Below are 230,686 nucleotides of genomic sequence, written 5' to 3'. Positions count from 1 at the left end.
ATTATTCGCATCCACAAACTCCTTATTGCCGATAAAAAACGCTCCTTTCCCCGTCAGCCTTATGATACATCCTTCATCCTCAAGGATTTCAAGTGCCTTTCTGACTGTAGGCCGACTGACAGAATAAATATCGCACAGTTCGCGCTCCCCCGGCAAAGGAGAATAGTATGGCTTGTCCTTATAGTCTGCCAAAATGGAATCTCTCAGCTGCATATACAGCAGCTGCTTTTTTTTCACTTCACTCATACGCCCTCCTTTGTATGTATAAGAGACCTCAGTTCTTGACGAATATTACCCCAGATACCTATAGTATACACCATAAATCCTGTTGGATAAAAGTGGTTTTTTAAATATACATTTGTTCAGCAAAACAGAGAGCAAGCCATTATTTAACCGGCTCCCTCTCTGCTTTATCCGCATCCTGACAGCGGCAACCAACAAGGTCACCCGTCTTTAGAATTTTAATACTACTCTGAATTTATCGCCCTTAATGGCAGATTCAAATGCTTTCTGATAATCACTCAAATCATAGACTTCACTGACAAATGGTTTTACATCCACAACTCCCTCTGAGAGCAGTCTCGTCGCTTTTGTAAAATCTACGGTGTTGGAGTTTGCTGTACCCATCAGCTTTGCACCGCTCTTGTGAAGCCAATCCGGACTGATAGAGATCGGAGTATCCGGATAGAATGAACTGTAAAGTACCAGACGTCCGTTGTTAGCGACAGCCTTCACTGCGTCCTCGGCAACTTTTGAGATCGGTGTCGTATCAAAGACAACCTGTGCCATGTTTCCGCCTGTGATTTCCTTCACGCATTCTTCCAGGTTTTCCTTCGCCGGATTTACCGCATAATTTGCGCCCAGCTCTAAGCCCAGCTTTGTTCTTTCTTCATTCGTGTCGGAGACAATGACAGAGGCTCCCCGTTTTGTTGCGAGGATCGTGTGCAGCAGTCCCATGATTCCGCATCCGATCACAACAACGGTATCACCAAATTCAATATCAGCAGTTTCTACACTGTGCAGCACACAGGATAATGGTTCTGTGATCGTTGCTTCTTCCGGTGTTATATCATGTAGGTGAAACAGGTTTGACGGATGTACTAAGAGATGGGAACTCAATCCGCCCATACCTTTCTCCGGAAGTCCCTCTAATTGTTTGCTGTGATCAAAATGTTCACAGTTCTGCTCATTTCCGCTCTTACACTGATAGCAGTTTTTGCATGGCAGCGTTACCCCGACTGCCACAAAATCACCGACACTCCACTGTCTCTGGTCCACATTTTTACCCATTTTGACAATTTTTCCGACCATTTCATGTCCGCCGATAAACGGAAAATCTACTTTTTTTACTCCGGTATAAACCCTCTGCTCCCATGTGCAGATCGCACACGCATCTGTTTTTACCAGAACCATATCATCACTGACTTCAGGAATCGGATATTCCTGTATTTCAATTTGCTTTTCCCCTGTAAACACAAGGGTTCTTGCCATTTCTCCCATTGTTCTTCCCTCCACGCTATTCTATTTTGCACCAAGGAATCCTATAGCTCCTCCAACTAGTCCAATGACAATGAGAATTGCCATAACTGTTGTCGCTTTCATCTTTTTGTTCTTTAATAAGTATAAAGTAAGTAACGTAAATCCCAAAGGCAAAATTCCTTTGAACAACGCATCAAAAACTGTTTCCTGGACATTCATCTTTAAAGCACCAAGTTTTATAATTGCTGAACATTGCACCGTTACAAACTGAGCCGACAAAGCTCCTAAAACAATTGCTCCCATTGCAGAAGCACCTGTAATTAACATTTGTAACTGGTTTCCACCAAGGATTTTTTCAATACCTTCTTTACCTAAACTATACCCTTTCATCCAACAAATATATGCTACTGGAAACATAATTCCAAACATTAATAATGTATAAACTAATGGCCCCATTAAATTTCCTTTAGAACCAATGCTGACACCAAATGCCAGTAATATCGGTGTTAATGTCCCCTGCCAGAGGGTATCACCAATACCCGCAAATGGACCCATTAAACCTGTTTTCACACCATTAATTGCCTCATCAGTAATCGGTGCTCCATTAGCGCGTTCTTCTTCCATAGCCAAAACAATACCCGGAATAACACCGCCTATATGCGGTTCTGTATTAAAAAACTGCATATGTCTTTGAATACATGCTTTGTAGGCTTCCGGATCATCTCCATACAGCTTTTTAATTACGTGTTTAAAAGAAAATACAAGACCTGTAGCTTCTAACCGTTCATAATTATAGTTTGCATGAGAGAAAAAGGTCCATCTCCAGAAGGCTTTTACGACATCTTTTTTACTTAGTTGTTTCTTTTTTTCTTCTGCCATATTAAAAATCCTCCTCATCGTCATCATCTATTGAAGCTGCTGCCCCTGAATCAGCTGCTGCTACCTGGGGTGTTTGGTTACTCAACATTGTATAGAAATATCCTATAACACCAGCTAAAACAGCTACAGCAATAACCGGAAGTCCAAGATATACAACAAGAATAAATCCTACAATATAGAATAATAAAGTACCTGGCCTACTAATTGCTCTAAGATTCATCGCAATTCCAAGTGCCGGAAGCAATGCCCCAATTACAGCTAATACATCCAATGGTTTACCTGTCAATTGTGCAATTAACCCTTTAACTGCTGATGATCCCAGATATGTGGCAGCCGTTGCCGGAATTACACATAAACAAAACATCAAGATCTGGGGTGGAACAACATGATAGAAACAAATCTTTTCGATATTCCCTTCCTCTGCTGCTTTATCAGCCATATGTACAAAAGTAACATCCAAAGTCATATGTGCGACCCAAATCATAGTTCCGAGCAGCCCCAAGGGCACTGCCAAAGTCACTGCTACCGCAGGACTTACCCCTGCTGCCATTGCCCAGGCTGTTCCGACTGTTCCTGCAAGTCCCGGGTCAGCCGGCGCAGTTCCTCCTGCTGAAATAAAAGCTACATACGGTAAGTTAATCGCTGCACCAATCATACAGCCCTGTACCGGATCCCCTAAAATAAAACCTACTATAGTTCCTGCTACCAATGGTTTGTAAACGACAGAAATACTTCCCAGCAGTGACAACCATGGTGTACCGATATTACCCAAATAATAAACGATACCAATCAAAAGCGCTTGAATCAGTGTAATTTTCATACTTTACCTCCTTTATTCTCCGCTTTCTGTTAATAGTTTCTCATATTTTATGTTCATATTATCAGTCCCTTATTAGCCATTATCAAAGCATCTTTGAAATGTCGGTCTCGCTGTCTTCTGCAATGATCCTGACTCCAATTTTAGATCCTGCATCTACTAGTTCTTTTAACATCTGCTTTTCCTCATCAGATGCAGAAATATTGCGGAAAAATTTCTTGCGATCTCCACTAACTCCCATTCCTCCGATGTTGACATGATCAAAAACGACTCCTTCACTCTTCAGGCGATATAAAGTTTTTGGATATTTGACGAGAATAATACATTTGTCTCCTGCAAAACCTTTTTTCAATCTTACCGCTGCCTTTTCCACTGTAAATGTCGCCAGTTTCACGTTTGCCGGTACGCATGTTTTTAATACACTCTTCATAAATGGATCATTTGCAACTTCATCATCAATAATCATAATTTTGTTTGCTCCGGTGTAATTTAACCAGGAAGTCATAACCTGACCATGAATCAGTCTGTCATCAATCCTCACTAATACGATACCTTCGATTTTCATAATGCCTGCTCCCTTCGTTAGAAAAAAATATGAACTCTTACTCATTTTCTGGCTACCCTCCAATATAGCCACTGGTTATGTTCTATATTACCACCACTCACTAAAATGTCAACTTTTTTTATAATATTTCATTCTTTTTGTGAAAAGTGACTTAAATTTATAAAAAAATTATAAACATTATACAAATTTTATGACCATCGGTTATATTCATTGCATTCCTATATTTTCTCTCTTATACTAAACAGTAAGAAACAACTTATTTTCATTTCATATTTCATATAGAAGAAAGGAAGGTTTCATCCATGAGACAGCTTATATTAAACCCACCCTGTGTTTCTGCCTCTGTATCCTGTATGGATTTACTTCATTTAAAGGAACAGATTGTGGAAACCGAACAGTCTGGCATATCATTTTTCCACTATGATATGGTAGACGGAAAGTTTAACAAATGCTTTATTTTGGGGGATACATTATTAGAAATGATGCGTTCTGAAGTAACCTTACCCATCGAGGCACATCTGGCCGCATACGATCCCGACGCTTATATTGAGCGTTTTGCAAAACTGGGCGCAGATTATATTGCCGTGCACTACGAGGCTATGAAGCATCCGCTGAAAACCTTCGATCTGATAAGGAAATTTGGTGCCCAGCCTGTATTAGCCTTTAAATGTGACACTGCTCCTCCGGACGATTTCCTCGCTTTGGCAAAAGAGGTTCCCTGGATCTTAAAGCTTACTGTCAATCCGGGCTTCTCCGGTCAAACCATGCAACAAAACAGTCTCGAACATATTAAAGAGATGAGACACAGACTGTCAGAAGCCGGGATGTCTGTCTCTATCCAGGCCGACGGAAATGTTAATCCCTCGACGGTAAACACCCTTTACCAGTCCGGGGCAGACATATTTACCGGTGGTACTTCCGGTCTGTTTAAACCCGGACATACAATCAAAGAAAATAAAGAGATCCTGCTGTCCGGTCTTCATTCTCAAACCAACGAGTATTACCATTGGTAATTTTATATTTGACTTTATTATTACCATCGGTTATAATTTTTTTATAGCCAAGTAATTAATGATTCACGGAGGTATAAGATATGCTAGTAACAATGAAAAAAATTTTAGAAGATGCAAAAGAGAAAAAGTATGCTGTCGGCGCATTCAATGTTCCTAACCTGGAATCTATACAGGCAGTGATCTCTGCCGCTGAAGAACTCAATGTTCCTGTCATCATCCAGCATGCAGAGGTACATGAGAACTTAATCACTATGCAGGAGATCGGGCCGATCATGCTGGACTACGCAAAACGTGCTTCTGTTCCTGTTTGTGTTCACTTAGACCACGGCGCATCTTTTGACTTATGTGTACAGGCGATCCGTTTAGGATTCACTTCTGTCATGTATGATGCTTCTGCCAAAAGTTATGAAGAAAACTTTGAAGAAACAAAAGAAATGGTAAAAATCGCACATGCTGCAGGTGTTTCTGTCGAGGCTGAATTAGGCCACATCTTCACTTCTGCTGTAGGCGGCGGAGAAGGACGCGGAGCTGTAGGAGCCGAAGACTTTGAATCTTTGGAAGACTGCTATACAGATCCGGATACAGCTAAAGCATTCGTAGAAGGAACCGGTGTTGACGCACTTGCTATTTCTTTCGGTACCACTCACGGTGTTTACTTAACCGAACCAAAGCTTGACTTGAACCGTATCACAGAAATTAAAAATAAGATTGATATTCCATTTGTAATGCACGGCGGTTCCGGTGTTTCTGATGAAGACTTCAAGACATCAATTCAAAATGGAATCACTAAGATCAACTACTATACATACAGTGCTATGGCCGGAGGAAACAAAGTCCGTGAATTCATTAATGATGCCGGAGGTGAAAAAGTATTTTTCCATGATATCATTGCTGCCGGCAAAGCTGCCATGAAAGAAAACGTAAAAGCTGCTATGAAAGTTTTTGCAAGCAGTATCTTAGATTAAATTTGGTAACTCTAACTCATTTTTGTTGGTTGGGCATCCGCTTTTTAGCGGGTGTCCTTTTTATATAATCAAAATTTGGGAACAAAGTGGGCAAGCCCACTTCAACGCCCCAACCCCTCACTCTTTGAGGGGCTTGACAACTTTGCGTGCCAGATGCAATTTGCCGCAGGCAAATAATTTCCTTACGCATCTGTGCACAACCCGCGGAGCGTTTTTATTTCATAGGGAAGGTCGTAGAACTTTCCTATGAAATGAAAAACAGCCGGGAAACCCGGCTGCATCCTCAAACATATTTTTAAATTTCGTCTTCTTCTATATCTTCACTCTGCTGTTTTACCATATCTGCATACATGTCATGCAGTAGAATCGGCGGCTGGTTTCCAACTTCAACACATTCTGCACATAGTGAATCCAAATCTGTTCCGTCTCTCATCATGACTGCCTGCACAACCATTGCCATATTCATTCCTGCAATCGCTTTGATATGGTCTTTTTTTGAAAAGCAGCGCATAACGGTGTTTGAAGGTGTTCCCCCCAGAATGTCTACGAACACCAGCACACCGTCTCCGTCATCCAGCTTGTCCATTGCAGCTGTGATCTTACCTTCAAATTCATCGACTCCGTCTCCGTGATACAAGCCGACAGTCTCAACTTTTTCCTGCTTTCCGGCAATCAGCTCAACTGCGCTTAACAGACCCTCAGCAAAACCTCCATGAGTAGCAATTAAAATACCGACCATTTTTATCCTCCTTGATTTTACTTTTTTGATACTACTATTATACTATACTCCTTTGTATATTACAACTGGTAATATTAATATATTACCAGTTGTAATAATATTTTTATTTAGAACTGATTTTTGCTTTTGCCATAGTATATATAAAACAACAAAATAAAAGGATTTCATATGCATCTAATATCTGTCATTTTATTTTCGATCTCAGCGAATATCGATGCTTTTTTTCTTGGCGCTGCTTACGGCACCAAAGGATACCGATATCATATTGTAGATAATATTACAATTTCTTTTCTTACTTCCATAGGCACCTACTTATCCATGTTTCTCGGTGAATGGCTTGTGAGTATTCTTCCGATCTCCACTGCAAATACCTTCGGATGCCTTATCATCATCTTTCTTGGCATCTGGATGATGATGGATTACTTTTTTAAGAAAAATGTACCGGACGAACTGACACAGAAAGAAGAAAAAACATTGTCTTGTACCAGTACCAAACGGCATTCTATGCCCATAGCATCTTTGGTTGCTCTTTCCCTGGCGCTGACTTTAAATAATCTGGGGCTCGGTTTTGGTGCAGGAATCACCGGATTAAATCCATATCTTACCTCTGCTTTTACGTTTTTCTTTAGTTTATTCTTTCTCACAACAGGCATGGCTGCAGGAAAAAAATTTCTGTCTGATATCTTCGGAAACTATGCGGTATTAATTTCCGGACTTTTAATCTTAATTTTAGGTATTTATGAGTTATTTATTTAATGAGAATCCAGAAGTTTGCCCATACTATTCTATGAGGTGATAAAGATGTCTTATGTTTCTCCTGAGCTTCGTCCAAAATTTGAAACGCTCAGTATCGAATTAAAGGATATGATCCTGGAACGCAACGTGGAGTTAAATACGATCCACGACCTCATCCGTGTTCTGGAGGAAATCGTTGCAGAGTCCGAGGGCTAATCCCCGGCTCTGCAACGAAAATCATATACAAAATATTTAATGTATATTATTCCTTCGCTTCCCTATCATATCTGTAACTGTCATTTTTAAAACAGTTGTCACTTTCATCATATCCATATTAAATTTAAAATCTTCCGCATGATAATGTCTCATCAAGATTTTCAGTGCCTCATATTTATTTTCATCCGGTACAAATTCTATATTCCCATGTCCAGTAACACTTGCATACCCCATGGTGCAGCTCATTCTCTCTTCATAAAGAATAAAATTGTGGTCACAGTCCATTTCAAAAGCTGCACGATTATCTTTTGCTATTAAATCTAATTTTTTTCCTTTCATAGCAGCATGAAAATACAGGAAAACTTGATCTCCTTGTATATCTAATCCAAAATTCAAGGGAACAATATAGGGAAAATCTTTATCATTCAATGCAATTCTGCAAACATCACACTTTTTAATGATCTCAATGATTTCGTTAAATTCTGTAATTTGTCTATCTTTTCTTCTCATATTTTATTTCCTTTCCAATTTTCTATTTACTGAACACTCTTTCATCTTTAAATCTTATATTCAGCCTTTTTTGTCCTTTTGTCAATAGCACGAATTTTTTACCTCTTTGGAGGCTTGCTGTTAATTTAAAAATCTTTAATCTTTTATTCTATTTTGGGGATAATATAAATGCAGAAAAAGGAGGACGACATGAAAAAAGCAAGAGGCGACGAAGAAATCAATACAATTCCAAAAGGGTCCTATGAGGCTGGGATCACCAATCATGCACTTAAAAAAAGCAACGATATTGCATCAGGTGATCCCGGAACAGATGCACAGGGAAATGGATATCCTACAGATAAAAAAACTGCCTGTGATAATAAGTAAAAGAAAAAGTCTAGGAAATTAACTTTTCCTAGACTTTTTAACAGGGGCAGAAGGACTTGAACCCTCGACCTGCGGTTTTGGAGACCGTTATTCTACCAACTGAACTATGCCCCTATACAGCAAAAAGATAAAAAATACTTTTATTTTTTATCCCTCTTTTTCATTTTATGTACCTTCAAAACTACATACAGAACCTTTCATCAAACATCTTCCTTACCTTCTTTGGTTAAAGCCTCGACCGATTAGTAACAGTCAGCTCCATACGTTGCCGTACTTCCACCTCTGCCCTATCTACCTCGTCGTCTTCAAGGGGTCTTACTAGATTACTCTATGGGAAATCTTATCTTTAGGGGCTTCACGCTTAGATGCCTTCAGCGTTTATCCCTTCCAGACTTGGCTACTCTGCTATGCATTTGGTAATACAACAGATCCACCAGTGGTCCGTCCATCCCGGTCCTCTCGTACTAAGGACAGCTCCTATCAAATTTCCTCCGCCTGCGCCGGATAGGGACCGAACTGTCTCACGACGTTCTGAACCCAGCTCGCGTACCGCTTTAATGGGCGAACAGCCCAACCCTTGGAACCTGCTACAGCTCCAGGATGCGATGAGCCGACATCGAGGTGTAAACCACCTCCGTCGATGTGAACTCTTGGGAGTGATAAGCCTGTTATCCCCAGGGTAGCTTTTATCCGTTGAGCGATGGCAATCCCCACGTTATACCACCGGATCACTAAGTCCCTTTCGTACCTGCTCCACCCGTCGGTGTCACAGTCAAGCCTTCTTCTGCCTTTGCACTCTGCGAATGGTTTCCGTCCATTCTGAGAAGACCTTTGAGCGCCTCCGATACCCTTTCGGAGGCGACCGCCCCAGTCAAACTCCCCACCTGACATTGTCCCCCAACCAGATCATGGCTGTTGGTTAGAAATCCAATACTGCAAGGGTGGTATCCCAACAGTGACTCCAAAAGGACTGGCGTCCTTCTTTCTCAGTCTCCCACCTATCCTGTACATGCAGTACCGAATCCCAGTATCAAGCTGGAGTAAAGCTCCATGGGGTCTTTCCGTCCTGGCGCAGGTAACCAGCATCTTCACTGGTATTTCAATTTCACCGGGTGTGTTGTTGAGACAGTGCCCAAATCATTACGCCTTTCGTGCGGGTCGGAACTTACCCGACAAGGAATTTCGCTACCTTAGGACCGTTATAGTTACGGCCGCCGTTTACTGGGGCTTAAGTTCAGACCTTCGCGATCACTCGCTAAGCCCTCCCCTTAACCTTCCAGCACCGGGCAGGCGTCAGCCCATATACTTCACCTTGCGGTTTTGCATAGACCTGTGTTTTTGCTAAACAGTTGCTTGGGCCAATTCTCTGCGGCCAGTCTTACCTGGCACTCCTTCTCCCGAAGTTACGGAGTCATTTTGCCGAGTTCCTTAACAACACTTCTCCCGTCGGCCTTAGGATTCTCTCCTCATCCACCTGTGTCGGTTTACGGTACGGGCACATAAAAACAATAGCGGCTTTTCTTGACAGCTGGGGCCTGGGCTTCCCTACTTTTGTTCGGTCCGCGTAACGCCTTTGCCTTGCATGGGGATTTGCCTCCCATACGGCTACTTTGCTTGCACCAGTCTTTCCATTCCTGGCTCCCATTTCCCTTCTGTGTCCCCACAGTTCTGTTTTTATGTGGTACTGGAATCTCAACCAGTTATCCATCGACTACGGCTCTCGCCCCTCGCCTTAGGGTCCCGACTTACCCAGAGCAGATCAGTTTTACTCTGAAACCTTAGATATTCGGCCGGAAGGATTCTCACCTTCCTCTCGCTACTCATTCCGGCATTTCTCTTCTACAGTCCACCACTCCTTTCGGTATGGCTTCATCCCGCTTACAATGCTCCTCTACCAATGTATTTCTACATTCCACAGCTTCGGTGTCGTGTTTTAGCCCCGGACATTTTCGGCGCAGGATCTCGACTAGTGAGCTATTACGCACTCTTTCAATGTATGGCTGCTTCTAAGCCAACGTCCTAGTTGTCTTTGAAATCCCACATCCTTTCCACTTAACACGTACTTTGGGACCTTAGCTGGTGGTCTGGGCTCTTTCCCTTTCGACTGTCCAACTTATCTCGTACAGTCTGACTCCCATCAATCATCTGACTGGCATTCGGAGTTTGATATGTTTTGGTAAGCTTTGACGCCCCCTAGACAATTCAGTGCTCTACCTCCAGCAGACTTTTGATGAGGCTAGCCCTAAAGCTATTTCGAGGAGAACCAGCTATCTCCGGGTTCGATTGAATTTCTCCGCTATCCACACCTCATCCCCCCCTTTCAACGGATGTGGGTTCGGTCCTCCACTTCCTCTTACGGAAGCTTCAACCTGGACATGGATAGGTCACCCGGTTTCGGGTCTGCCCTCACTGACTGTTATGACCACACAAAGTGTGATCATCTACCGCGCTCTTAACGCTTGCTTTCACTTCGGCTCCAGACCTTAAGTCCTTAACCTTGCCAGTACGGGCAACTCGCCGGACCGTTCTACAAAAAGTACGCAGTTCCCCATCTAAAGGGGTTCCACAGCTTGTAAACATAGGGTTTCAGGTTCTCTTTCACTCCCCTCCCGGGGTCCTTTTCACCTTTCCTTCACAGTACTATGCGCTATCGGTCACTAAGGAGTATTTAGCCTTACGGGGTGGTCCCCGCTCATTCCCACAAGGTTTCTCGTGTCTCGTGGTACTCTGGATCCTGCCAGGGTACTTTGACTTCGGATACGGGGCTTTCACCCTCTCTGGCCGGCCTTCCCAGGCCGTTCTCCTGTCATACATAATCCCATGTTGCAGTCGAACCCCAGAATGCACGCATTCTGGTTTGGGCTCTTTCCATTTCGCTCGCCGCTACTTTGGAAATCGAGGTTTCTTTTCTCTTCCTCCGGGTACTTAGATGTTTCAGTTCCCCGGTTTCCCCACGTATGGCTATGGATTCACCATACGCTGACGGAGGGATACTCCGCCGGGTTTCCCCATTCAGAGATCTGCGGATCAAAGGATATTTGCTCCTCCCCGCAGCTTATCGCAGCTTATCACGTCTTTCATCGGCTCTTAGTGCCAAGGCATCCACCCTACGCTCTTTTCTACTTTTAACCATAGAACGGACGATAGTTGTTCTATCATCCTCATTGTCATCTAGCGTGATGACAACGGGTAATTCGTTTTGTTTGATGTCTTGTCATTTCTTATAAAAATAACTTTTTGTGTTCTGTATGAAGTTTTCAAGGTACATCCGCGTAGCAAGTATTGCGTGCACAAAAGGGAAGGATATCGCGTGGAGAATTCATTCTCCTAAGCGCATATGCTTTTTTTTTGTATAAGCGGCTCTGCCGCGATCGAAGAAGCGAAGCTTCTTAAGATTCACGCGTTACCACCAACAATCTCTGTTACACTTTCTATTTTGGCTTCTTCAGCCATTCCATACAAGAACTTTGTTCTTATATCGAATCACCAAAGAATGTTTAAATAAGATCCGGCAGCCACCTGCTTTCCCAGGTCGTCTCCAACCAAGTATCATCGGCCGTTTTGGTCTTAACCATCGTGTTCGGGATGGGTACGGGTGTGCCCCCAAAACGCATCGCCACCGGAAGCATTGAGTACTTAGCGAGGTACTTTCGAGCTTAGTACGAAAGTTGTTCTTGCAACTTAATGAGCCAGCCAGTTATGGCGCAGCGAATTTAGTGCAATAGAACTTCCTTGCTTGATACTTTTTGTTATCATTGATAACTAAACAATAAGACAACCCCTACTTCTTCTTCCTTAGAAAGGAGGTGATCCAGCCGCACCTTCCGATACGGCTACCTTGTTACGACTTCACCCCAGTTATCGGTCCCACCTTCGGCAGCTCCCTCCCTATAAGTGGGTCACTGACTTCGGGCGTTACTGACTCCCATGGTGTGACGGGCGGTGTGTACAAGACCGGGAACGTATTCACCGTGACATTCTGATTCACGATTACTAGCGATTCCAGCTTCATGTAGTCGAGTTGCAGACTACAATCCGAACTGAGACGTTATTTCTGGGATTTGCTTCGCCTCACGACTTGCTTTCCCTTTGTTTACGCCATTGTAGCACGTGTGTAGCCCTGGCCATAAGGGGCATGATGATTTGACGTCGTCCCCACCTTCCTCCAGGTTATCCCTGGCAGTCTCTCTCTAGAGTGCCCACCTTATATGCTGGCTACTAAAGATAGGGGTTGCGCTCGTTGGGACTTAACCCAACATCTCACGACACGAGCTGACGACAACCATGCACCACCTGTCTTAACTGTCCCGAAGGAAAGGCCCCATTACGAACCGGTCAGTTAGATGTCAAGACCAGGTAAGGTTCTTCGCGTTGCTTCGAATTAAACCACATGCTCCACCGCTTGTGCGGGTCCCCGTCAATTCCTTTGAGTTTCATTCTTGCGAACGTACTCCCCAGGTGGAATACTTACTGCGTTTGCTGCGCACACCTGAAGCCTCTACGGCCCCGACACCTAGTATTCATCGTTTACGGCGTGGACTACCAGGGTATCTAATCCTGTTTGCTCCCCACGCTTTCGTGCATCAGTGTCAGTGACAGTCCAGTAAGCCGCCTTCGCCACTGGTGTTCCTCCTAATATCTACGCATTTCACCGCTACACTAGGAATTCCGCTTACCTCTCCTGCACTCCAGCATGACAGTTTCAAAAAAAGCAGTCGGGGTTAAGCCCCGGGCTTTTCTGACTTACCATGCCACCTACGCACCCTTTACACCCAGTAATTCCGGATAACGCTTGCCCCTACGTATTACCGCGGCTGCTGGCACGTAGTTAGCCGGGGCTTCTTAGTCGGCGGCATCGTTTTTTTTTCTTCCCTGCTGATAGAGCTTTACATACCGAAATACTTCTTCACTCACGCGGCGTCGCTGCATCAGGGTTTCCCCATTGTGCAATATTCCCCACTGCTGCCTCCGTAGGAGTTTGGGCCGTGTCTCAGTCCCAATGTGGCCGTCCACTCTCTCAAGCCGGCTACTGATCGTCGCCTTGGTGGGCCGTTACCCCGCCAACCAGCTAATCAGACGCGGGACCATCCTATACTGCCGGAGCTTTTCACACCGAATCATGCGATTCTGTGCGCTTATGCGGTATTAGCAGCCGTTTCCAGCTGTTATCCCCCTGTATGGGGCAGGTTCCCCACGCGTTACTCACCCGTCCGCCACTCAGTCATTAAGGAATTCCATCCGAAAACTTTCTTCCAAAATGCTTCGTTCGACTTGCATGTGTTAAGCACGCCGCCAGCGTTCATCCTGAGCCAGGATCAAACTCTCATGTTCAATCTTGGATCTAAAAGCGCTAGCTTTTTATCCTTGTTTTACTGTGTCCTTTTATAAAGAACGTTCGTGTATCTTTTTCAAAAGATACTGAAAATCTCTTAGAATTTTCAAGGTTGTCTTATTGTTCAATTATCAAAGATCTGCTGTCGTTTTTGTCTTGCTCTTACGAGCGACAGCTTTATTATATTATCATTCTTCATTCTGTCTGTCAAGCACTTTTTCATTTTTTTTGAAGTTTCATGAATGACTGACATTTCTAGTGCTGTCCGATCACCGTCAGCAACTTTTATATCATATCATGGCATGCTTTCCAAGTCAAGGACTTTTTCAAAAATTTGAAGAGCCAAGAAGTCAGATAAAGTTTTGAAGAGCTGCTGTTTTGTCAGCAACGTTGATAATCTTATCATCGCTCCAGACAAATGTCAACAGGTTTTTTTACTTTTTTTTTAACTTAAATTGCAACCCTTTTTTGAACTATTTTTTTGTATCTATTTTAATACAATCCAATCCTCTCCTTTTGTCAACTTCTTTTAACTCTCTATTATTCTTCCTTATATAATTCATTTGCCGTCCGGTATCCAAAAAGCCGCCTTGGCATATTATTCATCCAGTCTTCCACATACTTGACTTTCTCTTCCGGCTGATTCTTTATATACTTTCCTTTTTTATAATGCCTGCGTATAAGCCTGTTATTAATCTCGTTGCTCCCTCTTTCATATGAAGCATATGGATGAGCATAATACACCAAAAATTTATCATTCTCTTCAAATTCATATAATCTTGAAAACCCTAATCCGTTATCACTTGTAATAGTCCGGAATACTCCTCTGGGCATTTCCTCAAGAATATCTTCCACTTCTTTTACAAACTGCGCTGTTCTTCCCTTCTCCTTTTTCAGCTTACTGCTTACTTTTCGGCGGATATCTCATTTGTGCCGCCTTTCATCTGCGACACCGTTCCTCTCCTTAGTTCAATTCTTATTGTATTGCTTGCCCTTCCAAGTTTTTTCCCTATTGCATATGCTGAACAGCCCATTCCATGTAATTTTGCAATCCTCCTACAAGGAACGAAAAATCAAAAGAATTTTAAAATTTCATCTGTAATTTCCACTAGATTATATTCAAGATTTGGATGATGACTTAATAAAATTAACTGCTCTTTTTCTTTCTGTGTCAGTTTCTTATCTTTTAAGTCCATCCGCAGGCTTCTCCATGGGGAATTGATATTGAGATATTGACACGGTCAGCTCCGGATCAATCACAGCATATTGCGGATAAAAACTATCCGAAGCAATGGGGGCTTTTTTCCCTTCCTTTGGCAGAAGTTGTGCAAGCTGATCTACCTCCTCGACATCCGGGTTCGGTGAAAACTTCGTAAAACTTCCTACCAATTATATCCACTTTCTTCTATTTTTTAAATATTGTGTTGCGTTTCCCATTTCCAAAAGAAATGTTTACCGGTTGTAAATATTCCCAACTCATTTTTTCTCCTTTGCCACCAATCTATGATACGATCTGACTCTTTCCATCATCTTTATTTTTCATGCTGTTTGTGAATTAATTTTAGAAGCCGTTCTCTATATTTATAGAATTCTTCTGTAAACTGAATATCTTCTATTCCTTCTCCCACAATCCGTCTTGAAAACCGAACAGAAACATCATCCATAATTCTCCCTGGATGTCTGCTTAATACTAACACTCTGCTTCCAAGCAGTAATGCTTCTTCCACATCATGTGTGATAAAAAAGATTGTTTTTCCAGTATCCCACCATATTTTTCGGATTAATGACTGCATCGTTTCTCTTGTAAATGCATCTAATGCACCAAATGGTTCATCCATCAATAGGATTTCTGGATTGTTAATCAATGCTCTAGCAATCGAAACTCTTTGACGCATTCCTCCGGAAAGCTCATATACTTTTTTATCTGCAAATTCCTGCAGTCCAACTCTTTCTAAGTATTGATCCGTTAAATATTTATATTCATTTTGGGGAACTTTTCTCATCTTCGGTCCAAAACTAATATTATCTCTGACCGAATACCATTCATATAATGGTGGATTTTGGAATACAACCCCTCTATGCCAATCGATTCCATTAATCAGTTTACCTTCCAAACGGACTTCTCCATTGGATGGTGGAATAAAACCTGCCAAAATTTTCAATAATGTCGACTTTCCACATCCACTCGGTCCGAGAACACAAATGAACTCTCCTCTATAAATATTGAAATTAATATTTTCCAACGCTCTTACGGGACCATTTGCAGCTGAATAATCAAGATTTACATTTTGAACGTTGATCAATGGATCTTCTCCTTCGCCTGCAACCTCCGGTTCCTCTCCGCAATAATGAATTCCAGAAACACTGAGAAGTTCATTGGCCGGTTCATATAATTTATCTTTCCAATCTTCCTTCTTTTCTCCCATAAAATCTCCCTCTTTCTATTTTCCGAGAGCATCCTCAAGATATGATGTATTGACATGTTCCTGGAATGTTTTTAAATCTGGAGCTTTTTTGATACTTCCCTGTTCTGCCAGGAAATCAGCAGTATTTTTTAATACCTCTGAAATATGTCCACCCAGATATTCTTTTTTCAACTGATCTTCCCCTAAAATCCATTCAAAACCATTTCTTTGGAATTTCGCATCATCCTTACTGATTTTTAAGACATCTGAAATGTCATTGATCACTTTATCTTTGTCTGTTTGATCCAGTTCATTTGCTTTATTTAATACTTTAATATATTTTGTGACAAGTTCTGGGTTTGCTTTCGCAAAGTCTTGTCTTGCAACAACTAAATCTGCTGTAATGATTCCTTTTTCTCCTAACTTATCACTTCCAGTAATAATCTTTCCATCTTTTAAGAGATTGTTTAACACCGGATACCAAACATATGCTGCATCAATATCACCACGTTTCCAAGCAGCATTGATATCATCTGGTTCCATGTCTAACAATTTGACATCGCTTTCTTTTACACCTTCTTGTTTCAATGCATTTAACAAACTATAATGTGCGGTTGATGCAAATGGTGTTGCAACTTTTTTACCTTTCAAATCTTTCAAAGATTTAATATTTATGCCATTTCTTACTGCCAGTGATTCTGCAGATCCAATAATATCACCGATATAAACCACATCATATTTCAAATCATTTGAGATACCAAGTGCTGTTGGATTGCTTCCTAATTCTGATACATCAATACTTCCTGCCGCCAGTGCTGTATTTACATCTTTTCCAGAATCAAAATTCACAATCTGAACCTTCACTCCCAGTTCTTCTTCATAATATTTTTCTGCACGTGCCACTAAGTCCCCATTGACCAGATCCATCGTTCCAATTTTTATTTCTTCTGCTTTTGCCGTCCCTTTTTTCTCTGCTTTTTTAGATGAACCACATCCTGTCAATCCTAATGCTGTAATCATTAACGCTGCAAGTACTCCTACACCCCATCTTTTCTTTCTATTTCTCATATTTTCTTCCTCCTTAATTTTTTCCTTTCCAATGAATAATTTTTCTTTCCAAAAGCCGGATAATTTGATCCAAGATGATTCCTGTAATTCCCATTAAGATGATACCGAAAAACATAATATCACTTCGCAGATAATTACTTGCATCTAAAACCAGCCATCCAATTCCACTGACAGCAGCTACCATCTCTGCTGCGACCAAAGTCGTATATTCTACACCAAGAGAGGTACGAAGACCAGTAAAAATGTCTGGCAGTACTGCTGGGAAAATAACAAAAAAGAATACCTGTTTATTTCCAGCGCCCAACGTTTTAGCTCCTAATATGTAATCTTCTTTTACTCGATTTACTCCAGAAACACATGCAATATAAATTGGAGCAAATCCTGCAAGAAACAGAAGCATAATTTTAGATCCATCACCAATTCCCATCCACAGTACCAGAAGCGTATAATACGCCAATGGCGGCAGTGGACGATAAAATTCTACAATCGGCTCAATAAAAGCCCTTACTTTGGGATAATACCCACTTAATAATCCTAAAGGTACTGCAGTGACAATTGCCAGCAAATAGGCTCTTAACAAACGGCTCATACTTGCTGCCAAATGCTGCAGTAATGTAGAACCTTTATACCCTTCGCTTAAGATTGTAACAAAACTATCCCATACACTCGCTGGAGTTGGTATTAAGGTTTCTGAAACAATTCCTGCAGAAGTAACTGCAAACCATACAATGAATACGACTGCAAATACACCAAAACTGATAATCTTTTCTGTGTTACCAGTTTTATTTCGTTCATTCATAACTTCACTCCCATCTTTCCTTAAAAAACCGGCTGCCAAATCCAGTTTTTATAAAAATTCTTTATCTACAATATCTAGAACCTCATCAAAAATTTTTATTGCTTCACGGAGTTCCTCTTCTGTGATAATCAACGGTGGAGCAATATTGATATTATTTTCTCTGCCGAAAGTTGCAAATCCGCGTTCTCTTAAAAGACCTATAATTTTTCCCATCGTTCCTGATTGATCCGCATATGGAACCAGCGGTTCCTTTGTTTTTTTATTTTTTACAAATTCTACTGCTGAAAATAGACCAATGTAACGAACATCACCAACACATGCATGTTTTTCTTTTATCTCTTCCAGAAGTTCTCCCAGCACTTTCCCGACTTTTTTTGTATTTTCCAGAAGATTGGCTTTTTGATAATAGTTCACACAGGCCACACCTGCTGCACAAGCAAGAGAATGTCCACTATAGGTAAGTCCATACTGAAAGACTCTATCATTGTAATATTGCGCAATTTCTTTTGAGACAATGACTCCTCCAAGCTGAACATAAGAGCTAGTCACACCTTTTGCAAAAGTAATCATATCTGGTTTAATTCCCCAGTTTTCAAATGCAAACATCTTCCCGGTTCTTCCAAAACCAGCCATGACTTCATCACATATCATCAGAATTCCATATCGATCACAAATTTTACGAAGTCCCTGCAAATAACCATCTGGAGGAATGATTACTCCATTGGCACCTGTAATAGATTCCACAAAAATTGCAGCAACATTTTCTGCACCTTCATAGGCAAGCTGTTCTTCAATTTTTTCAAGATAATATGTGGATGCCTCCTGATCATCTTTAAATGGAATGGAACTTCTGTAAATATAAGGATCTTTAAATTTTACAAAACCAGCTGCAGAAGGATTTTCCAATGCAAATCTCCTTGGATCTCCAGATAAGTTCCCTGAACCAAGTGTCGATCCATGATAGCTTCGATATCTGGAAAAAATCTTGCTTCTTCCAGTCACTGTTCTCGCTATGTTAATGGCTGCTTCATTTGCATCAGATCCACCGCATGTAAAAAATACTTTCGCCATATTATCTGGAGTTAAATCTATCAGCATTTTCGCCAATTCAGATCTCGTTGCAGACGCATATGCCGGCCCAATATAAGGCAAAATCTCTACCTGTTTCTGAATTGCCTCTATCACATCTTTATTTCCATGACCAATATTTACACAAGACAGCTGACTGGACATATCGTAATATTTTCTCCCATTAAAATCATAAAAATATATCCCCTCTGCCCGTTCAATTGGAATTGCATCGACATTTCCCGGCAGCCATGGATGCTGGTTGTATTTTTTATCATATGAAACAGTTAACTCTCTATTTAAACTTGACATTTTTATTTCCTCCTGCTTTCGTTCTGACTCTTTATAAAATTTATTATTTCATCTGAAAGTGTCTGATTGCCCATTTTGTATTCACGCCCAAGTGCCTTATATTTTCCTTCTCCGAATCGATGGTAAGGAAGCATCTCATAAGAAACACCTTGTTTATCTTTAATAAAATCTTTGATTTGAAAAAGTTCTTTTTTTGTATCATTAAATCCTGGTATGACAGGAGTACGAACCTGCTTTTTTAAATCAGGAAATTCTTGACAAAGTCTTTCAAAATTATCAAGAATTTTCTGATTTGATTTTCCCGTATATTTCTCATGTTTTTCTGAATTCATTGATTTTAAGTCAAATAAAATCACATCTAAAAATTGGGCTGCTTCTCTCAATATTTCATAATCTGCATATCCACAAGTCTCAATTGCTGTATGAATTCTTCTTTCTTTTGCTTCCATCAAAAGCTGAATCAGCCACTCCCCATGAGATAAAGGCTCTCCTCCACTTACAGTTAAGCCGCCCTCTCCATAACGGTAAAAATCTGCCTGCTGTTCAACCTGATCAAGAATTGCTCCAATCTCTTTGTTTTCGCCTTCCTTTTTTATCGCTTTTGAAGGACAAACATCCGCACAAGCAAGACATTGGCTGCATTGGTTCCAACAAACCTCAGCTTTTCCCGATTTTCCAAAAACAATGGCATCTTTGGGGCAGACTTCTTGGCAAAATGCACACTCCGTCTGCCCGATACATTTTTGTTTTACATATGAAATTTCTACTTTATATTTCTGAGACTCCGGATTACAGCACCATCTGCATTGCAATGGACACCCTTTCAAAAATACAATGGTCCGGATTCCTGGTCCATCATGAAGCGAATAATTCTGAATATTAAATACCAATGTTGATAAACTCATTATGAAACTGCCTCATGTTCCGTTCTGGCAATAATGTCATCCTGAAGATCCTTCGACAATTCCGTGAAATATGCACTATATCCTGCAATACGAACTAAAAGATTTCCATACTGTTCTGGATATTTTTGTGCCTCCCGCAAGGTATCTGTATTCAAAACATTAAACTGAATATGCCACAACTTCAAATCATGCCAGGTACGGATAAAGTTTACTAATTTCTCCGTTCCTTCTTCGCCTTCTACACAGGATGGACTTAACTTTACATTTAGAAGTCTTGCTGCATGGTCTCTACGGTCGAAATTCTTTGTTTTATAATTTGAAAGAAGCACTGCTGTCGGTCCATTTAAATCTGCTCCCTGAGATGCACTGGAACCATCTGACAATGGTGTGTAAGCAAATCTTCCATTTGGAGTTGCGCTGACAACCTTTCCAAATGGTACATGAGAAGTAAAAGGTACCAATCGCAGATCCAGATGTACACCAAGTTCTTCCCCATAACGCGCCGTAAATTTCTGTGCTTCATAATCCAGTAATTTCCCAATCTCATCTGTATAGCTGTCATCATTTCCATAAGCTGGTGCATGAATCAACATCTGACGGATTGCCTCATATCCTTCAAAATTATGCTCCATTGCTTCTTTCAACTGAGCTGCTGTAATTTTCTTTTCTTCAAACACTAATTTTTTGATTGCTGCAAGAGAATCAACAACTGTTGCATATCCGATAAATTCGAAATAACCTAAATCAATTCCCCCTTCAATCTTCGGCTGATGTAAATCTGTATAAGTTTTCTGGCACAATTTATGCATCAGTGAGCCAAGTGGTGATGCAAAATGCTGTCCACGCAGACGAATGATTTCATGCTGCTGAATAAATGCATGTTTAATGAAATATCTCTGCTGTTTCAAATATGCCTCTAAAACTTCATCAAAAGTTTCAAATTCTTCAAACTCTCCTGTTTGAAGTCCTATTACTTCATCTCCATACTTTTGCATTTTTCCATTATAAATTACCATTTCCAGCGCTGCTGCAAAGTTAATATAAGCATTTGGACTGGTATAAGTATCCCGGTTCGGCATACGGCATTCTGCGCAGCCAGACACGCTGTAATCGTATGCTTCCTCAAAAGCAGCACCTTTCGAAAGCAGGATTGGCACTACTTCTTCGTCATTGATTAATTTCGGGAATCCAGCCCCGTCTTTAATGGTTTTGGCTACTTCATACAGATACCGTTTTGGGCTTCCTGTATGAATTCTTGCTGCCAAATCTGGATAATTTAATGGAAATTCTCGTTTCGATTTCAATAAAATATATGTCAATTCATTGACTGCATCATAACCCTGTTTTGTAACTCCCCCAATGGTTACTGCTTCCCAATGGGCATATCCTTCATTGAAGGATCCTCCAGCTTCAGAAAGATATAAATCAACAAACTGAGCCATAGAAACCCACATACATTCAAATAACTCCTGCACTTCATCGTCAGTAATAATGCCGGCCTTTTTATCTTTCAAATAAAATGAATATAAATATTGATCCATTCTTCCATTCGAGATAATCGTTCCAGTTTTTTGCTCCACTCTTGAGAACATCTGTGTAAACCACTGCGCCTGCATTGCTTCATAAAAAGTTCTTGGCGGATTTTTGGGAACATAGTGGCAGGTCTCTGCAATTTTTAATAATTCCACCTTTCTTTTTGGATCTTTTTCTTCTTGGGCTAATTTTTCTGCAAGATCACCATGGCGGTCTGCCCATAAAATTATGGCATCACAGGTAATTATCACAGACTGTAAAAATGGAAGTTTTTCTGTATAGTCCACCGGACTATATTCGTCTAACTCTGAGAGTCTCTCCTCCGCTTCTTTTTTCAGTCCTAAAAATCCTTTTTCTAACACAACCTCGTAATCATGTACCCACTGAAGAGAAGATCGAAAAGATGCTGTTTCATTCACAATATATCTTGATGTAAGTTCTTTATCCTGATTATATGTTAATTTTGTTGTTTCCTTTGTAAATGACTTGGCAAGATCCTCATGGAATGTTTTTCCTACCCAGTATGGGGCAATTTCTTCAGACACGATTTTGGCGTCTTCTTCTGAAATGCTGAATGGAGAAATTGTCCGCGTCGGCAATGTCTCAATTGCTTCCCCTAATGTGTTTCCATCTAATTCCGGATAAAGGATTCCGTAGCGTCCCTGTTTTCCACTCCTTCCAACGAGCAGTTGATCATCGTCAATATAGACCGTTGCATGTTTGACATAATGCATCAATGCTTTTGCCCATCTTAAGATTAAAGGTTCTCCTTCTGTTTCCTGAAAAGATTGTGTAAAATACAAACCTCTTTCAATATCAATTTGTGGTTTTTCTCCTCGAATACGACTCAAAATTTTTGTCGCACGATTTTCATGGATGAATGCTGGTTTTTTTTCCTCGATTTCATATTGAATCCGCTGTTCCTGCGGTGATACTACTTTTTTCATTGTCTTTCCTCCTAAAATTACAAAATATAAAACCAGAGGTTGCAAGAATCAAGCAATTTTGCTTGATTCTTGCAACCTCTGGTTTTCCAGTCAGTTTTTTCTCTATATAATATATTATGATATTGCATTTTTAAGCTGTTTCAATGCCTGCCAAAGGACTTTCCTCGCGCACGCAATATTAATACGCTTAAATCCTTCTCCTTCCGGGCCAAGCATTGAAGCTTGATCCAGCCATAATCCAGCTTGATTTACGATCAAATCTTCTCTTTCTTTTTTATGAAGTCCTAATTCTCGAAAATCCAACCAGACTAAATAGGTCCCTTCAGGTTCGATCACTCGGATATTAGGAAGATTTACTTCTACATAATCTTTTAAAAATATTTCTTTCGTTTCGGAATTTTCTGCGGAGTTTCTGATTGGATATAAGATGCATATATCCAAAATTTATAAAATCACTGTGAATTTCATCTAATTCCCATTCTCTCCAAACACGTCCCGTTGGATTCTGTGGACTACAGAATAGAAAAAATTTTACTCGATTTGACACAATCTTTCTTTCAAAATCCTCAAAATCAATCTCATAATGATCTCCTTCGTTTGTAAAAGCTCTAACTGCAGCAGCCAAAGCAAAAACAACACCTGGTGTTTTTACAATCCAATTCCTTTCAATCTTCCATTGAAAATGTTCCTGATACCATTTTACCACTGCATCTGCATATTCCTTATCAGATTCCGAATATCCCAATATGCCATGCTGTATTCTTTCCTCTAATGCTTCAAGAATCTCTGGAGCCGTCTGAAAATCCATATCAGCAACCCTAATGGTAAGATACCTTCCGGCTTGCCAAGTCTTTTGGCAAAATCATATTTTATAGACATTGCATTCTGACGGTTTATTACCATGTCAAAATCGTACTTCATTGTCTTCCTCCAATCAATGATTAAGTCTTACCTTTTCCTTCTTTTCTATCTGAATAATTCTTCCATCTTGTACAATCACAGTAACAGAGCCAAATCGAATATCTTCAATGAATTCTTTAATTTTTAGTAAATCTTCTTTTGTTACCTTTGCTTCTCCCATAATAACTCCTTAACGACACAAAATTGTTCATTAAATATAATACATATTCTGCCCATCTTGATTATATTCGAAATAATTTCTTTCTAAATCTTCTAATGTTAAATTTTTTAAAGTTCCCTTCGATTTTGCATTAATTTTATCATTAATCTCTTTTTGTATCACCAGTGAAATTATATTTTCTTCATTATCATTTGAGATATCCTCCCCGAGGTCCTTTCATTCCCTTTATGATACCCACGCTCCTGAGATTTCCAAAAATTTATTCCAAATACTGAGAAGGATTCTCATTTCTTTTTACCAGACTTCCCAAGGATACTTGACTATCTTTAAAATTAATTGCTAAAGCTTTCAAAGCATACCTACTTTTTTGAATATTTTATAAATTTTTTCAGCCATGTCTTCAACATCAATCTTTTGTTTTCCAGCCATTTGTATACTAAATATCCAATCATTGCTGTATAGAAAAACAACCAAAGATGCAGAATTTTTCTTACAAACCTCTGGTTGTCCAGTCAGCACTATACTATATGAATGGGGCTCGAAACTTATACCTTATCGCGCGGAGCGCGTCCACCCGAAGGGTATAAAATACGGTGTGCCCTGCGGGTATATAATTTCAGCCATTTTTTAGTTTCCGCCAAATAACGGCGTGGATAAATAACGGTCACCAGAATCAGGAAGCAAAACTACAATTGTCTTCCCTTTATTTTCCGGTCTGGCTGCCAGTTCTTTTGCAGCTTTTAATGCTGCCCCGGAAGAAATTCCAACTAAAATACCTTCAGTGACTGCAAATGCTTTCCCTTCTGTAAATGCATCTTCATTTTCCACAGTAATAATTTCGTCATATACTTTTGTATTTAATATATCTGGCACAAATCCAGCACCAATTCCCTGAATTTTATGAGGTCCCGGAGTACCTTTGGATAATACCGGACTGCTTTCAGGCTCAACTGCTACAATTTTCACATCTGGATTCTGTGATTTTAAATACTCTCCAACACCAGTCACTGTTCCTCCTGTTCCTACACCGGCGACAAAAATATCAACTTTTCCATCTGTCTGATCCCAAATTTCCGGACCCGTCGTTTCTTTATGAACTTTTGGATTTGCAGGATTCACAAACTGTCCAAGAATCACAGAACCTTCAATCGATTTGTTCAACTCATCCGCCTTTTCAATGGCTCCCTTCATTCCTTTTGCACCCTCTGTTAATACAAGCTCTGCACCATAAGCCTTTAAAAGGTTTCTTCTTTCTACACTCATTGTATCTGGAAGAGTTAAGATTGCCTTATATCCTTTCGCTGCTGCAACTGCTGCAAGACCAATCCCTGTATTTCCAGATGTTGGCTCGATAATTGTAGCCCCCGGCTTTAAGATTCCCTTTTCTTCTGCATCTTCAATCATTGCTAAAGCAATACGATCTTTTACAGAACCTGCCGGATTTAAATACTCCAGCTTGCCAAGAATCACGGCTTCCTCAACTCCTGCATTTTTTGTATAACGATTCAATTTTAATAATGGTGTTCTTCCAATTAATTCTGATGCACTTTCTTTTATCTTACTCATATCACTATTTCCTCTCTTTATTTTCCTACTTAATCACTAGGTTTACTATGGATTATATTATAGGGTCTGTTTTATGTTTTGTCAAGAGCTTTTTCAGAAATTTTATTTTCTTAAATTGCCTGAGGTCTTCTGTTTATATGTAATTTTCGTGCTTTTTCTTTTATCTCTGTTATAATATTGATATGCTGTTTACACTAATATTCAGACAAACATTATATATGGAGGTTTTTTCAATGCAGAAAATTGCAAGTTTTACGGTCAACCATTTAGACCTTCTGCCCGGAGTATATGTATCTCGCAGGGATTCACTCGGGACAGAAACATTGACAACCTATGACCTGAGGATGACCGCACCGAATAAAGAGCCAGTTATGAACACCGCTGAGATTCACACCATCGAGCATCTGGGCGCAACCTTTTTAAGAAACCATGCTGAATATAAAGACCAGGTCATCTACTTTGGACCCATGGGCTGCCGCACCGGTTTCTATTTGATCCTAGCCGGAGATCAGACTTCCAGCGAGATACTTGAGCTGGTAAAAGAAACGTTTGAGTATATACGAGACTTCGAAGGAGAAGTTCCCGGGGCATCTGCCAGAGACTGTGGAAATTATCTCGATATGAACCTTCCTATGGCAAAACTCCTTGCTTACAAATATTTGACTTTTTCCTTATATACTGCAAATGAGAAAAATCTGAATTATCCGGAATAGATCCGTCAATACTGATAAAGTAACTTCAAATATAAAAAGGAGGCTTTATCAGATGTCAGAGCAGAATAAAATATATGAAGAAGTAGCGATCAACTGCAGTCAGTACTGCCCTTGCGGCCGTGACCACTCTGTCAAAAATGTCAGTAACGGAGACGATGTAAAATGTGAGAGCTGTCTGAACTGTTCTCATTTCTCGGAAGAAGAATGTCATTGCTGTCTGGACTTGTACGACAAAATTGTAGACAAAATGTAATCAATGACTAAAGCAGCTGTCTTATCGGGGCAGCTGTTTTGCTGTCAGTGTACTGCCTCTATGAGAGGCAGCCTTCATCTTCTTTTTTGAATATTGAAATTGTTCTTCCGCCTTTTCTTATAATTTTAGCAGACTTCCTTGTTCTGAATAAAAAACATCTATATAAATTGTGAAAATTCTGTCTGTTGGTGATACAATAGGAATAAACTTTAATGATTAGGGGGAAATATCATGTCACTACAACAGATTATTGCAATTGCCATTTTTTTAATCACCATGGCCGCAATCATTTCAGACAAACTTCACAACACCGTTGCCGCAATTTCAGGTGCGATCCTTTTAATTTTAACCCATATTCTTACCATTGACGAGTGCGTTGAGGCCGTAGACATAGAGACCATCGGTATTCTCGTAGGTATGATGCTTTTGGTGGCCATAGTCAAAAATTCCGGTATTTTTGAATATATTGCAATTAAAGCCGCAAAGCTTGCAAAAGGACGCCCCTGGCCAATCATGGTCACGTTTATCATCATCACAGCCGTTTTATCCGGACTTTTAGACAATGTTACCACCGTGCTGCTGGTCGGGCCGATGACTCTGGCTATTACCAATATTTTAGGTGTCAATCCGGTTCCCTACATCATCACACAGATCATGGCTTCCAATATCGGAGGTACCGCAACACTGATCGGGGACCCGCCCAATATCATGATCGGCAGTGCGGCAAAGCTCAGTTTTGTAGATTTCATATTAAATACTGGTTTTGCCATCGTTTTTGTAATGATTGCCGCCCTGATCTGTTTCCGTTTTATCTACGGAAACAGTCTGACCGTCGAAGATAAAAATATAAAGGAAGTCATGAAGCTGGATGAATCAAAAGCAATTAAAAGTAAAAAACTGCTGATCCAGAGCGTGATCATTCTGTTGATTGTTGCATTATGTTTTATTTTCCATGACCAGCTTCAAATGCAGTCTGCAACCATCGCTCTGGCCGCTGCCTGTCTGATGCTGATCATCGGTGGACAGGACCCTGAGGATATTATTCTGAGCGTCGAATGGCCGACCATCCTTTTCTTTGTTGGATTATTCATTGTTGTAGGCGGTCTGGAGAAGGTCGGAGTCATCACAGTTCTTGCCAATGGGCTGCTCTCAGTTACCGGGGGAAATATAACAATGACTATGCTTCTGATCCTTTGGATTTCCGCGATCGTTTCATCTTTCCTGGATAATATCCCATTTGTGGCAACTCTGATTCCGATGATCATGACAATCCAGTCTCACGGTGTAGATGTGACTCCTCTGTGGTGGGCACTTTCCCTGGGAGCCTGCCTTGGCGGCAACGGTACACTGGTCGGAGCCTCAGCCAATGTAGTTCTTTCAGGCATCAGTAAAAATGCAGGATATCCGATTACTTTCGGAAAATACTTTAAAATTGGTTTTCCTATGATGATACTCTCAGTATTTATATGCTCTGTTTTTCTGCTGATCCGGTTTTCATAATTATTTAACTACTGTTTTTATAGGAGGGGTTTTATATCTGCAGATCAAATAGCTGCAATCATTATTTTTGTTGTTACAATGGCTGCCATTATCACGAACAGGGTAAACAATACGCTGGCCGCTGTTTCCGGAGCTATTCTGCTTGTACTGACCCATATTCTTTCTATTGAAGACTGTGTCGGATTTATTGACGCAGAGACGATCGGAATCTTGGTAGGGATGATGCTTATGGTATCTGTCATCAAGACGTCCGGTATTATTGAATACATAGCGATCAAATCTGACAAGCTCGCCAAAGTCCGTGGCCCATCATGGTTGTTTTTATCATCATCACAGTAGTACTGTCCGGCCTGCTTGACAATGTCACTACAATTCTCCTTGTAGGACCTATGACTCTGGCTATTACAAATATATTGTAAGTTGATCCGGTGCCTTACATGCTCACACAAATCATGGCATCCAATGCCGGAGGTACAGCTACTTTGATCGGTTACCCGCCCAATATTATGATCGGTACGGCCACAAATCTAAGCTTTATGGATTTTATCCGGAATACCGGGGCAGCGGTTGTTCTTAGCATGATCGTTTCAATTATCTGTTACCGGTTTATTTATAAAAAAAGCCTCACTGTGGATGAAAAGAATGTACAGAAAGTGATGCAGCCGGATGAACACAAATCCATCAAAGATAAACGCCTGATGAATTTAAACGGCGGAAATATGATCTTTACCATGCAGGCCAGTGGGGTCCATGCTGAACCTCTCTGGTGGATGGGCGCCTGTCTCGGAGGAAACAGCACTCTGATCGGTGCCTCTGCAAATGTGGTGCTGGCAGGCATCAGCAAAAATGCAGGCTATCCCATCTCCTTCGGGAAATATTTTATAGTGGGATTTCCAATTATGCTGATCTCCATTGCAGTTTGTTCCGTCTTTTTACTGATCAAATTCACATATTTTTTTAAATTAATTCCGCCGCGCTAAGAAATGCGCTTCACAGTATGTACTTTTTAAGGAGGATTTTTTATGAATGAAAACACAGTAACCAGCGATTTTATTAACATTAATCTGCGTCAGCTGGGCGCCACGTCAATCAAAGAATATAACAGCATAATGCACATAGCAGAATTTGACTTGGGAGACGGTCTGATCGTGTCCTATGTCTTTAATATCACCCGCCACAACAAATACTTTCTGCAGCGTGTTCAGCCCTATGCGATGATCCACGGAAAATTTGCCAGCGATCGTGAGATCCTCGAATTTATCCAGAGTGACTTAAAGCGTTTTGTGAACGCAAAGAACAGCAAGAACTTTGATACCTTCCTGATCATTTCGCATTTGGGACATCATGTCACAGAAAACATAGAAAAACTGTTTTTAAATTACAATGTAGACCCCGATAAACTTGAGGGAATACAGGAAAAAATGGAAGAGTCTTTGACAGATATTATTAACCTGTATCAGGCTTCGAAAAAAATCGACCTGAAAGAAGACGATTAAAATGGAGGCTCCCTGTATTGTTAAGATACAGGAGAGCCCCTTCTTTTTTATTTGAGTCTTACTTTCAGCCTGACCGGCTGATGGTCCGTATAATGAAAATCATGATCCAAGACTTTCACCTGCTCCACCTGCACATTCGGCGAGACGATAAAGCCATCAATCACATAGACCTGTGAATCTTTCTCATAGGCTTTGTTCAGGAGACGGCATGTAGGGTATGAATCATCTACTGCAAATTTAAAGCCCTCCGGAAGAATCTCATTTCCGATAGCTCCGGGAGACCAGTCTTCTTTATTGCGGATCGGATACTTGGTGATCCCCTCAAAAGTCTGGTTAAAATCTCCTCCTGCGATCACATAGTTCCCTTTCTTATATTCTTCTTCCAATACGTTCAGAAGCATTTTGCTCTGGGCTTCTTTTCCTTCTCCGGAATCATAGGCTTCCAGATGCAGATTGATCAGCACAAGCTCCGCCCCTGATCCTTTGACCGGCAGCCTGGTCTTTAAAAGGCACCGTTTCAGATTGCATGTTTTAAGAGGCCATGAAAAAGATTCCGGCAAAGCAATCCTTTCGGCTTTGCTGACCCTGGTGTCCGTCAGCGTCAGAAGACCACTCTCCACATGTCCGATGGTTGGCCATGGATACGGAGCGTAAGCCACTTTAAAGTTATAGGCAAACATTCCGCCCAGTCCCAGCATAGCCTCATAATACTTTTTCTGGTCAGTGGAATAAGAGCGTTTGGAATCCAGATCCACTTCCTGCAGAAAATAAGCGTCCGCTTTGTGTTCCTTCAGCATGCCCACGATCCCTGCAAGATTTTCCTCCACCTGAATCTTGCTGTCCGGTCTCACTTTTGTACCTCCGTCCATAAAGAAGTCTTCGTCCTTTCCGAGGCCGGCGTATCCGGTATTCAGGCTGACCACGGTAAATGGATCTTCTCTGGAAATCTCTCTGGTTCCCTCTGATTTCTTTATACTTTCTGTCTTTTGGGGCCGGTATTCCATGACCGTGACAAAGATCAGCAATCCTGTAAACACAAAAACGACTGCAGTGATCACCACTGCCATGATTTTAGCTGCTTTTTTCAGCATCTTCATAAGCCTCAGTCCTTTCTATTATTCCAGGTACAGTCCAACCGGGCAGTGGTCAGAACCATAAATATCTGTATGAATGACTGCTTCTGCCAGGCGTTCTTCAAGGTCCCCGGAAACACAGAAGTAATCAATGCGCCATCCCGCATTCTTCTCCCTTGCTCTGAACCGATATGACCACCAGCTGTATGCCTCGGTCACATCCGGGTAAAAATAGCGGAATGTATCAATAAATCCGGCTTCTAAGAGTTTGGTGAATTTTTCCCTCTCTTCATCTGTAAATCCCGCATTTCTCCTGTTTGTCTTTGGATTTTTAAGATCGATCTCCGTGTGCGCCACATTCAGGTCGCCGCAGAGGATAACCGGCTTGTCCTCTTCAAGTTTGAGCAGATACTCTCTGAAATTTTCTTCCCAGTCCATCCGGTATGATAATCTGGCAAGCTCACTCTGGGAATTCGGGGTATAGCAGGTCACCAGGAAATAATCATCGAACTCCAAAGTGATCACTCGCCCCTCGTGGTCAAACCCGTCGACACCGATTCCATTTTTTACAGACAAAGGCCTGATCTTTGTAAATACTGCCGTCCCCGAATATCCTTTTTTTTCTGCGTAATTCCAATATTGGTAATAATCCGGAAGTTCCAGATCGATCTGGCCCTCCTGGAGCTTCGTCTCCTGGATGCAGAAGATATCTGCATCCAACTGCCCCATTACATCTAAAAAGCCTTTCTTCACGCAGGCTCTCAGCCCGTTTACATTCCAAGATACCAACTGGATCATAGTCTTTCTCCTTCTGTTACAATATACTGGGATTTATGACACAAAAAAAATCCTGTAACCTCAGTATAACACCTTGATTACAGGATTTTAACCTTTATTGTATATCTACAACAATCTTTTTGTCGCCTTTATCAACGGAAGCCTTGACCACAGTCCGGATCGCCTTTGCAATCCTTCCCTGCTTGCCAATGACTTTTCCCATATCACCTGGGGCAACATGTAATTCCAAGATTAAAGCATCTTCAGTCTCACGCTCGATTACTGTTACTTCGTCCGGTTGATCTACGAGGGCTTTTGCAATCACTTCTAACAAATGTTTCATGCGTTTTGCCTCCTAACTATTTTTCAATTCCAGCAACTTTAAGTAATCTTGCAACAGTATCTGTCGGCTGTGCACCCTGAGATAACCATTTCTTTGCAGCGTCTTCGTCGAATTTGATCACACTTGGATCCTGATTCGGATCGTAAGTACCGATTTCTTCGATGAATTTTCCGTCTCTCGGAGATCTGGAATCTGCTACAACCACTCTATAAAAAGGAGACTTTTTCTGTCCCATTCTTTTTAATCTCATCTTTACTGCCATCTGTTTCACCTCCATAAATTTTAATTGTTAAAAATATCTATAACAAAGCGTTAAAAAGGAAATTTAAATCTGCCTTTTTTTCCGCTCTTGCCACCAAACATACCAGACATCTGCTTCATCATCTTCTTCTGGTTCTGGAACTGTTTGCAAAGCTTGTTGACTTCTGAGATCGGCACCCCGGCACCGTCGGCAATCCTTTTCCTTCTGGAAGGATTGATGATCTCCGGCGTGGCCCGCTCTTCCTTCGTCATCGAATAAATGATCGATGCGGTCCGGTCCATCATACTGTCATCCAGGTCTGCACCCTTTAACTGATTCCCAAGTCCCGGGATCATGGACAGCATGTCGGCAAGTCCTCCCATCTTCTTTACCTGCTCCATCTGTTCTAAAAAGTCGTCAAAGGTAAAGGAAGCTTTTCTGAGCTTTTGCTGCATCTCCAGCGCCTTTTCCTCATCCACGGTAGCTTCAGCCTTCTCGATCAGAGTCAGCACATCTCCCATGCCAAGAATCCGGCTCGTCATGCGATCGGGATAGAACTGCTGAAGATCATCCAGCTTCTCTCCCATACCAATATATAAAATCGGTTTCCCTGTGACAGAACGGATCGATAATGCCGCTCCTCCTCTGGTATCGCCGTCCATCTTTGTAAGGATGACACCGTCGACTCCGACTTTTTCATTGAAATCTTTTGCCACATTGACCGCATCCTGTCCGGTCATGGCATCTACTACGAGAATGGTCTGATGCACATCGACGGCCTGTTTGATGGCAATCAGTTCTGTCATCATGTCCTCATCGATATGTAAGCGGCCCGCTGTATCCAGAATGACAATGTTGTTGCCATTCTTCGCCGCGTGCTCAATGGATGCCTTTGCGATATCCACAGGGTTCATCTTATCTCCCATGGAAAATACCGGGACACCTTGTTTTTCTCCATTGACTTGAAGCTGTTTGATCGCTGCCGGACGGTAGACATCACAGGCCACCAGTAACGGACGTTTTCCCTTCTGCTTATACTTTCCGGCGATCTTAGCCGTGGTAGTCGTTTTACCCGCACCCTGGAGACCTGCCATCAGAATAACTGTGATTTCATTGCCGGGTTTCAACTGAATCTCTGTGGTCGTGGACCCCATCAGGGCCTCCATCTCTTCTTTTACTATCTTAATGACCATCTGTCCCGGATTCAGTCCGTTTAGTACGTCCTGCCCAACAGCACGGTCCTGAACAGCTTTAATAAATGTTTTAACAACTTTAAAGTTGACATCAGCCTCTAAAAGCGCCCGCTTGACTTCTTTCATCGCTGCCTTTACATCGTTCTCTGTCAGTCGTCCCTTGCTTCTCAAATTTTTAAATACGTTTTGAAGTTTCTCAGATAAACTTTCAAATGCCATAACATCCTCCTGAATCCGCCGCAGACACCGGCGATCTGTTACAAATCTTCCAGAATCCCGTTGGATACCTGCTCTATCTTTCTGATCTCTGTTTTCATCTGCTGCTGATCCACTGCATCTAAAATGCTCTTGGCCAGAAGATGAATCTCACTTACTTTTTCTTTCGTCCTCAAAAACTTTTCCACAAGGTGCAGCTTTCTCTCATATCCGGCGAGAATCTTATTGCAGCGCCTGATCATATCATAGGCAGCCTGTCTCGTAATTCCGTGTTCTCCTGCAATCTCGCTGGGAGACAAATCGTTCAGTACATGGTCTTCGTATATTTCCTTTTGATGTTCTGTCAGAAGCTCTCCATAAAAATCGTATAAGAGTGTCTGTTCTACAATCCGTTCCATGCTGCCTCTCCTGTAAAGTGTTTTTCCTTTACCGAGATATAGTGTATCGGATATCTTTCTGTTTGTCAAGTATTTTTCCTTGCACATTTTACTGTTCTGTGGAAATATCACTTGAAAAAGTTTCACTTTCCTGTAAAATAGAAAAAAGACGATCCCAAACGAATTTTAAATAAGAAAGGTTTATTTCCATGATACAAGCAATCAATGTGACACTGCGCCTTGGAAAACGCGCATTATTTGAAGATGTAAACATTAAATTTACAGAGGGCAACTGTTATGGCCTGATCGGAGCCAACGGAGCGGGCAAATCAACTTTTTTAAAAATCCTGTCCGGTGAACTGGAGCCGTCTCAGGGTGAAGTAGCCATCACAGACGGCCAGAGGCTGTCCGTATTAAAACAGGATCACTACCAGTATGATGAATACACGGTGCTGGATGCTGTGATGCTGGGGAATACCCGGCTTTATGAGATTATGAAAGAAAAAGATGCGATCTATGCCAAAGAGGATTTTACAGAGGAAGACGGCATCAAGGCCAGCGAACTGGAAGCTGAATTTGCCGATATGAACGGCTGGGAAGCCGAATCCGATGCTGCAACGCTCCTGAACGGACTCGGTATTGACAATGATCTCCACTATGCAAAGATGTCTGAGTTAAACGGTTCTCAGAAGGTTAAAGTACTCTTGGCCCAGGCTTTGTTCGGCAATCCGGACATCCTGCTGCTGGATGAGCCCACCAACCATTTGGATCTGGAAGCCATCCGCTGGCTGGAAGATTTCCTCATCGACTTTGACAACACCGTTATCGTTGTATCCCATGACCGCTACTTTTTAAATAAGGTATGTACCCATATCGCTGATATCGACTATGCAAAGATCCAGCTCTACACTGGAAACTATGATTTTTGGTATGAGTCCAGCCAGCTGATCTCCAAACAGATGAAAGATGCCAACAAGAAAAAAGAAGAAAAGATCAAAGAACTGCAGGATTTCATTGCAAGATTCAGTGCTAACGCTTCCAAATCCAAGCAGGCCACATCCAGAAAGAAAGCACTGGATAAGATCCAGCTGGACGAGATCAAGCCATCCAGCAGAAAATACCCTTATATCAATTTCAAACCAATCCGCGATATCGGAAACGATGCCCTCTCTGTAGAAGGACTTTCCAAGACAATCGATGGTGTGAAAGTCCTTGATAATGTCTCTTTCACTATGAATCCAGAGGATAAGATCGCTTTTGTAGGCCCGAATACACTGGCTACCACAACCTTCTTCCGTATTATTGCCGGGGAACTGGAGCCAGATAAGGGGACATATAAATGGGGTGTCACGACTTCCCAGTCCTATTTTCCTAAGGACAACACAAAGGATTTCAGTGAAGATATGTCCATCGCAGAGTGGCTCAGCCAGTACTCTGAGGACAAGGATGTCACCTTTGTCCGCGGTTTCCTCGGGCGTATGCTTTTCTCGGGTGAAGAAGCCTTAAAGAAAGTTTCTGTTTTATCCGGAGGAGAAAAGGTCCGCTGTATGCTGTCTAAACTCATGATCAGCGGAGCCAACATCCTCATTTTAGATGAGCCGACCAACCACCTGGATATGGAATCCATTACTGCCCTGAATGAAGGGCTCCACAAGTTTACCGGAGGGCTGTTGTTCAGTTCACAGGATCATCAGTTTGTACAGACCACGGCCAACCGTATCATTGAGTTCACGGACAGCGGCATGATCGACTTCCTCGGAACCTATGATGAATATCTGGAAAATGATGAGTCTGCAAGAAAACGCCAGGTCGCAAACTACGACGAAGAAAACTAAATAAATTCAGAAAGAGCAGGCATCCTTTATTGGTGCCTGCTCTTTTTCAGCGTTTCTGCTTCATCTCGGCCATGTCTCCGAAGATAGGTGTCGCTTTTCCGAATCCGCCGGATATATCCATGATCTGCCCGGTAGTGTAGGCAGACTCATCACCGGCAAAATACACAACTGCCGCAGCGATCTCCTCCGGTTTTCCCATTCTCCGGATCGGCGTGTGTTTTAAGAAGAATTCTCTGAACTCATCGCTCAGATGATCCTGCACTGCATCAGTCGCCGTCATGCCGGGCAGAACAGCATTGCAACGAATATTGTGCCTTGCCTCCTGGACCGCAATCAATTTGGTGAGATAATTGATCGCCGCTTTGCTGGTTCCATAGGCAACCTGAGAGATATCCGGTACCAATCCGCCTACGGAAGAAATATTGATGATACTGCCTCTCCCCTGTGCTTCCATGTGTTTTATGGCTGCCTGGGAAGCCGCAAACACACTGGTCAGATTCGTATTGACGATCTGAAGGAAGTCTATGCAGTCCGTATGGCCGATATCCATGTCTTTCTTCGGATCTGAAGTGCCGAAATTGTTTACAAGCACATCGATACGCCCTTCCTTATTGACCACTTCCTCAATCATACTGTCGTAAGTCTCCGGTTCATAGGCATCATTATACACATACCTTACTCGAAAGCCCTTCTGATTCAGCTCATCCGCTCTCTGCCCCGCTCGTTCCAGGTTTCTGGCCCCCATATATACAATGGCACCTTCTTCGGCACACGCTTTCGTTATCGCCAGACCAATCCCCCTCGTTGAAGCTGTAATCAAGATTACTTTATCTTTTAATCTCATACCTCTGATCTCCTTTCTTATTTATTAATTATTTCCTTCTTCCACAAAAAAATGCCGCAGGATAACTTTTCATAAAAGCTAGCCTGCGGTATAAATTCTTCTGCTTATGCGTACTGTACTTTCAGAGCAACATTCTCGTAGCTGATCTTAATAATATTTAATATGCTCATCACTACTGTGGTGCACACATCCACAATGTACTTGATATCATCTGCCACGCTGTGTTCACCGCGCATATATTCTGCATGGATGTTCTGAATGAATTCAGACAAACCTTTTGTAGAACTCAACGGAACAATCTTGTCTTTGCGCTCCATAGCTTCTTCTGTGGAGAGATACTCTTTGAGTCCGTGTTTTAAATCCCTCTCATAAATACAATGGTCCTTTACATTGCCCTCGTAGGTGCTGTTGTGGGGATACGTAAAGTAATCAGCAATATAATGAATAATCACTCCCAACTTTGCGCAGCGGCGCATGTTCATCCCCTTCAGTGTATCATAGTCTGATACAAAGTCATCAAGTTGATTCTCTATTTTATCATATGTTATGTCAAAAGTATGCGGTGTTGTCAAAAAGGATGGTCTGCAGTCCGGCCAGATACTCCCGACATAAAACGGTAACTTATAGTCAAAAACTTCTTCCAGTCTCAGTGAATCCATAATTTGTCCAGCCAATGAAATATGTGATTTTTTTCTCATTCGATCTCCTTAAAGAACTTGACATGTAACTCTGATTCTAATCTTATTATATCCAGTTTTCTAGAAAAATCAACTGAATTACTCTTTATATTCCTTAAGAATTTCTAAAATGTCATGAATTGAAAATCCTCTTCTGGCAAAGAAAGCCAGATTCTTCTGGAAATTTTCCTCTGTTACCGGTCCTTTCTGCCGAATCCTTTTTTTAATCTGTGTTCTCAGAACATCTGACTCTGAGGCAGCAGACTCTTCCCAGATCTGTTCAAACAATTCCGGCCTTATGCCCTTCTTGGACAATTCCTGTCTGAGCTTCAGACGGCTCTTTGAAGATCCCCGGTACTCGATATAATTTCTCACATAGGCTTCGTCGTCTATATAACGGTATCCTTCCACATAGGAGATCGCTCCTTCTATACAGGAATCAGGCAGTTCCAGACGCCTAAGTCGCATCCTGATCTCCTCCTTTGTCCGGTCAGAGACCTTTAAAAGATTTATCGCCTTTAATTTGGCCCGGCTTAGGAGCATGCTGTCCAGTTCATTCTTCTGTACATCGGACAGTTCCATGTCTTCTTTCAGACCAAGTCGCCTGACTTCCCCTGCATACAAAAGACAATATCGTTCATCCTCCAGATAGAGTCTGATCTGCTTTTTCCCTACCGGCTCCAGCATCGTCACTCTCATATCTGATGCTTACTGATGATTTGTCTCCGGCTTTTCTTCTGCCGGTGCGTCGTCCTCTGTTCCCGCTTCCAGTCCGTATTCCCTGCGGACTGCCGCCTCCACTTCCTGGGCTACTTCCGGATGTTCTTTTAAGTATGTCTTGGCATTCTCTCTTCCCTGTCCGATCTTTTCTCCCTGATATGCATACCATGCACCGCTCTTTTTGATCACATCTACGCCGGCCGCCAGATCCAGGATATCTCCTTCTTTAGAGATTCCTTCACCGAACATGATATCGAACTCCGCCTGCTTAAACGGCGGTGCAACTTTATTCTTTACGACTTTGATACGGGTGCGGTTTCCGACCATGTCCCCGGCCTGCTTCAGTGTCTCGATACGCCGCACGTCCATACGGATAGAAGAATAAAACTTCAGAGCACGCCCTCCGGTAGTTGTCTCAGGATTCCCGAACATGACTCCTACTTTTTCTCTCAGCTGGTTGATGAAAATAACGGTACAGTTGGACTTGCTGATGATAGCCGTCAGTTTTCTCAAAGCCTGTGACATGAGCCTTGCCTGGAGACCCACATGGGAATCTCCCATATCTCCGTCGATCTCTGCCTTTGGCACCAGTGCTGCGACAGAATCGACGATAATGATATCCACGGCACCGGAACGCACCATGGTCTCGGCGATCTCAAGTCCCTGCTCCCCGGTATCCGGCTGAGAAATATAGAGGTTGTCCACATCCACTCCAATGTTCTGAGCATAGACCGGGTCCAGAGCATGCTCTGCATCTATAAACCCGGCAATGCCTCCTCTCTTCTGTACTTCTGCAACCATATGTAATGCGACCGTTGTCTTACCGCTTGACTCCGGACCATAAATCTCGATCACCCTTCCCTTCGGAATTCCTCCGACTCCGAGAGCGATATCCAGGCTCAGAGATCCTGTCGGTGTAGTCTCGATGCTCATATCCGCCTGGTATTCTCCAAGTTTCATCACGGCTCCTTTGCCGTAATCTTTCTCTATCTTCGTGAGAGCTGCATCCAATGCTTTTAACTTCTCTGTCTGTTGCATCTGTATTCTCCTTTTATCTTATTATGAACTGTTTTTGATTATATCATAGCACAAAGAGAAAAACAAGTGTTCGTCGAATATTTGTTCGTACTTGTTTTTCTCCTTTATTTTAACATATTTTTATATATTTTACAATCACTCTGACAGTGCTTTCCGGATCATTGTCAGTGCCCGGCACACAGAAACTTCTCTGATCTTGGCGCGGTTTCCTCTCAGATCATACTTCTTCACAACTGTGTTGCCGCGTCTGCTGACTCCGATATAGACCAGCCCCGGTTTTTTCGTTCCTGTCTCTCCCCCGGGACCTGCAAGTCCGGTGATCCCCACACCAATATCTGCGCCTGAAGTCTTTAAAACACCTTCTGCCATCTCTCTTGCCGTTTCCTCTGAGACAGCGCCGCAGGCCTTCAAAGTTTCTTCTTTTACACCAAGGTACTTCATTTTAGCCTCATTAGAGTAGGTGATAAAGCTCTCATCCAATACATTTGACGCCCCCGGAACATTGATCAGCCTTCCGGCAAGCAGGCCGCCGGTACAGGACTCGGCACAGGCGATCTTATCACCCTTGCGCTCAAGCATCTTTACGACCACTTCCTCCAGTGTTTCGTCTTCCTCAATGGTATAAATCTTGTTTCCAAATCTTGATTTCAGTTCTTCCACCATAGGCATGACAAGCTCTTTTGCCTCATCCTCAGAGTCAGCCTTGGCCGTCACCCTTAAATGCACTTCCCCTAACTTTGCATACGGTGCCACCGTTGGATTGCTCTGTTCATCGATCAGGTCCATGATCTGGGTTTCCACATAACTTTCTCCCAGACAGTCGATCTTGACAACCTTGGAATATAAAATACCAGGCTGAAGTTCAGAAAGAATCGGTTCTACCTGCTCATGAAACATCGGGATCAGCTCGCTTGGAGGTCCCGGAAGCAGGATGATCTTCTTATCTTCTGGTCCGTTGATCACCATACCGGGCGCAGTACCGTTTTTGTTGTATAAAACAGTACAGTCTTCCGGCACCATGGCCTGTTTTAAATTGTTTTCCGTCATCGGACGTTTGATGCTCGTAAAGTAGGAAGTGAGGCGTTCCTTCGCCTCTGCGTCTTCCACAAGCTCCTGACCGCAGGCTTTTGCCGCGATCTCTTTTGTCAGGTCATCCTTCGTAGGCCCGAGTCCGCCTGACAAGATCAGGATATCCGACCGTTTCATTCCTGTCTGAATCACTTCTTCCACCCGCTTTGGATTGTCACCCACAGTGGTCTCAAAAAAAACGCTTGTCCCAAGGGCGGCTAAGCGTTCTGACAGATAGGCAGCATTGGTGTTGACAATGTTGCCTAATAATATTTCTGTTCCCACACAAATAATTTCTGCTGTCATAATTGTCTCCTTCTATTTCAAGACATTCTTGTTTTTTAATAAATAATCCAATAATGATATAATGGTCAACACAAGCGAAATGTATACTAAAATATTTTCAATAAGCACCGCTGTGCCTGTTCCCAGGTCGATGATCAGCATAATGATCATAAACATCTGAAAATTGGTCTTGAACTTACCCCAATAACTGGCTGCGATCACCACACCGTTGTCTGATGCGATCAGCCGGAAACCGCTGATAATAAATTCTCTGGCGATAATAATGATCGCGATCCATGATGCCAGGCGGTTCATGCCCACGAGAGCGATCATGGCAGAGCAGACTAGAAGCTTATCTGCCAAAGGGTCCATAAATTTTCCAAAATTAGTCACAAGATTGTACTTCCTCGCGATATGTCCGTCCAGAAAGTCAGTGAGGCTTGCAATGATAAAAATGGCCACAGCAATCCACTTGCTGATCTCACCAAACGGTTCCGCCAGCAGTACAAAAATAAAAATCGGTATCATCAATACTCTCAATATCGTTAGTTTATTGGGTAAATTCATAGTCCATCTCTCCTATCAAATCGTACTCATTTCCTTTGGTAATTTTCACATAAACATAGTCTCCGGTCAGCAGTTCTTCCGGTGAAGTCACAAAGACACATCCGTCCACTTTTGGTGCATCCATATAGCTGCGGCCCACATACACATCGTCCTCAAACAGATATCCTTCGATCAGTACCCTGATAGTTTTTCCAACCATCCCTTGAGTATGTTCGCAGGAAATCTGCTGCTGAAGGGCCATCAGTTCATCCCTTCTGGCTTCCTTCACCTCTTCTTCTATCTGCCCTTCAAATTCTGCTGCCTTTGTATCCTCCTCCGGAGAATAAGTAAAGACTCCCAGGCGCTCAAAGCGCTGCTGCCTCACAAACCCCTTCAGTTCTTCGTGCTGTTCTTCTGTCTCGCCCGGAAAACCGGTGATAAGCGTTGTACGAATCGCAATGTCCGGTATTTCATTCCTAAGCTTCTCGATGATCGTTTCGATGTCCTTCTTAGATGTCCTGCGGCCCATCCGCTTTAAAATCCCGTCACTGCAGTGCTGAATCGGCATATCGATATAGTTTGCAATCTTTTCTTCTTCCTTTATCGTCCGGATCAGCTCATCGGTGATCTCCTCGGGATAACAGTACAGCAGGCGTATCCATTTTATTCCCTCGATCTTACAAAGTTCTCTCAGCAGAACGGGAAGCTCCTTTTTACCGGTAAGATCGTTTCCGTACAGCGTCGTCTCCTGAGCTACCAGGACCAGCTCTGTCACACCGGATGCTGCCAGCTCCCGAGCGCTCTTTAACAGTTCCTTCATCGGAACACTCCGAAACCTCCCCCGGATCTTCGGAATGATACAGTAGCTGCACCTCTTGTCACATCCCTCGGCAATCTTTAAATAAGCCATATGACTTCCGGTCGTGACCAGACGCCGGTGTCCGGAATTATCCGGAAGATAATTGATGCTCTCATAATGTACATAGCCATTGCCCGCAAGAGCCTCATCCACTGCCTCGACAATAGAATCGTAACTGGTAGTCCCGAGCACCGCATCGATTTCCGGAATCTCCTCCAGGATTTCGTCTTTATAGCGCTCAGACAGACATCCTGTGACCACGAGTGCTTTCAGATTCCGTTCTTTATAAGCTGCCATCTCAAGGATCGTATTAATGCTCTCTTCTTTGGCGTCATGAATGAAACAGCATGTGTTGATGACGATCACATCCGCCTCTTCCTCGTCGTTCGTTAAAGTGTGTCCTCTCTCTGTGAGCAGTCCCAGCATCACCTCACTTTCTACAAGATTTTTATCACATCCAAGAGAAATAAAAAGTATTTTCATTTGTTATTCTCCAAACAATTTTTTTGACTGTACGCAGTTTTTCATCAGCATAGCGATCGTCATCGGTCCCACGCCTCCCGGCACCGGAGTGATCGCAGATGTCTTTTCCTTCACTGCGTCAAAATCCACGTCCCCGCACAGCTTGTTATTTTCATTTCTGTGGATACCCACATCGATGATGACAGCCCCTTCTTTGACATAGGATGCATCAATGAATTTAGGCCTTCCGACAGCTACTACCAGGATATCCGCGCGGCTGCATACTTCCCGCAGATTCCTCGTCCTGGAATGGCAGACGGTCACTGTGCCGTTTTCTCTGAGCAGAAGCATAGACATAGGTTTTCCCACAATATTGCTCCTGCCCACGACGACACATTCTTTTCCGCCGATCTCCACACCAGAGCGTTTTAAAAGTTCAATGATCCCGGCCGGAGTGCACGGAAGGAATCCGTCATTGCCGATCACCATGTTTCCCACGCTGACCGGATGGAATCCGTCTACATCCTTCTTCGGATCAATGGCATGGATCACCGCATCTTCATCCATATGCGGCGGCAGAGGGAACTGGACTAAAATTCCGTTGATCTTTGGATCTTTGTTGCACTTTTCCACCAGATCAAGCAATTCCTGCTGGGTGGAATCTTCCGGTATCTCGTAGGATACAGAAGTAATCCCAATATATTCGCATGCTTTTTTCTTATTCCTCACATAGACAGAGGATGCAGGATCTTCTCCTACCTGGATCACCGCCAGGGCAATCTCTTTTCCCTCTGCTTTCATGGCAGCCACTTCCTGCTTTAATTCGTCTTTGATCTCCGCTGAGATCTTTTTTCCATCTATTATCTGTGTCATGTATGTTCCCCCTCTCGTCATTTCTAGAATAAACCGGTGATGGCACCGTCTTCGTTTACGTCAATGCCTTCCGCCGCCGGCTTTTTCGGAAGCCCCGGCATGGTCATGATATCTCCGGTCAGCGCTACAACAAATCCGGCTCCTGCGTTTACATAGATTTCGCGGATCGTAATATCAAAATTCTCCGGACGGCCAAGCTTCTTCGGATCATCAGATAAAGAATACTGGTTTTTCGCCATGCAGACCGGAAGATTTCCGTAGCCAAGTTCCGTAAGCTGCTTTTTCTGTCTGACTGCCGCCGGTGCATAGACGACATGATCCGCTCCGTAAATCTTTGTAGCGATGGTCTCGATCTTTTCTTCGATGGTCGTATCCTCGTATGAATACAGCGGGTGGTACTCGCTTTTTTTCGTCTCTAACGTCCTGAGGACTGCCTTTCCAAGCTCGATGCCGCCGTCTCCGCCTTTTTCCCACACCTCTGACAGGGCAAAATCACAGTCTCTCTCCTGGCAAAAATGTTTGATAAAGTCCAGCTCAGCCTCAGTGTCCGTGACAAACCGGTTCAGTGTGACAACCACAGGGACCCCGTACTGCTTCAGGTTGGAGATATGCTTTTCCAGATTTACGATTCCTCTGCTCAGGGCGTCGATGTCTTCCCTGCCCAGATCTTCTTTGGAAATGCCGCCGTTATATTTAAGAGCCCTGACCGTAGCCACCAGAACAACCGCATCCGGAGCAAGTCCTGCCATCGGACATTTGATATCCAAAAACTTCTCAGCTCCAAGGTCCGCTCCGAAGCCTGCTTCCGTGACAGTGATGTCGGAAAGCTTTAAAGCCATCTTCGTAGCCTGGACGCTGTTGCAGCCGTGAGCGATATTGGCAAAAGGACCGCCGTGTACAAAGGCCGGCGTATGTTCCAGCGTCTGGATCAGATTCGGCTTTAAGGCATCCTTTAAGAGGGCCGCCATGGCTCCCACAGCGTTTAAATCCGCTGCTGTCACAGGTTCTTTATTCATATTATAGGCAACAATGATCTTGCCTAAACGTTTCTTCAGATCTTCCATGTCGTTTGCAAGACAGAGAATTGCCATGATCTCAGAGGCCACCGTGATCACAAAATGGTCCTCACGGACAACGCCGTCCACTTTTCTTCCCAGTCCCACGACAATATTTCTCAGTGCCCTGTCATTCATGTCCAGGCATCGTTTCCAGACGATGTCTCTCGTATCGATCCTCAGTGCATTTCCCTGCTGGATATGGTTGTCAATCATAGCCGCCAAAAGATTATTTGCGGAAGTGATAGCATGAAAATCACCAGTAAAGTGAAGGTTTAAATCTTCCATAGGCACTACCTGAGCATATCCGCCCCCGGCAGCTCCTCCTTTGATCCCAAAGCACGGTCCAAGAGAAGGTTCTCTTAACGCAGCCACCGTTTTCTTTCCGAGCTTTGTGAGGCCCTGCGCGAGACCGATGCTGGTCGTGGTTTTTCCTTCTCCTGCCGGAGTCGGATTGATAGCCGTCACAAGCACAAGCTTCCCGTCCCCGCGATCCCTGATTTCGTTCATGAATCCGGAAGACAGCTTCGCTTTATATTTGCCGTACAGCTCAAGATCGTCTTCACTGATCCCAAGAGACGCCGCTACTTCCTTGATTGGCTGTAACTCTGCTTCCTGTGCAATCTGAATATCTGTTTTCATTGGTTGAATTCCTTTCTTCTATAAATATTCTTCTTTATATTGTTCAAATTCTTCCTGGCTCATGAGAACCTTGCGGGGCTTTGTACCTTCCTCTTCTCCGACGATCCCGGCTTCACAGAGCTGGTCCATCAGCCTCGCCGCCCTGTTGAAACCGATCTTAAAAATCCTCTGAAGGCCTGCAATGGATGCTTTGTCCTTATCTATGATAAATTTGGCCGCATCTTCAAAATATTCATCTCTGTCTGCCGAAACAGATGCCTTTACACTGGCCGTTTCGATCTTTTCTTTGATCTCACTGCCGTAGTCATCTTCAATGTTCTGGCTCTTTAAGAAGTCTACGACACGTCCCACTTCCTCATCGCTTATAAACGCTCCCTGAACCCGGACCGGCTTCTGGTATCCTGCCGGATAAAAGAGCATATCTCCTTTGCCTAAGAGCTTCTCCGCTCCGTTCATGTCGATGATCGTACGGGAATCCACCCCGGAGGACACAGAAAATGCGATCCTCGAAGGGACATTGGCCTTGATCAGTCCTGTGATGACATTGACAGACGGTCTCTGGGTGGCGATGATCAGATGAATACCTGCGGCTCTGGCAAGCTGGGAAAGCCTTACGATCGCATCCTCTACCTCACCCGGCGCAACCATCATAAGATCCGCAAGCTCGTCCACAATAATGACGATCTGAGGCAGCGGCTGGAAGTCCTCGCCCTCCATTCCCTTTTCCTTCATCTCTTTTACTTTTTCATTATATCCGGTCAGGTTCCTTACATTGACATCCGCAAACTTCTTATAGCGGTCTCCCATCTCCATAACCGCCCAGTTAAGTGCGCTGGATGCCTGCTTCGGATCTGTGACCACTGGGATGAGAAGATGTGGGATTCCCTGATATGTACTTAGCTCCACGACTTTCGGATCGATCATGATCAGCTTCACATCGTTGGGGCTTGCTTTATATAAAATACTCATGATCAGCGTATTGATACACACTGATTTTCCGGAACCTGTGGCACCTGCAATCAAAAGGTGAGGCATCTTTGCAATGTCTGAGATAATCACCTTTCCGGCCAGATTCTTTCCTACCGCAAACGCGATGTTGGAAGAGAACCGTTTAAAGTCATTATTTTCAATCAGATCCCGGAACATGACCACCTGATTGGTCTTATTAGGCACCTCGATGCCCACTGCCGCCTTGCCCGGGATCGGAGCTTCGATCCGTATGTCCGGGGCTGCCAGATTCAGTTTAATATCGTCGGAAAGCCCGACGATCTTGCTGACCTTCACTCCCTGCTCCGGCTGAAGTTCAAACCGGGTAACAGAAGGCCCGCAGCTGATATCTGTAATCGTCACGTTGACGCCGAAGTTTCTCAACGTCTGCTCCAGTTTCAGGGCTGTCTTTTTAAGTTCTGCCTGGCTGTTTCCTCCTGCCTTCTTTCCCTTTTTCAGCAGAGTCACCGGCGGAAACACATAATCCCCCTCCTCAAGCGCAGAAGGATGTATGGAGATCTCCGGCATAGGTTCGGGCTCTGACTTCTCTCTGTTCACAAAAGATCTTTTGCTTGGCTTCAGTTCCGGCTCCTCCGGCAGAACCTCCTCATCGGCCTGTCCGATCATCTCATCTAAATTAAACGACTTCTCCGGTTCTTTTGCCGGTTCTTCCGGCATCAGGGTCAGGTCATCCAGTACTTGTGACTGTTTCTCCCTCCTTTTCAGCTTTAAGTCGGGGAGTTTTGGAGTCTTGATCCTGGATGTCTGCCTGTCCTCTTTTTCCTTTGTCTTTCTCTTTTCAGCTGTTTTCGTCTTCTTTCCTGAAGTCCGTTCGGGTACGAAAAATGCTGCCACACGCTTTACAAAGGAGAGTAGTGATCTCTCGGTGATCAGTATCATAGAAATTGCTGTCAAAAAAAACACGACAACATAACTGCCTGCCAGTCCCAGCTCCTTATACAGAAAACTAGCGATGACACCTCCGACCACGCCGCCTCCCGCATGATGTTCCGATCCGTACCGATATAGCACTCCTGCATCAGACATACGGATGTCTGTCGCCATCTGCCATATCGCCGCAGTCATGCACAGGAGCAGAACAATAAAAAAAGACTTCTTTACCGAGATGCTGCTGTACTGATTGGAGATCAGCAGAAGGATCATGATCAATATAACAATAGGGGCAGCATAGTGAACACCGCCCAGTACTCCGAACAGCGCGGAACTTACCGTGTTTCCCACTTTCCCGCAGAGTCCGAAATTACTCAAAAATAAAAAAAGACAAACTGCAAAACTTAACAGAACCGCAATTTCCTGATAGAAGCCTGCAAAGTCTTTTTGCTTTTTCTTCTTTCGTGCTGTGTTTCTTCTCTTTCTTTTTTTTGCTGCCATTCTTCTGGAATCTCTTTTCTTCTTATATTTAATGCTCAACAACCCTTTATCAAAAGAGTTATATGCCTATTTTACAATTAACCTAAATAAATGTAAAGAGCCTGGGCAGAACTCTTTGGTTCCGTTCAGACTCTTTTGTATCTCTGAAATATAATGAATATCAGTATTTTGCTGTCTCAGGCGGAATGAACTGCTCTGCTTCATTCACGAACTTTTTAACCTGTACACCCGCTTTGACTACCGGGATATTGGTTCCGGCTCCGGCAACGCACCCTCCCGGGCATCCCATTCCTTCGATCAGGTAGCCGTTCTTCTTGCCGGCTTTTGCCTGAAGGAGCATCTTCTTGCACTCTGCGAGTCCTTCCACGTGGTCAATCTTCACATCTACTCCCGGATGGTATTCTTTCACACATGCTTCGATAGCCGCGGCAACACCGCTTGCAACTGCATATCCGCGTCCTGCACCGAACGCATCGTTCATCTCGACTTCTTTGTCGTAAGTACTGAAATCAATATCCTTGGCGGTAAACATGCCGTCCAATTCTTCAAATGTAATGACGAAGTCCACTTCACTTCTGACAGATTTCCTGGAAGCTTCCAGTTTTTTAGCCACACAAGGGCCGACGAACACGATCTTTGCATTCTTGTTGGTCTGTCTTGCAGCTCTGGCTGTTGCCACCATCGGGGTGAGTGAATTTGATATCTGGTCGATCAGTTCAGGGAAGTACTTTTTCCCGAGCATAGACCAGGACGGACAGCAGGAGGTCAAAAGGAACGGCACCTCTCCTGTGACAACTCCATGTGCATAGTGATCCGCTTCTTCCAGAGCACCTGCATCCGCTCCCACTGCCACTTCCCATACATCGGCAAATCCGATGTCCAGCAGTGCGGCCTTCACCTTGGCAGGTGTTGCCTTCGGTCCAAACTGACCAACAAAAGCAGGGGCCAGGATGGCGATGACTTCGTTGCCCTCATTCATGGCTTTGATCAGCTGATAGATCTGTGACTTGTCTGCGATGGCTCCAAACGGACAGTTGACCATGCACATACCGCAGGATACACACTTGTCCGGATTGATGGTAGCGCGTCCGGCATAGTCGGTTTCGATCGCTCCCACGCCACAGGCAACTTCACACGGTCTTTTTCTCTCATGGATCGCACTGTATGGGCAAACCTTCTGGCACTGTCCGCACTTAATGCACTTTTCCTGATCGATGTAGGAATATCCGTCCACAAAGCTGATGGCATTTTTCGGACATACTTCCATACATGGATGTGCCATACATCCCTGACACTCTCCTCCTACGATGAATGCTCTGTCCTTGCAGGCGTTGCACGCTGCCGGGATCACCTGCAAAAGCGGCGGCTCGTAGTATTTTTCCGCAATGTTGCTCTGTTTGATTCCTTTTGTTATTCTTGCAGGCTTATCAGCAGGTCTTAAAGACATCCCCATGGCAAGACGGATTCTCTCTCCTACCACTGCCCTTTCACGATAAATACTGTCGCGGTATGTCGGCAGCTCACCTTTCACTAATTCGTACGGCAGATCCTCGATTTCTTCAAGGTCTCTTTGTTCATAGGCAAATTTAGCAATCTCTGTAAATACCTTTTTTCTGATCTCTCGGACCGGGGTCTCAATTCCTCTCATAGCTCCTCCTTTAATGTTCGTTAAAATAAAAACAATCTATTATCATTCTACACTACTTTTATCCGAAATTAAAGGATTTTTTTGCTTTTTTTGTACTTTATTCTGTACACCGAAACCCCCGGTTTTCTCTCAGTTTTCCGAGGTATTTTGTACGAGTTCCTGAAGCTTTGCAAAGGCTTCGCTCATGCCTCCGATTTCATTGATGAGACCCAGCTCCACCGCCTGTTCTCCCTCCAATATGGTCCCTGCGTCCTTCACCTGCTCTCCGATGTGGAGCATCAGCTCTTCTACCTTGTCTTTTGTGATATCAGAGTGGTCGCTGATAAACCTTGTAATGCGGTCCTGGATCTTCTCAATATTGCGGTAGCTCTGAAGCACACCGATAAAAGTACCGCCGGACCGCACTGGGTGGATCATCATTGTTGCACTTTTAACAATAAAAGAATAGTCGGAAGAGACTGCAAGGGGCACACCGATGGAATGGCTTCCTCCCAATACAAGAGTTACTGTGGGTTTGCTCAGGGAAGCGATCATCTCTGCGAGCGCCAGACCGCATTCCACATCGCCTCCGACCGTATTGATCAGGATCAGGATTCCTTTGATATCATCAGAATACTCTGCTCTTGCCAGCGCCGGGATCATATGCTCATATTTGGTTGTCTTGGAATTCTGGGCTGACAGCTGGTGCCCCTCGATCTCTCCAATGACCGTCATCACGTGGATACCGCCCAAATCCAATTCTCCGATATCTTTTATTTCATTTCTTTGATCTTCATTCATATCGACATCCTCACTTTGATTTAATAAAAAAAGGAAGAAGCGCAGTGCTTCTCCCTTTTATTGTCTGTCATTATGAGTAAGATTATTCTTCTTCGATTTCAAAAGATACAAGCAGATCTTCCTGATTGACCTGTTCGCCTTCTTTGACGTAGATCTTATCTACCTTGCCGTTGACCTTGGATACGACAGTTGTTTCCATCTTCATCGCTTCCACGGTAAGCAGCGGCATGTTCACAGTTACCGGATCTCCCTCTTTTACGAGGACTTTTCCGACGGTTCCCGGGATTGTTGAGCCTAAATGTGCCGAATTGCTCTTATCCGCCTTGATCCTGTGGTCTGCCTTGACTTCCAGGTTGCGGTCTAAGATCTTCACCTCACGCATGGAACCGTTGACCTCGAATTCCAGCAGACGGTATCCGTTCTCATCCGGTTCTGACATATCCACAAATTTGATGATCAGGTCTTTTCCTTCTCCGATGGTCAGTGTGGTCTCCTCACCCTTTCTCAGCCCGTAGAAATACACATGGCTTTCCAGCCTTGTGACATCATTGTATGCCTCAAAATGTCTGCAGTAATCCTCATATACTTTCGGATACATAGCATAACTGATGGCTTTGCGGTGGAGCGTCTTTTCGTCTTCCATTGTATCAACATAGAAGAACTCCTTGAGCCCTTTCTTGATCTGGTCGAAGTCTTCCGGAGGAATCAGGCTTCCCGGACGGACGGTGATCGGTTCTTTGCCTTTCAGCACAATATCCTGAAGTTCCTTCGGGAATCCGCCTTCCGGCTGTCCGATCATGCCTTCAAAATATTCGACCACTGAATCAGGATAAGATAAGCCTTTGCCCTCTGTCAGGATATTTTCTTTGGTCAGGCCGTTTTTAAACATAAAGATGGCAAAGTCTCCCACGACTTTAGAAGAAGGCGTAACCTTCACGATATTTCCAAGCAGATCATTGGCGTCTTTGTACAGACTCTTGATCTCTTCAAAATCCTCCGCGGCTCCCATCTCTTTTACCTGAGCCAGCAGGTTGGAGTACTGTCCTCCCGGAATCTCATACTTGTAGATCTCTGTATTCGGAGCGTCCATGCCGCTTTCAAACTGTTTATAAACCGGTCTCAGTCTCTCATAGTACTGGCTTAATTCTGTGAGTTCATCCGGAACTAATCCTGTATCCCTCTCGCTTCCCCTGAGAGCCTCTGCGAGAGAGTTCATAGACGGGTTGCTTGTCATGGAGCTCATAGAACCGATGGCACAGTCAACAATATCCACTCCCGCTTCCGCAGCTTTCAGCAGAGTACTGACTCCGTTTCCGGTAGAATCATGGGTGTGCAGGTTGACCGGTATGTTCAGTTCTTCTTTCAGCGTTCTGATCAGCTTTTCGGCCGCATACGGCTTCACAAGTCCGGCCATATCCTTGATGGTAAAGATGTGGCATCCCAGGCTTTCCAGTTCTTTCGCCTTTTTCACATAGTAGTCCAGCGTATATTTTGTCTCATCCGGATTCAGAATATCCCCGGTATAACAGATAGCTCCTTCCACGATCTTTCCGGTCTTTAATGCCGTCTCGATCGGAAGCTTCATATTCTCGACCCAGTTTAAGCTGTCAAAAATACGGAATACATCGACTCCGCGAGATGCTGCCTCTTCGATAAAAGTCGTCACTACATTGTCCGGATAATTCTTGTATCCGACCGCATTGGATGCCCGAAGAAGCATCTGGATCAGGGTATTCGGCATTCTTTCTCTTAAGAGTGCCAGCCTTACCCACGGAGATTCCTTTAAGAAGCGGTAAGAAGTATCGTATGTGGCTCCTCCCCACGCTTCCATGGAAAATGCGTTTGCCATGTACTGGTTGGACGCCTTGGCAGCACCTGCAAGATCCTTTGTTCTCATACGGGTTGCCATCAGAGACTGCTGGGCATCTCTCATCGTTGTATCAGTCACATAAAGTTTTTTATCGTTTAAGATCTTCTGAGTATAACCTTCGGCTCCGAGTTTTAAGAATTCATCGCGGGCGCCGTAAATCTCTTTCTTCTTGTCATATTTGGGAAGCACGCGGTCTTCGAAGAACGGTTTTTCTTCTGCCTTCTGTTCATTGACCATTTTATTTCCGAGGAACTCCAGGATCTTTGTGGCACGGTCCTGGGATGCGGCGAAAAGAAACAGCTCAGGAGTATCTTCTATAAATGTCGTATAGCACTCTCCTGATTTAAAGGTCTCATGGTTAAGGACATTAATCAGGAACGGGATATTTGTCTTGATGCCCCGGATTCTCGTCTCTTTCAGCACACGGGTAGACTTCATCACAGCCCCTAAGAACGTACGGTCATGAGAACATGCCTTTACGAGGAGGCTGTCATAATATGGAGTGATCTCTGCCCCTGCATAAGCATTTCCTCCGTCCAGACGGATTCCATTTCCTGCTCCGGAACGGTATACCGTGATCTTTCCTGTATCCGGCAGGAAGTTGTTTGACGGATCTTCGGTGGTAATACGTGTCTGAATAGCATAGCCCGTAGTTTCCACACTTTCCTGAGAAGGAATCTGGATCTCATCAGAGTCAAGGGTATACCCCTGAGCAACGAGGATCTGTGTCTGTACAATATCGATCCCTGTCACCATTTCTGTCACCGTGTGTTCTACCTGGATCCTCGGATTCATCTCGATGAAGTAAGGATTGTTGTCGGCGTCCACAAGGAACTCTAACGTTCCGGCGTTGCGGTACCCGACCGTCTTTGCCAGCCTTAAAGAACTGTCAAATATAACCTGCCTTGTCTCTTCCGGAATACTGAAGGCTGGTGCATACTCTACCACCTTCTGGTGACGCCGCTGCACAGAACAGTCACGGTCATACAGGTGGACTACATTGCCGTAGTTATCTCCGATGATCTGTACTTCAATATGCTTCGGACTTTTAAGATACTTTTCAATAAAAATCTGGTCGTCTCCGAATGCCTTTTTGGATTCATCCCTTGCTTCCGCATATTCCTTCGGCATATCTTCTGCCGTGTGAACGATGCGCATGCCGCGTCCGCCGCCTCCGTTGGATGCTTTCAGCATCACAGGGTATCCGACCTTCTCTGCGATCTCAATGACTTCTTTTTCACTATGTACCGCATGGTCCACACCCGGAATGATCGGCACATCCGCTTGGATTGCCATCTGCTTGGAAGAGATTTTATCTCCCATCGCCCTCATAATGTCAGATGTCGGTCCAATAAAGGTAATACCGTGTCTCTCACAGGCATCTACAAATTCCGGATTTTCAGATAGGAATCCGTATCCCGGATGGATCGCATCAACATTTTTCTCTTTGGCAATCCGGATGATGGTCTTGATATCCAGATACGCATCGATCGGTCCTTTATCCGGATTCAGCTGATATGACTCATCCGCCTTGGAGCGGAACAATGCATAGCGGTCTTCTTTTGAAAATACGCCAACAGTGGTAATACCTAACTCATTGAGAGCACGGAATATACGGATCGCAATCTCACCGCGGTTGGCTACTAATACTTTTTTAAATTTCTTTATTTGCATTGGTAAACTACTCCTTATATAAAATTTGTCTTTCCTGGCAGGACAATAATCCGCCACGGCAAGACGTATTAGAAAACATTATAGCTTAAAATCAGCCATATTACAATAGCGGATTGACGGGAACCCCTGGCAGGTCAAAAAAAGACGGTTTCCTGCATCGGAAACCGCCCCGTCAATCTCTTATTCTGCATCATCTGCATTGTCAGTGATCAATGCTTTCATGCTCAAGCTGATCTTCTTTTCATCCTTTTTGAAGTCAACGACTTTGGCTGTGATTTCCTGTCCAACGGATAAAACATCAGATGGCTTGTCAATATGTTCCTTGGCAATCTGAGATACGTGAAGCAGAGCATCAATGCCTGATTCTAACTCAACAAATGCTCCGAAATCAGTCATACGCGCAACTTTTCCGTCCACAACGTTGCCAACTTTATATTTCTCTTCTGCCTTTAACCATGGATTCTCTTCAGGGAATTTCAGGCTTAACGCGATCTTCTCACCCTGGATATCCTTGATCAGTACCGTAACCTTATCTCCGATAGAAAATACCTTTTTAGGATTCTCTACACGTCCCCAGGACATCTCAGAGATATGAAGCAGTCCGTCTGCACCGCCTAAATCGATGAACGCACCGAAGTCTGTCACGTTCTTGACAACTCCGTCGATCTTCATTCCAGGCTCGATCTTTTCAAATAATTCTTTCTGTTTTTCTTTCTTTGCAGCCACTAACAACTGCTTGCGGTCTCCGATGACTCTTCTCTTTCTCGGGTTAAACTCACTGATGACAAACTCGATTTCCTGTCCGTCATATTTCTTTAAGTCTCTCTCGTAAGAATCAGATACAAGGCTTGCAGGGATGAAGACTCTCGCCTCATCGATAATCACACTTAAACCACCATCTAAAACCTGAGCCACAGGCGCTTTGAGCACTTCCTTGTTTTCGTAAGCTTCTTCCAGACGCTTGTTGCCTTTTTCTGCTGCCAGTCTCTTATATGTCAACAACACTTGTCCTTCTCCGTCGTTCACTTTAAGGACTTTTGTCTCCATCGTATCCCCTACTTTGGCGATCGTTGTTAAATCTAAGTTAGCCGCATCATTAGAGTACTCACTGCGTGTCAGAATACCGTCAGCTTTGTAACCGATGTTTAAGATGATCTCATCTGGTTTTACGTCAATGACTGTTCCTTCCACTACCTCTCCGTTACGAATCGTAACTAAACTTTCCTCTAATAATTGTTCAAAACTCTTTTCCGTCATGCTAGCATGAACCTCCTTGATAATTTTCTCTGGGGTGGATGCCCCCGCTGTAATACCTACCTTACCAGTCGATTCAAAAAGTTTCAAATCCAGGTCTTTAAGTGTCTGCACAAAAAAGGTGTTCCCACACTCTTTCTTGCTGATCTCATATAATTTCTGGCTGTTAGAACTTTGTCTGTCGCCAATGACAATCATTGCATCTACATCGTGTGCTATAGATTTTGCTTCCAGTTGACGCTCTTCTGTGGCATTACAAATTGTATTACATACTTCTATATGATAACTCTTTTCCTTGATAATTTCAACTATATCTTGAAATTTATTGTAATTAAATGTCGTCTGTGAAACAACGCAGGTCGGTTTGCAGCCGAGATCGATCTCCGAAAGCCCTTCTGCATCGGAGATCACATGGACATCTTTGCTGCACCAGCCCCTGATTCCTTCTACCTCGGGATGTTCCGCACTGCCGATGATCAGGATCTGTTTTCCCTCGGCACTGGCCTTCTCCACGATCCTGTGGATCTTTAAGACAAAGGGACAGGTGGCGTCTACCAGATGCAGCCCCTTCTGCCGGATCAGCTCATAAATGTCCTTTGCCACGCCGTGGGACCGGATGATCACAGTGCCCTCTGAAATCTTCTCCAGTTCTTCTCTGGAATGGAGAACTTTTATGCCTCTTTGTTCCAGATCGGAGACTACCTCCGAGTTGTGGATGATCGGTCCGTATGTATAGACCTGTTCTTTCCCTGCTTCCTCATAGACTTTATCCACCGCGCGTCTGACACCGAAACAAAATCCTGCAGTTTTCGCCAAGTTTACTTCCATCTCTTATTTCACCTTTTCAAATTCCCGGATCACCGTATCGACCACTTCTTCGATCGTCATCCCGGAAGAATCCACAAGAACCGCATCCTCCGCCTGTTTAAGCGGTGCGATATCTCTGGTCATATCCTGGTGATCCCTTTTCTTAATGTCTTCTTCAATGACAGCAAGATCTGCCTCCTGCCCTTTTTCGATCAGTTCATCATAGCGGCGCTTTGCCCTGACCTCCACGGAAGCCGTCAAATATATTTTTAAATCCGCATCCGGAAGCACATTGGTCCCGATATCCCTTCCGTCCATGAGGATATCCGCAGTCTTTGCAAGGTCTCTCTGGAGATCTAAAAGCGCAGCCCTCACAGACGGATATGCGGATGTCTTTGACGCCATATTCCCTACTTCTTCCGCCCGGATCTGGCCGGTAACATTCTCTCCGTTTAAAATAACCTGCTGCATCCCGTTCTCATAGGCAATGCTGACTTTGATATTTTTGCATGCAGCGTCGATGACCGCTTCATCCGTATCATCGATCTTGCTGCGGATGAAAAACAAAGCCATAGCCCGGTACATGGCCCCCGTATCCACATAGATAAACTCTAATTTTTTTGCGATGGTTTTTGCGATCGTGCTTTTTCCGGCTCCCGCCGGCCCGTCAATAGCAATGCTGTACATATGATATTTCCTCCTAATTCATTCCTGCCAGGTATCCTGTGGACCATGCGATCTGGAGATTGTATCCTCCGGTCAGCGCGTCCAAATCCAAAACTTCTCCTGCAAAATATAATCCCCGCACCTTCCTGGATTCCATGGTGCTCGGGTTAATCTCTTTTACGTCCACTCCGCCGTGGGTGATGATGGCTTCTTTAAAGCCTCTCGTGCCTGTGACAATAAGCGGCACGGCGTTCAGCAGCGCAGTAAGCTTCCTCCGCTCATTCTTTGTGATCTCATGGACCTTTTTTTCCTCCGGAATTCCCGATAGTTCTAGGATAACCGGGATCATTTTTTTTGGCAACAGCTTTCCGAGAGAATTTTTGAATTCTTTATTGATATTTTCCTGAAAATCTTTCAGAATTCTCTGATCCAGCTGTTCTTCCGACAATGCCGGCTTCAGATCGATACAAAATTTTAACTGTTTTCCTCTGTATCTCACTGCATAGCTGCTGGCGCTTATGATGATCGGTCCGCTGATGCCAAAATGAGTAAACAGCATCTCCCCGAACTCCTTATAAATACGTTTTCCGTCTGCATAAAGCGATGCTTCCACATTTTTAAGGGAAAGCCCCTGAAGCCTTGAACAGACTGTCCCGTCTATATTAAACGGAACCAGCGCCGGATCTAAATGCATCACCTTGTGTCCGGCTTTCTTTGCAAATCCATATCCGTCTCCTGTGGAACCCGTGGAAGGGTAGGACATGCCTCCGGTGGCAATGACCACCTTATCCGCTTTCAGGGTTCCTGAGCCTTTCAGTTCAACGCCGCTGGTTCTTCCGCCCTCTGTCAGGATACGGCGTACCTCCGCATTCAGTTCTACAGTGACCTTCTGTCTGCGAAGCTCTCTCTCCATAGCGCGGATCACATCTGAGGACTTGTCGGACACGGGGAATACGCGGTTTCCCCGCTCCACCTTTACCGGACATCCCCAATGCTCCATCCATTCCATCATCTGCTCATTGGTGAAGGAATAAAACGCACTGTATAAAAATTCCCGGTTTGTGACCACATGGCCCATCAGATCTTCGATATCACCGGCATTGGTCAGGTTACATCTTCCTTTTCCTGTGATAAAAAGCTTTTTCCCCAGCTTTTCATTTTTTTCTAATAAGACAACCTGATTGCCTTCTTTCGCGGAACAGATGGCAGCCATCATTCCTGCCGCCCCTCCTCCAACTACGATTACTTGACTCATAAAACTCCTTTATATCTTTAAGATTGTTTACATTCCAACAAAAGCCGTTTCTTCCGGCAGCCAAAATACAAAAGCCCGAACACATCCGCCAAAGCCCATCCGATGGGAACTGCCCACCAAATCCCAATCAAACCTATGGCAGGAACGGCTGACAAAGCATAAGCTAACAGAACTCTGCTCCCCAGGGAGATGACTGTAAGCCAGATGGAAACTGCAGAGCGTCCCAGGCCCCGGTAAAGTCCGTAGAGCAGAAATAGAATCCCAATACCCGCATAAAAACAGCCCACAATATGAAGATACTTTACCCCGATGGCAATGATCTCCGTCTCCTGCGGTTTGATGAAGATCAGCATAAGCTGCCTGGCAAACGCTGCCACGATCATAGATGCAGCGGCACAAAAACAGACAGAGATCCCCACTGCCAAGCGGAGACCATTTTTGATACGGTCAGGTTTTCCCGCTCCATAATTCTGCGCAATGTACGTGGTAAACGCATTGCCGAAATCCTGTGCCGGCATATAGGCAAAGGCATCAATCTTTACTACTGCTGCAAAGGCTGCAGAGGTTAAGAATCCAAAGCTGTTGACCAATCCCTGCACCATCAAAATTCCAAGATTCATGATAGACTGTTGTATGGCTGTCAAAGTGGAGTTATTGATGATCATTCCCAAAAGCTCCCGGCTGTAGTACATATGACAGCGCTTGGGGCACAATTCCCCTTCTTTTACAAAAAAATAGACCGTAATCAGGGCTGCGGATACCCCCTGGGCAATGACGGTAGCCCATGCCGCCCCTGCAATCCCCATTCCGAATTTTAAGATAAATACCATGTCCAATATGATATTCAGGACTGCGGAAACAGCAAGAAACATCAGAGGCGCCACTGTATTTCCGATACTGCGCAGTACACTGCTAAAAAAGTTATAGATGCAGACAAAAAATATCCCGAAAAAGATAATAAACAAATATTCCCGGGTATAAGGAGCTGCTTCCGGAGGAATATGAAGCCAAAGAATAATCTCATCCAGAAGCAGAAACGCAAGCCCCGTGATCACGGCGGCCACTGCAAAAATAAAGACAAAGGCATTAACCACCGCTGTCTTCATCCGGTCTTCCTCCCTGCGCCCATAAAGCTGGGCAAACACCACCCCGCTACCCATGCAGAGTCCCAAAAGGATCGACGTCAGCAGCACCATCAACGCATAGGCCGATCCCACCGCTGATAGAGCCGCAGCCCCGATCGTCCTTCCGACAATGAGCGTATCGGCAACATTATACAGCTGCTGAAGCAGATTGCCCAAGATCATAGGAAGGCTGAATAAAATGATGGAGCGGCCGATCCTGCCATTCGTCAAGTCTACTCGCATTGATACCTCCATTATACACTGAATGCTGCCACATTTTCCTGAGATTTGTTTATAGATAATCTCTAAACAAGGCACAATTATAAATCTTATTTATACGTCCTGGCAGCCTTGTTTTATTATATAGTATCGGAATATTTTAAGCAATTGCATATCTTTAAATTCCTAACCTGAATTCCGTTCTCTTGAGGCATTGCCGGACTTTATCATTAATGCTATACTGTTTGAAAGAATTATAAGAAAGCAGGAGCATTTATGAAAACATCAGATTTTACGTTTGAACTGCCGGAGGAACTTATCGCACAGGATCCCCTGGCTGACCGTTCAAGCTCAAGATTATTAGTATTGGACAAAGAGACCGGGGAGATCATACATGAGGTCTTTAAAAACGTGGTCAGTTACCTGAAAAAAGGGGACTGTCTCGTATTAAATGACACCAAGGTCCTACCGGCCCGTCTGATCGGAGAAAAAGAGGGAACCGGAGCTAAAATCGAGGTCTTGCTGCTAAAACGAAGACAGGACAATGTCTGGGAAACTCTTGTAAAGCCGGGGCGAAAAGCGAAACCCGGAACCAGGATCTCGTTCGGCGGCGGAAGGCTTGTAGGCGAAGTCACTGACATTGTAGATGAAGGAAACCGGCTGGTTCGTTTTGAGTTTGAGGGAATCTTTGAAGAGGTGCTGGACGAGCTCGGACAGATGCCTCTCCCTCCATACATCACACATCAGCTTGAGGATAAAAACCGGTACCAGACGGTCTACGCCAAGCACGAGGGATCCGCGGCAGCACCTACAGCCGGCCTGCATTTTACTAAAGAACTTCTGAAAGAGATCGAAGAAAAAGGGGTAAGGCTTGCCTACGTCACCCTGCATGTGGGACTGGGCACATTCCGTCCGGTAAAGGTAGAAGACGTGACGGATCATCACATGCACTCAGAATTCTATTCTGTAGATGAAACAGCTGCCCAGGCGATCAACCAAACCCGGAAGGAAGGCGGACGGATCATCTCCGTTGGAACTACCAGCACCAGGACGCTAGAGTCCGTGGCGGATGTGGACGGGCATATCGAGCCCAAGAGTGGATGGACCGATATCTTTATCTATCCGGGGTATGAGTTTAAAGTGATTGATGCCCTGATCACCAACTTCCATCTTCCGGAATCTACACTTCTGATGCTTGTTTCTGCATTGGCAGGCAAAGAACATATTCTTGCCGCCTACGAAGAAGCCGTTAGAGAACGGTACCGCTTTTTCAGCTTTGGAGATGCCATGTTTATTCAATAGGAATTATATAAAATAGTAAAACAGGATATATCTTAGTTTTTGATACATCCTGTTTTTTATTCCTAGTCAATTCCATTCCTCAGCGGTTAGGAAATCCCGGATATTTTTATGGTTGATCCCATTCCGGCTCATGTTGAACTCGTCCATGGAAACCACATATTTAGGAAAATTGTCCCGGATACTGTCGTAAGCACCAAATTCTCTCTGGATCGTATCCTCAGAAGCCAAAAGATAGCATACCTGAACATAGAGTTTCTGTCCGCGCTTTTCACAGACAAAATCAATCTCTTTGTCTCCCGCCTTGCCAACTGTGGCTTTGTAACCGCGGCGCAGCAGCTCCATATAGACAATGTTCTCCAAAATCAGATTAATATCCCGCATATTTCCGCCAAAAACAGCCTCTCTGATACCATGGTCCGCGATATAGTATTTTTCGTTGGTGGACAGAATCTGTTTCCCCTGCAGGTCCTGCCGCTTCACTTGGTAAAAAAGATATGCGTCCACACAATATCTAATGTAATTCAGAATAGTTTCTGCAGCGACAGTACGTTGCTCGTTTTTAAAAAACTTTACCAGCGAGGAGGCAGAGAAGGTGTTTCCCACATTTGCCATTATATAGGCGATGATGCGTTCCAGCAAGTCCACATCCCTCACCTTGTTCCGTTTCACTATGTCCTTGAGCTGGACAGAGTTAAATAAGTCCATCAGGTATTGGCGGGACGGCTCATCCTCGTAGCGAAGATTACTGAGATATGGCATCCCGCCGGATAGTAAATAATTCTGAAATCCCTGGGCAACAGAGTTCTCAGGCTTGACGGTACGATACAGTTCCATAAATTCAGAGAAAGAAAATGGATAAATGACAAATTCCACATACCGTCCTCCAAGATAAGTGGCAAGCTCGCCAGATAAAAGCTTTGCGTTAGAACCGGTGATATAAATGTCGCAGTCCAGCGCAACGCGGAATGAGTTAATGCACTTTTCCCAGTCCTTGACTTCTTGAATCTCATCAAAGAATAAATAGACTTTTCCGTCGATATCCTCCGTTCTTCTGATAATTTCATCGTGCAGGGTTTTTGCAGTCAGTAGATGAGTATACCGCAAATCTTCAAAGTTAATGGAGATGAATTGTTCCGGCTTTACGCCTGAAACCAGCAGCTCATGCTGAATTAATTCCAGCATAACCGACTTTCCACTGCGCCGCATACCAGTCATTACCTTAATGAGTTCACCACCAATAAAAGGCCTGATGCGACTCATATATAGTTCTCGTTTAATCATTATGGTTTTGCCCCCCTTCTTACTTTATTATGAATAGTATATTCTATTTATAACTAAAAAACAATTGGCTTTAATTATTTATATTAGTTATAACTGAATCTTTATACTGCCATATGAAGTCGACAATTTAAAAGCCATTGCAAATACCACGAGACAAGAGTAAAATAAAGACAAAACCAGACGGAAGAGTCCAGCGGTGATATGTCAAGTATAAATTGAAACTTTTTTGCAGACTTTTTCATATCATATGCTGAAAAAAGGGTAACTTTAACAAGCCCTGCGATATCTGCTTTTGGAAGCAGGGCATTCATCAGCAGGAATAGAATTCTATTCCGCTGCTCGATATAGACGATTGTCTTTCAGCAGTCGAAAGACCAACCGCACAAATTTACGGGCAGTTAATGCGAGTGCACGTTTGTGTTGATGCCTGTTCACTTCCTTGTACTTGGAGTGATAGAAGCTGCTGTACTCCGTGTCGCATCTCACGAGAGACAAAGCACCTTCACACAGGTAATACTTTAAAAAGCGGTTGCCGGAGCGGATGAGTTTTGTATTCTCCGCCTCGAAGTCACCGGATTGATTCTGAGTCCAGGCAAGTCCTGCATATTTGCCAAGCTGCGCTTGACCTGGGAAACGGTTGATATCTCCGATTTCAGCCATGATGCCGGCTGAGATGACCGGCCCAATGCCGGGGATGGATATCAATACATTTGGCAGGAGTTCCATTTGTGCTTCGATAGCTTTATTGAACTCTTTGATCTGAGCATCCAGCGCCTTTATCGAGGTTATGGATATAGAAAGCACCTGATTTATGGAGTCATTCACCGTCTTGGGTAAACGGTAGGAACTCCTGGCAGCTTTCTGGATGGCTTTGGCTACGGCATCGGGATTGGGAAAGCGGTTCTTTCCTTTTTCCATAATGAAGTCCGTAAGTTCTTGTAAGTCCATCGCCGCCAATGCTTCTGCGGATTCAAACTCTTCGTAGACAGCTAAGGCAGTAGTGCTGAAGGTATCGGAAAATACCTTCTCCTGCGTCATAGTAGAATACTTCTTGAACAGGACATTGATGAATCGCTGTTTTTCTTTTACGAGGTTCTGTACGGCGAAGAAACGAGCCCTTGTAAGGTTCTGAAGGGCTTTATAGCGGTAATCTCCCAGATAGACCTCTTTGTTGATTCTACCAAAGCGCAGGCAGTCAGCAATGACAAAGGAGTCCATATAATCATTCTTTGGCAGGTCGTTATAGGCTTCCTTGAAGTTCTTTACCTGCTTGGGATTGAGGACATGGATCTTCCTGTTAAACGGAGCCAGAGAGGCATCTTCCCTCAGGAAATATACGAGATTGTCTCCATAGACAGATGTAGCTTCAAGACCTATGACGACTGTATCGAGGGAACGGGAAGTGACTGCGGAAAGAATCCGTTTTACCATCTGGGATGAGCCATCCTGAGAGTTTGCAACAGAGAAACAGCTATGTTTCGCACCATCAGGGAGCATTAGATAAATGACATTGGATTTGCTGCTGACATCAATACCGACGTAAAGTGGGTTCATGATATCACCTTCTTTCTATGTTGTATTTGAGTGTTCAATCGGCTTGGTAAAACCCATGATCACGGAGCATCAACACCCTCGCATATAAGAATCCGGTCTGAGATGGGCTGATGCGAACCACACTGCTAAATGGCAGTCCATGTACTCAGACAAACAGCCAGCTGGTTTGAAGCTAACTTCCATGTCAGGGGAACAGACTATCTTTGAAGCAACCATTTTTGGTTCAACAGGAGGTAACAGAACTATTACCTGATTGACACTAGGGAACAATTATACCATGGGCTTTACTAAGCCTATTGAACAATTTTTATTCAGTTATCAAGGTACATTTAATGTATCTAAAAGATATTATACGAGGAGGTTCCCATTATGAAAAAAGATGTATTAGATTTTGTTGTTGCAAAAACCCACGAACTGATCGATTCCCCTACCTGCAGCCAAGAGACCAAGGAGGCTGCCAATGCCTGGCTGAATGCTGTGGATACCGAAAATGAAGCCGAAGAGACAAAAAAATACATTGCCGAGTTGGAAGAAGACATTATGCCCATTGACACATTGATCGGTTTTGCAGAGTCCGAAGCAGGAGCTCAGGTTTTTGGGACAGACAAAGCGAAAGATGTTGCGGCACACGCCAAAGAGATCAAGTCAAACGGAGCTAAATACTGCGACTGCCCTGCCTGCGCAGCTGTAGCCGCCATCCTGGAAAAGAAAGACCAGTTCTAGGAAAACAAACCAAAATACATAACTCCAACAAAACCCGGATATGCAGCATAACCTCTGCATATCCGGGTTTTGTTCTGTTCTGAAAGTTCTTAATCCTGGCTGTACCAATAATTCTTAAAGTCATATTTTAATACACGGTAGGCATATTTATCCGCGTCATAGGTAAATTTCCCGATCAGATTCCCTTTGCTGTCGTATTCACCGTAGGATTTATCCATGCCGCTGCTGTAGGTAATGTTTCCGTGATAATGTTGGACACTGCTCACAATGCTGGAATAAGGCAGTGTAAAGGAGCTGACAAGCTTGTAGGTTCCTTTGCTCTCATCGACCAGGTACTTATAGTACATAGACTTTGTGCCGGATTCAAAGTCTCCAGTCCCTGGATACAGACTCCAGTCAAAACTTGTGTAAGCGGAGGAGCTTGCGTAATTGTTGTTAAACATATAGAGGTAATACTGTCCATCTGCCAGGGAATCATCCTTTTCATAAGTAATCGTGTGCTGTCCGGCCTGGGCCACAAATGTGCCGCTCTTTTTCAACTGGTATTTTTTTAGCCCTGTACCTTCATAGAGGCTGCCCCCGTGGATTAGATAATCGATGGATGGACTTTTATAAATATTCTTCATCTTGATCACCGTGCTCTGTTCCCTGCTGCTTAATACAAGGCTTCCGTCCTCCAGCAGGTCAAAAGAATTCAGATGAAGCCAGTCAAGCTCCGTCCCCCCATATGTGTTTTTTCCACCTTCCCTTTGCTTCGCCGTCTTTCTGATCTCCTTAAAATAGTCTTCAAAATCGATAAGTTTCTCCACCTTCCCAGTTTTTACATCCAGCGCGATCAACACATCTTCTATGGTATCCTTATTCTTGTCATTAACCAGGCAGAGGATCTTTTGACTTTCCTCGTCATAGGCAAAATCGTGGTGTAACTCGTATCCGTCGATAGAGTAAGTCTTCGTCACCTTGCCCAGTCCGTTGACAAGCGCGATTTTGTCCTCCTCATAGGAATAGGCCATCTGTCCGTCGATGAACAAAAGGCGGTCTGACCGGTAGGAATTCAGAGGAATCTTTCCTCTGCTGGTGCCGCTGTTGTCGTAAAGATAAATATTGGCGTTGTCGGTCTTATCATGTCCCAGCATAGCAAACAGTCCTCTGGACAGCTTCGTGGTACCGCTTCCGCTCTTTAAGCTGGAAATCGCCGGGACCTCTGAATCCGCGGCTGTTGTCACCTGGAAAGCTTCCTTGTAATAAATATTTTGATCCTTGTCATAAAAAGTAAGCACCACTTGATTCGTCTTGCCCGGCACAAGCCCTGTGATCAAGAACTCCTGCTCATCTTTCTTGCCGCTGTTATTCTTCAGGGTATACGAATAGTCATCTTTCCCCTCGGCCCAGACCGTACACTTTACCGTGACTTCTTTGGATGAAGTCCCGTAAAAATATAGGGCTCCCGTATTGGTGCCGTACGGATTCATAACGAGGAGCGGATCCTTAACGGTATACTTCTGTTTTGTTTTCCACTTGGCCAGCTGCTGGTCTGTCTCCTTCTGATAAGCCTTTGTATAAATATTAGTTTCTTTATGTTTGACAGTTTTCACCTTGCTGCTTATCTGTTCAGGCGCAGGTTCTGCCCAAACAAGAGGCAGCAGGTTCCGGCTGAACGCGAAACCTGCTGCTATAATGAGTCCTAATAGAATAATATAATGCTTTTTCTTCATGATACTCCTTCCTTTCCTTTGATCTGACAGGAATAGAATACCAGAAATATTTTGTTAAACTTTGATGGTTTTGTGATAATTTTGTGTATGTCTTAGTTTAGTCCCGGAATAAATATCCTTCAAAATTATACTTCATCACTCTGTAGGAATACTTATCCGCATCGTAGCCAAAGGAATAGATCAGCTTTCCGTCCTTGTCATATTCCCCAAAGGTTTTGCTTGTTCCGCTTCCGAAAGAAATGTTGTTCTTCATGTGTTCCACGCTGCTGACGATTGGGGAGTAAGGGATCGCAAAGGACTGCACCAGCTTATACGTTCTTTTGTTTTCGTCCACAAGATACTTGTAGTACATAGACTTTTCCCCTTCCTTCATTGTTCCGGTCCCCGGAAACATACTCCAGTCAAAGCTTTTGATCGTTGCGGAATAACCATAGTTGTTATTGAACATATACAGGTAATACTGTCCTTTTGGAAGAGATTTATCATGCTCCACTGAAATGGTATGCTGCCCTGCCTGTCCCACAAAGCTACCTTCTTTTTTCAGCATGTATTTCTGGTAGTCCGTTCCATTGTAGACCGTACCTCCATGGATCAGATAATCTACTTCCGGTTTCTCAAACACATTTTTCATCTTAATGAGTGTGCTCTGCTCTCTGCTGCTGAATATCATGCTGTCGTCGTCGATCATATTCATGGAGTTTAAGTGGATCCAGTCCAGGCCTGTTCCGCCGTAAGTATTTTTCTTCGGACGGTAGGCCAGATTCCTCATGGTCTTAAAGTAATCCTCAAAGTCGATCAGCTCTTTTACCTCTCCTGTCCTTACATCTACGGACACTACAACATCCTCGATCGTATCCTGTTCCTTGTCGTTTACCAGACAGATGAATTTATTCTGCTTTTTCGCGTACAGAAAGTCATGATGAAATTCATATCTTTCACCCAGATCATAGGTTTTTGTGACCTTGCCCAGCCGATTCACCATGGCGATCTTGTTAAAATCATAGGAATATGCCATGTCATCTCCGACAAAGAGCAGACGGTCTGTACGATATTTATTCAAAGGCATCCGGCCCCGGTTCACTCCATTGTTGTCATAGAGATAAATATTGGCGTCTTGCGCCTTGTCATGCCCGAGCAGCGCAAACAGGCCGTCCTCCATCTTTTGTGCAGAACTTCCCCTGGTCTTTTTCAGAATTCTGGGTATCACATCATCTTCCGGGATATCCACATAAAAATATTGCTTTTCAATGGCTCTTTTGTCCTCATTAAAAAATTCCATGGTCACCTTATTTCTTGTGCCCGCTGAAAGTCCCACGATCTGGTACTCATGGGTTGTGCTGTATTTCTTTTTAGCTTTCAAAGTATGCTTGTACACGGCAGCCCCTGCATCGGGAGCCTCCACGGTGCACACGGCATAAGATGCGCGGTCCGTCTTTCCATAATAATATAGAGCTGTAGTGTTGGTCCCATAAGCATTCTGGACCACCAAAGGTTTTTGGATGGTATAATTTTTCTTCTTTTGTTGATCAATCTGTTCCTGTGATTCTTGTTGATAAGCTTCTGTAAACACATCTTTTTCCTTGTGTTCCAATACCTTTGGCGTAACCTTGATCTCTCTTAATTTTACACCCTTTAAAAATTGTTCCTCCTTATAATCTGCGTAGATACGGTATCCGAAGAAACCCGCTGCCATAAGAATCAGAATCGCCAGAATGGATATGATGATGTTTTTCTTTTTCTTTTTTTTAGTCTCTGATTCCTGCATTTCTTCAATCATTCCTTTCAAATAGCTCATTTCTTTCTTATCCTCCTGTGACATTTTCAACGGTATTATATCATATTTTCACAATAAATGTAACTATTTTGTAATATTCTTAATGTAAATGCAAAGAAGAGCAGAAAAACTGCAGTAATCGCACTTCCTCTGCTCCTCTTATTTTTTCCCCTAATTACTTACTTATGCCCTAAGCTCAATTCCCAATGTTTTTAATTCATCCAGAATCTTATCGACAATCTTGTTGACCTCCGCTTCCTCCAGTGTTCTGTCCTGGGCACGGAAGGTCAGCGAATATGCCACAGATTTATATCCCTTGTCAATCTGGTCGCCCTCATAGACGTCAAACAGTTCAAAGCCTTCCAGAAGCTTTCCGCCTTTCTCCCTGAAAATCTTCTCAATCTGTCCTACAAAGATTTCTTTTCTCACAACCATGCTGAGATCCCTCTTCATAGCCGGGAACTTGGCCACGCCTGTATATTTGCGGTCAAAGGTCGCCTTCTCACAAATCACCGGCATATCGATGACTGCCACATAGACTTCCCCCTTCATATCATAATTTTCAACAGCCTGAGGATGCATCTGTCCGATATATGCTGCTCTTTCCCCGCCGATCAGCACATCGGCCTGGCGTCCCGGATGCATAAATGGATGGTCTTTGACCGGAACATATTCAGCCTGTCCGCCAAGTCCCAGATCTCCAAACAAATCCTCCAGTGCCCCTTTCAGTGTAAAGAAGTCACAGTCTCCGTACATTCCTAGTGTAAGCTGCATCCGTTCCTCCGGAAGCTCAGTGAGCGGCAGTTCCTTCGGAAGATAGATATTCCCAAACTCATACAGGCGCACATTTTGATTTCTGTGGCTGTAATTGTTAGCCAAAGATGTCATCATACCGTTTAATGAAACTGTACGCATGATGCTGAAATCCTCTCCCAGCGGATTGGAAATCTTAATGGCTTTCCTCTCCCCAGCGTCTTCCGGCAGCAGAAGCAGATCAAAAACTTTTGGACTTTCAAAAGAATAGCACATACCGCCGCTGAATCCGTTTTTCTCTACAGAGTCGCGTGCAATATCCTCCACACGGATTTTAAACGGCTTTTTACCCGCGGTGGCCTCTCCTCTCGGAAGAGTGACCGGAATGTTATCATATCCGTAGAATCTTGCCACTTCCTCTGCCAGATCCGCCATGCAGTTTAAATCCTGGCGGAAAGACGGAATCAGCAGTTTGTTGGTATCCACATCATATTTCACGTCAATCCGTCTGAAGTACTCGATCATATCTTCCATGGAGATCTTTGTGCCAAGAAGGGCATTGATTTTGTCCGTCTCCAATGGAAGAGACACCGGCTGTTTTGGGTTTGGATATACGTCCACGGCTCCACCGATCACTTCTCCTGCTCCCAGTTCTTCGATCAGCTGGCATGCACGGTCCATAGCAGCCATGGCATTTTCCGGATCAAGCCCTTTTTCAAACTTGCTGGAAGCGTCCGTCCTAAGCCCGATTCTCTTGGAGGAAAGACGGATATTGGTGCCATTAAAGCAAGCAGCTTCAAATAATAATGTCTTGATATCATCCGTTACCATGGAATTCTCGCCTCCCATGATTCCGGCAAGTCCGACTTCCTTTTCCCCGTCGCAGATCATGAGTACATCGCTGTCCAGATTTCTCTCCTCACCGTCCAGGGTAGTAAACTTGTCACCGTCCTTGGCCCTGCGCACAATGATCTCATTTCCCGCTATGGTATCTAAGTCGTAGGCATGCATAGGCTGTCCATACTCTTCCATCACATAGTTCGTGATGTCCACCAGATTGTTGATCGGACGGATACCCATGGCCGCAAGCCTTCTCTGCATCCATTCCGGAGACGGTGCAAGCTTGATATTCTTTACGACTCTGGCTGTATATCTTGGACAAAGATCTGTATCGTTTACGGTCACTTTGATATAGTCATTGACGTCCTCATCGTTGCCTGTCTCTTTTACTACCGGCGGATGGAACTCTTTGTGAAATGTAGCTGCCACCTCTCTTGCCATGCCGATCATACTGAAGCAGTCCACACGGTTTGAGGTGATCTCAAATTCCACTACCTGGTCACGAAGACCCATGGCCTCCACAGCATCATCTCCCGGTTTTACATCCTTCTTAAATATATAAATGCCGTCTTCCGGTGCCTCCGGATACATATCTTTGGTTGTTCCCAGTTCTTCCACTGAACACATCATACCGAAAGATGCCACACCTCTTAATTTTCCTTTTTTGATCTTGATGCCATTTTCAGGGTTCGGGCTTCCATCGTGGCCTCCGGCCACTCTTCCTCCCACTAAAACCACTGGGACCAGATCACCCTCTGATACATTGCTGGCACCTGTGACGATCTGGATGGTCTCTGTTCCCACATCCACCTGGCAGACGATCAGCTTGTCTGCATCCGGATGCTTTTCAATGGAAAGAATTTTTCCTACCACGATCTTTTCCAGGTTTTTATCTAATTCCTCATAACATTCCACATTTGATCCGGAAAGTGTCATCTTGTCCACATACTCCTGAATCGTACAGTCAAGATCCGGCACATATGCCTTGATCCATGAAATTGGTGTATTCATTCTCTATTCTCCTTCAATCATTATAAGTTATTTACCACTATTTCCGTCACGCTTTTGAAATGCGCTCCTCCAATAGTGGTAAATAACTATCGAAAAGCAGCACATTTTTTTGACAGAGGCCCTTCTCCAGAAGACATTACGTCCATTTTCTACATGATTGGAGTGAAGCATTCTAAGAGCCGAACGGAAATTGCCGCTTTAGAACTGGCTTAAAAACCTCTTGTCGTTTTCATAAAGCAGGCGCATATCATCAATCTCATATTTCAGGAGCGCCACACGTTCCAGACCGATTCCAAAGGCAAAACCTGAGTAAATCTCTGGGTCGATCCCGCATGCCCTGAGCACATTTGGATGCACCATACCACAGCCTAAGATCTCGATCCAGCCGCTTCCTTTGCACATACGGCAGCCCTTTCCTCCACACTTAAAGCAGGTGATATCCACCTCCGCGCTTGGCTCTGTGAATGGGAAATGATGAGGGCGGAATTTGACTTTTGTCTCCGGTCCGAAAAATTCAGTGGCAAACTGTTCAAGTGTCCCTTTCAGATCCGCAAAAGTGATTCCTTTGTCCACGACCAGTCCTTCTACCTGATGGAAGGACGGAGAGTGGGTAGCATCCACTTCGTCTGAGCGGAATACCCTTCCAGGCGCAATCATACGGATTGGCATTTTACCAGTCTCCATCACACGGGCCTGTACCGGTGATGTCTGTGTTCTCAATAAGATATCTTTTGAGATAAAGAAGGTATCCTGTTCATCCTTCGCCGGATGATTCTCCGGGATATTAAGCATCTCAAAGTTATACTTATCGTATTCCACCTCGGGGCCTTCCACAACCTCATAGCCCATTCCGATAAATACCCTCTCCAGGTCTTCCAGGGCAATCTGGTTCGGATGGCGGTGGCCCTTTTCATGCACCTTTCCCGGAAGCGTTACGTCAATGACTTCCTTTTTGAGCTTTTCTTCCATGATCTTTTTCTTAAGAACAGACATTTCCTGCTCCAGTGCCTGTTCGATGACGGCACGTGTATCGTTGACCATTTGTCCTACGATAGGACGTTCTTCTTTGGCAACATCCTTCATGCCCTTTAATACCTGGGTCAATTCTCCCTTTTTGCCTAGAACCGCTACCCTGATATCATTCAGAGCGTCCATGGCATCTGCTGTGTTGATCTTCTCCAAGGCTTCTTTTTTAATCGCCTCAAGTTTCTCCTTCATAATCACTTCTCCTTGTTTTATGGAAATAAAAAAATCCCATCCCTTATATATAAGGGACGGGAATCATCTCGCGGTACCACCCTAATTCCAGGTACAAAAACAACCTGGCTCTTAGTATCCTGCGTAACGTGCAGATAACGTTATCCCCTACTGTTCTTTCAGGGATACGACTCCGGTGTGAAATTCGGGAAAGACTTCCTTACTGTGCACCTTCTCTGTCTTTATCATTCCTTATTTTATCACACAAAAGCGGAATGTCAAGACGGAAAACCGATTCTTTATCTCTCCCATCAGCCCTGCAGCGCACTGTGGAAAACAGCCTCATACAAAATCTGATAATCCTTCATGGTAAATGCAGATACGTGAAAATCAGGCGAGGACAGCTCCTGTATCTTCTGCTGGATGACCTCTAAGACAGCATAATCAATATCCATGTGATCCATGACATTTTTAGAAAAATCAAAATCATGTTTCTTCTGAAATAAGATACAATTTGCATGAAAAAGGAATTCTAAGATCAGGCTGTTATTTAACTTAATATCAAGCTTCTTTGCAATTGCTCTCAGAGCACGGAAAAACAGTTCATTCGTTGTAAACGTATTGATTCCGGGGGTAAGCTTGGACGCAAACAAGAGATGTTTATCCGCGGATCTTAAAGTATAACTCTTTAGCTGGTTGTCTTTTAATATCTTCATCTCATCATTCTGGCTTATTAACAGGTTTGGGATGATGGAAATAATGCTGGCATTTTTCTTCACAGACAGCTTTAAAATCTCTTTCACCAGAATAAAGGAATGAAACTGGACATTATAAGACAATACCTTCGTCTTAGGAAAAAAGTAATTGGTAATGGTTTGTTTCATATCTGCGTCTGATAAGATCAGGACCCCCTGCCCCCGATTAATACTGACCGCAAATTCATATAAGTTCTCAAGGTTCGTTCGTGTCTCATTTCTTTTTCCGGATAAAACAGCAGGAAAGGTATGTATGATTCTCCGGTCAAAAAATAAATTGAAGATATTTGCGTAATTGCTTGCCAGCAAATGATATTTGGAGGTAATAATCACAGGTATATGGATATCACTCATGATGAAGTGGGCATATGTCAGTATAGATTGAATCATCTTTTCTTGGGTTTTTGACAGTTTGCAGTGGTTTGTCTGTGCTAATTGAAGCAGATTGTTGAACAGTGATTTCATCTGCGGTGTTTGAATATCCATAGAAGAGGTTTCCTTCACAATATCCAGACTTTTATCTTTCCGGAATACAGATAGGATCATATGTTCCACTTTTTCTTTTAAAAATGGGTCCTGGCAGAATACACTTTTATTGAATGCCTTTGTGATGCCCGAAATAAGCCTATCGCCGGAATAACTGTTCTCAGATACAACGCCAGTCACCCTGGAACAGATCAGCAGCTGCTTTGTAAAATAATCTGAAACTATATTTTTTGTTTCAGCCAAAGGCTCACGGGAGTTAAGAAACAATTTATTAAAATCAATTTCTCCGTTTGGTCTGATCTGTATCTTGTCAGGGATCTCTGCCTTTAGTTCAGGAATGGATTTTATAAAATCATCCCTTTCATTATCAAGCAGGACCGATGCATCTAACATAAGTTCATTGTTTTTGCCTGCAGTACTTGATGTATAGAGAATCCTTGAAATTGTATATAAAATCTCATTTTCTAATTGATGCAGGTTGCTGCACTTATGTAAAACCAGCTGAATGAACTGGGAAGATACCAACATTGTTTTATCTAAACGGTTGCTCTCTTTTTGGATCATACTCAATAGAATCGAAATCAACTCTGTTTGCGGCCGGTCTTTTGCGGAAGGAAAGTTCAGGATGACAGGACTGATGGAATGAAGCAAGTCCGACTGTAATTCTGATGCCCCAATAAAGGCGATCATCGGCGCGTCTTTTTTATTTTTATATTGAATCTCAAGAGAATGTACAAAACCGCTTAAGATTTCAAAGTCTACGTTTTTTTGAACAAACTCGATTGCCAGGATAAAAATATTATGATCCTTTTCCATCATCTCTATGCTCTGCCTTAGATTGACGTAGATATCGCTGAATTCAATATAATAAACCGATGATTCCCGGGCAGCCAATCCCAACGTTTTTGCACGGTTTAACATTTCTTCTAAGAAAAACTTCTTCCCCGTCCCAACTTCCCCCTGCATAAAAAAGATCTTAAAGAAATATTTAGGGAGATAAAACACAGGCAGGATTCTGGTTACAGCTTCATATAAGGACCCATTTTGCTGACTTCCGACCATAGAAAACGACTGGACGATGGTCTGTTCTTTTGCAGGTACGTCATATCGGATGAAGTCTGAAATGGTTTCATTTTTATTCAATGTATCAGGGATGGATACAAAAGGAAAAGAGTTCCGGATGATCTCTCTTGAAATAAAAGTGGTGGGGCGTCCTGCCTTCTTGATTAATTTTCCTTCTTTGTGCAGATCATTTAGGATACGTGACACATTTGTCCTGTCAATATATAACTCCATCGACAGGATAAGCGCATTGCATTTTTCAAAGGTAAAATTATGATGATTGATGCATTGCAAGGTTTCTTCTTTTAAATAGGATAAAATCTTCTCTTTATTCGTAGACATGGCCATATCTCCTGCGTATATTTGGTGCTGATTACGGTGTTTCTATAACACACACAAATTAAATCAGACGTAATTAATATACACTTATCATACACGAAACTTAAAATTTATGCAAAATCCACAGTAAAAAACTCAAATAGAGTGTAAATCAAGTGTGTATATAAAAAATTTGCGTATATAAAGATTGTGGGTTAGGATATGCCCAAGTGATGTAAGCGCATACAGAACGAATTACCATTTAACGGATAAAGGAGGATGTAGATGACAGACATTATAGTGGCGACACACGGGGGACTTGCAGAAGGTATGATCGATGCATTGGAACTTATGATAGGGAAGCAGGAAAATATATGGTTTCTTGGATTGCGGCATGAGGATAGTATTGATACTTTTATCAAAAGGGTCGATTCTTTCGCCGCGGACACAGATCACGATATCTTATTCATGACAGACTTATTAGGGGCCAGCCCATACAATGCCGCAGCCCAGGCGATTCATCATAACAGGGACAAACATGTTATCTGTGTGTCGGGAATTAATTTATCTATGCTGGTGGAAGCAGCTTTGAAAAGAAACGATATGAAACTGGATGAGCTGGCAGATTATCTTGTTGAGACCGGAAAACAGGGAATTGCCAAATTATCATTAAATATGGAGAGAGGAGGGACATTATGAGCAAAATAGTATTATCACGGATTGATGACCGTTTGATTCACGGCCAAGTCATGACAGCATGGGTCCAGCATGTGGGAGGGAATGAAATTGTGATCGTCGACGACAAAGTCGCAAAGGATCCATTTTTAAGCGCAGTCATTACAGGTGCAGTACCAAAGCACCTAAACGCTCAGGCAATGACCATTGACGACGCCGCAGAGTATTTAGAAAAGATAAAAGATGAGGATAAAAACATTATTATTTTAGCAAAGGGACCCAAGGTTTTTCTGGATTTGCTTGAAAAAGGTGTCCAAGTAAAAGAAATCAATTTAGGCGGAATGGGTTCTACTCAAGAACGAAAAAAATTATATAAAAATATTTCAGCAAGTGATAAAGAAAGAGATATGTTGAAGCAATTGTCAGCACAGCATGTACATGTCTATATTCAGGTCGTGCCAAATATGGAAACTGTAGAGATAAATAAAATACTTTAATCGGAGGGAGAAACATGCATATTTCAATTTTACAGGCAGTTTTGATTGGCCTGGTCTACTATTTGGGAGCAAATGGGACACCATGGCTTACTGTTAACATGAGCTGGGCGTTGAGAAGGCCTTTAATATCCGGGATCCTGGTTGGTCTTATCTTAGGCGATCCTGTCAAAGGCTGTATGGTCGGTGCGGCGATCAATGTAACCTATCTTGCACAGATTACGGCAGGCGGCGCCCAGACCATGGATGAGGGCCTGGCGGGAACTGTTGGAACAGCACTGGCAATCATTTCAAATGCGTCCACAGGAGTCGCAGTAACACTTGCAGTACCGATTTCCTTACTGGGCAACTTATTATGGATGATTTATATGACAGGGGATATTTTCATTGTCCATAGAACCGATAAAATCGCGGAGACAGGAGATGTAAAGAAAATCATTTTCTATAACATCGTTCCTTCCCAGATTTTTAAGTGCATCATTTATACCATTCCGGTGGCAATTGCCGTATACAGTGGGTCAGGTGTTATTACAAGCATGCTGCAGGCATTAAAGGGAACACCCGTGATTGATGTATTGACTACGATCGGGACAATTCTTCCTGCCCTTGGTATTGCAATGAATTTTAAAGCCATCTTATCTAACGCTGGGGCAAAAGCATACTTATATCTGCTGTTAGGTTTTATTTTATCTATTTATATCAACCTGCCATTGGTGGTCATCGGTATTTTAGCAGTGATTATAGCACTTTTACAGAACAGCGAAAGTTCAGCTTTAAGTTAGGGAGGAATCAACATGGAAACCATAGAAAAAAAGAGATTAAGTAAAAAAGATATCATCAAGTCCTATCTGATCTGGACATTCTTCAGCCATTCAACCTACAACTATGAACGAATGCAGGCCTCCGGGGTGCTGCATACCCTGGCGCCGAGCCTGGAAAAATTATACGGAAAAGAGACACAGGAATTAAAAGACGCATGCAAACGGCACATGGAGTTCTTTAATACAGAACCTAATGTAGGAGGCTGTATCTTAGGGATTACTCTTGCCTTAGAAGAGCAAAAAGCAAACGGTGAAGATGTAGACGAAGAAATGATTTCAAGCATCAAAACAGGTTTGATGGGACCTCTGGCAGGCATCGGCGACACAATCTGGCAGGGAACGTTATCCCCCATAGCATTGGGTATTATCCTTGGAATGGCAAAGGCCGGAAACTTCTTAGGACCGATCATCTACCTAATAATCATTGGCGTTGTGTTATTCGGCCTTGGTTACTTATCCTATACCAAAGGTTACTATATGGGACGCGAAGGAATCGGAAAGATCATCGGAAGCGGTTTATTAAACAAAGTAACCGAAAAAGCAACCATCGTTGGGGCAACGGTACTGGGAGGACTGGTGGCATCTTATGTAACTGTGTCCTGCGGATTAAAGTTAAATTTAAGCACAGGTACACTGGACGTGCAGACTGCAGTATTTGACAGTATCTTAAAAGGTATCCTGCCGTTGGGAATCACCCTATTAACTGTATTTATGTTGAGAAAAAAAGTCAATGTCAACATCATATTGCTGGTGCTGATCCTAATTGGCACAGTGGGAACACTGATCGGATTCTTTTAGAGGATAAACCATGAAGATTATACTAAATGCTGACGATTTTGGATTGACTCATGAAGCAAATCTGGGAATCGCAAAAGCCTTCGATGAAGGTTTCTGCTCCCAGGCTTCTGTGGTGACCAACACGAATTATTTTGATGAGGCAGTGTCCCTGGCAGAAAAAAATAACTTTAAGCACAAGGTCGGCTTACATATCAATCTGTTCGATGGGACCCCGTTAACCTCCGGGATCAAGAAACTGAAACAATATGCCAGATCAGATCTGTTTGATTATCATCCATACTTTCTTCACAGAGTGACTCCAATCTATGCAGATGTCATCGCAGAGGAATTAGAAGCACAGATCCAAAAGTATCTAAGCGGAGGTTTTTCTCTGATGAATATCGACTCCCACCACTGTGCATTTTATGATATTCCGGTTCTTTACGGATTGATGCCCTTGTTAAAAAAATATAAATTTGAATCTGTCCGTTACATTGGAAACAGTTTTTTTAACGGGCGTAAATGGCGGCATTTCTACGGCGCCCAGTGGAAGAAAAAAATGGATCAGCTGCATCTTCGTCATGCAGATTATTCCAGCAGTGTGGCCACCTTTGATAAAAACCGCAAAAGCCGGAATCCTCAGCTTATGAAGGCAAAGAAGGCAGAGGTATACGTTCATCCTGTCTTAGTTGAGGGATATTTTATTGATAACTACACAGGCGGTACGCATCTTGAAGATAGTTTCAAAAAGGCCAAATTAGACAAAATGAAATTTATTACATCCAGAGACTTATAAAAGAAAGAAGAGATAAGAATGAAAAAGGAAGAAATTATTTTAGGAATCAAAAAAACCGGCTTAATGGCAATCGTCCGGGTGGAAACCGTGGAACGTGGTTATGAGATCGCCCAGGGATGCCTGGATGGCGGAGTCAACGTTCTTGAAATCAGCTATACCAACAACAACGCCGGAGAAGTGATCTCTGCTTTAAAAAAGAAATATAAGGAGAATCTGCTGGTCGGCGCGGGCACCGTCCTGGACGGAACAACGGCCCGCCTTGCAATTATGAGCGGGGCACAATTTATCATTGCCCCTTGTTATGACGAAGGTGTCGCGCAAATTTGCAACTTATACCAGATTCCATATGCGCCGGGATGTACTTCTTATACTGAAATGTTGACGGCACTAAAGGCAGGCGCATCCTTTATAAAGGCATTTCCAATCTCCAATTACTACGGCCCCAGCTTAGCTAAAGTGGTAAAAGTGCCATGCCCCCAGGTGCCGGTCATGGCGTCGGGCGGAGCTGACTTCGACAACCTTGCAGAGTGGTTTGAAAACGGAGCTGACTGCGTTGGCCTGGGCGGATTACTTACCAAAGGTTCCACAGAGGAAATTGCGGCAAACGCAAAAAAGCTGCGTGATATTGTAACAGACGTAAGAAAAGGATGAGCCTATGAAAACGATTCTAGTAACACCGAGAGGGTATGCAAAATACGGCAGTAAAGCAGGAAAACGTTTAGAAGCACTTGGCTATGAAATGGACGTCAATCATACAGGCAGACCACTTCCAAAAGACGTGTTTGCAGAAAAAGCAAAGCGGGCGTCCGGGATCATCGCGGGTGTTGACGAACTGAATGAAGAACTCCTCCGGGAATGCAGGCACCTGAAAGCCATTGTGAAATTCGGGGTTGGGACCGATAATATTGATCTTTCTGTCTGTGAAGAACTAGGGATTAAAGTCGGCCGCTGTATTGGAACGAATTCCAATGCAGTCGCAGAACTCACCATCGGAATGATGTTTGCGGCTGCAAGGCATATTGTGAGTAATGCTATAAATGTCAAAAGTCACGGTTGGAACAAACCAACAGGACTGGAACTCTTTCATAAGAAAATTGGTATTATCGGGTTTGGTAATATCGGAAAACATGTTGCAAGAATAGCAAATGGGATCGGAATGGAAGTTCTGATCTATGATATGTTTGACGCTGCCCAAGATGTACTGGCTGAATACAACGCAAAACAAACATCTGTGGAACAAATCCTGAAGGAATGTGATTTTATCTCTATTCACGTGCCGCTTACAAAAGATACAAAGGACATGATCTCAACCAAAGAATTTAAAATGATGAAGGACACGGCTGTTTTAGTAAATGCAGCCCGGGGCGGAATTGTAAACGAATATGCACTTTACGAAGCATTAAAAAGCAAGGAGATCTACGCCTGTGCATCCGACGTCTTCACCTCAGAACCTCCCCAGAGGGAACCTTGGATTGATGAGCTGCTCAAGATGGATCACTTTATCCAGACAGCCCACATCGCATCCCGTTCAGTAGAGTCTGAAATCAATACTGTGAATGCAGCAACTGATACGATGATCCAGCTTTTACAGGATCAAAGTAAATAATTCTCCAGAAAAAAGATCTTCCTGCAGACATTTGCAGAAAGATCTTTTTTACATATAAGTTCTATTTCTATTTTTTTAATGTCAGCACTTTTGTTCCGGCTTCCAGGTGCCCGGTATTTTCTATGGTGATGCTTGTATACTCTTCACTGTTGCTCACCACCACCGGTGTTGTGACAAAGTAACCCTCCTGTTTGATCTCTTCAAGATCAAACTCAGCGATCCGGTCCCCTTTTCTCACTCTCATGCCTGGCTCTACCTTCACATGATGATATTTCCCGGCAAGTTTCACCGTATCAATTCCCATATGGACCAGGACCTCAGCACCGCCGCCGGACGTGATGCAGATGGCGTGCTTTGTATTAAACACCGCAGTGACCGTGCCGTCTACAGGCGAAATCAGGTTTCCGTCAGAAGGTCTTACGGCAAATCCCTGCCCGAGCATCGCTTCTGCAAAGACCTCATCTTCCACTTCATCCAGTTCTACTACTTCTCCATTGATCGGCATACAGACAGTTTCCACTGCCACCTCCGGCACCTCTTCTGCCACAGGGACTCTCGGTGCTTCCGCCGCTCTGTCAGACAAGCTGCTTGCCAGATAATCTTCCAGATTGGACTTTATCACAGTGACCATCGGTCCATAAATGATCTGAACCCCGTCGCCTTTCTTTACGATGCCCCGGGAGCCGCTTTCTCTCAAGATTCTGTCGTTTACCCTGCCAGGATCCGAGATCGTACACCTAAGACGCGTCACACAGCAGTCCACATCTTTCACATTTGATTTACCGCCCAGGCCGGCAACGATCAGAGCCGATATATCAGACCCGTCAATTTCAGGGCTGCCCTCCAAAGGTTTCTCAGCCACATCAGCTCTGGTATATAATTTTATATTCTGGTCTTCCTTTTCCCGCCCCGGAGTCTTCAGATCCAGCTTCCTGATCAGAAAACTGAATAAAAAATAATATACTGTAAAATATACAATCCCCACCGGAATGAACATGAGCCAGTTTGTCTTCGACTGACCCTGTAGGGTACCGAACAGGAACATATCAATGATGCCTCCGGAAAATGTCAGGCCCACACAGATCTTCAGCATATGCATGAGCATATATGCAGCTCCCGCGAAAACGCAGTGGATCGCATACAATCCAGGCGCCACAAATAAAAAGGTAAACTCAAGGGGTTCCGTGATGCCTGTGAGCATCGACGTCAGCGCCGCAGAGGCCAGCAGGCCGGCCACCGCTTTTCTTTTATCCGGCCTTGCACACCTGTACATCGCAAATGCGGCACCCGGCAGTCCAAAGATCATCAGCGGAAATTTGCCCGTCATAAATCGCGTGGCGGACACTGCAAAATGGATAGTTCCAGGATCGGCCAGCTGGGCAAAAAAGATATTCTGGGCGCCTTCGACCATCTTTCCGCCGATCTCCATTGTACCTCCTAACGAAGTCTGCCAGAATGGCAGATAAAATACATGGTGCAGGCCGAACGGGATCAGTGCCCGCTCCATGACCCCGTAGATAAACGTACCGAAATACCCGGAAGCGCTGACCATGCCCCCTGCCGCGTACATTGCATCCTGAATGGGAGGCCAGATAAAATACATCAGGATTCCCACAAATACAAATACGACCGTACAGATCACAGGCACAAATCTTGTCCCACCGAAAAAGGACAATACTTCCGGAAGCTTGATTTTATAAAATCTATTATGCAGCGCAGAAACTCCAAGTCCAACGATAATACCGCCGAACACTCCCATCTGCAGGGAGGTAATCCCCAGAACAGAAGCCGTTGCACCCTCACGCATGGCTTCTGCTCCTCCGTTTAAAGAAATCATAGCCGATATGGCTGTGTGCATGATAAAGAACGCGATAGCTCCTGCCAGTGCAGCTACTTCTTTTTCAGCTCTTGCCATACCCACGGCTACCCCAATGGCAAAGATCAGCGGCAGGTTCCCAAACACAGCATTTCCACAGTCCCCGCAGACTTTCAAGATTGCGTACGGAATCGTATCTGGTCCCATAACCCCCATCAGGCCATAGGCATTGAGCATCGTTTCATTTGTCAGTGATTGTCCGATTCCCAGCAGCAGCCCGGCCACAGGCAGGATTGCGATCGGAAGCATGAAGGACCGTCCCACACGCTGTAATACCCCGAATATTTTGTCTTTCACATTTTCCCTCCTAAAATACCTCATATCAAAGACATACCTGATTTTTCGGCTTTATAATTCAGGTCACAGCGTTGCGATCATAACATCCATTGTCCCGCCGAAAACAGTTTCCTTCTGATCCGAACAGATAAGGAAATGATCTCCCTTTTTAACACTCTGTCCATCGATCATCCCTTCTCCTTCTATCACGCTGACCATCTGGAACGGCGCATCGTTTTCTACTGTATTTTTACCGTTTAACCGATAGCAGTCCACTTTAAAAAATTCGCTCTCAACATATCTTACTTTCGTTCCGTTTTCCAGCTGAGTTTCACGGAAGGATTTGCTGCTGCCAATCTGTGCAGGCACATTGGTAACGTCTATGGACTGCTGTACATGCAGCTGTCTTTCGTTGCCGTCCTGATCCTTGCGGTGATAATCATAAACGCGGTAAGTGATATCGGAGGACTGCTGGGCTTCATAGATCAGAGATCCGCTGCAGATGGCATGCAGTGTCCCGGAAGGGATGTAAAAGAAATCCCCCTTCTCGATGGCAAAGGAATTCAGGAGATTGTCATAGTCGTCTTCCTCGATTGCTTTGATAAACTCATCCTTTGTTTTCGCGTGATGGCCCATGACCATCTTAGTGCCCTCATCTGCCTGAAGCACATACCAGCATTCTGTCTTTCCCAGAGAGTCTTCGTGAACCCTTGCATACTCATCGTTGGGATGAACCTGCACGGATAAGTCATCTCTGGCGTCAATGATCTTTACCAGCAGAGGGAATTCCTCTCCCTCTATATTGCCGAACAGTTCCCGGTGGTGTTCAAAAAGCCATGACAGTGTCTTGCCGGCAAACTCACTGTTTTCAATCGTACAGTCACCGTTTTTATGGGCAGAAACTGCCCAGCACTCCCCCGTATGGTCGCTGGGGATCTCGTATCCATACACATCCTTAAGCTTATGTCCGCCCCAGATCATCTCTTTAAACACTGGTTTCATTTTTAAAATATGTCCCATAATCTTATCCCTCCTAAGACTTATTTGTTAAACTTGGCTTTTAACTTCTTTTTGATCACTCCAAAAAAGCTTAAAGAGCGGACCATATGGTCTGGCGCAACATACTTGCTGACCGCACGCAGCACTTTCTTCGGCTCTTTTGAGGCAAAAGAATAGGTTCCGTTTTCTTTTGTCTGGATCGCATAGCGCGGAATGTGTTTTCCCTTAAACATGACTGAGGCAATCACGTAATCAACTTCCTTCCATGGAATCTGAATATAATCATTTACATTCCGGTCATTATAAAATTCAAATCCTTTATCGCCGATCATGATCTTTCCATAACTGTTCAGACCGTGATAAGAAGTTCCGCTGATCACCAAATCTACTTTTGTATTTATTGACTGAGCCATAGCAACTCTCCATTTCTAATTTATTCTTATACAGTATCCTAAACATTATATCACGATATTGTTCAGTAAACAAAGTGGGAAAGTCCACTTCAAAGAATAAAAAAAGTTCGGATTGCTCCGAACTTTTTTCATTAGCTTATAACAATCCGATAAGGTGTCCGCCAATACCAACTAAGAATAATGCGATGATAATGATGATCGGTGAAACATTTTTCTTCAGCAGCCACATACAGAATAATGTTAATAATAATGGAACTAATCCAGGAATCAAAGAATCCAGGTTGTTCTGTAAAGTTGTGATCTTGGTAGGGGTCAGTGACAGGCCTGATGCATACTGCTCAAATGCCTGCTGGATCCCCTTTGCTCCCTCAGGAAGCTTGCCCCAGTCAATGTACGCTCCCTCACTTAATGTAACTTTAGATACTACCGGCTGGAAACTGATGGATACCCATCGCTGAACCAGTGATCCAAGGATAAACATACCGAGGATAGATGCACCTTTTGTGACTTTCTGCAGTAATCCGCCGGAAAGGTCTTCTGTGATCTTTGCGCCGGCTTTGTATCCGAATTCCTGTGTGTACCACATGAACCCCCAACGGATCACGTTCCACAGTACGAAGAATAAGATCGGTCCTAAGATGTTTCCTGTCATTGCGAGGGATGCACCGAGAGCTCCGAGGATCGGACGTACGGTAAACCAGAATACCGGATCTCCGACACCGGCCAAAGGTCCCATCATACCGACTTTCACACCCTGGATCGCTGCGTCATCGACCTCTGCCCCATTTGCACGCTCTTCCTCTAATGCCAGTGTAACACCGATAACCGGAGAAGCAACATACGGATGCGTGTTGAAGAATTCCAAGTGACGTTTTAATGCCGCTGAGCGTTCTTCTTCTGTTTTATATAACTTTTTGATCGCCGGGATAATTGAAAATGCCCAGCCACCGTTCTGCATACGTTCATAGTTCCAAGAACCCTGAAGGAAGGTAGAGCGCAATGCAACGGACAATCGTTCCTTCTTACTTAATGTAACTTTTTCTGCCATTTTTCATACCTCCTTCAATTAATAATTATTCAGAATATCGCCGAGCGGATCACCTGTATTGCTTCCTCCGCCGCCTGAAGAACCGCCGCTCTCAGACAGTGTAAGGTAAATCAATGCCAGAGATACACCGATAGCTCCCAATGCGATCAATGTCAGATCTGAAAGTGCAGCAACACAGAAACCGATTGCAAAGAACGGCCAAACTTCTTTTGTTGCCATCATGTTGATAACCATCGCATAACCAACGGCTACGACCATTCCACCGCCGATTGCCATACCGTCTGTAAGCCATGCCGGCATAGATGTCAGGAATTTCTGAACGGTTGTTGCCGGGATAAACAGAAGCGCTCCCGCCGGAATCGCAATACGGAGTCCCTGCATAGCGATGGCAATGATATGCCACAGTTCAACACCTTTGAAATTTGCTTTTTCAGCAGCTGCATCCATACGGTGAACACATGCCACGGAAAGTGTACGTACAACCATTGTTAAGAATAAACCTGCAACTGCCAAAGGAATCGCAACTGCGATGGCAGTGCTGACACCTGAGGTGCCCTGTCCTCCAAGGACTAAGATGATAGCGGAAGCTACAGAAGCTAACGCGGCATCCGGTGCAACAGCGGCGCCGATGTTTGCCCATCCCAAAGCGATCATCTGTAATGTACCGCCCAAAATAATACCTGCTTCTAACTGACCGGTCACAAGTCCAATTAATGTACACGCAACCAACGGCTGATGGAACTGGAATTCATCCAGAACTCCTTCCATACCAGCTAGAAAGGCAACTATAATAACTAATACGATTGAAATTGCTGACATTATAATTCCTCCTCTATTTTCTGAATGTGTGAAGCCTAAGATAACTCGGCTTCTGCTTTTTTAATGATCTCATCCATGTTTTCTTTAGAATCGCTCGGCACCTTGCGGACATCAAAGCCGATTCCATGTTCCTTTAATTTTGCAAAAGTCTTGATGTCTTCTTTTCCGAGAGATACAACTTTGCTCACGGCTACTTTTCCGACAGAATGAGCCATGGAGCCGATGTTGAGTTCCTTGATGTCCACTCCGCCTTCGATGGCACGGAGAGCATCCTGAGGCGTCTCAAAAAGCAGCAGTGCTTTTGTGTTTCCAAAGCGGGGGTCTTTTGAGACCTCGATCATTTTGTTCACAGGAACAACATTGGCGCGTACCCCTGGAGGTGCAGCCTCCTGAATCAGTTTTTTACGCAGATCGTCATGCGCTACCGAATCGGATACGACGATGATCCTGTTCGGCTGTGTTGTCTTTGTCCATGCAGTTGCCACCTGTCCGTGAAGCAGACGGGAATCAATGCGGGCAAGCACAAATTTGATATGTCCGTCTCCTAATACGGTTCCTTCCGGGATTGCTCCCTGAGGCTGTGCTTCTGCCTGCTGTCCGGCTGCCGGTTCCCCCTTCGGTTCCAGAGACTCCGGATAGATGCGCACCCCTTCTTTTCCGCTTCCGGCGATCTGAACCGCAACTTCGTGAGCTGTCTCCATCGTCATACGTGAGCCATAGGCATCGATCAGCATCGGCAAGTTTAAGCCGGCTACAATCGCCCATTTGTCCTCATGTTCTGATACAAGTCCGTTTGCCTGATTGAATGGAGTTCCTCCCCAAAGATCGACTAAGAATAATACTTCGTCCTGACTTTCAAAAGAAGCGATTGCATCTTCCATCTTCTTTCTGATGTCATTTGGCCCTTCGCTCGGCTGCAGTGTTACAGCTGCCACATCGGGCTGGTCACCGAAGATCATGGATCCGGACTGCATAATACCATCCGCAAATCCGCCATGCGTAGCAAGAATAATTCCTACCATTTAAACATTCCTCCTTTTCTAATTATCTTTCGGAATCTTTATTCTTTTATATTAACCAAGAATTCAGGTTCCTATTTATAAAATCCCCCGCTGGGGGTGATTTTACGTGAAACATTAATGAAATAAAAAAACCTGACTCAAACACCGGATCTTTTCAATCCACACAGCTCAACAAATTTTGCAAAACATATGAATTCAAAAATCCTTCGGTTTGAATCAGGTTTAGCCTGCATTACCAGTAACAATCCTTATTCTAAATCAATATGAACTTTTATCTTGTAATCACTCTCTTGATATGGACGGTGAGATACATCATTTCCTCATCCGTTATATCATGGTTACATGTATTCTTTATATAAATTCTGATCTTTTCCACACAGTCAAGACATTCCTGATACTTGTTTCGGATAATCTCCTGGAACTCTGTGTCGTCACTCTCCACTTCATTGCCCGTAAAGATCCTCTGTGCAAAAAACTTCAAGTGGGTGATAAACCTTTCGTAAAAAACGGATTCTTTATCCATCTGGTCAGGAAAACACTCCTCAACAATCTTTAAGATATTCTGCGTAAGCTTGGTCATGGAAACCATCTCCGTCATATCCAGATCCAGTTCTGCATTGACAATATGCAGTGCGATAAACGCCGCTTCATCCTGCGGCAGAGTGACCTTTAGCTTCCGCTCGATCATGCGGATGGCAGCCTGCCCGATCAGATATTCCTGGTAGTAGAACTTCTTAATCTCCCATAAAAAGGGATTCTGGAAGGGAACACCCATCTCTACCCGTTCAATGGCAAAATTAATATGGTCTGTGAGAGAAATATAAATATTGTCATTGATATTCTTTTGCAAAGTGTCTTTTGCATATTGAATAATTTCATTACATATTTCCAATCGTTCTATGGGGATGTCTGCTACCATCTGCTGAAAGCGATGTGTCATCCCATGGTCTTTCATTATGTAAGTCTTCTCGACTTTATCTGAGTCGATCACATCTCCGGGATGTCTCCGAAAGCCCAGTCCTCTTCCCATTAGCACCACTTCACGATGGCTGTTATCTTCTGAAATTACAATATTATTATTTATAATTCTTGTAATTTGCACAGTTCCACTCCGTATTGTAAAATATTCAGTTAAGAAAAAAAATAAACCACACCTATCGAAATCTATCTGTATAAATCTCATAAGTTGGTTTAGCCTGCATTACCAGTAACAATCCTTCTTTCGTATTCCTTAACTTATTTCCAATTTTATCAAACCCTGCCCCCTATGTCAACCACTTTCTTTATAATTTGTTTATAAATTTTTAAGATTTATTCTATATAAAACAAAGCTTCCTCTCCTGCTGTCCCGGTATTCCTATGGCGTTCAGCTTTTTCTTGAGTATTTCAAACGCTTATGATAGAATATATAAACTATTTGTATAAAATAAAATTTTGCTATATTAATATGATCTGAGAGGTATTTATATGTTAAAGTTAATCGCCCTTCTGAATTCCGTGATCGCGAAAGCTCAGAAGGATCATATCACTGCCTTTTCCGCTCAGGCAGCATTCTTTACGGTGCTTTCTTTTTTCCCGTTCCTGATCGTTGTGCTGAGCCTGATGCGCTTTGTTCCCGTGACGCCGAAAGACCTGATCGACCTTGTAAACTACTATCTGCCGGAACAGTACAGTGTCAGCCTGGTTGCCGTCATCAATTCTTTATATGGAAAAATCACGACAACCTACATGTCATTCACGATCATCACACTGCTGTGGTCCGCATCAAAAGGTATCCTTTCCATGATGACCGGTCTGAACACGATCCACGAGATCCCGGAAAAACGGAATTACTTTGTGCTCCGGTTTATCTCCACTATGTATATTGCGTTCATCGCGGTAGCTGTCCTGATCGGGATTATTGTGCTCTTATTCGGAAACACACTGCTGAACCAGCTGTATCAGTTTTATCCGTTTCTGTCCAACCAGCATATTATATTTTTGCTGATCCGTTTCGGCATTGCATTTTTTATATTTTTCCTGGTATTTTTCATCATGTACCGCTTTCTTCCAAGTGAACACTTCAAAGCCAAGCAAGTCATGCCGGGAGTGATATTCAGCTCAGCGGGATGGATCATTTTATCCTCCCTGTTTTCAATCTATTTTGATAACTTTAAATTTTTCAGCATTATGTACGGAGGGCTTACCGGTATTCTGCTCACCCTGTTCTGGCTGTATTTTTGTATGATGATTCTGTTCATCGGAGCCGAACTAAACCAATATATTATGAAAAACCGCAAATAAAAAAGAGGAACTTTTCTTCCAGGACACTGACAGAAAAGTTCCTCTTTTTTCGCTACTAGAACAAAGTGGGCAAGCCCACTTCAACGCCCCAACCCCTCACTCTTTGAGGGGCTTAACAACTTTGCGTGCCAGATGCAATTTGCCGCAGGCAAATAATTTCCTTACGCATCTGTGCACAACCCGCGGAGCGTTTTTATTTCATAGGGAAGGTCGTAGAACTTTCCTATGAAATAAGAAATTCCTACGGAATCCCCTAGAGAATGAAATGTTCCGGGACTCCGTCTTTATACGGAATCCGCACTTCCCCCTGAATCAGAGGTCTTAAATAATCCACCAGCTCCTCCGTGATGTCGTGTCCGTCCTCTGTAATCCATTCAAGAGGCACTGTCTTTTCAACATTTGCAATCTTGGACAGATCGGCCAGTACGATCTCCACCTGGTAGTTATCTCCCGGCATCCGTTTTAAAGCGGACATCTTGCCGGTCTCGCCCCGGATGGCGCTGACGGCGGCAAAGGCCCCCAGATTTCTGGATTCGATGATGTCTGTTTCACTCAGCATGTATCCGGCGCAGCGCTGAAGGATATTGAGTTCCACAGAGCGGACCTTGCAGCCGATCTTATCCGTTATCACCTGCTCCAGGTATTTTCCGATGCCCGACAGGTATTTATGTCCAAAAGCATCTTCTTTCCCGGACTTCATTTCTTCTCCGACGTAATTTCCCCGGGCATCCTTTAATCCTTCGCTGACTGCAATGATGATGTTATTTTCCCGATCCAGCGCTTCCTTTACATCTTCCACAAAACGTTCCGTATCAAACGCCCTCTCACACAGGTAGATCAGCTGGGGCACATTTCTTTCTTCATTTCTTGCGAGGGCCGCACTGGCCGTCAGCCATCCTGCATTGCGCCCCATGACTTCCACAACCGTCACAGACGGAATATCATAGACATAGCAGTCGCATGCAATCTCTGTAAAAGCGGTGGCAATGAATTTGGCCGCAGAGCCAAAACCCGGACAATGGTCTGTCTCTCCAAGATCGTTGTCGATGGTCTTCGGAGCTCCCATGATCTTGATATCATCCACTCCGTGTTCCCGACAGTACACGGAAAGCTTATAGACGGTATCCATAGAATCGTTTCCGCCGGTGTAAATAAAATATCCGATATTATTTTTCCTTAAGATCCGGATGATCTCCTCAAACTCTCTCTTATCTTCTTCCGGATTTTTCAGCTTCCAGCGGCAGGACCCCAGCGCAGCTGCCGGAGTCATGGCCAGCAGATCTCTTGTTTCAGTTTTTTTGCATATGTCATCCAGTATCACAAAATTCTCGTTTAATACTCCTTTGATCCCATTCAGTGCACCGTATACATGTTCTACCCGGCTACTCGCAAGCCCTGCGTCGATCACGCCGGTAATGGTGGCATTGATCGCCGCCGACGGTCCTCCTGACTGTGCCACTAGCATGTTTTTCATCCTTAATCTCCTCCTCATTCAGCTGCAAAATTTCTGCACATATTCTAAAATTCTATTTTTTATTATATCGTGTTATAATAAAAACCACAACAATAAAAGGAGGTACTGAATTATGACTACACCGCTGGCTAGACTTCAGAAATCTATGATTGAAAAGAATCTTACGTATTATTTGATTCCCAGTGAAGATCCCCACCAGTCCGAATATGCGGACGATCACTATAAGTGCCGCCAATTCATCTCCGGATTTACCGGATCATCCGGAGCAGTCCTGGCAGAGCAGGCCGAAAGCCGGCTCTGGACGGATGGGAGATATTTTACCCAGGCGGAAGCACAGATCGATCCTGAACAAATGAAGCTGATGAAGATGGGTGTTTCCGGCGTTCCGACTATACTTGAATATCTCACAGAGCATCTCAGTGAGGGCGATGTCCTCAGCTTAAACGGCCGTATGATCAATACCGCTTACGGAAGAAAACTGTCCAGGCTGGCCGCTTCAAAAAAAGCAGTCCTGGAAACAGATCATACTCTCGCAGAGGATCTCTGGACCGACCGCCCGGATGCCGCAGCATCCCCGATTTTTATCCATGAAGATATTTATGCCGGGGAATCTGTGCCGTCGAAGCTCAAAAGAATCCGCAGCTGTATGGAGACAGTTTCCGCAAGGGCTCATTTTATCGCCTCTCTGCCGGATATCGCATGGATCTTCAATCTGCGCGGCAATGACATGCCCTGCACGCCTCTGTTTTACAGCTATGTATGGATCACACAGGAAAGCTGCTGCCTATTTGTGAGGGAAACCTGTCTTTCAGAAGAAGTAAGACGCCGTCTGGAACAGGATAAGATAACGATTCTGCCTTATGAACAGATCGATTCTTTCTTAAAAAAACAGGAGGGAAGCATACTGATAGATCCGGATACCGTAAACTACAAGCTTTACCTGGAACTCGAAAAAAACCAGATCATTTTTGGCGAAAACCCTTCTTCCGGCATGAAAGCGGTGAAAAATGAGACACAGATCAAGGGGCTTAAAGAATGTCACTTGTCTGACGGCATTGCCATGACCAGGTTCATGTTTTGGCTGAAGCAAAACATCGGTTCTGTTCCTATGACTGAACGTTCCGTCCAGGACCGTCTGGAAGAGGAGCGCAGAAAGCTGCCTCTGTATCAGGGACCGAGCTTTGATACCATCTGCGCCTACAAAGACCACGCGGCTATGATGCACTACTCTTCCACTGAAGAATCCGATGTCTGCCTGGAACCGGAAGGAATGCTTCTGATCGACTCGGGCGGCCAGTATCTGACCGGAACGACGGATGTCACCCGCACTTTTATCTTAGGTGATATCTCCGAAGAAGAGAGACGGAACTTTACGCTCGTATTAAAAAGTATGCTGTCCCTTTCCGATGCCAAATTTCTTCTTGGATGCCGGGGAAGCAGCCTGGACATCTTGGCCAGAGGCCCCCTCTGGGAAGAAGGAATCGACTACCGGTGCGGAACCGGACACGGTGTCGGACATTTTCTCGGAGTCCACGAAGGCCCCAACGCCTTCCGCTGGCAGATCAGAGATAATCAGCTGGATGCAGTCCTGGTGCCCGGCATGGTTACAACCGATGAGCCGGGAGTGTATATCCCGGGAAAATACGGAATCCGTACAGAAAACATGCTCCTGTGCAGAAAGCAGCGGCAGAATGAATACGGCAGCTTTTTAGAATTCGAGCACCTGACGTTGGTTCCTATTGATATGGACGGGGTTGATGAGGCGCTGCTCAATGATAAAGAAATCCGTCTCCTCTATGCCTATCACCGGCTTGTCTTCGACAGTCTCTCTCCTCATCTCACTGATGAAGAGGCCAGCTGGCTGTATCATTTTCTGAAAATCCAAAACAGCTGATTTTTATGCCGAATTCAAAAATCCCATGGTTCTTTTGACAGAATGAACCATGGGATTTTCTATTTTAAGGGGTTAGGGAGATGAGGTGTGGGCTTGCCCACTTTGTCCTTTATGAAAAGAATTTTTCTCCGAGGGAGATCATGAACGGCAGCGTGGCAACCGCTGCGATGGTGGAAACTGCAAATAATTCTGCCGCGTAACCCACATCCTTCTTAAACTTCACCGCAAACATGGTCGTGATCGCCGCAGTCGATGCGGATGAGGCAAGCAGCGACAATATTTTAAGATCCTTGGATACCGGTACGAAAAGAAGGATCAAAAACATGACCATAGGCACGAGAAGGAGCCTCAATGCCGTCATAACATAAATCCTGGGTCTTGTCAGTGTCTTCAAAAGATTTGTCTGCGCGATGGCAGTTCCGGATATGATCATCGCCAGGGGTGTATTCATATCAGCGATAGCCTTCAGTGGATTGTAGACCAGAACAGGGAATTGAATCTGAAGAAGGTAACAGAAAAGTCCTGCAAATGTTGCGATCATAACAGGTGCTTTGAATAATTCTTTGACCGATCCCAGGTTAAATGTCCCCTGCATACTGGCAGCTCCGTGGGACCAGATAAACAGATTCTGTGCGGCAATAAACGCTGTTATGTAAATAACCCCCTTCGGACCCAGCACCGCCTGGGCCAGAGGTATCCCCATAAAACCACAGTTCGGGTACACAATGCTGAACCGTTCCAGAACTGTCCGATCATTATCCTTTCCTCGGATCAGCAGATAGGACAAAACGATCGCTGCCGCATGTGCCGCAATTCCTAAAACAAAGGTAACCAGAATTCCATGAAATATGTCTGCATCAAACTCAATCTGAAAAGAAGTGAGCACCACAAATGGAATGACTAAGTAAAGGGTGATATTGGAAAGATCCGTGCTTCCCCGTTCAGTTATGAGGCCCGCCTTATAGGCGGCTGCCCCCACAGCCATCATACAAAACATCATGACGATCTGTCCGAATACAATTGAAACAATATTCATGAATTTCCCTCTTAATCTTCGTCTTCCGATCCAATCCACTCGTTCTTAATGTTTTGGTAGGTGCCCTCTGTGTTCAATACCTGAAGCGTCACATTAAACTTGCCGATAGAAGGATCTTTCTTCCGGAACATAATCCCATAGTTGCTCTCTGCTGAGTTAAGCTTCTCATCGAGGTCGGAGATTTTGTCTCCTTTATAATTTGCCATAAAATAATCCACGCCTGTTGCATCATAGACCGTAGCATCGATCTTTCCTTTTTCAAGATCTTTGAATACCTTGTCCATGGATGGATAAACCTTAATCTTATTCTCCTCAGAAAGGTTAGTCTGTGCATATTCTTCGTTAGAGGTTCCCTCCTCCACCCCTATGGCTTTTCCGACCAGTTCTTTTCTGTCTGTTATATTTTTATCTGTATTGACCATAACTTTTAATGTATTTTCAAAATAGACATCGGAGAACTGAAACTCCTTTTGGCGGCTGTCCGTAATACAAATGCCGGAGATAGCAAGATCGATCTTCTTCTCCCTGAGCAGATCCGTAAGCTTCCTCATCGGAGCGACGCGAAGCTTGTACTCAAAGCCCAGATACTGGCTGATCCCCTTTATCAGATCGATGTCAAAACCTTTCATCTCCCTGGTTTTTTCATCTCTTACTGAAAACGGCGCCATACCGTCGGACACACCGATAATCAGCTGTCTTCCCTTCATGGAATCTTTTACTTCTGATGCTGTTATATTTTCTTTTTTGACATTTTTATCTTCTGTCTTTTCCTTGTCCCAGGGAAAATTGCAGCCCCCCAAACAAAAAACAAGACATATCATCATACAAATTAGCAGTAATTTTTTCATGATATGATTCCTCATTTCTATATTTTCTTCTTATCATAATATCATTGGTAAATATGGGTGTCAAACGGTCTGGCAATTTTTTCATCGTATAAATCCATTTTGATTGGTGAATGATTTTAATATATCGTTCGCAAGAACAATTTACAAATGGAGGAATTATCATGGCACTTAATAAAGTTGAAATCTGCGGAGTCAATACTGCTTCTCTTCCTTTACTCACCAATGAAGAAAAAGAAGAACTGTTCATAAGGATCGAACAGGGTGACCAGGAAGCAAGGGAACAATACATCAAGGGCAATTTAAGGTTAGTTTTAAGTGTCATTCAACGTTTTTCCGGCAGCAATGAGAATGCCGACGATCTGTTTCAAGTTGGATGTATCGGGCTTATGAAAGCCATCGACAATTTTGACCGCTCCCTGAACGTTAAATTTTCCACCTATGCGGTTCCGATGATCATCGGAGAAGTGCGGCGTTACCTGCGTGATAATAATTCCATGAGAGTCAGTCGTTCACTCAGGGATATTGCCTACAAAGCCATCACGGCAAAGGAGGCCCTCACGAAAAAATTCAACAAAGAGCCTACCATCGAAGCCATTGCTGAGGAAATCGAAATGAAAAAAGAGGATGTACTCTTCGCCCTGGATGCCATCGCCACACCTCTTTCTCTTTATGAGCCGGTGTATCAGGACGGCGGAGATACTCTGTTTTTAATGGATCAGGTAAAAGACAAGAAAAACAAAGAAGAATTATGGGTAGAATCCATCGCTTTAAAAGATGCCATGGAACATCTCCCTGAACGGGAATACAACATCATCAAGCTCCGCTTCTTTGACGGCAAGACGCAGACCGAAGTAGCCGATGAGATCAGTATCTCACAGGCTCAGGTCAGCCGGCTGGAAAAGAATGCGCTGAAACATATGAAGCACTATCTGGATTAAAACAGCACAGGGACATTTCTCAATCAAACGAAATGTCCCCCTTTCTTTCCCATATTTTGCAAAATCATAACGGCTGTGCTCATTTTTTCCCCTGAAAATAAATACAGCATATCGGCCCGGCGGCAGTTCAAAGAATGGCTTGTTAAAAACCAATGTCGTGATGTCTGTATGGAATCTGCTGGAAAATATTAGATTCCTGTATTTAACCTTTTATATTCCCTGTAAACCGATACGTATCCTGCGTAAATTTACAAGATACATCTGCTGCTTTTTGATACAGATCAGCATTGACGATTACAGTTTCCTATCACAAATAGCCAGAATTCATATTCATCAAGCTTTACATAATATTCAAGGAATAGGTCATACCATCACAAAGTTGCAGAATTCCTGAAGCTGTTCCTTGGAATAGAGGTCAAACGGAAGTTCAAATAGTTTCTTTTCTACTGTTTCTCTGATGTAGGGCAAATCTTAAATATATGCACATTCCGTTTCAATTTTCATGTCCTCAAAAATATCTCTTTCCATAAAATTTCTCACAGTCTTTATCTGCTTTTGCGTAATTTCCTTACTGTGAATATGCCAGCCAACAGACCAAGAGATACGAACATGAGTGCAAGCCATGTTGTCATATTTGTGCTGTCGCCAGTTTTAGGGCTGTTAGACGTTGTCTGTTTATCTGTACTAATTGGTTTCTTATCTGTATCCGTTGCAGACGGTTTCTCGTTATCGTCTGTCGTTGGCTTCTGCGTGTCTTTTGCCTTGACAGTAACGGTAATCGTCTTTGTTGCGGAAGCGCCCATACTATCCATTACTTTGTAAGTAACTTGGTATGTTCCTGCTTTTGATGTATCTACATTACTGCGCAATACCTCAATTTTCGCTGTAAGATCGCCATCTTCGGTATCTGAAGCAGTAACATCTTTCAGAGGGTCAAAGGTATCGCCTACAGTCAAAGTCTTATCCTCTGCCATGATTGCAGGAACTGCATTCAAAGGCTCCATCTTCTTCAACCATTTTGCATACAGTGTTATGTGTCTTGTAACAGGAGCGGAAAAATCATACTCGCTTTCATCGCTGTAATTACTGTCTGTGTACCAGCCGCCAAATACATATCCTTCCTTTTCAGGAGCACTCGGTTCATTGGCCTTTTCACGCAAAGGTACATTTTCTATATATTTTCCATCCTGCTCAGAATAAATGTCCCTTGTTTCTGTCCACTCTCCCTCCTGCAGTTCATAGGTAACGACAAGCATGCCGGGAACTCTGTAGGATGCAACCAGCGCTAGCCCACTAGTTGTATTGTCAGTATCTGCCGTTTCTCCATCTTCGCTTGGAGTGTAACGCGAATCTGCTGCATCCCAATACCAACCATCAATTCTAAAGTTTTGATTGTCTGCCAAATATTCTTTGTCCATATCCTTGGCGTTCGGCAATGTTATTATAGAGTCTTTCTTTAAATAAACATCTGCTGCATAACCGCCTGCGGTATTGTTGCAGATAATATTGCCTTTGCTGTCGGTGGATACCGTACTTGCACTGCTGACATACAGTCCGCCGCCACTACCGGTGTATGCTTTATTGCCGCTGACTTCGCTGTTTTCAAAAGTGATCGTACTTTTCGAAGCTAATATGCCTCCGCCATTGTGAGCCTCATTGCTATTGATCGTGCTGTCAGACAACCTTACATCTTTACTGTATGAGGCATAAACTCCGCCGCCACGCGACGCAATATTATTTTGAATGTTGGACTTTGATATAGTTATTTTTCCAGGATACTTCGTACTATAATTGATAGCATAGGCATATATTCCACCGCCATAAAGCGCGTAGTTCCCTTCAATCACTGCGTTTTTAATCGTCGTTGTGCCGTAATAACTATAAATACCTCCGCCGGAACCATATGTTGTTCCTATCACTGAATCACAGGTATTGTTTCGGATTGCTCCGCCTTCAATGTTTACGGCACCCAAACAACTATAGATACCACCGCCACAATGGACCGCTTTGTTCCCCTCAATCAAACCGTCATACATATTAAAAGTCGCGGTTGTTTTTAATACTGCGACGCCACCGCCGCCATACATATTTGATCCTGTATAAGGTGTTATTGCCTCATTGCCAGTAATGGACCCACCATACATATTGAAGGTAGCTTTAAGTCCATTAGCATCATCAACTCCAACTACACTGACTCCGCCACCCGTGCCGCGTTGATTCTTGCATTCTGTGATCACACCACCATACATATTGAAAGTACTATCACCATATTCAGCAAAGCTAGCGCTTTCAACATTAACTCCTCCTCCCATGGTGCTCTTCTGTGCGTTGTCGTTTCCTTTTATAGTAACGTGGTCGTACATATTGACAGTTCCGCCGAAAATCTCGATCACAGCTTCTCTGCGATTTGTTCCAGTCGCGTCAAGTGTTAATTTATTGGCACTTTCATTGCCAAGATTTAATGTGCCGCCGTTTGTCTGCAATGACCCATATTTATTTTTAAAATAAATGGTATGTCCATTACCAAGTAATGTTACCTCACGACCTTTTTTGAGGCTGACCGAATATGACTCGCCTTCTACAGTAATGTCCTCCTTCAATGAAATGGTATAAGTGCCTTCAGTATTCTCAATCTTTTTGAATGCCTCTTTCAATTCAACCGAATCGCCAACTTCAAAGGATGTACCGGAATCATTCCCCTGCGCAAAAACCACCGTGGGAAGCATTGTCGTCAGCAGTATTGTGAACGCCAGCAAAAATGTCAGCAGTTTTATTCGTTTCATTTCTGTTTTCACCTTTTTTCAAAATAATTATTTATTCGATAAAAGGCACATCCCTCCCGTAAAACTCTGGGCAGAATATGTCTTTACATTCTAAATAATTTAATTTTGGGTATGCCAAAAATAGAGGTTACCTTTGTCTGTCTGAGCGTAGCAATTCATGAGCATGGCTGTTCCCCTTTTTTTTGGTATTTTCAAGATAGCTCTTCTATATTCCTTATTATATTGGAATATCAAGTGAAACACAAGATATTTCAGCCGTCCACATCAGAAAAAGTGTGAATTCTCTACTACTGAATGATTTTCCAATTCCTATCCTTATATAGCACCAATTCAAACTGTGTGATACCTGCGTTGCCTTTGTCTGATTGTCTATGAATTTCACGGCAACCTTGACTTTCATATTGTCCTCATGACTGATATGGTATAAAACCGGGAAGCCAGTATACCAGCCAGATATACCGGGATGCGGTTTGCAAATATGAAATAGAGCAGAGTATGAATAGAGCAGGAGGGAGATGTCACGACAATGCCCGCTGTGAGAGCATGTGGGCCAGAATGAAAACCGAGCTGCTGTATGGCCGTTATGGTACAGAAAAAATGAGTACCGGGGAACTCAAGCCAGTCATCTGGAGATATTTCATCAGCTACTGGAATAATCGGAGGATTTGTTCCGCTAATGGAGGACTCCCTCCTATGATCAAACGACAGCAATACTATAATGCCCGGAAAGAAGCTGCATAAGATATAAAATCCTTGTGAAAAATGTGTCAACTAAACTTAACAAAGTCATGTCTAGTCCAAAGAATTTATCAGGGTATTTCACTCCCAATAATCTACATTGATTATATCCTCCATGTTTCTTTCCTCTACAAGAAAAGTTTACTCTCAACCTTTGTCTTATATATCCATCTAATTCATTGACCTTGTATATGACACGCCCATGAAATTCATATCCTTTTTGCTTTAAGACTACTTCTATTCCTTAACAGGCTTTATTTATATAAAAACATTTATCGCCTATATTACTAAGTCTTACAGCAGGTAATCTTTTTATATTTATTTATTATATCTTTTCTTATAGTTTCTAATATGCATATAAATTGTATTCTTAGAAATACCCATAATACTTTCGACTTTCAAGATAGAATCTTTTAAATTAAATATGCCTTTATCATATAATCTTTCCACAATTGCTTTATTGCGGTTAGAAGGTAAAATTGAAGCATTAGCTATAACACTTCTAGTTTCTTCATCAATAGCGTTTTTAATTAAATCATCTGTATCATTAAAATAGCTTTCATTAACACTTAATCCATTCATAAAACTAGCAGCTGATGGCATAAACGAAGATAAAACATCGAAAAAGGAAGTATTTAAATACATATTTATGCATATTAAACCAATAATTCTATTTTCTTCTCCTCTTATTGCAATGGTAGCTGATTTTAATGGCTCTCCATTTTTATTTTTACTATTATATACAATGTAGTCAGCTTCACCTTTTTTGATGTTGTCATACATTTGTAGAGCTAGATCAGTAATTGGAGCTCCAACTTTTCTTCCTGTGTGTTCGCCATTAATAATATGAATAACTGATGATTCTAGATTACCAAGAGAATGAAGAACTATTTCATAAGAGTTACTTAAATAAGCCGATAGTCCATTGACAAAGTATTTATAAGACTCTAGGATTTGTTTGTCAATTTTAGTCAAATTAATATTTTCCATTACATTTCTTCTTTCATTAAAATTATTTACACTAAAATATTAACATACTTCATCACATAATTAAATAGTTTGATACTCAATTAGCGCCTTTTTGATACGTTCAAGCGCATCAACTACTCTTTGATTATCTTTATAAACACCCAATACAATTCTAAGATGTCCTTCGCCTCCCGCACCATAGTTCACACCATCATTACAAGATACTGCAGCCTCTTTGACAAGATAAGAAACAATATCACTAGATTTACCAATTCTAGAAACATCTACCCATAACAAGAAACCGGATTCAGGTAATAAACAACTTACATTAGGAATAGAGTTAATTATTTCAAAAGCCTTATGTCTTCTATAGTCAAAGGCTTCTTTAAATACATTCATAAATTCTGGATGTTTGATTGCTTCTATTAAGGCCTTTTGTGCTGATGTAGAAGTTGCACCAATAACTCCAACAGCATTAGCGAACATTGTATCCATGATGACATCACTACATACAACATAACCAACTCTAAGACCGCTTAATCCCATTCCTTTAGAAAAAGAGAATACTGTTACCGTTCTTTCAAACATTCCATCCATTGAAGATGGAGTAATCATTTCATTCTCATATGTAAAATCTTCAAATGCTTGGTCACACACAAGAATTAAATCATTTTTAATACATACTTCTCTAATCGCTTCTAAAGATTGTTTATTATAAACAACGGTTGTAGGGTTGTTTGGATGAGTTAAAATGATCATTTTAGTTTTAGAAGTAACTAGTTTTTCTAAATCTTCTTTAACTATTTGATAAGCATTTTCTACTTTAACTTCCATTGGTACAACCTTACCGCCCATAATATCAACAGTAAGATAATTGTTCGGATAAGATGGTGAAGGAATAATTACTTCATCACCATCGTTTATAAAAGGAAGTATACTGAAAAATAGACCGCTATCAGATCCTGGTGTAATTAAAATATTACGATTTGGATCTACTTTAAGGTTGTTTTGTATTAGTATTTTTTCTGCAATCAAATTCTTTAATTCTTGATTACCAATCGGAGCAGTATAGTGAGGCGCTGATTCATCTTTAACAGCTTGAATCCAAGCTTCTTCAATAAATTTTGGCATTGAGCAATCTGGCATAAACGGATCTGCCCATCCCATAAGAGCAATTCCTTGTTTTTCCATTTCTTGATAAGAACTACCTACATCAGCTTTTTCAACGTTTGAGAATAATCCACCACTAGCCGCTTTAAATGCGTGTATCATTTTTTCTTTCATTTTTTTTACCATTCCTTTCGCTTCGCTCAAGGCACAAACAGGTTAATGAAAAAAGTTGTGCCCCTCCATTTTCCGTTATATAATCTTCCTATGGAATAGCAATACACTACAGAGCCCGGACTCTTATCATTGGTAATAAACCATGTTTATTTAGTCGCAGGATGACAGTCAATGCTGCTATTCCTTTTTTAGTTAAGGTGGTGATACTTATGATGAAGCTAAAATACTCCATCTGCTATGGGCTTGATGTCCACAAAAATGTTATCGTTGCAACCATCGTAACCACCGGCAAGAACGGAATTTCCGAGTATAATCAAAAATCTTTTTCCACCATTAACTCGGATATCCAAAGGTTTCACAACTGGCTTATCGAGAATAATTGCTAATATGGACGTATCAAAAAGTGTTGTGGTCACAAGAAAGCCATTATCGCCATTGCACGTATGATGATGGTCTGTATTTTCCACATGGTTTCCGAAAAGAAGCCTTTTACCCCGACTGACTATGAGGAATTGATGAATCCTCAAAATCTACTTTATTTTTCACTCTTATCTCCATATACTAATTAGAGAGTAATATATTACTCTCTAACATTAATTCTATTTTATATTTTTTGAGTTTTATTTAGCAGGTTTCCAGCACACAATAGTTAAAGCTGCTGCCACAACGAATGCTACACAGAAACATACCATTACAAGACCCATGTTCATAAAGGCATTTGAACCACCCATAAACATACCAAAACTAAGGAATGATGGACCACCCATTGCATAAGCTTTTAGTCCTAGAAGTCCAGCAACTCCACCACCAACAGCTCCACCGATGCAACCAAAGAAGAATGGTTTACCACTTGGAACAGTTACACCATATAACACTGGTTCTGTAATACCCGTACAAGCAGCGATACATGCAGAAAATGCATTAGCTTTTTGTTTCTTATCTTTAGATTTAAACCAAATACCAAATGCCGCACCAGCTTGACCAATATTTGCGCTACCAGATGTTGGAGATACTAAGTTGAAACCTTGATTTGAAATCATTTGCGTTAATACTGGAACCATACCATGATGAATACCAAGTATAACCATCATAGAATAAATGCCTCCATAAACAAGTCCGGCAATAGGACCTCCATTAGCAAATAACCAGTTAACACCAGCTGCGATTTGTTCACCAATCCAATATGATGCAGGTCCAATTGTCCATAAAGTTACAACAGTTGACACCAAAATTGTAATAGCAGGAACTAAAATAATCTTTAAAGGACCTTTAATAAATTTATCACTGTATTTTTCTACATATGAAGCCAAGATAATTGCGAAGACAATAGGTAATACGCTCCCGCCATAATTAATAACTTTAAAAGGAATACCTAAAATGCTTGAAGTAGATTGACCATTCGTAATCATAGTTGACCAAGCCGGTGCCATCATAGCTGCACAAATTGTAAGTGCAACATATTGATTCATCTTAAATACTTTAGCAGTAGATGAAGCAAGCAAAAATGGTAAGAATGTAAATACTGCCATAGCAATAGTTACGAAATTTGCAAATGTAGGATCTTTCATTGATGCTCCACAAGCCATGAAAATCATTACAAGAGCACTTAAGAAACCACAACCAGCTAAAGATGGTACGATTGGGTTAAATATTTGTGCTACTGTATCAAAAAATTTTGTCATAATAGAACCTTTTGAGTTCTTTAAATCATCTTTTAGCACTTTTTCTTCGTCTAAGTTTTCATCAGCAGGCGCTTCTTCACTTACTCCTGTTAATTCAATAAATTCACGATAAACACTTGATACTTCAGGTCCAATTACGATTTGGGTTTGAGTAGCACCTTCAACCAAACCTAAAACTCCGTCTAATGCTTTAATTTCTTCTTTATCTACTTTTGTCTTGTCTTTTAGGGTGACTCTAAGACGTGTAGCACAATGGGTAGCGTTTACAATGTTGGGTTTACCACCAAGACCATCAACGATCTTGGCAACAGAAATCTTTGCCATACTTTCTATCCTCCTTATATTATTGTATTGCGATAACTTCTATCTCTATAAGAGCGTTCTTAGGAAGGCTCTTTACAGCCACACATGATCTTGCAGGTTTTGAGACAAAGTATTTTGCATACACTTCATTAAACGCTGCAAAATATTCCATATCACTGATGAAACAAGTGGTCTTTACAACGTTGTTAGCATCCATTCCTGCTTCTTTTAATATTGCATCAATATTTTTAATTACTTGATTTGCTTGTGTAGTGATATCACTTTCTACTAAAGAATTAGTTTCAGGGTTTATTGGCATTACTCCAGATAAATATAAAGTATCTTTTACTTTCACTGCTTGAGAATAAGGTCCAATAGCCTTAGGTGCATTTTCACTAAAAATGTATTCCACGTTAATCACCTCCAAATTAATAAAATCTTTTTTACTAATTCATCATAATGCTAAAATATATTTTTGTCAATACATTTTAGTAAATTATTTTTTATCTAATAAAATTTTCAATAAAATATACTTTACTTTTAATTTTTTTTTGATATAATGAAAGCATAACTTCTCGGAATCTCGCCGAATGAGATTCCAACCGAAAATTTACAACTAAATATCATGCAGGGAAAGAAATTTACGAAAAATAGACATAAACATTAGACATAGTAGGTACTATGCTTTGCTGTCCCTTGGCGGTATGTTAAACAACCTTGGATTGTCATCCGTAAAGATGTGTACAGTCCGGCCGTATTTCGCTGGTGAACAGGGACGTTCGCAGAAGCAGACGCGTTTCCGGTTTGCTTTCGGACACCGGTACTTTGCCCGGTGTTTGGCAGCCTCATACCCTTCTTTGTGCATACGTAAGCCCAGCTTACAGACAGGAACACCGTCATCGTCAATGGTGAAATGCCCGGTATGCCCGGGGTTCAAATCAATGAAAGGCTTGATGTTTTCCCGTCTGCAGTATTCATAAACAGCGTAAGCGTCATGTGCAGAATCCAGGAGGAGCTTCTCAATACGGAATTCCGGAAGGTATGCTTTCATGGTGAAAAAGGAATGGAGAAAGGAAAGCAAGTCATGGCGGGAAGCCCGTTCCAAAAGTGGGAATACTGGAAGATCACTATGGGAATCGGAAGTTACATACATGTAGAGGTGGGAACCGAAGAAATAGTACTCCCGGTGGGAATCCCATCCCCAGTTGCAGTCCGGCTGGGAATAATGACGCTTGCAGCCGCAGGAGGGACAGCCGTTTTCCCTGCATTTACAGGTCCGCTTTTTCCGCTGCTGAGCGGCAGTACGGACTGGAGTACCGTCACCGGGAGTAGGAATCGGTCTGGGAAAGATCCAGATACCAGAACTGCACGATATAATTCCAGGTGCTTTTAGGAATAGCAAAGGGATCGTGGTAAAATTTGAGGAACTCGGATACGAAAGTATCCTGAAAAGTGGGTGATTTTTTTGAAATAGGATCTGAAAGCCTTATAAAATCAGGGCTGAAGATTCCGAGAAGTTATCAAATATAAAAGGAGGAAACAGCGAATGAATACAAAATTTCCAAAAAATTTTTTATGGGGTGGCGCCACTGCTGCTAATCAAGTTGAAGGAGCTTGGGATTTAAATGGCAAAGGTCCAAACCTTGCTGATGCAATGGTTGCTGGTAGTCACAAAGTTGAAAGAAAAATTACACTTGATATTAATGAGGACAAATACTATTATCCAAGCCATGTTGCTATTGATCATTATCATTACTATAAAGAAGATATTAAATTAATGGCAGAGATGGGTTACAAAGTTTATCGTATGTCAATTGGTTGGGCAAGAATATTCCCAAATGGCGATGAAGAAAAACCAAATCAAGAAGGTTTAAAGTTTTATAAAGAAATATTTAAAGAATTAAAGAAATATAATATTGAACCTTTAGTTACAATTTATCATAATGAAATGCCTTTAAATTTAGTTAAAATTGGTGGTTGGTCTAATCGAAAAGTGATAGATTATTATGTTAATTTTGCAAAATTTGTTTTAAATGAATACAAGGATGATGTTACATATTGGATTCCATTTAATGAAATTAATGACTTAACAACTGGTGTTGGAAACTGGAATCATGGTGGTATATTAAACGAGGGTACGGAAACTTTCCAAAATCAAAAAGATGATCCTAACAAACGTTTTGCAGCATTGCACAATCAATTTGTGGCAAGTGCTAAAGCAGTAATTATTGGTAGAGAAATAAACAAGAATTTTAAGTTCGGTACTATGATTTGTCATATTACTGTTTATCCACTTACACCACATCCTGATGATGTATTGCTAACACAACAAGAAGATCAATTAAGAAATTGTTTCAGTGGAGATGTTCAAATCAAAGGCTACTATCCTTATTTTATGAAAAATTATTTTGAAAAGAATAATATTAAATTTGAATGCACTGATGAAGATATTAAATTAATTAAAGAGGGTGTTTGTGATTTCTATACATTTAGTTACTATATGACAAATTGCATCACTATAAACAAAGAGGTTACCCAAGTATCTGGTAATATAATGGGTGGTGCTAAGAATCCTTACTTAAAAGCAACAGAATGGAATTGGCAAATTGATCCAGTAGGACTTAGATATACTTTAAATCATGTTTATGATCGTTATGGTGTTCCTATTATGATTACAGAAAATGGAATTGGTGCTAAAGATGTTTTTGAAAACGGAGAAATTCACGACGATTACCGCATTGACTATTATCGTGAACATATTAAACAAATGGCTTTAGCAATTGAAGATGGCGTTGATCTTGTTGGTTATACACCTTGGACTGCAATTGATGTTGTTAGTTGTTCAACTGGTGAAATGGCTAAACGTTATGGCTTTATTTATGTAGATGTAGATGATAAAGGCAAAGGAACACTCAAGCGCTATAAGAAAGATTCTTTCTATTGGTATAAAGATGTAATTTCATCTAATGGAGAAAAACTATAATGGGACTTTTTGATAAATTTAAGAAAAAAGAATTTGGTATAAATGATGTTATAACTCCATGTTCTGGCGAAATGATTCCAGCAAAGAGTATTAATGACCCAATTTTCAGTCAAGAGATGCTTGGAAAAACAATAGGTATCATCCCAACAGACGGAAATATTTATGCTCCAGTAAGTGGCAAACTTGAAGTTATGTATCCAACTGGTCATGCTTTTGGCATTAGTAGAGAAGATGGAACTAGCCTTTTAGTTCATATTGGAATTGACACAGTCAATTTAAAAGGGCAGGGCTTCAAAGTATTTCATAAACAAGGCGATGATGTAAAAATCGGTGATAAAATTGTTAGTGTTGACTTAAATCTTGTTAAAGAAAAAGGCTATGATACTACTACAATGCTTATTATTACGGAGATTGGCACAAACCAAATAAGTTATATAGATTATCAACAAGTAAATAAATTAAGCGTAATTAACAATTAGTATAAGCGAACACCTCGATTCTTTAAATCTGTAAGTACTGATAACCAAAATTTAGCTGTCTCATTTTCTCCAACCCATATACCTAGAACTTCTTTATAGCCCTCTTCAGTTACTCCTAAAACAATATAGGCTGCTTTTTTTACAACCATGTTTTCTGTTTTTACATATTAAGCTGTTTTTTAGTCACATTGCCTGTCATTTGAAAACAAAGTGCAAATGCCGGTATTAATCCAAGTAAGAATATTATCCTTTCTTTTCTATCGACTCTTCCGTTCATACCTCTTATCACCTGGCCTTTTCTTAAAAGTTTAAAAGGGAATTATCCACTCAAGATAATTCCCTCCGAATTTTTAGAATTAATAAGCCCAAAAATACTATTTACAATAGAGACCGTGTCCAAATTATTATAGCAGATTCTTCTTTTTCAAAATCAGCACCGCGATCACACAAACAGCAACAGAAAACGCACTTATGATAAAAAACCCCATCGTACTTCCCGAAAACGGCATTCCTACGGGATTCACGTTCATTCCATAGAGTCCTGAGATCATCGTCGGAAGCTCCAGCACGATGGTGATGGCTGCAAGAAACTTCATGACCTGGTTTAGATTGTTATCGATAATGGAACCAAACAGCGACATGGTGCTTCTTAATATATTGTGATAAATATAGGTCATCTCCATCGCCTGCTTATTCTCAATGATAACGTCTTCCAGCAGCTCCTGGTCTTCTTCGTAGTGTTTAAGTCCTATATGTTTTCTGAGTTTCTCCAGCACCACCTCATTTGACTTCAGGGAAGTGGTAAAATACACAAGACATTTCTCTAAATCGTAGAGTTGGATTAAGTCCTTATTCCTGGATGTCTCATGCAGAATCTCTTCCACCTGGTTGGCTCTTTTGTCGATCATTCGCAGATAAACCAGAAACAGAGCCGCATTGTTATAAAGGATCTGATATACAAATCTCGTCTTCATATATGTATAAAAATTCGGCACCAGCCCGTCCGTAAACTGCTTTAAAATATTGGTCTCTTCCAGACAGACCGTGAACACGACCTTTTCCGTAATGAAGATGCCGAGAGGAATCGTCTCATAAAGCCGCTTGCCCTCTTCTGCACGTACCACCGGAATGTTGGCCAGTATCATCGTATAATTCTCTTCGTGTTCCAGACGCGAACGTTCTTCCTCATCCAGAGGCGCCCTCAGATCGTCCAGATCGATCTGGTATTTTTCTGCCACCATCTGAAGTTCTGTCCCGTTCGGATCCGTCATCATGACCCAGGATTCGCGTTCGATCTCTGTAATCTCTCTTAATTCTTTTGATCCCTCATAAGTTTTAAATATCCTGATCATGATTCCCCTCCTTTTGACAATACTATTATTATAGCAATTGAAAAAGGAAACGGCAACCATTATTCAAACGGATACTTCATTCCCCACTGTGTTCTCACACTGCTCAGGATCTTCATGACGTCTCTTGAAATCTCCAGATTGTTATCGGAAAACGTACCGCTGACGGTTCCTTCCATGGCTTCCACCTCATATACCAGAGCATCTTCTGTGCTGCCCGCCTCAATGGTTTCTGTAACGCCTGTCTCTGTATTTGTGATGGTTGCCTTTGAAGCCCGCGGATATTCATATACCTCGATATATCCCTTGTCTCCGGTGACAACGCCCCTCTTCGGCTGTTTTGCGCGGATGGTAAGGCAGATCACCGCCATCTGATCAGACTCATTTTTCAAAATGATACCGGACTGTTCATCCACACCGGTCTCTAAGTACTGTACTGTGGTAAGTATCGTATTCGGAGCCTCATCCATAAAAGTTCTTGCAAATGTCGTGGCATACCCTCCGATATCGAGAAGTGCTCCTCCTGCTGCTTCCAGTGCAAAAAATCTGTTTGTGGAATCATATCCTTTGTTGCTTCCGAAGTTTACCTGCACCATCTTTACGGTTCCGATGGCTCCTTTGTCAATTCTGTTCTTCAGCTCTTTAAACAGCGGCATATGGCTGATGGTCATGGCTTCCCTTACTGTCAGATTCTTTTCTTCCGCCAGGGAAACGATCTCTTCCAGCTGATGGTCATTGACCGTGATAGCTTTCTCACATAAAATGTGTTTCCCCGCCGCAATCGCTTTTTTCATATTCCCATAGTGCTGGCTGTGGGGAGTTGCGATATAGATCACATCAATGTTTTTATCCTCAAGCATTTCTTCATATAATCCGTAGACATTTTCAACGCCGTATCTTTCCGCAAACGCTTCTGTCTTTGTCTGTGTCCGGCTGCTGACCCCATAAACCTTTCTTCCCATTTTTTCAAATGCCTGCGCCATTTCGTTGGCAATAACTCCGCACCCTAAAATACCCCATTTTAAATCGCTCATCTGATTCTCCTTTCCGAAATAAAATCATATTTCTTATCTAGATTTTATCATGAAACTTTATTTTGTCAAGCATTGCGTTGCTTTTTCCAATTTTTCATATTACAATGAGGATACCAGAAATGAGAAAGGAGCACGACACTATGGGTAAAATATTGAAAAAATTTGTGAAAGTTGTGACTGCCATCATCTCCATCGGCGGAATTTTATATATCGCCAGAGACCAGATCAAAGCAATCATAGACAAGCTGAAAGAATTAAAGGATCAGGAAAAGGATGAAGATCTCGATGACTGGGATCCAGATGCATTTGACGATGACGATGTTTTCCCGGATTCAGCGGAAGACTGCCGTGATTACTTCTCCATCCACATCACGGACGAAGAAGAAACATCTGAGGAAGAGACTCATTCCCAAGATAACATTTCTAAAGAGGATAAGACTTCTGACACACCAGAAGAAGATGATAAATAAAAAAACTCCTATGCTGATTTTTGGCATAGGAGTTTTTTTATTTACAAGTCCAGCTGCATGATGTAGTCATCCATGATAAATCCATTTCCGATATCGGTTTTTACGGAATCAATCGCTGCAAAGCCTTTTGCTTTGTAAATATCCAGGCTGTTTCGATTATATTTATTGCATGTCAGATAAATAGCTTTTTTGTCCAGTTTCTCTGCAAACTCTATGGCCTTTCTCAATAAAATGCTGGAAAGCCCTTTTCCACGGCTCTTCTCGTGCAGATACAACTTACTCAGAAACAGACGGTTCCCATCCGGCTTCACGCCGCAGAACCCGACTAATTGTCCTTCGTCATATCCGAGAAAATAGGTATAGTGTTCTTCTGCGATCGCTTTTTTTAATGCCTCATAGCTCTGAAACTTTTCTACCATATAGTCGATCTGCTCTTTTGAGATGATCGATACAAAATATTCGTGCCAGATCTCAGAGGCCAATTCCGCCAATGACCGCACCTGTTCTTCCGTCTCACATACTTTAATTTCCATATTGTCACCCGTCCTGTTCTTATTTTATCTTTACTTTCTTTGACTTGGAATAGCCTCCAAAATACTTTTTGCCGTTGATGATCTTATAAGCCCTTACCTTTGCATAGTAAGTCTTCTTTCTCTTGAGTTTCTTGCTCGTATAGGAAACTTTTTTGCCGCTTGTATACTGCTTCACTCTCTTGTACTTGCCTTTTTTTCCGGTTCTTATGTAAATTCTGTAGCCGCTGGCCCCGGAGATCTTTTTATATTTGATCTTCAGCCGCCGTCCGCTTCTTTTTACCGTGACTTTCGGTTTCGCCGGCCTTGTCCCTGATTTTAACGGCGCAGAGTATGCCCCGTAATATCTGTCACCGAACACATTACTGTATGCCCTCACTTTATAATAGTAGGTCTTTCCGGATTTCAGCTTCTTATTTGTATATGAAGTTGATTCTGATGAAAGCTGTTTCAGATATTTGTAACCGGAGTTTTTCTTTGTGGAGCGGTAAATTCTGTAGCCGGACACACCGTTTAATTTATTCCATGAAACTTTGATGGAAGTTGTCTTCCTGGAAGATGTCTTTGTCTTGATCGTCCCGAGAGGTTTCAGGGACACATAATAAGAAAGGGGTATCGTTGAGATCTGTCCCCCTTCGATGCAGCCGCCATGAGAATCAAGAGCCACACCCGGCACCCGGTTTCCATTGGCATCATATGCATCATTATATACGACCAGGAGCTCTGACAGCATTAATGCTATGCGCTTATTTTTAATATCATAACTGCCTGTTACGGCAATATCAGCAAAGTCACTTTTTAATTTACTTTTGGCAACTAAATTCAAGGTATTGGTTCCTCCAACCTTATTGGCTGAACTTGAACCGTAATATTCATATTTGCCGTTAGAAAACGTGAAATAGCCGCTTGGATCAAGAGTAAATTTGAGTACAGGTGCTGTTCCTGCATTTTTGTATGTCACTTTTAATGTTTTTTTGCTCTGGCAATAATCAATGGTCCCTATATTCTTCACTGTCCCGATTCCAAAAAAATAATCATAGCTTCCGCTCCACTGAGACACTGAAATATTGTGTTCATCTCTATACCCGGCTGTATCATATGAAAATGGAATTCTTTTGACAACATCATTTCCTTCTTTTAATAAAACCGCAGTCCTGTTAAGACACGGTGCTATATTTTTATTCGCAAAATTTATGGTAATGCTGACTGTTTTGTTCCTGCTCAGCTCTTTTGAAGAAAGTATGAGCTTTACATCACCGTTATAATTTGTGCTGCTGTCTTCCTCTAATACAGCGCTGAGATTTGTGTAATCTTTCTCTCCTGAATTGTGCAGGACCATCACTTTATCTGACGGCATCACAATGGTCTGATCCAGATTTCTTTCTGCCGATGAAAGTGCATAGCAATCTTCTGCATTAGACCCTTCCCCTGCTTCATATTTTCCGCCGCTGTAACTTTTCACGATAATATTCTCATCCAGATTTGGATATGCCTCTGCAGCCTTTGCCATGCTGATCTGCGAAATGATCAGACACAACGACAATAACATTACAACTGCTTTTTTTATCTTCATCTTTCGCCCTCCTTTCCTTTTATATAACTTCTCGGAATCTTCAGCCCTGATTTTATAAGGCTTTCAGACCCTATCTCAAAAAAATCACCCACTTTTTTTAAAAACACTTGACAAATCGCTCAAAATTTGCGGCGAAGCCGATTGATTATATTTTATTTCAATCGATTGGAGGCGATTTCTTTGTTACCTACTAATCCCGGCGGACATGCCGCCTATCAGGATACTTTCGTATCCGAGTTTCTGAATTTTTATCCTGATCCCTTTGTGCTTTCCAAAAACACCTGGGATTATATCGTGCAGTTCTGGTATCTCGATCTTTCACCTACTGATTCTATCATGCGGGACTGCTACTCTGTCTTTGGACCGGAACCCCGGCTTCCTTCCTGCATGCTGCGTTCTTACCTGCTTGCCCTGAAACTGAAAGTGACTTCCATTACCGTCTGGTGCCGTATGCTCCGGGAAACTCCCCTTTATGCCATCCTCAGTGGCTTCCCTTTCGGAGATACTCCCGGTGTTGGTACCTTTTACGATTTCTTCTCCCGTATTTGGCAGGATGACTCCAACAACTCTTCTCCGAAAGACCGGTTTCCTAAAATGAAACCCCTTAAGGGAAAAAAGAAAGGCGATAAGACTCCCTGCGATTCTTCCAGTACAGCTTCAAAACTTCTTCCTTTGTTGGAACGCTGGCACTTTAAAGCAGATAATCCTTTTTATCTGATATTCCGTCTTTATCATCAGCAGTTCCTAAGCCTTTCTGTCCGTAAAGGCCTGATTGATCCGGAGCACCTTGCTCTGGCCGGTGACGGAACTCCTGTCCGTACTGCTGCTCAGCAACGGAAAAAAAGGATCTGCGGCTGTAAGGAAAAGGGCCGTTCTTCCTGTAACTGCAAGCATCATTATTCCCAACCGGACTGTAACTGGGGATGGGACTCCCACCGGGAATGCTATTTCTTCGGTTACCACCTCTACATGTATGTGGCTTCTGATTCCTACAGCGATCTCCCTGTATTTCCGCTTTTAGAAAGAGCGTCCCGACATGATATGCTTTCTTTTCTTCACTCCTTTTTTACAATGAAAGCATACCTCCCGGAATTCCGTATTGAGAAACTCCTCCTGGATTCCGCCCATGATGCTTATGCTGTCTATGAATACTGCCGGAAGGAAAAGATCTCTCCTTTTATTGACCTCAATCCTGGCCACACCGGACATTTTACCTATAAGGACGATTTCACTATTGACGGCGATGGTGTCCCTGTCTGTAAGCTGGGCTTACGCATGCACAAAGATGGATATGAGGTTGCCAAACACCGGGCAAAATACCGGTGCCCGAAATCAAACCGCAAATGCGGCTGCTTCTGTGAGCATCCCTGCTCACCGGCGAAATACGGCAGAACCGTACACATCTTCACCGATGATAATCCAAGGTTATTTAACATACCGCCAAGGGACAGTAAAGCATGGGAAAAGGAATATGACAGAAGGACTTCCGTGGAACGCTCCAACAAGCGTGAGAAAGAAGACTATAAACTAGAAGACGGCAGACACCGCTCTACGAAGATGTGGTACTGCCGCCTCTACGGCATCATGATGCTGCAACATCTTGATGCCTGGGAAATGCCGCCAACGGAGGCATTTCAAGAATCATTATTAAGTTTAGCCGCTTAATGATGATATCTTACCCCATACCATAGAATTTTTCAAGGCATAGCTTCCTCTATGTCCAACGTTTATGCCCTTTTTTGCCAAATCTCTATTCCTGCACGATATTCAGTTTTCAAATTTCAGTTAGAATCTAATTCATTGAGATTCCGAGAAGTTATTTATCATACCTTATTGTGCGAAGCACGTCTACCCGCAGGGTATGAAACATGGGATGCCTTGTGGGTATACCATGTTTAAGCAAAAAAGCCACGGTCTCCCATGGCTTTTCATTATCTTCCTGCTTCGATTTTTTCCACCATCTGTTTCAGTTCATCTACACTGAATGTATAGTGTGTATTACAGAAATGACAGTTTACTTCTATATCTTTTCCATCTTTGATCATATCATTAATCTCGTCTTTTCCCACACTGATGACCGCTTTCTCCACCCGCTCTTTGGAACAGTTGCATGAAAACTTCGTCGGCACAGTCTCATAGAACTTGACCCCGAACTCACCCAGCAATTCATTCATCATATCTTCCGGAGTTTTCCCCTCATCCAGATGAGAAGTAACAGACTGAAAATCTGCAATCTTTTTCTCCAGTGAAGAAATCACTTCCTCAGAAGCATACGGCATCATCTGAATAATAAAACCCCCGGCATGGCGGACGGTATTATCCTTATTCATCAAAACACCAAGCGCCACAGAAGTCGGTATCTGTTCACTTGCGGCAAAGTAGTAGGTCAGATCCTCTGCAATCTCCCCGGATACAAGATGGGTCTGTCCCGAATACGGTTCTTTCATGCCGATATCCTTAATGACCGTCAGCACCCCTAAGTCCAGGGCCTTTCCGACATCCAGCTTGCCTTCTTTGCTCGGCGGCAGCATTACGTCCGGATGTACCACATATCCTTTTACATCCGCTTTTGAATCGGCAGTCACCGTAAGACCTCCGATCGGACCGCTGCACTTTATCTGGAGCGTGATCATATCCTGTTCATTCTTGCACATGCTCCCCATCATGGCACCTGCGGTCAGAAGCCGGCCCAGGGCAGCCGTGGCCACCGGGCTTGTATTATGCCTCTGTCTGGCCTCCTCCACAACATCTTTCGTATAGGCAGCAAAAAAACGAACCTGCTCGTCTGCCGCCGTACCTCTTACAATATAATCTTTCATTTGTCCACCTCATGATTTATCGTTGAAATAAAATACAGCCGTTCACTCTCTGTCTCCGGCTCTTTTAAAGTATCTGCATCCATAACCTCCCGGACCTCAAATCCGGCCAGACGCAGTGCCTCTTTTATCTCTTCTGTTCCATATGCCTTCTGAAAATGCATTTCCTCAAACTTATGATAAAGCCCGGACTCACTGCGGATAAAGAGTGTCAGGTCATATTCATTGATGCCGTCTTTTGGATCATAGAAATTCTGCCAGATAAAACTGCACTCCTCCCGGTCTTCCGCAAACGTATTTTCAGCAAGCAGTGTTTCATATTTATAAAGCGTGTTCATGTCAAACAGAAAGACCCCGTTTTCTTTAAGGTTCTCCCGCACACGCACAAATACCTGTATCAGATCTTCCGGCTCTAATATATAATTCAGGCTGTCACAGGTCGATATGACCGCATCCGCAGGATGCAGAAGAGCTAGTTCTCTCATATCCTGACAGATATAGAGGATTTCAGAATCCCCGGAACCGGCAGCAATCTCAAGCATCTCCGGAGAAATGTCCAGCCCGGTCATCCGGTAGCCAAAGCCTTTCAGCAGATTCGTCATCCTGCCGGTGCCGCAGCCCAGGTCCAAGACCTCTGCTCCGTCCTTAACTTTGTATTTTCTCAGATACTGTCTTATATTTTCTCCCCACTGTCTGTAAGGGGTCTGATCCATAAATTCATCATAAACCTGTGCAAAACTCTGGTAACTAGTAAACTCGTCCATTTTGTCCTACTCCTTAAAGAAGCGGCGCCAGGACACGGAGCACACTCTGCATCAGCCGCTTCACCATATTGCCCTGACAGTGATCTTTTGTGATCAGCTCACACTGCTTAAACGTCTTCAGCATATCGATCTTGACTTCCGTCACCGCCAGGCAGTGATACATAAAGACTCCGTTTTCAAAATGCAGGTAAAGGCTCCGGTAATCCATGTTGATCGTTCCTACGGTAGCAATGACGTCATCACTGACAAAACATTTTGCATGGATGAATCCGGGAGTATACTGATACACTTTTACCCCTGCTTCCACCAGCTGGGCATAGTATGACTGTGTCAGCAAAAAAACGGTCGGTTTATCCGGTATTCCCGGTGTGACAATCCGCACATCGACTCCTCTTTTGGAAGCCAGGCAGAGCGCTGTCATCATTTCATTATCAATGATCAGATACGGCGTATAGATATATACGTAATCTGTGGCCGCATTGATGATGTTGAGGTACACATTCTCCCCGACTGTCTCCGTATCCAGAGGATTATCCGCGTAGGGCTGGATAAAACCGTCGTCAACAAACCGTCCCTTATGGTGGCCGTGGGGTACGAACATGCCGTAGCCCTCATCGGTCTTCCGGATCGCATTCCAGACCTGGAGAAACATCACGGTAAAGTTCCACACCGCATCTCCGATGACTTTCAATCCCGCGTCTTTCCAATAACCGAAACGTTCCTTCCGGTTGATATACTCATCTGCCAGATTGAGGCCTCCGGTATATGCCGTATGCCCGTCAATGACCACTACTTTGCGATGGTCCCTGTTGTTCCATGCGGTGGACACCAGAGGAATAATCGGATTAAATGCCACGCAGGAAATGCCGCAGCGTTCCAGTTCTTTATAATACTTATACGGGAGCAGGTCCACACAGCCTACGTCGTCATACATAAACCGGACTTCCACACCGTCGTCCACCCGTTCTTTGAGGATCTCTAAGATCGTATTCCACATATATCCTTCTTCCACAATGAAGAATTCCATGAAAATATAATACTTTGCCTTTTTCAGGTCTTCGATCATCTCTACAAACATGGACTCGCCGGACGGGTAATACTTTGCCGACGAATTCTGATAGATCGGATAGCCTCCTGACATATCGATATATTTTGCCTGTGCCGCCGCCTGAGGACTCCTCTGTCTCAAGTTATTCATGACGCTCTCGCTCTGAGACAGCAAAAAATCTGTCTCGCCAAGGGAACGCTCCAGTTCCAGCCTCAGCTTTCTGGCCATTTTTTTATTGCCCAGAGTAAGATATAAAAGACCCCCGAATACCGGGAAGATCAGGATGGGAATGGTCCACGCCAGCTTATAGGCCGGGTTCTCTTCTTTATTTACAATATATATCACCACTGCAACGCTGACCAGCTGAAGTCCCCATTCAATAAACTTAGATCGCTCTCCGATCACCTGGGCCATCCAGATCAGCCATGCTATCTGCAGCACAATGATAACGCCTACAATCACAAGGCGTCTCAGAAGGACCTTCAGCATCTTCGATATGCCCTTCTTCATTACTTTTAAAATTCTCATAATTCCTCCTGCTGCCAAATAGATTCCTGACAAGGACTTTCCTAAGAAATGAAAAGAAGACCAGAAAATTCTGGTCTTACTATTCTATAATGATTTAAGGAATTGTGTCAAGAAGGCTTCTGTCCTTTTTAAATCCAGCCGAAATGCTCACATGCCTTTTTGATTCCGTCATTCACATTGGTGTCTGTCACGTAGTCTGCCTTATCTTTCAGGTCCTGGCAGCCGTTCCCCATGGCGATGGAAAACCACTCAGGGCTGAACATATCCAGATCGTTATAATCATCTCCAAATACAACCACATCTTCAAGAGGCCCATTTAAGTGCTCCATCATTTTTATGATCCCCTCTCTTTTATTGTCCGGCTGGAACATCAGGTACTCCGGTTCAAACCGCAGATGTCCGATGAGATCTTTTGTCGTCAGACGGTCTTCCTCTTCTTTCGGAATTGCTACATATATTTTATAGAAATCTTCGACCTTATGTATATCCAGGGTGTCATCAATAATATAGCGGGTCGGCTCTTTTCTCTTGCCCACCTGTCTTAAAAACAAATCGTCGGTCATATAGACATCTTTTGTATCGTCTACGGCAATACACCATCCATATCCGAGTTTCTCTGTCTCCTCAATGATTTTAATGCATCCTTCTCTGTCCAGAGGAATATTCTCCACGAACTGATTGTCAATGACAAACCCGTTTCCTCCATTGCAGACCATATTCTTAAAACCGTTGGCCTTTATAAACAGATCCGCTTTATAGTGGGCTCTTCCTGTTGCGATCGCCACAAAATGTCCGTTTTCCTCCAGCTTTTCAAGTGCCTCCAGCGCACTTGGAACTACCTGGTTGGTAGAGCGGTCCGTCAGTGTTCCGTCGATGTCAAAAAAGCAGTATTTCTTTTTCATAAGTACCCTCCATCTTGATATATTTCTCTTTCAAGTATGCCCCAGCACTCATGGCTTGTCAACGATTTTAGGCGACTTCATGAAACCCGACATCATACATCCTCCGGCGGCTCCTGTCTTTAAAACATCCTTTATATTATATGGAGTGATTCCTCCGATGGCATAGACAGGGATAGACACGGATCGTACAGTTTCTCTTAAAAACTCAAGCCCCCTTGGCGGAACGCCCTTTTTGCAGTCCGTCTGAAAAATATGTCCGGCAATCACAAACTCTGCACCCATCCGTTCTGCCTCCACTGCCTCTTCCGGGGCATGAATAGAGGTACTTACACGAAGGTGCTTTTCAATCTTCCCTGCATTTTCCCGAAATACAGGGTACGGCAGATGGATCTTGTCTGCTCCCAGCCTGCGGGCCGCACTAAAATAACTGTGGAAAGTCAGGGAAGCCCCAGCTTTCCTGCATATTTCCATACACCGGGCTGCCAGTACCCCGTACTCTTCTTCTGGAAGATCTTTTTCCCGCAGAATGATCGTCTTTAACCCTTGTCCCGCAAGGGTCTGCACCGTCTTTAAAAAATCACCGCCGCACAGTTTCCGGTCCGTGACAGCGATCCACTCCTGGTTCATGTCAACCTCCGTTTCTAGACTCTCACGTAGTCAGTATAGATTCCCTGCATGCCTCTGCGGTCAAGCATGTTTACGACTTCATCCACACTTCTCGGATCTGAGATCACAAACTGGGCGTCTCCCTTTTCCTCTTCTTCATGGCCTCCGACCCCTGTGCTGACTCCCGCGGAAATTTTCGTCGCTGCCATGCCGACCACATGATCGCGGAATCCGGCCCGTTCCCTCGTGGAAATCGTAATTCCCGCAAACGGCATGAAAATGCGGTGTGCCAGCATCACCTGCAGAAGCTGCTTTTCATGGACGTCTTTTGCATCGTTGGTTTCATTGTTCTTATATGGTCTGAGCCGAGGCACAGAAAAAGAAACTTCCGCCTGGGGATATTTCTTCTGAAGAAGGGACGCATGAATTCCGGAAGCAAATGCGTCTTTTCTGAAATCATCAAGCCCCAACAGGGCTCCGCATCCCACTCCCCTCATACCGCCTTTTAACGCTCTTTCCTGGGCATTCAGACGATAGGAAAATACTTTTTTCGGACCGCTTAAGTGAACCTCATCATAGGTCTTTGTATTATATGTCTCCTGGTAGACACTGACAAAATCCGCACCTTTTTGGTGGATATATTCGTATTCATCCACATCCATTGGATAGACTTCAATGCCGATGGTGGAAAAATATTTCTTTGCCAGCTCTACTGCCTTCCCGATATATTCTACGCTTGACGCTTTTTTAGATTCACCTGTGAGAATCAGAATTTCCTTCAGTCCTGTCCCTGCGATAGCTTTGTATTCCTGTTCAATCTCTTCCATGGTGAGCTTTGCCCGGTGGATCTTATTGGTACAGTTAAAGCCGCAGTACACACAGTGATTGACACAGTAATTGGCAATATAAAGCGGTGTAAACAGACAGACCGTATTCCCGAAATGCTTCATTGTTTCCTTTTTTGCTCTTTTGGCCATTGGCTCCAGAAAATCCATGGCAGCCGGTGAGAGCAGAGCCTTGTAGTCCTCAGCACTCACCGTTTCTTTTGAAAGAGCTGTGATGACATCGTCTTTTGTGTAAACATTGTAGTCATATTCATCATATTCCTTTAACACTTCATCTAATATCTCCATCGCCCTAGTCCTCCAAAAATCCTGTCAGCGGAGATGAGGCATCTCCTCCATGGTCCAGGACCCGTCCCAGTCCGGCAAGGTATGCCTTTCTTCCTGCGTCAACTGCCATTTTAAAAGCCTTTGCCATGGATACCACATCTCCTGCCGTAGCTACAGCCGTATTTGCCAGTACGGCATCGGCTCCCATCTCCATTGCTGCACAGGCCTCGGACGGCTTCCCGATTCCGGCATCCACAATGACCGGAAGATCGGTATCATCAATCAGCATTTGGATAAAATCTTTCGTAAGGAGTCCTTTGTTGCTTCCGATGGGCGCTGCCAGAGGCATGACCGCGGCGGCGCCTGCACTTTCCAGGTCCCTTGCCGTATTCAAATCGGGGCTCACATAGGGAAGAACAGTGAAACCCTCTCTTGAAAGAATCTCCGTGGCTTTGATTGTCTCTGCGTTGTCGGGCATCAGATACTTTGTATCCCGTATCACTTCGATCTTGATAAAATCACCGCATCCCACTTCTCTTGCAAGCCTTGCAATGCGCACAGCCTCCTGGGCATTTCTTGCCCCGGAGGTGTTTGGAAGCAGTGTCACCGTATCCGGTATGTACTCTAAAATATTGCTGGAACCTGCCTCCTTTACCCGCCTGAGCGCCATAGTAACAATCTGGGCTTCGGCCGCATTTACAGCCTCCGCCGTCTTTTCCAGGCTGAACTTTCCGGTTCCAAGCAGAAACCTTGATGTAAATTCCTTTGTTCCGATTTTTAATGTATCACTCATCTTTATACCTCTTCTTCTCCTAAAATCAGCCGTATCGCCATGTTCGCCTCGTGTCCCGCACAGATTGATACTCTGGCCGCAGTCAGTGATTCCTCTGTTGATATCCCATGTGTCCCGTCTCCGCACACATAAAGCCGTTTCATTTTCTTTGCCGTTTTTATCAGGTTTGAACTGTAAGATCCGGCCATCCCGCTGCCGGAAATAACGGTATTGTCAGGCAGCTGAGACAATACGCCGTTGACCAGCTCGGCTTTCGCCTTTGGCGAGTCAAATGCCTCGCAGATAATCGGATATGGCCGAAACAGCTCTGCCGCATTTTCCTGCGTCACCCTTCCGTCAAAAAATCCCAGTTCAATCCACGGGTTGACCTGGCGGATCAGTTCACTCATGGCTTCTGTTTTTTTCATGCCAATCTGGGAAATGGTGTATGCCTGCCGGTTTAGGTTGGATGGATCTACCCGGTCAAAATCTGCCAGAAACAGCTTCCTGATCCCCGTTCTTGCAAGCATCAGGGCTATATTAGAGCCAAGACCCCCAAGACCCGCAACGGCCACGGTTCCTTCCCTGAGCCTTTCCCTCACTTTCGGCGTCTGGCGTCTGTCCAGTTCCTGTTCAAATCGTTCTCTCGTCAGCATCTCATCCACCGCCTACGAAGCTGACGATCTCCAGTGTATCCGCCTCTGTCAGCATGATAGTTTCATACTCAGCCTTTGGGACGATCTTTCCGTTTCTCTCCACCGCAATGTGCTCAAGCCTGTAACCCTCTTTCAGAAGAAATTCCTTCAGAGTGATCCTGCCCTCGAGGAATCTTTTGTTTCCATTGACACGCATCATAACTCTCCTTTCGTTTCCCGGAGCCACAAACGAAAAAAAGATGAAGCGTAAGCTCCATCTCTGTGTTCTATCGATTGAAAACTCCCTACGCTAGTGCTAACTAACAGGTTCCATGAATCTTCGGGTTATACCCTCTTCTCAGCCGATAACATCGGTTCTCCAGTTTTACTTGTTTATGAAATTATATGGCAGACAGCATTCCTCTGCCTTACCAAAAAATATTATAATCCTGTTATCTGAAAAATTCAAGTATATTTTTTGTCGTTTGCGCCGGCTTTTCTATCATTTGCGTTTTTTCAGCACAGCCACGGTTCCGTATGGTACAAGTAATACATCAGAACATTTGCTTTTATTTCAACCTATTACTGCAGAACTATAAGTTTCCAGCCAGGGAAGCAGCTCCATATCCATCCCGATCCCCCCGGAAGGAATACTGGGGCGAATGAATATGAAGATCACACAGCCCCGGAAAAATAAGCTTTCCGCTGTAATCCTCAACTCTGATCCCTGAAAATCGTTCAGGAAGTTCTCTCCATTTTCCCTTCACCTTCCCGTCTCCACAGACCAGATAAGAATCCTCGTGGCTCCGGAACTTCCCTGGTTCAGGCGTATAAATAATGTCTCCTTTTAAAGCAAAGCTATCCATTATCATATCCTCCTGAATCTATCTTCAGATCTTTAAGTGTGACTATAGTATCATAAAAATTGTTCAAACATACAAAAATCTGAAAATCTCCATTTCTACAGATAGGATACGCAAATAATACAATATATTATTATTTAATTTTCACTTTCAAAGTTTTCCTTACGCAACCTGACTTTATATAAACCGTGATAGTCCCTTTTCTACTTTTTGTCGTAAGCTTTCCGCCTTTTGAAATAGAAGCATATTTTTTGCTCTTTGATGAAAGAGACCATTTGACGGACTTGGAGGTTCCATAGGCTTTTGCTCTAAACCGGTAACTTTTTCTACGTTTCACTGTCTTTCTATAGGAGGTGATTTTCAGGTAAGGTTTTTTAATCGTCACCTTCACTGTTTTGCTGTAATTTTTTAATTTTGCTGTTACTGTGATCTTTCCTGCTTTTTTTGCAGACAGTTTTCCAGACGCAGAAACGGATGCCAAAGACCGGCGGCTGACGCTCCATGCTACTTTTCCTGATACACCCACTGCCTGAGCCTTTAGTTGAACACTCTTTCCTGTATATACACTGGATGGACAGGAAGTAATTTTAATATATGGTCTTTTAATGACTATCATTTTCTTCGTTGAATACACTCCAACTTTTGCAGTAATATAAACTTTTCCTGCCTTTTTAGCTGTCAGTTTACCAGAAGAAGAAATGGATGCACAGGACGCATTATCTACCTTCCATACAATATTTCCCGAAACTCCTGTTGCCTTTGCTGAGATGTTGGCACTCTGTCCCTCATACATCGATGACGGAGCAGAAGTGATGCTGACATACGGTGTTTTCACTGTGATTTTTGTTTTCAGATATACGGTTCGGCCATAATAGGTTGCTTTTGTTGTAAGTTCTGCAGTCCCTGACCGTTTTGCTGTAACCTTCCCATCATCGTCAACTGATGCCACAGAAGGATCAGAAGATTCATAGTAGGCAGCTGCATAATCATCCTCGCCTAAATCTGCGGCAAGCTGAATGCTCTGTCCGCTGTACAGTTCCATCTTTTCCCGAACAGAAGGTTTCCTTACTTCCAGCGGCGTCACTTTAATGTTTTGATAGGAAGCCTGAATATTTTTATCAGACTCTCCGGTTCCACTGAAAGCATAAAGCCCCACATAATCCCCTTCTGCATAATTCTTTTTAATATTCCGGTCTGTTACATTCAGCTTCAGAGAATCATTAATATAAAACTTGAATTTATTCCCTCTTACCTCCAGCTTCAGATGGTATGTTGCCCCAGGGGTCAGTGTATACTTAACACGGCTACCGATATCTCCGGTTCCGCCTCCGAAGGTAAAGATCCTTGTGCTTCCGTTACCTTTATGCTCAGGATCGTCAATGTTAACCACATATCCTTTGTCGGAATCCGGACTTTGTCCACGGAAGAAAAGACCAATCGCATTTCCCTCCTGATAGGTGACATCTGCTTCATAAATATAATCAGAGCCTGTTTTCGTGGAAGAAATCAGAAATCCATTATCTTTATGGTTTGAATTATAGCCATTGGCGTCAAGCGTCCACTGTCCTCCTACCTGATGCCATCCGGACAGGTTGCTGTTTAATTTTTCATCCTCACCGTCTACCTGAATTTCCATCGTTCTGGCAATCCCATTGGAAGTTTTCGCCTTAACGATGACCGTTCCCTGCTTTTCTCCTTTCAGGGTAATACTGCCGGCATCCTGTTTTACGATGGAAACCTTTTTCCCGCTGTTCCCTGCAATGGACCAGGAAACTTTCTGCTCCGCTTTCTGAGGAGTGACCGTCGAATTTAAAGTTGTTGTTTCTCCCAGTTTTACGGAAGAACTTGCTGTTTCCGTATTTAAATATACATTTGCCGGATCTGTACTTCCAGACATTTTATCTGACCAGATACTTTTTAACGGATAAATGGTAATATCAGCTTCTGTCTGTCCGCCCTCTGAAAAAACTTCTGCCCCGGTACTTTTTGCATCTGGGAAAACAGCAAGGCTTCCCACAGTCTCTCCCTCATTTCCATAAACCTCTACAATAGAATCATCTACAAAAATATGAAGTTTAATTTTTCCGTCAGCACTCTTTGATATCTTTGACTTTATATCTCCTTTTATCTGCCCTTGTGGAAGAACTCCGGCTTTATCTCCGTTGATGATCAACGTCTCATCTTGGACATTATATTTTACAACGGTCTCCTGCTTTCCATTTTTACCGGTCCGCAGTTTAAATCCGACTTCTCTGGTTCCGGTCTTCGGTGTAAATTCTGCAATTATTTCATATTCCCCGCCCTGGAATCCTGAGAGAAGATTTTCACTGGAATCTGTTTTTTCCGGGATTACAGCATTCTTAAGTTCCGTTTTTGCCTGTTGCATCCGAAGGGATTCATACTCTTTTACAGGCTTCTGCACTAAACGTACTTTCCCGTCGATTTGTTTCAGCGTTAACTCATTCTGCAGATTAAAAAAGCCATTAAATCCGTACTGCCCGGTTACTTCGCTTACGTTGTTGCAGTATCCGTTTTCCCAGGTACTTGCCCAGTTGATCATAACTGTCCTGCTGTCCGGCATATTGCTGTAAGTCTGTGCCGCATAGGATTGAGGTCCAAAATTCATTTTATAAGTATCATCATTTTTGTAACTGCTAGGATCACTGATATTGTCATTTGTATTGCTATAACCAGAATCCGGCACAAAGGTCCAGTGTTCATTTTGCTGCTTTAAATCACCGATTCTGTAATATCTGCCTCCCTCACTCAGCACCCATTTTGTCTGATCGGTATTGTCTACCTTAAGCGGATACAGATCCGGGCACTCTGTATAAATCCTCGCGCTGTCAGCCGGCTGATCCGCGATTCCTTCATTTGTTTTCTTTCCATAGGTACTTTCCAGTTTCCAGCTTTTTAAGTTTTTTGAAGAATAGATACGCAGCGGTCCTCCTGCCACAACCATCATCCACTGACCGGATTCTTCATGCCAGAATACTTTAGGATCCCGGAAGGCTTTATCCAAAAGCCGATCATCCTCCCACCTAAGTACCGGATTCCCCTGATATTTTGTCCAGGTTCTGCCCTTGTCTTTGCTGTATGCCAGACACTGTTCCTGCCCCTTATCTCCATTGTCCTGCGTATAAATGGCTACCAGGCCCTCTTTTCCCTGTCCAAAAAATCCTGTGGTGTTATCTTTGTCTACAACACAGCATCCGGAAAACATAGCTCCTCCGTCTGATTCCGGATATAAGGCTATAGGAAGTTCCTCCCAGTGAACCAGATCCTTTGATACAGCATGGCCCCAGTGCATTGGCCCCCAGATCATATCGTCAGGATAGTACTGGTAAAACAAATGGTATTCGCCTTTATAATAAACCATGCCATTTGGATCATTGCACCATGCTCTCTGAGGTGAAAAATGATATTGAGAACGGTACGGCACACTGTAGACATCATCCGGGTCAGAATTTCTCAAAACATTGACTGCCGTAGTCTCTGTTTTTCCATTAGCGCCCTTGACAACGATATTAAACACATTGGAACCTGTTTTCACATTGACTGTCACAGCCTGTCCGGAACCTGCTGCCTTTCCGTCCACAGTAACTGCTGCGTTTCCGTCAATTTTAGGAATTATAGTAAGACTGTCTGTCTTGTGGCCTACCACCACACTGTAACTACTGAATTCCCGGGAAAATGGCTTGTCCAGACTTCCTCCTTTAATTTCCAGTCCGCTAAGGTACGCATCGCTTTTCACTACTTCTGTTACCGCTGTTTGATCATTTTTGTCTGCTGCTTTAAATGTCCAGTCAGACGCTTTCTGACTGCTTTCCCTTCGTATTCCTTCTGACGCATAAACCTGCGGGGGTGGGGCTGCTGTCTGTAATATCATGCCGAAAGATAGCAAACTGGATATTGCCGCTGCCAGGACTCTGGATTTTTTATGATTCATAACCTGTCTCCTTTCTCAATACTTTATTCGGGTTTAAAACAAAAAGGACAGCCGTTTATCATTCTGCGCTGTCCTTTCCTGCAAGAGATTCACTATTACACTTGTCTGATGATTTTATCAACATTGCTCTTTCCGTTTTTGAAGGCAAATCCTATGACGCCGCTTAAAACAACACTGAGAACAATAAAAATAACGCTGACCACACCGACTGCTGTAAACAATGGTCCTTCCTGGATTTTCAGTGCCCAGTAGGCAACTGCAACTCCAATTGAAGAGAAAATCAACAAATTCCGTATCCAGTTCTTTAAGTTTTTTAACATCCTTGTCTGGTATTCAATTTCTTTTATTTTCTGCTGTTTTGTCTGTGGTGTCATAATAGACTCTCCTTCTAATATTTCAATCCAGGATTAAAGAATCCAACCACTACTCCTGCAAATGCTACGACAACTAAAATCAGCATTGTCACAACCGGAGACACTCTCTTTTTGGACATGAGCCACCAGCAGAAAATAATAAATGCTGCTGTCAGGACATTGGGATATACGGAATCAAGCTGATTCTGAAGATTCAAAAATTCTTTTCCGGCATCATTTACCAGATGGAACGATGTTTTTACACTTACCCAGGTAGCTGCTACGGCTCCAACAACCATAGTTCCAAGCATTACAATTGATTCGCGGATCGCGGTCGCCTGCTCACCTACCAGGATATCGACGGCTTTTCCACCCAGTTCATATCCCTTAAAGTAAAGAAATCTCATGCCAAAGGTAATTAACAGATTCCATACAACGATATAGAAGATTGGTCCCACGACAGATCCGCCGCTGGATAATCCAAGGGCAATTCCAAGAAGGATCGGAATTAAAGTACCTACGACCAGAGAATCTCCGATCCCTGCCAAAGGTCCCATCAAACCTGCACGGATACCATTGATGGTTTCTGCATCCACATCCTGGTTTCCATTGGCTTTTGCCTCTTCCAAACCTGCCGTAACTCCGACGATAACAGATCCTACCTGCGGTTCTGTATTAAAGAATGCCGTGTATGTTTCCATAGCCTCTTTCTGTTCTTCTTTTGTATCATATAATTCTTCCACCAGCGGAAGCATTGCACATAAATAACCAAACGTCTGCATGTGCTCCTGCGAAAAGCAGGTTAAGTGTCCATAATACCAGTTACGAAATGATTTTTTTAATGCTTTTTTAGAAAGCTTTTTTTCCGCTGCCATATTATATCTCCTCCTCATCGTCATCGATGGAACCGCCGGCGGCTGCCGCCTTTTTTGCACGGATCCCAACCATTTTTATGTTGTAGTAAATAATTGCAAACATTCCCGCCACTACGGTTACTGATACAAGGTTTAATCCCATTCCTGCTGCCAGAGTAAATCCAAAGAAAAACGGAACAAAATCAACTGCTTTATCTACGACCTGTTTTAACAAAATGGCAATTCCGACACAAGGCAGCATACTTCCTACTGTAAACAAGGTTTTCATTGCAATTCCGTCCATCGGAAGTGCTGTTTTAATTGATTCAACTACCGGTACTCCGAGCTTACACATGATCACTGCCGGGATAAAACTGCAGATAATATGTGAAATCCATGGAAGCACCATATCTACTATGTATAACTTTTTAAATTCTCCTTTTTCTACAGCTTTCCATCCCATATGCTGCCACACCAGGTTAATGGTCGCTGTTCCGTAAAATAATACAGTTCCAAGAGTTCCTACCATAGCTCCGAATGATGTTGCCATGGCGATCCCTTTTGCTGATGCAGGGTCCAGCCCATAAGAATTCAGTGCGAGCATTGCCAGAGGCACTCCTATGTAAGATACGGCACGGACATCTGCGGATACTGTTCCCCCCGGTGTGACCAGTGCGATATAAACAACCTGCATTGCGGCACCGACCAGAACTCCTGCCTGAACATCTCCCAATACAATTCCGCATACAAGACCTGCTACTAACGGACGCCCCAGAGTATAGTTACCGATGGAAGTACCTCCCATACCAGGCATACTTGATAAGCAGGCAAAAATACCTAAAATGACTGCTTGTATCCAATTAATCGTCATGTTTTTTCTCCTCTCTGATTTTACTCAAATCCAAACTGACCTCTAAATTTTTTCCAGGTTCCTATGGATGCTTCTTTGATCAGGGCAAATTCAATCTCATACCCTTTTTGATAAATTGCTTCCAGCGCTTCTGCTTCTTCCTGTGTAATGGACTGGTTATTTCCCAGCTTCGTGGCACCTTCCCGGTCATTACACGGACCGATGATCACTTTTTTCACATCACTAGGTACAAATCCGTCATCCACAAGAATACTTTTCATCTGAATCGGATCTTTTGTAATGAGGAAATACTGATCTTTGCTGTCTAAAACTTTCTGGCATTTCTTTTTCCAGTCCTCATATGTCCAAATGAAAGTTTTCTTTCCCGCCGCACTTTTATAAGCTGCTTTTAATGCGGGTGTATTTGCCGCTTTGTCATTGACCGCTATCAATCCGTCACACGGATATTCCAGTGCCCATCTTGTAACCGTCTGTCCGTGGATCATCCGGTCATCTACCCTCACAAATGATACTGACATAATAAAACTCCTCCTTAGATATCGTCTTCCTCTTCACTCTCTTCAATTTCAAATTCTTTAATTGCATTTTTGGCTTCTGACAACAGATTTTCTTTCAGCATGTCTGTTTCCATATCGTCTTTCATCATTACCGCAGTCAATGCCATACCAAGGTTCATTCCTCCGAAGACGATGGTATTCTTTAAAAGCCCTGCCTCGGATAATTCATTTACCGCATTGGTGAGAGGTGATCCTCCGATCAGGTCGCCAAGCAGGATCACTTCATCATCCTCTCCGAACGGCTGAATCATCAACCTGAATTTTTGAGCGAACTCATCTGCATCCATGCCGTCAATGAGACCGATGCTTAAGACATCCTCCCGCTCCCCTCCGGCCAGCATAGAAAGAACACTTTGAAGTCCTGGTGCAAATGTTCCATGACTGACTAATACTACGTATTTCATCCTCTGCTCCTTTCTTCTTTTTGTATCTCTTATTAACAAGCACATTTTACCAATTGGGTAAAAAAAGGACATCTGTAAATTGTCATGAATAACAATCTACAAATGTCACAAATCCGTATGACAATTGTCACACGTGCCGATTTTTCTGTTTTTACTGCAGAAATTTCTGTTCTACTTCTTTTTTCAGCGTCAACAAACTATCATCCAAATCCTCTGTCGAGCTAAGAATCCGTTCCAGCTCATTGCTGATATATTTCTCTGCAGTAAAATAATTTCTGAATTTTGGTTTCTGCACAGCCTGATTCATCACTTCATTCAAAAGTTCCCGCTTTACTACAGTATCATCGTCCGTAGCTTTTTTCAAAATTTTCTGGCTTTCTTTAGAATTGGTTACTTTCTTTAAGGCAGACACTCCCTGAGAGTTTTTAAAAATTTCCATCTGTGTTTTCTGATCATAGGTGAACATTTTTAATAGTTCCCAGGAAAGCTGTTCATGCCTTGTTCCCGACCCAATTCCCATCATCAGGCTGTCCACATTGGATACATTGTTTCCCTGAGGTCCCGCCGGCAGTTTGATGCAATCCCAGTCAAAATTAAAATATTTATTGATTCTCCATGGATACGGCTTATAAGTTCGGTATTCTGCAAAACTCATTGGCCGGAATGCTACTTTTCCGGTATCAAAGTCATTGGAGGATGCCTTTTGGTAACCTGATAAATCTCCAATCTTTTTGGCAAAAAAAATCGCCTCTTTTACGTGCTCCTCTGTAAGATAACTTTCTGTTCCTGCCTCATTAAATAATTTACATCCATTGGTATCCATAAAATTCTTCCAACTGTAAGCATAAACTCCAAACTGGTCAATCTTGCCGTCTCCATCTGTGTCTTTCGTCAGTCTTTTGCAAATATTATAAAATTCATCCCAGGTCCAGTTATTATCAGGAATCCGGATCCCCTCTTTATTTAACAGCGTTTTATTGACGAACATGAGCGTTGGGACACTTTCATACGGCAGGGCATACTGGGATTCCTCATACCTTCCTGCGGCATACGGACTTTGATAATAATCACTCTGATGGAAAGTCTGGTCGGCTTTCATATGACTGTCCAGTTTTTCCAGAACTCCTGTGGAAGAAAAAGTTGCAACGTCTTCCGGAAGCACCATAAACACGTCTGGAGTATTTCCCTCCAACACTCTTTCAGAAATCCATTCTGAATAATCTTCTTTTAAAATTCCACTGACATATTGAACTCTTACCCCCGGATGTTCTTTTTCAAAACGTTTGATCGTATCATCGATGATCTGATAGCAGTCATCATTGGGCACATCCCACTGGCTGCCTGCAAACATTCCAAAGGTAAGAACTACATCATCTTCCCCCTGGTAAGAAAAAATGCAGATTGAAGAAATGCTCAGGATCAGTCCTGCCAGAACAATTCTCTTCCACCACTTTACTGTTCTATTCATTATCTTCTCTTTGGAATTTCCTTCCGATCCCATTTTGTACCTCCCAGATTGCAAGCTGTGTGCGGTCTCTCAAATCCAGTTTATTTAAAATACTGCTCAGGTAATTCCGTATAGTTCCCTCCGAGAGATTTAATTTCCCTGAAATTTCTTTATTGGACATTCCGCATCCAACCAGATGGGTAACTTTCCTTTCCGTCTCGTTAAGATCCTCTACATTTTTGGCATCGATCATCATATCAAAATTGCTCTGTGCCATTTTTGAAAACAATTCCACAACCTTAGTTGCCACATCCGGATTGATCATGGAGCCTCCCTGAACCACTGTTTTTATCGCCTTCTCCAGATCATCCATGGAGATCCCTTTCAGCAGATATCCGCTGGCACCGTGTTTCAGTGCACTGAATACGAACTCATCATCATCAAACGTGGTCAGAATAATAATTTTGATCTGGGGATAATTTTCCTTAATTATTTCTGTGCACTGTACCCCATCCATTTCCGGCATCCGCACGTCCATCAGAATAACATCCGGTTTTTCTTTCCGAATGCAGCGGATCACTTCTCTGCCGTCTTTTGCTGTTCCCGTCACCTCAATCCCTTCTTTTGTACTTAACACAATCTCCAAACTCTGTCTGATCAGCTCCTGATCATCTGCAATCAACACTTTAATCATAATTCTCACCCCACCTGATCGGTATTTCTGCCGTAATTGTAAAACCATCGCTGCCATCGTAGGCAACAGTACCATGAAGCAAGCCGATCCGCTCTTCAATATGGATCAGTCCAAACCCGGTTTCAATCTTTTCACACCCTTTTCCATTATCCTGGATTAAAAGAGTCAGCCATTTTTCTTTTTTTGTTATGTAAATACTGATCTTTGTTGCTGCTCCGTGTCTGACCGCATTTGTAATTCCCTCCTGTACAACTCTGTAAATAATATCTTCTTCATCACTGTTAAACTTTAATTTCTCTACGGAGGAAATCAGTGAAATATTTACGTCGGACACTGCCATCGTATCCTGAATCATCTTAAACAGTGCATCCTCCAGGGTCAGATGCTCCAGGGCATCCGGCCTTAACTTATTTACAGAACGCCGGATATCTTTAATTCCCTGTCTGGCAACTTCAGAAATCACAGAAAGCTGTTTTTTTGTCTGTTCCACAGAATGATCGATCATAGCAATGCAGGCATCAATACCTGCGGAAAGCCCAGTCATCGTATGCCCCAGAGTATCGTGGATTTCCCTTGCCACACGGTTTCTTTCTTTTGCTTCCCCCATTTTTTCCTGCATCACCGCATAATCCTTCAGCTGTGCATTCATATCTTTTAATTTCTCATTCGCAGTCTGAAGCTGCAGGTTCAGCAGTTCGATTCTTGCATTTTCCTTCATTTGATTCTGCATCAAAATGATCATATACATAACAAACGCAATAATATTTACAGCCGCAAGTACATTCTTTATCCCCATCAGAAATGTGGATATGCCCGAAGGATAAATATCCAGATATTCCTGCAGGGATATCATCGGTATCTGCCCTGATACCAGATTGTAATCTGCAAAAATATAAATAACACTCATAACCACAAGAAAAGTCAGGCGGTTATATTTCTCCTTGATTGAAGTTACGATATCTGCGATCACCAGCAAAATAATTCCATTATAGCTGATATACACATACTGTATGATCGTCAGGCAAAGAAAGATCTCCAGCAGATAAACCAGCACACTTAGCCAATGTTTTGTATAGATTTTTTTTCTTGCCTCAATGATCACCAGCAAAGAAAAAAACGCTATGAATACAATAATCGTTGACTGAACAGGCTCCCTTGGAATATGCGGGATATTCTCCAGAAAATTTCTCGCCATACTCTGATCCTTAATATTTACCGTTGTCTTAAGCACAATGGCAGACAAAAACACCAGAATTATGAAATTCACAGAGCTCATAAATACTTTTAGATAATATAAGTTTTTATTTTTTCTATCCATGACGCTTCCCTACTGCCAGTTATTCACATCGAATCTGTTAATATTTTTATAAGTAATCATTTGGACCGGAATGATAATTTTTTTTGATACTTTTTTCCTGTCCAAAAGCCGATATGCTGAACAGATTGCCTCTTTCCCTATTTGTTTTGGAGACTGTGCAGATGTAGCTGTCATCATATTTTCCTTGATCAGTCCTTTCCCGTCCGGAGAGCCGTCAATTCCATAGACCAATACCTGCTCCCGGATCCCCTTCTGATCCAGAGCCGCCAAAGCCCCGATGGCAGTCGGATCATTCAGCGCCATAACAACATCAAACATCTTTCCATTTTTTATCACCTGATTCACTTTGGGAAGAGTTCTCTCCGTCTGCCCCTCTGTATCTGCCCGCGCCACAACCTGATATTCCTGCCTCCCATGTATGGTGTCCAAAAATCCCCGGATGCGGTCCTGAGCCGATTTTGCTTTCTTATGTTCCAAAAGAAGAATTCTCGCACTTTTTCTGCGTTTCATCAGATCTTTGGCACATAAAACACCTGCATTATAATTATCTGAAACAACGGTACAGGAAACCAGATCCTCATCATAGACAGGTGTATCCACAACGATAACCGGAATCTCTGCCTTCTTTGCAGCCCTTAAAGCCCCTCTGATCCCTTTCCAGTCCACCGGGTTGATGAAGATGGCGTCCACCTTCTGCTGAATCAGATAGTAGATCTGTTCCGTCTGCTTTTTCTGATCCAGTGCAGGATCCAGAGTCATCAGACGGTCGCCTTTCTTTTCCACTGCAGAACGTATCTCGTTATTCAGCACCGGATAAAAGTTATTGTTCATTGTCATGTAGGTAGCTCCAAACGTTCTTGTTTTATTTTTTCCATAAGTTTTTTCATAGGAATAAAAAACTTTAGCATAGAGCAGAACAATAATTCCGATCAATATAAGTATACTGGCGACATCCAGTCTTTTTCTTGTATCCCGGACTGATTTTTTCTGTTTTTCCTGGTGCATATTTCTCTCCTTACTGCTTTGTCACTGTCCTGTCATCATTCCCGTAGACGATTAATATATCTTAGAAAATTATATCATATAACAGAACGAAAAAACAGTTTTCCCCATTCATTGTATATTTTAAAAATATTCGTCCAGAACTTTCTTCAGCCCCTCCTGGTCATTGGTATCTGCTACGATATCCGCCGAATTTCTGACCTCCTCTGACGCATTTCCCATGGCAGCTCCCAGTCCTGCATAGAGAAGCATATCTATATCGTTGTATCCGTCACCAAAAGCTATAATTTCCTGTCTGGAAATGCCGAAATACTCGTCCAGAAGAGAAACTGCACTGGATTTTGATGCCTGTATAGACATAATCTCTAAATATGTATCTTTAGACCGATATGCCCTGAGTTTAGGAAATTGTTCCTTCAGCATTGTTTCCAGGCAAAGGATCTTTTCCGGCTCTCCCATACAGAGGATTTTATGAACATTCTGAAATACTGCCAGGTCGGTAAAATCTCCTGTTTCCGGATACACTCCCGTTATAACGCTCTCCTGTCTGACCCACGGATCACACTGGTCGGGCACAATCCACCGGTCACCGCTGTAAAGGTTAAAGGAAATATGCATATTTTCTTTTTGAATACTCCTGTAAACCATTTCCGCCATATGAGACTCAATGTTCCTGCCAAACATTGTCTCTCCTTTTTCATCCACAACCAGTGCTCCGCTGTAGCAAACTATCGGCCTCCGGATGCCAAGTTCATCCCGGATTCCAATCATTCCCTTCGGCATTCTGGCTGAAACTAAGATAAAAGGAATTCCTTCCCTATCAATCTCCTGGATTTTTTGTTTTGTAGCCGGCGAAATGGTGTGTTTTGAATCTAGTAAAGTTCCGTCAATGTCACTGAATACTGCTTTATATTTTCCCATATGCTTTCCTTTCTCTGCTATTTTCCTGCTTTGATGATTCTTGTTTCATTCTCCAAAAGCCTTTGTCTCCAAAAAGAATCCGGATCTCTATCCGTAATTAAAATGTCAATCTTTTTTAGAGGTAATGCCTGATATCTGCTCTTTTTCTGAAATTTTGTGCTGTCTGCCAGAACAATGACTCTCTCTGCTCTGGATGCCGCGATCCGTTTTACATCTGCATCTTCTTTTTCCTCGAAATAAATACCGTCTTCAGAAATGGCTGCGGCTCCCAAAAACGCTGCATCAAAACGGATTTTCATCAGCTGTTCTCTGGCCTCTCCTCCATAGGAAAAACGGTTTTTGCGGTTAATGTTTCCTCCCACCGCACAGACTTCGATATTTTCCTTTTCCACAAGTATGCTTAGATTATCCATAGAATTTGTATAAATGACAGAAGGTTTTATAAGGTTTGCACACAGAAAACAGACAGTGGTGGAGACGTCAAAAAAGCACACCTGTCCTTGCTTTATAAGCTCCGCTGCCGCTTTTCCGATCCTTTTTTTTGAGGCTACATTCAGCTGCTGCCTTCCTTTATATTCCTCAATGATATTATTGATTTGCGGCAGCGCAATTCCTCCATGCGTCCTGATCACCGCGCCCTTTTCTGACAATTTTACAATATCTCTCCTTGCAGTATCCCTGGAAATTCGAAATGCCTCCATGATTTCCTGGCTGGAAAGTACTTCTTTTTCTTCTAGAAGCTTCATGATTTTTGAAAGCCGTTCTTGCTGGTACATTTGGTCCTCCTTTCCTGTACTCAAGCAATTATAAGCGTTTTTTTAAGTATTTTCAAGTATTTCTATTAAATTTTAAAAATACCGTCTGTATTTTATCCCCATATCAGATCAAATACAGACGGTATTATATTTTTTCTTAATCTTCTGCTTCCTGTGCTTTTTGTTTTTTCCTCTTGGTCATCAGGCCGCCGATCCTTCCGGTCTCGCTGGCAGAAAGAGCTTTCCAGCCCTCCTCCTTTACTTTGTCAGCCAGTCCAAGTTCCACAGCGATCTCGTACTTTAACCGCTCATCTTCTGTCATCTCTTCAAATGACTTTTCTATAAAATCTTTTTCTTTGGACATCATGTACTCCTTTCTCTTTTCCCCCGGCTTTTGCCGGTCATATATAGGATAACCAAAGAAAGGCCTAGTCATTCATCTGTTCTATGACAATATGTCCTGTCTCGTTCTCACTTACTTTAATCTTATCCTTCACTTTTGAGATGTTTGATGTGCCTGCCAGCAGTGTTGCGGCCAGGGCAAATGTTAAACTCTTTTTCATCAATTCTTCTACTGAAAGCGTTGCTTTCTCTGACATGTCATCACTCCTTTGCTTCATGTCTGATTCGTTCTTTGCTTTCCATGTTTTTATGATAGCAGAGAATTGTGATTTCCCTATGCCCAGTTTCTTAAATTTATCTGATAGGATGTTAAATAATTATAAACTGATGGCTTTCCCAAGAGGAACCGAGTAAATGTAACATTCTTTTACCTTTTTTTTCTCCATCTGTTCCAGCGCTTTTTTGTAGTACTGAAGCTGCGGCCTGTACCTTTCTGCAAGGACCTCCTCTTCCCCGGGACTTATGCGGTCTGTCTTATAATCCACCAGGACAAGTTCCCCTTCTTCTTCAAAATACAGGTCGATGATCCCCTGGACGACCACATAATCCCGGCTTTTAGCTTCCGGTTCCATCTCACTGAACTTTACTCCCATGACAAACTGAGCTTCCTTGTACTGTTCTTTTCGTCCTGCAGCTTTCTTGATCCGCAGTCCCAGATCTGAGTTAAGAAAAGCCAGGATATCTTCCCGCGGAATCAGCTTTTCCATCCCTTTCTCAATCTTTCCTTGACTGCTCCACCGACTGATTTGTTCTTCCAAAAGCTCCGGTGTATAGTCCAGAGAAAAATCCATAAGTTCCAGTACTTTGTGGACTGCGGTGCCTCTGGAGGCAGGAGAAGCTTCTTTCTTCTCCCCCAAAAACTTTGGATACAGCGGCTCTTTTTGCGGTTCCGGCTTGTATGACTCCTCAGGTTCTGCCGCCTGAGACATTCTTTTGATCTCTGAGACAGAATATTTAAGCCTGCCGTCCCTTTCTTTGTCATACGGATACCGGTATGCAAAGGCCTCTCTCATGTCCTGTGCCTCTTTTGACCCTGCCATGGATTCCAGCTCATCCGTTAATAACCCCCTGTCTCTGTAAGATGTAAAAACTTCCTCTGCGCTTGAGAGCGCTACATCCTCCTCCGAGAGAAAACGGATCTCAAACGGACTTTCCTCCATATTTCCGGCAGCCATGAGAAGCCACTCCAGATAAGACCTGGCGCTCAGCAGATCCACATAGGAGACCGTCCCTTTGCTGCCAGGCTGATGGCGGTTTCCCTGTACTCCCGTCATGATAAGTTTTTCTTTCGCCCTTGTGAGTGCCACATATAAAACGCGCAGTTCTTCCCCAAGCGAATCCTTCACCAGCTGTCTTGAGACCATACCCTTCATGATAGTCCGCTCCTTTGTTCTCTGCCTGATATTCACAAGGTCCGGTCCTATAAAATAATCCGGATGAAACAAAAGGCTCCCGCTCGTATCTCTTAAATTAAATTTTTTATGAGTTTTGGCAAGAAAAACGATCGGATATTCCAGTCCCTTGCTCTTATGGATACTTGTAATCGTAACCAGATTTTCATTTCCGCCCAGTGTATTTGCCTCACCGAAATCCATTTGATATTCTCTGCACTGTTCCATATACCGGATAAAATGGAATACCCCTTTATAGCGGCTGGCCTCATAGGTTTTCGCCTGCTCTGCCAGCATCAGAAGATTTCCCTGGCGTTTCGCACCCTGAGGCATAGCCCCGACATAATGATAATATCCCGTAAGGTCAAATGCCAGCCAGAGCAGTTCGTGAAGGGACAGAAAGGTTTTCGCTTCCCTGAGCCTTTTCAGCACCGACAGTGCAGTGTCCACTTTCTCATCTTTTCCTTCTGTCTCACTAAGGCAGTCATACATATACTTTTTCTTTCCGCCAAGTTTCAGTTTCGCCAGGTCCTCCCCCGTCATGCCGATCATGGGAGACCGGAGAAAAGCAGCCATCTCGATGTCTGCATACAGATTATCCACCACAGTCAGAAGGCTTAGGACAGTGCGAACTTCCACCGTGTCAAAATATCCGCTCTGGCTGCTTGATATGGCCGGGATGCCGGCATCCATTAACACCTCCTGGATCTTCTCGGCATTTCCTTTCACAGACCTCAGGAGAATGACAATATCTCTGTATTCTGCCTTCCGGTAAACTTCATTGCCTTCCTCATCATAATCCAGCACCATCTGAGGTTCAGGCCCGTCCACCATCTTTCGTATCCGGTCTGCGATCATTCTGGCCTCCAGCACGTCTTTGTCCTCCTCAGAGGCATCGTTCCAATCTCTGCTGACTAACAGAAGTTCCGCATTTCCGCCTGCACCGTTTGTCTCCTTATAGGGGAAACTTGGTACCAGAGCCACATCCTTTGTATATTCGATATTCCCAAGGGATGCGTGCATGATCTGATAAAAAATATCGTTGACTGTAAAAAGCACTTCCCTGCGGCTGCGGAAATTATTTCTCAGTTCAATGAGCTTTGAATTTTTCCCGTCCTTTTTAAATCCGTGATATTTCTCTATGAACAGCTCCGGCCTCGCAAGACGAAAACTGTAAATGCTCTGTTTGACATCCCCCACCATAAAAATATTGTGTTCTCCCAGGCTCTGTCCGGACACACTCCTTAAAATCGCATCCTGGAGAAAGTTGCTGTCCTGATACTCATCGATATAGATCTCATGGAAATATTCTGCCTTTTCTTTGGCGATCCCGCTGACGATTGGAGTCCCGTCCTCCGAAAAGCCCTCGGTTAAAAGTTCCAGCGCCAGATGTTCCAGATCGCTGAAATCTAAAAGGTTGTCCAGCTTTTTGCGCTCCATGAAGCGGTGATAAAACTTCTCTGTCAGGCCGATGAATCCTTCCATAGGCTGCCGCACTCTGCGGATCTGCCGGAGGATCTCGCTTTCCGGCTTGTAAAAATAGCTGCTTCTGATGGAGTCGATCAGGTCATATGCCTTTTTTCTCAAATCCTTGCAGTACTCCTGAAGGTCTTTGTCAATGATATCGTCCTTTTTCTTTCTTCCGTTCAGACGCGGCTTTGTGAAGGTCAAAAACAGTTCTCCGAAGTCCTTATATGTCTCTGCGCTGCGGATCTTTTCCATGGCTTCCAGATCTGCCTTGAGGGTCGGCAGGTAAAAATACGGTCCCCGCGTCTCAGACGCCGCCTCTTTTGCCTTCCTCATCATAGAACAGGCGGATTCCGCCACCGCCTTCGCATCTTTCAGGATCTCCTTCATCCAGACTGCCCGGTGAAGTTCTTTCTTCGTGCGAATCTGAAATCCCTGTCTTGCATGTGAAAGCCAGCCCAGAGGATCAATATGACTCCTGGAACTCTCATAGAGCCCGAGGACGTAGTCTCTGATGCGCTCATCGTTTTTTCCCGGGATGTAGCTTTCAATGAATTCCACGAAAGCATCACTCTGTTCGGTGTATGCCTCCTCCAGAACATCGTCCAGCACTTCCAGCTTCATAAGGTCCATCTGCCCCTGGTCTCCGATTGCAAAATTCGGATCCAGATCGAGTTTGTAGTAGTAATTTCTGATAAGATTAAGACAAAAGCTGTGGATCGTCGTGATCTGTGCCTTGTGGATCAGGGAGAGCTGCCGGATGAGATGTTCATTTGCCGGGTCCTCCTCCACTTTCTTTTCTATGGCTCTGCGGATCCTCTCCTTCATTTCATTGGCCGCCGCGTGAGTGTAGGTCACCACCAACAGCCGGTCCACATCCACCGGTTCCTCTTTTGACGATATCTTTTCGATGATCCGTTCCACAAGCACAGCCGTCTTTCCGGAGCCTGCCGCGGCAGACACCAAAAGGCTGCAGCCTCTCTCCTCTATGACCTGCTGCTGTTCTTTAGTCCAAGGCATCGTCTGCCCCCTTTCCCTCTGCTAATAGCTCCTTTGCCTCAGTAAGGCCGATCTTCTCAAGTTTCCTGAATTTCGTCAGCTTTGGCTCATACGCACATATGCTTTTGAATGCACAGTAATCGCACGGCATTGACTGATATTCATACGGACGGATGGAAATGTCCCCGTCCATCATAGCCTCTCCGAGCTGCTTCATTTTTTCTTCCACCTTCTGGCCCAGATTTTTAAATTCATTTGTAGAGAGCAGAGCGGACCCTTTTTTGTACCCTGTTTTCGTCCTTGTGACCGGAAGGGTTACAATCCCGTACTCATCCTCCTGCTCCAGATGCTCCACAAGTCCGAAGTCTTCATTGACAACTCCCCTGAGCTGAAGATTTTTGAGAACTTCCATCTCAGGCTCCCCGTCTGTTTTCGGTGCTATGACCGGATCGTCCACGTGAAAATAAAACATGCCTGCCGGGATCATCCGCTTTTCCGGATGCTTTTTCCCTTCCAGTTCTAAAATGGCATTCATATAAACGACCAGCTGTACCTGCAGACCATTTAAAATTTTCGTAAAATCAAACTGCATATTGCCGGATTTATAATCAATGATCTTTAAATAAAGATTTTCCTCATCCTCATAGCAGTCCACCCGGTCGATCACCCCGGTAAACTTCATCTTCGTCCCATCCTTCAGGGAAAGATTTGCACAGGAGAGGCCGTCTTCCGCTGAAAATCCCAGTTCATATTCATACGGGGTGAATTCTCCCCTTTTTAGCTGCTGTTCCACGGCCCAGACAGCCCGTTTTGCCATCCTCCTGATCCGCTCCTTTGTATATTGATTCCGGCTGCTGCTCTCAAAAATCTCCTTCTTATCCGGATCTTCATCCAAAGCACGCTCTACCATGGAATCCACAAATTGGTCCCGTTCCCGGTCATCTTCCCAGTCCCAGCTTCCTTCCTGCCCGACAAACTGCAGGGTCCGGTGAAATACCTGTCCCATATCCATAGGCAGGATCTCATGTACCAGCCGTTCCCTGAGCCGCAGTCCGTACTGAAGAAAATGGGCAAAGGCACAGCCTGAAAACTTTTCTACACGGGTCACGCTGTTTTCCAGTTCCTTACCGTAGAGAAGCGTTGTCAGATGTCTGTCCAGGTTCTTTTCCTCATTGTTGTAGAAATATGCATCCAGATACAAGGAAGCCAGCTTCAGTTCATTTAAGACTTCATATAATGCGGCCATCTCCTGATCCGGCTTTTCCTCACCGAGTTCCTGAAGTTTTTCAACAAACCGTTCTTTTGCCTCGCTGACCGAATAAACGGCTGTCTCTTCCAAATCGCGGTCTCTTTTCAGCCCTGGAAACAGCTTTTCGATCCTTCCGATCAGATAAGAAGGGGCTTTGCTCTCCCCGGAGGAATTCATAGAAGCATAAGTCAGATACAGCTTTTCATTCGGCTTTGCCATGGCCAGATACAAATAGTACTGCTCCATATATGCCTGGTTTGCCGCCCCGGGGGCAAGGGAAATCCCGGCTTTTAAAAGTTCTTCTCTCTGAGAATCCGTCACGAGGCCTCCGCCCTTCGACGGTTTCGGCACTACTCCCTCATTGATGCCGGCAAAGAACAGGACTTTAACGCCTTCCACCCTCGTCCGCTCGATATCTCCGACGATCACCTGATCCAGTCCCGGCGGAATCACACCCACCGTCATCTCTGAGAGCCCGGTCTCCAAGACCGCACAAAATTCATCAAAAGAAAGCGCTTCCTCTCCGAGAATCTCCGCCATCTGGTCCATGATGTTTAAAACTTCTCCGTAGATCTGATCGTAGGTTTTGGCCATAGCCAGGGCTCCGGCCGCTTCAAATTCCTCTTTTTTTCTCTCCATCTGTCCCTGGATATCCAGAGTGAGAAAGAACCCGTGAAGGTGCGTAAGTCTCTCCAAAACAGTGATTCCGCGCTTCTTGATCCCTTCCTTGAACGGACCGATCTCTCTCATAAATGTTTCTCTGGATTGGTTGATCTGTTTCATCTCTTCCTTCGTAAACGCCCGGCTTTTAAAAGGCCTGTTCCACCGGGCATATCCCCGGATGCCGGAAGCGATCACAAAATTCTCAAGGAGATCAGTCTCCTCCGGCTCAAGGGCAGAAAACCCTGATTTTAAATACCGGAATACCATATCATAAGAAAAATCCATCTGGATCATTTTCAGCGCAGAAAGAATGGTCTCCACGCATGGATTATTCCTGAGCGCTCTGTTCCCGTCAATAAAATAGGGGATGCCGGAATCCTCAAAGCATTTTTCAAGTTCCGGCTGATAAGTCTCTATGTCTCCGGTCAGCACGACCAGATCTTTGTACCGGTATCCTTCCTTCCTGACCAGATGTTCGATACGGCCCAGTATGTACCGGCTCTCCTCCTTTGGATTCTTAAGACAGCAGACTTTGATGTCCTTTGTCTCACCCCTGTACACATGAAAAGGATACCGAAACAGGTTCTGCTCCAGATGGCGCAGTTCCTCCGATCCCGCAGTATTCGGGTGCAGGATCACATCCGGCAGTATAGGGACTCCCTGCCTTACCGCCATCTCTTTTAATTGGGAAATTTCTTTTTTGGGCATGGCAAACAGCTCATAATCCCTGTATGGCCCTCCGGCACGTTTCTCGTCAATGGTAAACGCCGCCACGATTTTTTTGGCATACGGCAACAGTTTCTTGAGTACCTTATTTTGTATGGGTGTAAATCCGGTAAACCCGTCAATATAGATCGTGGCACCTTTTAGCTTTTCGGATTCCGTGATCTTTTGAGCCAGTACGTCCAACAGCTGTTCCGATACCAGATAACGGTCCTTCATGTACTCTTCAAACTTTTCCAGGACCAGGACGATATCTTTCATCTTCAATGTCAGGCTGTCCCTGTTCTCAAAAGACTCCACAGCCTCCTTAAGCTTTTCCAGGGATACATCATACTGATAGGTTTCCGCAAAGAAAGACTTCATCTCATCGATAAAGCCCTGCTTTTCCATACCGGAGCCGAACACGAGAAGCTCCTTTCGGCACTCCCCCATGACCTTTCTTATGACCATGGATTTTCCCTCGTCATTGAGCAGTTCTTTGGGAATATAGGAAAGCTCCTCAAACACTCTGTAAGAGAGACGGTAGAATCCAACCACGTCGATGTTCATAGTCCCGTGGTTCGGATGCCTGGTGATCAGCTCCCGCTGGGCATTCAGCGTCGACTGGTCCGGGACGAGAAAAAAGAAATTTTCATCCCGGTTCTCCATAGACTCTTTTATCATCTGTTCATATATATAATCCGTTTTTCCTGTGCGGCCTGCGCCCAGGACACACTGTAATGCCATCGGCTTCCTCCTGTCATGTCATTTTCTTTTTCGGCTTCTATTATACATGAAAACCACCGGCCGCTCTACATGGAAAAAATTTTTTCCGTACAGTTCTATTCTGCCTGACCGGGCCATATACTATAATAGAATCTTTTTAGGAGGACCCTATGTCAGCAAAAACGAAAATCGTCGTATTTAAGGCGAAAGAACTAATCTACACCGGCATCTTTGTCTTGCTTGGAATCTTGCTTATCCTGCTTTTGATTTTTATGTTTGCTCCATCCAAGGAACATAAGAAAAGCACGGAGACTATGGAGTACATAGAAGGGGTATATTCCTCTCCTCTCACACTGGGAGAAAATGAGCTGGAAGTGGAAGTCACTGTTAAGGACAACAAAGTCAATCATGTTGCTTTAAAGCATTTAGATAAAAGTGTAAAAACCATGTACCCTCTGATCGAACCGGCTTTGGGTGAGATCAATAAACAGCTTCCAAAAGTAAAATCTGTGGACGACATCCAGTTTAATGATGAAAGCCAGTATACCAACACCATCTTGAAACAGTCCATCAAAAATGCCCTGAAACAGGCACAGAAATAAAATTTTTAAATTTAAGAAAAGAAAAAAAGACACAGCCGACAGAGCCTCAAAAACTCTTTTGACTGTGTCTTTTCAGTAACGGATCTCTTTCTTTTACAGTTCTTCGGCTTTAAAGGCTGTATATCCTTCATAGTAGTCATCAAAAAGAAACAACTCTGTTTGTCAGCCCTTTAAATACCGGCCCTTTTCCTGCCATTGCTGTGTTCCCTCGACAAGGTCAAATACAATGATACCCTCTTCCCCCGCTTCTGATGCCTCATTAGGGTCCTCCCCGGAACCCAGGCGGATCTCTTCGATCTGGACAGCTGCCGCAAAAAGACCGTTGCAGTCAAGCAGCTGAGCCTCTTTTCCTGTCTCATGCTGCCCTTTTACGAAGGATACAGACATCAGAAACCGGCCGTTTTCTTTATAGATTCCCTCCACATAGGACAGGCTTTCTGCCTCTTCGTGAAGCCGGAAGACTCTCACTTTCCCTTCTTCGTATTCTCTGGTTGTATGAACTTTGAATCTGTCTAAAAATCCCATCTCAGTCCCCTGTCTTTTTTAAGTTGATTATAATACAACCAGGAAAAAACTCAACGTCCGATTTGATTTATTTCAAGAAATTCTTCAAACTCTTCCATATTGCCTCCCAACTCCTGAATCAGCGGGATTATAAATGCAAGCCCTGTCTTTCTTCCATGCAGAGCTTCTGAGATCCTCGGATAGGCGATCCCCATTTTCTCCGCAAGCTTCCTCTGTGTCAATTCCTGACGGATCATCTCAATCTTTACCCATTTTTCAAATTCCTTATACGACTTTATCATTAGCCTCTCCTTTCCCTCATCCGACTGTAAGAAACTTACATAAATTATATCTCTATACGTAGAGATAGTCAAGAAAACGGTACAATTTTCCACAGTATTTTCGTTACAACTTCGTTTACACTAAATTTCATCTATGCTACAATAGACGAGTAAATTTGTTACACGCCAGAGAGGGAAAATACATGAAGTTTGCAGAAAATTTAAATGAATATCTGGACAGCCATGATATTTCCAACTATCGTATTTATAAAGACACAGGTCTGTCTGACAGTCTGATCGGATACTGGAGAAAAGGCCAAAAGCAGCCAACTCTGGAGAATCTGGTCATTCTCTGTGATTATCTGAACGTTTCTATTGATTACCTTGTCGGCAACATCTCTACCAAAGAAGAAAAACTGCTCCACTACTACCGCTGCCTGTCCCCGGAAAAGAAGGACGAAATAGATACCTACATGAATAATTCTGCCATTGACACATAGAATGAAGTGTGGTAGATTATCATTATTAATAATCCAAATGCTTTGATGAGGAATAGTAGGATATAGAAGGCATTCAGAGAGCCGCTGGCTGGTGAAAAGCGGCTGCCCGGTATATGTGAACTCGCCTCTGAGCAGCATGCTGAACAGCTAGTAGGCATCGCCGGTTCCAACCGTTATATTGGGAAGATATCAGTTGTTTCAACTCGTATCGGTAGTGAGTGCACGCAGTTATGGCGTGAATTAGAGTGGTACCACGGAGTGTCTATGACCCTTCGTCTCTATCCAGAAATGGACGGAGACGAAGGTTTTTTTTCGCCGTATCGCACGAGTACAGTCTTATTTTTATTCTCAATAATGAAAGGAGATTTAATATCTATGAATTCAGAAAAATATAAACGCCAATACTTTATGCCTCCAAAAGAGTGTCTTGACTGGGCCAGAAAAGAGTACATAACAAAAGCTCCGGACTGGTGCAGCGTGGATCTTAGGGATGGAAACCAGGCACTGATCATCCCGATGAGCCTGGATGAAAAAGTAGAGTTTTTCAAATACCTGGTAAAGGTCGGATTCAAAGAGATCGAGGTAGGATTCCCCGCCGCATCCGAGACAGAATATACTTTCCTGCGCACCCTGATCGAACAGGACCTGATCCCTGATGACGTCACGATCCAGGTGCTGACACAGGCCCGGGAACATATTATCAAACGCACCTTTGAAGCTTTAAAAGGAGCGAAGCGTGCGATCGTTCACGTATATAATTCTACTTCTCTTGCCCAGAGGGAACAGGTTTTCAAAAAATCCAAGGAAGAGATTTTAAAAATTGCCACAGACGGCGCCAAACTCCTGAAAAAGCTGGCAGACGAGACAGAAGGGAACTTCCAGTTCGAATACTCTCCGGAGAGTTTCACCGGAACCGAAGTAGAATATGCATTGGAAGTGTGCAATGCGGTCCTGGATATCTGGAAGCCGTCTCCGGACTGGAAGGTTATCATAAATCTTCCGGTCACCGTTCAGCTTTCCATGCCGCACGTATACGCCAGCCAGATTGAATATATGAGCAAACACATAAAATACCGTGACAGTGTAGTACTGTCCATTCACCCTCACAATGACCGCGGATGCGGTGTGGCGGATACGGAACTTGCCCTCCTGGCAGGAGCGGACCGGGTGGAGGGAACGCTGTTTGGAAATGGTGAGAGGACCGGAAATGTCGATATTGTAACCGTCGCTCTCAATATGTACTCTCACGGCGTGGACCCTAACCTGGACTTTTCCAACCTTCCTGAGCTTACAAAAAATTATGAGTGCCTGACCCGCATGAATGTCTATGAGCGCCAGCCCTATTCCGGAAAACTGGTATTCGCAGCATTCTCAGGCTCTCATCAGGACGCCATCGCCAAAGGAATGCACTGGATCGACGACCACCATCCGGATTACTGGTCTGTTCCTTATCTTCCGATCGACCCGAAAGATATCGGCAGGGAATACGAAAGCGATGTGATCCGCATCAACAGCCAGTCAGGAAAAGGCGGTATCGGCTATGTGCTGGAAGAAAACTTTGGTTTCCATATCCCGGGCAAGATGAGGGAGGACGTGGGCTATACGGTCAAAGACGTATCCGACAAGCAGCACAGGGAACTGGTTCCGAAAGATATTCTGGATGTATTTAAGACAGTGTATGTAAACATATCATCCCCTATCGCTTTAAAAGAATGTCACTTTATCCAGAAAGACGGGGGTATTGAGGCCGAAATCTCACTTGAAAAATCCGGTGTGGATAAACTTTACCACGGCAGGGGAAATGGACGTCTGGATGCAGTGAGCAACGCGCTTCAGCGTCACAGTGATCTGGATTACTCTATTGTCAGCTACCAGGAACACGCACTAAACGTAGGTTCTAATTCAAAGGCTTGCTCTTATGTAGCCATTCAGCAGCCAAACGGCACTGTGGTATGGGGTGCGGGAATTCATGAGGATATCATTACGGCTTCTGTTCTCGCATTGATCAGCGCTGTAAACAGAATACAATAAGATGTCTGTAAAATAAATATTGAGCCGCGGGCAAACACCCGCGGCTCTTTTTCACTTCTTTTCATTGGCCACAATGATTCATTGTTTTAAAGTTTCTTTTTATCTGTCACCGTATATTCGGTGCCTGTGTCTTGTGTCTCTGCCATGCCGCCTGACAGGTCATTAAGCTTCTTCTCAATCTGTCCGCATCTGGCTTCCGGTACCAAGTACTCCAAAGTTACTTTTTCTGTGTAATCCGTTTTTATGATTGGAATGTCTTCGGTCTCAAGGAAATACTGGATCTTTCCTGCAGCTGAATAATCACACCCGGTCCTGAACCTGCGCCCAAGACCCATGGTCACGATCCCTGCGTCCTCCACGGCTTCCTGGGCAGCCTTCGTATATGCCCTCACGAGTCCCCCGGTTCCGAGCAGTGTACCTCCAAAATACCGGGTTACAACTATGACAATATTCAGAAGCTGATTGCCGGTAATCACTTCGAGAATCGGTTTTCCCGCCGTGCCGCTGGGCTCACCGTCGTCATTGGCTCTCTCAAGAGGTCTCTCAATGCCTGCACAAAATGCACTGCAGTGATGCCTGGCGTCCCTGTATCTGCGCTTTTCATCCTCTATCACTGCCAGAGCCTCTTCCTCCGAGGAAACCGGCACGGCGATCCCGATGAACCTTGACTTTTTTTCTATCACCAAAGACTGTCCTGTTTTCTGGATCGTATCATAGTATTCCTTCAATTTTCTCCTCCAACTCCATCACCGCATCCAAACTCTCAAAAAAAGAAATCGGTGTCACTTCATATTTGATCAGCAGCCGAATGACATGTTCTGCTTCCTGCCTGTTCAAAAAGGCCTCTCTTACCTCTTCTGTCTCAAGCACATCCGGCTCCCCGGTCGTTCTCTCCAGCGCAGCGCCGTAGCTTCCTCTGGCAGAATCATTCAGCATATAATAGGATACTACAAATTCGCCCCCATTTCCATCTTTCAAATAATTCGTTCCTAATTTCTCCTTCTTCATCTTTTGTTCCTCCTCATTTGTAAAAAAATCTATAACTCTCCTTAAACGTGATTTCAATAAGATACCCTTCATACGGGTGTGTTATTTACTTGTTATTTCTTATTTGTTATAATGCTAAACATAGGAGGGCTTACATGAACTTTAACAAGCAAAAAACAAAGCAAAAAAAGGATATCCTTTCTTCACCGAAATTACGGCGCAGTTCACACCTTACGCTTTTTTTCTATAAATATGCACTGGTTGTCATCATCGCACTGATCGTCACGGCCGCTGGTCTGTCCATAGGTTTCATCCGCGGAATTTTAAACAATACCCCGAATGTTTCTTTGGACTCGATCCACTCCAAAGGTTTTATCACGATGATTTACGATAAAGACGGCAATGTGACAAGAAAGTTATCTACCAGTGATTCAAACCGTGTCTATGTATCACTGGACAAGATCCCGGCAAATCTTCAAAATGCTTTTATCTCCATAGAGGATGTGCGGTTTTATAATCACAACGGTATCGACATGCGGGGCATTGCCAGATCCTTCTTCCTGGGCCTCAAAGAAAAGTCTCTGGACCAGGGCGGGAGTACCATCACTCAGCAGCTTGTAAAAAACAATATCCTCGGAATACAGCCTGAAAAAACTACGATCGAACGCATAGAGCGCAAGATCAAAGAACAGTCCCTGGCTCTGGAATTAGAAAAAATCACTTCGAAACAAAAGATCCTGGAAGAATATTTAAATGCGATCAATCTGGGGGAAGGCACATTAGGAGTGCAGACTGCATCCCAAAAATATTTTAATAAAGATGTATCAGATTTGACTTTATCAGAGTGCACCGTACTGGCCGGCATCACAAAGAACCCAACAAGGATGAACCCGATCACACACCCTAACAGCAATGCTGCCCGGAGAATGACGATTCTGAAAATCATGCTGGAAGAACATTATATCACAAAAAGTGAATATTCGGAAGCGGTGAATGATAATGTTTATGAAAGAATCCAAAAGATCAATGCAAGGCAGCAGAAAAACTATACTGCCAACTCTTATTTCGATGATGCACTGATCCTTCAGGTGGTCCGTGATCTGAAAGAAAAACTTGGATATGATGAGACAAAAGCCTACAATGCCATTTACAGCGGAGGTTTAAAGATATATTCTACTCAGGACTCCAAGATCCAGAGGATCGCAGATAAAGTGACCAATGACCCGGATAATTATCCGGCGGGTACAAAAGTGGCTCTGTCTTATTCACTGACAGGCACAGACAAAAATGGTAAGGAAGTCAGTTATTCGGAGAACGATGTGCTGAGTTATATGAAAAAGCATAAGCTTGGCACCAGTCTCATATTCGCAGATAAATCATCTGCCGAGAATATGGCCCGTAAATTCACCAAATCCTTAAAAAAGAACGGGGTCAGCGTGATCAACGAGCAGGTTTCCACAGTGATCCAGCCCCAGATTTCCATGACCATCATAGACCAGCGCACCGGACAGGTGGAAGCCCTTGTGGGCGGCCGCGGAGTCAAATCCGAAAACCTGTCTTTAAACCGCGCTACCGGTACAACAAGACAGCCCGGATCGACGTTCAAAGTACTTTCCACATTTCTTCCGGCGCTGGATACGAAAAATATGACATTAGCTACTGTTTACGATGATGCGCCGTATGAATATCTCGATACGGGGCGCCCGGTCCGCAATTATTACAAAGGCTACCGCGGTTTTTCCACAATACGGGAAGCAGTCACCAATTCTATGAATATTGTGTCTGCCAAAACCATGGCTGATGTAACACCTGAAGTCGCCTATGAGTATTTACAGAAGCTTGGCTTTACCACCTTAGTTGATAATAAAACTACGGCAGACGGCAAAACCTTTTCCGATGTCAACCAGTCCATGGCCCTGGGCGGCCTGACTTACGGAGTGACCAACCTGGAGCTCACCGGTGCTTTTTCTGCCGTGGCCAACGGAGGCACATACCACCGGCCTTCTTTATACACGAAAGTTGTGGATCAGTCCGGAAAAGTACTCTTAAACTCATCTTCTTCCGGCACCCTCGTTATGAAGGAATCGACTGCTTTCCTTCTCACCGACGCCATGAAGGATGTCATCAAGAAAGGAACCGGTAAACCCGCCGCACTTTCCTCAGGAATGCCTGCAGCAGGAAAGACCGGTACTACGACCAGCGATTACGACTACTGGTTCTCCGGATATACCCCATATCACACTGCCTCTGTGTGGATGGGATATGACAGGAATACATCATTTTCTTCTGGCAGCCAGCACGAAAAAATTTGGAAACTTGTCATGGACCAGATTGTAAAAGAGAAAAACGAACCGATCAAAGAGTTTTCAAAACCAAACAGTATTGTCAAAGCCCGGATATGCACAAAGTCAGGAAAACTGGCTGTCAAAGGCACATGTGATCATGATCCCAGAGGCAGTATGATAAAGACAGAGTACTTTGCCCTGGGAACCAAGCCCACCAAACCCTGTGACATCCATGTGGCCATAGAAATATGCAAAAAATCCGGATATCCGGCCAACAGTGCCTGTCCGGAAGGCCAGCTTCTGCGGAAAATCTATCTCACAAGGCCAAAGGGCAGCAAGGGAATCACAGACGATACACAATATCAGATCCCAGACCTGTATGTAAAATATATGTGCGGCCTGCATACTCCGGAATAATTAAGTTACCGAACCAATCCCTGATCCAAACAAAGATAAGAGCGTTTCTGACAGCAGAATCTGCAGTCAGGAACGCTCTTTTATATATATAAAAAGCAATCCCGCAGCAATGGCGGCACCACTTAGTATCGAGTTACCTGCCATACGGCTATTTTTTTATCTTTGGCTGGAAAATCAGGGACGCCAGATAGGAGAAGATCAGAGCTGCGGATGTTCCCACGGCTGCAGCTGTAAATCCGCCTTCAAACAGTCCGAGGAATCCGTGCTGGTCGATGGCTTCTTTCATTCCTTTCCACAGAGTAAAGCCAAATCCCGAGAGGGGTACCGTTGCACCGCAGCCAGCAAAATCAGCTATTTTTTCATAGATTCCAAGTGCTCCGAGCACTGCTCCTGAAATAACCAGTATAACCATGATCCTTCCCGGCTGGAGCTTGGTATTGTCCATTAAAATTTGTACAAGAATACAGATAACGCCTCCGACAATAAATGCTTTTACATATTCCATCTATACTTCCTCTCTTTCCAACAAAACTCCGTGCGCAATACCCGGCACTGTCTCACCTTCATTGAAGCTCGTCTTTGATAGCAAAGCTCCAGTAGGTACAAACAAGACTCTGTTCCATCCGCCGTTTATCATCTTTCTTGTGATCATAGAGGACAGGACTACGGCACTGCACGCACATCCCGATCCCCCTGCGTGGGTATCCTGAGTCTCATCCTGATAAACTTCGATACCGCAGTCTCCGTGTACTTTAGAAATATCATAACCATTGTCCTTCAGAAGTTTAATGAGAATTTCTTTTCCCACCTCTCCCAGATCGCCGGTATAGATCGCATCGTAGTCATCCGGTGTCATGGCAAAATCATTAAAGTGCTGATAAATGACTTCTGCAGCCGCAGGCGCCATGCAGGCTCCCATGTTCATCGAATCTTTCACGCCGTAATCTACGATTTTACCGGTTGTGATGCCCCGGACTTTGATCGGACTTTTTTCTTTGGAGATTACGAATCCCCCGGCTCCGGTCACGGTCCATGTGGAGGACAGAGGCCTCTGGCTCCCGTATTCCAATGGGAAACGGAACTGCTTTTCCGCACTTCCGATATGACTGGAGGCAAGGGCCAATGCATAGTCTGCATATCCCGCTGCCACCGTCATAGACGCAAGAGATATGGATTCTCCTGCGGTAGAACATGCTCCGTACAGGCCAAAGAGAGGGAGCTCCAGGTCCTTGATCCCGAAGGATGTCGCCATGATCTGCTCCAAGAGATCTCCGGCAAATGCATAGCGTACCTGATTTTTTGTGATCTCTGCTTTTTGTATCGCAAGCAGGGCTGCCTGCCGCATGAATCTTCCTTCTGCCAGCTCCCATGTCTCCTCGCCGAACAGCGGATCGTCGATGATCTGGTCAAATGCCTGTCCGAGAGGCCCTTCTCCTTCTTTTTCCCCAACTACGGAGGACCAGCCTTTGAGATAAGGCGGATGTTCGAATTCCAGACTCTGCTTTCCCTTCATAACTTTCATCACATAACCCCCAATCGGACTAATATCATATAAATAACTCCCAAAATAAAGGAGGATAAGATTCCGTACAGTATGACCGGACCGGCGATGGTAAAGATTTTAACTCCGATCCCGAACACCTGCCCCTCTTTTTGATACTCGATAGCCGGAGAGGCTACAGAATTTGCAAATCCAGTGATCGGAACCAGTCCTCCCGCTCCTCCGAATTTTGTGATCTTTGAATACAGATTAAATCCTGTGAGAAGTACGCTTAAAAGTACAAGGGTTACTGTGACAGCCAGGAGAGCATCTTTCTCTCCCAGATGCAGCCAGTGCATCACTGCCTGTTTGATCCCTTCTCCGATCGTACAGATCGCTCCTCCCACAAAAAATGCACGGACACAGTTCATAAGACAGCTGCTTGCCGGCGTTATCTGTTCTACATATTCGTTATATTGATCTTTTGTCGGTTCATTGTGCATGACAGAATAAGCTCCTTTCGTTTGTGTAAGTATTTATGTCACAAGTAATAAGTTTATACGGATGAGCTTTTTTGCTCATCCGTTTCTGCGGCAGTCGCCGCAGAAAACCCTGGTTAAAATTTATATTCCGGCAGTATTCGCATGGAGATTGTTCTCTTATCTAAATATATTATTATCTGCACTTTCTGTGGCTCGTTGCTAACGCAAAAATTGCATCCAGCAGCCTGCTATTTTACCCAGGGCTATGGAATAGATGACGAATGGTATTCCGTCCCTCAGTTTCATTCTTCTTGAGAAGACCGGCAGGCTTTTGAGCATTTCGGCCAGTGCTCCAATGAGGCAGCCAGTGAAGATTCCTCCGAACAGTCCAAATAAGATCAGCAGCGGATATCCCAGCGGTATGTGCCACCGGTAGATAAAAACTGCTGTTCCCAGGACTCCGCCCAGGGTAATGCATGTTTCATACAACATGGCATGTGATATCGTTTTGGAAAGGCCTGCGAGTCTAGGCACAACTCCAATCATGCTTAAGAATGCCAGGAAGCTTCCCGCGATGAGTGCTCCTGCAGACAAGCCGTATATCACAAGGAGTAAGTTACGAAGAAACATCCTGCTCCTCCTTTTTCCGTCCGGCGTCGATCATCAGCGTGTCATTTACATCCCGCTCGTAAAGTCTCATCTGGACTTCAAACGGGGTCGGATCATCGGTAAGCTTGATTTTTCCCGCATGATTAAAGAAGATTACGATTCCTATCGCAAGTCCCGCTGTATAGGCCAGATGAAGAATAGTAGGTCCTTTTGGCGGCGTTCCCATGACCAGCTGATATACGGTTGCAAACAAATCGTCAATAGCCACATCCGTGTTATAGCTCATGATCGAGAAACTGGCTCCGAAAAATGCGACCAGGCATACACCTGCAATCTTTAAGTAGTGGGCCCATTTCTTTTCCTTTGTCACTTCTTTTAAATATACGATAAAATCTTCCGGGCCCATATTGACCACTTCTGCAGTTTTGTCGATTTCTTTGATCACTTCCACTGCTTTTAAGATGGAAATAATCTCCCGTTCGTTTCCGCGCTTTTTAAAATGAAAAAGCTTTGCTTCCTTCACTTTTTGTTCCATATCTTTGTCGGTACAGTAAATCGACGCTACATCTTTTATCTTTACATCCGGATTATGAATACATACACTGTCTTCCGCTTTGATATATACGGTCATGATGTTCCATCCTTTCCAATACTAACGTCCCGTCTTTTCTCTGCTCCTGATTCGTGTCACAGAAAAGAATCACCGATAAGACTGCAAGAACAATGATCAATGCGATCACCATCCACTGTTTTCTTTGCTTCATAAATATCACCTCTTCATTTTTATGAGATAAATTAGTTGTAGTATCTGTCTTTTTTTCAATTTCATTCATGGATTCTGTTCTTGCAGGAAAGGTATCCAGATGGTATCATTTAAGAAGCACATGTTTCATAAGGAAAGGAAGGATTGTATGGAAGAAAACGGTCTGACTTTATATAAATTGATGATTTTATTTTTAATAAAAAAAGTGGATTTTCCGCTGAGCAACTCACAGATCTCGGAGTTTATCCTGGACAAAGGGTATACGACCTATTTTAAACTCCAGCAGGCTTTTCACGAACTGGAAGACGAAGACATGCTGCGGACAGAACTGGTCAGAAATGCAAGCCACTATTTTCTGACAGAAGAGGGTAAAGAAGCTATTGATATGTTTGAATACCAGCTCTCCGAGCCTATACGGAATGACATTCTCACATTTTTGGCGACCAAAGAATACCAGCTGAGAGAGGAAACCAATCTGGAAGCCGACTATTTCCCTGCAAAACGCGATGAATATACCGTAAGGCTCAGGATCAAAGAAAAAGACAGCATGCTGCTGGAAGTCAACTTAAACGTAGTATCCAGAGAACAGGCCATCTATATCTGCGATCATTGGAAGTCCAATCACTCGGATATTTATGCTTATCTGATCAATCGTCTGCTTTTTCAGGACCAGAGCAGTGAGGCAGAAAAGAAGACCGATTCGTAAACAGAACCGGTCTTTTTTATATTCCATTAATATTAAACATGATTTTCCTGTTCCGGAAGAAGCACTTCTTCAATAAAGTCCCATATTTCATCTCTTCCCTGTTTTGAGAGGGAAGAAAACGGAAAGACCGGCGTCTCCTTATTCAGTCCAAGTTCCTGCCGGATCTCCTTTATATGCTTGGGAAGCTGGCTCCGTTTGAGCTTGTCGCTCTTTGTGGCAATAATGACCGGATAATAGCCGTTATGTACGATCCAGTCATACATCATCACATCATTCTTTGACGGTTTGTGCCGGATATCAATGAGAAGGAACACCAGCTTCAGCTGCTTTGACGTGTGAAGGTATCGTTCAATCATCGCACCCCACTGCTCTTTCACCGACTCCGTGACCTTGGCATATCCATATCCGGGCAGATCTACATAGTACAGCTCTCCATTGATATTATAATAATTAATGGTCTGGGTTTTTCCCGGCTGAGCGGAAACCCTTGCATATGATTTCCGGTTCATCAATGCGTTGATGAGAGAGGACTTGCCCACATTGGACTTGCCTGCAAATGCTACTTCCGGGAACTGATTGTCCGGAAGTTTGCTGGTGATCCCGCAGACTGTTTCCAGATTGACTGATTTAATGATCATGGTATTCTCCTTATCTTATGAGTAATTGTGCCATGTAAACTGCAAATATGACAAGCATGAAAAGGCCGCCGCCCCTGGCAAGCTTCCGGTCTTTTGAAGACAGAAGCCATAAAAGCGCTGCCGACAAAATTGCTGCCAGAGCATCCGGGATAAAGCTTGTATCAAACGGAACCGGATGAATGACCGCCACGGTCCCTACGACAAACAAGATATTAAAGATATTGCTTCCCACAATATTTCCCACTGCAATGTCTGCTTTTCCTTTAAATGCCGCGGTAACTGAGGTGACCAGCTCCGGCAGGGAAGTGCCGAACGCCACAACCGTCAGACCGATGATCCGGTCAGAGACATTCAGGGCCTTCGCAATCGAAGTAGCCGCATCTACTGTCACATCACTTCCGAGTACGATGGCAATCAGTCCGCCGATCGTAAAAACAAGCATTTTCAGCAAGGACGCATTCACTTCTTCTATCTCCTCTTCGATGCCTTCTTTTTTTGTCAGCCGAAACAGATATACAAAAAAACCGATAAACAGCACCCATAGTATCACTCCGTCCAGGCGTGAAAGGCTGCCTCCGGCGGTTCCCATAGCTGTGAGGACTACAGTGATAACAACTACAAAGGGCATTTCCACCTTTACAGTTCCCTCTTTGATGGCAACTGCACTGACAACCGCGGTGAGCCCGAGAATCAGCAGTATATTCATAATATTGCTTCCAAGAATGTTTCCGACGGTGATTCCCACATTTCCTTTAAATGCTGCCGAAATACTCACTGCCGCCTCAGGAGCGCTGGTCCCGCAGGCGACGATCGTAAGCCCGATCACGATCTGTGGAATCCCAAACTTCGCAGCAATCATAGACGCCCCTTCTACAAAATAATCCGCGCCCTTCATCAGCAAAATAAAGCCCGCCGCTAAAAAGGCTATGTGTGGCAATAAATTCATAAGTGATCCTCTTTTCTCAAAAAAATAAATGCTGTATTAAAATTTTACATCCTAGGATGATCAAAATCAATCCTCCCATAATCTCCGCTTTTTCTTTCAGTTTGTCCCCGAACCTGCTTCCGATGGCAACTCCTGCCAGTGATATGGCAAATGTAACACTCCCTATGATCGTCACAGCTTCTAAAAGATTGACGCTCAGAAACGAAAATGTGACTCCCACCGCCAGGGCATCGATGCTGGTCGCGATCGCCAAAATAAGCAGCTCCCGGAAAGAAAATCCGCAGTCCTGGGTTTCCTCATCATCATCGAAAATCCCTTCTTTTACCATATTGAAGCCGATCATCACCAGAAGAAAAAATGCGATCCAATGGTCAATCTGCATGATCTTTCCCGCAAACTGCTTACCCGCCAGATAGCCGGCCACAGGCATCAGAGCCTGGAATCCTCCGAAAAACAAGGCGATCCAAAACATTTCATTTTTCCGGATCTTTCCCATATTGAGTCCTTTTCCTATCGCGACAGCGAACGCATCCATGGAAAGGCCCACACCTATCATCACTACTTCAATTATGTTCATCGTTTAACCTCATTATGTACGTTATCACGTCAGATGTACCAGAGGCCCAACGCCTCCGGTCCATTTTCCGCACTTGATACTCATTCTAAATTACCTGCATTTATTTGTCAACGGACACATGGTGTATCTGCTGCGTATATTTCGTAATCGGCAGAATCTGATAGCCCTCTTTTTTCAAAGTCTTGATCAGAGAGTCCAAACTTTTTACCGTGTTTTCTGCCTCCGCCAGGTCATGCATCAGTACAATGCTGACCTTTTGTTTTTTTACATCTGCTAAAATATTCTGGTTCAGCCTTTCAGGACTCAGGTTAAAATTCACTGCATCTCCGCTTAACGCATTCCAGTCAAAGTATAAAAGCCCTTCTTTGTTGATATACTGAATATAAGGTTTGATATCTCCGGCACAGGAATTACTGCTTCCACCCGGAAAACGGTATATGGTGGGCTTTACATCTGTTATCTCATACAGCATCTCCTGCAGCTTCTTGATGTCCTTTCCGAAGGCTTCTACGGAAGAATAAATCTGGTCATAGTTATGGCTGTAAGAATGCATTGCCAGGGTATGTCCTTCAAGTACGATCCTTTGATACTGCTTCCTGGCCTTCTCCGTCTTCTTTCCCACTACGAAGAACGTCGCTTTCACCTTGTTCTTTTTCAGAATATCCAGGATCTCATCAGTATTTTCAGACGGCCCGTCATCAAATGTCAGATATACCTTTTTATTTGTAATCTTGCTACCGGCCATCAGTCCGCCTTCTCCTTCTTTCTGGCTCGCTATAAAAAGTCCGTCAGAATGATCCGCCGCATACCGCAGGATGAAACCGATAAAAAATAATGCGCACACAACTGCAAAATAGGTTTTTCGTTTCATAAACTCGCTCCCTCGCTTTCAAATATAGGATGTGAGGAAGCAAAAAAACTATGCTGGCATTTTATAGATAATTAAAAAAATCCTGCAGACGTGTTTGAGGTGTGAGATGTCCCCAATTCCGTCCGCGGGATTTTTATTTTAATATTTAAACTTCAAAGATCAGATCTCCGTAGCTTGGCATCGGCCAGTCTTCTTTCGCCACAAGCATTTCAAGCTTATCCGCCGGTTCACGGACAGCATTCATGCATCCGAACACTACATCGTGATAGAAACGTGCCTGTTCGTTTACTTCTCCGATGGACTGTGCTTTGACAGTTTCACTATCCAGAATACCGATTGCCGTGTATAATTTCTTCAGATTCTCTGTGATTTCGCCGAGCAGGGATTCCTGTACACCCGTATCCATTCCTGTAGCCTTTAAAACAGCGACTGAATCGGCCAGCGTCTTCTGATATTTCATCACAGCAGGAACGATCTGTTTTTTAGCAATATCCAGCGTTGCCAACGCTTCGATATTGATCGTCTGAGCATACTGTTCAAACAGGATTTCTACACGGGATTCCAGCTCTGCCTTCGTAAATACACCGAACTTTTCAAACATCTTGACTGATTTTTCCGTGATCAAAGCCGGAATTGCCTCAACCATGGACCTGATGTTCGGAAGGCCTCTTCTCTCTGCTTCCTTTACCCACGCTTCAGAGTATCCGTCTCCGTTAAATATGACTCTCTGATGATCTGTAAGCATCTTTTTCGTCAGCTCATGGGCTTCCATCATCACATCCTGCAGATCTCCGTCTACCTTCTCCAATTCATCGCAGACCTCTGAGAGTGCATCTGCAACGATAGTATTCAGCACCACATTCGGGTCAGAGATAGACTGGGTAGAGCCAACCATGCGGAACTCAAATTTGTTTCCGGTAAACGCAAACGGGGATGTCCTGTTACGGTCCGTGGCATCTTTTTCAAAGTCCGGAAGGGTATGTACGCCTGATGCGAGCTTATCCCCGTGTTTGGATCTGGTAGCCTCTCCTCTTGTGACCAGCTGTTTTACCACGTCCTCAAGCTGCTCTCCGAGGAAGATAGAAATGATGGCAGGAGGTGCCTCATTGGCTCCCAGGCGGTGGTCATTTCCAGGTGTAGATGCGGCCATACGGAGCAGATCTGCATGCTCATCTACAGCCTTGATAATGGCTGACAGAATCAGAAGGAACTGCTGATTGTCATGCGGGGTATCGCCCGGTTCCAAAAGATTCTTTCCTGTATTTGTCACGATGGACCAGTTATTATGTTTCCCGGAACCGTTGATTCCCTGGAACGGCTTTTCGTGGAGAAGGCATTTCAATCCCTGGCGTTCTGCCACACGCCGCATCGTTTCCATCAGAAGCTGATTGTGGTCCGTCGCTATATTATTGCTTGCATAGATCGGCGCCAGTTCGTGCTGGGCAGGAGCCACCTCATTGTGCTGGGTCTTTGCTGTGATGCCCAGTTTCCAGCTCTCCTCATTGAGCTCTTTCATGAACTTTCCGATCCTCTCACGGATGATTCCGAAATAGTGGTCATCCATCTCCTGTCCTTTCGGAGGCATTGCCCCGAACAATGTCCGTCCTGTAAAGATCAGGTCTTTTCTCTGCAGATATTTTTCTTTGTCTACAAGGAAGTATTCCTGTTCCGGTCCCACAGAGGTATTGACATTTTTTACATTCTTCTTTCCAAGCAGGTGTAAAAGCCTTGTAGCCTGGATATCCAGCGCCTGCATAGATCTCAAAAGAGGAGTCTTTTTGTCCAGCGCTTCTCCGGTATAGGAACAAAATGCCGTAGGGATACAGAGAATCGTAGAATCCGGTGTCTCTTTAATAAAAGCAGGTGAAGTACAGTCCCACGCAGTGTATCCTCTGGCCTCAAATGTTGCCCTCAGTCCTCCTGACGGGAAGGAAGAAGCATCCGGCTCACCCTTAATCAGCTCCTTTCCGGAAAATTCCAGGAGCACTTTTCCGTTTTCCGTCGGAGCGATAAAAGCATCGTGCTTCTCCGCCGTCACACCGGTCATCGGCTGGAACCAGTGGGTGAAGTGGGTTGCACCTTTTTCAAGAGCCCATTCCTTCATCTCGTTGGCAACTACGTCTGCGATGGCAGGGTTTAATTCTGTTCCCTCTTCGATCGTCTTCTTAAGGTCTTTGTAAACTGCCTTCGGAAGCCTCTCCCGCATAACACTGTCGTTAAACACGTTACATCCGAACATTTCTGACACACTTCTTTTTTCGCTCATAAGATATTTCTTCCTTTCCTGATTTGGACTTCAAATTATAAGAATTTAACCTGCCGGAAACCTGTGACAGATTAAAAAAATAGACGCCAAACAATCCTCGAATCGTTTGACGCCTTTGTCATTACTTCGCTAGGTATAAGATACAATGATTCTTTCTAAAAATCAAGTACTTTTTTGTATTTTGTCAAATACAAAGCCGCCAGCTATTGTGTTATCTGATAAATGCCGCTCTCGTCTTCTTCGTAGGAAATCTTGATCTTATCCCCGGCATTCCATCTGATCGCACCTTCATTTTTTGAAAATTCTTCTTTATAGACATTGCCTTCCTTGTCGGTGATATACACGTAAGTATTGCCTTCGATCGGTATAAAATCAACCTTTTTGATCGTGATCTCCTTTGTCTTCATTGACTCTGCCGTGGCAGCTTCTTTGGCAGAGATAATCCCCTGCTCCTTTAGAAGTCTCTTATATTCCTTCTGGACTCCATTTTGAGTGGGAGAAGTTGCCACAATGTTATACTTTCTTACATTGACCATGGCAAACATCTTCACAAGCCCGCCTTTATCCTTCAGAATCATGACATACGTCGGCTCTCCGTTTACATTGATCAGAGCCGGAAATGCCGCAGAATACCTGAGGTTCTGTACCTGCCCCTCGGCCGCTTTCATGGCCGACTGCTCATTGGCTCCGGAAACCGTGTAGTATTTGGATTCGGAAGTTCTCATGTTCATAAGAACAAATGCGATATTAGACTGATCTCCATTTACGGATGTGACACCGGTATAAGCCCAGATGTCTCCGTCTATGGCCCTGTATCCGTAGTCGTCAGTTGCGATCTTACAGCCCTTCTTGCCGAATACACTGTTAATATAGCCGTTGGAGAGGAGTCCTTTCCAATTATATTTTTGGAGGAGCAGCCTGCCGTCATATACATGATCCACCCATCTCGGAATATTTTTTGCGTCATAGTATGTGCTCTTCCCGGTGACCGGATCACTGATCACGGCTCCTTTGACATCTTTAGCCCCGAAAAATCCTGCGTTTGCCTTCAGCACCGGACAGATATAATAGGGATTTCCTTTATTGTCGATCTCAAAATAGTAGCCCTGGAAAATTGCTGTGGGATACTGGAATCTCAGATGTCTTTGAAGGTTCCTGGAAAAGTATGCGGATGTAGAATACTGCATCGGCTTTTTGAGCTTTACATACTTTGCCTCATTGCTGATAGGATCTACCTGTACATAACCCGGAATCCCTGCTTTGCGGTTTGTCATATACCGGATGAAGCTGGCGTAATTAAGAGGTGCCACTTTCATCGGCTGCCCGTTATAATCAATCTGGGTGTAGTCGTCACTGACCTCATACTGGCTGACCACATCGGACAGAGAGCCAATGGCGCGGTCGCCGATGATCCTTGCCCCTTCCGTGTCCATCAGGGCGATATCTGTGATCTTTTCCGTCTCTTTCATGTCTGTCTCAAATTTCTTATTTTCTATCTTCAGCCTGCCTGCATATTTTTTAGAGGATACCAGCTGGCTTGAAAGAATCATCCCTCCAAGAAAACCGACAATTACAAGGACCAGCAGAGCAGAAAACAGCGAAAACAGTTTCGTCTTCTGTCCCATCCCCCTCAATGCGGCCCACGCCGTCAGCACTCCTAAAACTGCGATCAGAACCATCCATATGCCGGTCTCCTGAAAATTAATTGCAGGCAGCGCCACATAATAGTACAGTCCCACTAAAATCAATGCAATGAGGATTCCCACTGCCGCCGTTTTCTTTTTCATCTTACCGACTTTAAAATTTTTGACCCGGTTCAGATCGTTCATATCAAACCGAAATATCATCTAAGTCACCTTCTAATCTTGTATTTCACAGTGTTTCTGCGATACCTAGATGTTATCATATTTCACATAAAATTGGTATAAAAATTTATTTTCTGCGCTGTTTGCCCTCCGGGTCTATATAAAAGTTTTTGGTCAGGATCATCTTGGAGACCGGCACAAAGGTATATCCCTCGGACTTTAACCGTCTTATGATTACCGGAAGGGCCTGTTTCGTGTAGACAGTTCCAGTGTGCATCAGGATGATTGCACCGTTTTCCAGCTTTTTGTTATCGCAGACACGGTCAATGATGTCCTGCCTGGAAATGTCCTTCCAGTCCAGGCTGTCCTGTGACCATACAGATTAAAAAAATTTCAAACCTTCCATATAATATCCATTTTATCTTTATAAACAAGTATCTTCTTAATATAATTTTGGGCAATCTGTTTCTTTCCTTCAAAGTCCAATTCAGAAAAAACAATCGGTTTTATTCTATCCCTTTTTTGTACATGTCCCTCCAAGTTACCCATAATTTGCTTCTTTTCAGAATCCAATTTTTCGATTTCCTTATTCAAATATTTCATTGTAATATTTGTAGCCTCTGAGATCGCCTGGATCAGCCGGTCAATCTTTTCTTCGATTTCTGCCAGCCGTATCTTTTTATCATTATCCATTGTCTGATCTGTCATCTCAATTTGTTCAACCTTGGTTTCTTCTATCGCTTTATTTAATTCTTCAGCAACCAGTTCTTCCAGATCCTCCACCAGCAAATCAAATTTTTTCACATCGCAACAGTGCAGATTTGAATGTCCTGAACACATCAAGTATTTCATTATCTTGTTTTCTTTATTTTTGTAGGTGGTAATCCTTAGTGCATATCCACACTGACCACATTTGATCAAGCCTGTAAGCCATGTATGTTTCCCTGCTCCAGAGTTTTTTATCTGTGCATTATGATCCAATTTTCGATTACAGGCAAGCCATAAAGAACTATCAATTGTTCCAGGTATGTTTAGTAGAGACACTGTCTGTCTTGGTGCTTTTGTGTTAATCCTATTACCATTTGATATGTATTGTTTTTTCCCTACCACATGAGCTGCTTTTGTTCCATCCCATTCCTCTACCGGATTGCTAAAACTATATCCCTTTTCCTTTAGATACATATATACCAGGATATCTGCTTTAACATAAACTGGATTTCGGAAAAGTCTTGATAAAGAAATATTATTCCAAACAATATCCTTGTTTGTTTTTAAGTTTTGTTGAGTTCTTTTCTTTGCTAACTTTCCTAAAGACATCCCTTCTTTCTCATATTCTTGAAAGTTGTCGATCATAATTTCCAAGTCACTATCTGGATTCAATGTTGACATTCTATATCCTTCGTTGATTATTTCTGCATTCTTAAAACCGAATGGAGCCGGTCCTCCCGGCCAAACACCATTTTTTATTCTTTCATAGTAATTGTCTGTGCATCGCTCTGAAATAGTTTCTCTCTCCAACTGTGCAAAGACCATAATAATGTAGAGCATCGCTCTGCCCATCGGTGTTGTTGTATCAAACTTTTCATTCATTGAAATGAACTCTACACCAAATTCCTGTAGGATGTTCCATGTTTCTGAAAAATCTAAAATAGACCGACTGAATCGGTCCATTTTATAAACAATAACTCTTTTAATTATCCCACTCCTGATTTCTGTCAGCATTCTTTGAAAATCAGGACGTTTCATGTTCTTTCCGCTGAATCCCTTATCTCTGAATATTTTATATCCATCTGGTGATGTCGATTCTCTCTTACAGAAATTAATCTGAGTTTCTATTGAAATACTATCCTTTTTGTCAATGGACTGTCTTGCATAAATCGCATCCATACGTTATCACTCCATCACTTTATTTTTAGAGATAATCTGGAATTACTTTTCATGTGATAAATTTGTCTCACGGAACTCAGATAAGCTTGTTGTAATTTTTGGTTTCTTTCTTCCTTGGTCTTGTACTTAGGGAAAACATTATGAACTTTTAACGGCATATTGGTCATTGTACTTCCCTCCTTTTTGTTTCTCTTCTATGTATATCATCAAACACAATGGTTTATGCTCACTGATATAAATAAAAAGTAAATGTTATCTCTGACAAGTCTGGTAAGGACTTCATATCTCACATTTCTGTGGATTTCCCCATTCTTATGGGTGAACTGCACTCTATCCGTCGTCTGCTCTTACACAGATCGCCGCTCCTTTCCCGGCAGGGAAAGCAACTATGCAGAAGTATCATTATCCTCAACTCTTCACCACTCCTGGCTAGGTCTTCGCATCAGAATTACCATTTCTGATTTACATCTATTTTTTATCGCTGCTATCTCTCGACAGGTCACGGCGAAAATAAATGTCCGCTCGCTTCGTTGGGGTTTGTACCAGATACAACTATTCAATTGCCAACGTACAAAAACAATATAATCCAAAAAAGTGTACTTTTATAAATTGCGGTAAATGTATTGATTTTCTGGTGATTTTAGTGTATTATATATATAAATAACAAGTCCGAAAAAGTACGCATTTTCGGACTCATGTTTTTATTACGACTGGGGAGGAGTAAGTATGAAAAAAATTAGAATTATCGTTACATTAGTTTTATTAGGTATTGGATCTTCCATTCTGCTTCAACAAAATCCAACAGAAGCTTCACCTAAAGCTAAAGCTACTAAAGTCAAGGCACGGTATAAACACACAAAAAAAGGTAAATATTATTTGGTACTCACTGGTTATACAAAGAAAAACAAAAAAGTCTGGTCACATAAATCCAGCACATATATACCTGCACAGGTAGATTCAGTTACATATAAGAGAAAAGGAAAATATGTATATCTTTTCGACAGAAGAAAACTAAAAGTTTTTAAGTTATCCTCCGGCAAAAAAATACGCCAGACAAAAATCAAAATTGCTGGCGGACATTCCTTTGCTTTTGATTCCAAATATAATTTATATCTTACTGGATATTTTTACGACGATGTTTATAAATTAGACAAAAAAGGACGTACCAAATGGCATACCAATATAAAATATCTTGGTTTCGGTGATGCCTATGGCACAACTTATAAAAAGGGCATTTTAACCATTTATTATGAATCCAGCCCAAACGGCGGTGACCTGGATTTAGATAAACATTATTATGTTAAATTTGATGCCAAAACCGGAAAAGTATTATCTTATCGCAAATAGTTAAGAAGACCAACTTATATTAGGTAAGTTGGTCTTCTTAGTGTATTCTCTAATTTCTTAACTCTCTTGCTTTATCATAAAAAGTCGATTTTGGCATATTACATAGCTTTGCTGCTTCTTTTATGCTAACTTCCTTTCTAGTCCACATAGAAACTACTTGATTGAAATTATCTGGCAAAGATCTCTCTGGTCTTCCAAACCTTACTCCTCGTGCTTTCGCTGCCGCAATACCTTCTGCCTGTCGTTGCTTTATATTTTCCCGTTCTGTCTGCGCCACATAAGATAAAATCTGCAATACAATATCCGCTATAAAAGTCCCCATTAGGTTTTTTTCTCTTCTTGTATCCAGAAGCGGCATATCTAACACTACGATATCTGCTCTTTTGACCTTTGTGATGATACGCCATTGTTCTATTATTTCCTCATAATTTCTCCCCAGACGATCAATTGACTTTACAAACAAAATAGCGTTTTCATTTAATCTCCGTAGCAGTTTTTTGTATTCCTTTCGATCAAAATTTTTTCCAGAAGACTTCTCTATGTAGATTTCACTCTTTAAAATTCCTACATCCATCAATGCTATCACTTGTCTTGCTTCATTTTGATCCTGGCTGGATACCCTAACATATCCATATTTCTTTTGTCCCTTCTTCATTCCTTACCTCCATAGAATAGTTAAAACGTTACCATTCTATTTTGAAAGAATTATTCATGAAATCCTACTATTTCAAAGTCTTTGCTTTCATCAATTTCAAAAGAAAAACAACTTATGTTCCAGTGGAACATAAGTTGTTTTAGGGTTCTAGCTCCATATCTTCTAGGTCCATATTCCGTTTTTTCATAAGATCCGGCGGCTGTTTCTGCAGAACATCTTTTTTTTGTGTCAGAAAATGCCCGGCCTTTACCTTATCCTTCTCTTCTCCTGGTTTTGTCTTCAACGATTCCAAGTCCAGCTCACTCTCTGTTTCTTTAGAATTCTCTATCACAACTTCTGTTTCAAGTGTTGCCGCAACATTTATATTTAGGGAATTAGTAAACTCTATATAGACAGCTTCGAGCTTTTTGAAATCACAGCACCGTTTCTTTAAAGCTTCAGGCACATTATTTTGAATCATCTTATGTATAATTTGAACGCTTTATGATAAATTATTTCGCGATTTGCATTGCACCAACTAATTTGATTTTTTAACAGATTTTTATAATCTTTTTCAGCTTTTGTCTCTTCCGATAAAGCTTCTATGTTTATCTCATATAGAATTTCTGCATCTGCCGGTACCATATTATTTAAATTAATTGCACCTAATTCTCCCTGCATAATTTTAATAAAGTCAATTTGATTTTTCATCTTTTGATGTTTTACTTTTGGAGAAGTTAAAGGCGCATAATAATTCACTTGCCCTATTGAGAGAACAATTCCGACAAACGGACGATTTTCTTTTTCGTTTTTTATATAAGGTACTTTTTTATCAACTTCTCTTAGATACTCATTATATGTAGGATCCATTCGATAAAGTTTTAGTCGTTTCATACATTTCCTCCATGAAAAATAGGACTGGTTTATTGACCAGCCCTATATTTTTCATTCCCACTTACTGGTAGGGTACACCGCTTTTTAGAATATTTCATACTACTTATGAAAAACTCTTTTTGTATATTTATTTTATCATAAATATTATTAATGTCAATAGCTCTATTCCTAACACTATATAATAAGATTCTCCACATAATAATACAATTTTTTGTACCTGCAATCTATGGTTCTAAATCTATTGCAGGTTCTTTCTGAGCACCGGATAGTTCTGCCGGTTCCCACTGCTTTTCCAGTAATTCTTTCTCTAGCTTATCCAAATCATAATCTCTTTCATTAAAATTATGAAATTGATTTGGCTTTGAGGATGGTTTATTATAATTAGTTCTTTGTGGAGCAAATGCTTTCCCTTGGTTCTGTTCCTTGATAGGATAAATACTCTTCCCTCCATTCACAACTGTTTGATTTAACATTTCTGCTTGTCGATGGATATCCGGATCTAAAAAGGCTACATGTGCTAATGTTGCGCTTATTTGTGATTTCATCAATGGGTGTCCGCTTTCTTCCCGGTATAGCACATAATTTTTCATAGCCTCATTCAATTCAGAATTTTCATGATATTGAACTTCTTTGGGTTCTGATGGTTCTGTTTCTTTCTATGGCTCTCCTTCTTTCTGCGGCTCCACTGCCTGTTTTTCTGTTGCTTGCTGGTCCACATCCACAAGTTCCTGCGCTTTGTCTATGGTCTGGTCAGTTATGATTTTTTCTTGAACTTCCGGTTCTTTGATCGTTTCACTGACTTCTTCTGTCACCTCCTCTAGACTTTCGGGCTCTTTCTGTGCCTCCTGTTCTGAAATTTTCTCCTTGATAACCTCCTCTGAACGCTATGTAAGCATTTCTGAAATTTTTGGACTTATTGATGTCTTCAATGCAACTTATGTTCCACTGGAACATAAGTCGCTTAACCCCAGTGTTTATGCGATATTCAGCACTTCCTTGCTGGATACCCTAATGTACCCATATTTCTTTTGTTCCTTATTCATTTCTTTCCTCCATAAAACAGTTAAAACGTTACCATTCTATTTTGAAAGAATTATTCATGAAATCCTACTATTTCAAAGTCTTTGCTTTCATCAATTTCAAAAGAAAAGCAACTTATGTTCAAATGAACACAAGTTGCTCAACCTTAGTATTTATAAAGGATTCAACACTTTTTATAATCTTTTTTCGTTTCTTATCCTTTACAGTTCTAGTTCTTCATCCTGTATTAAAGCATTCAATTCTACATTTTCTAACTTCTTATCATTCAACTGATCGTACTTCTCCCTCTTTCTTTGAAACTTTTCTGCAGTAGGAAAAAGGCTTTTGTCTAGCATCATATGAAATACCGCTTTATAATGTTCTTTTTGTACCGCCGTGATGATCTGTATATCTTGAAAATTCTCAGGAATCTCTTCGACAATCTTATCAATCGTATTTACATCCAAGTGCTCTACAAACCTTAATAATGCATCTGTACAGTCGGGATTCTCTGAACTTTCTATATACTGAAACGGATGAATGTTTTTATCATTTCTATCTGTAAAAAAAGAAACGCCAGTACCCAGGGCATCCTGATAAATATCTCTTTCATTTGCGATCCGTCTTTCTGCCACAGAGGGATTGCGTTTATTAAACAAGCAGTTTCCATTGTCGTAAACAGGCGCCAATTTCCCTGATCCATCTGCATTAATAAAAATTCCCCAGTTTCCATTATTCCGGTCATTATTACGAATGAACGCATCTACGATGAACATATCCCAAAATCGTTCTTTAACCCCAGGAGTTTCTTGGAAAGCCGGGGCTGTGTTAATAACATTCAGCACATCTATTAATGCCTCTCCTTGCTCGCCTGATGAACTGTGCACCAGCTCTACCTCCATGTCTGTCAGAGAGTTTTTTATTTGTCCATATTCTACCAACCTATGCAAAGGATCAAAATCTTTACATGCAACCACTAATTTGTTATCTCTTATCCCTAACATTGTCTCATGAACAGGTATTCCTAATGATTGGTATATCTGAGAACCAATATATTCACTTAATGGACTGGCTGTATAAGATGGAAGATGGACATTATTTTTTTCTCTTCCCTTAAAATCCTTCGTATTCTCTGGGAATTTTATCATCCATCGCTCTCCATTAATCATAATTGCATATTTGGATCCACTTCTTCCCCCATAGTAAGTAGAAAGATCACGCTCATATTTATTTAAATCTTTTATCTCAATCATTCTTTATTTTCCTTCTCATCCAAATATTCATGGATAATTACATATTCATAGGTCATTGACGTAACAGCCTGGTTATTCACTCTAGAAGTTCTTTTAGGGGTTCTTTTTTTGGGAATTTCTCTCTGTAAAACTTGAAAGTTCCTGAAACCATATGTCTCCAACATCTTAATTGTGATTTCCGTTAAATTTATTTTGATTCCATCAACTTTTCGATTTCCTAAGGTCATAACAATATATTTATTCGTTACTCTACAAATCTCTCTTAAAAACGAGAAATACTCCCCAAAAAAATTTAGAACCTTTTCTTTTTTCCTATCTGTAATTTTACTTAAATATGGTTTTAATAAATTAGTTTCCTTTTCAGAAAACTTATATTCTTGAAGACCATGTCCCCCCATACTTTTGATATCAATAATAGAATAGTTCTCCAGTTCCCACCCTTCTAATTCGAGATCTTGTGCATCAATCCAATAAATTGGCAGCATTGAATATTCCCCATATGGTACTGTTGTTTTATTATCTCCATAGGGTGGTGAAGTAATCGTTATATCATATAAGTTGCTATGGGTACTTTTTAGAAGTTCTAAAACATCCATTTTGTACAGCTCATAATCATTCGCATGGCAAGTAAAATACATTTTGTTTTTCGTTACTGCAGATAAGAAATCTTTTATCACTTGATTTTGTAACCGCTCAATGGAAACTTCATCCTTAATATGTAACTTATATGTCGATGTCCTTGAATTGCAATACTTCCTCACAATTCCAGCCATATTATACCAGAAGTATCTCCTATTTTTTACGTTATAGCTTTTCTGAATTGCACTTCTTAAAATCTTTAAATCATCAATTACATCTTGACGAAACCACTTTTCCATTCGTGGAAAACTAAACTTACCGTCTTTACTCCCGTATTGAATTTCTCTCTCTAAATTTTTTATATCTGACTCAATACTATTTTCTTCTATTCCATCCAGCTTTACTCTTGTTATCAAATTCGCTAAAGGGTTAATGTCACATCCAACCACTTTTATCTGATCAGACAACTGAAGACTCTCATATAATGCCGTTCCTGATCCATGAAATGGGTCAAAGATAGTTTGCCCTTTATCTTTATCTATTAACTCTTCTAAAATAGATTTTTGTACTGGTGCTATCATCGGCGCTGGATAAACAATGGTTCCATGGATATCATCTTTTTTTCTATAATCTTTATACGCAATATTGTTTATCATGTTTTGCCTACCCCCTTCATGTTTCTATCTTTAATATATCAAACTTATCAATAAATTTCCAGGATTTATTCATGGATTTTGTTATTATTTATAGCCTCATTTACAATTACTATAAAAAGAGCAGCCTTACTTGCAATATCATCCATATCCTTTTCCGTTAAATATTCAGTCGATTTATGAGCTCCCAGATTAGATGTTATAACTGCATCGTAAAATTTTTCTTTGTCCAATACATTTTTAAGAGTTTTAAATCCAATTCTAGTTTTATTATCAATTTCTGTCATATTTTTAGGACTGCTTAAGCATTCTACAATATCTTTGACTTGTTCAGGTACTTGTTTAAGTCTTATTTTACTGGCTAATTTATCAAATCCTTTTGCATTTTGTATAAAATAATATGAAGACAATTCAAAAAGAACTCTAAGACAGCATGCTTTTATTGAGGTAAATTTTGTAGTCCTGTCTAGTGTATCTAATAAATTTAATTCATAAATAAGATTACTAATGGTTAATCCCATTCCTAATTTGTATTCTTGTGGTGTTGGTAGCGTTAAGAATTCTTCTTTATATTTTTTTGATCCTTCTATTCTTGATTTAGGAGTATAAAATTCAAGGATTAATTCCTGACTCACATACTGAGTTTTTTCATCTTCATAAAAAAAACAAATTTTAACTATTTTCTCTTCTGTAATACTTGGCAATATTCCAGTATCATTTTCTACTCCATTAATACTGATTTTTATAGCATCAATGGCAATACTCTCTCCATAATTATTGCTTGCACTTTTAATATATTTTTTTAGGAATATTTGTTCTCCATTCGCATGGATTCTTTCATATTTGGAGGTTAATTCAATTTTGGCCGGTACTAATCTTGGCTTTTCTTTACCTTTGGGTGGTTGCTTCCCTTTTTGTTCAGGCCTATTCATTTTTCTTCTCTTTCCAAGTATATTGATTTTTTTATCAATCCTGAAGAGAGAATATGTAATCTCATTCCGTTCTCTATCACACAACACCATGTCTCGAAACAAAAAATCTTCTCTAATCAACTTTTTATATTCATAATTTAATTCTTTTAGTTCTTCTTCTGTAATTTCCTTTTTTACTAGATAATCAGATTCTCTTAATTCATTTCTACATTTTATTCCATTTTTTTGAATTGCCTTATTTAATTCTTCTAAATCCTTCTTTATCATATCTGTTAAAGAATTTTGAACAAAATTAGTCCGATCAGAGTTAAATTCCAACTCTTCACTGCCACAAATAATATTTATATCTCCTATTATCTGTGCAAGAATTTCTGCACCTTTATTACTTCGTAAAGTATCTGGATCAAAAAGAGTATAATTATTGAATAAATTATGATTGATATAAATTAATGGGGTCAGTTTATCTTGTTCTTTGTAATATAATCCATGCTCCTCCTTTGGCTTTCTTCCAACAAAGAAAAAACTCATTAGGTCAACAGAGATTTTATATCTATCACTAATTAATTCAAATTCTTGTGACGCATAAAAATTTTCTTCAACATAATAATTAATCTTTTTATCTTCTGAATTATATTTAATACGGAACATTCTCCTTGAAGGAAAATAATCATCTATTGTTTCTACCTGATTATATTCTCTGCTATTTTCATCAATTCTCAATTTGATTTTCATTTTATTATCGTTAAATGATCTTTTGATTTTCTCATATAAATTTTTTGTTACGAGTTCTTCTTTTAGACTATTAATAATTTCATCTTTTAGTAAGATAGTAATCTTAGTTCCTTTTCTTTCTTCTTTTAATTCTGTAAGTATAACTGGATATGTTGCTACATCCTCACATTTCTTTAAATCAGAAAAATCTATTTTAAAAGAGTATCCAGTCTCATTCTTGCTTTTAGTTTCCCATTGAACATGATTACCGAATCGAAAAACAGATAAGAATCCCAAACCTTTTGATCCTTGAATAAATCGATCATTGATTTTTTGTCCATATACTTTCGTGCTTCTGGATATATGGAAGAGTGCATTAATCCCCTCTATGCTCATCCCATCCCCATCATCCTCAAAAATTAATGTTTTGTTTTCACTATTAAAATCAATTAACAAGTTGTCTGCCATTGCATCATAAGCATTTTTAATTAATTCATTGATTGCTACTAGATTAGTAGGTATTTTTTCTGACAATTCACTGAGAATATTACCTGCTACACGGATATTTGCCTCTTCCATAAAATTTCCTTTCTTCCTAAGCCCCCATTAATAAATCCAACATTATTAAAATTTTATCATATTTTGTCAGATAATACCACTTTACTTTTTAATACTCAAGAAATCTTCTTTTAAAATAAATTTCAAATGTAAAAGATAATTCATATAATGATTCTACAAAAAAAACAACTTATGTTCCGATGAAACATAAGTTGAATAAAAAGATATATTTATATGGTTTTTAGAGTTCTAATTCTCCCTCCTCCAAAACGTGCCCATTCTGTTCTAAGGTGATTTGCGTTAAATTCATTGCCTCTTTTAAACTTCTGCATTTTGTCCTTTCCGGACTGCTCCAGGTACGTTCCAATTCTTTCTGAAGGAAGGTTTGAAAAGGCTTGATTTCCTCGGTCTTATCAAAAATCGCCAATGCCATATAGTAAGCTTCCTTGTCATCTTCATAGATGATCGTTGGAGGGCAGTCATGTATCATCAAATAATAGTTCATGATCGTTCTGCCAACTCTTCCATTCCCATCCGCAAAAGGATGGATACTCTCAAAATTCAAGTGCAGGTATGCTGCCGCTGTCAATGGATCAATTCCATCTTCCTGAATTTCTTCACAAATGAAATGAATTTCCTCTTCCACATCTTCTGCCGGAACACCGATATTATCTCCTACTACATAGTCATGCTGTTTAAACTTTCCTGGACGTTCTCCCCTATGATAACGCCGTTCATCATAACATCCTCTCATAAGAATATTATGAATTTCTTTGATAAGATCTACCGTCAATGGCTGCTTTTTTACAATTTTCTCTTTCAAGAATTCATAGCACGTCTTTTGATTTTCTATTTCAAAAATCGTTCTGACATCTCCAGTATAGTTAATAACTTTTCCATTCTCAAAGATTTCCCTTGTATTATGATAAGTGATATTTTCATTCTCTATTTTCCCACTATGATAAGCAAATAGAATTTTAAAATTATCTAATTGACAGTCCAGTTCTTCTACAGATCGAATTGATTTCCATCCCTGTATAATTGTTTGATATGTCTTTTTCATTTTATCAGCTCCTACAGCCATTATATCATAAAATAAACATAATCATTCTTATTTAAATAACATAATAGCTTCATCTAAAATATTATTGCATCAATTTAACTCTATGCTCTAAACTTCTATTCATATGAACAGAAGTCCCTCAAACCACGTATTTATCAGCTTTTTCAAGGTTATAAGCATTCTTTTATTCTTCTTTTGCCATGCCCATATCCTTTGTTTTCACTTTCGTGGAATCAAATTTTTGACTCCACAAAAGCTATTATCTACACAACTCATCTAAAGAAATCTCCAAAGCTTCCGCAATCTTTTTTATTGTAGAGACCCGTCCATCATCTCTTTTCTCTAAATCTTCAATCGTCCTGACTGGAATACCAGATAATTTTGACAATGCTGGCCTTGACAACTTTCTTTCTTCTCTTATCTCTCTAAGCTTCAACTGAAAACAACTCCTTTTCCAGAGCTTCTACATCTTCGACAATTTCACATTCCCGAATAGTATCGGGACAAATATCTATACAATCTTCCGGATCAAGCTTGCCTGATAAATCCCAAGCTAATGTATCGTTCATGATCGTACAACGCTCCATAAAAAAACTTTTGTCCTGCAGCTTTTTGAAAATCCCGCCTTTTTGAATCAACGGAGCAGCATCATAGAGTCGAACCGTATTATCATCCATGTAAACATAGACCTTATAATTCCATATTGGAATAACTTGTTCTATTCCTGGTAAATATTCCATAGATTCTTCCTCCTATATTTTATATTGTACCACGCAAATACGTGGTCGTCAATTTATTCTCAACCTATCGAGTTTCAAAAATCGACGTTTTTTATACAATGATGTTTTTTTCAATAACCCCCACCTATGAGCTTTAAGCTTTTGCTCATGAATGCTATTCTTCTGTCTTTTAGCAAGCTTCCTATTCGTAATACGAATAGCTTGTTGGGGTGCCCCCCAATCCCCTTTTTAATTTTGGGAAGTTTCCCAATCCCTCTTTTTTAGGGCAAAAAATAAAACTCCCAAAAGGGAATTTCATTTATCAATCTATATGTCCCAACGCTGCATAAACACTGGAGTTGGACAACTTATATTCCACTGAGGTATAAGTTGTCCCATGGTTCTAAATCAGTATCTTCCGGCTCCTATATTGATTGCACTACATCATTGTATTCTCATCCTTGCTATGGTATCATTTTTCTATGGAGTAATCGTGTACAGGGTGGTGGCCTCCCAGCTTACAAAAGAGGGGAGGTGGTGCGGATGAATACATATGAAGTTCTTAGCCTTTTATTTTTAGGCGGTACTTTTCTCATTGCACTGCTTGCCTATATAGATAGGAATAACAAGCGTAAATAAAAACTACCCTGTGACTTTGGCGAGTCAGGGTAGTTTTTAAACCTTAACGAGGCTAACCACTTTGTGGGCGATTACTCCTACTTCTATTTTCATTATAGCACTTTTTTTTTGAAAGTAAAGGAAGATTTTGTTGATCCCAGCTCTGATAAGTAAAATGTATTGTTCTTGATTTTCCTAGTTAAAGTCCAGAAACTGTATGCTGAATTCGTCTTAAATTCCTGCGCAATCAACTTTGGTTCATATGAACAGAAGTCAGGAAACCCTTGATTTTATGCGTATTTGCAGACATTTTAGCTTTCTTTTTTGTCTTGTATCACAATCTTCCCAATACAAAGTATCCCCTACCCTTCCCTTTCTACACCTCTCTTTTTCACTATTTTCTTTTATAATTATCACCTTCAGATAAGATTTCAGCATAAAAAAAAGAACTTCCGTAACTTCGGTTCATATGAACCGAAGTTATGGAAGCTGCATTTTCTAAAATCTTTAATCAATAAAAAGTCTTTCTATTGGTATATGATTGATCTTCAACTTTGTATGTGAGAAACGATTTTCTTTAAATTTATCATTCGTCATCGTTACCTTTGCGGTCAGTCTATGTTCGTCTAGCTTTACGGTAGCATCCAAACTGGCAGCATCTTTTTGAATTGATACATTTTCATCCTCTGAGGAAACATCAGTCAGTTGATATCGAATGACCGGTTCCTCAGTAATGATATAATGATCTCCGGGCACAATCTGATCAATGATTGTTGATAATGTAATATATCCACTTTTATCTGGCGTTGCTTTTTCTATTTCATCTTTTGTAAATGTAATAGAGGCGTGATAGCTTCTCCATTGATCTTTCCAGTCCTTCCCTCTGATGTTGAACAAAAATGTTGGATCTCCATGGCTCAGATTAATGGAATCCTTTTTGATTCTTTTTTCTAAACCGAGTTTCACATCAAATGGTTTTACTGAAACATCTTTTTTCGCCTGGCCTCCGCCAGAAGGAATTTCCGTATCCTCTTTTACTTTATTTGTAGACGGAACACTAACTTGATTCTTTAAAACTTCACCTCTTGGATCTGCCAGTTTTACCTTTGCCTGATATGTCACTGTCATCTGATCAGTAAAATCCAGCTGGTATCCTTCCTTGCTGACGCAGGGAATTACATCTTTTTTGACTGCATATGGTGTTTGGATATGGAACATTTTATCATAGAATTGGATGTTACATTTCTTTGTGATGTCGGTATCTCCTGCCAATATTTTTATAGTTTCTTTTTGTAGTTCAAGTCCATCAGCATCCATCTCATCTGAAAGTTCCACCGCTCTCATAAATGTCCCAGGATTTTTATTCTGAATCCGTATTGTATAGGTCAGCGTCTCTCCAATTTCAGGTCTTTCATTTGATACTTGCTTTTGAACCCCTAACTTTGGACTGTTGATATAAGTTTCTTTGCTGGCTTTTGTCTCAGGAACAAAAAAACCTTTCTCTGAGACCTCATTTAAGACCATCTTTCCGTTAAGTTCTTTTTGTGGAGTTGCGGTATATGTAATAGTAATCGTATGATTGGCTGGCTGCGTATAAGTTCCCAATGCTGTTAGAACCCACTTTCTTTGATTTTTAGACATTGTATAATTAGAGCCGCTGATCCCCGATACCTGCAAGGATTCCAAATCTAATTCCATTCCTTCCGGCAAAGTATCCTGCAGAACTATATTTGACATCTCTGCGTCAGTAGAAATATTTTTTGCTGTCACTGTATAATGAATCTTTTCCCCCACCTGCTGTTCAAATAAGGTGGTTGTTTTCTTTAACTCCACTTTGGGTACATGGATCCTCGTTGTTACTTGGGCCGTATTAGCATCCACTGTTTTCTCAGGAGCCGTAATCACTGATTTCCCAGTATCATAAAAACGTAAATAAGATCCCCCAGATTCTTGAACATAGTGTCCATGGTTTCTTACCGTTGCTTCTGCAATCCCTGTATTTAGTTTCACTGTGATTCTTAAAATATAATTCTTACTATAAAAATCTTCTGTCTTTACATTTTTTGCTGTTGCAGTCACCTTATTGTTACTTTGGGCAATCGTAAAATCACTTGTAACGTCCTGGCCTGAATACCCTTCGATGACTTTAATAGCCTGAATACTGAGGCAGGAATCAACTTGGTCTTCCAGTCGGAAACTTTGATAGAAGTTATGGCTGACTTTCTCAAGCGGTATGGCCTGATTGATATTGTAGGTCCATGTTTCATTTCGTGACTTAACGTTATTCAAACTTACATTTGTTTCGTCTGTATCGGTGATTGTCTTTTGCGGAGTCGCCGTTGGCAGGGTTGTATGGACACTTTTGTCTCCCCAGCTGAATCCTTCATATACAGATTTTTCATCTACGACTCCAAATATTTTCTGGATAGAACTTCCTGAAAATGTATAGCTAAACATGTGCTTATTTCCTGCGGCAGTCCCTGGTGAGGAATTTATGTTCTTTGTTTCATAGAATGTTTTGTAACCTCCTGACTCTTCACAGGCTAAATCACATCCATTTTTCCCAATCCAGATTTTATTAACCTTGGAAGATTCTACGCCCAAAAATTGATGAGCATCAATATCTTCTTCTGATACTACCCCTTTTACATTAACCAAGGTATTCGTTCCTGCTTTCAAGAACTCATATTTTAGCTTGATCTGGTTTAATCCCCGGATCAGCCAGCCCATATTACAGGTACTGCCCCGGCTGGAGTTTTCAAGTCCAGTTGTATTTGGCGCATCTGCCTGAAAACATGGATTCCATCCAGATCGTATTTCCTTTTGCTTTACCCAGCCGGTCACCGTAAGCCGAACATCCAGTTTTACTGCGCTTGCTCCATATCCATAAATTCCTATGTTTTTATAACGCAGCACAATCCCATTTGCTGCATGGTTACTTATTAAAAAGGCTTTTGTTTTTTTGCTTGTATTCGTATAATCGTTTTTCCCATCCTTTTTTTGAAGAACCGGCACATTGGATTGTGTCCCTTTCTCAATCACTGGTGCTGAGGAAAGTTTGTTCTTTATACTTAGTGAATATTCCACTCCGGCTCCGGAAGCAGAACTGGCCCGGCCGTTGTCATAATCATATTTATTTAGGCCTGAAATTTCTTTCGTGGTTGGCATGTTATCTTCTGTGACATATCCACTGATTGCTGCCACTGATATCCCCATCTGACTTAACATCACCAAACACAAAATCATGATGATTTTCCTTTTTTTCATTTCTCCCTCCGTAATAATTTCAAAATTCCAATGCTGCATAGGCTGATGAAAAGGATCTGCCATAGCCAGAATGCTTTATCTCCAGTCTGAACAATCTTATTTACAGATACTTGATGTTTTTTAGCAGCTGTACCTTTGGAGTTTCCATCCAACTTTGCGCCGAATCCCCAAGTTACATGAGATGTCTGATCTGCCACCTGATTTTTTGCTTTAGAATCCATCTGCAGAGTAAAAATAAGATTTGCCGTTTCTCCTTTTTGATACTTTCCAAGAGAAATCGGCTCCTTTAAATCTGCATCTAAGTTTCCCTCATAGATGCTTTTTGTTTCATGTTCTTTCACTAAATCAATCTTTAATTCAATAAATTTTAAGATCTCGTCTTCCGAATGTTTTGTATAAAAATACAGCTCTGCCGGTTGACTATTTTTATTTTCGATAACAGCGGTACCGGAGCAAAAATCACCGGGAATCATCTCATCAAAGCCCTGAAAAAAATCACTGCTTGTTGTAACCAGTCCTCTTGCTGTTTGATCGTATATAATCTTTGGTTCAGCTGCAGTCACCTGAATACGTCCGACTAAAAGGAAGATGATAAATAACCATAGTCTCTTTTTCAATTTATTTTCTCCTTCACATTTGCCTCAATCTCTGCATTTCCCCATGGGTCCTTTGATGTGAAATCTGGAGTAAAATGCTTGCTTTGAATTGCCTCTGCTTGAACTTCCAGCTCTACGCCTTGTCTTACATACTCATTTGCCCACTGGTCTGGGATCAGAAAAGATTGAAAAAGTGTTGTTGTTTCATTCTCTTTTAAGATGGATTGGTAATAATAAACATCTTTGATCTTTTTCCATTGATTTGTTTTAAGCCCCTGAATGTATTTTGGCGGACAAACCCGCCTTGTGCCATCTTTATCTGTGAAATAGATTTTGGCTCGAATATAGCAGTTGATCCCTTGATTTTGAATTTCCGGAATGACTGATATCTCCTCTCCTGGGAGAACATCATTCTGCTCTTTTCTTTGTATATGTAAGGATATTTTTACTTTTCCTGTTTTGATGTGATTTTGTATCTACATTTGATCCGTAAAGGATGCTGCGGATCCAGAGATAAACAACAATCCAAATATGCTCAAAAAAAGCAGCCTTTTTCTTACCCTCATTTATCTTCCCCTTTCTGCAGATAATCTCTCCAGGCTTCCTTATAATCTGCATATGTCGTTTGAATGGATTCTGCATATACAATCAAATCAAAATCTTTATAGGCTGACTGTGGAGCATCCGCAGAAATAACAACGGACTTAAGCAGATCTGGTGTTACCGTTCCTGCAGGCAGAGGATCTGTAAAATAATAATAGCCTCCAAGTTCCTGCCCCTGTTCCTCTGGAATATAGCTCCATGCACCTTCTGGTTTACTAAGAGTTACATACGGACTCATAAAATTATTAGAATACCTGATGCTTGCTCTAACAAAAACTTTTGCCGTTCCATTGTTCTTGATCTGGACTTTTTTTTGAAACGTTGTCTCTTCTCCATATTTGATATGATCCGGAAGCTTAAAATCCTCCACAATCTCTATCTCATTAGATCCAACTGTGATCTCATTCTTCTTTTCTGACAACGAAAGAAAAACAGCTGAGGTACCGGCCACGAGTAGAATAGATGCCAATACTAGAAGAGCCGCCCAATACTTTTTTCTTTTCATACACAGCCCCCCTATTCTTGATTTTTGACGCTTGGAAAAGCTTCCTCATTTTGTTGATTCATATACGTTTGATATGCAGATATAGCCTTTTTCCTTGTTGTATTTCCTGTTCCTGTATTGACTGTTTGGATGGCCAGAGCCTGTACTGGAATGATGAGTGACTTTTTGTCTATTTGATTTTCATAAAAATCTATCGCAGTTACTTCTGTAAATAAGGGTACTGTTACATCATCATGTTTCAACTCTTTGTAATAGGCATATACATGCATCTGATACTCTTTTCCATCATCTAACTGAACTTGTTCCTTGGCGTCTTCAAGTTCTGTCCATTTTCCATTTTGTTGATAGGTAAATATCTCTTGTGGTATAGCTTCCACAGGGGATGTTTTTGATCTGACCTTTTCGATTGGAATAAAAACCCGTAGATATACATACTCATCGTTCCTCCCTATGTTTTTTACACAGGGATCTTTTTGGATTGTTTGGATTGGTACGATATTTCGGGCCTGTTCTTGATCCCAATGCGGCTCTTGTAAGCTGCATCGGACTTCTCCAATTGTAAAAGTATTCTGCTTCTGATCCTGATCCGTCAGATAGGCTAAAGTTCCGGCCGTTCCTGCTAAAAGGCATAAGATCATAATGCCGATACCAAGTTTCTTCTTTTTACTTACTTTCATCTTTCTTTTCCCTCCTTGGAATGAACTGAATTAAGATGATTCCTATCCATATCAGGATGCCTCTTTGCGTCTTTAACGTTTCTATGAAGTAACCTAAATAAGGAACAGAACAAAGGTAACGCCCTTTGATGTTCTCCGGATAAACCTTAAAAAAGTCCGAATCTTGATTTTTATCTCCTTTTGTTATAACTGATTCTTTCTCTTTTTCTTCTATCCTATGAGTTACCGTTACTGTTCCCGCGGAATACGTGATGATATCATTCTTTTTTAACTCTTGAAATGACACATTTTCCTTTACAAATGCCAAGGAGCCAGTGGGAATCACCGGCTCCATGGATCCTGAATAAACAACATATGGATGAATATGAAATAACATTGGCAAAAATAGAATGCAACCAAGGCAAACGATACAAAGGTTTAAAATGGAGACTGCTTTCGATATTCTTTCCATTGCATCCTCTACATCTCCATTCCTGGATCTTCCTGCTGTGCTTGCTCTAATCCGTTTGATTGATACATTTTTTCCTGTAAGGCTACTTCCAGCTTGTCAAAATCGTATTCCCGCTCCTCAAAATTATGAAACTGATTAGGTTTCTGCTTATTGGATTTTTCGTTTCCTTGAGTTTGTTGTTTGAGCGGATATAATGCTTTCCACCCATTCATAATTGTTTGGTTAATAATATCCGCTTGGTGGCTTACATCACGATCCATAAATGCAAGATGATCTATCGTTGGCTGAATTTGAGATTTTAACATGGGGAATCCAATTTCTTCTCGATACTTAATATAATTCTTAATTGCTTTGTCCAACCCTGGGTCTTCATGATAACTCAACTCTTCTGGCTCTTTTAAAGGTTCCTCGACTCCTTGTTCTTCTGATACCTCTGTTACCATATCTTGTACTTTTTCTATTGTTTGATTATCTAAAACTTTATCTTGAATTTCTGGTTTTTCTAGGTCTTCGCTTACTTGCTGCTCAACCTCCTCCATGGATTCTGGCTCTCTTTGTGCTTCTGCTTCAAGAATTCTTTCTTTTATGACCTCCTGTGCCCTCTCATTCAAAACTTCCGTTATCTTAGGACTCATTGTATTTTCCATCTCTTTGGATGGAAAGTGAACATACAGGTTGGTAGCTCTCAAGAAAGACTCTAAAATTCCTTTCAACTGCTCTTTTATTTTATCAAACACTTTTTGGGTAGTCAGCGTGAGGCGCAGATCCTTCATTTGCTCCGCTGTCATGGCAGGATGATTAAATTGCTTTGTATCTAATCCTAATTTCATTCCAAGCCGAATCTGTTTCATCTGTTCCGCATCGTAGCTTTGACTTGTGTACTCTTTCGTATCAAGCCCCTGTTCCATGCCGGTCCGTATCTGAAGCATCTGCGCCGCATTTAAATCTGGATTTAAGTATTGATCAACGTTTACTTCATTCTCCATACCAACGCGGATTTGCGCCATCTGTTCCGCACTAAATTTTTTATTTGCATATTTTGAAACATTAAGGTTTGACTCCATGCCTAAACGGATTTCCCGCATTTGTTCCGCTTTCAAATCTACATTATTGTAAATTTGAGTATCTAATCTTTTTCTAAGCCCAAGCTTAATCTCTAATAATTGTCGATTATCAAATTGCTTTTTTTCCTTATTGTTCTCTGCCATTCTGGTTCCTCCTTATAATTCCATTTCATCTTCCATAGTCTCTTGATCTAATTCCTGGTCAAACGATTGCATCGGATCCAACTGTTGTTCTTTGGACCATGGGCGCTCTCGTTCTGGTTCTTCCAGTTTCGTAAACCCCCGATCATCTACCCGATATGCACTGTCTGCTAACACATCTTCTCTCTCAACAACACTTGTCTGATTGATCTCTCTCACCATTCCTGCCAATTCATGAATATCACCCATATCCTCAGCCACTTTTGCTGGCAATACAATCACTTCGTGAATGGATGATGGAAGGACATAGAAATCATCTCCCAGACGTTCCCTTATCTGCTCTGTCATTTTGGGATAAAATAAAACAGCTGCACCATTTACCTGGCTTTTATTTGTTAGTACATACATAAAATCTGGTACCGGACAAAATGGAATTGCCTCTGCCATTGACATAAACTTGGCCGGAAATAATTTAGGTGTATTTTCCATGGCGATTTTATGTAACTCTCCTTGTGTAATTTTAAAGCTTTTTAACATCTGATAATCAATGCTTCCACTTATAATACTTTTCTTCGTTCTTGCCACTAAGAAATGATATGTAATTGCTAAATCTTCTTCTAACTGGTGAGGAATGGTTTTTAATAAATCTAGATTTTGTTCTACTCCAATCATCCGAAAAAAAATTTTTTCCGGATGAAAGTGCACCAAATCATTTGACAATTCAAATTCTTTGTGTTCCATTTACTTTTTCTTCCCTTTCTTTTGTAATCTTTGCAAACCTCTCGGCATATGCTTGAAGCCGCTTCTTTTGTTTGTCTTTCATACCTTCCTGTTTTTCTTGTTTCATTTGGATCTCCTTTCAACAAAAAAAGCATTCTGGCTTTTATACCAAAATGCTTTTTACTTACTCCATCTCTAATTCTTCTTCAATTTCCTTCATCGTCTGGTTCAGCTTCATTTCCTCTACCGGAATCTTATTCATGACAAAGTCTCTTGTCAGTTCATAAAAAATCTCCTGCTCTTCTTTAAAAAATGCAACCATTGGTTCAAATCTTTCTTCCGTCTGTCCGATATTCAAAACCTTGTAATATTGAGCCTTTTTGGAATCTTCAATAACAATCGGAACCATCTGGTTTTTCAGGCATTCCTTAAACAGAATCATTCTCCCAGTCCTTCCATTACCGTCCTGAAAAGGATGGATTCTTTCATATTCCGCATGAAGTCTTGCAATATCCGTCAATGACTTTTTTGGGATTCCATGATATCTTGATAAGAGGTGCTCCATCTCTTCTGATACCTTATCCGGCGGGGCCGTCACAATATCTGAAACCATATTTCGGCGGTTCTTGTATTCTCCAATCGGATACCCATTTGCAATATCTTCAAACACGCCTGCCTTTAATTTATAGTGATAGGCCTTGATCATTTCCTGGGATAACTCCTCATCAAAACACGACAGCATATAATTGAACATTGCAAAATGCCCTGTCATCTCTTCCACATCTTTCGTCCGGAACTCCACATTTTCTCCAAGTAAGGTTCCCGTCTCAAAAATGCTTGCGGTCTGCTTTTCTGTCAGCGTGCTCCCTTCGATTTTATTAGAATTGTATGCCATCATCCTCTGAGAAATACCATAGATACCAGACCGATCCGATTTCTCTTTCTCAATCAGCAATCGTTTTCTAAGTAGTTCCACATAAGATTGATTCACTTCATCACCTCCATATGTCATCATCATATCACGGATCATCATTTCCATTCAACTCCTTTCCCTTTTTCATCTTCTGACTATGTGTCATTGTTTTAAGGTTCCAACTCCATATCGTTTTCCTGTTGTAACATGGAATCATTTGACAATGATAAAATTTGTGTTTCTAGCCCTGGCCCCATTGCTTGAAGTTTACTTGGACTTAAGATTGGTCCTGTAAGCACTTCATTCATTACAAATGCATCTTTCACCTTTGCTCTATGACACACACAGGCATTTCCACACACATGGGACTCCCCCCTTACACTAGTCCATCCGGTTACTCTGGCATTGTCTTCAATCCATGAGGATCCCGAGATGATTGCATGTCCAGATACCTTTGCGTTTCCTGAAATCCTCGCTTCCCCCTTTACGATCGCTTTCCCTTTTACTTTTGAATCCTCTTCAACCCATGCATTTCTCAAAATACAAGCAGAATCATAAACCCATGCAGAGTGAAACTGCGATAAGTTATTTTCACTGGCAATAAATCCACCAAGCTGTCCGGCTTTTACATCTGCAAAATCTCTAAGGGCCTGGATCCGATAGACTATTTCTCCTTGTACCTTTTTTGTTTCTTCGGTTAACTTATATTTATATTGCATTGTCTCCCTCCTTAAATCTCCATATCAAAATCTTCTATCATGCTAGAGGTATTTTCTAAATCTGGGTCTTTGCAAAACCCTTTCGCTTCATCCAATGCTGAAATCAGTCCTTTTACCAACTTTTTTATATCCTGTGAATCGTTTTTCGCTGTATCAGAGGAAACTCTGGCATTAAATTCTTCCGGTGATAAATCATACTCTGCCGCTTCATCTACAACCTCTTCTGGGAAGATCTTTCCTGACTGATAGCAGTATCCACACTGTTTGATTGCTCTGAACGTTTCCTCTGTAATTTTTCCGGAAACCAACAGATCAGTGTCCACCATAAATTCCAAAAGATCTTCCTGGTTAAATTCTTCCGGCAGTTTCCCCTGAAACATCCGCTGCATTGTTCCATCTGATCCCATCCTATACCTTCGCGGTTGGCGTGCATTCGTTTGCTTCAAGCCGCTTTCCGCTGCTATTTCTATGTTATTCGAAAACTCACGCTCCTTTTTTATGTACTCTTCATAATTTTCTATGAGATATTCACTGATTTTCTCCGCACTTTGACATGCCCGGAATAATTCATTCGGATCCTCCTGTAGAACTTTAATCCATGACCTCAAATAGTTGGAATGATCCCGGATTCCCTCGTCTTCTACCTCAAGCCCAAGATCCGCCTCCAAAAATGCAGAAGAGATCTCTGCATTTAATTCTTCTCTCGCATATTTCTCCGTACCAAACAGATTCATCAATGGCCGGTTCAAACGGTCCGGATGTCCCGTGCTATGTGCCATCTCATGGAGTGCAACCGACAAAAAGGCTGCCGGTGATTTAAAATATGCTCTTGGCGGCAGGACAATCTGGTCTTCCTCTGGAGAATAAAAAGCCATTTCTTGAGCCGCTTCTACAATGCTGCATTTAGAAGATTGAAAGATCTCATCTGTCAATTTTAAAATTTCATCTTCTTTCAAGACCTCCTGTTTTGCAAGTGGTTCTACCCCATCGACTTGCTCTGCATTAAACACACGGAAATAATTGCAAATAGGATGATCCAACCGCTCTGTTTTTTTTACTTCCCTTCCATGTTCATCTTTTTCCTTGACTTCTTTGGTAAAAATCCATTTCTCTAAAAGAGTACTTTTTTCTCCTTTCCGTACCTGGTATCCCTGATTTTTAGCTTGGATGAAGGTCATCCATCGTGGATCCTGATAACCGGCATTGATCGCAGCCATGGCCAATCGTATTCTGTTCCCTCCAAGATAGTGAAAACCACTGACTGGATTATACGGCTGCAAAGCCTTACGATCCCATTCCTCTGGTGAAAAGAGATACCCTTTTTTCATGTTTTCAATAATTTTCTCTACCAGTTCCCTCCGGGACTGTTTGACTAATTCAATCGCACTGGCCATCCTTTTCCCCCTTTCTCAAATCTATAAAATCATTGATGTTTTGTAGCTCTTCTCCATGCAACTCCTCACCTGGTATCTCCATTGGATCCTCTTCTGCTCCTAACAGAACTTTTAAAGTTTCTAATTGCATACTCCTTATCCCCTTTCAATGGCATGGACAATGGTACGGTAATCGTCATGTTCATAACTGCAGGTGACAAACGTATAGATTTGTCCTGCTTTTCTTAACTCTTTTCGACTCATGTTTCCTTGAATTTCACTCCTTTCCATGATTTCTTTCAAAAACAGTGACTTCTCTGTATCACTTTCAAACTCCACCGGCAGTGTCGTATCTGCCTTTCTCGCATATGCTGCAAAGACCTTGAGCGATATCTTTTTTGCCGGCATCCAAAGAGTTATCCTATGTGTGTCTGCGAATGTTTGTTTCCGGAATTTCAGCAGATCGGCAAACATGGATCCATTTTTCATGTGATGTCCATAGATAATGCTATTAGCAGAACCAAAGTCCTTCCTTGCCTTTGCATCCAGAAAAATGGCTCCGGAAGGATTTTTACTGCCTAAGAACGTCTCATGGAGATACTTCTCATTGTTCTTTCCCTTGATTATTGGATAATCAATCTGGGTGTCCTTGACCTGGATCCACCCAACCGTATCCGGATTTTTCGTAAGAAGCGTTTGAAAATCAATGCCTTGGCCTCTTTTGTTCTTCTTTTTTGACTTTTTCACCTGCTTTGCAATCTCCTGGTATTCCTGATCTGCTTTTTTATATTCCCTCTCTGTTTTAAGCAGAAGGATACTGCAGCACATAATCACAGCAATCAGTAGAAACATTGCAAGATTGATCAGTTTATTCCTCATTTGGCCTCCTTTAAATGATTTAGATATCTACTAGATATAGTTTTTTTCAATAACCCTTTTTATTTCATAACCCATGGTTTAAACTGGGTGACATTTTATACAATCAAGGGGCACGTGCCCTTCTGCCGACACTCTTGGTCTTCCTGACTTTGATCAAAATAAAAAACCATGGGAGTTGTTTTCCATGGTCCTGTTTCGTCTGTTTTATTGATGTTTGCGGCTCTTTTAAGGCACTTTGATCTTCTTTGCCTAAACTTCTTCGATGATACAAATAAAACAGATAATATGGGCGGTAAAAGGGATTTAGTGTTGTTTTTATTTCCTTCAGCATGACAAGATAAATCATCTGGCCACGGTGATATTTTTTCATAGAATGCAGAATCTTTCTCTTCTCTAAGCAGTGTAAGATCGTATTCAGACGTTTACTGCTTAAGCTTAGTTCTTCCGCCATTCTAAAAAAATCAAAATATGCCATTGCTTCCCGATCTGCATGAAACGTAAGATACAAGGCTGCCAGCTTTTCTCTTGAGGAAAGATTCTGGCAATGAAAAATATCCGTCATCATTTGTGCCTTATATCCAGGATTTTTTGTATAAACTTCTTCTCGATCCATCCAGGATAAAAAGTCTGGGTCTTCTAAAATGATTTCTTTAAGATAGCCATTTGATGCTTTGTATTGCTTCTCCGGGATCGTAAAATAATAGCGGTTCGTAAGCTGCTCTCCAAACAGGAAACGTTCTTTCATAACCAGATAGCCTCTTCCCTCCAGCTCCTTTAGCTGCCGCTGGATCGTTCTTTTAGAAAGGCTGCAGGCATCCGCAATCGTTTGTACCGCTGGGTAACAACATCCAGATGCCGTTGAGCGATGACATAAAAAAACTGCAACGATTTTCGCTGCAGGAGTTAAATCCGAATCTAAAAATATGTTCTGTATGCTTTGATATTTCATAAGTTCCTTTCCGGCCATTTTATTTCTAAACTTTTTCTAAACAACATTGACATTGTGAAGAAAAAGTCTTAAAATAAAAGAACCTATAGAGGTAGATATTTTTGGGACAATATTTACTTTAAAAGAGACTTATCGCAAGTAAGTCTCTTTTTCTTTTTGTCTATTGAACTCCGGGAGTCTCCGTTGTGGATGGTTCCCCAGTCTCTTGATTTTCCCAATCCGAAGTATCATGCGGCGCTTCCGTCATTTCTTCGGTTGTCTTTTCGGTTGTTTCTTCGGTCGTTTTGGTAACGTTCTTGGTTGTCGTTTCTGTCTGTGTACTTGTCGTGGTTGACGGATCTGACTCTTTCCCATGAAAGATAAGAGCCATGGTTACCACGATCACCATAACAATTCCAAAAAAGAGGGTCTGCATTATTTTTTCTCTTCTCATATTTCCTCCTACTATTTTGATATGATCCAGAAAGGTCCGCCGGCAGATGCCGTTCCCTTTGCCTCGCTTGCAATCAGATCTAAACTCCAGGTTTCTTTTGTCCTCTGCCTGGATCCGCAGTCAGCAACTAAAATTTTTCCATCTTTAATGCCACGCAGTACAATAAAATGGCCGCCGTCGGTAAAATGAGTCGGCCCCATAATAGCAACCACTAATTTTTTCCCACTTTTCAAGGCTTTTACGACTTTTACTTTGTCTTTTCCTACTCCTTTGCATTTCAGCTTATAGTGTTTGGCCAATGCCGGGATTACTTCATGTTTGCTTCCGGCTCCGGATACATAATATCCGTTTTTCGCTGCCCAGGTACACGTTTGCCGGGGAGTAACTTTCTTTCCGGATAATGTAGAAATGCAGATGGCCGCCGATGTAGGCCCACAGCCACTTTTCTTAATTGTGGAAGAACCATAAGGCAAAGAGGCCCATGCCGCATCTCCCTGGTTGTAATATGTAACTTTCAGTCCTGCGTTTCCAGAAAGCAACATGATTTCTGCCGCCCCGTCTCCGGTAGCAATGGAATAATACTTCATAACCTTTTCTGCATGATTAGGGGTTCCCTTTGCTCCTGCCGGCATCATCGTGGCACTATATTTCTGGCTTAATGCCAGGGTATACCGCCCTCCATGGGCTTTAATCCACTTAATCCACCTCGTCATTCCGTAGTTATAGCCTTGGATAGCTACTTTGATGTGGTCCAGGTCGTAGGGGCTTTCAACCTCTGCGGCTTTTAGGGCATCTCTTAATTCCTGGACACCCGCATTGATACTGCATTCAGAGTGGCCAGTTGGAATCCCATTCGGCCCTTGATGGTGGCCTCCGCTTTTATTTTTTGTCTTTAAACAGTACAACCCATAAGCTCCCTCTGCGGCCTGCATAGGGTCCGGCTCTGATCCTCCGGATTCTGCCATCATTAATGCTAGGGCTAAGTCTGTATATTCCCCAATCTTATATTTTGAACAATAGTTAGAAACCATTGGCCGATAGGCTTCTACCTGTTCAGAGAGGGGTTCTGCAGCGGTTCCGGATGAGGTACTCAAAGAGGAGACGCCCGCACACAGCAGAAGGAGAAAGAACAGTGGGGCACCAATGGTCACACCAAGTTTTTTCCCAGCATTTTCTCCTTTGTCTCCTGGAATTGAAAATATACTTTTTGGAGTCATTTATCTTCCTCCCGCAGATCCAAAGTACTGCCACTTGTACTCTGGTATTTCAAAGTTAACATGCAGCCTCTTGGATCCGATGACAAACAGGGCATGTGCTCTCTGTTTCGATTCGAGTAATTCCTGTTCCGCTTCCGTTAAGTTGTACAAATCGGTGGTTTCTTTCAGATTTCTTCCGTCGGATCCAAATAAAATCTTGTAGCAAGGAGTATCCAGCAATGCCTGACCATACATTTTCACTCTTGGATCTAGGAAGTCTACAACACTATGGCTTATAATAATCATTCCTGCCTCATATTTACGATCACGTTTTGCGACATTTCTTAGGAATACTAAAGATTGAGGGACTTCCGGATCGATCATTAGATATCCTTCATCACATATGAGCTGCACTTTTTCATTTCGATTTGCAGACATGATATTCCATGCCCAGGTTTGTAGTAAGAAATACTGTGCCCGTTTTGTATTTTCGGAACTGGATTGAAGCGAAAAGGTATCCAGTACTACACATTGGTTGTCTGCTTTTAAGGTCGTTGGCCCATTCCACAGCATAGAGTCCGCACCCTGACTGGCATCTTTTAACAGCTTAGCCAGCATTGCATATCCATTCGTATCAGCCTCTTTCCTTGTTTTTTCAAGTTCCGACTCTTTTTCCTTCAATTTACCATATAAATGCTCCATATATGGAAAATCGGTCGGTTTCAATTTTTTCACATCCGTATCCCATGTGATGCCGAAATCATTGTAGAGTTCGATGATAGCGTCCTTTAAATCTGCCTTTAAAAAATCATCAAGACTAGGTAAATAGAGTGAGAAGAATGTTTCCAGATGTTTGATATATAAGGCCATGTCTCCGAGGCCATGTCCATCATCTCGATCATAGTAATTATAAAGAGCATTTTCTTCTGTCTCCGCATCATCATTTTTGGGAACCGGCATGATATGCAGAGGATTTACCCTGGCATTTGGCGATCCACCGGCATTCAGCCAAGTCCCATTAAGTTCCTGACAAAGCTCCTTATATTCTGTCTCTGGATCAATAAAGATCAACTTTGTTCCCAGCATATACAATCCCAAGGCGATATGCTTTGTGGCTGCACTCTTTCCAAGGCCGGGCTGCCCCATGATAACCATATTGGTATTCGTGCGGTCATTCTCTCGTTTCCAAAAATCCAGGATCACCAAGCCGCCGTTGGCATCCTTGGCTACATAAAATCCTGAATTATCGTTATATCCTGAAGAGGAAAATGGAAATCCACCTATAAAAGAGCGCAGCGGCATTACCCGGTTACTCACTTTGCTTATTTCCGGAACCTCCATGTGAAATGGACTGATATGTTTTAAGCCGTCCTGTTGAAAAAAGGAAAGATTCCGGATCTTACAATGGGCCATACCACAGGTACCCCTCATTTTTTGTTCTACCTTTTTTAAGGATTCCCTGTCTTCCCCCATCGGAACAATCGTGACACTTATTTCCCCAACATTTTCACCATTCTGATCGATCTGCTTCATTAAGAGTTCCCCGTCTTTCGCAGATTTTTCTGCCCTCTGCTTTTTTAATCTGTCTTTGGCCATCTCCGCTTCCTGAGCGTAAGTATTAATGTTGTAGTTTAGGGATTGAATAATCTCTCCGTCATTGTTGGGCGTATAAGTAATTCCAACCATGGTAGATGGAATATTTGTGATTTTGCTCAACCACCCATAATCAGGTCCGGATGGATATTTAATAATTCCATAGGATCTTCCTAGATTCTCTCCAAGAATAAAGGAATTTTCTTTAAATTCCAGTCCAACCGGGGCTATGACATTTAATAAGGCATTATTAATCTCTTTTTGCTGCTTCTTAGCCATTCATCTGTACCTCCTTCTCTTTTAAGATAGGTATGGTCGGTTTTATATCTTCATCTTCCATAGTGATCACCGCCGGATTATTTACTAAATTACATAATCGAATAATGTCCGCTTGTTTTAATATTTCTGTTTTGATTCCCGTATGTTCAAAATGTCTGGCAAAGTCAGAAATATGCTTTTTTAGTTCCCTTTCACTATCTTCTGTGTATTTCTCATAAATATAGAAATAAAACTGCCGCTCTACAACTTCATTTGAAAAACTAAAGCGAGAGATCTCTTCAATCTCATATCTAAGTAAATCTTTTTGTATTGGATTGTCTGTATCCTTCCGAAGCTCGGTATATTGGTCTAACAGCAGTGTAATATCTACGGGCCGGCTGACTGCTAAAAAATGAAACGGATCTTTCTCCGTTGATAATTCACTGGTTATTTGTTTAATCAGGGTCTTTTGCTCCCGAAAGGACAACAACGCAATCGAGATTGGCAAAATTTTAATATAAGCTGCAATATATCCATCTCTTGTATATAAAAAACAGTCTTCGATTTCCGCTGTATTTGTAAAGTCCTGGGCTGTTTGCTGCTTCTTATCTAGTTTTTCTTTTTTTCTGGCCAAGTTCCCGCCTCCTTTGTTCTACATATGCATTTACTTTCTGCTGAAGCTCCACTGAAATATATCCACAATCAATCCAAAGCGGTGATATATCGACATATTCCTTTTCCCCTACCCGAATCACCTCAAACCCCATTTCTTTCATCACTTGCACTGGTATTGTAATCTTTGCCATAATCTTCTCCTCTTTGGTTCTGGCCAACCATAATAAAACGAAAGAAGGGCTGTAAAACGCCCTTCCTTTTATGTAAACGGTAGTTCTTCTTCTAATCCATCCGAAAGATTCATAAATCCGTCTTCTCCTGCTGGTGGAGGAGCGGTTTGATTTCTCTGTTCTGCAGCTGCTTTTGACTCCGCAAAATCCTGTTCTTCTACCACAATATCTGTGGTATACCTTTTGATTCCGTCCCGGTCTACATAACTGCCGGTCCGGATTCTTCCGCTGATCACAATTTTTAAACCTTTTCTAAAATATTTCTCCGCAAACTCTGCGGCTTTCCCGAACGTGACACACGCAAGAAAATCAGCTTCCGGTTCTCCCTCCCGCTTAAATCTCCGATTCACTGCAAGTTGATACCTGGTCACTGCCATTGGCTTTTCTCCCTGGCTATATTTTGTACTTGGATCCGCAGTTAAGCGTCCCATTAGAATGACTTTGTTCATTTGGTACTCCTTTCTAGTTTTGAGTCAGTTCCATCACAATTTCTTCTTCCTCAATGACTCCATCTAAGGTTGGTTCCTCATCAAGCGTTGCTTCTTTTTGCCAGACGCTTCGTCTGGAAAGCAGCCGGGTCTCATCAATTCCCGGAATGGATTCCCTGGATAATTCGGATATTTGCTCTGGATTCTTTTCCATCTCACTCATCTGTTTTTCAATCTCTTTGATTGTCTGTCCCAGGGTCTCTTGGTTGCTGATCATAAAAGGGATCCGAAACTGTTTCAGCATCTGCCAGATGGAAAGATCAAGGTCTTCGCTCTGTTGAAAGCTTTCTTTTCGATCTCCTCTTTGGTATTCCGCTTCTCTTTCCAGATAGATATTTAAACTTTGATCTTTCCGGAAATCTTTGATCACTTCCTTTGAAAATCCCATGTCAGATTTCTTTACATACAGTGGATATACCGATAGTGGAGAATCCGTTACAATCACCTTTGACAGTTTTGCTTCCTTTTTAAGCCTCTCTTTCTGCAAACCATATAATTTCTTCTGTGTTTTTATGGATCCATCCAACTGCTTTGGATCCTTCTTTAACATTTTTTTCTGTGGTCCAGGAACATAGGCTGCCGTAATACCTTTTCCTTTCAGTGCCTCTACAATTTTTCGTGCTGCCTTTCCCTTGCCGGCGCCCGGGCCGGCAAACAGGTTAATGATCCATGGTTTGTCTTTTGATAACTGCTTTGGTTCCTTCTGTTCTTTTACAACATTTTTGCTTTCCTTAAGCAACAACTGATAGGATACAAGCGTACAATCCTTTGGAAGTGCCTGCATCGCCTGGTGTAAAAAGTCAAATGTCCGGTTTTTCTTGGATTCCGGTATGATTTCCCCGGTCTTGGGATCTATTTTTACAATCCGGTATCTCTCAAATCCGTCTTTTCTTCTAAAGGTCGGATCCTTCGCCTGGTCTGAACTTTGAACGGCCCGTAACTGTTTCCATTCCATAAGCTGCCTCCTAAAAAGGAGAACGCCAAAGACGTTCCCCTATCTGCTATGATTTATTCTGTTTCTTTTTCCGGTAAAGCCAGATCAATCCTGCGGTTCCTGCAGCAATAACAGCTACAAGGAGTCCAGGTTTTGCTTTATCTAACGTTTTCGCAATCTTGGATCCAACACTTGGCTTTGGTATCTTGATGGTTTTCTTTGCATTTGCCGGCACGGTATCATCCGATGTAACCTCAACCTTATTGGTAAGGCTTTTACCTTCTGTACCTTTAAGGATCTTTGCCTGATAGGTAATCACTGCTTTCTGGCCGTACACCATCTGATTGATCTGAACGGTTAAAACATTTCCGGTGACCTTTATTTCATATTTCTCTACCCCAGATACTTTGATGGTATCCTTCTTAAGCTCTAAGCCTTCCGGAAGTGTATCCTTGATTGTGATATTCTTTGCGGTATCTCCCGGTTTCGTCAAATTGACTTTGATCGAATACGGGATCAGATCTCCAGTTTGATAGTCCTTATCCTTCGCATCCTTTTTTACTGCGAATCGGGTATCTTTTTTACTGATCTTAATCGTGTTTTGTGTCTGGACCTCTTCGGAGTTATCGGCCTTTGCTTTTGCTGTATTGATCACATCCTTGTCTTTCAAAGCTTCTTCTTTAAATAAGACATCGTATGTAATCTTCATAACTTCCCTGGCCAGGTCAGCATTGGTATTGATTGTATACTTGTTATCCTCCACTTCTAGTTTACACTGAGCCGTAATATCCTTTCCGGATACTGTCACCTTCAAAGACGCAGGATCAATCACCATACCTTTTTGATCAAACGTATCTTCAATCACAACGTTCTTGGCTACTGCATCTAAGCGTTCCTGGGTAATCGTCAAGGAATATTTTCCGATTTCTCCAAGGAAATATTCTTTTTTATCAGACTCTTTTAGAATCTTCAAGACCGGATCATCCGCTGTTTTTATTGTCACCTCATGATCCGTTTCTTTCTCCGGAGCATTGTCTGCAGACACGGCTGCTTTATTTGGTACCTGTTGGTTCTCTAAAGATGCTTCTTTGAAAAGCACCTGGTACGTGACTTCCAGCTTATCAGCGTCAGTCAGATCTTTCCCGGTTTCCACGGTAAAGCCATCTGCTGTTGTTTCGATTTTCACCGGCTCAATAATTTCACCGTTAAATTTGACCACAAAGGAATCTTTGTCGATCTCAACCCCTTCGATGCCAAACTTATCTTTGATGACCACATTTTTGGCCGTCTCTCCTTCTCTGGTCTGTTTTGCCGTTAAGGTATATTTCCCGATGTCCCCAACTTTATAGACTCCTGCGTCAGAAGTTTTTGTAATGTCAAGGTTTGGTCCCTGAATTGGAACGACTTCTTCATCTTCCTTTGGGATATTCTCATCTGAATTAACGGTGGCCACGTTGGTAACATCCTGGCCGGACAGCTTCTCATCCGTGATCACTGCCTGGTATTCGATCTTAAAAGCCGTTTCCTTGGTCAGGTTCAATGGATTTAGTTTGTCTTGTTTGATCAGCTTTCCATCATAAACGGAGTATTTATCAGTCGGACACACCAGGTTCTTATGTGTTGTAATATCAAAGTCATTGTTTTTGACAACTACATCCACATCTTTTAATACATTTCCGTCTGCGTCCATCACGACCACAGAGTTTTTCTGCAGCTTTACGCCATCTGTTTTTAAAACATCCTTTAACACAATATTTCTGGCCACACAGCCAATCGCATCCTGGCTTACATCCACCGTGTAGGTAACGGTGTCCCCTACCTTATATTTTTCTTTGTCCGCTTTTTTGGTAATCTTTAGATTCGGACTGTTGATCCACACCTTTGCATCTGCCTCTTTTTCCGGTACTCCAATGGCGGCGGCTTTGGCACGGTTGATCACTTCATTTCCATTTGCTCCTTCCGCTGCAGTTGCATTATACTTAACAGTAATCGTACTTGCCTGTGGAAGTGCATAGTCTCCTTTACTCTTTAATATCCAGCCGTTACCAGATTGGGTCAATGTGTAATTTGCTGCGTCAATCCCGGTCACTTTGACGGAAGTAAAGTCCAAAACCATTCCTTCTGGGAGGGTAAGGTCATTGATATAAAAATAGGCGGTATCTGCCATTGAATTCTTTTGACTGGCTGTGACCGTATAGGAAACCGTATCGCCTACTTTATATTCATATTTATCGACTACTTTTGTTACGTCCAATCCCACAAAGGAATCTGTTCTTTTAGGTAGTTCTACGGTTGTTGTTACCCTATTGGTTGTCAGATCCTTACCATCGATAATGGTTTTTGCTGTATTTGCAAATAACAATGATGAATTTGCAGATGCATAATGCCCGTGTTCCTCCCACTTCTTCTCAAGTGAGGCTTTCTGTTCTACGGTCCAATTTTCCGGAATGTTTATCTTTACAGTGATCTTTAAATTATAGGAACCATAGGTATAAAACTTTGCATTTTTGGGATCTTTTAATGTAGCCGTTATCTTTTGACCATCCTGTTTTATCGTAAACATACTTGAAACATTAATTTCTTTCCCATCGGTATTGACCGCCGTCACTTCCACTTTATTCACTTTCAGACATTCTTCTATAGTATCTTCCATGACAAAGCTTTTATAGTAATGGGCTTCCGGAATGTCCGTCGGTATATTCTGGCATATTTTATAGGTAAATGTTTCGGCTAAAGACCTCAAATGATTTGAAGTCGTGTCTGTTTCATCATTGTCACTTACTGTTTTAACCGGATTTGTCGGTGGAAATTTCACCATGTTTTGTCCGGTTCCGGCATATTGGTTCTCACCGGTTGGTTTTGCAATATTTCTTCCAAATGTATACTCAAAATTGTTTGATTCAAAGATGAAGCCTACTGCAGACTCCGGAGTGCTGGCCACATTTCCGGTTGGGGAAGCATAAACATCCATACTTCCGCTTTTCTTATATAAAAGATTCGTGTCCTTTGCCACATACTGTCCATCTACTTTTGAGGCTTTGATTCCAATGTACTGGTCATTGTCCACGTCTTTTAGTGTGACATTCGTACGCAATGTCACCGGCGTTTCTGTTCCAGCCTTGAAGAATTGGGTTTTCATGGTCAGTTCCTCAATCGTTCCGGCATAGGATACTCCATTTAATCCCGGACGAAATTTGATGTATCCTTCCTTTTTTCCATTTCCGTCTTCGGAAGCTAAATCATATGCTGTTATGGTTTTTAGGACATCTACGTTTACAGAATGGCCATTCTTCCCATTTGTGTCACACTGCCAAATGCTGCAGTTGGTAACCTTGACTTTAATCTTTCCTGCAGCATTTTGGGATGTCTTAAAAGCAGGATATGTTTCTGAACTCTCAATTTCTCCGGACTCAGAAGATCCGGTCATTTCTGTTCCCTGAACAATCTCTGTTTTTGTTTTACTTGTTTTCTGTACTTTAAATCCATAGGATGGATCTACAATTAAGGCATTTGAGTCATCATAAGATGAATAATTATGGGTGTACTCACCACCAACTTTATCTGTGTTTTGCCATTTTTCACTGTTCTCTTTATTCGATTTCTTTATTTCATAAGCATCACTCACACTGATTTTCGCTTGTACTCCGGTCTGGATCAAACCTAAAATCAGCAGAAATGATATCATAACGGTTATAGCTATGATATTTTTATGTTTTATTTGCATTGCTATTCCTCCCTTAAAAGTTGCGCAACAAAAAAGCACCATAGATATCTATGATGCTTGTCTAGTTTCTTAAAACTCTGATTATGATGATGGATCTTTATTTTTAAACATACAACCTCCTTTGGGTACAAAAAAAGGAATAGAAAGACCTTCTATTCCTTTTAACTCTTTAATATTCTACAACGGTTCCTCCGCCAATCTGGTAATTATAATAATTTGCCATGACCAGTTTCCCGTTCTTATAACCGTGCATCCGTATGTTTAAATATGCTATGTTATTTCGTTTACTTCGATAGGATGGGCTAAGTTTTGCGGTCTCCCCTGGTTTAATCACTCCTGTATAACGTCCCGTCTCTGGTACTGGAGCTGAAAAGTCGTCTGCTGATTTACCTATTGTATAATAAATTGTCACACCATTCTTAGCAGTAAACCATTCAAACTCTCCATTGTTATCTTCATTCACAAAGTGTGCTAAATATCCTCGCTGTGCCTGGCCATAGCCAAAAAATACATCAGAGTAATCCTGATCTGCCCCATACTTATAATCTAATGAAAAACTTTTGAAATTATTTCCGTACTTTTTAATCTTCGCCTGGAAATCAGCCAGATTGATGTCATCGTCAAACCCCGGCACTTTCCCATAGTATGGTTTTCCTCCCTGGGTATAAAGGGACTTTTTTTCCGCTGGAGCTTTCTTTGTTGCTGTCTTTACTTTTTTACCCTTAGTATTATAGACCGTAATGGTTGCCTTGGACGTGCCAGCTTTTTTCTTCAGCTTGATACTGAAATACCCGGTCTTTTTGCTTGCTTTTTTAGAATATGTTTTACCACCGATCTTTATTTTCACTCGATATCCTGGCTTTACATAGCCTTTGATCGTTTTACTATTTTTTGTAAAACTCTTAACAACCAGGTTTTTTGTAAGCACATAGACTTTCTTCTTTGTGTAGTATTTTTTCCCTTTGTAAGCTTTGACGTAAAAGCTCTTCCCTACGGCCTGTTTTGGGATCTTTATGCTGTAGTTCCCTTTCTTTGATGCTGTCGCCTTGTAGGTCCTCTTCCCAATCTTGATCTTTACGGCATACTTCCCTTTGGTCTTCCCTTTTACTTTTGTTGTCGTGTTATAGACTTTGTTTACACTCAGTTTCTTCTTGGCTGCCTGAGCTGGAACTGCAGGCAACAGAGAAACTGTCAACGCTGCACTCATTACTGTAACAACTGCTTTTTTCATTAATTTGTTCATACCTTTTTCCTCCTATTTTCTTCTATTCTTACTTTTATTATACTCTTATTTCTTTAAATTTCTATATCATATACAATTATTTGGAAACAAGTGATGGATCCAGCTTTACAAAATCTCTAATTTTGATTATAATGTACTTAACAAGACAACCGGATGGATGACCGTAACTCATCCGCTTCGGTATTATATGTATCTAAAAATAGACGCCTATCCTACCAAAGATGCAGGGCGTCTATTTTTTGTGCTTTATCAAAGCGATAACGGCACAAAGCATAATTACAAAGTTGAATAAATCACTGTATGTAACCATGTTATCACCCCTTTCTACAAGACTAGAAACGGATGAAAACGCCCTTCCGGTTGCCCAAGTAAATATATTATAATGATATTTTTACGATACTCTTTTTTACTAATTTGTTTCTTTCTTTTTCCCCATTTATATTTACAGCCCGGACAAAAGGATGGAGTTTTAAGTATTATCCGGGCTGTTTAGGGGTAGTATGTAAAAAGATCCCTCATCTTTTTACATCTTATATAATAGCATATCTTTTATCCCATTTAGTCCCAACTTAAAGGTCAACCTTTGTGGTTTTCCTATATATAATCCTATGTTTCTCTTTTCAATAATTTGATGTTCTCTCTCTTCCTCCTTTACAAATTCTATGATTTTGATTATAATATACTTATCAAGGAAGTCGGCACGATGGATAAAGCCCATCCGTACCGGCGAAGTATTAACGAATAGTCGTCCTCTACTTGTTAGGTGTCAGGACGGCTATTTTTTATGGGTATATGTTAGGAGGGCAACTATGAATAGTCCCGTGTTTATGATGATCATAAATTCCTCATATGTACTCATAAGCACCACCCCTTTCCGTAAGGCTCGGAACGGATGGCTTGGCCGCCTGCCGGCTTCCCTAATAAGTATATTATACTCTTATTTTACCATATTTGTTTCTAAATTGTTGAATTTTCCTTTTTTCTCTTGTTTTAAAATAATCAAGTGACCTTTCTTTTATCTTTACAAACTCTCTAATTTTGATTATAATATACTTAGCAAGACAACTGGGACAGATAGATGAGGCCTATCCGTTCCGGGAACAAATGATTAAGTAGTCACCCGTTCCGCTAAGATTAGGGTGACTATTTTTTATGCGTATATGTAAGGATGGCTACAATCAATAGTGCCACATTTATGATAACCATAAATTCCTCATATGTACTCATAAGCACCACCCCTTTCGCAAGACTCCGAAACGGATGGTATCACCCTCCCAGTTGCCTGGGTAAGTATATTATAATCCTATTTTTTCTATCTCTCTAATCCGTGGTCACGGCTTCTGGATTTGGAATACTCCTCTAATTTTTGACTCAAATCTTGATTTAAAAACCGCAACTCCTGGTTTTTTTCTCTTTCTTTTATCAATTCCTGGTTTAATCGTGCATTTTCTGCAAAGATCAAATCAATACTACCCTGCAGGATATCTTTGCTGCACATATTGGCTGATTTTTCAATCCGTATGCGTTCCCGAAATTTATAATCATCGACCAGCAAATCAACCCCTTTTAATTTACTCATATCCGGCACAATTTTTTCTATCACCTCATCCCGGATCTTTTTCACGTTCTCATCGACATGATTGACTGTTGGTCTCATTTCTGTCGTATCCACTTTCACATCTTTTATCGTTGCAGAATCCTTTTTAAACTGTAGAAATTGTGCCCATATCCCTCCCGCACAGCTTAACAATGCAATGGCAATAGCGATAACCCCCGTTGTCTCCATAATGCACTCTCCTTTATAAGAATATTCATAGCTTAAATAAATTAAAGCGATTGATACACCTATTATAATCTGAATCTGGGGAATTGGCAAATATTTCATATCATTCATTTTCAGCCTCCAATCCTTCTTTCTCTCAAATTTCTATCTACCATTGCTAGTATAAAGTTTGTTGTATACCTTACTAATTTTATATACCCCCTTCTTGTTGCCTTATGTATTTATTTGTTCTGCTTCTTTTTTATCTCTTCCACAATAAGCAATTCCATATATATCCTTTGCATTTGTTTCACGTAAGACTGTATTATAAAGAAGGTCAATACAGTGATAAAAACAATTATAGTGATCGTGCCTATAAATAGCACTTTTGCTATTGCAATCTCAATCCCCTGATTTACTGTTAATTGTATGATCTTTTCTATGATATTGAAAAAGTATTTCCAAACGTTCATCAGAATGCAAATTATAATTGTGAGTATGAAAATGAATAGAATATTCTTTTTATGCTCATATTTTGATTTTAAATTTATATATTCAAAATCAACTTCATCGTCAGCTATATCTTCCAGACGATTTACCTCTTTTCTATATTTCTCCAACGCTTTTTTCTTCCGTTCTTGAAAAGAAATAGACATAATATAATGGATCAATTTCTCGCCAATATGATTCATAATTTCATCATCCTTTACATTGTATCTTTTAGTTCCTAACTCCTGCGGTCCATCTTCCTTAAATCATCTAACGAAATTTCTAAGACTTCTGCCAGACTGCAGATCGTGTACCATCCTGGGTTTTTACTGGCTTCTGTCTCTATGTTATGTACATTTGATACTGCAGTCCCTGCTCTTCTGGCCAGTTCCGATTTTGACATACCTTTCTTTAACCGTATATTCTTTATTACTTCTCCAATCACTTGATTTCCTTTCTAAATATGGTAAACTATTTTAAGACAAAATTTTACCGGATCTTTCTTGATTTTTAATTTACTTACCGAACCATCAAGCACGATACGCAGGAGTTTTCATTATGAATATTAACAGTTTCAATAACCTATTTAATATAGTAGCCGTCCTGTCCGGACTTGTCACCATTATAAAATTTTTTATAGACATCTATTCCTCATGCCATAAAAACACTTCCAAAGATATCCTTCCTTCCGTTCGTATTTATGCAATTGTGAAGCAATTAAATGCACCACAAATGATCTATGTACATAATCATGATTCTTCTGATAAGAACAAGAAAACATTTAATAATACTATTGATAATATAATTATTCTTCTTTGTATTATAATTCTTCCGTTTGGTATGTTCTGGTTTCAGCAATATAAAAATAGTTTATATCTGTTTGTTACTTGTACAATTTTATCTTTTTCCGTTCTTCAGCTTTATCGAATAAAAAAACATTATTATACTGAGGTAACTTTATCCTCTTTGCTCATATATATTTTTTCATCTGCAATCCTTCTTTTTATCGGATATTTCAATTTGTTTGCACCGGAAAACTATAAGGGATATCTTTTAGATTCTCAATCTTTTATGACACTAAATATTAGCACCCTCTTTAATTTTTTGACGTATAAGGTAATGCAAAAACCTGCTTATTTTACTTATTTCCTTTTTCAATTTGCATCCCTATTGCTTCTGATGAGTGATTTTGTAAAAAATTCAATAGACTTTTTTAATTCTATATTATTTCACAAGCCATATGTTCCATTAAAAAGTAGAAACATAATAACCACGATTACAACTATTATTGTTTTGGGGATTGTTCTTTATGGACTTTTGTATTTAGTCCAATTATTAAGTAAATAATGACACCCAATCCATAGCCCTTGATCTCTGCCCACCCCCATTTTTCATTTCTTTTAAGATAAATTGTAACTTTAAAAATTCGGACCAGTATAATCAACATGTAGCTCATTCTTAGTGCGAGCAGAATTTTTCCACAAAAAGAACTTGGTTCCTCTAACTTCATACAATAAGGAAATGAAGAAGTAAGGAATATCATCTGTATTCCACTTAATATAAGGTTTAAGAACAACATAATATTTTCTTTCCTTATATGGCCTCTCTTCCATGTTTTCCTCATTGTAACGATATAATCTTTTATAAGGGAACATAACTCAGTCCCAACACCTATTACCATAATAAATAATGCAAACAAACGTACTACCATTCCATTCTCCCTAATCTTTGTAAATTCATCTTTGATATCTCATTATCACTGTAATCTCTCTATCAATAATAAAAACCCAACTTCTAGCATACTGCATCCTAAAAATCCAAAGGATGTACTATGAAACAAAGATTCACTTCATTTATTGTGTCTGTGCCTATTATTACTTACAATAATTATATCTTTAGGTTAACGGAAGTAATGGAAAAGCGCCATACCAACGATGACTCCAATTAAAATAAACAGAAGAAGAAACGTGGTAAATTCTTCTTCTGCCTTTCTTTGATCATAATGCTGTTTTATTTCTTTAGAAGTCGCTCTATTTAGTTTTTTGTTCCCAAAAAGCCGTTCTTGGAGTCCTTGGATATAAAAAGAATACTCAAGGAAGCTTTTTATTTCCGCCAATTGATTGTATTCTTTCTGAAACATGGCTTGGCTGATACATTCTTTATCATATAGCTCCTTCAGATCAAGCAATATCTCTTTTTTTCTCAGTTCAAACCACAACTCTATATTTGCCAATGGAATTTCAAAAATCATTTCTTTAATTTTTGATAACTCATTTTGACTTTTCAGATAATGCTCTAAAAAGTATCTTTCTGCTAAGATCTGCTCATCAGACTCCTGAAGATCATGAATGGATGCCGTACTTTCTCCTATTATTTTACTGAATATTTTATATAACAACTTGTCAAAAATCATTTTTCTACTCATAAACCTCCTATGTACCTCCATAATTTAATCATCCTTTCGATTGTATTTTTTATTTTCTTTTACTGGCTTCCATCTCGTGGTAGTTCTTACATAGAGTATTGCTCTTCTGATGACGTTGTCAACTTAGACATTAATCTATCCCATAGTTCGTCAACTTCGGATTCATTTCTAAAAGCTTTATTCTTTAATAGTTCATTTTTTGTATAATATATCAAATTCTTGTGATCAATTAAAATACTTTTAGTCTCCTCCTCCAGATCATGACTAATTTCAGTATATAGTTTTAACCGATCATATTGATCGGTTAAATGGATGAGATTTATCAACCCATATTTTGTTTCCCCAGAACTTATATAATTCTTTATCATTTCCGTTGCTAGTTCCAAATCGGACCTCCTCCCACTAGGATAAGATGTACCGAGTACAACTTTTTCTGCTATGGTTCCAGCATAAGCAATCATAATGGATTCTTTGTAATACCCCTCTTCTATCAAATCTGGAGGAATGGAATGCATTAGGCCCCCATTTCCGGTTTGTTCAGAATATTGAATTGTTAGTTGGTCTACTTTATATCCGAATAATTTAGCCATTACAAAATGCCCTGCTTCATGAACGGCCGCAATGATAAGTTCTTCTTCCGTCCTATGATCCTGATTATTCATTGCCACAATGTTTCGATTTTCTTTTGAATAACCCATCAAGTAAGCCAATATAATTTTTACAAGATACAATATAATTTTTACAAGATAACAGCAGATAAATACTGCACAAAAATTATCTATATCTAAAATATCAAATCCTCCGCCTCTCAAACATATAAAAATAATACCGCATGCAGATATATAAAGGGCCTCTGCTATATAATTTTTTTGTTCAGATTTAAAAATTATATCTTTTACGGTCAAAAACAATATAAATATAGTAACTATTTGCAACACCCAAGTCTTATCGTGCCTAGTGAGTATCATCCTAGTATTTGAAAGAAACAACATTCCTGTAAAAATTAATATTCCTCTGAGATAACCAATCGTTAGCTCCGTTGCACTATGAATGTATTTTATAAGTTTCATAACCTTTTTTCCCTTACTCATATATATGTTTTCAGCTGCAATTGTTCTTTTTATTGGATATTTTAATTTATTTGCACCAGAAAATTATGAAAAGTACCTTTTAGAGTCCCAATCTTTTACGACACTAAATGTCAGCACCCTATTACATTTTTTAACTTATAAAGTGATGCAAAAACCTTCTTATTTTATTTATTTCCTTTTTCAATTTGCATCCTTACTGCTTCTTATGAGTGATTATATAAAAAATTCAATAGACTTATTTTATTCTGTGATATTTTATAAACAGTATATTCCATTAAAAAACAAGAATCTAAGAATTACAATTTTAACTATTCTCATTTTAGAAATTGTTCTTTATGTACTTCTATATCTAGTCCAATTAGCATATAAATAACTGCATGCAATACATAATCCATGACCTTTGCCCAACCCCAGAGTTCCTGTTTTTTTAAATAAATCAAAACTTTAAAAATTCGGCCCAGGGTAATCCAAAAGTAACTAGATTTTAGTGCAATCTGAATTTTTTCATACAATAAAATCGGTGTTTCCAACTCTACACAATAATGAAATAAAGCAAAAATACACGCAACAGACATCCCATTTAAAATAAGTTCAATAAACAGCTTTATTGTTTCTTTCCTTTTATGCTTTATTCAAAATCAACTTCATCGTCAGCTATATCTTCCAGACGATTTACCTCTTTTCTATATTTCTCCAACGCTTTTTTACTCCTATCTCCATTTTAATGCCAGATACATAGTTAGAAGAAATGACATGCCAGATACCAACATTGCAAAATTTCTATCCTCCAGAATACTTTCATTATTCTTTTTTAGATTGTAATAATACTCTAAAAATATGAATATATAAAGAATGATATTTCCTATAAATAAAACGTTTATGATTTTCTCCATAATTCTTCTCCTATTCAGGACCATGCTCAATCTCAAATCGTTCCGTTGTAGTCGTAGGTTTTGGCCTTTGAGTCGTGGTCGTTTTTTTCTTTCTTGTCGTTGTGACTCTTTTCTTTCTTGTTGTCGTAGGTTTTGGCCTTTGAGTCGTGGTCGTTCTTGATCCTTGGTTTAAACGCCTGGTTGCCGCCGTATTGCTTACTGCGGCTTCTGTCGTAGATTGGCTGCTTGTTGTCTTTTGGATGTCTTCGGTCGTTGGTTTTAATTTCTTATTCTTCTTTTTTTCAGTTGGAACTTTTTCCGATGTTTTTTCTGCAGTAGATGGTACAACCGTAGATTGTTGCTCTTTGACTGCTTCTTTTATCTGTTCTTTCTTTTGGCTGGCAGAATAGGTCCGCAGTCCTGCAGCCACGATGCTTATCATGGCTAAGATTCCAACAAAGATCATCAGCCGTCTTTTTGTTAGATACCTTTCTTTCCATTTAGAAAGATTCGGCTTCGGAAGAGATGGCTTTGGAATCTGCATCTTTACCCTGGGCTTTTTGGTTGGTTTTGACTTTTTTACCTTTTGTGATCGCTCTTTCTTTTGTAAAAGTCTGACCCGCTTCATTTTCGCATCCGGAACCTGCAGATGCAGTTCCGGCAATAGATCAGCGTAAAACCGTTCCTGACCTGGCTGAAAAGGATTGTGAAACGCTGCTATGGTATAGGTTTGTTCCTGAAAATCAACTCTGATTTTTTTCCCTTCCAGATTGATCCGGAAGCGGTAGTCACATTTTTCAAACATCTTTTCTTTCTTTTCCTCTGTAACTCCAAAATCAAATAAATTAATCAACGCCTGGCCGATCACCAGGTTATGTAAGATTGGGATACCATCATACTCATACCCCTTCTCCGTCTTTAATAGCCCATACTTTAACGCAGCTTCTTCTAATCCAGACTCTTGGCCAACTTCTGTATAGACCAATAAACGTTCTTCCCTTTTGATACAATACAAAAGATTTAAGGTAAACCTTTTGGCAAGCTCAGGATCTTGATCTGTGATCACCCCTATCTTTTTCTGTTCTTGCTGCAGATTTACCTTTTTCCCAAAGATCATTGATTCCAGCCGTTCTTTTAAAAAGCCATCCGTATAAATTGTCTTACACTTCCCAGTGATTCTTTTCTCTTCTTTCTGAGAGGTGATATAAACAAATTTTGCCCGTGGAAAGCATTGGATGACTCCATCCATTTTAGAAGGATCATCAATCGCTTTTTCTTCAATGATGATCCACTCCGGATCCATAGCCATTAAATTTGCATACTCTTCCTTTAAGAAGAAATTCAGATCATATCTCCACTTGACATATTTATGTATGAACTCTTCGGAATTTTGCAGCAAATTTGAATAATCCTCACTTGTTAAAAAAACAATCATGATCCTTCCCTTTCTCTTTTATTTTTTCCTTCTTTCCCACTCATTTTGATATCGATACAAAAACTTTTGTTGAGATCTGTAAAATCGTATCATTGCTTTTATAAAACCTACAACGCTTATATTCGCTTCACTTTTCGTACACATTATAATTGATCCAACCACTCCGATTAAAATTGTTAATACAACAATGGCCGGATCCGGATACATCATATAAGCAATTGCAGCACTAATGATAAACAACATTGACAAGATGATGGAAGTATGCAATTCCTCTTGTCCAAACCCCGGAAAATATTCTTTCCTTGCTTTGACATAAGGTACATATAATTTTCCTTCCCTTTGTTTTTCTTCCATACCTTTTCCTTTCTATTGGTAGTATTTCACTATGATGTTTTTTAACGGAATGATGGTAACTGCAACAATCATAAAAATTAAGAGATTTCGGATTCTTTTTTTATTTGCATCCTTTGCATCTGGATCAAGAATACATTCTGTACATAACATTGCAATACGGACACCTCCGCCGACCTCAATTAATATTAAAAAATATTTTATTGCCTCATTGATTGTCCCCATTCCTTATCTCCTCATCACATTTCTAAGCATACTAATGGTATATAGCTTACTGCTAATACCTCCATTATTTCTTGTAATCAAAAGATCCTGCATTAATTTTGGAGTACCAAGAGCTGCTCCGACACAGGCGATTGCCCAAATAGGATGCAGTGTTAAACACAGGGCAATGGCAAAACGCAGCAAAATAATCTGTATGGTACATGTAAATCCCATTTGCAGAAACTTTTTAATTGTTACTTTGAAAACTCCCCCATCACTATCCATTAATCCTACACATGTAATCGACAGGCTGTATTTTAACACCATAAGCTCAAAGCCATTTTTAATAAAGAAGATATAGAGCACAAGAACCAATATAAGAAAAATCACAACGAAAAGAATCGTTGCCAACCCCCTTCCCAGTAATGTATCAATAATTCCCTGCTTGATTTGTTCGATTTCTCCCTTTGACGTAATTGCATTCACGACCTGGTTTGTAAATGATTTAAATACTCCCATAACCGGAGTGTATAGACTTAAAAAAGATACTGCGATTGCAATTGCCTGAAAAAATCCAGTGAGCAAGATCAGGGGATCATGATCTGGATCTCCATCTGACTGCATAATATAAATCATAAATCCTTTCTGTAGAAATTTCAGGACAATGAGTGCAAGTGCAAATTTTAAAATTGTATTATTTATTTTTGCAAATGAAATTCCCTCTAAGTGAAAATGGCTACTCATATATTTATCTGCATTAAGTACAATATCTAAGAGATCTACAAGAAATTCATTGATCTGCTTTACAAGATCTTTTGCAAGATCTTCAAAAAACCCTGAAATTCCATCTGTTATAAAGCTTGCGAGCATTTGACCTCCTTTTTATTTGTAATATGACAATACCGCTGATAAAGTTGATGTTACCAGTACCACACCAATGCAGCACACTAAAACGGTAATGGCTCTCTTCTTCCAGACTTTTGCATCCATTTCATCTGCCATTTTCATGCGCACCAAACAAAATGCAATCACAACGGTTCCAAGTAAACCACTGATTGCAATAATTTTGGGCCGCATATCTTTTAACAATTGTTCTGTTCCGGTAAAGCCTTTCCAGCTAGAAATTTTTCCAGCCCATGCAATCTGAATTGAATTAATAAAAATAAGAAGACTTGTGGCACAAGTCCCTGCCAATAGTTTCAATTTTTGTTTCATGTTTCCTCCTATTTCTTTGCAGCCTGTTTCGCTGCTTTTGCCTGTTCCTGTTGCTCGATCATAAGATCAATTTGTTCTTTCCAATACGTCCAAATGCCCCAGAGAGCCATCCTCTCATTATGTGGACGTTCGATTTTCTTTCGTTCTTTCTGGCTTTTTAAACGTAGCTTCTGATTATGCCTTTTGCTTCCTAAACCTAAAAATTCATTGAACGTCCATTTACTTAGGTCGGGTGCGTAAGTGATTGCCGGATATGCATCCGACATTACTAAAGAGTTCGGTCGTTTTATCTGTTTGACCTCTTCCGGAAACAGTAGCTTCCTTCCCGTTAGATTTGTGCTTTCCCCTCGATTACCTGACATTTTTAAGGAGCCTACTGGCTGATTGTTATTCAGTGAGTATGTTGATACCGTATAATCGCCAAGATCATTGGATATCTCTTTTCTTGTATCCTGATTAGGACTGCGAAGATAAATAGTGAGATCGCAGTTATCCTTGATGATCTGTGCAACTTCTTTTCCGTAAACGTAATCTAGCTGAGCATAAGACTGAATAAATAGATTATGCCGTATTCCTTTTCCGGTAAGAAAAGCCAGTTGGTTTGGAAGATTCGTGATCTTTGGCATATTCCCGATTTCATCATCAATGAAATTGAACCGGCGGTCCAGCCGACCACCCATCTTATCAGCCACAGCATCGATCTGATCCGATATTTGACGTAAGGTTAAAGCTGCCAGTGGAAAGTATGTCTTGTCTCTCGCCGGCAGGCAAAGATAAATGATAACTTTTTGTCCATTCATTAGAAGCTCTTCCAGGTCAAAATCACTTTTGCTGGTCATGTTATTAATGCTTGGCATAGTCAAAAGCCGAAGTGTCATAACGGCTGATACATAAAATGAAGCTCTTGTTTTAAACGCTGCTATGTTCGTTGCTGCCAATAGGATCCGTGATGGATGTGTTTCCGGAAGCGATTGAATATAAAAAACGAGAGGCATTGCCCCTCGGTATTCGGTACACATTTCCGTAATAAAGAAAAATACATTGGTCAGATTTTGGTATTCCGGATGATCCATGTTATCGTAGGCGACTGCCATAATACAGGCTGCCAGGGTGGAAGATTCTCCACTGTTCCACAACTTTTCTCCGTTCTCCGGAGGTTCTCCAACAAGCTGTGACACCAAATTCCATGTCTCGTATATCGCTTTCGATACATCATCTTCCTTTAATGCCTTTACAATTGGCCCTAAATAATCGTAACGGTCCGATTGATATGGATGAATAAAATCAATACAAATAGGAAGGTACCCTAACTTTTTAGCTTTTGGGGCTGTATAGTCATAGAGTTCTTGTTTCATGTCAATTGCAAAGATGTTTTCACCAGCAAGCATTAAATCGCAAATTGTCTGCAGGACATGATTTCTTGTTTTTCCTGCCCTTGTAGCTCCAAGGATAATCGCGTGAAGATCATCAATGATATGAAGGATTTTTTCAACCCCGTTTTTCATATCAATTTTTCCAACGACTAATCCTCCATCAGGATACAGTGGCTCGCCCCCTTCATAGTTTAAAATTTCCTTCTTCGATAGCATCTTAGAGTGAAATTCCTCTTCTATTTCCTCTTTTGTCAGCCATCTTTGAGTACCAAACTGGCCCTGGCCAGCTGGCACCGGTGTTTTTATGTTTTTTGTTACTTTCATTTGTTCACTTTTATAAGTATTCGTTTCCGAAAAAAACAGGATAAACCCTCCAAGTAAAAGTAACACAAAAAAGCTAAACGTAAACTGCAAGACAACCGGATCCTGTTGTAAAATTCTAATAATCTCATCTGGCCGTGTTACATATTTGATATGCTTCGGGTCCTTTAGAAAAGAATCTAAAAAAATTGATGCATATCCACAGACAAAGAAAAGTACCATTATACCAATGCATCCAGCAAAGAACAATAAAATTTTCTTTTTCAAATTTCCCAGTCCACTCCCTTTCCTTTTTCTCTCTCTTTTTGTCTTTCTTTTAAGTATTCAATGGAATCACCCCTTTCTCTTGTCTGATGAGGATAATCTCCCTGTTTTGGAGAACCAAAAAAACGGAGTAGATAATACAACATATCACTCCGTTTTACCTCTTCTATCGAGTCTGATACATAGGTACCTTTTTCGATTTTCTTTAATGTTTCTTTATTACTTTCAAATTTCTCTAAAAGGGCTTCTTTCGTATAAGCCTCTTTTGGATAAAAATTTCTATTTCTAACCGCCTGATGGCCAGGCTTTTGAAATGTGATATATTCGTGGGTATCATCCCAGCGAACATGATACTGCTGTTGCTCTAAAATTTGTATAAATTCCTCCTGACTCGTAGCTATCGCTGCAGCATCCCGGACGGCAAAGAAAGCTTCTCTCCGGTAAGCAGATGCTTCCTCTTTTACTTCCTCCGGGGTTCTTTGAAACCTCCTGGCATTTTCTTTGAAACATTCCTGAAAACGCTCCTTTGTATAAGCTTCTGGAGGTTCAAAACGCCAGTTCCTGACCGCTTTATGTTCTGAAGCGATAAAGGTAACATACTTCGGATTCCACTTTACTCTATATCCCTGTCGATTCATGAGTTGGATAAATTCTGACTGACTGGCAGCAACACGTAACGCCTGATCCACGGCCAGCTGAATTTCCCTCTTCCATGAAATCCCCTTTTGCTCGGCTTGCTTCTCAGTTTCACTTTTTCCCCTGTGAATCCGGGATCGATCAATGACGGATAATCCATATTTTTTACATAACTGATCACTATATCCTTTTAACTCTTCTAAATCCTCTTTACTACATTGCCATTTATAACCGGTTTCAAAGTTTACAGTATTTATAATAAAATGATTATGAATGTGATCTCGATCCAAATGAGTTGCATAGGATATTTGGAATCCCTGAAATTTTTGATGCTGCATCATCTCTTCTGCTATTTGAAACGCTGTTCCAGCATCTTCCTTAGAAAGCTCGTCCGGACGAAATGACTGAATAAAATGAATGCACATCCTTTTATCTGTTTTTCCCCAAGCCTGCTTGGTAAGCATAAATTCCTCATAGGCCCGATCCGGATTCAATAAATAGGTCCCTCCCCTTAGTTCTGGTTTTGTTTTCTCTAACTTATTGATATATACCAAAACCTTTTTCATTACTTCTTTTGAATTATAAGAAATTTCCCTTCCCTTTTTATCAGTGGCCGGTATAAAAATTGCCATTTCTACCCTCTCTCAATCTGTAATAATTGATCAAATATATCCTGCAGTAGCTGATTCGTCTCTTCTAAGTCTGCAACTAAGATCTGTCCCTCGTGAGCCAGTCTAGTGAGCTGGTTCAAGTTATTTCCTATTTTATATAACTGATATTGAACGTCTTTCAGGTCTTCTACTACTGTAATTTGACTTTCCAATGCCATCCGTCTTACATAAGAAGAAAAATTTTCATGCGCCTGACTGGCCTTTTTCTCAACCATTTCACATTCACTGTTTGAAAATCGAATGGATTTGGGGAATTTTACTTCTTTTTCATGCATTGTCTCATCTCCCAGTGCTCATATATCTGAACAAAAAAAACGCCTGATAAGCAAAGAGGTAAACTTACCAGACAAAGTATTATCATATTCATTTTTCCCTCCTCTATCCTAAGTTTTTTTCAATAACCAATTGTTCATTAAAATCCTTGTACTGAGTGTCCGGATGTTCTGCCCAAGTTTCAAACCCCTGTAATTGATATTCCTTTGCAAATCTTTCTGTCGCTGCTTTTCCCCATTTATCATTATCTAAATGGAAGATTAGCTTACGTATTTGAGGAAATCGTTTTAAATACGTCTCTATAGGAACATTTGCCAGACAACACAGTGCCAGATGATGATCCTTCCACAATTCCCTTCGATCCCATTTTATACATAAGGTTAAATAGCTCATTAGATCAATAGGTGCTTCATAAATGTGTAGAGTGTCTGTTGTTCCCTCCATACAGAACGTAAATCGCTTGTCACTACTTTCAACTTCTCCTTTAAAGGGATTGTTTGACACCGTACCTCGGATCGTACAGTGTCTGGCTACACCAAACTGATCATATCCAACAAAGACGCAGCTGTAATGTGTATTTTCATATAATTTTTTTGTCTTTACAAAATAGTCAACAATTCTGTGGTTGATCCCTCGCGTCTTGATCAGATAGGCGTAGACATGGCGATAATCTTGTGCTGCAGCTGGCAATTTGAATTCCTTCTTCACCTTCACTGTATTCGGCTGTCTTTCATGAATTGTATCCATATGATCATCGTTAAGAAGATACTTCATTGCCTGGACAAAATCATATCCAAGAATAAATTGCACCAATTGGATAGGCCCACCTCCATAAATTGTTTCTCCAGAGAGTTGTGCCGCAAAACAGTTCCATTGATTTCTATATTCATCAATATATAAACCCCCATAACCTGGCGCTTTATATGCATTTTTTTTCTTCTCCGTTTTTAAACCCAAATTTTTTACAAGTGATAGTATGCTAACTTCATTTGCCTTTTTTATTTCATCTTCAGAAAATTTTTTCTTTTTATACATCAAATCCCCCTTTTCTTAATTTTAATCATCAAGGCTACTTAGAAATATTAATGGTGGGATAAGATAAATGGTGATTTTATGGTTTTATAATATTTCTAAGCACCCTGGAGAACTAAAAAGGATCCGACACAAGTCGGATCCAGCTTTGTTTTTCTCTAATCAACTGTAAGGCCAGCGAGTCTGGCCAATTCTATAATAGAACTTTTTGAAACTTTCTTACCATTGTACTCAACAAGATCATCCATTTCACCTGTAAAGATGTCTGCTGGATTATACTTCTTCAATATAATTGTATCTTCATCAACGAAGATTTCAAGAGGATCCCTCTCATTCACATCCAGATTACGTCTCAACTCAATTGGTAGAGTGATACGTCCCAGTTCATCAAGCTTTCTTACAATACCTGTACTTTTCATTTTTGTTTTCCTCCTTTAGTTATATTTAACGAATTCACCACTAACATTATTATACCAATATTTAACCATTCTTCCAATTAGATTTCATTCCCCCTCTTGCCCTTCATGAAAATACATCTCTAGCGCCTTAATTATGATTTCTTCAACTTCCGCCTGTGGCTGTTCAGGTCGGAAGTATTTCTTAAATACTTTTTTGTTCATTTTATAGCTATTCTGCTTTTTTCGAGGTTTCAATGTACCTTCTATAATTTTTAGCATTGTATCTGCATTCAGTTTTCCTTTTTGATAGTAGGAAGCGAGGCTTTGTGCTGTTTTTGTATCTAATTTTTTATTCTTATTTTCTAAATAGAAAAAGAGCTGCTCTTGCAGCTCCTCTGGAAACTCTACTACTTCCAATCCAGAAACAACCGGTAACAATTTATTATCCAGCAATTTTTTTAGATTAGATGTTAATTTGTAAAGTTTTAAATACCGAGTGATGGTTGATCTACTCAGATTAAATTCTTTTGCTGCAGAAATTTTTTCCGAATTCTCTTCAAGATCCGTCCTCCGGCCCTGGGATTTTAAAGCTTCATGTCGGCGATAAATCAAGTCAATTTTCTCAGACTCTGTAAAATGTTCCAGTCCCTTTTCCAAATTGGACTCAATGAAAATCAATTCTGCCTGGGTATCATCATAATCTTTTACAATACATGGAACAGTGTCTAAATCCGCTAGAACAGCACCATCTCTTCGGTTATGTCCAGCTAAAATTTCATAAACACCATTTTCTATCGGTCTTATTAAAATAGGCTGGAGAATCCCATTATCTTTAATTGAATCCGCCAAATCTTGTAGGTCCTGATCATTATATCGTTTTTTACCTATATCACTTTTCCGATAATCTACAAGTCTATCTGGAGAAATATGAACAATTCCACTTTCATTTTTATTTTCTTCTTTTACGTCTACGTCATCTTGGGCATCATTAAGCCCAAAAATATTATCTATGCTTTTTAGTTCATTATTAAACATTTTTTAGCACCTCCAGAGCCAACCTCTGATAAGCTTCTGCAGCTTTATTTTTATTGTTAAATTCTCTTATAGTTTTTCCCTGTCTGATTGCTGTACCCACGTCAATGCTTCTAGGGATTCTAGTGGTATAAATATTTAACCTTCCGTATACGTTTTCTACCAAGCTGATCATTTCTTTGGCCAGTCTTGTTTGTTCTTGTACCATTGTAAAAAGAATTCCTTCTATCTGCAGTCCTGGGTTTAACTTTCTTTTCGTCTTTGCTACCGATCCTAATAACTGTTCCAGACCCTTGGCACTCAAAAATTCTGCAGATGCTGGTATCAAAACACTATCGGCCGCTGTAAGAGCATTCACCGTTAACATCCCTAGTGATGGTCCACAGTCTATTAAAATATAATCATATCCTTTTTTATAATTTTGAAGAATGTTTTTTAAAATCATCTCCCGGCAGGTTGTATTGATTAAGGCTATCTCCACTGCTGAAAGTGTTATGTTAGCCGGAATTAAATCTACATAATCCAATTCCAACACAATATTCTTTTTTTCTGGAAGTTCCTGATCATTCATTTCCGCCAGCATTAACTCACTTACACTTGGGATTTCCTCATCACGTACTCCCAAACCAATGGATAAACTTCCTTGAGGATCAAAATCCACTAGAAGTACATTTTTATGACGTTTGGCCAACTCTGTACCTAAATTAATGGTTGTCGTGGTTTTGCCAACACCGCCCTTTTGGTTTACAATTGCAATAATTTTCTCTTTCATACCTTTTCTCCTTTGATATAGAGTTCATATTTTTCTCTTTCATAATTAATATGGGCAGCTGCAGCTGCCCAATGAAAGAGAAGCCCGTTTTGAAAGGGTCGATGGCCCAACCCTGAATTATTAAAAACTTTTATTTTTCCAGATCATCTAAAATCTTAATTTTTAATATTTCCAGAATTTCTTTATCCATCCTATTTCCCTCCTAAATTTAGTATAAAAAAAGAACCATTGATTTTTTCAATGATTCTGCAACCGCATATTCTCGCTGTTTTAAGTTGTATGGTCCGTATCTACGGACCACTGAATGACTTCATAGTTTAACTGTCTGGCCGTTTTCACCACATTTTCATCATAGTCTCCGTAGGGAGGCCGGAAAAGTTCCATCTGCTCTCCTGTCACGGCCTGGACTTTGCTGTGAGCCCCCAGAATCTCTTTTTTCTGCTCATCAGAAGACAATCTGGTCATATATTTGTGGTTATCCCCATGGTTGCCAATGTCATGGCCTGCTTTGGCAATCTTCTTTACATCCGCAGGAAACCGCTGCACCCAGTCGCCGGAAAAAAAGAAGGTTGCTTTCACATTTTCTTTTTTTAAGATTTTGAGAACCTGGTTGATGTCCTCATTTCCCCACGCTGTATCAAAGGTGAGGCTGATTTCCTTCTTTTTTGTATCCACACAGTAAATCGGAAGTTCCTTATTCTCTGCAGGATTTAAGATCCTCACATTTTGATTCCAGACAGAAAGGGCCGCATTGCCCCCGCCAAGCAATGACAGCCCTAAAACAACGATGCAGATAAAACCCGTGATCAGATTTTTCTTATTCACTCTGTCCATCCCCTGTTCGACTTCTATGTACTATTTATATGGAATAGGAGATTGTCTCATTCTGATTTCCTTGACATGACCTTTTCTTAAAGGTATTCTGATAAGAGCGGTGAAACCTGTAAACTGTAAAAAAGAAAGGATGTGAGAGTATGGAATCACCCCGAAGTCAATACGGCATGAATAAAAATTCCAAACCTCCCGCGTACTTTTTCTTAAATACAGGGAGAGGGTTTTTGTTCATGTTTTAATCTTCAGAATTTCATATAAAAGGAGAAAGAAACATGAGAGAAGAAAATATCAGAGCTCTGCTCATGAGGCGGGAATATCCTGCCTTAAAAGTTGTGCTTAATTCTATGAACAACGTAGATTTAGCATCATTATTAGAAAATTTTACAGAAAAAGAATATACGATCCTGTTCCGTCTGATCCAAAAGGAGAAGGCGGCAGAAGTATTCACAGAGATGTCATCTCCCATGCAGGAAACTTTGATCAATGCGTTTACCCGCTCTGAGATCAAAGAACTGTTTGATGATATGTACATGGATGATACGGTGGATATCATCGAAGAAATGCCTGCCAATGTAGTAGAACAGATTTTGGACGTGACTGACAGAGAAACACGGCAGATCATCAACCGTCTCTTAAAATATCCGGAAGACAGTGCGGGAAGCATCATGACAGTGGAATATGTGGACCTGAAAAAAAACATGACTGTCGAACAGGCACTGAAAAAGATTAAACGGGTTGGCATTGACCAGGAGACCATTTATACATGCTACGTGATCGAACAGAAACGGCTTCTTGGGATCGTGACGGCCAAGAGCCTTTTGCTTAATGAAAGTAATGTTCTCATAAAGGACATTATGGAGACAAATCTAATCTACGTGAATACCCATGAGGACAAAGAAAATGTCAGCAAACTGTTCCATAAATACGGCCTTCTGGCAATCCCTGTGGTAGACTTTGAACACTGCATGGTAGGCATCGTGACTTTCGATGATGCCATGGAAGTCTGGCAGGATGAGGTGGAAGAGGACATGTCCATCATGGCGGCTATGCAGCCCAATGAGGAATCCTATTTCGGCACCTCTGTCATCAGCCATGCTAAACACAGAATCTTATGGCTGCTTTTCCTCATGCTGTCCGCAACCATTACCGGAGCCATTATCACGAAATATGAGAATGCTTTTCAGACTCTTCCCCTGCTCGTATCCTTCATTCCAATGCTGATGGACACCGGAGGAAACTGTGGTTCCCAGAGTTCAACCCTGATCATCCGCGGAATTGCCGTCGATGAGATCCGGTTCCATGATCTTTTTAAAGTTGTATTTAAAGAATTCCGGGTGGCTGTTTTAGTTGGCTTTGTTCTGGCTGCAGTCAATGGACTGCGTATCATGCTCATGTACCACAGTCTCAGAATGGCCGTGCTTATCGGGCTTTCCCTCATAGCCACCATCATTCTTGCAAAAATCGCAGGCTGCTGTCTGCCTCTGCTGGCAAAAAAGATCGGTCTGGACCCGGCCATCATGGCGGCTCCCCTGATCACCACCCTGGTAGACACCTGCTCCATCTTGATATATTTTAATATTGCAACCCATCTGTTTTCGCTCTGAACACAGATACATAAACGGCTGCGAGACCGCCCGATTAAACTGTGGTCCCGCAGCCGTTCCGATTCTTCTCTTCTTTTGCTGCTTTTCATTTATGCTCTGACAGCTTTTAAAAAGTACTTATTAAATAACTCCAGCTGATCGTACACAATGCCGTGTCCGCTTTCGTCCAGCTGAATCAGCTTGGAACCGCAGATTTCATCATGCTGTATCCTCACCAGATCATTCGACACCACTACATCCTTTTTCCCGTGAATGATCCATGTCGGCACATGGACGGCCTGCAAGTCCTCTCTTCCGTCTTCATCTCTCAGGGAAACTGCAGCCCGGACCGTTCCAAGTCCAGAAGCGGAAAGTGCGATCTGTTCAAACCAATTCACTGCCGGTTCAGACTGAGGACCTGCAAACAGCTGCTCATGACTGAAATTAAAGCAGAGCTGAGGCCTGTCAGTTTCCGCCAGTTCGATCAGTTCATTGACATATTCTCTTGTCAGTCCATACGGAAAGTCTCTTCTTTTTGTCCATGATGGAGCTGCGGCTGCCAAAAGAATCAGTTTTTTAACTCCAAACCCTTTAAATTTTCTCATATATCTAAGGACAATCGCGCCGCCCATTGAAAAACCTGTAAGAGTAAAATTCTTAAGTTTCAGTCTTCTGATCACCTGATAGATATCCTGGGACATTTGATCATATGAATAGCCGAAGGACGGGGCGTCAGAATTTCCAAAGCCTCTCAGATCCAGTGTCACCACCCGGTAACCCTGCCTACATAAAAGTTCCGTCTGGTATTCATACATCAGATGGGATAAAGGCCATCCGTGAATTAAAACGACAGTCTCCTCCCCAAAGGGATTGTAGTCATAGACTGCAATCTTTATTCCATCCGTTGATCTCACATAAAACAAATCACAGCCTCCTTATTTTTTGACCACCAGGGTATCATAGCCTCGCTGCTTCAGCTCATTTTCCAATTGGACTGCTTCATCCAGCGTTCTGAATTCTCCAAGCTGTACGGCATAATATGGCTCCTCATACACGATATCTCCGTCAAAGCCCTGAGCCAGCGCTTCATTCAGCGCGTACTGCGCATTGGAGAAATTGCGGTACAGTCCGATCTGCACCCGGTAGGTGCTGCCAAGCTCCTGTTGTCCTGATCCAATCGTGTCAACAATCCCGTCTGCAATGGCATTTGCAATGTCGTTAAATCTTGAATCGAAAAGCTCATTATCTTTTACCGTATTGATGAAGCCAGCCTCGATCAATATTGCAGGGATATTCGTCCGTCTGAGAACCGCAAGTCCCGGCCGCTCCTTGACTCCCAGGTCATTAAATCCAACCTCGCTTAATCTGCGGTTTACATTCCTGGCCATCTCGGCCTTAATACCGCTGTCGTTGTAAACCAGAGTCTCCACTCCGCTGTATGTGTTGGGAAGCGGGCTTGAGTTTCTGTGTATAGAGACAAAGTAATCGGCCCCGCTCTCATTTCCGATTCTGGCCTTCTCAATCGGAGACTGATAGACATCGGTCTGTCTCGTATACTGTACCGGGACTCCCTTATCTCTCAGCGCCTGACCCACTGCCAGAGTCAGTCTTAATGTATCGTCTTTTTCCCTTCTTCCATTAAACTGGGCACCATTGTCATAACCGCCGTGCCCGGCATCCAAAATTACGCCTGCCATAAAATTCCTCAAATCAACTTTCTTTTGCTAATATATGCAGACAGTCATAAAAAGTGTCCTGAAAAATACAATCAAACATAAAATAATGCATCCAGTGCGTCATATTTGATGGCATTATAAATCCGAACAGCGAATTCTTTCCCCTCTCTTTGAAAATATTGTTTCCAAGGCTCCATTCCGGCCCTTTGTACGATAAACCCGATCATTTCCTGTAATTTATCCTCTATCGTTTCTGCCGGGTCACCTGAAAAATATTTCCGTACCTCTTCTGTATCTGTTCCCGTCAAGGTTAAATCCGTAAGCTGTTTTTTTGAAATCAGACATCCGAGAGATTGGAGCAGGACCAGAGAACATATATTTTCCATATAATCAACGTCCTGCTTTCTTTCCACATGCCTTAGGAGAGCTGTGATGATGCGGCTGTCGAAACATCTTAAAAGTCTCTGTTCTCACTCTGCGCCACATAAATATTCATAAATAAGCCTTATCCCGCTTTTCTTCCCATACCTGTTCATCGTTGGATAATCCAGTGTCAGGATATGATCCTGAGGACAGAATCTGGCATCATAGCGCAGAAAAAACTGCGGCATGCCGCTGACTATTGTATCCCTGTAATTGACGCATCTATTACCTTTTCATACCCAATGCTGTACGCCTCCTCCGCACGAAGGCCCCTTTTGGACCGCAGCGCTCCTCCGTAAGATTCTTCGCACAGGCCGATACAATATATAACTGCCTCCATCAGCATCTGTGCCGTCTCATAGGTGACAGAACTGCTTTCTTTTTTTAGACTTTCATTCCTCCCCGCGATCAATTCTCTCGCCTGTTCTTTTGACAGACTCAGCCCAAATCTCCCATCTGTCTTCTCGCTGCACGCTTCAATGACTCTTAGTTCCTCTACTGCCGCCGCTTTAGGATCACAAGTCTTGAAAAATTCGTCATTTTATGGTAATATAGTATTAGAAAAAGGAGCAGATATGCGTATATCTGCTCCTTTTTGATTCTTTCATCTTATTCCTTATTCGAAAATTCCTCCAATTCCAGCCTGCGGATCTGGCTTCGTTTGAGTCTCTTCATTTCTTTTATCTCCGGGTCTGAACTTCCCTTTAAATATCCGATCTGTTCAATCAGAAGTTCCCCCTCCGTCAGTGTCAGAACATAATCATTGGCCAGCCGCTCGCCGGAAGGATCAGACAACAGATGAGAGACCGCATTAGAAATGGCATTTGCGATCGCCTGTTTGTTTGAAATCTCTTGATAAGCTTTTAACACAATCGGCATATAATTCACCTCACGCCATTTAAAAATTTTTAATTGGAATCTCTTTCAGTTTTGAAATAGTAGCGTACATAATTTTCTTACATTTATCAAATTCTTCTTTCGTCACTGTATAAAAATCGTCGCCGGGATATCTGGCATCATAATAAAAATCTGTCAAATAGGCCAGACCCACTGTATCCAGCTTTAAATCCGGCTTCCACTGATTCATTCTGACTGCAATCTTTTTCATATTATGCTTTCTTAATAAGTCCGAAACATCTTCATCTAAAAAGCACAATTCCAGGTAGCCTTTCAGAAATTTCTCTGTTACCTGCTGACACTGTACTGCAAGCTGATTATAGAAAGTACTCCCCACAGCGAGGATAGATTCAAGATACTCCAAGTCATTTTTTGCAATGTCCAGGTAGTTATTTTTAATCATTTCATCACCTCCAGTATTAACTTTTTATCTCTGTTCAATATTCTCTTAAAAATAGTATTTTCCTTTATGGACTCCTCGTTGGTATAGACTACATCCGTGGATATACCGGATATCTCATCATCTAAGGTCCATCTGATATCCGCCGCCAATGCCCTGTCTTCCAATTTTTGTTCTGTAAATATAAGCAGGTCTATATCACTGCCATTTCGGATATTTCCCCGCGCACAGCTGCCGAATAAGTACACTCCTTTTAAACCGGGAATATCAGCTTTTATCAAATAGTCAAGATCCGATTCAATTTTATCAACAAAACGCTTGGGCAAATGCTCATAATTTTCCCGGTAAATCTTTATCTTTGTCATCATTATATACTTTCCCCCGTCTCTTTACAATCTTTCTCCCGCTCCACAATTCCTTTTTCCTTCCACTTGCCGCTTCGATATCTCAAGGTTCCGATCGTAAATGCCGCAGCCCATCCGATCGGGATAGACCACCAGATTCCGGACGCTCCCAGAAAATGAGCCAGGATATAAGCAAATACTACCCTGCATCCGAAATTGCAGAGGGTGCTCGCCATAAATACACCCACATCTCCTGATCCACGGAGAACCGCATTTACCACATTCATAAGTCCCATCAGTGCATAAAACACAGATACGACCCTTAAATAATCCACACCTATGGCAATGACTCCGGCATTGGACGTCTCATCCACAAACTGGGCAACCAGCACATCCCCCTTAAAAAACAGAATTCCCGTAATGACAGCCGCGATGCCTGCTGCCATGAGCCTTCCCGCTCTCAGCCCTTCTCTGATCCGTTCCGGTTTTTCCGCCCCGATATTCTGCGCCGTAAACGTAGACACTGCATTCCCCACATTTACCATCGGCATGATCGCAATCGAGTCAATCTTCGTAGCCGCCGTATATCCTGCAAGCACCACAGATCCGAAACTGTTGACAAGACTTTGTACAAACACCATGCCGAACGAGACGATAGACTGCTGCACCATAGACGGTACTGCAATCCGTCCCATCTGGACAAGGATCTTTCGGTCAAATAAAACCGGCTTTTTTTCTGTCTCTATCTTCTTAAGACGGAACAGCAGATTGATAAACGAAATGACTGCCGCCAGCCCCTGTGCGATCAGAGTTGCCCATGCAACCCCGGTCACTCCCATCTGAAGCCGGATCACAAAATACAAATCCAGCACAATATTCAAAATTGAAGAGCCTGCCAGAAAATAAAGAGGAATTTTTGACGCGCCAAGTGCATTATAAACCGCATTTAAAGTATTATACATAAATAAAAACACAAGGCCGAACATATAGATTCTCAGATAATTGGCGGCATCCCGGTAAATATCCGCCGGTGTCCTCATCAATACGAGGATTCCTCCTGTACCGGCCACACCGATAATCATTAAAATCAGTCCCAACACAAATGTGGAAATTAAGGCCGTATAGATCGCCGTCATCATCCGGTCCTGATCCTTTGCCCCGAACAGCTGAGAAATGACAACAGAATAACCGATGCTGGAACCGGTCGCAACTGCTACAAATAAAAAAACAATGGCCGTCGATGCTCCGACGGCGGCAAGTGCCTGTGCACCGACGAATCTTCCCACTACCATAGAATCAATAATATTATAAAGCTGCTGAAATAAATTGCCCAGCACAATGGGAACCGCAAAGAAAAATAACTTCTTTGCGGGATTTCCTACACTCATGTCATTGGTCAGCTGTTCCTTCATCTTTCATTGTTCAGATATAACTCCGGTCCACTTTGATCACTGCAAAGTAATTTTCCCGGTGCCTTCTGATCTCCTTTCTGATATAAGTCGTAATATCCCCCACTTCCTGGTCACATTCATAGGGCACCACCAGGTCAAAGATCAAGTTGTTGTGCGTTTTTCCCTCTACCATTCTGAAATCATGGATAGACAGTTCGGTTCCGCATTCTTTTACGATCTTTTCCACCATCATTCTTGCCTCGTTTGTCTCCTCATCATCCGTGACAACCGGATCCATATGAATGGTGGCGTCACAATTAAACTTATGCATCAGATGATATTCAATGTTGTCAATCACGTCATGTGCCTCCAAAATATCAACATTGTACGGCACCTCGGCGTGAAGAGAGATCATCCGCCGGCCCGGGCCGTAGTCATGTACGATGATATCATGCACCCCTACGATCAGCTCATTATTTAAAACCTCATTTTGTATGTTCTCCACCAGTTCCACATCGGGAGCGGTTCCAAGCAGAGGCGAGAGAGTATCCTTTGCCGCTCCGAATCCGGCCCACATAACAAATCCGGCCACTAAAATACCTACATATCCGTCCACGTTGATCCCGGCAAACCTGAAAATCAGCATCCCGCCCAGAACTGCCGTTGTAGCGATACAGTCGCTTAAGCTGTCTGTGGCTGTGGCCTTCATGGCCTCTGAGTCGATCAGATTTCCGACCTTTTTATTGAAAGCTGACATCCAGAATTTCACCAGAATGGATACAATAAGAATCCCTATGGACACCGGACGGAACATAATGTCTTCCGGGCTGAAGATTTTATTAACAGAAGATTTTAATAATTCAAATCCCATTAACAGTATAGCCAAAGAAACCAGGAGTCCTGAAATATATTCGATTCTTCCATGTCCGAACGGGTGATTCTTGTCCGCCGGACGCCCTGCCATGTGGAAACCAACCAGTGTGATGATGGAAGATGCCGCGTCAGAAAGGTTATTGAAGGCATCTGCGGTGATGGAAATGGCCCCTGTGAGAATCCCCGCAGTCAGTTTCCCTGCAAAGAGAAATATATTGCAGAATATACCCACTGCTCCTCCCATTGTGCCATAGGCCTGACGGACTTTATGGTTTTTTAAATCATCCTTATTCTTAATAAATGCCGATATCAATAATTCTGTCATAATTTTTCATCCCCTTGTGTCAAATATTTTCCATTGTATCACAAATCACTTATATTTTCATTTCCCTCAAGCAAAATATTGATGAATTCTTTCATAGGCCCTGTCCGGTATTTATCCTTATGGACAACGATATGATTCTCATTCTTGAGTTCTATGCCCCTGATTTCTATTTTCTTTAATTTTCCTTTTGAGACTTCCTCTGCCGCAAGGCGTTCCGGCAGCACGGTGATTCCGAGCCCTTCCTCTGCCGCACGAATCAATACCTGAGAGTTTACACTGGTCCAAAAAGGATCGGCCCTCAGATCATGTAAAAGAAGTACGCTATCCAGCACGTCCCTGGTCGCACTTCCCTTTTCACGAAGCAGAAGCGGCTGTTCCAGAAGTCTTTCAAGTTCAATGTCCTTAACGTTTGCCCATGGATGGTCCGGAGAACAAAAAGCAAACAGACGAAACGAAGAAAAGACCGTGCTGTCCAGCGTACTGTCTGAGACAGCGCCCTCGATCAGCGCCAGATCGATCTCATTATTGTGGAGCATGGAAAGGACATCCGAAGCCTTGCATACCTGAACACTGACCGGCGTTCCGGGATATGTATCCTGAAATCGTTTCATAGCCCCGGGCAGCCAGAAGCTTGATATGGTTATGCTGGCCCCTACACGGAGTACAGCCTGGTTCTCCAAGTCATACACTCCTTTTTCCAGATCCTCATAAAGCTCCAGGATGCGGACTGTCTTTTTTAATAATAATTTGCCCGTCTGGTTTAAAAATACTTTCTTTGATATACGGTCAAACAGCACAGTGCCAAGTTCTTCTTCCAGTTCATGGATCACATGTGATACTGCCGGCTGGGTCATATAGAGCTTCTTCGCAGCCCCGGTGACACTTCCTTCCTCGCATACTGTTTTAAAAATATATAAACGCCTTATCGTCATGGCTTTCCCTCCTATCATTACTATTTTAACATGTTATATATAAAATAATATAATTTTCTTTATGTTTCGAAAAAACGTATACTGTTAAAAAAAGGGGAAATCCGTTATGAATAAAGATATACTAAAACAATATGCCTGGCTGTTCCGTGTCAATTTGATTGTCAGTGCTTTTACTTTTGGCGGCGGCTATGTGGTCGTTCCCATGTTAAAAAAACATTTTGTGACAAACCGTCATGTTTTATCCGAGAAGGAGCTTTTTGATATCGCAGCAATTGCCCAGTCTTCTCCTGGAGCCATCGCGATTAATCTTTCGGCTCTCACAGGATACAGGATAGCCAGATTAAAAGGAGCAGTCATAAGCTGTATCGCGGCCATCCTGCCGCCGCTGATCCTGCTTTCCATAATTTCCGCAGGATATCAGGCTTTCAGGAGCAGTCACATCGTATCCGCCGTTCTCCTTGGCATGCAGGCAGGAGCGGCGGCACTGATCGTTGACTATATCACAGATATGTGCCGCATAATTCTGAAAAAGAAGTCTCTTTTTCTTACCCTCATGGTTCCTGCTGCTTTTTTATCCAACCTCGTCTTCCACATCAATGCCATGCTGATTTTAATCTTATGTTCTGTGCTTTGCCTGTTTAAAGTATGGCTCCATAAAAAAAGGAGGTGTCAGACATGCTCTTAAATCTGGTCCGTTTGTTCAGTACATTCTTTAAAATCGGCCTGTTCAGCATCGGCGGAGGCTATGCGATCCTCCCGATGATCAAAGAACAGGTCGTACTGGCAAAGCATTGGCTTACCAGTCAGGATTTTACCGATATCATTACGATCTCACAGATGACGCCCGGTCCTATTGCAGTCAACACTTCCTCCTTCGTGGGTATCCGCGTAGCCGGAATCCCCGGCGCAGTGGTGGCAACCGTAGGATGTGTGATCTCAGGATTTACCATCTCCATCCTTCTATACCGGTTTTTCCAGAAGAAAAGTGATTCATCCTATATGTCCGCTGTACTGGACGGTCTGAAGGCATCTTCCTCAGGGCTTGTACTTTCCGCTGCTTTTTCCATCTTGCTGCTTACCCTGTTTGGTACGGATGAGCATGTCGTCCTTTCATCTTTTCAGCTTCCTGCGGCCATTTTATTCGGGACCGCTGTACTTCTACTGAGAAAGTTTAAAAAGCCTCCTGTATTTGTAATTGTGTTTACGGGAATTGTTGGGTTGCTTATCTATTGATCAATTTATACAAAAAAGCTCCTGTAAAGACAGGATTTTGTATTCCTTCTGTCTTTGCAGGAGTTATAATATCATTGTTGAATCTCTCTATGAATGTCTTAAATACAAGTAAATCTTACGGATCAGTAAACTACATGCTATTATAATTAAAATTGATTCTAATGTATAAGTACTAGTGTCTATGTATTTTGCAAAATACAGCAAGCTACTTCTGATCAATACAATATAGCATCCACACAATGCACAGATTATGATAAAAATATTTGAAATAATGGTTAGCTTCGTTTTATCCCTGATAACCCACAAAATATAAATAAGCACTCCAATTGCCCATATTCCATTGGTCACAAAATCTTTTACGAGATAATATATAGCATCTCCATCCAGATATCCGGTATAATAATGTTGGCTCAAAAACAATATCTTAAGGAAAGGAATAGCCAAAGTTAGCAGCACCGGAAGAAACAAACCACATAATATAGCTGAAATTTTATTTAGTTTTTTGTTCAAAATTTGTTCTCCTCTTATGGATTACTTTAGATTGTCTAAAATATCGCTCCCACTAATTTTTAATTCAATCTGAGCTTTTGAATTCATTCCACCAACTCTGCCTACTGCGTTCATAATCATGCCTGTTCCTGATAAACTGGATTGAGGTACATAAGGCTTATATCCCCATTTAGTATTATAACTAAAAGAATTTTTACTAGGTCTTTTTTTCATATGTTGTCCATCTCCGCCATGAAGAACTACTTCACGATTTGTTACATATACTCCCTGCAGTTTGGGTTTCCATGATCCTGAACAGCTAGACACCTTTACTTTATCTGGATATTGGGTTGTATAGTTAAATTTTCCTGTAACTTTAACCTCTTTTTTGGTTGCAGTTTTACTAATACTATCACTTGCTAAAGTAGTAGCCTCTGTGTTAGGTATCTCAATTACCACCTCATAACTCTTTTCTATCTCCCCTTGTTTTGATTTCTGTTGTAAAGTTGTTGAACAAATTCTTTTTGGAATAACTACAGTTTTCTCTCCTGATTCTAGATTTGTTATTACTGCCAATGTTTTGTCATTTTCGTTTGTCGTACTAGCATTGGGCGATGCATAAACATGCCCTTGAATTGTAAAAATCATTACCAAACTTAAAAATAAACAGTTGATTTTCCTCATATCTTCCTCCTTATCAAATTTTTGTTATTCACTATCTATATAGTTATATTATACTATGTAGAATTATTTGTCAATAACTATTTTTATAATTTGTTTTTAAACAATAAAAAACTTGCTCGAAATACTTCTTTCATAACGTATTTCGAACAAGTTTTAACTTTTATTTTAATATCAAATGAGCTTTCTACTCAGCCGCCACAATCTTCCCAGCCACAGCAGATGCCGCAGCCGTCTTCGGTGACCCGAGATAAATCTCAACCTTCGATGTTCCCATTCTTCCAAGAAAGTTTCTGTTATTGGTGGCTAGAATCTTCTCCCCGTCGGTGAGGATTCCCCCGGCTCTTCCACAGCAAAGCCCGCATCCCGGCTGGGTGATAATGGCTCCTGCCTCAGCAAGAATTTTCAGATAGCCGGCTTTAGATGCCTCCATATAAATTTTCCTACTGGCAGGGGTCACGATCAGCTTCACAAAATCAGCAACCTTTTTCCCATCGAGGATTTCTGCCGCTGCTTTCAAATCTTCCAATCTTCCGTTGGTACAGGAACCGATGAATACCTGGTCAAGTTCTGTACCTCCAACCTCAGATACTGGTTTGATCTTATCCACCTGAGACGGACATGCGACCACTGGAACCAGCTCCTCTGCCTTATAGACAACCGTCCTGCAATACTCGGCATCCTCATCTCCGTAAATCCAATCCACATCGGAAAACTCTACTTCAGAATACTCTGCTGTCTTCTCATCCGGCGCAAACAAAGCCGCCTTTGCCCCAGCCTCGATGGCCATATTGGAAATTGTCATCCTGGAAGCCACACTCATCTCTTCCACTGTGCTCCCGGAAAACTCCAGAGCCTTGTAAGTAGCCCCGTCGGCCCCGAGGTCTCCGATCAGTCTGAGGATAATATCTTTCGAAGATACATTGTCCGGAAGTTTGCCGTCGATGACAACCTTGATCGTTTCCGGTACTCTGACCCACATCTCTCCGGTCCCTAAGATCGAAGCCATCTCCGTGTACCCGATGCCTGACGAAAAGCAGCCAACGCATCCGTAAGTGGTCGTATGAGAGTCAGTTCCGAATACAATGTCTCCTGGTTTGGCATACCCGCACTCTGTCATGAGCTGATGGCAGATCCCATCGCTTCTGTGAATGTTTTTCAGTCCGTATTTCTTTACAAACGCATCACCAATCTTAAAATGCCGGATATCTTCCACCGCACTGGCCGGAACCAGATGATCATAAATCAAAACCACCCTGTCCGAATCCCACAGCTTTGTAAATCCCATCTCCTCAAACTTTTCTGCAACAAACGGGATAAAAATATCATGGATCATCACGCGGTCCACATTGACTGTCACGATCTGTCCCGGGGAGACTGTCGGGGCCCCTGTGTTTCTTTTGATTATCTTTTCGATGATCGTATTTCCCATGCTATTTCACCCCATTTCTTTTCTTCATTGCTTCCACCAGTCCTCCGGCTTCTATAATGTCCATCAGATTCTGAGGCAGCGGCTGGATCGGATACTCCCTGCCGTCATGCACAGCAGACTCGCCCAGCGTTACATCAAGAGTATCTCCTTCTTTCACTTTCTCCTGGATCTGGTCATTTTCGATGAGCAGAAGTCCATTGTTGATAGAGTTCCGGAAGAAAATGCGGGCAAAAGATTTGGCAATGACACATTTTATTTTCAGGGCCTTGATGATCTCCGGCGCCTGCTCTCTGGAGGAACCGCAGCCAAAGTTTTTTCCGGCCACAATGATATCGCCTTCTTTTATCTGAGATGCCAGCTCCGGACGCAGCGGAGAAAATCCGTACTGCTTCATGTCTTCTACGGTCGGAAGCGCCAGATACTCTGTAGGAATGATGATATCCGTATCGATATCATCGCCCAGCACCCATACTTTTCCTGTAAACTTTTCCATATGTAAACTCCTTTATCTCTTCACGATTTTCCCTGCAATGGCAGACGCTGTGACGGTCGCCGCAGATCCCAGATAGACATAAGAATCCGGATGTCCTGCACGTCCTTTGAAATTTCTTGTACCGGTGGAGATCAAAACTTCCCCTTCACCGATCACGCCCTGACAGCTTCCCCAGCACACACTGCAGTTGCTGTTCATGACCATGGCCCCGGCTTCCATAAAGATGTCGATCAGTCCCTCGTCCAATGCCTGCATATAAACTTCATTGGAAGCAGGTGCGATCAGGAATCTGACGTCCTCATGAACCTTCTTTCCTTTCAGTATCTCAGCCGCGAGACGCAGCTCATCGATCCGTCCGTTGTTGCAGGAACCTAAAAATGCCTCGTCAATTTTAACGTCTCCGGCTTCTTCAACCGGCACGACATCATCGATCAAATGCGGCCTTGCAACGACTGGGTCTATCTCATCCAGGTTGATATGGTAAACTTTTTCAAAACGGGCATCCTCATCGCTCACAAACAGGTTCTCTGCCTTACGGCCTCTGGATTCCACATATTCCACAACCTTTTCATCAGGCTCCACGATTCCGGTTTTAGCTCCTGCCTCCACCGCAAGGTTACACAATACCAGACGCTCATTAATACTTAAGTTGTGTGCCCCTTCTCCTGCAAATTCCATGATCTTATAGTTACATCCATTGGCTCCTACCATGCCGATGATTGAAAGGATCAGATCTCTGGCATATACGCCTTCTCTTAATTTTCCAGTCAGCTCAAAGCGGATCGTCTCAGGTACCATGACCCAGGAGGTCCCTGTGACCATGCCGTATAAAAAGTCCGTGCATCCGATCCCTGTTCCGAAGGCGCCAAGCGCACCGTATGTACAAGTATGGGAATCGGCTCCCATGATCAGCTCTCCCGGACATACATAATCCTCCACCATGATCTGGTGGCAGACTCCCTTTCCTTCATAAAAGGCGATGTCATGTTCCCTGGCGAAGTTCCTCATTTTCCTGTGGGCCTCCGCAGTTTTTGGATTCTCCGCCGGAATATTGTGGTCAATAATGAAGACCAGTTTGTCTTTATCTGCAATCTTTGGATGTTTTAAATCATTGTGATACATATCGATCGTCAAATGTGTCGTCCCGTCATTGCTCATCAGGCGGTCAAGCTCCACTGTATGGATTTCTCCCGCTTTCACTTCCGGCACCTTTGCCGCCCTCGCGATAATCTTTTCTCCGATTGTCATTCCCATAATCTACACCTCGCCTTCATTCAGAAAATTAATTAATCCGCCGTGATCCAAAATATTCTGCATATAAGGCGGCAGTTTTGTGCAGGGCAACGTCTCATCTTTCGTCTTGATCACGCCTTCAGACAGATCCAGTTCGATCTCGTCAAGCTGCTCTACTTTGTCATAGAGTTCCCCGCTTACAACGACCGGAAGTCCGATATTGATGGCGTTGCGGTAAAATATCCTGGCAAAGGATTTGGCAACGATGGCTTTTACCCCCAGGGCCTTTAACACACTCGGCGCCTGCTCTCTGGAGGAGCCGCATCCAAAATTCTCCCCGGCAACAACGATGTCGCCTTCCTGCACCTTCTTTGAAAAATCCGGATCGATAGATTCAAAGGCATATACTTTCATTTCCTCAATATTCGGCAGCAGCAAATACTGGGATGCTATAATCTGGTCCGTATCCACATCATTGTGGAACTTAAATACTCGACTCATAATCAACCTCCTTGTATAAATTCTCATTTTAATAAGAATACTATAAAACAGGCAAAAAATCCATGACGTTTTCAGAAAGGAAGGTGCAAAATGAAAAAAACAGACCCCGCAGGGTCCGCTGTACTTCTTTTCGTTTTAACAGAATGTATTCTTTATGTTTCCTTCTTAGTGCCGGATCTCACATCTTCCTCAGGCCTTTTAAGCACCATTCTGAAATACTGCTCCATCCTGCTGTGCTTCTTCTTCGGTTTAATGTATGGCAAAACTAAGGACCGCATACTGGTAATATCCGCCCTCGGACTGACCGCCGCTGCCGATGTATTTCTCCTGGTCCTTGACACAAATTATCCGGCTGGTGTCCTGTGTTTCTGCGGAGTCCAGATGCTGTATTACTGCCGTCTCCTCCGGGCCGGAGGCTTTGCCTTTCTTCCGTTTCTGCCCGTTCGTTTTCTTCTCACAGGATGTATGTTTGTGTTTTTAGGAATTCTCCATACATGGAATCTTCTCACGGCGGCCGGAGTCTTCTACTTCACCCAGTTACTCTTCAATGCGGCAGAAAGCCTTGCCGTACGCCGTATAAATCTTCAACACAGATTGTTTAGTGCAGGACTCATTTTATTTCTCTGCTGTGATATCTGCGTAGGACTTTTCAATCTTTCCCCCGCAGCTCCCTTTTCTGTACCGGAACCGGTTTTATCCTTTGCACAAAACGGAATGTGGTTCTTTTACCTGCCATCCCAGGTTCTGATTACACTTTCTATACTCCAGGACTATCCTTCCTGTACTTCGGAATCTTCTTAAACACCTTGGTATCTCTCCATGTAATCGGACTTATGAGGACCAGCATCGGGAACAGCTCAAGCCTTCCTGCCAGCATATCAAACATCAGGACCACTTTGGAAAAATCAGAAAACATACCAAAATTGCTGGTTGGTCCCACCAGCTCAAGCCCCGGTCCGATATTGTTCAGAGTCGCCACGACCGCAGTAAAATCTGTGATCAGGTCAAATCCATCCAAAGCGATCAGCAGTGTAGAAAATGCCAGAATCATCATATAGGTGATCAGAAAAATATTGATGGAACGTATTACCTCATGCTCGACTACATGCTGATTAAATTTTATTTTCCGGATACTTCTGGGGTGTATGTAAAAATACATCTCTTTTTTTACCGTCTTCAGCATCAGAATCACTCTGGACACTTTAATCCCTCCCCCGGTGCTTCCGGCACAGGCTCCGATAAACATCAGCATTACCAGAATCACCTTGGAAAATTCCGGCCAGACATTAAAATCTACGGAGGAATAACCGGTAGTCGTAATAATGGAGCCTACCTGAAAGAAGGCATGGCGGAATGAAGATTCCAGGGTTGGAAACAGGTCCCTGATATTGTAGGTAATACATATGACAGCAGCCGCAATGACAAACAGATAGTATTTCAGTTCTTCAAACTTCCATGCGTCTTTAAACTTTCGGATCAGAATAAAATAATATACATTGAAATTTACACCGAACAAAATCATAAAGACTGTCACCGTATATTGAATATAGGGAGAATAGTCGGCCAATCCGGTGTTAAGAATAGAAAAGCCTCCGGTACCGGCACTTCCGAAAGAAAGCAGCATGGAATCAAACAGAGGAAGTCCTCCAAACATGAGCAAAACGATCTCTATCAGCGTCATAAAACAGTAGATTCCATAGAGGATCTTGGCGGTCTGCCTTACCTTCGGCACCAGCTTTCCTACGGACGGGCCCGGACTCTCCGCTTTCATCAGGTGCAGATTTTGTCCTCCTCCCATCGGAAGGATTGCCAGGATAAATACAAGAACACCCATACCCCCGATCCAGTGGCTGAAGCTTCTCCAAAACAGACTACACTTTGCCAGCACTTCGACATCGGACAAAATACTGGCTCCCGTGGTGGTAAATCCTGAAATCATCTCAAACATTGCATTTGTAAAGGATGGGATGTCTCCGTTAAATACAAAAGGAAGACACCCGAAAAAACTCAGCAGAATCCAGCTCAATGCAACGGCCGCAAATCCCTCTTTGGCATAGTACTGCATATTTTTGGGTTTCTTATGGCTCAGTAAAAATCCGACAAAGAAACAGAGGAGCATGACTGCAAAGAAAGGGATGCCTCTGGCTTCCCTGTAAATCATGGCTACAATGCACGGCAGTGACAGAAAGGCACCCTCAAACAGGATGACCAATCCTAATATGTATCGGATAACAGCGTAATTCATTTTCTTTTTTCTCCAATCATCTCTATTCTTTTTTCAGTATATCACTGATGTCGTGCAGGCCTGTCTTCGTGGTCACAACAATCACGGTGTCTCCCACCTGGATCATATCCTGTCCTGTTGGAATCTTCACCGTTCCATTCCGGTTAATACTGCAGATCAGGATCTGGTCCCTCAGCGGCAGTATCTGGAGCGGAATACCGATGACCGGTGCATGTTCTTCAATATGAAACTCCAGGGCCTCTGCCTTTCCGTCCACAATCTTATACAGATTCTCTATATTGCTCCCGATAGAATTCTGTTTTGCCCTGACATACTGAACGATATACTGAGCCGTGATATATTCCGGATATATAAGACTTCCCAGGTCAAGACCGTCGATAATATGATTATAGCTGACACGTTTCACCTTTGTGATCAGCTTTGCGGGTGTCTGCCCTTTTACAAAGAGAGATAAAAACACGTTCTCCTCGTCAAAATTTGTCAGTGCCACAAAGGCATCTGTCTCCAGGAGCCCCTCTTCCAGCAGGACTTCCTGGTCACTTCCGTTTCCGTGGATAATGACCGCTTTGGGAAGCAGTACGCTCAGTTCCTCACACCGGTCAAAGTCCTTGTCTATGATCTTTACCGATATCCCTATTCTGAGCAGCTTCTTAGAAAGATAATACGCTGTTTTGCTGCCTCCTACGATCATGACGTTCCTGACAGGGTTCATCTGGACACCGATTTTCTGAAAAAACTTGCTGGCACTCCTCGGGGAAGCCACAATCGAAATCCTGTCGTTTTCCTGTAAAACAAAATCCCCGGAAGGAATGAAAACATCCTTCTGCCGTTCCACTGCACAGACGAGAACCTCACCGCGCATTCTCTCGCCTATTTCTTTCATCTTCATTCCATTTAGAATGGAACTCTTTCTCAGAACAAATTTTAACAGTTCTACTTTTCCTTTTGCGAAGGAGTTGATCTCCATGGCCGTGGGAATCCTTAAAATTCTGGACATCTCGGAAGCGGCTGCGAGCTCCGG

General features: G+C 42.1%; 225 protein-coding genes, 1 tRNA gene, 3 rRNA genes, 4 pseudogenes, 1 riboswitch and 2 other annotated features (2 of these 236 cut by a window edge). Of the genes and pseudogenes, 42 read left to right on the top strand and 191 right to left on the bottom strand.

Going from position 1 to position 230,686, the window contains the following annotated elements; all coding sequences use genetic code 11:
- From P8F77_RS07125 to P8F77_RS07105, 5 genes are all read right to left on the bottom strand, one after another.
- Positions 1-246: the 5' portion of a GntR family transcriptional regulator gene (locus P8F77_RS07125; RefSeq protein ID WP_009291144.1), read on the bottom strand. Its footprint begins 528 nt before the window's first position; 246 of the gene's 774 nt are visible here — the first part of the coding sequence; the start codon lies at positions 244-246; its stop codon lies beyond the left edge, outside the window.
- A 207-nt stretch (positions 247-453) separates the two neighbouring features.
- Positions 454-1,500 carry an alcohol dehydrogenase catalytic domain-containing protein gene (locus tag P8F77_RS07120; protein WP_287520411.1) on the bottom strand — a complete coding sequence of 349 codons (1,047 nt, stop codon included), beginning with the start codon at positions 1,498-1,500 and terminating at the stop codon, positions 454-456.
- 21 nt (positions 1,501-1,521) lie between these two features.
- Complete coding sequence (locus P8F77_RS07115) at positions 1,522-2,358, bottom strand: PTS system mannose/fructose/sorbose family transporter subunit IID (RefSeq protein WP_024727943.1); 837 nt, start codon at positions 2,356-2,358, stop codon at positions 1,522-1,524.
- A 1-nt stretch (position 2,359) separates the two neighbouring features.
- Complete coding sequence (locus P8F77_RS07110) at positions 2,360-3,178, bottom strand: PTS sugar transporter subunit IIC (protein ID WP_024727944.1); 819 nt, start codon at positions 3,176-3,178, stop codon at positions 2,360-2,362.
- Positions 3,179-3,260: 82 nt separating this feature from the next.
- Positions 3,261-3,740: a PTS sugar transporter subunit IIB gene (locus P8F77_RS07105; RefSeq protein WP_034549581.1), complete on the bottom strand. Its 480-nt coding sequence runs from the start codon at positions 3,738-3,740 to the stop codon at positions 3,261-3,263.
- 302 nt (positions 3,741-4,042) lie between these two features.
- On the opposite strand from P8F77_RS07105, the gene P8F77_RS07100 reads away from it, so the two are divergent.
- A complete protein-coding gene (locus P8F77_RS07100; protein ID WP_287520406.1) occupies positions 4,043-4,753 on the top strand; it encodes a ribulose-phosphate 3-epimerase in 711 nt (236 codons plus the stop codon).
- An 80-nt stretch (positions 4,754-4,833) separates the two neighbouring features.
- Entirely contained in the window at positions 4,834-5,718 is an 885-nt protein-coding gene (locus P8F77_RS07095) for a class II fructose-bisphosphate aldolase (protein ID WP_024727948.1), read from the top strand.
- Positions 5,719-6,013: 295 nt separating this feature from the next.
- Here the strand turns inward: P8F77_RS07095 and P8F77_RS07090 are convergent, their stop codons facing one another.
- Entirely contained in the window at positions 6,014-6,457 is a 444-nt protein-coding gene (locus P8F77_RS07090; protein ID WP_024727949.1) for a PTS sugar transporter subunit IIA, read from the bottom strand.
- Between the two features lie 168 nt (positions 6,458-6,625).
- Here P8F77_RS07090 and P8F77_RS07085 point away from each other — a divergent pair, with 168 nt between their 5' ends.
- Together P8F77_RS07085 and P8F77_RS07080 are read left to right on the top strand one after the other, a co-directional pair.
- Positions 6,626-7,213, top strand: a complete 588-nt coding sequence (locus tag P8F77_RS07085) for a manganese efflux pump (RefSeq protein WP_024727950.1) — start codon at positions 6,626-6,628, stop codon at positions 7,211-7,213.
- A gap of 45 nt (positions 7,214-7,258) precedes the next feature.
- Complete coding sequence (locus P8F77_RS07080) at positions 7,259-7,408, top strand: hypothetical protein (RefSeq protein WP_006565462.1); 150 nt, start codon at positions 7,259-7,261, stop codon at positions 7,406-7,408.
- A 36-nt stretch (positions 7,409-7,444) separates the two neighbouring features.
- Here P8F77_RS07080 and P8F77_RS07075 read toward each other — a convergent pair whose 3' ends face one another.
- Positions 7,445-7,918 (bottom strand): pyridoxamine 5'-phosphate oxidase family protein, encoded by a 474-nt coding sequence (locus tag P8F77_RS07075; RefSeq protein ID WP_024727951.1) that lies wholly within the window; start codon positions 7,916-7,918, stop codon positions 7,445-7,447.
- A gap of 189 nt (positions 7,919-8,107) precedes the next feature.
- On the opposite strand from P8F77_RS07075, the gene P8F77_RS07070 reads away from it, so the two are divergent.
- Positions 8,108-8,284, top strand: a complete 177-nt coding sequence (locus P8F77_RS07070) for a hypothetical protein (RefSeq protein ID WP_235824646.1) — start codon at positions 8,108-8,110, stop codon at positions 8,282-8,284.
- A 41-nt stretch (positions 8,285-8,325) separates the two neighbouring features.
- On the opposite strand, the gene P8F77_RS07065 is transcribed toward P8F77_RS07070, so the two are convergent.
- The 18 genes from P8F77_RS07065 to cysK form a co-directional block, all read right to left on the bottom strand.
- A tRNA-Trp gene (locus P8F77_RS07065) sits at positions 8,326-8,398 on the bottom strand.
- 108 nt (positions 8,399-8,506) lie between these two features.
- A 23S ribosomal RNA gene (locus tag P8F77_RS07060) occupies positions 8,507-11,415 on the bottom strand.
- A gap of 375 nt (positions 11,416-11,790) precedes the next feature.
- A 5S ribosomal RNA gene (rrf, locus tag P8F77_RS07055) occupies positions 11,791-11,908 on the bottom strand.
- A 175-nt stretch (positions 11,909-12,083) separates the two neighbouring features.
- Positions 12,084-13,615: ribosomal RNA gene (locus P8F77_RS07050) — 16S ribosomal RNA — on the bottom strand.
- The 16S, 23S and 5S rRNA genes sit together here with 1 tRNA gene alongside, the layout of an rRNA operon.
- A 541-nt stretch (positions 13,616-14,156) precedes the next feature.
- The gene (locus tag P8F77_RS07045) at positions 14,157-14,471 is read right to left on the bottom strand and encodes an IS30 family transposase (protein WP_024727952.1); all 315 of its coding nucleotides are present in this window, start codon (positions 14,469-14,471) and stop codon (positions 14,157-14,159) included.
- Between the two features lie 50 nt (positions 14,472-14,521).
- A complete protein-coding gene (locus tag P8F77_RS07040; protein ID WP_143266101.1) occupies positions 14,522-14,650 on the bottom strand; it encodes a helix-turn-helix domain-containing protein in 129 nt (42 codons plus the stop codon).
- A 39-nt stretch (positions 14,651-14,689) separates the two neighbouring features.
- Complete coding sequence (locus P8F77_RS07035) at positions 14,690-14,812, bottom strand: hypothetical protein (RefSeq protein ID WP_268876134.1); 123 nt, start codon at positions 14,810-14,812, stop codon at positions 14,690-14,692.
- A complete protein-coding gene (locus P8F77_RS07030; protein ID WP_347256419.1) occupies positions 14,796-15,005 on the bottom strand; it encodes a hypothetical protein in 210 nt (69 codons plus the stop codon). The genes P8F77_RS07035 and P8F77_RS07030 overlap by 17 nt, the downstream gene beginning before the upstream one ends.
- Before the next feature lie 143 nt (positions 15,006-15,148).
- The gene (locus P8F77_RS07025; protein WP_287519641.1) at positions 15,149-16,042 is read right to left on the bottom strand and encodes an ABC transporter ATP-binding protein; all 894 of its coding nucleotides are present in this window, start codon (positions 16,040-16,042) and stop codon (positions 15,149-15,151) included.
- 15 nt (positions 16,043-16,057) lie between these two features.
- Positions 16,058-17,089 carry an aliphatic sulfonate ABC transporter substrate-binding protein gene (locus P8F77_RS07020; RefSeq protein ID WP_287519639.1) on the bottom strand — a complete coding sequence of 344 codons (1,032 nt, stop codon included), beginning with the start codon at positions 17,087-17,089 and terminating at the stop codon, positions 16,058-16,060.
- Between the two features lie 13 nt (positions 17,090-17,102).
- Positions 17,103-17,888: an ABC transporter permease subunit gene (locus P8F77_RS07015; protein ID WP_287519637.1), complete on the bottom strand. Its 786-nt coding sequence runs from the start codon at positions 17,886-17,888 to the stop codon at positions 17,103-17,105.
- Positions 17,889-17,936: 48 nt separating this feature from the next.
- Entirely contained in the window at positions 17,937-19,268 is a 1,332-nt protein-coding gene (locus P8F77_RS07010) for an aminotransferase class III-fold pyridoxal phosphate-dependent enzyme (protein ID WP_287519635.1), read from the bottom strand.
- A gap of 2 nt (positions 19,269-19,270) precedes the next feature.
- Complete coding sequence (locus P8F77_RS07005) at positions 19,271-20,173, bottom strand: glycyl-radical enzyme activating protein (protein ID WP_287519633.1); 903 nt, start codon at positions 20,171-20,173, stop codon at positions 19,271-19,273.
- Positions 20,173-22,653, bottom strand: coding sequence for a pyruvate formate lyase family protein (locus tag P8F77_RS07000; protein ID WP_287519631.1), 2,481 nt, complete (start codon positions 22,651-22,653; stop codon positions 20,173-20,175). Before P8F77_RS07000 ends, P8F77_RS07005 begins: the two co-directional genes overlap by 1 nt.
- 114 nt (positions 22,654-22,767) lie before the next feature.
- Complete coding sequence (locus P8F77_RS06995) at positions 22,768-22,989, bottom strand: hypothetical protein (RefSeq protein ID WP_347256418.1); 222 nt, start codon at positions 22,987-22,989, stop codon at positions 22,768-22,770.
- 7 nt (positions 22,990-22,996) lie between these two features.
- Positions 22,997-23,461 carry an aminotransferase class I/II-fold pyridoxal phosphate-dependent enzyme gene (locus tag P8F77_RS06990; protein WP_330625675.1) on the bottom strand — a complete coding sequence of 155 codons (465 nt, stop codon included), beginning with the start codon at positions 23,459-23,461 and terminating at the stop codon, positions 22,997-22,999.
- A 126-nt stretch (positions 23,462-23,587) separates the two neighbouring features.
- Positions 23,588-23,734 (bottom strand): YezD family protein, encoded by a 147-nt coding sequence (locus P8F77_RS06985; protein WP_287519629.1) that lies wholly within the window; start codon positions 23,732-23,734, stop codon positions 23,588-23,590.
- 627 nt (positions 23,735-24,361) lie between these two features.
- Positions 24,362-25,300, bottom strand: a complete 939-nt coding sequence (gene cysK / locus P8F77_RS06980) for a cysteine synthase A (RefSeq protein ID WP_024727954.1) — start codon at positions 25,298-25,300, stop codon at positions 24,362-24,364.
- Positions 25,301-25,533: 233 nt separating this feature from the next.
- Between cysK and P8F77_RS06975 the strand changes: the two genes are divergently transcribed.
- From P8F77_RS06975 to P8F77_RS06950, 6 genes are all read left to right on the top strand, one after another.
- Positions 25,534-26,013, top strand: a complete 480-nt coding sequence (locus P8F77_RS06975) for an S-ribosylhomocysteine lyase (RefSeq protein WP_024727955.1) — start codon at positions 25,534-25,536, stop codon at positions 26,011-26,013.
- A 52-nt stretch (positions 26,014-26,065) separates the two neighbouring features.
- Positions 26,066-26,266, top strand: coding sequence for a hypothetical protein (locus tag P8F77_RS06970; RefSeq protein ID WP_024727956.1), 201 nt, complete (start codon positions 26,066-26,068; stop codon positions 26,264-26,266).
- Positions 26,267-26,497: 231 nt separating this feature from the next.
- On the top strand, positions 26,498-27,766 hold the full coding sequence (locus tag P8F77_RS06965; protein WP_270432015.1) for an ArsB/NhaD family transporter: 1,269 nt from the start codon (positions 26,498-26,500) through the stop codon (positions 27,764-27,766).
- Between the two features lie 78 nt (positions 27,767-27,844).
- Positions 27,845-28,105 (top strand): SLC13 family permease, encoded by a 261-nt coding sequence (locus P8F77_RS06960; protein ID WP_330625674.1) that lies wholly within the window; start codon positions 27,845-27,847, stop codon positions 28,103-28,105.
- A gap of 98 nt (positions 28,106-28,203) precedes the next feature.
- Entirely contained in the window at positions 28,204-28,746 is a 543-nt protein-coding gene (locus tag P8F77_RS06955) for an SLC13 family permease (protein WP_334300208.1), read from the top strand.
- 42 nt (positions 28,747-28,788) lie between these two features.
- Positions 28,789-29,262 (top strand): hypothetical protein, encoded by a 474-nt coding sequence (locus P8F77_RS06950; RefSeq protein ID WP_024727958.1) that lies wholly within the window; start codon positions 28,789-28,791, stop codon positions 29,260-29,262.
- 47 nt (positions 29,263-29,309) lie between these two features.
- Here the strand turns inward: P8F77_RS06950 and P8F77_RS06945 are convergent, their stop codons facing one another.
- The 6 genes from P8F77_RS06945 to ylxM form a co-directional block, all read right to left on the bottom strand.
- Positions 29,310-30,359, bottom strand: coding sequence for an endonuclease/exonuclease/phosphatase family protein (locus P8F77_RS06945; RefSeq protein ID WP_034549597.1), 1,050 nt, complete (start codon positions 30,357-30,359; stop codon positions 29,310-29,312).
- Between the two features lie 18 nt (positions 30,360-30,377).
- Positions 30,378-31,133 (bottom strand): exodeoxyribonuclease III, encoded by a 756-nt coding sequence (locus tag P8F77_RS06940; RefSeq protein WP_024727960.1) that lies wholly within the window; start codon positions 31,131-31,133, stop codon positions 30,378-30,380.
- A gap of 94 nt (positions 31,134-31,227) precedes the next feature.
- Complete coding sequence (locus P8F77_RS06935) at positions 31,228-31,455, bottom strand: KH domain-containing protein (RefSeq protein WP_006568928.1); 228 nt, start codon at positions 31,453-31,455, stop codon at positions 31,228-31,230.
- A gap of 16 nt (positions 31,456-31,471) precedes the next feature.
- Positions 31,472-31,717: a 30S ribosomal protein S16 gene (gene rpsP / locus P8F77_RS06930; protein ID WP_024727961.1), complete on the bottom strand. Its 246-nt coding sequence runs from the start codon at positions 31,715-31,717 to the stop codon at positions 31,472-31,474.
- A 50-nt stretch (positions 31,718-31,767) separates the two neighbouring features.
- Positions 31,768-33,108: a signal recognition particle protein gene (gene ffh, locus P8F77_RS06925; RefSeq protein ID WP_024727962.1), complete on the bottom strand. Its 1,341-nt coding sequence runs from the start codon at positions 33,106-33,108 to the stop codon at positions 31,768-31,770.
- Between the two features lie 38 nt (positions 33,109-33,146).
- Positions 33,147-33,503 carry a YlxM family DNA-binding protein gene (ylxM, locus tag P8F77_RS06920; RefSeq protein WP_024727963.1) on the bottom strand — a complete coding sequence of 119 codons (357 nt, stop codon included), beginning with the start codon at positions 33,501-33,503 and terminating at the stop codon, positions 33,147-33,149.
- A gap of 188 nt (positions 33,504-33,691) precedes the next feature.
- Here ylxM and P8F77_RS06915 point away from each other — a divergent pair, with 188 nt between their 5' ends.
- Positions 33,692-35,317, top strand: coding sequence for an ATP-binding cassette domain-containing protein (locus P8F77_RS06915; protein ID WP_024727964.1), 1,626 nt, complete (start codon positions 33,692-33,694; stop codon positions 35,315-35,317).
- 46 nt (positions 35,318-35,363) lie between these two features.
- Here P8F77_RS06915 and P8F77_RS06910 read toward each other — a convergent pair whose 3' ends face one another.
- The 17 genes from P8F77_RS06910 to P8F77_RS06830 form a co-directional block, all read right to left on the bottom strand.
- The gene (locus tag P8F77_RS06910) at positions 35,364-36,161 is read right to left on the bottom strand and encodes an SDR family NAD(P)-dependent oxidoreductase (RefSeq protein WP_024727965.1); all 798 of its coding nucleotides are present in this window, start codon (positions 36,159-36,161) and stop codon (positions 35,364-35,366) included.
- A 104-nt stretch (positions 36,162-36,265) separates the two neighbouring features.
- Positions 36,266-36,859: a zinc dependent phospholipase C family protein gene (locus P8F77_RS06905; protein ID WP_148459928.1), complete on the bottom strand. Its 594-nt coding sequence runs from the start codon at positions 36,857-36,859 to the stop codon at positions 36,266-36,268.
- Between the two features lie 78 nt (positions 36,860-36,937).
- Positions 36,938-37,537 (bottom strand): regulatory protein RecX, encoded by a 600-nt coding sequence (locus P8F77_RS06900; protein ID WP_148459929.1) that lies wholly within the window; start codon positions 37,535-37,537, stop codon positions 36,938-36,940.
- A 9-nt stretch (positions 37,538-37,546) separates the two neighbouring features.
- A complete protein-coding gene (gene recA / locus P8F77_RS06895; RefSeq protein ID WP_270432024.1) occupies positions 37,547-38,596 on the bottom strand; it encodes a recombinase RecA in 1,050 nt (349 codons plus the stop codon).
- Between the two features lie 135 nt (positions 38,597-38,731).
- A complete protein-coding gene (locus P8F77_RS06890; protein WP_287519620.1) occupies positions 38,732-39,970 on the bottom strand; it encodes a competence/damage-inducible protein A in 1,239 nt (412 codons plus the stop codon).
- Between the two features lie 12 nt (positions 39,971-39,982).
- Positions 39,983-40,516 carry a CDP-diacylglycerol--glycerol-3-phosphate 3-phosphatidyltransferase gene (gene pgsA / locus P8F77_RS06885; RefSeq protein WP_009288713.1) on the bottom strand — a complete coding sequence of 178 codons (534 nt, stop codon included), beginning with the start codon at positions 40,514-40,516 and terminating at the stop codon, positions 39,983-39,985.
- Positions 40,500-41,837 carry a 30S ribosomal protein S12 methylthiotransferase RimO gene (rimO, locus tag P8F77_RS06880; RefSeq protein WP_287519617.1) on the bottom strand — a complete coding sequence of 446 codons (1,338 nt, stop codon included), beginning with the start codon at positions 41,835-41,837 and terminating at the stop codon, positions 40,500-40,502. The genes pgsA and rimO overlap by 17 nt, the downstream gene beginning before the upstream one ends.
- Positions 41,838-41,840: 3 nt before the next feature.
- The gene (gene folD / locus P8F77_RS06875) at positions 41,841-42,689 is read right to left on the bottom strand and encodes a bifunctional methylenetetrahydrofolate dehydrogenase/methenyltetrahydrofolate cyclohydrolase FolD (RefSeq protein WP_287519615.1); all 849 of its coding nucleotides are present in this window, start codon (positions 42,687-42,689) and stop codon (positions 41,841-41,843) included.
- 23 nt (positions 42,690-42,712) lie between these two features.
- Entirely contained in the window at positions 42,713-44,386 is a 1,674-nt protein-coding gene (locus P8F77_RS06870; RefSeq protein WP_148459934.1) for a formate--tetrahydrofolate ligase, read from the bottom strand.
- An 18-nt stretch (positions 44,387-44,404) separates the two neighbouring features.
- Positions 44,405-46,765 (bottom strand): DNA translocase FtsK, encoded by a 2,361-nt coding sequence (locus P8F77_RS06865; protein WP_287519614.1) that lies wholly within the window; start codon positions 46,763-46,765, stop codon positions 44,405-44,407.
- A 160-nt stretch (positions 46,766-46,925) separates the two neighbouring features.
- Positions 46,926-48,413 (bottom strand): 4Fe-4S dicluster domain-containing protein, encoded by a 1,488-nt coding sequence (locus P8F77_RS06860; RefSeq protein ID WP_024727972.1) that lies wholly within the window; start codon positions 48,411-48,413, stop codon positions 46,926-46,928.
- Between the two features lie 129 nt (positions 48,414-48,542).
- Positions 48,543-49,193, bottom strand: coding sequence for an ATP-dependent Clp protease proteolytic subunit (locus P8F77_RS06855; RefSeq protein ID WP_024727973.1), 651 nt, complete (start codon positions 49,191-49,193; stop codon positions 48,543-48,545).
- An 82-nt stretch (positions 49,194-49,275) separates the two neighbouring features.
- Positions 49,276-52,737 (bottom strand): pyruvate carboxylase, encoded by a 3,462-nt coding sequence (locus P8F77_RS06850; RefSeq protein WP_148459936.1) that lies wholly within the window; start codon positions 52,735-52,737, stop codon positions 49,276-49,278.
- Between the two features lie 180 nt (positions 52,738-52,917).
- A complete protein-coding gene (locus tag P8F77_RS06845; RefSeq protein WP_024727975.1) occupies positions 52,918-54,819 on the bottom strand; it encodes a bifunctional 4-hydroxy-3-methylbut-2-enyl diphosphate reductase/30S ribosomal protein S1 in 1,902 nt (633 codons plus the stop codon).
- Positions 54,820-54,822: 3 nt separating this feature from the next.
- Positions 54,823-55,485 (bottom strand): (d)CMP kinase, encoded by a 663-nt coding sequence (cmk, locus tag P8F77_RS06840; RefSeq protein ID WP_024727976.1) that lies wholly within the window; start codon positions 55,483-55,485, stop codon positions 54,823-54,825.
- Between the two features lie 13 nt (positions 55,486-55,498).
- A complete protein-coding gene (locus P8F77_RS06835; RefSeq protein WP_287519613.1) occupies positions 55,499-56,719 on the bottom strand; it encodes an NAD(P)/FAD-dependent oxidoreductase in 1,221 nt (406 codons plus the stop codon).
- A gap of 17 nt (positions 56,720-56,736) precedes the next feature.
- Positions 56,737-58,086, bottom strand: coding sequence for an MATE family efflux transporter (locus P8F77_RS06830; RefSeq protein WP_330625672.1), 1,350 nt, complete (start codon positions 58,084-58,086; stop codon positions 56,737-56,739).
- 252 nt (positions 58,087-58,338) lie between these two features.
- On the opposite strand from P8F77_RS06830, the gene queA reads away from it, so the two are divergent.
- Entirely contained in the window at positions 58,339-59,364 is a 1,026-nt protein-coding gene (gene queA / locus P8F77_RS06825) for a tRNA preQ1(34) S-adenosylmethionine ribosyltransferase-isomerase QueA (protein ID WP_024727979.1), read from the top strand.
- Positions 59,365-59,430: 66 nt separating this feature from the next.
- On the opposite strand, the gene P8F77_RS06820 is transcribed toward queA, so the two are convergent.
- Complete coding sequence (locus tag P8F77_RS06820; RefSeq protein WP_347256417.1) at positions 59,431-60,546, bottom strand: ATP-binding protein; 1,116 nt, start codon at positions 60,544-60,546, stop codon at positions 59,431-59,433.
- 426 nt (positions 60,547-60,972) lie between these two features.
- Positions 60,973-62,199, bottom strand: a complete 1,227-nt coding sequence (locus P8F77_RS06815; RefSeq protein ID WP_347256138.1) for an IS110 family transposase — start codon at positions 62,197-62,199, stop codon at positions 60,973-60,975.
- Positions 62,200-62,568: 369 nt separating this feature from the next.
- Here P8F77_RS06815 and P8F77_RS06810 point away from each other — a divergent pair, with 369 nt between their 5' ends.
- The gene (locus P8F77_RS06810; RefSeq protein ID WP_287520021.1) at positions 62,569-62,922 is read left to right on the top strand and encodes a molecular chaperone Hsp90; all 354 of its coding nucleotides are present in this window, start codon (positions 62,569-62,571) and stop codon (positions 62,920-62,922) included.
- An 89-nt stretch (positions 62,923-63,011) separates the two neighbouring features.
- Here P8F77_RS06810 and P8F77_RS06805 read toward each other — a convergent pair whose 3' ends face one another.
- The 5 genes from P8F77_RS06805 to P8F77_RS06785 form a co-directional block, all read right to left on the bottom strand.
- Entirely contained in the window at positions 63,012-64,637 is a 1,626-nt protein-coding gene (locus P8F77_RS06805; protein ID WP_287520023.1) for an aryl-sulfate sulfotransferase, read from the bottom strand.
- Positions 64,638-64,734: 97 nt separating this feature from the next.
- Positions 64,735-66,432: an aryl-sulfate sulfotransferase gene (locus P8F77_RS06800; RefSeq protein ID WP_287520025.1), complete on the bottom strand. Its 1,698-nt coding sequence runs from the start codon at positions 66,430-66,432 to the stop codon at positions 64,735-64,737.
- 162 nt (positions 66,433-66,594) lie between these two features.
- Positions 66,595-69,015 carry a phenylalanine--tRNA ligase subunit beta gene (gene pheT, locus P8F77_RS06795; protein ID WP_095142879.1) on the bottom strand — a complete coding sequence of 807 codons (2,421 nt, stop codon included), beginning with the start codon at positions 69,013-69,015 and terminating at the stop codon, positions 66,595-66,597.
- 198 nt (positions 69,016-69,213) lie between these two features.
- Entirely contained in the window at positions 69,214-70,233 is a 1,020-nt protein-coding gene (gene pheS, locus P8F77_RS06790; RefSeq protein WP_024727983.1) for a phenylalanine--tRNA ligase subunit alpha, read from the bottom strand.
- Positions 70,234-70,282: 49 nt separating this feature from the next.
- Positions 70,283-70,458: a binding site (T-box leader), on the bottom strand.
- A gap of 65 nt (positions 70,459-70,523) precedes the next feature.
- Positions 70,524-72,857, bottom strand: coding sequence for a hypothetical protein (locus P8F77_RS06785; protein ID WP_287520027.1), 2,334 nt, complete (start codon positions 72,855-72,857; stop codon positions 70,524-70,526).
- 261 nt (positions 72,858-73,118) lie between these two features.
- Between P8F77_RS06785 and P8F77_RS06780 the strand changes: the two genes are divergently transcribed.
- Genes P8F77_RS06780 through P8F77_RS06750 form a run of 7 tightly spaced genes read left to right on the top strand, consistent with a single transcriptional unit; the run spans position 73,119 to position 78,002 of the window.
- A complete protein-coding gene (locus tag P8F77_RS06780) occupies positions 73,119-73,532 on the top strand; it encodes a PTS sugar transporter subunit IIA (protein WP_006568891.1) in 414 nt (137 codons plus the stop codon).
- Positions 73,529-74,005, top strand: a complete 477-nt coding sequence (locus P8F77_RS06775; RefSeq protein WP_287520030.1) for a PTS sugar transporter subunit IIB — start codon at positions 73,529-73,531, stop codon at positions 74,003-74,005. Before P8F77_RS06780 ends, P8F77_RS06775 begins: the two co-directional genes overlap by 4 nt.
- A gap of 14 nt (positions 74,006-74,019) precedes the next feature.
- Positions 74,020-74,784, top strand: a complete 765-nt coding sequence (locus P8F77_RS06770) for a PTS sugar transporter subunit IIC (protein ID WP_006568889.1) — start codon at positions 74,020-74,022, stop codon at positions 74,782-74,784.
- Between the two features lie 12 nt (positions 74,785-74,796).
- Positions 74,797-75,621, top strand: a complete 825-nt coding sequence (locus tag P8F77_RS06765; RefSeq protein WP_024727987.1) for a PTS system mannose/fructose/sorbose family transporter subunit IID — start codon at positions 74,797-74,799, stop codon at positions 75,619-75,621.
- A 10-nt stretch (positions 75,622-75,631) separates the two neighbouring features.
- Entirely contained in the window at positions 75,632-76,396 is a 765-nt protein-coding gene (locus P8F77_RS06760; RefSeq protein ID WP_287520033.1) for a ChbG/HpnK family deacetylase, read from the top strand.
- Between the two features lie 18 nt (positions 76,397-76,414).
- Complete coding sequence (locus P8F77_RS06755) at positions 76,415-77,047, top strand: ketohydroxyglutarate aldolase (RefSeq protein ID WP_287520035.1); 633 nt, start codon at positions 76,415-76,417, stop codon at positions 77,045-77,047.
- Positions 77,048-77,051: 4 nt separating this feature from the next.
- Positions 77,052-78,002 carry a phosphoglycerate dehydrogenase gene (locus P8F77_RS06750; protein ID WP_287520037.1) on the top strand — a complete coding sequence of 317 codons (951 nt, stop codon included), beginning with the start codon at positions 77,052-77,054 and terminating at the stop codon, positions 78,000-78,002.
- Positions 78,003-78,069: 67 nt separating this feature from the next.
- On the opposite strand, the gene P8F77_RS06745 is transcribed toward P8F77_RS06750, so the two are convergent.
- From P8F77_RS06745 to P8F77_RS06715, 7 genes are all read right to left on the bottom strand, one after another.
- Entirely contained in the window at positions 78,070-80,175 is a 2,106-nt protein-coding gene (locus tag P8F77_RS06745; protein ID WP_024727991.1) for a PTS transporter subunit IIABC, read from the bottom strand.
- A 63-nt stretch (positions 80,176-80,238) separates the two neighbouring features.
- Entirely contained in the window at positions 80,239-81,174 is a 936-nt protein-coding gene (locus P8F77_RS06740) for a type I phosphomannose isomerase catalytic subunit (RefSeq protein ID WP_024727992.1), read from the bottom strand.
- Between the two features lie 20 nt (positions 81,175-81,194).
- Positions 81,195-81,566 carry a DUF956 family protein gene (locus P8F77_RS06735; protein ID WP_024727993.1) on the bottom strand — a complete coding sequence of 124 codons (372 nt, stop codon included), beginning with the start codon at positions 81,564-81,566 and terminating at the stop codon, positions 81,195-81,197.
- Between the two features lie 136 nt (positions 81,567-81,702).
- Entirely contained in the window at positions 81,703-82,614 is a 912-nt protein-coding gene (locus P8F77_RS06730; protein WP_024727994.1) for a PTS system mannose/fructose/sorbose family transporter subunit IID, read from the bottom strand.
- An 18-nt stretch (positions 82,615-82,632) separates the two neighbouring features.
- A complete protein-coding gene (locus P8F77_RS06725) occupies positions 82,633-83,433 on the bottom strand; it encodes a PTS mannose/fructose/sorbose transporter subunit IIC (protein ID WP_024727995.1) in 801 nt (266 codons plus the stop codon).
- Between the two features lie 35 nt (positions 83,434-83,468).
- A complete protein-coding gene (locus P8F77_RS06720; RefSeq protein WP_287520041.1) occupies positions 83,469-84,455 on the bottom strand; it encodes a mannose/fructose/sorbose PTS transporter subunit IIB in 987 nt (328 codons plus the stop codon).
- Positions 84,456-84,726: 271 nt separating this feature from the next.
- The gene (locus tag P8F77_RS06715) at positions 84,727-85,557 is read right to left on the bottom strand and encodes a PRD domain-containing protein (protein WP_024727997.1); all 831 of its coding nucleotides are present in this window, start codon (positions 85,555-85,557) and stop codon (positions 84,727-84,729) included.
- Positions 85,558-85,922: 365 nt separating this feature from the next.
- On the opposite strand from P8F77_RS06715, the gene P8F77_RS06710 reads away from it, so the two are divergent.
- Positions 85,923-86,738 (top strand): YihY/virulence factor BrkB family protein, encoded by an 816-nt coding sequence (locus tag P8F77_RS06710; protein ID WP_024727998.1) that lies wholly within the window; start codon positions 85,923-85,925, stop codon positions 86,736-86,738.
- A gap of 253 nt (positions 86,739-86,991) precedes the next feature.
- Here P8F77_RS06710 and P8F77_RS06705 read toward each other — a convergent pair whose 3' ends face one another.
- On the bottom strand, positions 86,992-88,212 hold the full coding sequence (locus tag P8F77_RS06705; RefSeq protein WP_287520385.1) for a 6-phosphofructokinase: 1,221 nt from the start codon (positions 88,210-88,212) through the stop codon (positions 86,992-86,994).
- Positions 88,213-88,324: 112 nt separating this feature from the next.
- On the opposite strand from P8F77_RS06705, the gene P8F77_RS06700 reads away from it, so the two are divergent.
- Entirely contained in the window at positions 88,325-90,106 is a 1,782-nt protein-coding gene (locus P8F77_RS06700; protein ID WP_287520382.1) for an aminopeptidase P family protein, read from the top strand.
- 109 nt (positions 90,107-90,215) lie between these two features.
- Here P8F77_RS06700 and P8F77_RS06695 read toward each other — a convergent pair whose 3' ends face one another.
- Positions 90,216-91,142 (bottom strand): AEC family transporter, encoded by a 927-nt coding sequence (locus tag P8F77_RS06695; protein WP_024728001.1) that lies wholly within the window; start codon positions 91,140-91,142, stop codon positions 90,216-90,218.
- An 11-nt stretch (positions 91,143-91,153) separates the two neighbouring features.
- The gene (locus P8F77_RS06690) at positions 91,154-91,990 is read right to left on the bottom strand and encodes a transporter substrate-binding domain-containing protein (RefSeq protein ID WP_024728002.1); all 837 of its coding nucleotides are present in this window, start codon (positions 91,988-91,990) and stop codon (positions 91,154-91,156) included.
- Positions 91,991-92,151: 161 nt separating this feature from the next.
- Here P8F77_RS06690 and sigG point away from each other — a divergent pair, with 161 nt between their 5' ends.
- Positions 92,152-92,928, top strand: a complete 777-nt coding sequence (sigG, locus tag P8F77_RS06685; protein ID WP_024728003.1) for an RNA polymerase sporulation sigma factor SigG — start codon at positions 92,152-92,154, stop codon at positions 92,926-92,928.
- 545 nt (positions 92,929-93,473) lie between these two features.
- Here sigG and P8F77_RS06680 read toward each other — a convergent pair.
- Positions 93,474-95,711, bottom strand: coding sequence for an immunoglobulin-like domain-containing protein (locus P8F77_RS06680; protein WP_024728004.1), 2,238 nt, complete (start codon positions 95,709-95,711; stop codon positions 93,474-93,476).
- Between the two features lie 287 nt (positions 95,712-95,998).
- A pseudogene (locus P8F77_RS06675) lies at positions 95,999-96,117 on the bottom strand (conjugal transfer protein); the annotation flags it as partial.
- 26 nt (positions 96,118-96,143) lie between these two features.
- On the opposite strand from P8F77_RS06675, the pseudogene P8F77_RS06670 reads away from it, so the two are divergent.
- Positions 96,144-96,452 (top strand): annotated as a pseudogene (locus P8F77_RS06670) (integrase core domain-containing protein); the annotation flags it as partial.
- A 315-nt stretch (positions 96,453-96,767) separates the two neighbouring features.
- On the opposite strand, the gene P8F77_RS06665 reads toward P8F77_RS06670, so the two are convergent.
- On the bottom strand, positions 96,768-97,439 hold the full coding sequence (locus P8F77_RS06665; RefSeq protein WP_024728007.1) for a PAS domain-containing protein: 672 nt from the start codon (positions 97,437-97,439) through the stop codon (positions 96,768-96,770).
- 60 nt (positions 97,440-97,499) lie between these two features.
- Positions 97,500-98,732 (bottom strand): pyridoxal phosphate-dependent aminotransferase, encoded by a 1,233-nt coding sequence (locus tag P8F77_RS06660; protein ID WP_347256416.1) that lies wholly within the window; start codon positions 98,730-98,732, stop codon positions 97,500-97,502.
- Between the two features lie 179 nt (positions 98,733-98,911).
- On the opposite strand from P8F77_RS06660, the gene P8F77_RS06655 reads away from it, so the two are divergent.
- Entirely contained in the window at positions 98,912-99,088 is a 177-nt protein-coding gene (locus tag P8F77_RS06655) for a hypothetical protein (RefSeq protein WP_235824535.1), read from the top strand.
- 234 nt (positions 99,089-99,322) lie between these two features.
- On the opposite strand, the gene P8F77_RS06650 is transcribed toward P8F77_RS06655, so the two are convergent.
- The 3 genes from P8F77_RS06650 to P8F77_RS06640 all read right to left on the bottom strand — a co-directional run bounded on the left by P8F77_RS06650 (position 99,323) and on the right by P8F77_RS06640 (position 101,738).
- On the bottom strand, positions 99,323-100,708 hold the full coding sequence (locus P8F77_RS06650; protein WP_024728010.1) for a PTS transporter subunit EIIC: 1,386 nt from the start codon (positions 100,706-100,708) through the stop codon (positions 99,323-99,325).
- A gap of 19 nt (positions 100,709-100,727) precedes the next feature.
- Complete coding sequence (locus P8F77_RS06645; protein WP_024728011.1) at positions 100,728-101,099, bottom strand: RidA family protein; 372 nt, start codon at positions 101,097-101,099, stop codon at positions 100,728-100,730.
- Positions 101,100-101,366: 267 nt separating this feature from the next.
- Positions 101,367-101,738 (bottom strand): hypothetical protein, encoded by a 372-nt coding sequence (locus tag P8F77_RS06640; RefSeq protein ID WP_143266058.1) that lies wholly within the window; start codon positions 101,736-101,738, stop codon positions 101,367-101,369.
- Between the two features lie 12 nt (positions 101,739-101,750).
- Between P8F77_RS06640 and P8F77_RS06635 the strand changes: the two genes are divergently transcribed.
- The 3 genes from P8F77_RS06635 (at position 101,751) to P8F77_RS06625 (ending at position 104,149) form a co-directional block, all read left to right on the top strand.
- On the top strand, positions 101,751-102,080 hold the full coding sequence (locus P8F77_RS06635; protein ID WP_186992389.1) for a hypothetical protein: 330 nt from the start codon (positions 101,751-101,753) through the stop codon (positions 102,078-102,080).
- A 153-nt stretch (positions 102,081-102,233) separates the two neighbouring features.
- Positions 102,234-103,670 carry a glycoside hydrolase family 1 protein gene (locus P8F77_RS06630; RefSeq protein WP_024728013.1) on the top strand — a complete coding sequence of 479 codons (1,437 nt, stop codon included), beginning with the start codon at positions 102,234-102,236 and terminating at the stop codon, positions 103,668-103,670.
- On the top strand, positions 103,670-104,149 hold the full coding sequence (locus P8F77_RS06625; RefSeq protein WP_024728014.1) for a PTS glucose transporter subunit IIA: 480 nt from the start codon (positions 103,670-103,672) through the stop codon (positions 104,147-104,149). The genes P8F77_RS06630 and P8F77_RS06625 overlap by 1 nt, the downstream gene beginning before the upstream one ends.
- Positions 104,150-104,154: 5 nt before the next feature.
- Here the strand turns inward: P8F77_RS06625 and P8F77_RS06620 are convergent.
- The 3 genes and pseudogenes from P8F77_RS06620 to P8F77_RS06610 form a co-directional block, all read right to left on the bottom strand.
- A pseudogene (locus P8F77_RS06620) lies at positions 104,155-104,313 on the bottom strand (transposase); the annotation flags it as partial.
- Between the two features lie 240 nt (positions 104,314-104,553).
- Complete coding sequence (locus P8F77_RS06615; RefSeq protein ID WP_024728015.1) at positions 104,554-105,501, bottom strand: magnesium transporter CorA family protein; 948 nt, start codon at positions 105,499-105,501, stop codon at positions 104,554-104,556.
- A 59-nt stretch (positions 105,502-105,560) separates the two neighbouring features.
- The gene (locus P8F77_RS06610; RefSeq protein ID WP_024728016.1) at positions 105,561-106,532 is read right to left on the bottom strand and encodes a Gfo/Idh/MocA family oxidoreductase; all 972 of its coding nucleotides are present in this window, start codon (positions 106,530-106,532) and stop codon (positions 105,561-105,563) included.
- A gap of 140 nt (positions 106,533-106,672) precedes the next feature.
- Between P8F77_RS06610 and P8F77_RS06605 the strand changes: the two genes are divergently transcribed.
- The gene (locus P8F77_RS06605) at positions 106,673-107,002 is read left to right on the top strand and encodes a DNA-directed RNA polymerase subunit delta (protein WP_235824534.1); all 330 of its coding nucleotides are present in this window, start codon (positions 106,673-106,675) and stop codon (positions 107,000-107,002) included.
- A gap of 41 nt (positions 107,003-107,043) precedes the next feature.
- Here P8F77_RS06605 and P8F77_RS06600 read toward each other — a convergent pair whose 3' ends face one another.
- Positions 107,044-107,535, bottom strand: a complete 492-nt coding sequence (locus tag P8F77_RS06600) for a GNAT family N-acetyltransferase (protein ID WP_024728018.1) — start codon at positions 107,533-107,535, stop codon at positions 107,044-107,046.
- A gap of 19 nt (positions 107,536-107,554) precedes the next feature.
- Positions 107,555-109,105, bottom strand: coding sequence for a fibronectin type III domain-containing protein (locus P8F77_RS06595; RefSeq protein WP_024728019.1), 1,551 nt, complete (start codon positions 109,103-109,105; stop codon positions 107,555-107,557).
- 180 nt (positions 109,106-109,285) lie between these two features.
- Between P8F77_RS06595 and P8F77_RS06590 the strand changes: the two genes are divergently transcribed.
- Complete coding sequence (locus P8F77_RS06590; protein WP_287518697.1) at positions 109,286-110,770, top strand: hypothetical protein; 1,485 nt, start codon at positions 109,286-109,288, stop codon at positions 110,768-110,770.
- Between the two features lie 266 nt (positions 110,771-111,036).
- Here the strand turns inward: P8F77_RS06590 and hslO are convergent, their stop codons facing one another.
- From hslO to P8F77_RS06460, 26 genes are all read right to left on the bottom strand, one after another.
- Entirely contained in the window at positions 111,037-111,924 is an 888-nt protein-coding gene (gene hslO, locus P8F77_RS06585; RefSeq protein WP_024728020.1) for an Hsp33 family molecular chaperone HslO, read from the bottom strand.
- Entirely contained in the window at positions 111,921-112,685 is a 765-nt protein-coding gene (locus P8F77_RS06580; RefSeq protein ID WP_024728021.1) for a class I SAM-dependent methyltransferase, read from the bottom strand. Before P8F77_RS06580 ends, hslO begins: the two co-directional genes overlap by 4 nt.
- A gap of 13 nt (positions 112,686-112,698) precedes the next feature.
- Entirely contained in the window at positions 112,699-114,261 is a 1,563-nt protein-coding gene (cls, locus tag P8F77_RS06575) for a cardiolipin synthase (protein WP_287519461.1), read from the bottom strand.
- A gap of 128 nt (positions 114,262-114,389) precedes the next feature.
- The gene (locus tag P8F77_RS06570) at positions 114,390-115,163 is read right to left on the bottom strand and encodes an HAD hydrolase family protein (RefSeq protein ID WP_024728023.1); all 774 of its coding nucleotides are present in this window, start codon (positions 115,161-115,163) and stop codon (positions 114,390-114,392) included.
- A gap of 48 nt (positions 115,164-115,211) precedes the next feature.
- Positions 115,212-115,790 carry a thiamine phosphate synthase gene (locus tag P8F77_RS06565; protein ID WP_287519463.1) on the bottom strand — a complete coding sequence of 193 codons (579 nt, stop codon included), beginning with the start codon at positions 115,788-115,790 and terminating at the stop codon, positions 115,212-115,214.
- Between the two features lie 14 nt (positions 115,791-115,804).
- Positions 115,805-116,902, bottom strand: coding sequence for a 2-iminoacetate synthase ThiH (gene thiH / locus P8F77_RS06560; protein WP_024728025.1), 1,098 nt, complete (start codon positions 116,900-116,902; stop codon positions 115,805-115,807).
- A gap of 4 nt (positions 116,903-116,906) precedes the next feature.
- Positions 116,907-117,674 carry a thiazole synthase gene (locus P8F77_RS06555; protein WP_034549625.1) on the bottom strand — a complete coding sequence of 256 codons (768 nt, stop codon included), beginning with the start codon at positions 117,672-117,674 and terminating at the stop codon, positions 116,907-116,909.
- 2 nt (positions 117,675-117,676) lie between these two features.
- A complete protein-coding gene (gene thiF, locus P8F77_RS06550; protein WP_207727481.1) occupies positions 117,677-118,309 on the bottom strand; it encodes a sulfur carrier protein ThiS adenylyltransferase ThiF in 633 nt (210 codons plus the stop codon).
- Between the two features lies 1 nt (position 118,310).
- Positions 118,311-118,508: a sulfur carrier protein ThiS gene (thiS, locus tag P8F77_RS06545; protein WP_024728028.1), complete on the bottom strand. Its 198-nt coding sequence runs from the start codon at positions 118,506-118,508 to the stop codon at positions 118,311-118,313.
- Between the two features lie 65 nt (positions 118,509-118,573).
- A riboswitch (TPP riboswitch) is annotated at positions 118,574-118,680 on the bottom strand.
- Positions 118,681-118,881: 201 nt separating this feature from the next.
- A complete protein-coding gene (locus tag P8F77_RS06540) occupies positions 118,882-119,154 on the bottom strand; it encodes a hypothetical protein (RefSeq protein WP_270432100.1) in 273 nt (90 codons plus the stop codon).
- A 130-nt stretch (positions 119,155-119,284) separates the two neighbouring features.
- Positions 119,285-123,100, bottom strand: coding sequence for a GH32 C-terminal domain-containing protein (locus P8F77_RS06535; protein WP_287519468.1), 3,816 nt, complete (start codon positions 123,098-123,100; stop codon positions 119,285-119,287).
- 95 nt (positions 123,101-123,195) lie between these two features.
- Positions 123,196-123,474, bottom strand: a complete 279-nt coding sequence (locus tag P8F77_RS06530) for a hypothetical protein (protein WP_024728031.1) — start codon at positions 123,472-123,474, stop codon at positions 123,196-123,198.
- 14 nt (positions 123,475-123,488) lie between these two features.
- A complete protein-coding gene (locus P8F77_RS06525; protein ID WP_287519470.1) occupies positions 123,489-124,328 on the bottom strand; it encodes a PTS system mannose/fructose/sorbose family transporter subunit IID in 840 nt (279 codons plus the stop codon).
- Between the two features lies 1 nt (position 124,329).
- A complete protein-coding gene (locus P8F77_RS06520) occupies positions 124,330-125,178 on the bottom strand; it encodes a PTS sugar transporter subunit IIC (protein WP_024728033.1) in 849 nt (282 codons plus the stop codon).
- A 20-nt stretch (positions 125,179-125,198) separates the two neighbouring features.
- On the bottom strand, positions 125,199-125,696 hold the full coding sequence (locus P8F77_RS06515) for a PTS sugar transporter subunit IIB (protein ID WP_024728034.1): 498 nt from the start codon (positions 125,694-125,696) through the stop codon (positions 125,199-125,201).
- A gap of 14 nt (positions 125,697-125,710) precedes the next feature.
- Positions 125,711-126,139 carry a PTS fructose transporter subunit IIA gene (locus tag P8F77_RS06510; protein ID WP_024728035.1) on the bottom strand — a complete coding sequence of 143 codons (429 nt, stop codon included), beginning with the start codon at positions 126,137-126,139 and terminating at the stop codon, positions 125,711-125,713.
- Positions 126,140-126,290: 151 nt separating this feature from the next.
- On the bottom strand, positions 126,291-127,607 hold the full coding sequence (locus P8F77_RS06505; protein WP_148459838.1) for an extracellular solute-binding protein: 1,317 nt from the start codon (positions 127,605-127,607) through the stop codon (positions 126,291-126,293).
- Positions 127,600-128,280 carry a response regulator transcription factor gene (locus P8F77_RS06500; RefSeq protein ID WP_287519474.1) on the bottom strand — a complete coding sequence of 227 codons (681 nt, stop codon included), beginning with the start codon at positions 128,278-128,280 and terminating at the stop codon, positions 127,600-127,602. The genes P8F77_RS06505 and P8F77_RS06500 overlap by 8 nt, the downstream gene beginning before the upstream one ends.
- The gene (locus P8F77_RS06495) at positions 128,273-129,598 is read right to left on the bottom strand and encodes a sensor histidine kinase (RefSeq protein WP_287519476.1); all 1,326 of its coding nucleotides are present in this window, start codon (positions 129,596-129,598) and stop codon (positions 128,273-128,275) included. Before P8F77_RS06495 ends, P8F77_RS06500 begins: the two co-directional genes overlap by 8 nt.
- Positions 129,599-129,607: 9 nt before the next feature.
- On the bottom strand, positions 129,608-130,603 hold the full coding sequence (locus tag P8F77_RS06490; RefSeq protein WP_287519478.1) for a sugar ABC transporter substrate-binding protein: 996 nt from the start codon (positions 130,601-130,603) through the stop codon (positions 129,608-129,610).
- Between the two features lie 120 nt (positions 130,604-130,723).
- Positions 130,724-131,521 (bottom strand): Cof-type HAD-IIB family hydrolase, encoded by a 798-nt coding sequence (locus P8F77_RS06485; RefSeq protein ID WP_024728040.1) that lies wholly within the window; start codon positions 131,519-131,521, stop codon positions 130,724-130,726.
- Positions 131,522-131,538: 17 nt separating this feature from the next.
- Entirely contained in the window at positions 131,539-132,297 is a 759-nt protein-coding gene (locus P8F77_RS06480) for a DeoR/GlpR family DNA-binding transcription regulator (RefSeq protein WP_024728041.1), read from the bottom strand.
- Between the two features lie 136 nt (positions 132,298-132,433).
- Entirely contained in the window at positions 132,434-132,640 is a 207-nt protein-coding gene (locus tag P8F77_RS06475) for a small, acid-soluble spore protein, alpha/beta type (RefSeq protein WP_024728042.1), read from the bottom strand.
- 64 nt (positions 132,641-132,704) lie between these two features.
- Positions 132,705-132,875 (bottom strand): hypothetical protein, encoded by a 171-nt coding sequence (locus P8F77_RS06470; RefSeq protein WP_009288762.1) that lies wholly within the window; start codon positions 132,873-132,875, stop codon positions 132,705-132,707.
- Between the two features lie 120 nt (positions 132,876-132,995).
- Positions 132,996-136,556 carry a helicase-exonuclease AddAB subunit AddA gene (gene addA, locus P8F77_RS06465; protein WP_287519483.1) on the bottom strand — a complete coding sequence of 1,187 codons (3,561 nt, stop codon included), beginning with the start codon at positions 136,554-136,556 and terminating at the stop codon, positions 132,996-132,998.
- Positions 136,543-139,896 (bottom strand): PD-(D/E)XK nuclease family protein, encoded by a 3,354-nt coding sequence (locus tag P8F77_RS06460; RefSeq protein ID WP_287519485.1) that lies wholly within the window; start codon positions 139,894-139,896, stop codon positions 136,543-136,545. The genes addA and P8F77_RS06460 overlap by 14 nt, the downstream gene beginning before the upstream one ends.
- Positions 139,897-140,045: 149 nt before the next feature.
- Here P8F77_RS06460 and P8F77_RS06455 point away from each other — a divergent pair, with 149 nt between their 5' ends.
- Positions 140,046-140,477, top strand: a complete 432-nt coding sequence (locus P8F77_RS06455; RefSeq protein ID WP_024728045.1) for a hypothetical protein — start codon at positions 140,046-140,048, stop codon at positions 140,475-140,477.
- Positions 140,478-140,639: 162 nt separating this feature from the next.
- On the opposite strand, the gene P8F77_RS06450 is transcribed toward P8F77_RS06455, so the two are convergent.
- Both P8F77_RS06450 and P8F77_RS06445 read right to left on the bottom strand, forming a co-directional pair.
- Positions 140,640-141,002, bottom strand: coding sequence for a hypothetical protein (locus tag P8F77_RS06450; RefSeq protein WP_024728046.1), 363 nt, complete (start codon positions 141,000-141,002; stop codon positions 140,640-140,642).
- 50 nt (positions 141,003-141,052) lie between these two features.
- Positions 141,053-141,283, bottom strand: coding sequence for a helix-turn-helix transcriptional regulator (locus P8F77_RS06445; RefSeq protein WP_024728047.1), 231 nt, complete (start codon positions 141,281-141,283; stop codon positions 141,053-141,055).
- Positions 141,284-141,465: 182 nt separating this feature from the next.
- On the opposite strand from P8F77_RS06445, the gene P8F77_RS06440 reads away from it, so the two are divergent.
- Entirely contained in the window at positions 141,466-141,762 is a 297-nt protein-coding gene (locus tag P8F77_RS06440) for a helix-turn-helix transcriptional regulator (protein ID WP_024728048.1), read from the top strand.
- A gap of 33 nt (positions 141,763-141,795) precedes the next feature.
- Positions 141,796-142,045: a binding site (T-box leader), on the top strand.
- 92 nt (positions 142,046-142,137) lie between these two features.
- Entirely contained in the window at positions 142,138-143,793 is a 1,656-nt protein-coding gene (locus P8F77_RS06435) for a 2-isopropylmalate synthase (RefSeq protein ID WP_024728049.1), read from the top strand.
- An 86-nt stretch (positions 143,794-143,879) separates the two neighbouring features.
- Here the strand turns inward: P8F77_RS06435 and P8F77_RS06430 are convergent, their stop codons facing one another.
- Both P8F77_RS06430 and P8F77_RS06425 read right to left on the bottom strand, forming a co-directional pair.
- Complete coding sequence (locus P8F77_RS06430) at positions 143,880-144,521, bottom strand: YigZ family protein (RefSeq protein WP_024728050.1); 642 nt, start codon at positions 144,519-144,521, stop codon at positions 143,880-143,882.
- On the bottom strand, positions 144,505-144,801 hold the full coding sequence (locus tag P8F77_RS06425) for a DUF6514 family protein (protein ID WP_024728051.1): 297 nt from the start codon (positions 144,799-144,801) through the stop codon (positions 144,505-144,507). The genes P8F77_RS06430 and P8F77_RS06425 overlap by 17 nt, the downstream gene beginning before the upstream one ends.
- A 134-nt stretch (positions 144,802-144,935) precedes the next feature.
- Between P8F77_RS06425 and P8F77_RS06420 the strand changes: the two genes are divergently transcribed.
- Positions 144,936-147,482 (top strand): transglycosylase domain-containing protein, encoded by a 2,547-nt coding sequence (locus P8F77_RS06420; RefSeq protein ID WP_287519489.1) that lies wholly within the window; start codon positions 144,936-144,938, stop codon positions 147,480-147,482.
- 148 nt (positions 147,483-147,630) lie between these two features.
- Here the strand turns inward: P8F77_RS06420 and spoVAE are convergent, their stop codons facing one another.
- From spoVAE to P8F77_RS06390, 6 genes are all read right to left on the bottom strand, one after another.
- Positions 147,631-147,987, bottom strand: a complete 357-nt coding sequence (gene spoVAE / locus P8F77_RS06415; RefSeq protein ID WP_024728053.1) for a stage V sporulation protein AE — start codon at positions 147,985-147,987, stop codon at positions 147,631-147,633.
- Positions 147,988-149,004, bottom strand: a complete 1,017-nt coding sequence (gene spoVAD, locus P8F77_RS06410) for a stage V sporulation protein AD (RefSeq protein ID WP_024728054.1) — start codon at positions 149,002-149,004, stop codon at positions 147,988-147,990.
- On the bottom strand, positions 149,004-149,465 hold the full coding sequence (gene spoVAC / locus P8F77_RS06405; RefSeq protein WP_287519492.1) for a stage V sporulation protein AC: 462 nt from the start codon (positions 149,463-149,465) through the stop codon (positions 149,004-149,006). The genes spoVAD and spoVAC overlap by 1 nt, the downstream gene beginning before the upstream one ends.
- Before the next feature lie 198 nt (positions 149,466-149,663).
- On the bottom strand, positions 149,664-150,074 hold the full coding sequence (locus tag P8F77_RS06400; RefSeq protein ID WP_024728056.1) for a stage V sporulation protein AB: 411 nt from the start codon (positions 150,072-150,074) through the stop codon (positions 149,664-149,666).
- Complete coding sequence (locus P8F77_RS06395) at positions 150,061-150,684, bottom strand: stage V sporulation protein AA (protein ID WP_024728057.1); 624 nt, start codon at positions 150,682-150,684, stop codon at positions 150,061-150,063. The genes P8F77_RS06400 and P8F77_RS06395 overlap by 14 nt, the downstream gene beginning before the upstream one ends.
- Positions 150,641-150,817 (bottom strand): hypothetical protein, encoded by a 177-nt coding sequence (locus tag P8F77_RS06390; protein WP_287519494.1) that lies wholly within the window; start codon positions 150,815-150,817, stop codon positions 150,641-150,643. Before P8F77_RS06390 ends, P8F77_RS06395 begins: the two co-directional genes overlap by 44 nt.
- 147 nt (positions 150,818-150,964) lie before the next feature.
- On the opposite strand from P8F77_RS06390, the gene P8F77_RS06385 reads away from it, so the two are divergent.
- The gene (locus tag P8F77_RS06385) at positions 150,965-151,522 is read left to right on the top strand and encodes a DUF4364 family protein (RefSeq protein ID WP_148459832.1); all 558 of its coding nucleotides are present in this window, start codon (positions 150,965-150,967) and stop codon (positions 151,520-151,522) included.
- A 32-nt stretch (positions 151,523-151,554) separates the two neighbouring features.
- On the opposite strand, the gene yihA is transcribed toward P8F77_RS06385, so the two are convergent.
- The 8 genes from yihA to P8F77_RS06345 all read right to left on the bottom strand — a co-directional run bounded on the left by yihA (position 151,555) and on the right by P8F77_RS06345 (position 160,512).
- Positions 151,555-152,160 carry a ribosome biogenesis GTP-binding protein YihA/YsxC gene (yihA, locus tag P8F77_RS06380; protein ID WP_287519496.1) on the bottom strand — a complete coding sequence of 202 codons (606 nt, stop codon included), beginning with the start codon at positions 152,158-152,160 and terminating at the stop codon, positions 151,555-151,557.
- Between the two features lie 10 nt (positions 152,161-152,170).
- Positions 152,171-153,106 (bottom strand): calcium/sodium antiporter, encoded by a 936-nt coding sequence (locus P8F77_RS06375; RefSeq protein WP_270432136.1) that lies wholly within the window; start codon positions 153,104-153,106, stop codon positions 152,171-152,173.
- A 16-nt stretch (positions 153,107-153,122) separates the two neighbouring features.
- Complete coding sequence (locus tag P8F77_RS06370; protein WP_287519499.1) at positions 153,123-153,683, bottom strand: manganese efflux pump MntP family protein; 561 nt, start codon at positions 153,681-153,683, stop codon at positions 153,123-153,125.
- Between the two features lie 100 nt (positions 153,684-153,783).
- A complete protein-coding gene (locus P8F77_RS06365; RefSeq protein ID WP_156340610.1) occupies positions 153,784-154,554 on the bottom strand; it encodes a polysaccharide deacetylase family protein in 771 nt (256 codons plus the stop codon).
- 145 nt (positions 154,555-154,699) lie between these two features.
- Positions 154,700-156,820 (bottom strand): glutamine synthetase III, encoded by a 2,121-nt coding sequence (locus P8F77_RS06360; protein ID WP_024728059.1) that lies wholly within the window; start codon positions 156,818-156,820, stop codon positions 154,700-154,702.
- A 203-nt stretch (positions 156,821-157,023) separates the two neighbouring features.
- Positions 157,024-158,667: a hypothetical protein gene (locus P8F77_RS06355; protein WP_034549632.1), complete on the bottom strand. Its 1,644-nt coding sequence runs from the start codon at positions 158,665-158,667 to the stop codon at positions 157,024-157,026.
- 85 nt (positions 158,668-158,752) lie between these two features.
- A complete protein-coding gene (locus tag P8F77_RS06350) occupies positions 158,753-158,902 on the bottom strand; it encodes a hypothetical protein (protein ID WP_347256415.1) in 150 nt (49 codons plus the stop codon).
- A 116-nt stretch (positions 158,903-159,018) separates the two neighbouring features.
- Positions 159,019-160,512 (bottom strand): recombinase family protein, encoded by a 1,494-nt coding sequence (locus tag P8F77_RS06345; RefSeq protein WP_287519502.1) that lies wholly within the window; start codon positions 160,510-160,512, stop codon positions 159,019-159,021.
- A gap of 726 nt (positions 160,513-161,238) precedes the next feature.
- On the opposite strand from P8F77_RS06345, the gene P8F77_RS06340 reads away from it, so the two are divergent.
- Positions 161,239-161,859: a hypothetical protein gene (locus P8F77_RS06340; protein ID WP_129701575.1), complete on the top strand. Its 621-nt coding sequence runs from the start codon at positions 161,239-161,241 to the stop codon at positions 161,857-161,859.
- A gap of 49 nt (positions 161,860-161,908) precedes the next feature.
- Here P8F77_RS06340 and P8F77_RS06335 read toward each other — a convergent pair whose 3' ends face one another.
- The 11 genes from P8F77_RS06335 to P8F77_RS06285 all read right to left on the bottom strand — a co-directional run bounded on the left by P8F77_RS06335 (position 161,909) and on the right by P8F77_RS06285 (position 170,896).
- Positions 161,909-162,514, bottom strand: a complete 606-nt coding sequence (locus P8F77_RS06335) for a recombinase family protein (protein ID WP_129701573.1) — start codon at positions 162,512-162,514, stop codon at positions 161,909-161,911.
- Between the two features lie 139 nt (positions 162,515-162,653).
- Complete coding sequence (locus P8F77_RS06330; RefSeq protein ID WP_347256414.1) at positions 162,654-162,974, bottom strand: hypothetical protein; 321 nt, start codon at positions 162,972-162,974, stop codon at positions 162,654-162,656.
- Positions 162,971-163,387: a type III toxin-antitoxin system ToxN/AbiQ family toxin gene (locus tag P8F77_RS06325; protein WP_287519506.1), complete on the bottom strand. Its 417-nt coding sequence runs from the start codon at positions 163,385-163,387 to the stop codon at positions 162,971-162,973. Before P8F77_RS06325 ends, P8F77_RS06330 begins: the two co-directional genes overlap by 4 nt.
- Positions 163,388-163,611: 224 nt before the next feature.
- Positions 163,612-163,932 carry a hypothetical protein gene (locus P8F77_RS06320; protein ID WP_347256413.1) on the bottom strand — a complete coding sequence of 107 codons (321 nt, stop codon included), beginning with the start codon at positions 163,930-163,932 and terminating at the stop codon, positions 163,612-163,614.
- Positions 163,933-164,043: 111 nt separating this feature from the next.
- Entirely contained in the window at positions 164,044-164,199 is a 156-nt protein-coding gene (locus P8F77_RS06315) for a hypothetical protein (protein ID WP_165353855.1), read from the bottom strand.
- A 429-nt stretch (positions 164,200-164,628) separates the two neighbouring features.
- Complete coding sequence (locus tag P8F77_RS06310; protein ID WP_129701567.1) at positions 164,629-165,660, bottom strand: HipA domain-containing protein; 1,032 nt, start codon at positions 165,658-165,660, stop codon at positions 164,629-164,631.
- Complete coding sequence (locus tag P8F77_RS06305) at positions 165,657-166,895, bottom strand: DNA adenine methylase (protein ID WP_129701565.1); 1,239 nt, start codon at positions 166,893-166,895, stop codon at positions 165,657-165,659. Before P8F77_RS06305 ends, P8F77_RS06310 begins: the two co-directional genes overlap by 4 nt.
- A gap of 65 nt (positions 166,896-166,960) precedes the next feature.
- The gene (locus P8F77_RS06300; protein WP_129701563.1) at positions 166,961-169,114 is read right to left on the bottom strand and encodes an ATP-binding protein; all 2,154 of its coding nucleotides are present in this window, start codon (positions 169,112-169,114) and stop codon (positions 166,961-166,963) included.
- Positions 169,115-169,334: 220 nt separating this feature from the next.
- On the bottom strand, positions 169,335-170,156 hold the full coding sequence (locus tag P8F77_RS06295) for a Fic family protein (protein ID WP_129701561.1): 822 nt from the start codon (positions 170,154-170,156) through the stop codon (positions 169,335-169,337).
- Between the two features lie 259 nt (positions 170,157-170,415).
- Positions 170,416-170,592 (bottom strand): helix-turn-helix transcriptional regulator, encoded by a 177-nt coding sequence (locus P8F77_RS06290; protein WP_129701559.1) that lies wholly within the window; start codon positions 170,590-170,592, stop codon positions 170,416-170,418.
- Complete coding sequence (locus P8F77_RS06285; RefSeq protein WP_129701557.1) at positions 170,582-170,896, bottom strand: DUF2442 domain-containing protein; 315 nt, start codon at positions 170,894-170,896, stop codon at positions 170,582-170,584. The genes P8F77_RS06290 and P8F77_RS06285 overlap by 11 nt, the downstream gene beginning before the upstream one ends.
- A gap of 522 nt (positions 170,897-171,418) precedes the next feature.
- Between P8F77_RS06285 and P8F77_RS06280 the strand changes: the two genes are divergently transcribed.
- A complete protein-coding gene (locus tag P8F77_RS06280) occupies positions 171,419-171,514 on the top strand; it encodes a putative holin-like toxin (RefSeq protein ID WP_233441568.1) in 96 nt (31 codons plus the stop codon).
- A gap of 486 nt (positions 171,515-172,000) precedes the next feature.
- Here P8F77_RS06280 and P8F77_RS06275 read toward each other — a convergent pair whose 3' ends face one another.
- From P8F77_RS06275 to P8F77_RS06070, 42 genes are all read right to left on the bottom strand, one after another.
- Positions 172,001-174,760, bottom strand: a complete 2,760-nt coding sequence (locus P8F77_RS06275) for an isopeptide-forming domain-containing fimbrial protein (RefSeq protein WP_347256412.1) — start codon at positions 174,758-174,760, stop codon at positions 172,001-172,003.
- Positions 174,757-175,377, bottom strand: a complete 621-nt coding sequence (locus tag P8F77_RS06270) for a hypothetical protein (protein WP_129701553.1) — start codon at positions 175,375-175,377, stop codon at positions 174,757-174,759. Before P8F77_RS06270 ends, P8F77_RS06275 begins: the two co-directional genes overlap by 4 nt.
- A gap of 541 nt (positions 175,378-175,918) precedes the next feature.
- Positions 175,919-176,464 (bottom strand): hypothetical protein, encoded by a 546-nt coding sequence (locus P8F77_RS06265; RefSeq protein ID WP_129701551.1) that lies wholly within the window; start codon positions 176,462-176,464, stop codon positions 175,919-175,921.
- A gap of 11 nt (positions 176,465-176,475) precedes the next feature.
- Positions 176,476-177,141, bottom strand: coding sequence for a SipW-dependent-type signal peptide-containing protein (locus P8F77_RS06260; RefSeq protein ID WP_129701549.1), 666 nt, complete (start codon positions 177,139-177,141; stop codon positions 176,476-176,478).
- A complete protein-coding gene (locus tag P8F77_RS06255; RefSeq protein ID WP_129701547.1) occupies positions 177,128-177,592 on the bottom strand; it encodes a signal peptidase I in 465 nt (154 codons plus the stop codon). Before P8F77_RS06255 ends, P8F77_RS06260 begins: the two co-directional genes overlap by 14 nt.
- A gap of 8 nt (positions 177,593-177,600) precedes the next feature.
- Positions 177,601-178,800 (bottom strand): hypothetical protein, encoded by a 1,200-nt coding sequence (locus tag P8F77_RS06250; protein WP_129701545.1) that lies wholly within the window; start codon positions 178,798-178,800, stop codon positions 177,601-177,603.
- Between the two features lie 12 nt (positions 178,801-178,812).
- On the bottom strand, positions 178,813-179,538 hold the full coding sequence (locus P8F77_RS06245; RefSeq protein ID WP_129701543.1) for a DUF5688 family protein: 726 nt from the start codon (positions 179,536-179,538) through the stop codon (positions 178,813-178,815).
- Entirely contained in the window at positions 179,519-179,644 is a 126-nt protein-coding gene (locus P8F77_RS06240) for a hypothetical protein (protein WP_267898139.1), read from the bottom strand. The genes P8F77_RS06245 and P8F77_RS06240 overlap by 20 nt, the downstream gene beginning before the upstream one ends.
- Before the next feature lie 57 nt (positions 179,645-179,701).
- Positions 179,702-180,550, bottom strand: a complete 849-nt coding sequence (locus P8F77_RS06235; RefSeq protein ID WP_233441567.1) for a Fic family protein — start codon at positions 180,548-180,550, stop codon at positions 179,702-179,704.
- 50 nt (positions 180,551-180,600) lie between these two features.
- Positions 180,601-181,149, bottom strand: a complete 549-nt coding sequence (locus tag P8F77_RS06230; protein ID WP_129701541.1) for a hypothetical protein — start codon at positions 181,147-181,149, stop codon at positions 180,601-180,603.
- Positions 181,150-181,160: 11 nt separating this feature from the next.
- Positions 181,161-182,543 (bottom strand): zincin-like metallopeptidase domain-containing protein, encoded by a 1,383-nt coding sequence (locus tag P8F77_RS06225; RefSeq protein WP_129701539.1) that lies wholly within the window; start codon positions 182,541-182,543, stop codon positions 181,161-181,163.
- Positions 182,527-182,673, bottom strand: a complete 147-nt coding sequence (locus tag P8F77_RS06220; protein ID WP_165353853.1) for a hypothetical protein — start codon at positions 182,671-182,673, stop codon at positions 182,527-182,529. Before P8F77_RS06220 ends, P8F77_RS06225 begins: the two co-directional genes overlap by 17 nt.
- 5 nt (positions 182,674-182,678) lie before the next feature.
- Positions 182,679-183,401, bottom strand: coding sequence for a class B sortase (gene srtB, locus P8F77_RS06215; protein ID WP_129701537.1), 723 nt, complete (start codon positions 183,399-183,401; stop codon positions 182,679-182,681).
- A 103-nt stretch (positions 183,402-183,504) separates the two neighbouring features.
- Complete coding sequence (locus P8F77_RS06210; RefSeq protein WP_165353852.1) at positions 183,505-184,350, bottom strand: helix-turn-helix domain-containing protein; 846 nt, start codon at positions 184,348-184,350, stop codon at positions 183,505-183,507.
- Positions 184,351-184,510: 160 nt separating this feature from the next.
- A complete protein-coding gene (locus P8F77_RS06205) occupies positions 184,511-184,783 on the bottom strand; it encodes a hypothetical protein (RefSeq protein WP_129701533.1) in 273 nt (90 codons plus the stop codon).
- 11 nt (positions 184,784-184,794) lie between these two features.
- Positions 184,795-186,000 (bottom strand): lysozyme family protein, encoded by a 1,206-nt coding sequence (locus tag P8F77_RS06200; protein ID WP_129701531.1) that lies wholly within the window; start codon positions 185,998-186,000, stop codon positions 184,795-184,797.
- A complete protein-coding gene (locus P8F77_RS06195) occupies positions 186,001-187,851 on the bottom strand; it encodes an ATP-binding protein (protein WP_129701529.1) in 1,851 nt (616 codons plus the stop codon).
- On the bottom strand, positions 187,844-188,464 hold the full coding sequence (locus P8F77_RS06190; RefSeq protein WP_129701527.1) for a hypothetical protein: 621 nt from the start codon (positions 188,462-188,464) through the stop codon (positions 187,844-187,846). The genes P8F77_RS06195 and P8F77_RS06190 overlap by 8 nt, the downstream gene beginning before the upstream one ends.
- Complete coding sequence (locus tag P8F77_RS06185) at positions 188,436-188,636, bottom strand: hypothetical protein (RefSeq protein WP_129701525.1); 201 nt, start codon at positions 188,634-188,636, stop codon at positions 188,436-188,438. The genes P8F77_RS06190 and P8F77_RS06185 overlap by 29 nt, the downstream gene beginning before the upstream one ends.
- Before the next feature lie 68 nt (positions 188,637-188,704).
- A complete protein-coding gene (gene ssb, locus P8F77_RS06180; protein ID WP_129701523.1) occupies positions 188,705-189,124 on the bottom strand; it encodes a single-stranded DNA-binding protein in 420 nt (139 codons plus the stop codon).
- 13 nt (positions 189,125-189,137) lie between these two features.
- Entirely contained in the window at positions 189,138-190,118 is a 981-nt protein-coding gene (locus tag P8F77_RS06175) for a hypothetical protein (protein WP_129701521.1), read from the bottom strand.
- Positions 190,119-190,164: 46 nt separating this feature from the next.
- The gene (locus P8F77_RS06170; protein ID WP_165353851.1) at positions 190,165-193,821 is read right to left on the bottom strand and encodes an isopeptide-forming domain-containing fimbrial protein; all 3,657 of its coding nucleotides are present in this window, start codon (positions 193,819-193,821) and stop codon (positions 190,165-190,167) included.
- A gap of 169 nt (positions 193,822-193,990) precedes the next feature.
- Positions 193,991-195,064, bottom strand: a complete 1,074-nt coding sequence (locus P8F77_RS06165; RefSeq protein WP_233441566.1) for a serine/threonine protein kinase — start codon at positions 195,062-195,064, stop codon at positions 193,991-193,993.
- A 1,312-nt stretch (positions 195,065-196,376) separates the two neighbouring features.
- Positions 196,377-196,958: a hypothetical protein gene (locus P8F77_RS06160; protein WP_129701517.1), complete on the bottom strand. Its 582-nt coding sequence runs from the start codon at positions 196,956-196,958 to the stop codon at positions 196,377-196,379.
- A gap of 110 nt (positions 196,959-197,068) precedes the next feature.
- Positions 197,069-197,518: a hypothetical protein gene (locus tag P8F77_RS06155; RefSeq protein WP_129701515.1), complete on the bottom strand. Its 450-nt coding sequence runs from the start codon at positions 197,516-197,518 to the stop codon at positions 197,069-197,071.
- 35 nt (positions 197,519-197,553) lie between these two features.
- The gene (locus tag P8F77_RS06150) at positions 197,554-197,760 is read right to left on the bottom strand and encodes a helix-turn-helix transcriptional regulator (protein WP_129701513.1); all 207 of its coding nucleotides are present in this window, start codon (positions 197,758-197,760) and stop codon (positions 197,554-197,556) included.
- An 840-nt stretch (positions 197,761-198,600) separates the two neighbouring features.
- Positions 198,601-199,026, bottom strand: a complete 426-nt coding sequence (locus P8F77_RS06145; protein WP_347256411.1) for a hypothetical protein — start codon at positions 199,024-199,026, stop codon at positions 198,601-198,603.
- A gap of 189 nt (positions 199,027-199,215) precedes the next feature.
- Positions 199,216-199,740 (bottom strand): hypothetical protein, encoded by a 525-nt coding sequence (locus P8F77_RS06140; protein ID WP_129701509.1) that lies wholly within the window; start codon positions 199,738-199,740, stop codon positions 199,216-199,218.
- A gap of 86 nt (positions 199,741-199,826) precedes the next feature.
- Complete coding sequence (locus tag P8F77_RS06135) at positions 199,827-200,831, bottom strand: hypothetical protein (RefSeq protein WP_347256410.1); 1,005 nt, start codon at positions 200,829-200,831, stop codon at positions 199,827-199,829.
- Positions 200,832-201,734: 903 nt separating this feature from the next.
- Positions 201,735-203,138: a hypothetical protein gene (locus tag P8F77_RS06130; protein WP_129700563.1), complete on the bottom strand. Its 1,404-nt coding sequence runs from the start codon at positions 203,136-203,138 to the stop codon at positions 201,735-201,737.
- Between the two features lie 18 nt (positions 203,139-203,156).
- Positions 203,157-203,492 (bottom strand): hypothetical protein, encoded by a 336-nt coding sequence (locus tag P8F77_RS06125; protein WP_129700565.1) that lies wholly within the window; start codon positions 203,490-203,492, stop codon positions 203,157-203,159.
- Between the two features lie 12 nt (positions 203,493-203,504).
- Positions 203,505-203,714, bottom strand: coding sequence for a hypothetical protein (locus tag P8F77_RS06120; protein ID WP_129700567.1), 210 nt, complete (start codon positions 203,712-203,714; stop codon positions 203,505-203,507).
- Positions 203,715-203,717: 3 nt separating this feature from the next.
- Positions 203,718-204,563: a conjugal transfer protein TrbL family protein gene (locus P8F77_RS06115; RefSeq protein WP_129700569.1), complete on the bottom strand. Its 846-nt coding sequence runs from the start codon at positions 204,561-204,563 to the stop codon at positions 203,718-203,720.
- A 12-nt stretch (positions 204,564-204,575) separates the two neighbouring features.
- On the bottom strand, positions 204,576-204,908 hold the full coding sequence (locus P8F77_RS06110; RefSeq protein WP_129700571.1) for a hypothetical protein: 333 nt from the start codon (positions 204,906-204,908) through the stop codon (positions 204,576-204,578).
- A gap of 8 nt (positions 204,909-204,916) precedes the next feature.
- Positions 204,917-206,869 carry a type IV secretory system conjugative DNA transfer family protein gene (locus tag P8F77_RS06105; protein ID WP_129700573.1) on the bottom strand — a complete coding sequence of 651 codons (1,953 nt, stop codon included), beginning with the start codon at positions 206,867-206,869 and terminating at the stop codon, positions 204,917-204,919.
- Positions 206,866-208,134 carry a relaxase/mobilization nuclease domain-containing protein gene (locus P8F77_RS06100; RefSeq protein WP_129700575.1) on the bottom strand — a complete coding sequence of 423 codons (1,269 nt, stop codon included), beginning with the start codon at positions 208,132-208,134 and terminating at the stop codon, positions 206,866-206,868. Before P8F77_RS06100 ends, P8F77_RS06105 begins: the two co-directional genes overlap by 4 nt.
- A gap of 2 nt (positions 208,135-208,136) precedes the next feature.
- Entirely contained in the window at positions 208,137-208,448 is a 312-nt protein-coding gene (locus P8F77_RS06095) for a MobC family plasmid mobilization relaxosome protein (RefSeq protein ID WP_129700577.1), read from the bottom strand.
- 103 nt (positions 208,449-208,551) lie between these two features.
- Entirely contained in the window at positions 208,552-209,481 is a 930-nt protein-coding gene (locus P8F77_RS06090) for a DUF3991 and TOPRIM domain-containing protein (RefSeq protein WP_129700579.1), read from the bottom strand.
- A gap of 155 nt (positions 209,482-209,636) precedes the next feature.
- On the bottom strand, positions 209,637-209,897 hold the full coding sequence (locus P8F77_RS06085) for an AbrB/MazE/SpoVT family DNA-binding domain-containing protein (RefSeq protein WP_129700581.1): 261 nt from the start codon (positions 209,895-209,897) through the stop codon (positions 209,637-209,639).
- A gap of 84 nt (positions 209,898-209,981) precedes the next feature.
- Positions 209,982-210,911, bottom strand: coding sequence for a ParB/RepB/Spo0J family partition protein (locus P8F77_RS06080; RefSeq protein ID WP_129700583.1), 930 nt, complete (start codon positions 210,909-210,911; stop codon positions 209,982-209,984).
- Positions 210,904-211,680, bottom strand: coding sequence for a ParA family protein (locus P8F77_RS06075; protein ID WP_129700585.1), 777 nt, complete (start codon positions 211,678-211,680; stop codon positions 210,904-210,906). Before P8F77_RS06075 ends, P8F77_RS06080 begins: the two co-directional genes overlap by 8 nt.
- A gap of 270 nt (positions 211,681-211,950) precedes the next feature.
- Positions 211,951-212,505 (bottom strand): polysaccharide deacetylase family protein, encoded by a 555-nt coding sequence (locus tag P8F77_RS06070; protein WP_233441517.1) that lies wholly within the window; start codon positions 212,503-212,505, stop codon positions 211,951-211,953.
- A 281-nt stretch (positions 212,506-212,786) separates the two neighbouring features.
- On the opposite strand from P8F77_RS06070, the gene mgtE reads away from it, so the two are divergent.
- On the top strand, positions 212,787-214,118 hold the full coding sequence (mgtE, locus tag P8F77_RS06065; RefSeq protein ID WP_287518793.1) for a magnesium transporter: 1,332 nt from the start codon (positions 212,787-212,789) through the stop codon (positions 214,116-214,118).
- 89 nt (positions 214,119-214,207) lie between these two features.
- On the opposite strand, the gene P8F77_RS06060 is transcribed toward mgtE, so the two are convergent.
- The 10 genes and pseudogenes from P8F77_RS06060 to P8F77_RS06015 all read right to left on the bottom strand — a co-directional run bounded on the left by P8F77_RS06060 (position 214,208) and on the right by P8F77_RS06015 (position 221,358).
- The gene (locus P8F77_RS06060) at positions 214,208-215,011 is read right to left on the bottom strand and encodes an alpha/beta hydrolase (RefSeq protein WP_330625646.1); all 804 of its coding nucleotides are present in this window, start codon (positions 215,009-215,011) and stop codon (positions 214,208-214,210) included.
- 21 nt (positions 215,012-215,032) lie between these two features.
- The gene (locus P8F77_RS06055) at positions 215,033-215,794 is read right to left on the bottom strand and encodes an N-acetylmuramoyl-L-alanine amidase (protein WP_024728106.1); all 762 of its coding nucleotides are present in this window, start codon (positions 215,792-215,794) and stop codon (positions 215,033-215,035) included.
- A 71-nt stretch (positions 215,795-215,865) separates the two neighbouring features.
- Positions 215,866-216,384 (bottom strand): annotated as a pseudogene (locus P8F77_RS06050) (DUF6179 domain-containing protein).
- A gap of 8 nt (positions 216,385-216,392) precedes the next feature.
- On the bottom strand, positions 216,393-216,608 hold the full coding sequence (locus P8F77_RS06045; RefSeq protein WP_287518811.1) for a DUF6179 domain-containing protein: 216 nt from the start codon (positions 216,606-216,608) through the stop codon (positions 216,393-216,395).
- A 197-nt stretch (positions 216,609-216,805) separates the two neighbouring features.
- Positions 216,806-217,075: a hypothetical protein gene (locus P8F77_RS06040; protein WP_235824533.1), complete on the bottom strand. Its 270-nt coding sequence runs from the start codon at positions 217,073-217,075 to the stop codon at positions 216,806-216,808.
- A gap of 19 nt (positions 217,076-217,094) precedes the next feature.
- A complete protein-coding gene (locus P8F77_RS06035) occupies positions 217,095-217,496 on the bottom strand; it encodes a HEPN domain-containing protein (RefSeq protein ID WP_287518814.1) in 402 nt (133 codons plus the stop codon).
- Entirely contained in the window at positions 217,493-217,861 is a 369-nt protein-coding gene (locus tag P8F77_RS06030) for a nucleotidyltransferase domain-containing protein (RefSeq protein WP_024728108.1), read from the bottom strand. Before P8F77_RS06030 ends, P8F77_RS06035 begins: the two co-directional genes overlap by 4 nt.
- Positions 217,861-219,249 carry an MATE family efflux transporter gene (locus P8F77_RS06025; RefSeq protein WP_287518817.1) on the bottom strand — a complete coding sequence of 463 codons (1,389 nt, stop codon included), beginning with the start codon at positions 219,247-219,249 and terminating at the stop codon, positions 217,861-217,863. The genes P8F77_RS06030 and P8F77_RS06025 overlap by 1 nt, the downstream gene beginning before the upstream one ends.
- 10 nt (positions 219,250-219,259) lie before the next feature.
- Positions 219,260-220,426 carry a cation diffusion facilitator family transporter gene (locus P8F77_RS06020; protein ID WP_024728110.1) on the bottom strand — a complete coding sequence of 389 codons (1,167 nt, stop codon included), beginning with the start codon at positions 220,424-220,426 and terminating at the stop codon, positions 219,260-219,262.
- 38 nt (positions 220,427-220,464) lie between these two features.
- Entirely contained in the window at positions 220,465-221,358 is an 894-nt protein-coding gene (locus P8F77_RS06015) for a LysR family transcriptional regulator (RefSeq protein WP_024728111.1), read from the bottom strand.
- Between the two features lie 106 nt (positions 221,359-221,464).
- Between P8F77_RS06015 and P8F77_RS06010 the strand changes: the two genes are divergently transcribed.
- Entirely contained in the window at positions 221,465-222,043 is a 579-nt protein-coding gene (locus P8F77_RS06010; protein WP_024728112.1) for a chromate transporter, read from the top strand.
- Entirely contained in the window at positions 222,034-222,591 is a 558-nt protein-coding gene (locus P8F77_RS06005; RefSeq protein ID WP_024728113.1) for a chromate transporter, read from the top strand. The genes P8F77_RS06010 and P8F77_RS06005 overlap by 10 nt, the downstream gene beginning before the upstream one ends.
- 531 nt (positions 222,592-223,122) lie before the next feature.
- Here the strand turns inward: P8F77_RS06005 and P8F77_RS06000 are convergent.
- From P8F77_RS06000 to P8F77_RS05980, 5 genes are all read right to left on the bottom strand, one after another.
- Positions 223,123-223,764, bottom strand: a complete 642-nt coding sequence (locus P8F77_RS06000; protein ID WP_024728115.1) for a hypothetical protein — start codon at positions 223,762-223,764, stop codon at positions 223,123-223,125.
- 184 nt (positions 223,765-223,948) lie between these two features.
- Positions 223,949-225,193 (bottom strand): 3-isopropylmalate dehydratase large subunit, encoded by a 1,245-nt coding sequence (locus P8F77_RS05995; protein ID WP_270431470.1) that lies wholly within the window; start codon positions 225,191-225,193, stop codon positions 223,949-223,951.
- Between the two features lies 1 nt (position 225,194).
- Positions 225,195-225,686 carry a 3-isopropylmalate dehydratase gene (locus P8F77_RS05990; protein ID WP_287518842.1) on the bottom strand — a complete coding sequence of 164 codons (492 nt, stop codon included), beginning with the start codon at positions 225,684-225,686 and terminating at the stop codon, positions 225,195-225,197.
- Positions 225,687-225,698: 12 nt separating this feature from the next.
- The gene (locus tag P8F77_RS05985; RefSeq protein ID WP_287518843.1) at positions 225,699-226,940 is read right to left on the bottom strand and encodes a 3-isopropylmalate dehydratase large subunit; all 1,242 of its coding nucleotides are present in this window, start codon (positions 226,938-226,940) and stop codon (positions 225,699-225,701) included.
- A gap of 3 nt (positions 226,941-226,943) precedes the next feature.
- The gene (locus P8F77_RS05980) at positions 226,944-227,420 is read right to left on the bottom strand and encodes a 3-isopropylmalate dehydratase small subunit (RefSeq protein ID WP_024728119.1); all 477 of its coding nucleotides are present in this window, start codon (positions 227,418-227,420) and stop codon (positions 226,944-226,946) included.
- Between the two features lie 90 nt (positions 227,421-227,510).
- On the opposite strand from P8F77_RS05980, the gene P8F77_RS05975 reads away from it, so the two are divergent.
- Positions 227,511-228,221: a lysoplasmalogenase family protein gene (locus P8F77_RS05975; protein ID WP_287518847.1), complete on the top strand. Its 711-nt coding sequence runs from the start codon at positions 227,511-227,513 to the stop codon at positions 228,219-228,221.
- Here the strand turns inward: P8F77_RS05975 and P8F77_RS05970 are convergent.
- Both P8F77_RS05970 and trkA read right to left on the bottom strand, forming a co-directional pair.
- A complete protein-coding gene (locus tag P8F77_RS05970; RefSeq protein WP_287518849.1) occupies positions 228,178-229,665 on the bottom strand; it encodes a TrkH family potassium uptake protein in 1,488 nt (495 codons plus the stop codon). The two genes, P8F77_RS05975 and P8F77_RS05970, sit on opposite strands and share 44 nt — an antisense overlap.
- Before the next feature lie 22 nt (positions 229,666-229,687).
- A protein-coding gene (gene trkA, locus P8F77_RS05965) for a Trk system potassium transporter TrkA (protein ID WP_034549644.1) crosses the window boundary here: on the bottom strand, positions 229,688-230,686 show its 3' portion. 363 nt of this gene lie beyond the right edge of the window; the window shows 999 of its 1,362 coding nt (coding positions 364-1,362); its start codon lies off the right edge, out of view — the gene reads right to left on this strand; its stop codon occupies positions 229,688-229,690.

This window comes from Anaerostipes sp. PC18, from assembly GCF_039789045.1.
GTDB lineage: Bacteria > Bacillota > Clostridia > Lachnospirales > Lachnospiraceae > Anaerostipes > Anaerostipes hominis.
The sequence above is the reverse complement of the archived record's forward strand: the minus strand, read 5'-3'. Positions and strand labels throughout refer to the sequence as shown.

Excerpts from the sequence above, each read along its gene's own strand:
- P8F77_RS06580 (WP_024728021.1), bottom strand. The coding sequence starts at position 112,685 with ATGGACGAGTTTACTAGTTACCAGAGTTTTGCACAGGTTTATGATGAA.
- P8F77_RS07015 (WP_287519637.1), bottom strand. The coding sequence starts at position 17,888 with ATGAATGAACGAAATAAAACTGGTAACACAGAAAAGATTATCAGTTTT.
- P8F77_RS06110 (WP_129700571.1), bottom strand. The coding sequence starts at position 204,908 with ATGAAACAAAAATTGAAACTATTGGCAGGGACTTGTGCCACAAGTCTT.
- P8F77_RS06425 (WP_024728051.1), bottom strand. The coding sequence starts at position 144,801 with ATGAAGAAGGAGAAATTAGGAACGAATTATTTGAAAGATGGAAATGGG.
- P8F77_RS06905 (WP_148459928.1), bottom strand. The coding sequence starts at position 36,859 with ATGAGAAAAAAATCACATATTTCATTGGCTGGACAAATTATGGATTCA.
- P8F77_RS06625 (WP_024728014.1), top strand. The coding sequence starts at position 103,670 with ATGGGACTTTTTGATAAATTTAAGAAAAAAGAATTTGGTATAAATGAT.
- P8F77_RS06475 (WP_024728042.1), bottom strand. The coding sequence starts at position 132,640 with ATGTCCAAAGAAAAAGATTTTATAGAAAAGTCATTTGAAGAGATGACA.
- P8F77_RS06755 (WP_287520035.1), top strand. The coding sequence starts at position 76,415 with ATGAAAAAGGAAGAAATTATTTTAGGAATCAAAAAAACCGGCTTAATG.
- P8F77_RS06570 (WP_024728023.1), bottom strand. The coding sequence starts at position 115,163 with ATGAAAAAGAAATACTGCTTTTTTGACATCGACGGAACACTGACGGAC.
- P8F77_RS06360 (WP_024728059.1), bottom strand. The coding sequence starts at position 156,820 with ATGAGCGAAAAAAGAAGTGTGTCAGAAATGTTCGGATGTAACGTGTTT.
- P8F77_RS06335 (WP_129701573.1), bottom strand. The coding sequence starts at position 162,514 with ATGAAGAAGGGACAAAAGAAATATGGATATGTTAGGGTATCCAGCCAG.
- pgsA (WP_009288713.1), bottom strand. The coding sequence starts at position 40,516 with ATGAATTTACCCAATAAACTAACGATATTGAGAGTATTGATGATACCG.
- P8F77_RS06370 (WP_287519499.1), bottom strand. The coding sequence starts at position 153,683 with ATGAACATAATTGAAGTAGTGATGATAGGTGTGGGCCTTTCCATGGAT.
- P8F77_RS06690 (WP_024728002.1), bottom strand. The coding sequence starts at position 91,990 with ATGAAAAAATTACTGCTAATTTGTATGATGATATGTCTTGTTTTTTGT.
- P8F77_RS06640 (WP_143266058.1), bottom strand. The coding sequence starts at position 101,738 with ATGAAAGCATACCTTCCGGAATTCCGTATTGAGAAGCTCCTCCTGGAT.
- P8F77_RS06990 (WP_330625675.1), bottom strand. The coding sequence starts at position 23,461 with ATGGATTTTCAGACGGCTCCAGAGATTCTTGAAGCATTAGAGGAAAGA.
- P8F77_RS06130 (WP_129700563.1), bottom strand. The coding sequence starts at position 203,138 with ATGATTGTTTTTTTAACAAGTGAGGATTATTCAAATTTGCTGCAAAAT.
- P8F77_RS06125 (WP_129700565.1), bottom strand. The coding sequence starts at position 203,492 with ATGGAAGAAAAACAAAGGGAAGGAAAATTATATGTACCTTATGTCAAA.
- P8F77_RS06635 (WP_186992389.1), top strand. The coding sequence starts at position 101,751 with ATGGAGAAAGGAAAGCAAGTCATGGCGGGAAGCCCGTTCCAAAAGTGG.
- P8F77_RS06970 (WP_024727956.1), top strand. The coding sequence starts at position 26,066 with ATGTCAGAGCAGAATAAAATATATGAAGAAGTAGCGATCAACTGCAGT.
- P8F77_RS06540 (WP_270432100.1), bottom strand. The coding sequence starts at position 119,154 with ATGGATAGCTTTGCTTTAAAAGGAGACATTATTTATACGCCTGAACCA.
- ssb (WP_129701523.1), bottom strand. The coding sequence starts at position 189,124 with ATGAACAAAGTCATTCTAATGGGACGCTTAACTGCGGATCCAAGTACA.
- P8F77_RS06205 (WP_129701533.1), bottom strand. The coding sequence starts at position 184,783 with ATGAGAAGAGAAAAAATAATGCAGACCCTCTTTTTTGGAATTGTTATG.
- P8F77_RS06450 (WP_024728046.1), bottom strand. The coding sequence starts at position 141,002 with ATGGGATTTTTAGACAGATTCAAAGTTCATACAACCAGAGAATACGAA.
- P8F77_RS06320 (WP_347256413.1), bottom strand. The coding sequence starts at position 163,932 with ATGAAATCACAAATAAGCGCAACATTAGCACATGTAGCCTTTTTAGAT.
- P8F77_RS06015 (WP_024728111.1), bottom strand. The coding sequence starts at position 221,358 with ATGACGATAAGGCGTTTATATATTTTTAAAACAGTATGCGAGGAAGGA.
- P8F77_RS06890 (WP_287519620.1), bottom strand. The coding sequence starts at position 39,970 with ATGACAGCAGAAATTATTTGTGTGGGAACAGAAATATTATTAGGCAAC.
- P8F77_RS06165 (WP_233441566.1), bottom strand. The coding sequence starts at position 195,064 with ATGAACAAATTAATGAAAAAAGCAGTTGTTACAGTAATGAGTGCAGCG.
- P8F77_RS06055 (WP_024728106.1), bottom strand. The coding sequence starts at position 215,794 with ATGGCAGGCGTAATTTTGGATGCCGGGCACGGCGGTTATGACAATGGT.
- P8F77_RS06185 (WP_129701525.1), bottom strand. The coding sequence starts at position 188,636 with ATGGCAAAGATTACAATACCAGTGCAAGTGATGAAAGAAATGGGGTTT.
- P8F77_RS06375 (WP_270432136.1), bottom strand. The coding sequence starts at position 153,106 with ATGAATTTATTGCCACACATAGCCTTTTTAGCGGCGGGCTTTATTTTG.
- P8F77_RS06805 (WP_287520023.1), bottom strand. The coding sequence starts at position 64,637 with ATGAAGAAAAAGCATTATATTATTCTATTAGGACTCATTATAGCAGCA.
- P8F77_RS06665 (WP_024728007.1), bottom strand. The coding sequence starts at position 97,439 with ATGGAAAATATTAATTTGACTAAAATTGACAAACAAATCCTAGAGTCT.
- P8F77_RS06170 (WP_165353851.1), bottom strand. The coding sequence starts at position 193,821 with ATGCAAATAAAACATAAAAATATCATAGCTATAACCGTTATGATATCA.
- P8F77_RS07080 (WP_006565462.1), top strand. The coding sequence starts at position 7,259 with ATGTCTTATGTTTCTCCTGAGCTTCGTCCAAAATTTGAAACGCTCAGT.
- P8F77_RS05985 (WP_287518843.1), bottom strand. The coding sequence starts at position 226,940 with ATGGGAATGACAATCGGAGAAAAGATTATCGCGAGGGCGGCAAAGGTG.
- P8F77_RS07105 (WP_034549581.1), bottom strand. The coding sequence starts at position 3,740 with ATGAAAATCGAAGGTATCGTATTAGTGAGGATTGATGACAGACTGATT.
- P8F77_RS06650 (WP_024728010.1), bottom strand. The coding sequence starts at position 100,708 with ATGGCAAAGATTTCTGTTGCCAAGATCGTTGATGGTCTTGGTGGTAAA.
- P8F77_RS06525 (WP_287519470.1), bottom strand. The coding sequence starts at position 124,328 with ATGGCAGCGGAAAAAAAGCTTTCTAAAAAAGCATTAAAAAAATCATTT.
- P8F77_RS06695 (WP_024728001.1), bottom strand. The coding sequence starts at position 91,142 with ATGAATATTGTTTCAATTGTATTCGGACAGATCGTCATGATGTTTTGT.
- P8F77_RS06010 (WP_024728112.1), top strand. The coding sequence starts at position 221,465 with ATGAATAAAGATATACTAAAACAATATGCCTGGCTGTTCCGTGTCAAT.
- P8F77_RS06075 (WP_129700585.1), bottom strand. The coding sequence starts at position 211,680 with ATGAAAGAGAAAATTATTGCAATTGTAAACCAAAAGGGCGGTGTTGGC.
- P8F77_RS06400 (WP_024728056.1), bottom strand. The coding sequence starts at position 150,074 with ATGTTTCTTCGTAACTTACTCCTTGTGATATACGGCTTGTCTGCAGGA.
- P8F77_RS07000 (WP_287519631.1), bottom strand. The coding sequence starts at position 22,653 with ATGAAAAAAGTAGTATCACCGCAGGAACAGCGGATTCAATATGAAATC.
- P8F77_RS06800 (WP_287520025.1), bottom strand. The coding sequence starts at position 66,432 with ATGAGCTATTTGAAAGGAATGATTGAAGAAATGCAGGAATCAGAGACT.
- P8F77_RS06530 (WP_024728031.1), bottom strand. The coding sequence starts at position 123,474 with ATGACACCACAGACAAAACAGCAGAAAATAAAAGAAATTGAATACCAG.
- P8F77_RS06750 (WP_287520037.1), top strand. The coding sequence starts at position 77,052 with ATGAAAACGATTCTAGTAACACCGAGAGGGTATGCAAAATACGGCAGT.
- P8F77_RS06090 (WP_129700579.1), bottom strand. The coding sequence starts at position 209,481 with ATGTATAAAAAGAAAAAATTTTCTGAAGATGAAATAAAAAAGGCAAAT.
- P8F77_RS06365 (WP_156340610.1), bottom strand. The coding sequence starts at position 154,554 with ATGAAACGAAAAACCTATTTTGCAGTTGTGTGCGCATTATTTTTTATC.
- P8F77_RS06630 (WP_024728013.1), top strand. The coding sequence starts at position 102,234 with ATGAATACAAAATTTCCAAAAAATTTTTTATGGGGTGGCGCCACTGCT.
- P8F77_RS07025 (WP_287519641.1), bottom strand. The coding sequence starts at position 16,042 with ATGGGAGAAAAGAAGGAAGATTGGAAAGATAAATTATATGAACCGGCC.
- P8F77_RS06605 (WP_235824534.1), top strand. The coding sequence starts at position 106,673 with ATGGGTAAAATATTGAAAAAATTTGTGAAAGTTGTGACTGCCATCATC.
- cmk (WP_024727976.1), bottom strand. The coding sequence starts at position 55,485 with ATGTACAGCATTGCTATTGACGGGCCGGCGGGAGCCGGAAAAAGCACG.
- P8F77_RS06770 (WP_006568889.1), top strand. The coding sequence starts at position 74,020 with ATGCATATTTCAATTTTACAGGCAGTTTTGATTGGCCTGGTCTACTAT.
- P8F77_RS06720 (WP_287520041.1), bottom strand. The coding sequence starts at position 84,455 with ATGGTAGGAATTATTCTTGCTACGCATGGCGGATTTGCGGATGGTATT.
- P8F77_RS06210 (WP_165353852.1), bottom strand. The coding sequence starts at position 184,350 with ATGAAATATCAAAGCATACAGAACATATTTTTAGATTCGGATTTAACT.
- P8F77_RS06255 (WP_129701547.1), bottom strand. The coding sequence starts at position 177,592 with ATGGAAAGAATATCGAAAGCAGTCTCCATTTTAAACCTTTGTATCGTT.
- cysK (WP_024727954.1), bottom strand. The coding sequence starts at position 25,300 with ATGAGTAAGATAAAAGAAAGTGCATCAGAATTAATTGGAAGAACACCA.
- P8F77_RS06765 (WP_024727987.1), top strand. The coding sequence starts at position 74,797 with ATGGAAACCATAGAAAAAAAGAGATTAAGTAAAAAAGATATCATCAAG.
- P8F77_RS06245 (WP_129701543.1), bottom strand. The coding sequence starts at position 179,538 with ATGGAACACAAAGAATTTGAATTGTCAAATGATTTGGTGCACTTTCAT.
- P8F77_RS06435 (WP_024728049.1), top strand. The coding sequence starts at position 142,138 with ATGAATTCAGAAAAATATAAACGCCAATACTTTATGCCTCCAAAAGAG.
- P8F77_RS06845 (WP_024727975.1), bottom strand. The coding sequence starts at position 54,819 with ATGGAAGTAAACTTGGCGAAAACTGCAGGATTTTGTTTCGGTGTCAGA.
- P8F77_RS06025 (WP_287518817.1), bottom strand. The coding sequence starts at position 219,249 with ATGAAGGAACAGCTGACCAATGACATGAGTGTAGGAAATCCCGCAAAG.
- P8F77_RS05995 (WP_270431470.1), bottom strand. The coding sequence starts at position 225,193 with ATGGGAAATACGATCATCGAAAAGATAATCAAAAGAAACACAGGGGCC.
- P8F77_RS06935 (WP_006568928.1), bottom strand. The coding sequence starts at position 31,455 with ATGAAACATTTGTTAGAAGTGATTGCAAAAGCCCTCGTAGATCAACCG.
- P8F77_RS06680 (WP_024728004.1), bottom strand. The coding sequence starts at position 95,711 with ATGAAACGAATAAAACTGCTGACATTTTTGCTGGCGTTCACAATACTG.
- P8F77_RS06035 (WP_287518814.1), bottom strand. The coding sequence starts at position 217,496 with ATGATTAAAAATAACTACCTGGACATTGCAAAAAATGACTTGGAGTAT.
- P8F77_RS06870 (WP_148459934.1), bottom strand. The coding sequence starts at position 44,386 with ATGAAAACAGATATTCAGATTGCACAGGAAGCAGAGTTACAGCCAATC.
- P8F77_RS07010 (WP_287519635.1), bottom strand. The coding sequence starts at position 19,268 with ATGTCAAGTTTAAATAGAGAGTTAACTGTTTCATATGATAAAAAATAC.
- P8F77_RS06860 (WP_024727972.1), bottom strand. The coding sequence starts at position 48,413 with ATGAGAGGAATTGAGACCCCGGTCCGAGAGATCAGAAAAAAGGTATTT.
- P8F77_RS06600 (WP_024728018.1), bottom strand. The coding sequence starts at position 107,535 with ATGGAAATTAAAGTATGTGAGACGGAAGAACAGGTGCGGTCATTGGCG.
- P8F77_RS06815 (WP_347256138.1), bottom strand. The coding sequence starts at position 62,199 with ATGAACCCACTTTACGTCGGTATTGATGTCAGCAGCAAATCCAATGTC.
- P8F77_RS06910 (WP_024727965.1), bottom strand. The coding sequence starts at position 36,161 with ATGAGATTAAAAGATAAAGTAATCTTGATTACAGCTTCAACGAGGGGG.
- P8F77_RS06020 (WP_024728110.1), bottom strand. The coding sequence starts at position 220,426 with ATGACAGAATTATTGATATCGGCATTTATTAAGAATAAGGATGATTTA.
- P8F77_RS06330 (WP_347256414.1), bottom strand. The coding sequence starts at position 162,974 with ATGATTCAAAATAATGTGCCTGAAGCTTTAAAGAAACGGTGCTGTGAT.
- P8F77_RS06285 (WP_129701557.1), bottom strand. The coding sequence starts at position 170,896 with ATGGAATATTTACCAGGAATAGAACAAGTTATTCCAATATGGAATTAT.
- P8F77_RS07110 (WP_024727944.1), bottom strand. The coding sequence starts at position 3,178 with ATGAAAATTACACTGATTCAAGCGCTTTTGATTGGTATCGTTTATTAT.
- folD (WP_287519615.1), bottom strand. The coding sequence starts at position 42,689 with ATGACACAGATAATAGATGGAAAAAAGATCTCAGCGGAGATCAAAGAC.
- P8F77_RS06775 (WP_287520030.1), top strand. The coding sequence starts at position 73,529 with ATGAGCAAAATAGTATTATCACGGATTGATGACCGTTTGATTCACGGC.
- P8F77_RS06390 (WP_287519494.1), bottom strand. The coding sequence starts at position 150,817 with ATGAAGCAAAGAAAACAGTGGATGGTGATCGCATTGATCATTGTTCTT.
- P8F77_RS06040 (WP_235824533.1), bottom strand. The coding sequence starts at position 217,075 with ATGCCGATTGTGTTAAAAGCTTATCAAGAGATTTCAAACAAACAGGCG.
- P8F77_RS06225 (WP_129701539.1), bottom strand. The coding sequence starts at position 182,543 with ATGGCCAGTGCGATTGAATTAGTCAAACAGTCCCGGAGGGAACTGGTA.
- hslO (WP_024728020.1), bottom strand. The coding sequence starts at position 111,924 with ATGAAAGATTATATTGTAAGAGGTACGGCGGCAGACGAGCAGGTTCGT.
- P8F77_RS06655 (WP_235824535.1), top strand. The coding sequence starts at position 98,912 with ATGATGAAGCTAAAATACTCCATCTGCTATGGGCTTGATGTCCACAAA.
- ffh (WP_024727962.1), bottom strand. The coding sequence starts at position 33,108 with ATGGCATTTGAAAGTTTATCTGAGAAACTTCAAAACGTATTTAAAAAT.
- addA (WP_287519483.1), bottom strand. The coding sequence starts at position 136,556 with ATGCCTTGGACTAAAGAACAGCAGCAGGTCATAGAGGAGAGAGGCTGC.
- P8F77_RS06350 (WP_347256415.1), bottom strand. The coding sequence starts at position 158,902 with ATGCACACTGGAACTGTCTACACGAAACAGGCCCTTCCGGTAATCATA.
- P8F77_RS07120 (WP_287520411.1), bottom strand. The coding sequence starts at position 1,500 with ATGGGAGAAATGGCAAGAACCCTTGTGTTTACAGGGGAAAAGCAAATT.
- P8F77_RS06945 (WP_034549597.1), bottom strand. The coding sequence starts at position 30,359 with ATGAAGATGCTGAAAAAAGCAGCTAAAATCATGGCAGTGGTGATCACT.
- P8F77_RS07035 (WP_268876134.1), bottom strand. The coding sequence starts at position 14,812 with ATGGACTTAAAAGATAAGAAACTGACACAGAAAGAAAAAGAGCAGTTA.
- P8F77_RS06220 (WP_165353853.1), bottom strand. The coding sequence starts at position 182,673 with ATGCAATTAGAAACTTTAAAAGTTCTGTTAGGAGCAGAAGAGGATCCA.
- P8F77_RS06085 (WP_129700581.1), bottom strand. The coding sequence starts at position 209,897 with ATGAAAAGTACAGGTATTGTAAGAAAGCTTGATGAACTGGGACGTATC.
- P8F77_RS06250 (WP_129701545.1), bottom strand. The coding sequence starts at position 178,800 with ATGGCAGAGAACAATAAGGAAAAAAAGCAATTTGATAATCGACAATTA.
- P8F77_RS06730 (WP_024727994.1), bottom strand. The coding sequence starts at position 82,614 with ATGGCAGAAAAAGTTACATTAAGTAAGAAGGAACGATTGTCCGTTGCA.
- ylxM (WP_024727963.1), bottom strand. The coding sequence starts at position 33,503 with ATGGAACGGATTGTAGAACAGACACTCTTATACGATTTTTATGGAGAG.
- P8F77_RS06900 (WP_148459929.1), bottom strand. The coding sequence starts at position 37,537 with ATGAGAGTGACGATGCTGGAGCCGGTAGGGAAAAAGCAGATCAGACTC.
- pheT (WP_095142879.1), bottom strand. The coding sequence starts at position 69,015 with ATGAATACACCAATTTCATGGATCAAGGCATATGTGCCGGATCTTGAC.
- P8F77_RS06705 (WP_287520385.1), bottom strand. The coding sequence starts at position 88,212 with ATGAAAAACATGCTAGTGGCACAGTCAGGAGGACCGTCGGCGGCGATC.
- P8F77_RS06265 (WP_129701551.1), bottom strand. The coding sequence starts at position 176,464 with ATGAAAAGAAAAAAGTATTGGGCGGCTCTTCTAGTATTGGCATCTATT.
- P8F77_RS06490 (WP_287519478.1), bottom strand. The coding sequence starts at position 130,603 with ATGCACCAGGAAAAACAGAAAAAATCAGTCCGGGATACAAGAAAAAGA.
- sigG (WP_024728003.1), top strand. The coding sequence starts at position 92,152 with ATGGCACTTAATAAAGTTGAAATCTGCGGAGTCAATACTGCTTCTCTT.
- P8F77_RS07090 (WP_024727949.1), bottom strand. The coding sequence starts at position 6,457 with ATGGTCGGTATTTTAATTGCTACTCATGGAGGTTTTGCTGAGGGTCTG.
- P8F77_RS06820 (WP_347256417.1), bottom strand. The coding sequence starts at position 60,546 with ATGCTGGAATTAATTCAGCATGAGCTGCTGGTTTCAGGCGTAAAGCCG.
- P8F77_RS07075 (WP_024727951.1), bottom strand. The coding sequence starts at position 7,918 with ATGAGAAGAAAAGATAGACAAATTACAGAATTTAACGAAATCATTGAG.
- P8F77_RS06710 (WP_024727998.1), top strand. The coding sequence starts at position 85,923 with ATGTTAAAGTTAATCGCCCTTCTGAATTCCGTGATCGCGAAAGCTCAG.
- P8F77_RS06725 (WP_024727995.1), bottom strand. The coding sequence starts at position 83,433 with ATGTCAGCAATTTCAATCGTATTAGTTATTATAGTTGCCTTTCTAGCT.
- P8F77_RS06325 (WP_287519506.1), bottom strand. The coding sequence starts at position 163,387 with ATGAAACGACTAAAACTTTATCGAATGGATCCTACATATAATGAGTAT.
- P8F77_RS06515 (WP_024728034.1), bottom strand. The coding sequence starts at position 125,696 with ATGTCAGTATCATTTGTGAGGGTAGATGACCGGATGATCCACGGACAG.
- P8F77_RS06345 (WP_287519502.1), bottom strand. The coding sequence starts at position 160,512 with ATGGATGCGATTTATGCAAGACAGTCCATTGACAAAAAGGATAGTATT.
- P8F77_RS06480 (WP_024728041.1), bottom strand. The coding sequence starts at position 132,297 with ATGTACCAGCAAGAACGGCTTTCAAAAATCATGAAGCTTCTAGAAGAA.
- P8F77_RS06235 (WP_233441567.1), bottom strand. The coding sequence starts at position 180,550 with ATGATGATCCGTGATATGATGATGACATATGGAGGTGATGAAGTGAAT.
- P8F77_RS06855 (WP_024727973.1), bottom strand. The coding sequence starts at position 49,193 with ATGAATGAAGATCAAAGAAATGAAATAAAAGATATCGGAGAATTGGAT.
- P8F77_RS06785 (WP_287520027.1), bottom strand. The coding sequence starts at position 72,857 with ATGTCTACGAATAAAGAGAAGATTTTATCCTATTTAAAAGAAGAAACC.
- P8F77_RS06535 (WP_287519468.1), bottom strand. The coding sequence starts at position 123,100 with ATGAATCATAAAAAATCCAGAGTCCTGGCAGCGGCAATATCCAGTTTG.
- spoVAC (WP_287519492.1), bottom strand. The coding sequence starts at position 149,465 with ATGCACAATGAACCGACAAAAGATCAATATAACGAATATGTAGAACAG.
- P8F77_RS06780 (WP_006568891.1), top strand. The coding sequence starts at position 73,119 with ATGACAGACATTATAGTGGCGACACACGGGGGACTTGCAGAAGGTATG.
- P8F77_RS07020 (WP_287519639.1), bottom strand. The coding sequence starts at position 17,089 with ATGAGAAATAGAAAGAAAAGATGGGGTGTAGGAGTACTTGCAGCGTTA.
- P8F77_RS06455 (WP_024728045.1), top strand. The coding sequence starts at position 140,046 with ATGTCAGCAAAAACGAAAATCGTCGTATTTAAGGCGAAAGAACTAATC.
- P8F77_RS06135 (WP_347256410.1), bottom strand. The coding sequence starts at position 200,831 with ATGAGTAAGGGAAAAAAGGTTATGAAACTTATAAAATACATTCATAGT.
- P8F77_RS06395 (WP_024728057.1), bottom strand. The coding sequence starts at position 150,684 with ATGACCGTATATATCAAAGCGGAAGACAGTGTATGTATTCATAATCCG.
- P8F77_RS07115 (WP_024727943.1), bottom strand. The coding sequence starts at position 2,358 with ATGGCAGAAGAAAAAAAGAAACAACTAAGTAAAAAAGATGTCGTAAAA.
- P8F77_RS06760 (WP_287520033.1), top strand. The coding sequence starts at position 75,632 with ATGAAGATTATACTAAATGCTGACGATTTTGGATTGACTCATGAAGCA.
- mgtE (WP_287518793.1), top strand. The coding sequence starts at position 212,787 with ATGAGAGAAGAAAATATCAGAGCTCTGCTCATGAGGCGGGAATATCCT.
- P8F77_RS07005 (WP_287519633.1), bottom strand. The coding sequence starts at position 20,173 with ATGAGTTTATCAACATTGGTATTTAATATTCAGAATTATTCGCTTCAT.
- P8F77_RS06200 (WP_129701531.1), bottom strand. The coding sequence starts at position 186,000 with ATGACTCCAAAAAGTATATTTTCAATTCCAGGAGACAAAGGAGAAAAT.
- P8F77_RS07095 (WP_024727948.1), top strand. The coding sequence starts at position 4,834 with ATGCTAGTAACAATGAAAAAAATTTTAGAAGATGCAAAAGAGAAAAAG.
- P8F77_RS06100 (WP_129700575.1), bottom strand. The coding sequence starts at position 208,134 with ATGGCAATTTTTATACCGGCCACTGATAAAAAGGGAAGGGAAATTTCT.
- P8F77_RS06865 (WP_287519614.1), bottom strand. The coding sequence starts at position 46,765 with ATGGCAGCAAAAAAAAGAAAGAGAAGAAACACAGCACGAAAGAAGAAA.
- P8F77_RS06080 (WP_129700583.1), bottom strand. The coding sequence starts at position 210,911 with ATGTTTAATAATGAACTAAAAAGCATAGATAATATTTTTGGGCTTAAT.
- P8F77_RS05980 (WP_024728119.1), bottom strand. The coding sequence starts at position 227,420 with ATGAGTCGAGTATTTAAGTTCCACAATGATGTGGATACGGACCAGATT.
- thiH (WP_024728025.1), bottom strand. The coding sequence starts at position 116,902 with ATGGAGATATTAGATGAAGTGTTAAAGGAATATGATGAATATGACTAC.
- P8F77_RS06440 (WP_024728048.1), top strand. The coding sequence starts at position 141,466 with ATGAAGTTTGCAGAAAATTTAAATGAATATCTGGACAGCCATGATATT.
- P8F77_RS06385 (WP_148459832.1), top strand. The coding sequence starts at position 150,965 with ATGGAAGAAAACGGTCTGACTTTATATAAATTGATGATTTTATTTTTA.
- P8F77_RS06500 (WP_287519474.1), bottom strand. The coding sequence starts at position 128,280 with ATGATTAAAGTGTTGATTGCAGATGATCAGGAGCTGATCAGACAGAGT.
- P8F77_RS06520 (WP_024728033.1), bottom strand. The coding sequence starts at position 125,178 with ATGACGATTAATTGGATACAAGCAGTCATTTTAGGTATTTTTGCCTGC.
- P8F77_RS06940 (WP_024727960.1), bottom strand. The coding sequence starts at position 31,133 with ATGATCCAGTTGGTATCTTGGAATGTAAACGGGCTGAGAGCCTGCGTG.
- P8F77_RS06700 (WP_287520382.1), top strand. The coding sequence starts at position 88,325 with ATGACTACACCGCTGGCTAGACTTCAGAAATCTATGATTGAAAAGAAT.
- P8F77_RS06120 (WP_129700567.1), bottom strand. The coding sequence starts at position 203,714 with ATGGGGACAATCAATGAGGCAATAAAATATTTTTTAATATTAATTGAG.
- P8F77_RS06510 (WP_024728035.1), bottom strand. The coding sequence starts at position 126,139 with ATGAAATACGTAGTATTAGTCAGTCATGGAACATTTGCACCAGGACTT.
- yihA (WP_287519496.1), bottom strand. The coding sequence starts at position 152,160 with ATGATCATTAAATCAGTCAATCTGGAAACAGTCTGCGGGATCACCAGC.
- spoVAD (WP_024728054.1), bottom strand. The coding sequence starts at position 149,004 with ATGAAAGTTATGAAGGGAAAGCAGAGTCTGGAATTCGAACATCCGCCT.
- P8F77_RS06495 (WP_287519476.1), bottom strand. The coding sequence starts at position 129,598 with ATGGATAGAAAAAATAAAAACTTATATTATCTAAAAGTATTTATGAGC.
- P8F77_RS06915 (WP_024727964.1), top strand. The coding sequence starts at position 33,692 with ATGATACAAGCAATCAATGTGACACTGCGCCTTGGAAAACGCGCATTA.
- P8F77_RS06470 (WP_009288762.1), bottom strand. The coding sequence starts at position 132,875 with ATGTCAGAGAAAGCAACGCTTTCAGTAGAAGAATTGATGAAAAAGAGT.
- P8F77_RS06195 (WP_129701529.1), bottom strand. The coding sequence starts at position 187,851 with ATGGCTAAGAAGCAGCAAAAAGAGATTAATAATGCCTTATTAAATGTC.
- P8F77_RS06420 (WP_287519489.1), top strand. The coding sequence starts at position 144,936 with ATGAACTTTAACAAGCAAAAAACAAAGCAAAAAAAGGATATCCTTTCT.
- P8F77_RS06830 (WP_330625672.1), bottom strand. The coding sequence starts at position 58,086 with ATGCGAGTAGACTTGACGAATGGCAGGATCGGCCGCTCCATCATTTTA.
- P8F77_RS06985 (WP_287519629.1), bottom strand. The coding sequence starts at position 23,734 with ATGGGAGAAGCAAAGGTAACAAAAGAAGATTTACTAAAAATTAAAGAA.
- P8F77_RS06155 (WP_129701515.1), bottom strand. The coding sequence starts at position 197,518 with ATGAATCATATTGGCGAGAAATTGATCCATTATATTATGTCTATTTCT.
- P8F77_RS06240 (WP_267898139.1), bottom strand. The coding sequence starts at position 179,644 with ATGAAACAAGAAAAACAGGAAGGTATGAAAGACAAACAAAAGAAGCGG.
- queA (WP_024727979.1), top strand. The coding sequence starts at position 58,339 with ATGAAAACATCAGATTTTACGTTTGAACTGCCGGAGGAACTTATCGCA.
- P8F77_RS06340 (WP_129701575.1), top strand. The coding sequence starts at position 161,239 with ATGAAAAAAATTAGAATTATCGTTACATTAGTTTTATTAGGTATTGGA.
- P8F77_RS06260 (WP_129701549.1), bottom strand. The coding sequence starts at position 177,141 with ATGAAAGTAAGTAAAAAGAAGAAACTTGGTATCGGCATTATGATCTTA.
- P8F77_RS06835 (WP_287519613.1), bottom strand. The coding sequence starts at position 56,719 with ATGAGTCAAGTAATCGTAGTTGGAGGAGGGGCGGCAGGAATGATGGCT.
- P8F77_RS06305 (WP_129701565.1), bottom strand. The coding sequence starts at position 166,895 with ATGATAAACAATATTGCGTATAAAGATTATAGAAAAAAAGATGATATC.
- pheS (WP_024727983.1), bottom strand. The coding sequence starts at position 70,233 with ATGAAGGAGAAACTTGAGGCGATTAAAAAAGAAGCCTTGGAGAAGATC.
- P8F77_RS06565 (WP_287519463.1), bottom strand. The coding sequence starts at position 115,790 with ATGAACCAGGAGTGGATCGCTGTCACGGACCGGAAACTGTGCGGCGGT.
- P8F77_RS06275 (WP_347256412.1), bottom strand. The coding sequence starts at position 174,760 with ATGAAAAAAAGGAAAATCATCATGATTTTGTGTTTGGTGATGTTAAGT.
- P8F77_RS07100 (WP_287520406.1), top strand. The coding sequence starts at position 4,043 with ATGAGACAGCTTATATTAAACCCACCCTGTGTTTCTGCCTCTGTATCC.
- P8F77_RS06460 (WP_287519485.1), bottom strand. The coding sequence starts at position 139,896 with ATGGCATTACAGTGTGTCCTGGGCGCAGGCCGCACAGGAAAAACGGAT.
- P8F77_RS06850 (WP_148459936.1), bottom strand. The coding sequence starts at position 52,737 with ATGCAAATAAAGAAATTTAAAAAAGTATTAGTAGCCAACCGCGGTGAG.
- P8F77_RS06005 (WP_024728113.1), top strand. The coding sequence starts at position 222,034 with ATGCTCTTAAATCTGGTCCGTTTGTTCAGTACATTCTTTAAAATCGGC.
- P8F77_RS05975 (WP_287518847.1), top strand. The coding sequence starts at position 227,511 with ATGAAAAAAACAGACCCCGCAGGGTCCGCTGTACTTCTTTTCGTTTTA.
- P8F77_RS06310 (WP_129701567.1), bottom strand. The coding sequence starts at position 165,660 with ATGATTGAGATAAAAGATTTAAATAAATATGAGCGTGATCTTTCTACT.
- P8F77_RS06000 (WP_024728115.1), bottom strand. The coding sequence starts at position 223,764 with ATGAGGAAAATCAACTGTTTATTTTTAAGTTTGGTAATGATTTTTACA.
- P8F77_RS06295 (WP_129701561.1), bottom strand. The coding sequence starts at position 170,156 with ATGAAAAAGACATATCAAACAATTATACAGGGATGGAAATCAATTCGA.
- P8F77_RS06355 (WP_034549632.1), bottom strand. The coding sequence starts at position 158,667 with ATGATATTTCGGTTTGATATGAACGATCTGAACCGGGTCAAAAATTTT.
- P8F77_RS06115 (WP_129700569.1), bottom strand. The coding sequence starts at position 204,563 with ATGCTCGCAAGCTTTATAACAGATGGAATTTCAGGGTTTTTTGAAGAT.
- P8F77_RS06950 (WP_024727958.1), top strand. The coding sequence starts at position 28,789 with ATGAATGAAAACACAGTAACCAGCGATTTTATTAACATTAATCTGCGT.
- P8F77_RS06175 (WP_129701521.1), bottom strand. The coding sequence starts at position 190,118 with ATGGAATGGAAACAGTTACGGGCCGTTCAAAGTTCAGACCAGGCGAAG.
- P8F77_RS06230 (WP_129701541.1), bottom strand. The coding sequence starts at position 181,149 with ATGCAATATAAATATAAGTTAACCGAAGAAACAAAAAAGGTACAAGGA.
- rpsP (WP_024727961.1), bottom strand. The coding sequence starts at position 31,717 with ATGGCAGTAAAGATGAGATTAAAAAGAATGGGACAGAAAAAGTCTCCT.
- P8F77_RS05970 (WP_287518849.1), bottom strand. The coding sequence starts at position 229,665 with ATGAATTACGCTGTTATCCGATACATATTAGGATTGGTCATCCTGTTT.
- P8F77_RS06485 (WP_024728040.1), bottom strand. The coding sequence starts at position 131,521 with ATGGGAAAATATAAAGCAGTATTCAGTGACATTGACGGAACTTTACTA.
- P8F77_RS07085 (WP_024727950.1), top strand. The coding sequence starts at position 6,626 with ATGCATCTAATATCTGTCATTTTATTTTCGATCTCAGCGAATATCGAT.
- cls (WP_287519461.1), bottom strand. The coding sequence starts at position 114,261 with ATGAGAATTTTAAAAGTAATGAAGAAGGGCATATCGAAGATGCTGAAG.
- recA (WP_270432024.1), bottom strand. The coding sequence starts at position 38,596 with ATGCAACAGACAGAGAAGTTAAAAGCATTGGATGCAGCTCTCACGAAG.
- P8F77_RS06140 (WP_129701509.1), bottom strand. The coding sequence starts at position 199,740 with ATGAGTAGAAAAATGATTTTTGACAAGTTGTTATATAAAATATTCAGT.
- P8F77_RS06555 (WP_034549625.1), bottom strand. The coding sequence starts at position 117,674 with ATGAGTGATACATTAAAAATCGGAACAAAGGAATTTACATCAAGGTTT.
- P8F77_RS06610 (WP_024728016.1), bottom strand. The coding sequence starts at position 106,532 with ATGAGCGATTTAAAATGGGGTATTTTAGGGTGCGGAGTTATTGCCAAC.
- P8F77_RS06975 (WP_024727955.1), top strand. The coding sequence starts at position 25,534 with ATGCAGAAAATTGCAAGTTTTACGGTCAACCATTTAGACCTTCTGCCC.
- P8F77_RS06160 (WP_129701517.1), bottom strand. The coding sequence starts at position 196,958 with ATGAATGATATGAAATATTTGCCAATTCCCCAGATTCAGATTATAATA.
- P8F77_RS06965 (WP_270432015.1), top strand. The coding sequence starts at position 26,498 with ATGTCACTACAACAGATTATTGCAATTGCCATTTTTTTAATCACCATG.
- P8F77_RS06735 (WP_024727993.1), bottom strand. The coding sequence starts at position 81,566 with ATGGCTCAGTCAATAAATACAAAAGTAGATTTGGTGATCAGCGGAACT.
- P8F77_RS06445 (WP_024728047.1), bottom strand. The coding sequence starts at position 141,283 with ATGATAAAGTCGTATAAGGAATTTGAAAAATGGGTAAAGATTGAGATG.
- P8F77_RS06615 (WP_024728015.1), bottom strand. The coding sequence starts at position 105,501 with ATGATCAGGATATTTAAAACTTATGAGGGATCAAAAGAATTAAGAGAG.
- P8F77_RS05990 (WP_287518842.1), bottom strand. The coding sequence starts at position 225,686 with ATGGAAAAGTTTACAGGAAAAGTATGGGTGCTGGGCGATGATATCGAT.
- P8F77_RS06960 (WP_330625674.1), top strand. The coding sequence starts at position 27,845 with ATGGCTGCCATTATCACGAACAGGGTAAACAATACGCTGGCCGCTGTT.
- thiF (WP_207727481.1), bottom strand. The coding sequence starts at position 118,309 with ATGCTGACGAGAGAACGATTTGAACAGGAACTGGACAGACGCCAGACG.
- thiS (WP_024728028.1), bottom strand. The coding sequence starts at position 118,508 with ATGATGCGTGTCAATGGAAACAAAAGATTCCTCGAGGGCAGGATCACT.
- P8F77_RS06810 (WP_287520021.1), top strand. The coding sequence starts at position 62,569 with ATGAAAAAAGATGTATTAGATTTTGTTGTTGCAAAAACCCACGAACTG.
- P8F77_RS07040 (WP_143266101.1), bottom strand. The coding sequence starts at position 14,650 with ATGGGCTGTTCAGCATATGCAATAGGGAAAAAACTTGGAAGGGCAAGC.
- P8F77_RS06505 (WP_148459838.1), bottom strand. The coding sequence starts at position 127,607 with ATGAATAGAACAGTAAAGTGGTGGAAGAGAATTGTTCTGGCAGGACTG.
- P8F77_RS06145 (WP_347256411.1), bottom strand. The coding sequence starts at position 199,026 with ATGGTAGTACGTTTGTTTGCATTATTTATTATGGTAATAGGTGTTGGG.
- srtB (WP_129701537.1), bottom strand. The coding sequence starts at position 183,401 with ATGAGGAATAAACTGATCAATCTTGCAATGTTTCTACTGATTGCTGTG.
- spoVAE (WP_024728053.1), bottom strand. The coding sequence starts at position 147,987 with ATGGAATATGTAAAAGCATTTATTGTCGGAGGCGTTATCTGTATTCTT.
- P8F77_RS07070 (WP_235824646.1), top strand. The coding sequence starts at position 8,108 with ATGAAAAAAGCAAGAGGCGACGAAGAAATCAATACAATTCCAAAAGGG.
- P8F77_RS06955 (WP_334300208.1), top strand. The coding sequence starts at position 28,204 with ATGCTCACACAAATCATGGCATCCAATGCCGGAGGTACAGCTACTTTG.
- P8F77_RS06095 (WP_129700577.1), bottom strand. The coding sequence starts at position 208,448 with ATGCATGAAAAAGAAGTAAAATTCCCCAAATCCATTCGATTTTCAAAC.
- P8F77_RS06300 (WP_129701563.1), bottom strand. The coding sequence starts at position 169,114 with ATGGAAGAGGCAAATATCCGTGTAGCAGGTAATATTCTCAGTGAATTG.
- P8F77_RS06280 (WP_233441568.1), top strand. The coding sequence starts at position 171,419 with ATGAATACATATGAAGTTCTTAGCCTTTTATTTTTAGGCGGTACTTTT.
- rimO (WP_287519617.1), bottom strand. The coding sequence starts at position 41,837 with ATGAAAATACTTTTTATTTCTCTTGGATGTGATAAAAATCTTGTAGAA.
- P8F77_RS06030 (WP_024728108.1), bottom strand. The coding sequence starts at position 217,861 with ATGATGACAAAGATAAAGATTTACCGGGAAAATTATGAGCATTTGCCC.
- P8F77_RS06740 (WP_024727992.1), bottom strand. The coding sequence starts at position 81,174 with ATGGGACATATTTTAAAAATGAAACCAGTGTTTAAAGAGATGATCTGG.
- P8F77_RS06595 (WP_024728019.1), bottom strand. The coding sequence starts at position 109,105 with ATGAAGATAAAAAAAGCAGTTGTAATGTTATTGTCGTTGTGTCTGATC.